This is a genomic window from Nitrobacter sp. TKz-YC02 (assembly GCF_049852135.1).
Taxonomy (GTDB): Bacteria; Pseudomonadota; Alphaproteobacteria; order Rhizobiales; family Xanthobacteraceae; genus Nitrobacter; species Nitrobacter vulgaris.
The window spans coordinates 227199-453996 of record NZ_CP180728.1; the positions used below are offsets into that span (position 1 = coordinate 227199).

Here is a 226798-nt window from a genome sequence, read left to right on the forward strand (position 1 = left end):
CGAACTCGTTTGGTTTCGGCGGGACCAATGCCACGCTGGTGTTCAAACGACTAGATGCGTAATCGGTTTGAGCGGCGGCGCTGAAGATCTTCGGCGTCGCGGCGATATCGATATTGTCAAGACCGGGCTTAGCGCGAAGCATGTCTTGCGCGGATGACCCGGCCATCCAAACCTTTTAACCTGTCCACGTCGCTAAGGCGTGGATGCCCGGCACGGGGCCGGGCATGACGGAGTCTCGCATGACACACCTGATGCAAGGCAAGCGCGGCTTGATCATGGGGGTCGCCAACGACCACTCGATCGCCTGGGGTATCGCCAAGACACTGGCTGCGCACGGCGCGGAACTGGCCTTTACCTACCAGGGCGAGGCGCTGGCCAAGCGGGTCAGGCCGCTCGCCGAATCGGTTGGCAGCAAAATGGTGCTGCCGTGCGATGTCGAGGACATCGCCTCTGTCGACAAGGTGTTCGCCGATATCGGCAAGGCCTGGGGCAAAATGGATTTCCTGGTTCATGCCATCGCGTTCTCCGACAAGAGCGAACTGAATGGCCGTTACGCCGACACCACGCGCGAGAATTTTGCGCGCACCATGCTGATCTCGTGTTTCGCCTTCACCGAAGCCGCGAAACGCGCCGCTGCCCTGATGCCGGACGGCGGCAGCATGCTCACGCTGACATATAACGGCGGCGACCGCGCGATGCCGAATTACAACGTGATGGGCGTCGCCAAGGCAGGGCTGGAAGCATCGGTGCGCTATCTGGCGGTCGATTTCGGCGGGCAGAACATCCGCGTCAATGCCATTTCGGCGGGTCCGATCCGCACGCTGGCCGGGGCCGGGATCGGCGATGCACGCTTCATGTTTGCGTTCCAGCAGAAGCATTCGCCGCGCGGACGTGGCGTCAGTCTCGATGAGCTTGGCGGCGCCGGGCTATATTTGTTGTCGGATCTGTCCGGCGGGGTGACCGGCGAGATTCATTTCGTCGATTCCGGCTACAACATCATTGCGATGCCGCAGCCCGACGCGTTGCGCGGCGATGGCATGAGCAACGGCGCGTCGAACGATGCGGCGAAGTAGGCTCTGAAGCGGTACGGCAGTCGCGTCTTCTCTCACAAGCGGAAAAACTGATCATCCTGCCGCGATTTTCTCCGCACGTTGAAACGCCGGCCGCGCCATGCAGCGGTCGATGTAGCGATCGAAGGCTGGCCGCGGTGGCACCATCTTGAACTGGCGGATCGCGAAGTTCAGTCCGGAGCCGATTACGATGTCGGCGGCGGAGAAATCGTTGCCGAGAATCCACGGCCCCTTTTCCAGCGCCTTGTCGAGCACATCGAACACCTGAGTGGCGTTCCCCCACGCGGCCGTGCTCGACGGCATCTCGAGCTTGGTGAAAATCTGGATTAATGCCGGCTCGATGCAGCTCGGTCCGAAGAACAACCATTGCAGATATTTTGCCCGGCGCGCATCGCCGAGCGGCGGAGCCAGCTTCGCATCCGGAAAACGCTCGGCGACATAGGCGCAGATCGCCGCCACCTCGGCGGTCGCAATGTCGCCGTCAGTCAGTGCGGGCACCTTGCCCATCGGGTTGATGGCGAGAAATTCCGGCGCTTTCTGCGCGCCGGTCGAGATGTCGATCAAGACCCGCTCGTAGGGTTGTCCGGTTTCCTCCATCAGCCAGAGCGTGGTGAACGAACGCGAGCGCGGCGACCAGTAGAGTTTCATCATCGAATAGTTATCCTTTTCTCCAGCGATCGTTTGGCAATTGGTGTGGCGGGCTGGATAGCCCCTTGTAAGTGAACGGGATGGCCATATCGCGACACTGGAGCGGGATGAGGAAAAGTGTACAGCGGTTTTTCCGCCCGCATCCCGCTCTCAATATCGGAATCGATGACGAAGCCCCTGCGATGAGATCACAGGGGCTTCGTGTTGAACTGCATGTCGCGACAAGAATCGCCGCGCCGCGTGATCGCTGCGATCAGGGCTTCAGATCGAAGCGGTCGGCGTTCATCACCTTGGCCCATGCGGCGGCGAAGTCGTTCGCGAACTTCTCCCTGGAGTCGGCGCAGGCATAGACTTCTGCAAACGCGCGGAGCTGGGAGTGCGAGCCGAAGATCAGATCGACGCGGGTGCCGGTCCATTTCAGCGTATTGGTCTTGCGGTCGCGGCCTTCGTACACGCCATCCTGACCGGCAACCGGTTGCCACTCGGTATCCATGGTGAGCAGGTTGACAAAGAAGTCGTTCGTCAGCTTGCCCGGCCGGGTGGTGAAGACGCCGTGCTTGGAGTCGCCGGCATTGGCGCCGAGCACGCGCAGACCGCCGATCAGCACGGTCAGCTCAGGGCCCGTCAGCTTCAGCAATTGCGCGCGGTCCACCATCGCTTCCTCGGGCGCCATGAACTGCTGTTTCTTGCTGTTGGTGTAGTTGCGGAAGGCGTCGGCTCGCGGCTCGAGCGGAGCGAACGAGTCGACGTCGGTCTGGTCCTGCGACGCATCCATGCGTCCCGGCTTGAACGGCACCTTCACGTCGATCCCGGCATCCTTGGCCGCCTTCTCGACCGCAGCCGATCCGCCGAGCACGATCAGGTCGGCGAGCGAGATCTTTTTGCCGCCCGTCTGCGCGCCGTTGAATTTGGTTTGGATCTCTTCGAGCTTCGCCAGCACTGCTTTCAGTTGGGCCGGCTGGTTGACCTCCCAGTCCTTCTGCGGAGCGAGGCGGATGCGCGCTCCATTGGCGCCGCCACGTTTGTCGGAGCCGCGGAAGGTCGAGGCCGAGGCCCAGGCGGTCGAAATCAGTTGCGCCACGGTGCAACCGGATGAGAGGATTTTCGCTTTTAGGTCGGCGATGTCGTTGTCGTTGACGACTTCGTGGTCCACGGCAGGAATCGGATCCTGCCAGATTAGCACCTCCTTCGGCACCAGCGGACCGAGATAACGCTGGCGCGGTCCCATGTCGCGATGGGTGAGCTTGTACCAGGCGCGAGCGAAGGCGTCCGCGAACTGGTCCGGGTTCTCGTGGAAGCGCTTTGAGATCTTCCCGTAGATGGGATCGAAGCGCAGCGAGAGGTCCGTGGTCAGCATGGTCGGCACGTGCTTCTTCGATCCGTCGAAGGCATCAGGCGTGATCGCGGGCGCGTCTTTCGCTTGCCATTGATGAGCGCCAGCCGGGCTCTTGGTCAGCTCCCATTCGCATTTGAACAGCGTATCGAAGAAGTTGTTGTCCCACTTCGTCGGCGTCTGCGTCCAGGTGACTTCCAGGCCGCTGCCGATTGAATCGGCGCCTTTGCCTGAGCCGAATTTGCTTTTCCAGCCGAGGCCCTGATCCTCGATCGCGGCCGATTCCGGCGCCGGACCGACCAGCGATGCATCGCCTGCGCCATGGGTCTTGCCGAAGGTGTGGCCGCCTGCGATGAGCGCGACGGTCTCCTCGTCGTTCATCGCCATGCGGAAGAAGGTTTCGCGGATGTCCTTGGCGGCTGCGATCGGGTCCGGCTTGCCGTTCGGTCCTTCCGGATTGACGTAGATCAGGCCCATCTGCACGGCGCCGAGCGGCTCGGCAAGCTCGCGTTCGCCGCTATAGCGCTCGTCGCCCAGCCAGGTTCCTTCCGGGCCCCAGAACAGTTCTTGTGGCTCCCATTCATCGGCACGGCCACCGGCAAACCCAAAGGTCTTGAAGCCCATCGATTCCAGCGCGGCGTTGCCAGCGAGAACGTAGAGATCGGCCCAGGAAATCTTGCGGCCGTACTTCTGCTTGATCGGCCACAACAGACGTCGCGCGCGGTCGAGCAACACGTTATCCGGCCACGAGTTGAGCGGCGCGAAACGCTGCTGACCGCCGCCGGCGCCGCCGCGGCCATCGGTGATGCGGTATGTTCCCGCGCTATGCCATGCCAGGCGGACCATCAGCCCGCCGTAATGGCCGAAGTCGGCCGGCCACCAATCTTGGGAGTCTGTCATCAGTGCTTTCAAGTCGTTGATGACGGCGCTCAGGTCGAGGCTGGTGAACTCCTTGGCGTAGTCGAAGTCCCTGCCCATCGGGTCGGACAGGTTCGATTTTTGATGGAGGACCTGAACGTCCAGTTGCTCCGGCCACCAGTCACGATTGCTGTATCCGTGACCGCCTGCGAAAGGGCACTTGCCCGCGCCTTTGTCATTGGTCTTTGCGTCCATGATTGTCTCCGATGCTGTGCTGTCGCGTTGCCGATGGCCGCCTTGGCAACCCAGAAGCCGCGGTCACCCCTGATGGAGGTGTCAACGCGGAGCCATGCGTGTCCGTTCGGGTTCGCCGGCGCTGATGCTGAACAAAGGTTAGGCCGGACAATGCCGCAGTCCTCCGGCAACACGAGGATGGTGGGAGTTTGGGAGAAGTTTTTGATAAGGTCCAGTCGATTTGCCTTCACACAGCGATAAGCTTATCTGATCGGAAATGGTCACGCTCAGACAGCTCCGTTACCTCGCCGCGCTCGCGCGCCACTGTCATTTTGGACGCGCCGCGGAGGCTTGCGCCATCACCCAGCCGGCGCTGTCGATGCAGATTCGAGAGTTGGAACAGTTTCTTGGCGTCACGCTGGTGGAACGGCGTCCCGGCGAGGTGCTGCTGACCGAGCTCGGCCGGGAGATTTCCCGCCGCGCCGAAGACGTGCTGGCGTCGGCGCGCGATCTCGTCGATTTCGCCCGCCATCGCGCAAACCCTCTGACGGGACGCCTGACGCTTGGCATCATCCCGTCGCTGGCGCCGTATCTGCTGCCGCGTATCCTGCCCGCGCTGCAATCGAAGTTTCCCGAGTTGCAGCTTGAACTGCGGGAAACGCAGACGCGGCTGCTTGTCGAAGAGATCAAGGGCGGCGTGCTCGATGCCGCCATGCTGGCGCTGCCGCTCGGCGAGCCTGACATCGACGCCGTGGAGCTGTTCGAGGATCTCTTTCTCTTGGCGGTGCCGGCAAGCGATCCGCGCACTTGCGAACGCCGCGTGGCGGCGCACGACATCGATCAGTCACGCCTGATCCTGCTCGAGGATGGCCACTGCTTGCGCGATCAGGCTTTGGCGTTCTGCGCCACGATCCCGCGTGGGCCGACGCCGGGCGCGACCGGCATGACATTCGGCGCATCCAGCCTTGCCACGGTGATGCAGATGGTCGCTGGTGGTTATGGCGTGACGCTGATCCCGCAGATCGCCGCCGATGTCGAGGCACGCGATAGCCGCGTGAAATTTCTACGGCTGGAAGAGCCGCAACCCGGCCGCAGCATCGGACTGGCCTTCCGCAAGACCTCTCCGCGCAAGGCTGATTTCGAGGCGTTGGGCGATGTGGTTAAGGATTGTGTTGCGACGAACGGCTCCTAACCCTTCCCTGCAAGCGGGGGAGGGAGCTGGCTGTACTCCGATGAAGCGTTTCTATCGAAAGAAGCGCTCTAGAGCCTTCTGACGCGTTTTCAACCGGTGCCCACTTCGCTTGAAAACGCTTTAGTGAAACAAAAAAAGGCGGCTCGAAAGCCGCCCTTTCGTAACTCTGACTGCGTCTGACGACGCCTATTCGCCTGCGACCTCACGTGCCGGCGCCGCCTCGGCCTTCTGTTTGGCCTCGATGTCTTCGCCGGTCTCTTGATCGACTACCTTCATCGACAGCCGAGTCTTGCCGCGATCGTCGAAGCCGAGCAGCTTGACCTTGACCTTGTCACCCTCCTTGACGACATCGGAGGTCTTCTGCACGCGGCCAGCCGCGAGTTGGCTGATGTGGACGAGGCCGTCCTTGGCGCCGAAGAAGTTCACGAAGGCGCCGAACTCCATCACCTTGACCACGGTGCCCTCGTAGATCTGGCCGACCTCCGGATCGGAAGCGATCGACTTGATCCACTTGATCGCGGCCTTCATCGCTTCGCCGTCGTTCGAGGCCACCTTCACGGTGCCGTCGTCCTCGATGTTGACCTTGGCGCCGGTCTTCTCGACGATCTCGCGGATCACCTTGCCGCCGGTGCCGATCACTTCGCGGATCTTGTCGGTCGGAATCTTGAAGGTCTCGATGCGCGGCGCGTATTCGCCGAGCTCGGCACGAGCGTTGGTCAGAGCTTTCGCCATCTCGCCGAGGATGTGAATGCGCCCATCCTTGGCCTGACCGAGCGCGACCTTCATGATCTCCTCGGTGATCCCGGCGATCTTGATATCCATCTGCAGCGAGGTGATGCCGCTTTCGGTGCCCGCCACCTTGAAGTCCATGTCGCCGAGATGATCCTCGTCGCCGAGAATGTCAGACAGCACCGCGTAGCGGCTGCCTTCAAGAATGAGGCCCATGGCGATGCCCGCGGTCGGCCGCTTCAAGGGAACGCCGGCATCCATCAGCGCCAGCGAGGCGCCGCAGACCGAGGCCATCGACGATGACCCGTTGGACTCGGTGATCTCGGAGACGACGCGGATGGTGTAGGGGAACTCGTGATGCGGCGGCAGCACTGGATGAATCGCGCGCCACGCCAGTTTGCCGTGACCGATCTCGCGGCGCTTGGTGCCGCCGAGGCGTCCGGTCTCGCCGACCGAGTAGGGCGGGAAGTTGTAGTGCAGCAGGAAGGTTTCCTTGTACGTTCCCGACAACGCATCGATGTACTGCTCGTCCTCGCCAGTGCCGAGCGTCGTCACGACCATCGCCTGGGTCTCGCCGCGGGTGAACAGCGCCGAGCCGTGGGCGCGCGGCAATACGCCGACTTCGGCGACGATGTTGCGCACGGTCTTGACGTCGCGGCCGTCGATACGCTTGCCGGTATCGAGAATGTTCCAGCGCACGATCTTGGCCTCGAGGTGCTTGAACACGCCGGCGATGCGAAGCTTGTCGTATTTCGGCTCCTGGCCCTCCGGGAAGTAATGCGCGATGACCTTGGCCTTGGCGGCGGCAACGGCATTCTGGCGCTGCTGCTTGTCGGCAATGGCGTAAGCTGGGCGCAAGTCGGCTTCGATCAGGCTGAGCATGTCTTTCTCGAGCGCGCTGTCGTCGGCCTGGCTGACTTCACGCGGCTCCTTCGCGGCCTTCTCGGCCAGATCGATGATGGCGTTGATGACCGGTTGGAAGTGACGGTGGCCGAACATCACGGCACCGAGCATGATGTCTTCGCTCAGCTCTTTGGCTTCGGACTCAACCATCAGCACGGCGTCGGCGGTGCCGGCGACAACCAGTTCGAGCCGGGTATCAACCATTTCGTCGAGCGTCGGGTTGAGCACGTATTCGTCATTCATGAAGCCGACGCGCGCCGCGCCGATCGGCCCCTTGAACGGGGCGCCGGAAAGCGTCAACGCGGCGGACGCAGCCACCATTGCCAGGACGTCGGGATCGTTCTCCATGTCGTGCGACAGTACGGTGACGATGACCTGGGTCTCGTTGCGCCAGCCGTCGGCGAACAGCGGACGGATCGGGCGGTCGATCAGGCGGGAAACCAGCGTCTCTTTTTCTGTCGGTCGGCCTTCGCGCTTGAAGTAGCCTCCGGGAATACGGCCCGCGGCGTAGGTCTTTTCCTGATAGTCGACTGTGAGCGGAAGGAAATCGACGCCTTCGCGCGGCGCCTTGGCCGCGACGACGGTGGCCAGCACGACGGTCTCGCCGTAGATGGCGATCACGGCGCCGTCGGCCTGGCGGGCGATCTTGCCGGTTTCGAGTTTGAGCGGACGCCCGCCCCAGTCGATCTCGACTGAATGCTTGTTGAACATCTTGTTGTCTTTCATGGGTTCACGAAAGCACGGACGCCAGACGCAAAGACCATGCGCAAGATTGCGGGACGCTGGCCACAACGATCGTTGCTGTGTCAGCGTCCGGCGATCCTGCCATGGTCTTCAGGTCTTGAATGGCGTCCATCCTTCCGATGGTACGGGCATTTGACCCGTCATCGCCCAGCCGCCGGATTGCTGCTGGACACGCTCTTCTTGGGCGTGATCTGTTTGCAAAAAGCATGTCGTTTTTGCAGATCACACACATGGCGCGGACATTGACGTCCACGCATCAAGCGCGCGAGGATGCGCGCGGACTTTGCTCAACGGCGGATGTTGTGCTTCTCGAGCAGAGCCTTGTAACGCGCCTCGTCCTTCTTCTTGATATAATCGAGAAGGGAACGACGCGTGGAGACGAGCTTCAGGAGACCACGGCGGGAGTGATTGTCCTTGGTGTGGCTCTTGAAATGGTTCGTAAGGTTGGAGATGCGTTCCGACAGGATCGCGACCTGAACCTCCGGCGAACCGGTATCGCCCGACTTGCGGGCGCTGGATTTGATGATTTCCGCTTTACGTTCGGCGGTCACCGACATCGTCAGCCTCTTTCGTTTTCGTTGCGGCCGGAACTGGCTGTCAGCCCGGTCAGGTTGAATACGCGCTTGGGGATGAGTTCGCCGTGCCCCAGTTCGGCGAGGGCCAGCAACCGGCCTGCCACCGTGACATAGACAACGCCGCTACTCTGGGGTGCATCCCGTCCGCGCAACAAAACGGCCTGGCCCCGATGGAGCCTTGCCGCATCAGCCCGAGTGACGGCCAGCGCCGGGATGTCGTCCAGCGCGGTCTCAACGGGCAGAAGAGCGTCCGCGAGGTTTCCCTCGCCGGACGCGGCTCTATTGCACAAAGCTTCCAATTCTTCCAGCGGAATCATGTCCGCCTCGCCGAACGGGCCGACAAGCGTCCGCCGTAGCGAGCTGATGTGGCCGTAACAGCCAAGAATCCTCCCCATGTCGCGGGCCAGCGCCCGCACATAAGTACCCTTGCCACACTCGGCCTCGAACGCGGACCGGCCATCATCGGTGTGTTCCACAACGGTCAGTTGGTGAATTTCGACCTGTCGCGGCTGCAAAGCGACGGTCTCGCCGTCGCGGGCGAGGTCATAGGCCCGTTCGCCCTGGATCTTGATCGCGGAATATTGCGGCGGGGTCTGCTCGATCGTGCCAGTGAAGCGCGGCAGCAGCGCCCGGACCGCGTCCGCATCGGGGCGGTTCGCGCTCGTCGCCGTAACCCGGCCCTCGCTGTCGTCGGTATCGCGCTCCTCGCCCCATTGCACCGTGAAGCGATAGCGCTTGCGACCGTCCATGACGAAAGGAACGGTTTTGGTGGCTTCACCAAGCGCGATCGGCAGACCGCCCGAGGCCAGTGGATCGAGTGTGCCGGCGTGCCCGGCGCGTTTGGCCGAAAACAGCCGCTTCACGACCGCCACCGCATGGGTCGATGTCATGCCGATGGGCTTGTCGAGAATCACCCAGCCATGCACGTCGCGCCTGTCGCGGCGCGGCTGGTTGTTCTGTTTCTTTCTTCCCTCTCCCGCTTGCGGGGTGGGGTGGCGAATCTCACTCGTGCGATGGGTCGCCGAGGAAAACTCGCCCACCCCAATCCTCTCGGAGCGAGTTCCGCTCTCATCGGGCTCCGAGCGGGAGAGGGAGCTGTCCTCGTCATGTGGCGATGTGTCGGAAAAATTATTTCCGCGATCAGAATTATTTTTCTCGGGCCCGTCCGATTCGCCGATTGGCGAATCGAATGCGCCGTTTTGCGTCGTCATGATCGTCAGCTTTCGTCCGAATCCGATGCGAGGTCTCTCTGCACCGCAGGTGTTCTCAATAATTTCTCGATACGTTCCGCTTCGTCGAATCGCTCGTCGGCGCGGAAGCGGATATCAGGTGCGAATTTCAGGTTAACGCGCCGCGCGATCTCGCCGCGCAGGAATTTCCTGTTGCGGTCGAGCGCCTCGATCACATCGGTGGTGTCGCGGCCGCCGAGCGGCATCACGTAGATCGTCGCGAGCTTGAGGTCGGGGGACATGCGGACTTCGGGCACCGTGATGAGATGTCCTTCAAGCACGGGATCATGCACGTGACCCTGCGTGAGAATTTCGGCGATCGCGTGACGCACGGTCTCACCGACGCGCAACTGGCGTTGCGAGGCACCGGGTTGTTTAGCTTGCTGATGATGGCGCGGCATGAAACGGCGTCTTTCAAACAGTCGTCATGCCCGCGCTGTCGCGGGCATCCACGTTTTTCTCGAGATATCTGGCTTTAGACGTGGATGGCCGGAACGCGTCCGGCCATGACGCCGTATCCCAATTAACGCAGCTCTCTTGTGAGATTCGGACTCACAGCGAGCGCTGAATGGTCTCCACGCGATAGCACTCGATAACGTCGCCGGCGCGCATGTCGCCGTAGTTCTCGAACGCCATGCCGCACTCCTGGCCCGACTGGACTTCCTTCACTTCGTCCTTGAAACGCTTCAGCGTTGACAGCTTGCCTTCGTGCACCACGACATTGTCGCGGATCAGACGGACGTTGGCGCCGCGTTCCACGTTTCCGTCGGTCACGCGGCAACCAGCCACCTTGCCGACCTTCGAAATGTTGAACACTTCGAGGATTTCAGCATTGCCCAGCATGGTTTCGCGCAGCGTCGGCGCGAGCAGTCCGCTCATCGCCTTCTTCACGTCGTCCACGAGGTCGTAGATGATGTTGTAGTAGCGGATCTCGATGCCGTTGCGCTTGGCTGCGGCCGCGGCTTCCTTGTTGGCGCGGACGCTGAAGCCGATGATCGCGGCGTTGAAGCCCTCCGCCAGTGTGACGTCGGATTCGCTGATGCCGCCGACGCCCGCATGGAGGATGCGCGCGGCGACTTCGTCGGTGCCGAGCTTTTCCAGCGAGCCGAGGATGGCTTCCAGCGAGCCCTGCACATCGGCCTTGATGATCAGCGGGAAATCCTTGCGACCCGCGGTCTTGAGTTGCGACATCATCTGCTCGAGCGAGCCGCGCATGCCGGAGGCGCTGGCGGCGGCGTTTTCGCGCTTCTGGTGAGCGCGATAACTCGTGACCTGGCGGGCGCGGGCTTCGTTCTCGACTACGGCAAGGCGGTCGCCGGCTTCCGGCGGTCCGTTGAATCCAAGCACTTCGACCGGTACCGACGGGCCGGCCTCGTCGACCGTCTCGCCCTGATCCGAAATCAGTGCGCGGACACGGCCCATTTCGGCGCCGGCTACAATGATGTCGCCGACCCGCAGCGTACCGCGCTGGACCAGCACGGTGGCCACAGGGCCGCGGCCGCGATCTAGCTTGGCCTCGATCACGGTGCCTTCGGCGGGGCGCATGGCATTGGTCTTAAGGTCGAGCAGGTCCGCCTGCAGGGAGATCATTTCAAGCAGCTTGTCGAGGTTGGTCTTGTTCTTCGCTGATACCTCAACGTCGACGACCTGGCCGCCCATCGATTCGACTTGTACCTCGTGCTGCAACAATTCGGTGCGTACGCGTTCTGGTTTCGCGTCGGGCTTATCGATCTTGTTGATCGCGATGATCATCGGGACCTTGGCGGCCTTGGCGTGATTGATGGCCTCGATGGTCTGCGGCATGACGCCGTCGTCCGCAGCGACGACGAGGATGACGATGTCTGTAACCTTGGCGCCGCGGGCGCGCATCGCGGTGAACGCGGCATGACCTGGCGTGTCGATGAAGGTTATCTTCTTGCCGCTCTCCGGCGAGGCGACCTGATAGGCGCCGATGTGCTGGGTGATGCCGCCGGCTTCGCCCGACACCACATTGGCGTGGCGCAGCGCATCGAGCAGCGAGGTTTTGCCGTGATCGACGTGGCCCATCACGGTAACGACCGGCGAGCGCGGCTCGGTATCGGTGGAATCGTCGACCACATCGAACAAGCCTTCCTCGACATCGCTCGCGGCGACGCGCTTGACGGTATGGCCCAGTTCTTCAGCGATGAGTTGCGCGGTGTCGGCATCGATCACGTCGGTGATCTTGTGCATCGCGCCTTGCTTCATCAGCATCCGGATCACGTCGACCGCGCGCTCGGCCATGCGGTTGGCGAGCTCCTGGATGGTGATCGCTTCCGGCACGATGACCTCGCGAATCAGCTTTTCCTTCGGTTCATTCGAGGCATGACCCTTCAGGCGCTGGGTGCGGCGGCGGAACGAGGCGATCGATCGTTCGCGCACGTCGTCGGCGCTCAACGCCGTCGCTAGCGTCAGACGCCCGCGTTGCTTGGCGGGCGCCGGTTTGGCAGCCGGCTTCGGTGCGATCACAGGACGGGCGGGGCCGCCGCCGGGACGACGGACCAGGCGCGGAGCCTCGTCCTCGTCGCTGCCGTCGGCGGCGACAGCGGCCGGCCGCGCCGGAGGCGCCGGAGGCGCCGCGCGCGTGGTGGTGGTCGTGGTCTTGGCCGGTGCAGCCTTGGTCTCAGTTTCGCCGAACCGGCGTTTGGCTTCGAGTTCGGCTTTGCGCTTGGCTTCCTCTTCCTGACGATGGCGCTCTTCCTCAGCCTTGCGGCGAGCCTCGGCGGCCTCGCGCTCGGCCTGTTCGATGCCTTCTTTGCTGTTGCGCCGCGCAGCTTCGGCTTCCGCAACACGGCGCTCTTCTTCGGCACGCACTTTGGCTCCCGCCAGAGCGCTCGCTCGCGCGCTACGCTCGTCCTCGGTCAGTTTCCGCAACACGACGCCTGAACCCGAGCGCGGAGCGGCGGGTGTCGCGGCACGAGCCGGTGGAGCCTTGGCAGCCAGCGTCCTGGGGGCGACCGGCTCCGAGGTTCCCGTCGGTTCCGGGCCGGGAGCGTCGCCGCCGATTCGACGCTTGCCGCGTTTTTCGACCACCACCTGCTTGGTACGGCCGTGGCTGAAGCTCTGGCGCACGGTGCCCTGCTCGACGCGAGGCTTGAGCGTCAAGGTCTTGGACGGGCTGACGCTCAGAGTCTTGTCGCCAGGATTTTTCGTATCAACCATTCAGCGGTCCCAATCTTGTTGCGCTGTACGCGATCGCACAGGTGGTGTCGTTAGAATTCTTGCCGTGTTCAGCTGCCTTGCCGCTGCCCGCCATCCTGGTATCGAACCAGGATCTGGCTGCGCTGCAGGAAAGTCTTGCTCGCCGGGCCTGCGAGCAGGGCTGCATGTATCACATTTGCCCTGCCAAGTGCCAAATCCAATTCTGCCGATGTCAGGGTGGTGACAACCGGGATTTCCTGCGTTCTACCGGACTGGGCGGCTATTTTCGCGACGGTAGCATCCAATTTCCGAATTCCGTCTGCGGCGCCGTCTGCGGCGTGAAGCAGGGCAACCGCTTGATGACGAAGCAGCGCGTCCTCCGCTTTTGCGAAACCGGCGACGACCTGACCGGCCTTGGCGGCGACCGCCAGCGCGTCGATTGCGCTGCGGACCATCAACTGCCGGGTCTTCTCAACCAGAGAGGCCGATACGTGAACGTCCCGCTTGAAGCCCTTGCTAAACTGGTGGCGGCGGACCGCCTCTGCAACAGCAGCATGCGAGGCTGAAATCCAGAGGCCCCGGCCGGGAAGTTTGCGTTTCAGATCCACGATAACCTCGCCCGAGGGCGAGACCACGAACCGGATCAAGTCGCCGATCGGGCGCACCTCGCGCGTAACCACGCACATCCGCGTCGTCGCGGATTTGTTGGTCCGCGGTCCGTCGTCAAGATCTGCCGGGTCGGCGATGGCGAGCATGTCGTGAACATTCCCCTTGTCATCGGCGGCGAGGTCTTCCCGCGAAGCCGAGTCTGCTTTCGCGGAAGGGGTCCTGGCGCACGTTCCGCAGAAGCGGTGACTGCAAGTTACCGGTTGTGAGCATTTTTTTCACGCTAACCAAACCCACTTAGCCGGAAAATGTTCTGGAGTGTGAATCCCTGCATTGAGATCAGACTCCAGCCTAAATCCTACGAAAGAGCATGATCTATCGAAACCGGTTCCCACTTTTCAGGATCATGCTCTATGCCGGCTGATCTTCATCGGCGACGGCCTCTGCCGGTTTCGCCAGGTCAGCTTCGCTGATCCAGCCGGCGATCAGGCGCGCTTGCATGATGATGGCCTCGGCATCCTCGCGCGAAATCTCGATGCCGTCGAAATAACCCGTGTGTTTGACCGCTTCGCCTTCCTTGCGTTCGGTCCAGCCGACCAGATCGTCGGTGGCGCAACCGGCCAGATCCTCGACTGTCCTGACGTCGTTCTCGCCAAGTTTGACCAGCATCTTCAATGTCACGCCAGGTACCGTCTTCAGAGCGTCGTCCACGCCGAGTTCCTTTCGTCTGCTTTCCAGTTCGGCCTCGAGTTGCTCGAGATATTCGCGGGCGCGGTTCTGCAATTCGCCCGCGGTTTCATCGTCGAATCCCTCAATGCCGGCGAGTTCCCGCGTATCGACCAGCGTCAGTTCTTCAACAGAGGTAAAACCTTCCGACGCCAGCAATTGGCCGACGACCTCGTCGACGTTGAGCGCTTCCATGAACATGCGAGTTGCATTCTCGAAGTCCGCCTGGCGTCGCTCCGATTCTTCCTGCTCGGTCAGGATGTCGATATCCCAGCCGGTCAGTTGTGAGGCGAGTCGCACGTTCTGTCCGCGCCGCCCGATTGCGAGCGACAATTGGTTGTTGGTATCGGGAACTACAACCTCGATCCGCTCCCGATCTTCGTCGATCACGACTTTCGCGACCTCCGCCGGCGCCAGCGCGTTGACGACAAACGTCGCGATATCGGGCGACCACGGGATGATGTCGATCTTTTCGCCCTGCAACTCGTTGACGACCGCCTGAACGCGCGAGCCGCGCATTCCAACGCAAGCCCCAACCGGATCGACCGAGGAATCCCTCGACACCACACCGATCTTCGCGCGGGAACCCGGGTCGCGCGCCACCGCCTTGATCTCGACGATGCCGTCGTAAATTTCCGGCACTTCCTGCGCAAACAGCTTCACCATGAACTGCGGATGGGTGCGCGACAGGAAGATTTGCGGCCCGCGAGTTTCGCGGCGCACGTCGAAGATATAGGCCCGGACGCGGTCCCCGTTGCGGAAAACCTCGCGCGGCAACATTTCGTCGCGGCGTATGACGGCCTCGCCGCGGCCGAGGTCAACGATGACGCTGCCGTACTCGACACGTTTGACGATGCCGTTGACGATATCGCCGATGCGATCCTTGAATTCCTGATATTGCCGGTCACGCTCAGCCTCGCGCACCTTCTGCACGATCACCTGTTTAGCGGACTGCGCGGAGATGCGGCCATATTCCAGCGGCGGCAGTGTGTCGGCGATGGTGTCGCCGATCTGCGCGCCCGGATTGGCTCGCTGAGCGTCCTTCAGCGAGATCTGGTTCGCGGCGTTCTCGACCTGATCGACCACCAGCATGTGGCGGGTGAGCTGGAGCTGTCCGGTTTTCGGATGAATTTCCGCATGAACGTCGGTCTCACTGCCGTACCGCGCCCGCGCCGCTTTGGCGATCGCATCTTCCATCGCGGCGATCACGATGCCACGGTCGATGGATTTTTCTCGCGCTACTGCGTCCGCGATCTGCAGCAGTTCGAGTTTATTGGCGCTGACAGCGGCCATCACTTAGTCTCCTTCGATGGGATCAATGTCGCCGCGCCGCAGTCCTTCTGCGGTCAGGCGATGTTCCTTAGTGTTCTTCGGCGGCTTTTTCCCGGGGGTTTTTGAGCCGTTTTTGAGTTTCCGTTTCGGCGCATTGCGTTTTGATAGATCGTTTTTCGCGTGCGGCGGAGACGGAGGCAGAACGCCGAGATTCCGTTTCATCTCACGTTCCGCGATTTTGCCCCGCCGCATCGATTCCGCGATCAACTCGTCGGTCAGAACCAGCCGCGCGTCGGCGATATCCTCCATGATAAGCAGGACATCGGCATCGTCGCCCTGTTGGACATCGTCCCGATGGAGGCGCACCGCGTTATCCTCGACGCCCCGAAGAATGCCGCGGAACCGCTTGCGACCCTGATGGGCGACCGCCATCTCGACCTTCGCGAGGTGACCGGCGTGGCGTTCGAAGTCGGATCGGCGCACTAGCGGCCGGTCGATGCCGGGCGACGAGATTTCCAGCCGATAGGCCTTGTCGATTGGATCGGCGATATCGAGCACCGGCGACAGGGCCTTCGAGATCGCCTCGCAATCCTCGATCTGCATCGATCCGTCTGGCCGCTCGGCCATGATCTGCACCGTGCAGCCGGCTTCACCTGACACCTTGATGCGGACTAGACGGTACCCCATGCCTTGCAGAACCGGGGCGACCACCGACGAGACCCGCGCGGCGACGCCCGGCTCGACCACGAGACGGGGCTCGTCGAGCAGGTCGTGATCCGGGATCTGGGCAACGGGATCGGTCATATCCAGGTTCAAGGATCGCTCTGCAAGATATTATTATTCAAGATATTATTATTAATGGGTCTGCCACCCATAGGCTGTGCCGCCCACTCTTGTCGTCCGGGTCGGCGTTGTTGACTGAAGGAACCTGGATACGCCGCGGCGCATGAGGCCCGTTCAGGTAATAAAAAAGAGCGGGTCCCGACGGGTCCCACTCTCGATACGCGCTCGTATGAGAAAGTTTCCACAAATATAGCCGTGTTCATGCTCCCCGGCAAGACCGGCGAGGGCGTGAGAGGCGAATTTCATCATTTGCGGCTCTTCGGAGCCCGATGCTGGAGATAAGACGGGATACCCCAAGCCAATCTCGCCAAAGAAAACCTACGCTCTGCCCTCAGGCGCCAGCGACGTCCGTAATGATCGGTCTGTACGCCGAAAGCGCAGATACGTCGCGCGGCGGCCTTCGCGCGTGGCTTTGCGACCGTAGCGCGTCATGGTGTAGCCCGGCCATGGGTTGCGCCAGTCGGCGGCGCGTTCGGCGAGCCAGAGGAAATCTGGCGATCGCGCCAGATGCGCCAGCGTCCATGCGCAGTAGTCGGCGATGTCGCTGACGAAGCGGAATTCGCCGCCCGGCCGGAGTATGCGCGCTATCGCCGCGATGGTCGTGTCCTGGACGAAACGGCGTTTCCAGTGGCGGCGCTTCGGCCACGGATCGGGATGGATCAGATCAATCCGCGAAAGCGAGCTCTCAGGCAACCACGCCAGCAGTTCCGATGCATCGCCAGCGAACAGCCGGATATTGCTGATATCATGCGCTTCGATCTGCGCGAGGATCTTGGCCATGCCGTTGACGTAGGGTTCGCAACCGATGAAACCAGTATGCGGAAAGGCCAGCGCTTCGGCGATGAGATGCTCGCCGCCGCCGAAACCGATTTCAATGCGCATTTCATCAACCTGGCCGCCGAACAGCGCGGTCAGGTTGGACGGCCCGATCTTGGCGGGATCGAAACTGAGGCGCGGCAACAGATGCGCGATCAGGTCGCTCTGGTGCGATCGCAGCTTGTGTCCCTTGCGGCGTCCGAAAAACGAGCCGTGACCTGACTCACGGCGAAGCGATGTATCGTCGGCAATACGACACGGATCGTGAAGGTCGGAAGCGACAGCCATCGTTACAACGCTCGGTGAAGGCCTAGCGCTGGTCTAACGGTTCCTTGGCCGCAATTTGTTCAACCATATCAACGATGCTGCGGCGCAGCTTTGCATCGGTGATCCGGGTAAATGCGCGGGTCAGCGCGAGACCTTCGGATGTTGCAAGAAAATCGGAGACGTAAGCAGGGGATGGCGCCTCGCTCAGACCCTCGGCCTTGGAGATACCCGTGGGGCTACCCTCGAACAGAAACGAAACCGGAACCTGAAGTATCTCGGAAATCTGCTGGATGCGGCTGGCACCGACGCGATTAGTGCCTTTTTCGTATTTCTGAACCTGCTGGAATGTCAGTCCCAGAGCTTCGCCGAGTTTCTCCTGACTCATGCCGAGCATGATGCGGCGCATGCGCACACGGCTGCCGACATGCTTGTCAACAGGATTGGGCGCCTTGGTCGACATCTCCTGGGTCTCCTCGAAGGGGGCCGCGATCTTTGAATACGCTCCCGGTGCCATGATCGTCAAACTCAACTCAGTCACATGATAAAAATTCGAAGTTAATCCTCAGTCGGCTGCATTATACCACTCGCGCAAATTGTTACACGAACTATATCGATCGTGCGATTGGAAGCGCTGTAGCGGAACTCGCATGAAATTATTCACGCGCCGCGGCTAGTCGCGACGCCGTCGAATCACCAGAACAAACGCGATGACCACCATGATTGCGGCGGGAATATCGCCAGCGCGGGCGTAGGGTGTGGCCGTAACGGCAGCGGGCAGGCGGGAATCCAGTATGCCTTCCACGCCGAGATCGAGCTGTGCGACAATACGTCCTACGGGGTCCGTGACCACCGAAATACCGGTGTTCGCCGCTCGCACAAGGGGCAGACCTTGCTCGATGGCCCGCAGCCGCGCCTGCTGAAGGTGCTGGTGAGGACCAGTACTGATCCCGAACCAGCCGTCATTGGTGAGGTTGACGATCCAGCCCGGCCGGCCGCCTCTGGATTCGATATCACCCGGAAAGATCGCCTCGTAGCAGATCAGCGGAAGCATGCTCGGAGCGTTTGGAAGTTCGATGGTCCGTCGGCCGGTTCCCGGAATGAAACCGCCTTGGACCTTCGTGAGTTGAACGAAGCCCAACTTTTCCATCAGCCCCTGAAACGGCAAGAATTCGCCGAACGGCACCAGGTGGAGCTTGTCGTAAATCGACAGGATGCCGCCATCATCGCCGATAACATAGATCGAGTTATACGCCCGTGTGATCCTGGCGCCTGGCGGCAGGTCGGGCGCGCGGACCGAACCGGTAATAAGGATCGTTCCTTTCGGCAAGAGATCGGCGATCTCCGCCATCGCGTCGGCTTCGCGGGTAAGAAAAAACGGGAAAGCCGATTCCGGCCAGATCAGAACGGTTGCGCCGCTGACGCCGGTCGACTGCGGTCCGGTGGCGCGGTCCGAGAGTGCCAGATATCTCTGCATCACCGCTTGCTTGGCGGAATAGTTGAACCGCGCGTCCTGCGCCAAATTGGGCTGCATGATGCGCAGCCTGACGTTATCCGTGAATTCCGTCGGATGCTGCGATAGTCGGACTGAACCGTAGATGCTCATGGCGACGAGCAGCAGGCCCGCGATGACCGGGGCGAGCCATGGCCGGCGACCGCGGCTCCAGCCATCGATCAGTACGGCGGGGCTCGCGAAGATGGCGACGCTAAGGAACGTCAAACCCCACAGGCCGATCAGTGAGGCGGTTTGCGCCAGGGCCAGCGGCTCAGTCAGCGCATAGCCGAATGCATTCCAAGGGAACCCTGTCAGAGCGTGTCCGCGCAGCCATTCGCCGACCGTAAGCGCGGCGGCGAGTGCGAGAATGCGCGAAGCGTCCTTGGTCCAAATCAAACGCGCGAGGGCGAAACCAAGCGACGTAAAGAGTGCGAGATAGGCCGGCAGGCCGATGACGGCGAACGGCATCAGCCATGCGAAAGTCTGTGCATCGACCAGAAAGGCGTTACCGATCCAGTAGAGACCCGGAACGAAATAACCGAACCCGAACAGCCAGCCGGCGAGCGCCGCGGCCGGCACGCCGCCGAGACGGCCGGCGGCCGATCCGTCGATCAGCCAGGTTACGACCGGGAAGGTTATGAACAGCAACGGCCAGAGGTTGAAAGGCTCCATGGCAAGCGAGGAGAGGGCGCCGGAGACAAGCGCAACGAGGGCACGCTTCCAACCCCATGACAACGTGATGGCAAGGCCCGCCGTCCTGGCGCTGCCTGCGATGCTCATGCTCACGGGGTTTCGCCTCCATCGCCCGGCGGTGAAAGAGAGGCCGGATCGCCCTGCGATTGAGAGCTTATATCCGACGCATTCTCTCGTCGTCGCCCGTCGCGTGGTCGAATGGGGGGACGCTCCTTGCGCAGTCCGATCCGCAGCCGCTTGACGCGGCGAGGGTCGGCATCGAGCACTTCAATCTCGAACGGGCCCGGCCCTAAAATGACCTCCCCCCGCACCGGTAGGCGACCGACATAAGTGACGAGAAAGCCCCCGAGCGTGTCGACCTCCTCGCCCGCTTCGCCGGTTTCGAACGCCTCGCCGATCATGGCGCAGACGTCCTCGAGGCTGGCGCGGGCGTCGGCAATGAAGGAATTCTCGGTCTGGCGCACGATCGATGGCGGCTCATCGCCGTCGTGCTCGTCATCGATTTCGCCGACGACCTGCTCGACGATGTCCTCGATCGACACCAGGCCGTCGGTGCCGCCATATTCATCGACGACGAGCGCCAGATGGATTCGCGAGGCCTGCATCTGCGCGAGCAAGTCGATCGCAGGCATGGACGGCGGCACGTAGAGCAACTTGCGGATAATGTTGGCTTCGCTCAGCGGCAGCGCCAAATCAACGGCGCGCAAATCGAGACCGGCAGGCGGCGGTTTCTTTTTGCGTTTCGCCGTGGACGGCAGTGTGGCGCGCGCGCGCGCAGCCATGAAAGCCAGCAGGTCGCGAATGTGAACGATGCCTTCGGGATCGTCGAGGTTCTCGTGATAAACCACGAGACGGGAATGTGCCGCGCTTTCGAAGAGGTTGATCAGTTCGCCGAGCGGAATGTCGCGCTTGACCGCGACGATATCGGCGCGGTGGACCATCACATCGGCGATGCGCCGTTCGTGCAGGCTGAGGATATTGCGCAGCATGGTGCGCTCAATGGCGGTGAAGCTGGCCTCGTCCGGCGTCGAGGCGTCAAGCACCACCTGAAGGTCGGCTCGGACTGATCCCGCCTTCCATCCAAACAGCGAGCGGATCGCACGCATCAGCCAGCGCTCGGGGGCCGGGCGCAGCACCTCGCCATTGTGTACGGGTACCGGCAGGTTGCGATTCTCCTGCGCCGGTGGGTTATCGCTGGGGTGGTCCTCCGAAGGCACTCACGTCGTCCGTTCTTGGGGCGCGTAGGGATCTGGGATCCCGAGCCGCGCCAGAATTCTCCGCTCGAGGTTTTCCATTTCTCCTGCTTCTCCATCGGTTTCGTGGTCGTAACCGATCAGATGCAGAAACCCATGGATAGCCAGATGGCTGAGGTGATGGCTGAACGGTTTGTGTTCGTCATCGGCCTCGCGGCGCAGAGTTTCATAGGCGATCGCAATGTCCCCGAGCATACGCGGCGGATCGTCGGGAAGGGACGGACCCGTAGGCTGTAGCGCCGGGAATGACAGGACATTGGTCGGCTTGTCGATGCCACGCCAGTTGGCATTGAGCGTGTGGATACCGGCGTCGTCGGTCAGCATGATCGCGAGCTCGGCATCGCCGGTGTCCTCATCGACCATCCCGGCAGCGGTCTCGATGGCGCGATGAATGATAGCCTCGGCATTCGCCTCCGCTCGCCAGCAATCGGCGACCACAAGGATTTCAGTCACGGGAGAAGCGGAGCAGATCATTGTATGTTTTTCGCCGCCAGCGCCTTGCGCAGGCCGGCCCTTCTCTACACTCATGTCCGGCATCAGGTTTTTCCGGTGGCCGGCCGCTGTGACAACCCTTCATAGGCGGCGACGATCCGTGCGACCAGTTCATGACGGATGACGTCCTCGGCGGTAAATCTCACCTGAGCTATGCCCTCGACACCCTCAAGCAGCCGCGTCGCTTCCGCCAGTCCCGATGTTTGACCGTTCGGCAGATCGACTTGCGAGGGATCGCCTGTAACGATCATGCGGCTGTTTTCGCCCAATCGTGTCAGAAACATCTTCATCTGCATCGCGGTGGTGTTCTGCGCCTCATCGAGAATGATCGCTGCATTGGTCAGGGTGCGCCCACGCATGAAGGCGAGCGGAGCGATCTCGATCTCGCCGCTTTGCAGCGCGCGCTCGACGATGCGGGAGTCCATCAGATCATATAGTGCGTCGTAGATCGGCCGCAGGTACGGGTCGACCTTTTCGCGCAGATCTCCCGGCAGGAAGCCCAGCCGCTCGCCGGCCTCGACTGCGGGGCGCGTCAGAATGATGCGATCGACCTCCTTGCGCTCGAACAGTTGCGCGGCCTGCGCCACCGCGAGCCAGGTCTTGCCGGTGCCCGCGGGACCGATGCCGAATACCAGTTCATGACGTTTCAGGGCGCGGATATAGAGATCTTGCGCGGCTGTGCGGGCCCGCACCGGGCGCTTGCGCAGGTTGATGGCCTCAAACGTCGAGGGCGGCGCCTTGGCATCGTATTCGAACAGCGAGCCTTGTGCGATTACGGCCCGAATCGTACCCTCGACCTCGCCCTGTGAGAGATCATGGCCCTGCGCCGCCTGAGTGTAGAGCATTTCCAGCACGCGCCGTCCCGCGTCGCAGCCGTCGCGCGATCCGGTGATGGTGATGTGGTTTCCGCGCGAATCGACGACCACTCCGAGTCGCCGCTCAAGCTGTGCGAGATTCTGTCCATAAGGGCCGACCAGCGCGGATACCGCACGATTGTCCTCGAAATCGATGACGACCTGCGTTTCGGGCAGGCCGTGTATGTCGGGTTTCCGGCTGGGAGCAAGTGGAAGGGAATCCGATGCGCTCTTGGGCAAGGGTTCAGACTCCGGCGGTCGTCTGGAACTGTGCGCCGGCCGGCGCTGCATCGTTCAACTGCGCGCGGAATGCCGGCATGGACGCCAGCGTTCCGAACAGGCTGTAACGTTCCAGGCTCGCCACGGTTACGGGCAGCACCTGTCCGATGATGGCGTCGGATGCATCTACATGGGCGGGCTGCAGGTAGGGGGTGCGGCCGGCGATCTGTCCCGGCTTGCGTCCGGCACGGTCGAACAGCACATCAACCGTCCTGCCCAGCGCAGTCCGGTTGAAGGCGGATTGCTGACTGTCGATCAGGTTCTGAAGCCGCACCAGTCGCTCGTCCATGTCGGCCGTTGACACCGTCTCCTGCATTTCCGCCGCCGGCGTTCCGGGCCGCGGCGAGTACTTGAACGAATAGGCGGCAGCGTATCCGATTTGGTCGACGAGCGCGAGGGTCGCGGCGAAATCTTCCTCGGTTTCGCCCGGGAAGCCGACGATGAAGTCCGACGAGAACGCGATGTCCGGCCGGACATGACGAAACCGGTCGATCACCCGGCGATAGTCATCAGCGGTATGTCTGCGGTTCATGGCGGCGAGAATGCGGTCGGACCCGGACTGCACCGGCAGATGCACCAACGGCATCAGGGCGTCGAGATCGCGGTGGGCATCGATGAGAGAGTCCTCGACGTCGCGCGGATGGCTGGTCGAGTAGCGCAGCCGGACGATGCCCGGAATCTCGGCGAGACGATGCAGCAGCTTGCCGAAAGGCCAGGGTTGTCCGTCGGGACCGTCGCCATGATAGGCGTTGACGTTCTGTCCGATGAGGGTGATCTCCCGCACGCCGTTGCCTGCCAGGCGCTCCACGTCCTCGATGATCTTCGCCACCGGACGTGACGCTTCGGCGCCGCGCGTATAAGGCACGACGCAGAAGGTGCAAAACTTGTCGCAGCCTTCCTGCACCGTCACGAACGCCGAGATACCGCGAGAACGAATTGCCTGCCGTGACGGCTGCGGCAGAAAGCCGAATTTGTCCGCGATCGGAAATTCGGTCTCCAGCGCGCGGCCGTCGGTCTTTGCGCGCAAGAGCAATTGCGGCAAATGATGATAGCTCTGCGGACCCACCACCACATCGACCACCGGCGCGCGCCGAATGATCTCCTCGCCCTCGGCCTGGGCGACGCAACCGGCGACGACAACGCTCATGCCGCGGCCATCACGCGCCGCCTGATCTTTGGCGGCGCGCAGCCTGCCGAGTTCGGAATAGACCTTCTCGGATGCCTTCTCGCGGATGTGGCAGGTGTTGAGAATGACGAGGTCGGCATCCTCAACGCTGGCTGTCTCGACATATCCTTCCGGCGCCAGCGTGTCCGCCATGCGCTGGGCGTCGTAGACGTTCATCTGGCAACCGTAAGACTTGATGTGCAGCTTGCGCGGCGGCGTCATGGAACCTGGCTCGGTGGACCTGGCGCGCTTATTGGCACCCTGTTCACTTATAGGCGAGGGCGGCGAAAATCCAGCGCCCGTCCCTTGTCCGATACCGGCGAAGTCGCGCCGGATTCCCTTGTCGTTGCGTTAGCATGGCGGCACGAACCCCGCACGAAATGACTTCGCACTTGAGGAGCTTATACGGCGTAGCATCGTTTCGACAGCCACTCAGGACTTATCGTCGTCCATCGGAACGCAATAGAGCTCGAGACGATGATCGACCAGCTTGTAGCCGAGTTTGCGCGCGACTTCAGCTTGCAGCTCCTCGATTTCATCCGACGTGAATTCGATAACCTTGCCGTCGCGCAGATTAATCAGATGATCGTGGTGACTGTCGCGCATCGTCTCATAGCGCGCGCGTCCTTCGCGAAAATCGTGCCGCTCGATGATGCCGGCGTCCTCAAACAGCTTCACCGTGCGATAGACTGTCGAGATCGAGATCTTGTCATCCACCGCGACGCAGCGTCGATAGAGCTCCTCGACGTCCGGATGATCGGAGGCCTCCGCCAGCACGCGCGCGATAACCCGGCGCTGTTCGGTCATACGCATTCCCGTGGCCGCGCAACGCTCCTCAATTTTGGTAGGCTTCTGCACGGACGTTGATTTAAGAGCCGTCATCAAAGTGTCCGGTTCCGATGGCGCATGATCCGCTCACAGAAATGTAGATAATGCGCGCGAACGATAGAAGGGAGTGCAACCGGACAAAAAACCGATGCACCGTTGCCGATGGTTTTCCTAGTTCCTTTTGCCACCGCCTGGATATTACGACAAGTTACGGCGCAACACCAATGCGTTCAGTTCCTGACCACCCGCTTCGCGATAGTAACGTTCGCGGCGTCCGGCAATGGTAAAGCCCGCGCGTTCATAGAGACGTCGCGCCGGCTGATTATTTTCCTCGACTTCGAGAAATACGGTCCGCACGCCGCGTCCGGCGAGGTGTCCAAGGTGCGTGAACAGCAGACCGGACGAAAATCCCTGGCCGCGATAACCGGCGTCGATTGCGATCGACAGGATTTCAGCCTCGTCCGCAGCGATGCGTGACACGGCAAACCCGATCACATTCGATCGCAGCCGCAGACGCTGAATCAGCGTGTTGCGCTCGGCGAGCATGGCCTCGAATTCGCTTTCGCCCCAACCGCGGTGAAACGATGCGCCGTGAATCGCCGCAAGGCGCGCCGTGTCGTTTGGGCTCGCGGGCTCGACAACTGGAGCGGCGCGCTCTTTGCCTGGGAACCAATTCATCATGATGCGGTCAGCGTCTGTGTTTTAAGCAAGAAATTGCCGGCCGGCTTAGCGTCGGGCGCGCGCAGGTAATACGGGCGGGGCGGCGCAGCGTTCGGACTGACTGCTGCGCCGAGCCATGCCACCCAGGCGATATCAGGTGCGGGCTGCGGATCCACCGCGACCGGGGGCGCTAGGTGCGTCGGCCAGCGGTCGGCGAGAAGTTTTGCGGCATTTCCGACCAGATGCGGCGCGCCGAAGCGCGACGCAGAGAGCGCCTCCTCGATCGGCGCGACACGCGGTTGGACCAGCGTGGCACCGTCACCACTTATCGTTTGAAAATAAACCTGATCATGTCGGGCATCGATCGCGGAGATCACCGGCGGCTTGCGGTTTTCGCCGATAACAGGTGCGGCAAAGGCTGCCAGGGTGGTCACGCCCACCACGGGTTTGTCGGCGGCAAGCGCGATGCCGCGCGCGGCCGACAGCCCTACCCGCAGGCCGGTGAAGCTGCCGGGACCGGTGGTCGCGACGATGCGGTCCAGCGCCGTAACGGCGATCCCGGCGGATTCGATGACCCTGGCGATCAGCGGCATCAGAGTTTCCGCGTGGCCGCGCCTCATCGGTAGCGTTTCCTGAGCGATCAGGCGGCCGGCGTCGGTGTCCAGGACGCCAGCGGCGCAGGCATCGAGTGCGGTGTCGATCGCAAGGACGAGCATGGGGCCAGATTAGCACCCCTGCCCAGGATTTACCTGCGGTTTGGACGAAGGAACCCGAGTTTTAGACACCAGATTGCCGCGATCTGGCTGTTTACCGTGGTCTCGGGGTCCGGCTCAGATTTAATCCGCATTTAACTAAAAGTCGCCTTAATGGCGCTCAGCGAGTCTGCGAACAGCTTCGCTGGAACTTGGGGTTACCGAATCAGCCATGCGCAGTCTTGATCCGGACATGCCGGCGGCGTGCAGACTATCGAGCACTGCCTGCGGGGATCGGAAGTAGAGTGTCTCTGGACGTGGGGCGAATGACATACGTTACGGGCAGACGTTACTATGATGTGGCGGCCTATTCCGCCGACTCGCCCCGCAAGGCGGTCCCGCAAAATATTCTGGGCGCCGCCGCGCTCGCCTGCATCGGGCTGGCCTGCGCCTGGACCCTTTATACCCATGTGTCCGGCGGACCCACGGAGTTGGTTACCGCATCGTTACCGCCGCTTGCACCCAGGCTTTCGGTGGAACCGGTTCGTCGCATCGCGGCGGCCTACGAGGCATTGGGGGAAATACCCGCGCCGCGTGTAGTGAGGGCGACCACCGGAACGCCCGTGGCCAAGGCCCGTGTTCAAGATCCTGAAGCGCGGGCCCGCACGGCATGGCTCTATGGTCCGCGCTTCCTCGGGCCGCCGCCCGGCTCATTTGAGCCGGCTCAGGATGCCCCGCAGACCGTAGCCTCAATTCCGGTCGAGACCGTACCTGAGACCCTGCCGCTCCCGCCGGCACCCCAAGTCGCCGCGATTGTTCCGATGCCGGCCCCGCGTCCGTCCGAACTGCGTCAGCTGCAGGCTGCCAGCTCTTCCCGCGAGGTCGCGGAAGTCCCCGCCGCTGCCGAGCCGGAGCCGAAGAAACCGTCGATCTTCGAGAGACTGTTCGGCAAGCCCGCGGCCGGCCTGCAACTGGCGTTCGCTGCACCGGACGGCGGGGTGACCAGCGACGGTGAGAGCCTGACGCTCGGCCGCATCCCGCAATACAACCAATTCACCGCCGTCTATGATATTTCCGCGCGTAAGGTCTACCTCCCGGACGGCAATACACTTGAGGCGCATTCCGGGCTTGGCAACATGATGGACGATCCGCGTTCTGCCGACAGGAGAATGCGCGGCGTGACGCCGCCACACACCTACGATCTGTCGTTGCGTGAACGCCCTTTCCACGGCGTGGAGGCGATCAGGCTGAGACCGGTCGGCGGCGAGGACAAGATCTACGGGCGCACCGGGCTGCTGGCACACACCTACATGCTCGGGCCGAGCGGCGCCTCCAACGGCTGCGTGTCGTTCAAGAACTACCACGCGTTTCTGAACGCCTATAAGAGCGGCAAAATCAAGCGGCTGGTTGTCGTTGCCAAACTCTGAACTTGTGCCGCCTCGCGTGAAGAACGCATCCAATAAAAATCAGAGAGCCCGCTTCTAATTCATCAGAAAGCGGAAAGGCCAAAGCCGTCTGCGAAAAGAGGCTCTCTTCTATACCGGCCGCACTTCGACGACCTCGGGCACGAAATGTTTCAGAAGGTTCTGGATGCCATTCCGCAGGGTCACGGTCGATGACGGGCATCCCGAGCACGAACCCTTCATGTTCACGTAGACGATACCATCCTTGAAGCCGCGGAAGGTGATGTCGCCGCCGTCATCGGCGACTCCCGGCCGCACCCGCGTCTCGATCAGATCCTTGATCAAGGTCACAGTCTCGGCGTCTGCTTCTTCGAAAAATTCAACGTCGTTGTCTGTGTTCGTCTCGCTCCCCTCGCCGTCCGTCAATAGCGGCGCGCCCGACATGTAGTGTTCCATGATGACGCCGAGGATGGCCGGCTTGAGATGCTGCCAGTCGCTGTTGTCCTTCGTCACCGTGATAAAATCCGAGCCATAAAAAACGCCGGTGACGCCGTGTATGGCAAACAGCTTCACGGCGAGCATTGAGCGGCCGGCCGTGCTGGGGTCGGTGAATTCCATGGTCCCTTTGCCGAGCACGGTGCGGCCCGGGAGGAACTTCAAGGTGGCGGGATTGGGGGTGACTTCGGTCTGAATGAACATCGATCTCTCCGTCGCCGCCGGTTCAAGGCCGGCGCGTGGGTTCTCTAGCAGATAGCGATCACGAAGGCACGGTCAAGGGCGCCAGCGGGGCAGCCGTTCCGCGGCCGAATGGACGGAAATAGCCTGGAGCCTGATCCGACTTCGTGGAAATCACCCTTCTTTGATTAAGCATGATTTTGTCCGAAAACCGGTTCCCACTTTTCGGGATCATGCTCTAGGACAGCGCGTCGATCGCGTCGTCAGTCAGGGTGCCGGGCACGATCGTCACTGGAATCGGAAAGTTCCCAGCGGTCTTGGCCAGCGTCGTGATGATCGGGCCGGGACCTTCGGGACCGCCGGCGGCGGCGAGCACCAGCATCGAAATATCCACGTCCTTCTCGATGACATCCAGAATTTGTTCAAGCGGATCGCCTTCGCGAATGATTCGTTCGGGCGTAATCGCGGCGATCCCGTTGGCTCGGCCGGAGGCGCGCTCGAGCGCCGCATCCGCACCTTCGTAGGCCTCGGCCCGCATCACTTCGGCGACACCGAGCCATTCCTGATTGCGGTCTTCCAGCTCCACCACACGCAACATCACGATGCCTCCGCCGACGCGGATGGCGCGGCGGCTGGCGTAATAAACGGCGCGATCCCATTCAGCGCTGTCATCGACCACGACCAGATATTTTGGCTTGTGACCGCTCTCGTAGCTTCGACGTTGTGCGCTCATCCATGTCCCGATGCTGAATCAGCAACCCGTCGCTATGCTGCCACGGCACCGGCTGCCTCGACAAGCAGGTTCCGGACCGCGATATGCTATAGCGGTTTCAAGCGAAGTGGATGTCGGTTCGCAAACGGAAAGGCTCTAGCGCCTGCGGATGAAACCGACGATGTCCTTCACGGCGTCCACGGTCTCCGATGCGATCACGCTGGCGCGCTCGGCGCCCTCGATCAGAATCTGGTCGACATGGGCCGGATCGTCGGTGAGCCGTTTCATCTCGCGAGCGATCGGCGATAGCTTTGCGACCGCGAGATCGACGAGGTTGGATTTGAAGCCCGAGAACTGCGCGCCGCCGAACTCTGCGAGCAGCGCGGATTTGGGCTTCCCTGAGAGCGCCGCATAGATGCCGACCAGGTTGTCGGCCTCGGGGCGGTTTTCCAGCCCCTTTTCCTCCGATGGCAGCGGTTCGGGATCGGTCTTCGCCTTGCGGATCTTTTGCGCGATGGCATCGGCGTCGTCAGTCAGATTGATGCGCGAATAATCGGACGGATCCGACTTCGACATTTTCTTGGTGCCGTCGCGCAGGCTCATCACGCGCGTCGCAGGTCCCGTGATCACGGGCTCCGGCAGCGGAAAAAATGTGTCGCCATGATCGTTGGCGGCGATCGATTCCGAAAAGTCGTTGTTGAATTTCTGCGCGATGTCGCGGCTGAGTTCGAGGTGCTGTTTCTGATCCTCGCCGACCGGAACGTGCGTCGCGCGATAGACCAGGATATCCGACGCCATCAGCACGGGGTAATCGTAAAGCCCGACCGACGCGTTCTCGCGATCCTTGCCGGCCTTTTCCTTGAATTGGGTCATGCGGTTGAGCCAGCCGAGCCGCGCCACGCAGTTGAGCACCCACGTCAACTCGGCGTGCCCGGCCACCTGACTTTGGTTGAAGATGATGTGCTGCTTCGGATCGATTCCGCTCGCGATAAAGGCTGCCGTCACTTCGCGGGTGGCGCGGCGGAGCTCATTGGGCCCGCCCCAGACGGCGACGGGCACGGTGATGGCATGAAGATCGACCACGCAATAGAGACACTCGTGGTCAGCCTGCAATTTTACGAAATTAACGATGGCGCCGAGATAATTGCCGAGATGCAGATTGCCGGTCGGTTGAACGCCTGAAAAAACCCGTGTCGTCATCGTTTGGTTCCTGCTTGCCCGCGCGCGATTCGGAAAACATGCGGCGAAACGCGGGGCTCATGCCTTCGGTCCGGCGCGCCGTCCATTGCCACGCGGAATCTAAGCGCGCAAGTCGCCCGATCGCGATCGCATCAGCGCGGCTTGTATGTCGTTCCGATCGATGACCCTGAACGTCAATAGCAGCAGGCCGTAGATCGCGACGCCTGCGGCGATCAGGACGACGAGCGTGGCGGCCTGGAGCAACCCGTGCACGCTGGACATTGGGTATAGTAGCAGAACGGCGAACCACAAAACGCCGCCCATCACGAGCGCCGCCAGCCCAATGCGCGGCAGACGTCGGCGCGCTTCGGCATCGATGGAAAATCCAAAGGTACCAGCAATGCTGCGGACGAGGCTCATCGCATTGCTCCATGCACCTAGCGCGACGGCGACAGCGATTCCCGCGACCCCGAACAGCCGTCCGAATGCGAACGCGAGCACTATCGCGACCGCCACGCCTTTCAGTGTGGCCATAAGCGGCGTCATTGTATTGCCGCGTGCGAAGAACGCCGGAGACAGCGCCTTGATCAGGACATAGGCGGGAAGGCCGAAGCCAAGACAGCCCAGCGCGAGCGCCGTTGCGCTCGTGTCGGCCGCAGTAAACGCGCCGTGTTCGAACAGCACCCGCACGATCGGCTCGCTGAGGACAATCAAGCCGACCGCCGCGGGCAAGGCGAGAGCTCCCGCCAGCTCGATTCCGCGTGACTCGGCATTGACCATCGCCGCTTTGTCGCCCTTGTTGAGCGCTTGGGTCATTTCGGGCACCAGCACGGTGCCGATGGCGACGCCAATCATTCCCAGCGGCAACTCGATCAGGCGGTTTGCGAAGTAAAGCCACGACACGGCCGACGGCGATGTCGACGCGACGATCGCACCGGCTATGATCAGCAATTGCGGCCCTGAATTCGCGATCATGCCGGGGACGGCCTTACGGGCAAAATCCCGCATCCCGGAGTCGAACGATATTCGTAAGGGACTTGCGAGATCGTCGTGGCGGGTCAGGAGCGCAAGCACCGCGAGTTGCAGCAATCCCGCCGCGCCCACGGTTGTCGCCATCACCACTGCGGCAAAATGTGAGTCCTGATGCAACGACAGCAGTAGCACGGCGACGAGGATCAGGGCGACATTGAACAGCAGCGGCGAGAACGCGGTGATCGCGAAGCGATGCCGGGCGTTCAGCAGGCTCATGATGACGGTCGCGGGACCTGCGAAAGCGAGATAGGGCAGCATCAGCCGTGCGTCGGTGACGACGAGTTGCAAGCTCTCGCTGCCGACAAAACCTGGCGCGAGCACCCACATGAGAAGCGGCATCGCCACGCCAGCGACCACGGCTAGCGCAATCAGCATCGCGCTCACGGTTGCGAGCACGTTGCCGGCGAAGGCCGATGCGGCGGCAAGGCCGCTGCCGTCGCGCAGGCGCATCCACGCCGGCACCAGCGCCGCATTCAGGGCACCTTCTCCGAGCATCCGGCGGATCACGTTGATGAGCTGAAACGCCATCAGAAAAGCGTCGGCGACCGGGCCCGCGCCGAGCAGCGCCGCGGTCAGCGCATCGCGCGCGAAACCAAGCAGCCGCGAGGCCAGGGTGCCTGAGGAGACTGTGAGGACCGAGCGGATCATGGCGAGGTTGGCCGTACCGTGCTTGATGGCATGGAGGTGCCGTGATACGCGGCACCTTCACAGGTCAGGAGTCTGACCGGATTCCTCGCTTTCCCGCAATTGCCGCGACAGGATATTCTTAATGACTGCAGCGAAATACGACGTGCTTGCGATCGGCAATGCGATTTTCGATGTTCTGGTGCGGACCGATGAGGGCTTTCTCGCCGCCCACGGCATGACCAAGGGCGGCATGGCGTTGATCGACGAGGCGCGCGCGGCCTCGATCTATGCCGACATGGGACCCGCGACCGAGATGTCGGGCGGCTCGGCCGCAAATACCATCGTCGGTCTTGCGGGGTTCGGGGCTCGCACCGCCTATGTCGGCAAGGTGAAGGACGATCAGATCGGCCGTCTCTATACCCATGATATTCGCGCCGCCAAGGTGGCCTTCGATACGCCGCCAGCATCCGACGGCTCCGCCACCGGCTGTTCCTACATACTGGTGACGCCGGACGGCGAGCGCACCATGAATACCTATCTTGGCGCGGCTCAGGATCTGTCGCCGGCGGACATCGATCCGGACACCGTCGCCGCCGCGTCGATCCTCTATCTCGAGGGCTATCTGTGGGACCCCAAAGCCGCCAAGGAGGCGTTTCTCAAGGCGTCGCAGATCGCGCATGACGCCAAGCGACGAGTCGCGCTGACCTTATCGGATGCGTTTTGCGTCGATCGCTACCGGGACGAATTTCTGCAACTGATGCGAAGCGGTGCCGTCGATCTGATCTTCGCCAACGAGACCGAACTGCATTCGCTCTACCAGACCTCCGACTTCGATACGGCGCTGGCGCAACTGCGCGCGGACATTGCGCTCGGCGTTGTCACCCGCAGCGAGAAGGGCTGCGTCGTCGTGACGAAGGATGAAACAACGGCGGTCCCGGCGTGCCCGATCGACACGCTGGTCGACACCACGGGAGCGGGCGATCTGTTCGCAGCGGGTTTCCTGTTTGGGCTGGTGCGCGGCGCGAGCCACGAAGATGCGGGGCGGCTCGGCGCGCTCGCCGCGGCAGAGGTCATTCAGCACATCGGCGCACGGCCGCAGGTGTCGCTCAAGGAACTGGCACAAGCGAACGGCTTGCCGGTGTAAGCTATAGCGTTTTCGAGCGAAGTGGTGACCTGTTCGCGTAACGAAAACGCGTCAAAATAAAGGTCAGTCTTTCGGCAGCGGGATGAACTCGTGCTCGTTCGGCACGGGTGCGAAGCGGCCGGTTTTCCAGTCGTCTTTCGCCTGTTCGATGCGCTCCTTGCTCGAGGAGACGAAATTCCACCAGATGTGACGCGGTCCTTCGAGCGCGTCGCCGCCGAGGAACATCATACGCGCCGGCTTTGTCGCGCGTACCGTGATGCGGTCGCCGGGACGGAAAACCAGCAGCTGCGGCGCTTCGTATCGGTCGCCCGCGATCTCGATCTCGCCGTCAACGATATAGATCGCGCGCTCTTCGTGGTCCGCGTCGAGCGGCACGCTCATGCCGGCCTCGAGAGCGACCTCGACGTAGAACCACGGTGACACCATCTCGACCGGCGAGGTTGCGCCAAACGAACGGCCGGCGATCATGCGGGCGCGGACTCCCTTGTCCTGCACCGTTGGCAGGCTGGCAGCGCCGTAGTGCTGGAAGGACGGCGCGATCTCCTCCTTGTTGTGCGGTAGCGCGATCCAGCTTTGCAGGCCGAGCATCATCTGCCCGCTGGCACGCTGCGCGTCGGGCGTGCGTTCGGAATGTGCGATGCCGCGTCCCGCGGTCATCAGGTTCATGGCGCCCGGCTGGATTTCCTGGATGTTACCTTCGCTGTCGCGGTGCATGATGCTGCCGTCGAACAGATAGGTGACTGTGGCCAGTCCGATATGGGGATGCGGCCGCACATCCATGCCCTTGCCGGAGACGAACTGCACCGGACCGAAATGATCGAAGAAGATGAACGGGCCGACCATCTGCCGCCTGCCATGAGGCAGCGCCCGGCGCACGGCGAATCCGTCGCCGAGATCTCGGGTGCGCGGCACGATGACAAGTTCGAGCGCATCGCAGGATTTGGGATCGCCGAGGGTGGGATCGTTGGAAGGAAGCCAGCTCATGATGTCTCCATCAGGCAATAACGATTGAACCCTAAAGGTCGATTCGGCTGCGTTGAAATCAAACTCTTTTGATTCTTTAGACCGGGCATGATCTTGTCCGAAAACCGGTTTCTACTTCTCGGGATCATGCTCTGAATTATCGTGAGCGGTCGGTCGATTGACAACCGCGCGGGAGCGAATGGACTTCAATTCCGGCTTCACGAAGCCGTCGTTCACTGGATCAAACTTTGTTCTTGCCCGTTGGGTGAGCGTGATCTTGTCCGAAGATCGGTCAATTTTGGGATGCGCTGGACGGTCCTGCCATGGAACGAGATGCGCCCGCGACCTATCAGCCGCTCGACACGCTTAAGCGCATCGCCGACGACGTCTGGATCATCGATGGTCCGACGATCCCCTTCGGCCCGCCTCTGCTGAAAATGCCGTTCCCGACCCGGATGACGATCGTCCGCATTGGGGGCGATTTGCTTTTCCATTCGCCGACGCGGCTGACGCCCGAACTCAGGCGGATTGTCGAAGGCCTCGGCCGGCCGCGCTGGGTCATCGGACCCAACCGGATCCACTACTGGTGGATTCCGGACTGGCACATCGCCTTTACTGATGCCGAGGTCTATCTCGCGCCGCGCATCCGCGAGCAGGCAGGCAGCCGTATCGATTTCGATTGCCAAGCGCTTGATCGGGATCGGGGTTACCCCTGGGACAGCAACGTGGCGACGCTTCCGGTCGAGGGCAGCTACATGACGGAAGTCGTTTTCTTTCATCGCCGGAGCCGGACGCTGGTGGTGACCGATCTGATCGAGAATTTCGAGCCTCACAAGCTGAATTCAGTTTTCATGCGCTGGCTGACGCGGCTCGGCTGCGCGCAGGACCCGAACGGATCGATGCCGCGCGACATGCGCGCAACCTATCGCGACAAGGCGCGGTTGAGATTTGCCGTGGAAACCATGATCGGCTGGAATCCGGAGCGGATTATTCTGGCCCATGGCCGATGGTACGATCGCAATGGCACGGACGAATTGCGCCGCGCCTTCCGGTGGCTATTGCGATAACGGCGGGCTCGCGAGGCCGCCCCCGTGGCGTCAGTCGAACAGGCCGAACGGATTCCACGCGGCGTTGCGGGCATAGCGCGGGCGCTCGGCCTCTTGCGCGATCCTTGCCGGGCGGGCATGGGCAACATGCTTACGCGTCGCTGGCTTTGCGGCGATCTTGGACCGTTCCGCGGTCGCTTCCTTCGGCATTTCCGCCCGCGCTTCGTAGACGTGGTCCGCCGGCAGATAACGGAGGTGGCGCTCCCACTGCAGACGATCGGGGGTTGGCGCTAGCGTGGCGACGTTCGGATAGACGACAGGGTGGGGATGTTGCTTCGCCCGCTCGAAACGTTTCTCGGACCGGCGCCAATTCTCTATCGTATTGAGAACCGTCTGTCCTTCGGACGATGCCTGGCTCGCAGATCCGGATTCTGTCGATGACGCTTCCGCGTTAATGACCGCTGCGGGGGTATCAGAAATCTCCACGCGATCACTGGGCCACAGCAAGCCAGCGACAAAAAGCAGGCCTGCAAGGCAGCAACCCATTACCACAAAATAACGGAAGATCGGCATCATACCCACCAACGCACACTCAGAACCAAAAACGCGACCCGTACGATTAGGTTCCTGATGATGGGTTCGGGTTCAAGCGAATATCGGAAATATGGTTCACACGCGCGTGTTCGTCGCCGGGAACAACGACTTACGACCGCGAGCCGCCAGTTGTCGGATGGCCGACGGCAATCCTTGTGATGCAGATGAGCGTCGCCGTTTGCTCATGTTCGCAGGCGGCGGCTATCGCGTATTCGAGCGAAGTGGATTCCAGTTCGCGTGAAGAAAGCGCGTCAAAACAACAATCTGGAGCTTCGTCTCTGATTCAATCAGAAACGAAAATGCTTTGGCTGATTGGCGCCATAGGCGTCGCGGCGGATGCGGACGTATCCGCGTTATCCGCCCGTTCCTCCGACCGTTATTCGCTCCATTCGCAAGGTCGGCTGACCGACGCCAACGGGTACGCCCTGACCGTTCTTGCCGCAGGTGCCGATGCCGTCGTCCAGCGCGACATCGTTGCCGACCATGGTGATGCGGTGCAAATCGGTTGGCCCGTTGCCGATCAGCATGGCACCTTTCAGCGGAGCGCCGATCTTGCCGTTCTCGATCAGGTAGGCCTCGGTGCATTGGAACACGTATTTGCCCGAGGTGATGTCGACTTGGCCGCCGCCGAAATTGACCGCATAGATGCCGTTCTTCACCGACGCGAGGATTTCCGCCGGATCGCGATCACCCGCCGGCATATAGGTGTTGGTCATGCGCGGCATCGGTACGTGGGCATAGTCCTGACGGCGGCCATTGCCGGTCGGCTTCATTCCCATTAGCCGCGCGTTCTGACGATCCTGCATGTAACCGACCAGGATGCCGTCCTCGATCAGCACGGTGCGGCCGGTCGGCGTGCCCTCGTCATCGATGGAAAGGGAGCCGCGTCGGGCCGAAATGGTGCCATCGTCGACCACGGTGACGCCTTTGGCCGCGACCTGCTGACCCATCAGCCCCGCGAAAGCGGACGTCTTCTTGCGGTTGAAGTCGCCTTCGAGGCCGTGTCCTACCGCTTCGTGCAGCATCACGCCGGGCCAGCCCGGCCCGAGCACCACGTCCATCTCGCCGGCGGGCGCAGGGATCGATTCCAGATTGATCAGCGCCTGACGGATCGCGCCCTCCGCAGCTGACCGCCATGCCTTGGTCTCGATGAAGCGGGCATAGCCTTCGCGGCCGCCATAGCCCTGGCTGCCGGTTTCCTGCCGGTCGCCCTGTCCGGCGACGACGGAGATGTTCACTCGTACCAGCGGACGGACATCGCGATAGCTTTCGCCGTCCGGCCGCATGATTTCAACGACCTGCCATGTCGCGCCGAGGCTGACGGACACCTGACGCACCCGCGGATCCTTATCGCGGACATAGGCGTCGATCTCAGTAAGCAGCTTGACCTTGGTCTCGAAGCCGAGGCCATCGAGCGGATTGTCATCGCCGTAAAGCCGTACGTTGGTATGGGAGGGAGCGGCCGCGAAAGTGCCCTGATAGCCGCCGCGCACGGCGCCGACGGCATCGGCAGCGCGGATCAGAGCGGGCAGCGAAACGTCAGACGAATGGGCGTAGCCGACGGCGTCGTCCTTGACCGCGCGAAGGCCGAAGCCTTGCGAGGTATCATAGGTCGCCTGCTTGAGCCGGCCGTTGTCGAACATCAGAGCTTCGCTCTGGTTATATTCGAGAAACAGTTCGCCATCGTCCGCGCCTTTGAGGCCCCGCGCAACTTCGTTGCGTACGGAATCGCGGTCGAGATCCGCGCGCTCGAGCAGAGATGTGCTAGTGGGGCTGGTCATGCGAACTCCGGGTGCAACGTGCCCGTTCCGTATGGTTCAGGCGGACAGAAGTTCAAGATAGGTATGATTACCGCCAGAGGGGAGGCTTTTTCTGCCGAACTTCTCGAGTGGCGTTGCGCTACACGCTGAGGCGAACTTTGGATTCGGGCTCTAGGGCAGCTTGTCGTAACCTTCGCCGAGCCCGTTAAGGCTGAGCGGAAAGCCAATGCCTTCCTCGGGCGTTTCGAAGATAATGAATGTCGCCGTCTTTGCGCTGCGCAATTGCCCAAGCAGCTTGTCGTCCAGAACGACCTCGGCGACGCAGCCGTTTGGGAGGCAGCGCACGAAACCGGCGCGGCCAACGTCGGCGTTGTCGAGCTTCAGCCCGAGGCCGGAGGGCAGCAACACGCCGAGCGGCGCCACCACGCGCATCAGCCGGCTTTTTTGGTCGGCGGTCTTGAGCACAATCACGGTCAGACCGGCATTGGAGCGATCCTCCGCCACCACGCTCTGGATCAAGGCACATTGCTCGGCCTTCGCTCCGGGGGGAGTATCGCAGCGGATCTGCCAATCGCCATGAACAGATTTGACGGCTCCCTGGGCCTCGGCCGCACTGGTAAAGCCGACCACGAGAAGTGCGGCGGCGAAGCCCGTCAAAGCGCGGAGCGACGGCCGCCGAGCCGCCATGCGCGGGAAAGCATATCTCATATGTTGTTTAGAAGGCTCCATCCGGGTCGATCCCCTGCTTTCGACCATGCCTCGCCGCCCGACGGTCAATGACGGTGCCTTGAAGGCGGTCCCGGCCCGGATTAGCCCGAACCACGGCCGAATCTGCGCGATGCGGCCGAGCCTGTGCCTACATCGGACAATCCGCCTGTCAAGCGGCGTCCTGCCGTGAAACCCGTGTTGCGCTCCGCTTCGTCGGCCCGATGCGTTTATAGCCCACGCGCCGCAGGGCCGTTTTAAGCATCGCTCAACTCGCTGTCCTTGGTCCTTGCGAGGCGCGACAAATTATGGTTTGAGAGGGGCGGCTTTGGACGCATTCTAGCTAAACGGCGCGCAGGCTGTTTGCGGAAGTGTCAGAGGAGCAGCAGGCTCGTCCTCGGCGGGAACTGCTTAGGGGCTTGTTTAGGGTTTATTTATGACAAGGAGCGCGAGCGGCATGAAGATGTCGATGGGCCAGTCTGGCCGCCGGTTTGGCCGCCGGTTTCTGGGATTAGCGTTTGGCGGAGCGGCGCTTGCCGCGAGTGGTGCGGTATCGGCGGAGGAGCTGGGTGTGCCGCATCCGTGGGCGTATGGACTTCAGACGGGTGTGACGCCTGTCATGGAGAGCATCGCGAGCATGCATAGCGGGCTTCTGATTGTTATCACGCTGATCACGCTGTTTGTGACGGGTCTGCTGGTTGTGGCGATGTTGCGTTTCAACGCACGGGCCAATCCGGTTCCGTCGAAGACGACCCACAACACGATGATCGAGGTTGCGTGGACGATCATTCCGGTTTTGATCCTGGTTGGCATTGCGGTTCCGTCGTTCCGGCTTTTGTTTCAGCAGCTTGACCTTCCGAAGGCCGATCTGACGGTGAAGGCGGTCGGCAAGCAGTGGTACTGGAGCTACGCGTATCCGGACAACGGCAAGTTCGAGTTTGACTCGCTGATGGCGCATGAGAAGCAGCCGCGGATGCTTGCGGTGGACAACGAGCTGGTTGTTCCCGTGAACAAGGTCGTCCGGGTTCAGGTGACCGGGGCCGATGTCATTCATTCGTTTGGCGTTCCGGCGTTCGGCATCAAGGTGGACGCGATCCCGGGCCGTCTCAACGAGACCTGGTTCAAGGCCACCAAGACGGGCGTGTTCTACGGCCAGTGCTCGGAACTGTGCGGGCGGGATCACGCCTTCATGCCGATTGCGGTTCGTGTGGTGAGCGAGCAGGATTTTGCGGCCTGGATTGAAACCGCGAAGAAGAAGTTTGCCTCGAACCCGGCGAACGCGGTGGCGTCAGCTGCCGACGTGATGCGCTAGGCGTCGCGTTGGGCGATTTCGACGGGGCGACAACCGCTAAAGGGACGTCGCCCCAAGGGACATCGCCAAGGTTCGTTCGAAGGACTTCAAGGGACGAAAGACAGGATTAGACAATGGCAACAACCGCAGCACATGCTCACGACCACGGCCATGACGATCATGGCGACCATGCGCACCACCCGACAGGGTGGCGGCGCTTTGCGTATTCGACCAATCACAAGGACATCGGGACTATGTACCTGGTGTTCGCCATCGTCGCGGGGATCATCGGCGGCCTGATGTCGATGGGCATCCGGGCGGAACTGATGTATCCCGGCGTGCAGGTTTTTGATCCTGCGCATACCTACAACGTCTTTGTGACCTCGCACGGCCTGATCATGATCTTCTTCATGGTGATGCCTGCGATGATCGGCGGCTTCGGCAACTGGTTCGTGCCGTTGATGATCGGGGCGCCCGACATGGCGTTTCCGCGCATGAACAACATCTCGTTCTGGCTGCTGCCAGCGGCGTTTGCGCTGTTGCTGACCTCCACGTTCGTGGAAGGTGAGCCGGGCGCGGCGGGCGCGGGCACGGGCTGGACGCTGTATGCGCCGCTGTCGACGAGCGGTCATCCCGGACCGTCGGTGGATTTCGTGATCCTCGCGGTGCATCTGGCCGGCGCCTCCTCGATTTTGGGCGCGATCAACTTCATCACCACGATCTTCAACATGCGCGCACCTGGCATGACCTTGCACAAGATGCCGCTGTTCGTCTGGTCGATCCTGGTGACGGTGTGGCTGCTCTTGCTGTCGCTGCCGGTTCTGGCGGGCGCGATCACCATGCTTTTGACCGACCGTAACTTCGGCACCACGTTCTTCGCTGCCGACGGCGGCGGTGATCCGGTGCTGTTCCAGCATCTGTTCTGGTTCTTCGGTCATCCCGAGGTGTACATCCTGATTCTGCCGGGCTTCGGCATGATCAGCCATGTGATCTCGACGTTCTCGAAGAAGCCGATCTTCGGCTATCTCGGCATGGCCTATGCGATGGTCGCGATCGGCGGCATCGGCTTCGTCGTGTGGGCGCACCACATGTACACGGTCGGCATGGTGTCGACGGCGCAGGCTTACTTCGTCGCCGCCACGATGGTGATCGCGGTGCCGACCGGCGTGAAGGTGTTCTCGTGGATCGCCACCATGTGGGGCGGCTCGATCGAGTTCAAGGCGCCGATGCTGTTTGCGATCGGCTTCATCTTCCTGTTCACGGTTGGCGGCGTGACCGGCGTGGTGCTGGCCAATGCGGGCGTCGACCGGGTGATGCAGGAGACCTACTACGTCATCGCGCACTTCCACTACGTGATGGGCATTGCCGCGGTGTTCTCGATCTTCGCGGGCTGGTACTACTGGTTCCCGAAGATCTCCGGCTACATGTACAACGAGACCATCGCCAAGCTGCACTTCTGGCTGATGTTCATCGGTGCCAACGTCCTGTTCTTCCCGCAGCACTTCCTCGGGCTGCAGGGCATGATGCGGCGCTCGGTCGACTATCCGGATGCGTTCGCGGGCTGGAACGAGATCTCGTCCTACGGTGCCTTTATCGCTGGGTTTGGCGCTGTGGTCTTCCTTTACGGCTTGGTCGACGCCTTCGCTCGCAAGGAGCAGGCGGCGGACAATCCGTGGGGCGAGGGTGCAACCACGCTGGAATGGACGCTGTCGTCACCGCCGCCGTTCCACCAGTTCTCCACCCTGCCGAAGGTGCAGTAATGTGATTGTGCGCGGCGCGCTCGACGCGCCGCGCACCCAACAAGCGGGTGTATCGTGTCGGTTGTTGATCAAAAAGCTGTTGAACTGCCGCCCCGGATCTCGGAGGCGAGTGTCGCCGATTACTTCGCGCTGCTGAAGCCACGGGTGATGTCGCTCGTGATCTTCACCGCGCTGGTCGGACTGATGATCGCGCCGGGCCATGTTCACCCGATCCTGGGCTTCATCTCGATCCTTTGCATCGCGGTCGGAGCCGGCGCCTCTGGCGCGCTGAACATGGCGCTGGAAGGTGATATCGACGTGCTGATGTCGCGCACGGCCAACCGGCCGATCCCGCGCGGCCGCATCACTCGCGGCGAGGCGATGGGGTTCGGCCTCACGCTGTCGTTCTTCTCGGTGATGACGCTCGGCGCTCTGGTCAACTGGTATGCCGGGGGCCTGCTCGCCTTCACGATCTTCTTTTATGTTGTGATCTACACGATGGGGCTGAAGCGGCGGACCGCGCAGAACATCGTGATTGGCGGCGCCGCCGGTGCGCTGCCGCCGGTGGTGGCGTGGGCGGCTGCGACGGGGTCGCTGTCGGTGGAGCCGCTGCTTCTGTTCCTGATCATCTTCTTCTGGACGCCGCCGCATTTTTGGGCGCTGGCGCTGTTCCGCAACGACGACTACACCCGCGCCGGCGTGCCGATGTTGCCGGTGGTTGCCGGTCCGGATGCGACCCGGCTGCAGATCCTGCTCTATACCATCGTGCTGGTGGCGGTCGCCGCCGCGCCCTGGCCGCTCGGCTACTTCGATTGGATTTATGGCGTCACTTCGCTGATCCTCGGCGCCGGCATGCTGGTGTTCGCGATCAATGTCTATCGCCATCGCACCGGCAGCACGGCGCTACGCGCCACACGGCGGTTGTTCGCCTTTTCGATCCTCTATCTGTTCGCGCTGTTTGCCGTTCTGCTGCTCGATGTGGTTGCGAAGGCCGTCGCGCCGTTGATCTGGTAGAGGGCGCATGGACCGATGGACAACGAAAACAAGCCGGACGGAGACGGGATCGTTCTCACCGAGGCCCAGAAGAAGCGCCGGCGCGAGCGGTCGATCGCGATCGCCTGGGCGCTTGGGCTCATGGTCCTGCTGTTTTTCGCGGTCACCTTCATCAAGGGGCCGGGCGTTCTCGTCCGTCCGATGTGATTTGAGATGACGGACGCGCCGCAGCACTCGCAGCAACCCGCTACCGCAGCCTCGGTCCGGCCGAAGGCGACGCCGCGCGTTGGCCGCGACGTGAAGGTTGGCGCCGCCTGCGGCCTGGTGGTCGCCCTGATGGTCGGCGCCGCCTATGCGTCGGTGCCGTTCTACGACTGGTTCTGCCGCGTCACCGGCTTCAACGGAACGACGCAGGTGGCGGGGGAGGCCCCCCAGTCCAAGCCACTGGCGCGCACGGTGGCCGTACGCTTCGACTCCAACGTCTCCGGCGGGCTGCCCTGGAAGTTCGAGCCGGAACAGACCGAGATAAAGGTCCGGGTCGGCGAGGTCACCACCGTCCATTACACCATCACCAACGAGGTGGCGGCGACCACCATGGGGCAGGCGGCCTATAACGTCACGCCGCTGACAGTCGGATCCTATTTCACCAAGATCAACTGCTTCTGTTTCACCGAGCAAACCCTGGCGCCCGGTGAGAAGCGGGAGATGGCCGTTGTCTTCTATGTCGATCAGGCCTTCGCCGCCGACAGCGAGAACGACGGCGTCAATACCATCACCCTGTCCTATACCTTCTTTCCGGTGAAGAAGGCCGCGCCCAAGCCGGTGGCGGCCAACGAGCCGGACAGGCCAGGGGGAAGCATCTGAGCTTTGAGGGCCGACGCGTTTTGTTACCGACGCGTTTTGTTTTGAGATCAATAGGTGCCCAATACCGCCGGCACCGCTAACGGAGAGAGACCGCAATGGCTACGGCGCAAGTCAAGCACGATTACCACCTGGTCGACCCGAGTCCGTGGCCGATCGTAGGCGCGACCGCGGCTTTCATCATGGCCGTCGGCGCGATCCTGTGGATGCATCATCTGACCGCGGCCGCGCCGATCATTTTCGGCATCGGCCTGATCGGCGTGCTCTACACCATGGCGAGCTGGTGGGCGGATGTGATCCGCGAAGCCGAGCACAAGGGCGATCACACCCGCGTGGTGCAGATCAGCCATCGCTACGGCATGATCCTGTTCATCTGCTCCGAGGTGATGTTCTTCGTCGCCTGGTTCTGGGCCTTCTTCAACTCCGCGCTGTTCCCGGGCGATCCCGTGCATATGACGCGCGACGCGCTGTTCGGCGGTGTCTGGCCGCCCAAGGGCATCCAGACCTTCGATCCCTGGCACCTGCCGTTGCTCAACACCCTGATCCTTCTGACCTCGGGCACCACCGTGACCTGGGCGCACCATGCCCTGCTCAATGGCGACCGCAAGGGGTTGAAGTGGGGGTTGATCCTGACCATCGCGCTCGGCGCCGTCTTCACTTGCGTGCAGGCCTATGAGTATCATCACGCCGCCTTCAGCTTCGCCGGCAACGTCTACGGCGCCACCTTCTTCATGGCGACCGGCTTCCACGGCTTCCATGTGCTGGTCGGCACCATCTTCCTGATCGTCTGCCTGTTCCGCGCCAATGCGGGACACTTCACGCCCTCCCAGCACCTCGGCTTCGAATTCGCCGCCTGGTACTGGCATTTCGTCGACGTGGTGTGGCTGTTCCTGTTCGTCTGCATCTATGTCTGGGGCAACGGCGCCGCGGCCATGGCGCACGCCGCGCACTGACCGGGACCAGCCCGCTCAACACCATCAAGACAAGGGCGGCCGCCGGGCCGCCCTTTTCTCTTTCGGAAGAAACGCTGATGTCCAATCTCGCTCGACCGACATTGTCCCAGACCATCCTGCGCGGGCTCGCCTGCAAATGCCCGCGCTGCGGCAAGGGAAAACTCTTCTCCGGATTCCTGACCCTGCGGCCCTCCTGCGAGGCTTGCGAGCAGGATTATTCCTTCATCGACGCCGGCGACGGACCCGCCGTGTTCATCATCCTCATCGCGGGATTCATCGTCGTCGCCGCCGCACTCGTCGTCGAAGTCAAGTATCAGCCATCCCTCTGGATCCACGCAGCTCTCTGGATCCCAACAGTCCTCGCTGTGACCCCCAGGTGCGAAACGCTTCAACGCAACGTTTAGCTACATTGGGCGGCGCGGCTTTTTCTCCCTTCGATTTCCTCTTCATCCCGAAACGCTTTATGGTACGCGGCGGCCATCGCCGATGGCGACATGGATAACTCGCACTATCAACTATTTGGTAACCCACTCCGCCGTTGGAGGCCGGCTTGACGCATTATCTCTCGACACGGGGGGAAACCCAGAAACTCGGCTTTTCCGATGTGATGCTGGCCGGCCTCGCTCGTGACGGCGGTCTTTATGTGCCCGAAGTCTGGCCGCAGCTAACGCCCGACACGATCGCAGGCTTCTTCGGCCGGCCGTACTGGGAGGTGGCCGTGGAGGTAGTTCGGCCGTTCGTGGCTGGAGACATCGCTGAGGCCGATCTCGGCCGCATGGCCAACGAGGCTTATGCGACGTTCCGGCACCCGGCGGTGGTGCCGCTCGATCAGATCGGTCCTCAACAGTTCATGCTGGAGCTGTTTCACGGTCCGACGCTCGCGTTCAAGGACGTGGCGATGCAGTTGTTGTCGCGGCTGATGGACCATGTTCTGGCACAACGAGGCCAGCGCACCACGATCGTCGTCGCAACCTCGGGCGACACCGGCGGCGCTGCGGTTCACGCATTCGCCAACAGCGCCAATGTCGATCTGATCGTGCTGTTTCCGGACGGCCGCATCTCCGAAGTGCAGCGGCGCATGATGACGACGACGGCCGCGCCAAATGTTCATGCACTCGCCGTCAAAGGCACCTTCGACGATTGCCAGGCGATCGTGAAAGGGTTGTTCAACAACCACCGCTTTCGGGACGAGGTGTCGCTCTCCGGTGTCAACTCGATCAACTGGGCACGAATTGTTGCGCAGGTGGTGTATTACTTCACCTCGGCGGTTGCGCTGGGCGCGCCGGCACGGGCCGTCGATTTTACCGTGCCGACCGGTAACTTCGGTGACATCTTTGCCGGCTACGTCGCAAAGCGCATGGGTCTGCCGATACGCTGGTTGCGTATCGCCGCCAACATCAACGATATCTTGCCGCGCACGCTAAAGACCGGCATCTATGAAGTGCGCGAAGTTCACGCCACGACCTCGCCGTCGATGGACATTCAGGTGTCGTCGAACTTCGAGCGGCTGTTGTTCGAGGCGACGGGCCGCGACGCCGCGCAGGTGCGCGCGATGATGGCGTCGCTGCAGCAATCCGGTCGCTTCGCGCTGCCGGATTCGGTGCTGGCCGCGATGCGCGCCGACTTCGATGCCGGGCGCGCCGACGAAACAGAGACCGCCGCCTCGATCCGCACAGCGTGGCGCGAAGCCGGAGATCTGGTCGACCCGCATACGGCTGTTGCGCTGACAGTGGCCGATCGCGACGCGCCCGACTCGCGTGTTCCTAATATCGTGCTGGCGACCGCCCATGGCGCAAAGTTCCCTGACGCGGTTGAAGCCGCCTGCGGCGTGCGGCCTCCATTACCGGCCTGGCTCGACGGCTTGATGACTCGGCCCGAGCGGATCACGGTCGTGAACAACGACCAGGCAGAAATTGAACGGTTCGCGCTGTCCGTCAGCCGTGCCGCCAAGCACGGAGTTGCCGGATGAGTGTCGATATGACGAAACTGTCTTCCGGCCTCACGGTCATCACTGATGCCATGCCGCATCTGGAAACCGCCGCGCTCGGGGTCTGGACCGGGGTTGGCGGCCGCGACGAGAAGCCCAACGAGCATGGCATCTCGCATTTGCTCGAGCACATGGCATTTAAAGGAACCACCAAGCGTTCGGCGCGAGAGATCGCCGAGGAGATCGAGGCAGTCGGTGGCGATCTCAATGCCGCTACCGGTGTTGAGACGACGGCTTATTACGCGCGAGTGATGAAGGCTGACGTTCCGCTCGCGCTCGACGTGCTGAGCGATATCCTGTCCAATCCTAGCTTCGACGCGAAGGAACTCGAATGCGAGAAAGGTGTCATCGAGCAGGAAATGGGTGCGGCGCAAGACACTCCTGACGACGTCGTTTTCGAGCATCTCAACGAGCTCTGCTATCCGGACCAGCCGATCGGGCGTTCGCTGCTCGGTACGCCGGAGACGCTGAAGCGGTTCAACAGCGACATGCTGCATGGATATCTCAAAACGCATTATCGCGGGCCGGACATGGTGGTAGCGGCGGCGGGTGCGATCGAGCACAAGGCGGTCGTGGCCGAGGTCGAGCGTTGCTTTGCAAGTTTGGATGCCGCGCCGGCTCCGCAGCCGCCGGCGGCGAAATTCGGCAGCGGTGGCTCCAAAGTGGTGCATCGCGACCTCGAGCAGGCGCATCTGACGCTTGCGCTGGAAGGGGTGTCGCAGACCGATGCCTCGCTATTCTCGTTGCAGGTGTTCACCAATGTTCTGGGGGGCGGCATGTCCTCGCGATTGTTTCAGGAAGTCCGTGAGAAACGCGGTCTGTGCTATTCAATCTACACCTTCCATGCACCCTATGCCGACACTGGCTTCTTTGGGCTCTACACCGGCACCGATCCAAGCGACGCGCCGGAAATGATGGAAGTCGTCGTCGACGTTATCAGCGAGGCTGTGGAAACGCTGAAGGAAGCTGAGATCGCGCGCGCGAAAGCGCAGATGAAAGCCGGCCTGCTGATGGCTTTGGAGAGTTGCAGCGCCCGCGCCGAACAATTGGCGCGGCATATGCTCGTCTATGGACGGCCTCAGGGAGTTCCCGAATTGATGGCTAGGATCGATGCTGTCAGCGTCGACTCAACGCGCGACGCGGCGCGCGTCTTGCTGGCGCGCAGCCGTCCTGCGGTCGTCGCGCTTGGCAGCGGCAGGGGGCTGGACTCCGCGGTCGCTTTTGCGGAAGGATTGGCGCAGTCGAAGGCCCGAATTTTGCTCCACTAGCCACATGCTGGTGGGATTCGGGGTCGAGGAACGGCCATGGCTCTATTTCGTTTGCCGTCCAGCGCGCCAGCGCTTGTGCCGCGAGGGCACGGTCTGTTGCTGCGCGCGCCTGAGATGTCTGATTTTTTGCAATGGAGACAGCTTCGTGAGCACAGCCGCGCCTATCTGACCCCATGGGAACCGATGTGGCCATCGGACGACCTGACCCGCGCCGGATTTCGGCGGCGGTTACGCCGCTACGCAGAGGATATCGCCGGCGACAGGTCCTACCCATTCATTGTGTTTCGCGAATCCGACGGCATCATGTTGGGTGGGGTCACGCTCGCCAATGTCCGTCGCGGCATCTCGCAGGCAGGCACTATCGGATACTGGATAGGCGAGCCCTATGCGGGGCGAGGCTATATGACCGCGGCGTTGCGGGTGCTGCTTCCGATCCTGTTCGGCGAACTGAACCTGCATCGCATCGAGGCTGCCTGCATTCCCAGCAATATGCCGTCCATTCGCGTGCTGGAAAAGTGCGGCTTCACGCGAGAGGGGTTGGCGCGCCGCTATCTTTGCATCAACGGAATCTGGCAGGATCACCTGCTGTTCGGCATGTTGCACGACGATTTCCACGGCTAGACATTTTCCTTCCGAAAGAATTCGGAGACGGTCCGAGATCGCCCGTCATTTCTGTCTGACGAACCCCACCTTTGGCTTGCGGCCATTGGCTTGTTATAAAGCCGCGCGTGGAAACAACGATCGGACGACGTGAATGCTTAATGTTGCGGGCACCACCGAAGTGGATGAACCGGCTCCTGTCAGGCACTTGGTTGGCTTTCCGTTGCGTCTGATGACTATGGTCGCAGGCTGCTGGATAGTTGCCGCTTCCCCAGCGCAATCGCAGTCGCTCGGGGATCGTTTCAAGGAAATGTTCGGCGTCAAATCGCAGCCGGAGCGAGCGGCGCCGGTGTCCGGCGCCGCTGCTTCTGTGCCCGACGATCTTACCTGTCCGACCGTCTCCATCCGTGCCGGCGCATCGACCTACACGGTCGGCGCCTCGGACCAGCCGGCGAGTGGTACCGATGTCCGCTATCAGGCGACTATCGGCGATACCGCGCGAGAATGCGACTACAACACCGACACGCATCAGATCGCAATCAAGGTCGGTATCCGCGGGCGGGTCATCGTGGGGCCGGCGGGGGCGCCGCCGTCCGTGGAGGTACCGTTGCGCGTCGCGGTGGTTGAGGATGGCGTTTCCGCGAAAACGATCGCCACCAAGGCTTATACGATTACGGTGAGCCTGTCGGGCAACGAAGGCGGGACCTACAGTTTTGTTTCGGACGACATTTCGTATCCGGCGCCGCAGAGCGCGGCCGCCGACCGCTACGTGTTTTACGTCGGATTCGATCCGCAGGCGCTAAAGCCTGAACCGCGCTCGGATCGAAAACGGCCGAGATCGCAGAGATAACGACACAGCGGTTGCGCTGCGCGCGATCCGTCGGCAGCAATTCGCGCAAGCGGATATTCAATACGCCGCGGTCGTTGCGATTTTCGTCACGCTTCCGCGTTTGATGATACCGTTCGGCAGCGCACCAGCAACAATCCGGGAAACAAAAAAGCCGGCGGAGCATCTCACGCCGGCTTTCGTCGCGTTTGTAAAGAACTCAGTTGAGCTTGGTCCGAACTTCGCTGACGCCTTTGGCGAGCAGATCGTCGGCAAGCTGTCCCTTTACCGAATTTGACAGGATTGAGGAGGCAGCAGCGACAGCGGCGTCGGCGGCGGCGGCGCGGACATCCGCGATAGCCTGGGCTTCTGCCGAGGCGATCTTGCCTTCCGCGCTCTTGGTGCGGCGTGCAACGAAATCTTCCATCTTGACCTTTGCTTCGGCCGCGATGCGCTCGGCTTCGGCTTTGGCCGAGGCGATAATGTCCTGCGCCTCTTGCTCGGCGCTCGCATGGCGGGCTTTGTAGTCGGCGAGCAGCTTCGCGGCTTCATCCTTCAGGCGACGCGCGTCGTCGAGCTCGCCCTTGATGCGCGCGCTGCGACGATCGAGCGCCGCCAGCACCGTGCGGTGTACCCCCACATAGGCGAAGACGCCCATCAGGATCAGGAAGGCTATGGCAACCCAGGTTTCCGGTTGGGCAAACATGGTCTCGTCATCCCTTCATCGAGGCTTCGACGGCGCCGTCAACGAGCTTGGGATCGGGCGTTGCGCCGGTCAGTTGCTGCACGATAGCCGTTGCCGCATCGCTTGCGATGCCGCGGACGTTGCTCATCGCCGCCGCGCGTGTTGAGGCAATGGTCTTCTCGGCGTCGGCGAGCTTGACGGACAACCGTTCCTCGAGAGCCTTGCGTTCGGCGTCTGCCGCTGCATTCAGCTTCTCGCGGGTGTCGTTGCTGATCGCCTGCGCTCGTGTCCGCGCGGCCGCGAGTTCGGTCTCATAGGCCTTCAATGCGCCGTCGGACTCGTCCTTCAGCTTTTGTGCCCGCGCGAGGTCGCCCTCGATCGTGTTCTGCCGATCATCGATGGTCTGGCGGACGCGCGGCAAGGCCACTCGCGCCGAGATCATATAGAGCGCAACGAACGTGATCGTCAGCGATACCAGCTGGGACGCGAAGGTCTCCTTCTGGAACGGCGGGAACGGAGCCTTGTGGCCGCCGTCGGCTTCGGTGTGGGCCGTCGTGCCCTGTGCGTTGCCATGACTTTCAGCCACGGGCTTCTCCTTTGCGGTCGATCGGGACCCGGCTTTCCAGGTCCCGTCAGCCGGTCAGTGATCTTAAAGTGCGAACAGCAGCAACAGGGCGATCAGCAGCGAGAAGATGCCGAGCGCTTCCGTCACCGCGAAGCCGAAGATCAGGTTGCCGAACTGGCCCTGGGCGGCCGAGGGATTGCGCACCGCGGCGGCAAGATAGTTGCCGAAGATGATGCCCACGCCGGCGCCGGCGCCACCCATGCCGATGCAGGCAATACCAGCGCCAATGTACTTCGCGGCAATCGGATCCATGAAACAAACTCCTTGCTGAGGCTTGTGAGAGTGACTTTGGAGGGGTGTTTACCGGTCTTAGTGACCGGGATGAATCGCATCGTTGATGTAGATGCAGGTGAGAATTGTGAAGACGTAGGCCTGAAGGAATGCGACCAATAACTCGAGTGCGGTGAGCGCCACCACCAGCGCCAGCGGCAGCACGGCGCCGAACACGCCGACGATTCCCATGGCGCCGAGCATGGTGACGAAGCTCGCGAACACTTTCAGCGTAATGTGACCCGCCAGCATGTTGGCGAACAGACGCACGCTATGCGAGACTGGCCGCGACAAGAACGAGATGATCTCGATCGCCACCACCAGCGGCAGAATCGCTACCGGAATGCCCGACGGCACGAACAGTTTGAAGAATCTCAGGCCGTTCTTGTAGAAGCCGTAGATCAGCACGGTGAAGAAGACGAGGAATGCCAGCCCGGCCGTGATGATGATGTGGCTCGAGATCGTGAAGGTGTAGGGGATAATGCCGACGAGGTTTGAGACGGTCACCAGCATGAAGATTGAGAACACGAAGGGAAAGAACTTCATGCCGTCCTTGCCGGCGGTGGTGCGTATGGTGTCGGCGACGAACTCGTAGCTGATCTCGGCGATCGATTGCATGCGCCCGGGCACGAGCTTGCGACCGGTGCCCAGCATCAAAAGCGACGTCAGCACGACGGCGAGCAGCATGTAGGCGGAGGAATTGGTGAAGGCGATTTCCTGGCCGCCGATATGGCCGATCGTGAAAATCTTCTCGATGTTGAACTGGTGGATCGGGTCCATCATCCGCGTGCAACTTTCAGTCTGCCGGCAGGCCGGCGTTCAAGCAACTCAATCGTCCAGACGGCCATCCGTCATCGGTCTGTCTGCTCGGGAATCACGCCCGCCGACCGCATCACGTTGATCACGCCGGCTGCGAAGCCAAGCAGGAAAAACACAATCAGCCCCCAGGGCGAGGTCGACAGCAAGCGGTCGAATCCCCAGCCTATCAACGCTCCGACAGCAACGCCCGCGATCAATTCCGAGGATAGGCGGAAACCACGCGCCATTGCCGAGGCCCTGGCAGCTCCGTCCCCGCTTCCATCACCGGATTGGTCAGTCTCGTTCTTGCGGTGCCCACGAAGCTTGGACAGCCGTTGATCGAGATTTCCGAGCCTTTCGGAAAGCGCAGCTTCGTCGGGAGCCGAATGCTCGCGATCTCCGTGCCCGCTGCTGTTTTTGTCCGTGCCGTCAGCCATGCTCTCGACACCCGACACAACGCCGCGATCTTCAGGAAATTACGCCCGTTACCCTCAGAAGCCGCGCGGACCATACTGACGGCCCAAGGTCAAGTCAAGATTGTGTCGCGGTGGACTATAGCGTTGAATTAGCTAGCTTTATTCTAGAAAATCAAAGCGGCTGCGCTTAGTTGCCGCGCTGCAAAAGCGGTCTTCGCGAAAGGCGGCGGGTTAGCTAAGCGTTGCGGGCGCGCTCGCAACGCAAGAAAGCTGGCGACTTTGGGTATCTCAAGGGTCGTCTGCCGCGCCGCAGCGGCAGAATAGTTGAGGGTGGTCGTGGACCGAAACGGACTGCCGGCGCGTTGAAATCGGGTGGTGGGCGCTATAGGTCGATGACAGAGCGCCCGCTCGGGTGAAGCGAATTCGGTCTCGACGGAGCAGAGCATGTACGCGGCGATACCGTTCAGACTGTTGCGGATTTCCGCGATCACCGCGCTGCTCTTTTGCCTGGTTGTTCCGGCGCTTGCGCAGGAGGCGGAGAAAGGACGCTATACGCTCGTGCCGATGAGCGGCGGCTTTGTCAGGCTGGATACGCTTACCGGCGTGGTTTCCCATTGCGAGAACAAGGGCTCGGGTTGGGCGTGCTACGTATTGCCTGAAGAGCATGCCGCGCTGGATAAGGAAATCGGTCGGCTGCAGGCGGAGAACGAAAAATTGAAGGCGCAGCTCGCTGCGCGCGAGCCGACCGGGAAGATTCAGAAAGAATTGCCTCAACAACAGGGGTCGGGCGAGCCGGGGCCAGCTTCGCCAAAGGCTGAGGGACCGAAATCCGCGGACGTCAACCGCAACAGCATTGAGATTCCACTCCCGAGTGATCGCGATATGGGCCGCTTGATGTCATTCGTCGAGCGTGCGTGGCGGCGGCTGATCGAGATGGCGAGCCGCGTCCAGCGCGATACATCAGGAATCTGATGCCCGGGTCAGCTGTAGGCATTTGATGGCGGCGGCGGCGATCACGCCAGTCGTGCCATTGTGTGTCCGGCAAGGCTTGCCCTTGTAGCCTGCTTCTGATGGCCGCCGGTCTCGCCTTTCAAATCAAACAGATCAAACTTTTTGAGCTGTCTCGCGGGACCAACCTGCCGAGATGATTGCGGGCCCAAACGAATCAGATTATACACGTATAAGTTGTGGTAACTCGCCTTTCGCTCGTGAGGAAGCCGCGGATGGGAAAGCTTTTGCCGTTTGTGTCGGATGTCCCGGTTTTCGTCGTCGACGATGATCCGTCGGTACGTGAAACGCTGGTCCTCCTTTTGAAAATCGAGGGGTATGCCGCCGCAAGGCTTTGGTGACGGCGCTTCGTTTCTTGAGGAGATTCGCAGCGTGTCTCCCGCCTGTGTCATTCTCGACCTGCATCTTCCCGGCGAATCGGGATTTCATGTCCTGCGTACGCTCGCCGCCGAAAAAGTTGCCTCGCCTATCCTCGTGATCTCGGGCGCAGCCGACATTGCGATGGCTGTCGAAGCCATGAAGCATGGCGCGCTCGACTTCCTAGAGAAGCCGTTTTCCTCCGATGCCATCGTCGATCGTGTTCGTGCCGCGGTGAAGGTTTGGCGAGAGACGCGCGGGAGCGAGAACGGCGGCCTCGCCAACTTTCCCGGCCGCCATCTATTGACCTGCCGAGAGCGCGAGGTTCTATCCCAGGTGGCCAGGGGTGCTTCGAACAAGGAAGCGGGGAGGAGACTTGGCATCAGTCCGCGCACCGTCGAGGTTCATCGCGCGCGGATCATGGACAAGCTCGGGGCGAAAAACACTGCCGATCTGATTCGGATCGTGTTCTCGGAGACGAGTTCACGGCGGCAGCTTTCCGCGTCCTAGAGCCCTTCCGCTCCTGAGGCGGGTTCTGCTTGAAAAAACTTCGCGGCAATCGCACCTCCCAGCTGGATAGTTTCCAGCTGATCAGTTCCTCCGCTTAGCGAAGGAGGGGCAGCGGTTCACGCGGAAAAATACCTCACCTTGAACGAGAACGCGTTTGTGTTTCCGTTAAACACGAAAACGTTCCGACAGGTCGTTACTCGGCTGCCATGGATTTCGCCTGCAGCGGCAGATCGAGACGCTCCCATACTTGAAGCAGCGCTTCGGCCAACTGATCGATCAGCGCGTCGTCGTGGTACGGCGACGGCGTGATCCGCAACCGCTCCATTCCCTTGGCAACGGTCGGATAGTTGATCGGCTGGATATAGATGTTGTGGTCGTGCAGCAGCATATCGCAGGCCTGCTTGCAGCGCTCGGGATCGCCGACGAAAATCGGAACGATATGCGTCGAACTGACCATCACCGGCAGACCTGCCGCGATCAGGCTCGCCTTGGTTCGCGCGGCCCGCTCTTGATGGCGTTCGCGTTCCCAGGTTGATGATTTGAGATGTCGGATCGCGGCGGTCGCTGCGGAGCAGATCGCGGGCGGCAATGAGGTGGTAAAGATGAAGCCCGGCGCATAGGAACGCACGGCGTCGATAATCTCGGAATTGCCGGCGATGTAGCCGCCGAGGCAACCGAAGGCCTTGGCGAGCGTGCCTTCGAGGACGTCGATGCGGTGCATGACGCCTTCGCGCTCGGCGATGCCACCGCCGCGCGGGCCATACATGCCGACGGCGTGTACCTCGTCAACATAAGTCATGGCGTCGTAGCGTTCGGCGAGGTCGCAGATCTTCGAAAGCGGCGCGACATCACCATCCATCGAATACAGGCTTTCGCAGGCGATCAGCTTGGGACGATCTGGGGCGGCGGCGCGAAGCAGCTCCTCGAGATGAGCAAGGTCGTTGTGGCGGAAAACCACACGTTCACAGCCGGACTGGCGGATGCCTTCGATCATCGAATTGTGGTTGAGCGCGTCAGAGAGGATCAGGCAGTTCGGAATCAGCTTTGCGAGGGTCGAAATACCGGTCTGATTCGAGACATAACCGGACGTGAACACGAGTGCCGCCGGCTTGCCGTGCAGATCGGCAAGCTCCTGTTCGAGCTGGACCAGAGGATGATGGTTTCCAGCGATATTGCGGGTGCCTCCGGCGCCGGTGCCGATACGGGTCGCGGTCTCGACCATGGCGCCGACCACCTTCGGATGCTGACCCATGCCGAGATAGTCGTTCGAACACCAGATGATGACGTTGCGCGGGCCCTTGGGCGTGTGCAAGGTGGCATAGGGAAACCGACCGGCGATGCGCTCAAGATCGGCGAAAACACGGTAGCGCCGCTCGTCATGAAGGCGATCCAGCGCGTTACTGAAGAACTTGCTATAATCCATGACAACATCCGGATAAAAGCCCGGTACGCCGGACCGATCAGAACCTTTTTAGAGCCTTTCCAGCGGGGCTGTCGAGCCGAATCCGCAAAAGCGCCGGCTTGAGGGTTAAAAATCGCCATTAATTTTGCGCTGGAACAAAGCGGCCCTGCAACCGGGTGCCCGCTCGCGTCATGCGAGCAAGCTGATGCCCCCTCGTTACGCTGCAACCGAGGTAGTTCTCCCGGTCAGATCAGCGAGACGGCAGGCGCTTTCGCACTGTCCAGCGGCGACCTCATGCCGAGGCGGTCGAGCAATGCCGCGTCGCGCACGGTCTGCGGATTCTTCGTGGTGAGCAAAAGGTCGCCTATGAAAATGGAGTTGGCGCCGGCCACGAAGCACAGGGCTTGCAGTTCATCGGTCATGTATTGCCGGCCCGCTGACAGCCTTACCACGCTCTTCGGCATCATGATCCGCGCTACCGCGATCATGCGGACCAGCGCGATCGGATCCGGTCGCTCGGCCGTGGCGTTGACCGGCACCCCCTGGACCTCGTTCCACATGTTGATAGGAACGCTTTCCGGATGCGCCGGGAGATTGGCCAGCAGCATCAACATGCCGAGGCGGTCGCCGACCTGCTCTCCCATGCCGATGATGCCGCCGCAGCAGAGCTTCAGCCCAGCCTCGCGTGCATGGGCGAGCGTGTCGATACGGTCCTGCATGGTGCGGGTAGTGATGATCTGGCTGTAGAATTCGGGGGAAGTATCGACATTGTGGTTGTAGAAATCGAGTCCGGCCTTCTGCAGCCGCCGGGCCTGCTCGGGCGTGAGCATCCCCAGCGTCGCGCAGGTCTCCATGCCCAGTTCCTTGACGGCGCTGACCATGTCACAGATCCGATCGAGATCCCTGTCCTTCGGATTGCGCCAGGCCGCCGCCATGCAGAACCGGCCGGCGCCGGCATCCTTTGCCCGCCGGGCGGTTTCAAGGACCGCTTCCCTGTCCATCAGCTTCGTGGCTTTGACCCCGGCGTCGTAATGCGCGCTTTGTGCACAGTATCCGCAGTCTTCCGGGCAGCCGCCGGTCTTGATGCTGAGCAGGCTCGCGGTCTCGACGTGATTGGGATCGAAATTGCGGCGATGGATGGTCTGTGCCTGAAAAAGCAGATCCGGGAACGGGAGATTATAAAGTGTTTCGGCTTCGAGACGCGTCCAATCGTGGCGCGTGCGCGCGACCGAATCATGGGTGCTGTCGAACGAAACCGAGGCTGAGTCCATGGCGCGATTCCCGTGTGCTCTCGTCATGCGGAATCGGGTCTTTGAACCGGTTTGCCGCTTGGCACAGATACCATGTGCGCTGCGAATCGCGAATGAGATCAAGCCCCGAGAGCAAAAAAGGCCGGCATAAGATGCCGGCCTTTCTCGTACTTCAGAACCGTGAGGTTCGGAAGTGATCAGTATCCCGGAGCAAGCGGGGCAACCGGAGCACCCCAGTTGAAGCGGTAATTCAGGCCGACCTTGATGGTGTGCTGGTCGTTGCGGAAGCTGCCGGGGACCAAACCCGGAGCCGGACCGACGAAGTTCACAGTGCCGAAATCATAGTACTGGTACTCGACCTTGCCCGACCAGTTCTGGGTGAACAGGTATTCGAGGCCGCCGCCGACGGTGTAGCCGTCACGGCCGCCGTTGCCAGCGAAGCCGTTGGTGAAGCGCGAATCAGCCCAGCCATAACCGCCCTTGACGTACAGCAGCGCCGGACCCCAGGTGTAGCCGAGCCGGCCGGTGACCGATCCGAGGCCACGGTTGGCGAAATTGCTGCCGGTGTCGAGGAAGCTGTAGTTGGCTTCGATGCCGAACACCCAGTTCGGGGAGAACTGCGTGTCGTAGCCGACCTGCACACCACCCATGAACCGGCCGTCGTTGTTGTTGGAGATAAAGCCCGGTGCAAGGACGTTATTGCTGCCGCCGAAAGCACCGCCGATGTGACCGCCGATGTAGAAGCCGGTCCAGTTATAGATCGGCGCGGGCGTGTAGGCCGGTGCCTTGGTGTAGGGGCGCGCCGCAAGATCGGCGGCTTGTGCTGGCACGATCGCGGCCATACCGAGGAAGGCTACAGAAGCGAGCAGAATCTTTTTCATTGTGTTCTCCAGGAATTCAAGTTCCGAGCAGCCGTTCGTCGGCCCCGTCATTTGGACCCTAGATCGATTTGCCGAAAAAAGCTGTCACTGAGACGCCACACTCTGAAACGTTCGCAATCCGTTGAAGGGGCAGCAAGAGGGCAGCGGACCTTGTAAGCTTAATGCCGCCCTAATAAAAGCTAAATGGAGCCTTAATTCTCGCGCCTTCGCGCCAATTTTTGGGCAAGCAACAAGGCTGCTGAAGCTTTCTCGGGCGGTCTCGGAGCTGCAACTCCGCGAATCGCCTTTCGATTCGCGCTACTTGAGGATCGTTCGCGCTCTTCAAGGAAGAATGGTGCTGCCAGACAGGATTGAACTGTCGACCTCTCCATTACCAATGGAGTGCTCTACCACTGAGCTACGGCAGCAAGCCCCAACGCGGAATCAGCCTATGGCCGACAAGGCGGGCCGATCCTTGCCACAAGGCTGTAGGGCGCGCAAGCCGAGGCGGCTGCGTTGCTGCGAATCGGGCGGGCCAGGGCGATCGCTATCGAGGCGGACGAACCGCGCCCGTGGATGACTTGGTTGCGGCAGCCGCGCCGGCATGTATGTTGAATTCGCCTGCTCCTCCCAGATCGAGGATCGGGCGCATCCGGACTCCCGAGCGGAACACCATGATCGACAACCGCGACACCGACCGCGACGCGGAGAATGGAAAACGTCGGATGCGGTTGAGGGCGGCGCTGCGCGAAAACCTCAAACGGCGTAAATCGCAATCCCGCGGACGAGCCGATCAAGCCGCTTCCGCGGAAGATCCTGAACCGGAGTGTCGGGACGAATGATGCCGAAGCTACTCGCTCTCTTCGGTGCGCGACAGGCGCGAAGAGATGGCGCTTGCCGCGCGACGTTCTAGCTAGTCTTTTTTGCTTCTAACTGAATCAGAAACGAAGCTCTAGATTTGTTGTTTTGACGCGTTTTCTTCACGCGAACCGGTATCTACTTTGCTCGAAAACGCTATAAATCATCCGGCCGACAGGTTGTAAGCTCCTCTCAACGCCCTGATTTGCGAAGCTTTCGAGCGCGGGGCGATTTCTCTTCTACTTCATCCATAGAAACGGAAATGGGTATGGATCGCATTCGCATCGTCGGTGGCAACAAGCTCAACGGCACCATTCCGATTTCCGGCGCAAAGAACGCGGCGCTGCCTTTGATGATCGCCGCGCTGCTGACCGAGGAGACGCTGATCCTCGACAACGTGCCGCGGCTCGCGGACGTTGCGCAGTTGCAGCGTATCCTCGGAAACCACGGCGTCGACATCATGTCGGCGGGCAAACGCTCGGGCGATCACGAATATCAGGGACAGACCCTGCACATTTCGGCGGCCAACGTCATCGACACCACTGCTCCCTACGAGCTGGTCTCGAGGATGCGGGCAAGCTTCTGGGTGATCGCGCCACTCTTGGCGCGGATGCGTGAGGCGAGGGTGTCGCTGCCCGGCGGTTGCGCCATCGGCACCCGTCCGGTCGATCTCCTGATCATGGCGCTGGAAAAGCTGGGCGCCAGGATTGCGATCGACGGCGGTTATGTGATCGCCAGCGCGCCCGGCGGCCTGACGGGCGCCGAAGTGGAATTTCCCAAGGTGACCGTAAGCGGTACCCATGTTGCGTTGATGGCGGCAACGCTGGCGAACGGCACCACCATCATCACCAACGCAGCCTGCGAGCCGGAAATCGCCGACGTCGCGGATTGTCTCAATAAAATGGGCGCGCGCATTTCCGGAGCGGGCACGCCGCGGATCGTCATTGAGGGCGTCGGCAGGTTGGCTGGCGCACGGCACACCGTGCTTCCCGACCGGATCGAGACCGGCACTTATGCGATGGCGGTGGCGATGACCGGCGGCGAGGTGCTGCTGCGCGGGGCGCGGCCGGAGCTGTTGCAGTCGGCGCTCGATGTGCTGACCGATGCGGGCGTTGTCATCACGCCGAACAATGAGGGTATTCGGGTCGCACGCAACGGCGTCGGCATCAATCCGGTCACGGTCTCCACCGCGCCGTTTCCGGGATTCCCGACCGACCTTCAGGCACAACTCATGGCGTTGATGACGCGCGCCAAGGGGGCGTCCCATATCACCGAGACAATCTTCGAAAACCGCTTCATGCACGTGCAGGAGCTGGCACGGTTCGGCGCACGCATTCATCTGGACGGCGAAACCGCCACCATCGATGGCATTGGAACGTTGCGCGGGGCGCCGGTCATGGCGACGGATTTGCGAGCCTCGGTGTCGCTGGTGATTGCGGGACTTGCCGCCGAAGGGGAGACCGTGGTCAACCGCGTCTACCATCTCGACCGCGGTTTCGAGCAGCTTGAGAAAAAACTGTCGGCGTGCGGCGCCTTGATCGAACGGATCAGCGAACGGTGATCCGATTTTTAACGTTCCCGCCAACTTCGCGCCGCCGGAGCGGGTTCGTGCCGACCGGTTTCGGGCACGATCATCCTCGATCAAGGATGAAGACAAGTCAGTTTTTAACGTTGAATCAGGCGTCAGGTGTCTCGAAGGGTTGACGGCGATTTGAGGCCGCGCCATTGAGCGCTGTACCCGAGAGCGGGTTCGCTCCATGAGAGCCTTTCCGCTTCTGATGGAATCGGAAGCGGGGCTCTATGATTTTGATTCGACGCGTTTTCTTTATGCGAACCGGTGCCCACTTCGCTTGAAAACGCTATAGGTCTTGCCGGAAACATTCCCATGCCGATCCGTATCGATAGCCGCAGCGCCGATTTTGCCTCGCGCTTCAGGGCGTTTCTCGCGACCAAGCGCGAGGTCTCGGCCGATATCGAGGCGGCCACTCGTGCGATCGTCGATGACGTGGCGGCACGCGGCGATGCGGCGCTGATCGAGGCGACTCGCAGGTTCGACCGGCTTTCCATTGATGCCGCAGGACTCCGCTTCACGGCCGCCGAGATCGACGCCGCCGTCGAGGCCTGTGACGCGGCGACGCTGGACGCGCTGAAACTGGCGCGCGACCGGATCGAGATTTTTCATCGCCGCCAACTGCCGAAGGACGACCATTTCACCGACGCGCTTGGCGTCGAGCTCGGCTCGCGCTGGACCGCGATCGAGGCGGTCGGACTTTACGTCCCGGGCGGCTCCGCGGCGTATCCGTCGTCGGTGCTGATGAACGCGGTGCCGGCCAGGGTCGCCGGTGTCGCCCGCGTCGTCATGGTCGTGCCCTCGCCGGAGGGCAAGATCAATCCGCTGGTGCTGGCGGCGGCGCGGCTTGGTGGTGTCTCCGAAATCTATCGCGTCGGCGGCGCGCAGGCGGTCGCTGCTCTCGCCTACGGCACCGCGACCATCGCGCCGGTAGCTAAAATCGTGGGACCGGGCAACGCCTATGTCGCCGCCGCCAAGCGCCAGGTATTCGGCAAGGTCGGCATCGACATGATCGCTGGTCCCTCGGAAGTTCTTGTCATCGCCGACGACACCGGTAATGCGAACTGGATCGCCGCTGACTTGCTGGCGCAGGCGGAACACGATGCCAACGCGCAGTCGATCTTGATCACCGACAGCGAGACGCTTGCCGCCGACGTCGAGCGCGCCGTGGAGACGCAACTTACAACACTGCCCAGGGCGGATATCGCGCGCGCCTCTTGGACCGATTACGGCGCCATCATTCTGGTAAAGAGCCTCGATGATGAAGCGGTGACGCTGGCGGATGCCATTGCCGCGGAGCATCTGGAGATCATGACGGCCGACCCTGAAAGCCTCGCCGCGCGGATCCGAAATGCTGGCGCTATCTTTCTCGGCTCCCACACGCCGGAGGCGATTGGCGATTATGTCGGCGGCTCCAACCATGTGCTGCCGACGGCCCGCTCGGCGCGGTTCTCGTCGGGCCTCGGCGTGCTTGACTTCATGAAGCGAACGTCAATCCTGAAATGCGGACCGGTCCAGTTGCGGGCGCTGGGGCCTGCGGCGATGACCCTGGGCAAAGCCGAGGGTCTCGACGCCCACGCCCGCTCGGTCGGAGTGCGTCTCAACTAGTGGATGACATTCGCCTCTCACCGCGCCGAAACGAATGCGAATGTTGGAATTGGACCAGCAGGCGATGAGCCAGGACTCACCCCAGGATGATTCCCGCAATTGTATCGTGGCGGTCACGCTCGATGAGGATTCGATTGGGCGTTCCGGGCCGGATATCGAACACGAGCGGGCGATCGCGATCTACGATCTCGTCGAGAAGAACGTGTTCGCGCCGGAAGGCGCGGAAGGTGGCCCGTTCACGCTGCACATCGCGATCACCGGCAACCGCCTGATGTTCGATATCAGGCGCGAAGACGGCGTGCCGGTGGTGACGCACCTGTTGTCCCTGACCCCGTTTCGTCGGATCGTGAAAGACTACTTTATGATCTGCGACAGCTATTATCAGGCGATCCGCACCGCGACGTCGGACAAGATCGAAGCCATCGACATGGGCCGGCGCGGTGTTCACGACGAAGGTTCACGCACGCTTCAGGAGCGGCTGAGCGGCAAGGTCCGCGTCGATTTCGAGACCGCGCGGCGGCTGTTCACGTTGATCTCCGTCTTGCACTGGAAGGGTGGCGCATGATCCGATTGGTGGAACATCTGTCGCTGTCGCGATACCTGCGTGGTGGTTGCGCGGAGGGCGCGCGCGAAACGAAAGTGGCCTGAGCGTATGGCCGCGCCGGCGCGCGTGGAAAACCCGCAGTCGGTGCTGTTCGCCTGCGCGCACAACAGCGTGCGTTCGCCGATGGCGGCGAGCCTGTTGCAGCACATGTTTCCGCGAACGCTCTATGTACGATCCGCCGGTGTCCGGACCGGTGAACTCGATCCGTTCGCCGTCGCGGTGATGGCCGAACTGGGCCAGGACATCTCGAAGCACCGGTCGATGACGTTCGAAGAAATCGAGGACTGGGAGGGTCTCAATTTCGATCTCATCATCACGCTGTCACCGGAAGCCCATCACAAGGCGCTGGAATTGACGCGGACGATTGCAGCCGATGTCGAATACTGGCCGACGCCGGATCCCACCAACATCGAAGGCAGCCGCGAGCAGCGTATGCAGGCCTATCGCGACGTCTGCGACGGATTGCTGTCACGTATCCGCAAGCGCTTTGCTCGGGGCAGCGCAGGACTCAAGGCATGATTTGCGAAAACGGAACCGGCGGGACCAAAGCTGGAAGTCTGGATACGACCGAAAAGCCGAATCTACGTGCCAGCCCTGTTGAACACAGCCACCCTAACAACCAAGCTGTCGATAACTCCCCGCAATCAGATCATCCATTACAAGGTCGAGGACAGCTTCGATCTCGCTAGGGTGCTCCAGGATAGCATCGACAGACCGAACCGTTTCCCCTGAAACACCATCCACCACAATTAATTCCGTCTGAAGCTCTGTGCGCTCCCATACCGTGAAGCTCACAAGGACGTCATCTTTGACAAGCCCAATTGTGGCTTTCCAAGGCACGTTCGAGGATGGCTGAGGTATTCGTTCGGTAATTTCTATACCTGTTCGCACAAGGCGCTCGCGCCTAGTTTCCAGCCAAAGCCTCAATTGATGGACGATGGACTCGGTCATTAAAACACTATGGCATTAGTTGCCGAAGGCATCTCGGTAACGTCAAGTCGCTGGCCAAATTCTAATTGGGGCTTTGCTCCGCGCAAAGCGGAGGCGGCATCGAAGGCCGGTTGGCAAGCTGCGCAATCAGCGTGAAAAGCCACTTGCAGTCGTGAGCTTGCCGAGCTTCCGGGATGAACGCGAAGTACCACGCCGCCTCTCAAATTTGCGAATCACGGACGAGACTTGGGGTGCCGATACCGGTTTGCTGAGAAAAAAGCCTTGCACTTCATCGCAGCCTTCAGCGGCGGCCTGATCAAACTGGGCGATGTTCTCCACGCCTTCGGCAGTGATTTGCATGCCGAGGCTTTTTCCAAGGCTCACGATGGCGCGAACGATCAGCTTCGACCCTTCCGTCGAGGTCAAGTCATGTACGAACGATTGATCAATCTTGAGTTTATCGAAGGGAAAACTCTGCAGGTAGCTCAAAGAAGAATATCCCGTTCCGAAATCGTCAATTGCGATCCGTAAGCCAAGCGCGCGGAGCTTGTGCAGGGTCGCCATGGTTTCCGTGCTATTCGCAAGAAGCACCGACTCGGTGATCTCGATCTCCAGGCGTCCGGCTGGTAGCTGCGAGTGCATCAGCGCCGATGAGAAAGCCTCGACGAGGCGCGGGCTACGAAACTGGACGGAAGAGACATTCACTGAAACCTTGATGTCGTCTGGCCACGATGCGGCTTGTCGGCAGGCCTGATCAATCACCCATTCGCCAAGCCGAATAATGAGACCAATCTCCTCGGCCACTGGGATGAACTTTTCGGGAGACACCAGGCCGAGTTGCGGGTGACGCCACCGCAGCAGAGCTTCGAACCGGCAAATCTTTTCAAGTTTGAGATTGTAGATTGGCTGATAGACCAACTCAAACTGGCCATTCGTCATCGCGTCCCGAAGATCGAGTTCGAGAGCGCGGCGCTTCTGTAGACTTTCGTCCATCTCAGTTTCAAAGAACCGCCAGACGCCGCTACCTTCAGCTTTAGCACGATACAACGCCAAGTCTGCATTCTTCAGGAGCTTTTCGCCATTCGAGCCATCGTGAGGAGCCAGCGAGATACCGATACTACAGCCGATGACAATCCGCTGTCCGTTGAATTCATAAGACTGTCCGATGCATTCAACGATACGTCGTGCAAGTCGCTCCACATCGTTAGAGTCTCGCGTGCCTGCTTGGATGATGGCAAACTCATCGCCGCCCAAACGAGCGACGGTATCGATCTCGCGGACACAGGCGAGCAGCCTTTCGGCGACTGCACAAAGGAGCTCGTCGCCGATCGGATGTCCGAGTGTGTCGTTGACCTGTTTGAAGTTGTCGAGGTCCAAACATAGAACGCTGAATCCAGGTCCGCGTCCAGCCTGGGCAATCGCTTGTTCGATACGTTCCGCCAGCAGCAGACGATTCGGGAGGTGGGTGAGGGCATCGTGACGGGCCATAAAAGCGATCTGAGTCTCCGCCCGCTGCTGCTCGGTGACATCTTCGCAAGTTTCCAGCCATCCGCCATCGGAGGTCGAACGGCGATCGATACGAATAATGCGACCATCGCTTAAACTCTGAAAATAGCTTCCGATCTCCGAGCGCGATATGGACGACTCCACGAGTTCATCGAGGGTCTGACCCGCGTGGTTTCCTGCCATGATGCTCAGCTTCAGAACAGATTCGAACTGCATGCCAGCGCGGACATGGCCGGGAGGAATGCGGAAAATCTCGCAGAAACGACGGTTGACGACTTGCAGGCAACCATCATTGTCATACAGACACAAACCCTGCGACATGTTGTCGAGCGCGGCATCGAGTCTTCGGTTGGTCTCGTAGAGTTGCTCTTCCTGTTTCTTTAAGGCTGTGATGTCGCTGAAAACTACAATCTCGCCGCCTTCTTGAGTCTTGCTACGGCTGATGCGCAGCCACCGACCGTCCGGTAAACACGCTTCGCCTGTGAGGTCGTCGTTCGCGAGGAGAGCTGGGCCAGTTGAGGGAAACGCAATCTTGAATGTGTCTAGCGAGTCGAACCGGAGAAGCTCCGGTGCACTGGTAAGAAATTCGCTTGAGCGGGAGTTGGCCAGCGCGATCTTTCCGTCAGGATGAAGGAGAACGACGCCTTCGCGGGAATTTTCAAGCGCGTCGGTCAAACGCGCTTGTGCGGACCTCCGCTGAGCGATTTCACGCCCAACCATATCCTTAATATTATTTCGCATCACGTTCATCGCGGCGATTAACGTGCCGAGTTCGTCGGCTCCTCCCCTAGGAATGTTAACATCGAGCTCGCCCGCCGCGATGCTGCGTGCGGCTTTGGAGGCAACGGCAACCTGCCCAATAATACGGCGGCTCAACAACCAAGTGACGAATCCGGAGAGAAGAAGCGCGATGGCGATAGCTCCGAGATTGAAATGCAAGTCACGATCAATAGCGGTCAGAGCTCGTTGCCGGAACAAAAAGCCGTCGCCAGCAGTGTGGTTGATCAAAAGGTCAATCTGCTGGTCAACGGTTTTTGCGTAGCCATCCAGGCGGTCGACAAAGGTGGCGCGGCTATTCACATCAGGTACTTTGCCGCCATTGCTATACAGCGTGGCCCAGTCACTGACGGCTTTGCGTACCTTGGTGACCGCGTTAGTCGCGCCGGGGGACTGAGATCGTTCGGCGGCGATACTCAGATCTTCGTAAAAGGCGTTTTCCAGATTGTTAATTTTCTTCTCAAGCTCGGTGCGCGCCTGAGGGTCGAGAGTCCCAAGCCGCCGGGAGGCGACTGCGCGCATTTTTGAGAAGTCTGCCGCCGCTGCCCGTGCGTAGTTGATCGACATAAGGGATTCGTCGAATGTTTTGGCAACAAGACCGCCAGCGTGCTTGATGCTTTGCATGGCGTAGAATCCGAGAGCAGCCGTGATGGCACTCATTAACAGATAGCAAACCAGGATCTGTGTTCGGATTGTGTTACCCGCCGGTATGCAGGAGCGTAGGCTTTCGTAAGCAGCGTGGAACAGCGCGCGATTTGCCCCGACTCCTGACGACATACTCGCACCCACACGATGGCTCCACTTCCGTCAGCGACCGAAGAATAAGCCCTACTTTCAGGGATAGCCCTGGCGATAAGGGCATTCGGAGGTGACATCACTCATCGGAATAGCGATATAATCTTTACGGCCGGTGTTGAGTAAAGGTACTTCTGGATTATGGTAACCAGTTAGTGCATCGAATCGCTCTAATTTGCAGTTCGCGCATGAAGGTCTGACGGAGCAACGGAATGCATGTGCTCAGATGGATTTCGGTCCTTCTAAGACGGAGTGATACGCATGCTTTGTTAGCAGTGTTAGGTGGTTTGGTCGCCGGCGGTGCATTAGCTGCCAGCCCTCATCAAATTTCACAGAAAAATCGTGAATTTCAGCCAGGCAATATTGCCATTAACCGCGGCGAGGCTTTGCGCTTTATCAACGACGATGGCGATCTTCTTCACCACGCCTATCTCACCTCCCCAACGTTCTCGTTCGATTCGAACGATCAGAAGCCGGGTAGTTCGTTCACCGTCGTCTTTCCGGTCGCGGGCAGCTTTACGGTGCGGTGCGGGATCCATCCAAAAATGAAGCTGATGGTGAAGGTGAACTGAGTTTGTTTGCTGGCCGCCCGGGTTACAAAACCGTCGTATTGAACAGCGTTGCGTGGCCGACGTAGTAAACAAACAGCGTTGCGGAAAGTGCAGCGCAGAACCCGGCCGGAGCGGCGAGTGGAACACGCCGGTCGTTCTCTACTCGGCGGTCATCGGCAAGCACCGCGAACAGCACCGCAATGATGCCCGAATGCCCGATGGTGTCTATCTTTCCAAATTCCAGGCAAGCAGCGATGAACATACCCGCTAGAATTGCCGCTGCGCAGCGCCGGACCAGTGGCGTCCAGAGCAATGCAAATGCGAGTACGAACTCAACGGCGCCAGCAGCACGCATATAGAACTCGGGATCAAACCCGAAAGTAATGCTCGGGTGCGTGATGAAGATCGGGTAACTCCACTGAGGATAAGCCCATTTTTCGACGGACGCCCACATCAGAGTCACCGCCGTCGCATAACGCATGATATCAATCGGCTCGATCCCGAAGAATTTCTTCTGAAGCCCCCTCAAAGCAAGATACGCTGCGATGCCCAGAAAGATTGGGTAGTCCGCCAAATGGAACATTCCGTAGTCGTGTATCGCCATGCCGAACAGGATGACGATGCCGAGCGCGGAGATCGGCAAAGTCCGCCTCCACAATAGGCAAATCGCGATTGTGAATTGCAGGGGCGGGAGAAGGACCGATTTGCTGGTCAACTCTGGCGTTAACAGGATGCCACCCAGCGTCCAAACACCGATGAAGAAAAAGAAGCAGAACGCACGCACCATTTCCTCGGTATGGAGGCGTATTCCAACGGTGACGCGATCCATTGATCGTAACATCGCTTCGCCGAGAGGCGTCTTCTCGAGAAAGCAACCGGCAAGAAGTCCGACCGCGGCAACGAAGATCAGGATTTCGAAGTCCTGGCACAGCACGTTGGAGAGTTCCAGTGGCTGGCCCGCGACATCGTAAGCGCAGAACCATTTCACATGGGCGCTGGCATTGGCAGTGCTCGTCACGGCGAACAGCAAGGCGAGGAGACACCGGGCGAGGACAAGAGACGAGTTTCTCAGGATGGGGATGCTCCGCTGAAGGTAGCTGTTCATCGCGCAATCCAGGCAATTAACCAGAACGTGTTGGGAATTTATTTACTATACTGCAAATTGAATAGTTTGGAAGGCATGCCATTTAGCATGGTTAAAATTGGACAAAACCCGCGTGGAATTAAGCTCAGGGGCCTACTAATTTGTAGGAGTTTCGAGGAGTCTGCGGTTGGGGAACTCTGATGGCCGATCTATTCGTGTGATGAGCCCAAGACAGAAAAGATGTTCCCCGTCTTATCGGCGTACCCAAGACGGCCTGAACTCAAAAACTCCATGCTGTCTGCGGCGCAAACTGAGCGAAGGTCGGATGAGTACCACTAGGGCGCGGGCCACAAGTCTGATCGCCGACCGAAGATAGTCTCTATCGTCAACGACATAGATCGACTCGGCCGTCTCAAAGATTGGCGCATCATCCGGGTTGCCACCCGCTACGACGCGTTCCGCGCGCACCTTCTTCTCAGCAATCTGTACTGCAGCTACAGTCGCTTTTATTTCAATCAATGAGTCCCCACTCAGCGGCGCTTCTCTTTCAAATTTTAGGTATTGGAACCACGAGATATCAATTTTTTTGACCTATCGTTTATGTAAGCGAGAGGCGGAGATCGGGATGTTTGTCCTATTGAGTGTCGCGGCCATTTTGGCCGGGGTTGTATTGGCGTGGGCTGCGGATAGACACACCGTCCATTTGGAAACACTGGAGACCTGCGCGGGCATATCGCTTTTTGCCGGCTTCGGTCTATTAGGCGCTTTGCTATCGCAGTTGGCCGCGTGATCGAACGAGGCAGATTTTTCGCGATGGATTTATTGAGTGGGTCCTGATAGCCGCGCATTAGGCGACGAGTCGGCAGTCAATGTTTGCAGAAATTCAATGAGCGCCTTCTTCTCGGTTTCCGTCAGCGAGAGTGGTTCAATGGAAGGCGAGCGGCTAGGCCGATCGATACCGCCTCTATTGTACAACTCGATCACACCTTCCAAAGTCGGAATCGAGCCATCGTGCATGTAGGGTGCACGCTTCGCGACGTTGCGTAACGTCGGAGTCTTGAAGGCGTAGCGCAGCATCTCTGATTTCGGAAAAATTCGTCCCCTTCCAATATCGGCGCCAGTCGCGGTGCCTATGTCCTGAAAGGATCCATCGGTGAACGATGGGCCGCTGTGGCAGTGCGAGCAGTGGGCCTTGCCGTTGAACAGCGCGAACCCGCGCTTGGCTTCGGCAGAAATGGCCGTCTCGTCGCCCGCAATCCAGCGATCGAACGGTGCTTCACCGGCGACGATGGTGCGTTGGTAGATTCCCAACGCCTTCTCAATTCTGGTTCGTGTGATAGCGCCTTTCCCGAAGGCGGCGTTAAATGCGGCAACATATCTCGGCGCGTGGCGCAGGCGTCGTACCAGTTCACGTTCTGTGATGTTCATGATCTGCGGACTCACCAATGGCTTGAAGGCCACCGACTCGAGATCCGGAAATTTTCCATCCCAGCCAAGAATATCAACGAACGCGATGTCAATTAATGTGGGCGTACGAATCTTAAGTCCCGCCGGGTCTTCGCCGACCGCCTGCTGCAAGCCGTCTGCCCATGATTTCGACGGGTCATGACATGACGCACAGGAGATCTTGCGCGATCCTGAAAGGATGGGATCGAAGAACAGCATCTTGCCAAGATCAGCCTTGGCGGGAGTGTAGGGATTACTGTCCGGAAATGGGATCTTTGCCGGGCGTTGATAGTCGGACTTGACCTTATCGGAGATGAGGCCAGAACTATCCGTTTCTTCGGCCGCTGAAAAATTAAGCGGAACGCAGGCAAGCAACGCTGCGATAAGAAGCCCAGTCCGTCTTGTCATTGTGCACCAGGTTTGACGATAGCCTGATGTACTTTCCTAATGCTTAAAGATTGATGGCAGGTTTTGGGGAACCTGGGGCGCACGCAAGTCACATTTGACGAGTCATCTCATCGGCTACGAGCCGATTGAGCTTTGGCGACACTATCTGGGCGCGACTGTCGTGCGTCGTGCTGCCGAGGGTGTTGATGGTGCATGGAACGGGACTTGGGCTCGCGAGCCAAAAACTGGCTTATCAGCCGAACTCGGCCTACCGGCGTTGCCAACGACTTTGCCAATGTCTACCTGAAGGCATCGCCGAAATCATCCGGCTCTCGGTATCATGGCCGAACGTGAATGTGCCGTCCGAGGTGAGATTGCCGTTGCCGTCATAGATCGGGCTCGCGGCCTCGACGGAGGTATATTGGTTGAGCGCGTTAGCGTTGTTCAGTCATGAACTTCCCGGCCTTTTATGCCAAAGGAGTTCAGATTTCAGTATGAGCGACTATAGAAGAGTAACGCAGGAATCCAAAAATTACTTTGGTGCTAATGCTACAGAATGTCAGAGCCAATCCACTCTTTCTACATTGGTATCATCTCTTAATACGAAACGCTTACCCCGATAAGCGGTATCTAGGATCAGCTGGTAATTAAGGGACAACTTTCGTTGCCATTCAGGACTTAAATGACTAAATGGGAAGAGTTCAGCTAGCTCGCCGCCCCTAAGAGATTCAATCGGCGCCGCTCGCAATTTCCGAATAGCCTCTCTAAATTTTTGAGCACCGTTCACATGGCGGAAGCCAATCACGGCGATATCGCTGTCCTTTTCACAATAGATCTCCCATTCGCCCCTATCTGAAGCACAGCCAAACTTATCCGTGCTGTAAAGCCATCCAGTAGCTGGTCCGTTTCCTCGTGGGTCTCACCGCTCAGTTTATTCTCTGTAGATCACCGGGCTTCCAGCTGTAGTTTACTGCCGCTTCTTCCGGACCGTAGAGACGTAGGATTGCGAAGAACCCTCGTCCCGGTGCCGTTGCCAACCAATTGGTTTCCTTTCCAACGGGAGGCTTCGGACCGATGTAGAGGTCAGTTGTGCCATCAGGGTTCTGCACTGGCTTGTCGCGCGATCCGAGTGACGGGAAACGCCTTGCCTCTGTCACCAAGCCGGAGGCGTTTTCGGCCTCATAGAGTGTCAGAGACCAGAAGAGCGCGACAGGAACATTCGGAGGTAGCGTTACCGTGTACGAGCTATCGCCCGATAATGGCTTGTCGTCGGTGTCATTGAAGGCGATGCCGTAGAATGCCCCCTTGCCCGGTGACAACGACACCATCCCCGGACTGATCGAGTAGTAGTCAGTGAACATCCAGACGCGTGGCTCGATCTCGGTGAAGCCTGCCTTCGTGTTGCGCCAAGCTAAATCCATCGTCTTGTCGGGACCGGGTTGGCTAACGTTGTTGGCGGGGTTAAGCCACCGACGGTCCTTCCAAATTCTGAGGTCGCGACCACCAATGTCGGTCATCCTGCCGATCACACGGCTCATTTTGTAAGCCGTTTTCGCCGCAGCGTTGAGGATTACCTTCGTGTCAGCATCAGGCTCGAACGGGCGGTCCTTAACGAGGCCTATGTTGGCAAGGAGGCCCAACCCGTCTGCATCCGCTAGGTTTTGGCCCTCACGATCAACGACCCATTTAAGTTGCTCAAAAGCCGTCGCATCGGAGCGCGGCAGCATGTCCGCCGAGACGCCTGAGGCATTCGGATATTTCATGGGCTTACGTTCAGCGGCTGGAAGGTTGAGCGGATAGACCTTTACTTGCTCCATTACCTTTACGGCGGGCGAAAGATCTTTCGGATCTTGATAGAATGCGCGGAGGAAGATGAAGAGGTTGTTCGTGCCTGACCGGTAGACGTAGTAACCGTTCGGAACATCGCCGCTGTAGCCAGGTGGCAGAACAAGGAATTTACCGCCCTTGCCAGCGTCCGGGCCTGGAAGTCCGACATCGCCCGCGAATTTGCCGCCGTCAACCGGGATCGGTCGCTGCCAGAAATCGAGTAGAATGCCTTGGAGATTGGGAGGCGCTTCAAATACGATTGGCCCGGTCTCACCCATGTCCACGTAGCTCATGGCGTAGAGCACGTCCGAGTTTGGAGTTGTGACAAGTGTCTTTGTGTCGAGTCGCTCTTTCCACACGGGAAGGACATTGTAGCCCGCTCCAAACACCTTCTCGGAGCCGAACTTCATTCCTAGCGTGTTGATGAGCGGCATGGCCCATAGATAAGCCTGTGTGGCTTGTTGAAAATCAAGCTCCCGCATCAGCGTCTTGGCAGTCTCGGGCGTGGGGCGGTTTTGCTCGAAAGGGAGGTTGGCAAGTTCATCGAAACGGCTGGATTGGCCGTAAGCTGTCCCGGTCGCAACAATCGTTGCGCTGACAAGAACAGAAATGGGCAGGACGCGATTGTGAGGCAGCTTCATCTTGCAACTCCGCTGTGATTGACAGTCAAAGATTGAAGTTCCACGCCGACACTGCGACACGATTGGTCGCATTGAGCCTCATGCTACGCGTTAATCCCCCGGCCGCAACCTCAGATCTTGGGGGACCTGTGCTGCTTGTCGGCAATCCCCCGCTTGGGGACAAGACATGGAGATCTCTTTTGGGTCACACTCAGAAGCCCGGAGCTAGCAAAAGAAAGTCCGCTTTGGATCGATTGTGTTGAAAAACTCCGGGTTGTGAACGGTCAGAAGCGCTGATTCACTCAGGCATCCAAGCCTGGGGCGAAGCCATGATGGGTGAACGGCGAATCGATCAAGCGGCGCTTTTCTATCTATTCTCGCTGGAGCGGCACGTGCCGGCGGACCACATGCTGCGGGCGATCGACCGGTTCGTCGATCTGCAGGGTGTGCGGGCGCACTTGGCAGCGTTCTACAGTTCGACGGGTCGCCCCTCGATTGATCCGGAGCTGCTAATCCGGATGCTGATTGTCGGCTACTGCTTCGGCATCAGATCGGAGCGGCGTTTGTGCGAGGAAGTCCACCTGAACCTCGCCTATCGTTGGTTCTGCCGATTAGGCCTCGATGGCGACGTGCCAGACCACTCAACCTTCTCCAAGAACAGGCACGGCCGCTTCCGTGACAGCGATGTGCTGCGACATGTGTTCGAGACCGTGGTGCGTCGCTGCATGACCGAGGGGTTGGTTGGCGGTGAGAGCTTCGCTGTCGATGCCAGTCTGATCAAGGCCGACGCCAACCGCCAAAGCGGGGTGCAGGGCGCCGAGGAGCTAGATCCAGTTCGATCTCGTCGCGCAGTTCGTGAGTATCTGGCGGTGCTAGATGACGCAGCCTTCGGTGCGGCGACGTCCGTCGCGCCGAAATATCTCGCGCCCGTCGATCCGGCCGCGCGGTGGACCGCGGCAAACGGCGGCCTCGCGTTCTTCGCCTACGCGACGAACTACCTGATCGACCTTGATCATGCCGTCATCGTTGAGGTGGAGGCATCCAGCGCCGTACGCCAGGCCGAGGTTACAGCCGCCAAGACCATGATCACGCGAGCCCACGATCGCTTCGATCTTCAGCCGGCGCGTCTCGCCGCCGATACGGGTTATGGCTCAGCCGAGATGCTCGATTGGCTGGTCAACGAAGAAGGTATCGAGCCGCACGTGCCGGTGTTCGACAAATCCCAACGCACCGACGGGACCTTCTCACGAGACGAATTTATTTACGACCATGAGCGCGACATCTATGTCTGTCCCGGCGGCAAGAACCTAACGACGAAGGGAACGCTGGTGAACGACGGCGCCACCTTGTTCTACCGCGCCAGCAAGGCTGACTGCTCCGCCTGTACTCTTAAATCTCGTTGCAGCCCTAACACCCCGATGCGGCGAGTGCCTCGCAGTATCCATGAGGGCGCAAGAGACTTCGCCCGCCACATCGCCAAGACCGCCGCTTATCTAACCTCGCGGCGACAGCGCAAGAAGGTTGAGATGTGCTTCGCCCACCTCAAACGCATCCTCAAGCTCGACCGACTGCGACTGCGCGGCCCATGTGGCGCACATGACGAGTTCCTGCTCGCCGCCACCGCTCAGAACTTGAGAAAACTGGCCAAGCTGATCCCCGCCACCGCACCGATCTTGGCCGCTTGATCGGTTACGACCGCCTTCAAACGCCACGGCTTGCCTCGACGTAAGATCACTCCAGACCGAAAGGCGACTTCTTCAACACAATCGGTCAAAAGCTCACATTTCTGACTCCGCCTAAACCAATAGACATTGATTGGCACTTCCTGCTGAATGGTGCCATCAACCGCAAACATAGCTCTCTCTAGAGCCGTCAGGTCCAGTTTAAAGATAGCTTCGATGGGAATATTACCGAGCAGCAATGACAGCCGCCCTTGCGGAATGAGGTGACAGACAGATCACGACTCGGCGGATGCTTTACTGCTGCCGCGATCTACTTCGTTTAACACTTCGATTTGGGCAACAGCGACGGCTAGATCGCGGTCGTTAATCCCCTCACCAAGTCGCGCCACCGGAATTCCAATTCCAAACGCGACTCATCAATTCCTGAACCACCTGCCGCCCAAAGAATTCCGCAATCGGGAAGCCAAGCACGTCTGCCAGGCTTTGGACAGTTTTAGTGCTAGGCTAATTCTGGTCTGATTATTCGAGATACGTCCGACATCCCGAGATGCGGAAGGAATATGCTCATATGACGAGCTATTTCTTCTTGCGCCCTTTTCGGAGCGTAGCAGGGGGCTTCTCGCCGGCCTTTGGACGGATAAAAAAATCAGTGATGCTCACTGACAAGGCTTCGGCAATACGGTCGAGCAGATCGACGGTTGGATTCTCCTCCTGCCGCTCAAGGCCACCCACATAGGCCCGATCCACGGAAGCATCAGCAGCAAGCTTCTCCTGAGAAATGCCCTGGAGCACTCTCACGCGCCGCAGATTCCATGCAACGAGGGCCCGCCCATTCATGGGCTGAACCCAACATTGCGACGGCTATTAAACCACTGGATATAGCCGTACTAATAGGCTAGCGATGATGCGTATCTCGGTTGAGCGCCGGTTCGCCAACCGCCTATCAATTCGTGCCGTCTGGGTGCTTCGAATCCTCCATGCACGTCCGAATCCATCGTGGGACCAAAGAAATCGGCGGGACGTGCATCGAGCTGATGGCCGATGGCGCCAGGCTCTTGCTGGATTTGGGGTTGCCGCTGGACGGCGATCCGGACGATGAGAGAGCGCGTCCGGCCATTGAGGGCCTGGCGGGCGGCGGCGACCTTTTAGGCCTGGTGCTCTCGCATGGGCATGTGGATCATTGGGGCCTGGCGCTTTTGGCCGGGCCTGATCTGCCGGTGGCGTTGGGAGCAGCGACCCTTCGTATTCTGCAGGCCGCAGCCCCGTTCGTGCCCCGGCCCTATGTGCCGGCGAGCCCGGTCGAGTTCACCAGCGGCGCGGCGCTGCAGTTTGGCCCGTTTCGCGTGACACCGCACCTTGTCGACCACTCCGCATTTGATGCCCATGCCATCGAGGTTGAGGCCGGTGGCAAGCGGCTGTTCTATTCCGGCGACATTCGCGGTCATGGTCGCAAAGCGGCGCTGTTCGAAAAACTCATCTCCCATCCGCCGCAAAACGTCGATGTCATGCTGATGGAAGGATCGAGCTTCGGCCGCCTTGATCCCGATCTGTCCTTTCCGACCGAGTCGGAGGTCGAGCAACGCTTGGTCGATCTGTTCGGCGAGAGCAAGGGTTTGGCCCTCGTCGCAGCATCCGCGCAGAACATCGACCGTATGGTCAGTCTCTACCGGGCCTGTAAGCGGACCGGGCGAACGCTGATCATCGACCTCTATACCGCCGAAATGCTGCGGGCGACCGATAACGCACATATCCCGCAATCGGACTGGCCCGGGGTCGCTCTTTACATTCCGCAGTATCAGCGCGTTCAGATCAAGCGATCCGGGCGCTTCGATCTTCTTGATCACCACGCAGCCCACCGCATTTTTGGCGAGAGGCTGACCGAGATCGCATCGAATGCGGCGATGCTATTCCGCCCGGCCATGCTCGGTGACCTCGACCGGGCGGGATGCCTGAGTGGCGCGGTTGCGGTCTGGTCCCAATGGAACGGCTACCTCGCACAAGAACGGGGCAAGGCGCTGATGGCAGAGCTGGCGCAGCGCAGCATCCCGCTGGTCCATGCCCACACCTCCGGCCATGCCAGCATCAAGGACCTGAAACGATTGGCCAGCGCGGTGGCGCCCAAGATGCTGGTGCCGGTCCATACCTTCGCACCGCAGTCGTTTCCGGATCACTTCGAGGCCGTCGCACTCAAGCAGGACGGCGAATGGTGGGAGGTCGCCGCGTGACAGAGTCTGATTCCAGCCACGGCGTCAGTGACGCGTTTCTCGATCACCTTGATCAACTGGCCCGACAGGACGGCGGATCCTGGTGGCGGGATGTCCTGCTGCGCGACGACGTTTTCCTGGCTGTACGCCGCAACTCCTTGAACGTTTACTATCGGGGTGGCTCGATCTTCCGGATCGACGACAGGGGCGACGGCACCGCGAGCCCCAAGACCCATGTCAAATATCTGGTCCGCCAACAGCAGGCATTGGCCGAACTCGTCGATGGCGAATTCAGACCAAACGGGATCGGCTGGACGCATTATGCCGGTCCGGAAACGCTTCGTGACATGATCCGCGCGGCCAGCGACCTCGCCGGCGCTGAGAAGACCGGACTGCACCCGTTGATCATGGGGAGCCCAGCCGTGGTCGACGTCGAAATTGCGTTGGGGAGAGCACAAGAGAGCGAGATTAACGGCAGCACGACTGACGGCCCCGCTTCATCGGCCAAGCGCAATCTCGACCGGCTGGATGTCGCAACCCTGGAGCGACAGGGTACAGATATTGCGGTGGTGTTCCACGAGGCCAAGCATTTTACCAATACGGCACTGAGGGCGCGCAGCGGATCACTCGCGGTAGTCGACCAGCTCCGCCGCTACCGATTGACCCTTCTTCACCACGTCCCGGCGCTGATCGCCCGCTACCAGGCCGCATGTCGCGCCATCGTCCGGTTCGATGCGATGCGCCGTCACGTGCGCTTGGACGTGGGAGCCGGTGGACTGCTCCCACCCGACCCAATGGTGCAGGAGGTTGCCGCCGGCAACGCCGTCCTGACGATTGATCCCAATCCGCGTCTGATCGTCTTCGGCTTCGACGCTGATCAGAAGAAAGGCCAGCTGCAAACCATTCTGAATGCTCTCAAGACCGCCGATCCGAATCTCGCGGTCTACGCGGCCGGTGATCCATCCTCAGCCGGCGGCGCCTTTCGGCCGCCCGCGAAGCAGTAGCTGCGGCAATAAAGTCACGATCGAGATTTCTTGGCAAAAGCCCGCAATTTCTCGGGGCCTCATTTGAATCTAGGAGGATCGACGCTCTCGACGCCATCCCCGTGTCGACCGCGTCCATCCTGACGGTTGGAGTTTTTAGAGTGTCGTATCGGCCGGTCAGTGGACGAACACCGCCAACCGCTCTCGACGCGGACCGGATCATAACGGAGAGATATTTTGACCGACGACAGCACGACAGACGGTGAGGGATGGTTCTACACCCAAGGCGGGCAGCGCAAAGGGCCTTTCCCGGCCGACGAACTCCACAAACTCCTGGCCGCTCGGACGATCGACGGCGAGACCCCGATCTGGCGCAAGGGCCAATCTGGCTGGCAGCCATTGCGCACGACAGACCTCGGTACGCAGCTGAACGATACTCCGCCGCCCATTACTCCAAGCAATTTAAACAACGGCTTGGTGTGGGCGCTCGCCGTCTCACCGATTGCGTATGTGTTCGTGGATGTCGCGATCCTGCATTATCAACTCACCCATATCATTCAGTTCCTGGACGGCAATCCCGTCTACGATCCGCCGTATCTGGCTTTCCTGTCGCCGCTCACCTGGCTCGTTCCCCTTCTTACAAACGCGGCGCTGTGTTTGACCGACGCGGCGCAACTCAAGCGCGCCGGCTACAGCTCCGGATGGATGACGTTCTTCGCACTTCTGCTGGCGCCAGCCTATCTGTTCATGCGCGCACAACGCCTGCGCCAGACGCCGACCTATGGGTTTGTCTGGATTGCATCGTTCATCGTCTCGATCATTCTGCGAGTATTGTAACATGCAGCCCGATTCTCATGCCGGCGACCTCATCTTCCTAGGCATCGTATTCCTCATCGCCGGCATCATCTACATCATTCCGAGCTTCGTAGCATTCCGTCGCGATCATCCGAACCGCTGGATCATCCTTGTCATCAACGTCGCCTTCGGCGGCACCATCATCGGTTGGGGGATCGCGTTGGTCTGGGCGATGCGGGCAGCTCACCGCGTGGGGTCGACGAGTAGTGGCGGGGAATCCGGTCTCAACCTCTTCGTCAACGACGTGAAAAGGGTTCAGGTCGTTGAGCCTCCACCGCTGCCCCAATCGTCCATCGCTCAGGAGCTGGAGCGCCTTCATGGTCTTTTGACCAGAGGAGCGATTACTCAAGTTGAGTTCGATGATCTGAAGGCCAAGCTGCTGGGCAACGCTACATCAACATAGTTCAAGCGCTGCGCTTATGGCCGTATCGCAACCGCCTGAGCCATTCCTGTACGGAGGTCTCTTCCTTCCGAAAGCGTAGGAGTCTGCACATGACCGGCTGGACCATCGCCGCTTTCACCCATCGCGGTCGTGTGCGCCCGGCGAACGAGGATGCCATTGCTATCGGCCCTCGCGTACTGACGGGCAACATGAACACGCCCATCGTCATAACGGCACCTAACGAGGGCTGCCTCCTGATGGTCGCGGACGGCATGGGCGGCCACGCCCACGGCGCGCTGGCCAGCCGTGCGGTGCTCGACTATCTGGTTGCAGTCAGCGACCGGATTTCAGATCCGGAAACGTGCGTGGAAGCGATCGAGGAGGCCAATCAGCATCTTTACACGCTGATGGAGCAGCAGGAGGCGGCGCTTGGCATGGGGACCACACTGGTTGGGACGTTCCTCACCCCAAAGGCGTTGCTCACCTTCAACGTCGGAGACAGCCGCAGCTACCTGTTCAGTGCTGGCCGGCTGATCCAGCTCAGTCACGACGATATTTCTGATGAGGAGATCAACCACTCAGGCCACCGCCGGTCACATGCTATCACCCAGGCGCTCGGTGGCTCTTCATTTCCCGTTGCCATTGAGCCGCACGTCAATATCGATGCGCCGCTCGGAACCGACGAAACCCTATTGCTATGCAGCGACGGACTCACCGACATGGTGGACGACGATGGCATCGCGCGCACTTTGGGTGCGGCTAACGATCCGAACCGAGCTGCGCGCGATCTCGCTGGAAAAGCTTTCAGCGCCGGGGCGCAGGACAACGTCTCGTTGATTGTTGTGCGCCGATTGGACTCGGCCAGCATCTCATGATGGCCGACCACTAAAGTTACCTCACCGTTCGTTTTTGAATTTCAAACCTTTCCTTCTTAAGGGGCAGCGTGGATAGAAATGATGCGTTCGGGAGCAACTCCCCATTGGCAGCCAAGGCCACACATTAGATTCCATCGTCCTTTACATCTAGCGATCTTCGGAGTTGGTGCTGGTGCAACTGCCATCACGCTCGACTGCCTGGGGTTGCTGCCACGGGGGACACTTACACGGCCAACAGCATCTCTGACAGTCCGTCGAGTTCACCCTTCGCGGACCGCCAATCCGGCATGTGGCGGTCGAGAAGCGCGTAGAAGCGCGGGCTGTGGTTGTGTTCGGCGAGATGGCAGAGTTCGTGGAGAAGGACGTATTCCACGCAATGAGCCGGCGCTTTGATCAGTGCCGGGTTGAGAGTCACCGCGCCCTGGGGTGAGCAGCTTCCCCAGTAGCGCTTCATGGTTAGCAGCTTGATCGGCGGTGCGGCGTCAACCCATGGCAATTCGACGGCCATGCGAGTGATGCGCGACGTGAAGTAGGCAAGCGCGCGTTCGCGATACCAACGCTGGAGGGCGAGCCGCACGTCGGTGGCGTGGCCCTTGGGCGCGGTTACTTCTAGGCGGCCGGCGATGAGACGTAGAGAGCGCTTGGCGCGCGGATCGATGATAATCTTCAGTTTGTAGCGGCGGCCGAGATAGAAGTGGGTCTCGCCGCTGGAGTAGTCGTGCGCCAAGGCGTGGCGGCGGTAGTCCTCGAAGCGATCGATGTGATCCATGATCCAGCGTGCGCGCTTCTGCACACCGGCCCGTATCTTGTTCTCAGGCGTGCCGACCGGCGCCTCGACGGTCAGGACGCCGCCTGGCTCAACGTGGATGCGGAGCTTGGCGGTAAGGCGCGCGGATTCGTGGACCTCATATTCGGCAGTGCGCACGCCGTAGCGCAGCGTTAGGCGCATCAGGCCGCGTCCCGCGAGAGACCCACACGTGTGACCTCGACTACTTGGTCGGTGATCGCGCGGGCCAGGTCCAGGCCAGTCAGCGAGAAGAGCCGTGGCAGGACGGACTTGCGGATCGCAGCCTCGACATTGGCGGGATTGAGAGAGTTTTCCGCCACGGCCGTCTGCACCATGCCATCGATGTCCAGCGCCGCGGCTGCGAGGCTGTCGACATCCGGGCCAAGCGCGCGACTGTCGCCAACGGCGAGGCGAATGATTCCGAAATAGGCTGCGGCGTGGCGGTTGCCAATCAGGGCGGACGGCGTGCCATCGACCTTCCGCTCGGCGACCTGCTCCTCCACGTCTTTGAAGAGCGCGTATTGCTTCAATGGGTGATCGAACAACGCCGACGCCTCGGCGATGGCGGCCTTCAACAGCTCGGAGAAATGGCGCTGGGCGTAAGGATCGTCGACGAGGTCCTGTTCAATGGTACGGGTCAGACGAGTGCGGATAATGTCCGTTTCGTTGCGCGTCTTCTCCTCGCTCCACTCATCCGGCGTCTGTTTCGCCAAGTCGTTGACCACCAGCAGGTTGCCGTTGGAGACTACATCCTCACCGATGACGTAGCGGTCGACGATCTTGCGGATCTGGTTCTCGTAGGCGTTGAAGTCGACGGTCTCGTAGGCGTCCTGCTTGGCCATCCGGCGCAGGTTGGAGAAGAACTTCAGGTCGCGCTTGTAGGTGGGGATCTGCCCCTCGGTGAAAGCGCCGTCCTCAAAGAACGAGCGGGTCGCCAGGGCCGTGCGCAGGCACATGCCGAAGGCGGTCAGCGTCTCATAGAAGTCCTCGCGGACCTTCTGGTGGACGTCCGTGGAAACGCCGGCCTCGTCGTCAGCGTACTTGGGGACCAGCACTTGCCGGTACTGCTCGATATCGCTGCGGTTGCGCACATCGGCGAAGATGGCCCAGAGCGCGTCATGCAGCGCCGGCAGCTTTTTGTATTCGGTGCTGACGTTGGCGTAGAGGCTGTCGACATCCTTGATATCGAAGCCGCCCTGCGTCTGGTCGGCCAAGTTCTGGTACTCGGTGAGCGCCGAATCCAGCTCCGCAAGGATGCCGCGGTAGTCGATTAGCAGGCCGAACTTCTTCTGCTCATGCAGCCGGTTCACGCGGGCGATGGCCTGGATCAGGTTGTGCTGCTTGAGCGGCTTGTCGATGTAGAGCACCGCGTTGCGCGGTTCGTCGAAGCCGGTGAGCAACTTGTCGACGACGATGAGCAGATCAGGGCGGCCCTCGGTGGAGAAATCCTCGATGACCTGACGTTCATAGGCTTCGGCGTCGCCGGGGACGTTGTCCTTCCACCATTGCAGAATCTCGGGCAGTTCGGACTCGTCCACCTCCTCATGTCCCTCGCGCGTGTCGGGCGAGGAGATGACGATGGCGCTGCTGACCAGGCCCGTGGCGTCCAGCGCCTTCTTGTAACGGATGGCCGAGAGCTTGCTGTCGGTGGCGATCTGGCCTTTCAGGCCAAGATCCAGATCCTTGAAATTGGTCTTGAAGTGGACCGCGATGTCCCAGGCGATCAGGTCGATCCGGTTGCCGGAGCCATAGACCGGCCCCTTCTTGCCGTACTTGGCCTTCAGGTCGCTTTGCTGCTTCTCCGACAGGCCCAGCGTGATCTTCTCAAACCAGTTGTCGATGGCCGCGTCGTTGATGTCGAGCACCGGCTGGCGCTCTTCGTAGAGCAGCGGCGTGACCGTTCCGTCGCTGACCGCGTCGCGCATGGTGTAGGCGTGGATGATGAGGCCGAACTTGCTGGCGGTCTTATCGTCCTTCAGCAGCGGCGTGCCGGTGAAGGCGATGTAGCTGGCCTTGGGCAGCGCCTGCCGCATCCGCTCGTGGTTCTCGCCGCCCTGGCTGCGGTGGCCCTCGTCCACTAGGACAATCATGTCGGCGCTGTCGTTGTGGCACTCGGGCAGCTTTGAGGCGCTGGCGAACTTGTTGATGATAGTGAAGATGATCCGCTCGGCGCCCTTACCGATGCGGCGTGCCAGATCGCGGCCGGACGAGACCTTGGCCTTCGTGCCGTCCTTATCGGAAAGGCCCGAGCCGAAGGCGCCGCCGGTGAGGAAATTGCCGGCTAGCTGCTTTTCAAGGTCGCGGCGGTCAGTGACGACCACGACGCGGCAGTTCTTCAGCACTTCGTCCAACAGCAGCGCCTTGCAGAGCAACACCATGGTGAAGCTCTTGCCCGAGCCGGTGGTGTGCCAGATCACCCCGCCTTGGCGCTCACCGTCGGGGCGTAGGGTGCGCACGCGCTCCAGCAGGGCCTTGATGCCAAAGTACTGCTGGTGGCGGGCCGCGATCTTCCCGGCCTTGCGGTCGAACAACATGAAAGTGCGGACAAAATCGAGCAGCCGTTCGGGCGAGCACAGGCTGATCAGCAGCCGGTCCTGGCCGGTGACCTCCTGCTCCTCGCTCCACAGGCTGGTGAAATGCGCCTTCACGTCGGCAAGGCGGTCGAGCAACAAGGCCTCGCGCGAGTCGGTTTCCAGCGTCTGGTTCTTGATGGCCTTGAAATGCGTCTCGTCCAGCACCTCCTCGTGCCAGCGGGCCCAGAACTTCTTTGGCGTGCGCGTGGTGCCATAGCGGCCATCGGTCATGCCGATGGAGACCAGCAGCTGGGCATAGACGAACAGCTGCGGAATCTCGTCCTGGCCCTGGTTACGGATCATCTGACTGATGCCCTCGTCCACCATGGCTTTGTTCGGATTTCCGCTATCGGGCCGCTTGGCTTCGATCACCAGCAGGGGAATGCCGTTGACGTAGCCGACGACGTCGGGTCGGCGGGTATACACCCCGCCGGTGGCCAAAAGCTCTACCTCCTCGGTGACCGTGAAGCGATTGGCGAGAGGCCGGCTCCAGTCGATGATCGGCACGGTCACGCTGTGGCGCTTGCCGTCCACGAACTCGGTGACCGTCACCCCCAGGGTGAGGGCGTTGTAGATGCGCTCATTGGCGGTCAGCAGGCCCTCGTTCAGAGCGGGCGATGACAGCTCGCGCATGATCTGGTCGATGGCGTTGGTCGAGAGCGGATAGCTCTTGCCCCTGTATTCAAAGGTCCGCCGCCGAAGCTCCTCCACCAGCACCGGCAACAGCAGGATACCCTGGGCGCCGCTGCGCGCCGCCATGCACTCGGCCGGCGGCATGTAGCTCCAACCCAGCGTCACGAGCGTCGCCAGGGCCGGGACGTGGGAAGAGTAAATTTCGGCGGTGTCGGGGGCGTGGTTCATGGAGCGCCCCAAACATTCGCCGACGCGGCGTCGTAGAACGCGACCTCAAGAGGGTAAGCGCCGGTGCGGAGGTCCGCCAGCGCGTTGGCCCGCTGCGCGATCCGCTGGTTGTCGGGTGAATTCTGGTCGCCGTAGATGCCCACGTAGAGCTTGGGGAACCGTCCGCGCCCAATGCGGGCCAGGATGTGATCGTCGTTGGCCGCGAGCGAGTGGCCGTAGATGAAGACGCAGTGGGTGCCGACGCGCACGTTGGCGGTGAATTGCTTGAAGCCCTGATAAAGATAGGCGTTGTGCCGGATCTTGGCCTTCTTCTGGACGCTGGTGCCCTCGGCCACGAATAGCGGATAGGCGTTGCCGGCGATCGCCTGTCGTGCCTGCTCGATCAACGGCACTTGCTTGCGGACCCAAGTGTACTTCTTTAGCTCCGAGCCGGAGTCGAAGAGGTGCAGGGCGCCGTGCAGGAAGTGCACCTTGGCGTCATGCGCGCCGGTCTCGCCCTGCCAGACCACATAGTCGGCGTTCGGGTCGTCCTCGTCATTCCCGAAGCCATCGTTTTTTGTCAGCGCGATCGCGTCCCCGAAGGGCATATCGTCGTGCATCAGTGTCCAGTAGAGGAGCAGGTCGTAGTTGAGCGTGAAGACGCAGCCGGCCTTCGGACCCGCCAGGAAGTGGGCGAGGAAGCGCCGGCATGCCCAAAACTTCTCGTCGGCGATGTCCGGAGGGATGTTCGGGTGGTTGCCAGCGATGGTTTGCACGAGGATTTCTTTCAGCGCCGCCGCATGCTCCTGCATCTTCGCCACCGCCGCCGCACCGTGCGGGACATATGCCGGAAGGATGCGGGCGGCGTTTTCCAGCGCTCGGATCGCAGCTTCGAAGTCCTGTGTGCCCAGCGCCTCGAAGACGGCCTGAACCTCCGGGACCTTGGAGAAGTCCGCCTGGGCGTAGAGGGAGCCGTAGTGGAAGATGTCGGCGCGACAGGCGATGCTGAAGCCGTTGCCCAGCAGGAGGTGGCGCTTCGCGAACCGATCCGAGTCTGCGATCGCCGCTTCAAAAGTTATGTGTGACATCACGCCGCCTCGCATTCGGACAACCTGACCCGGCGCTTGCCGGTCAGAAGCTGTTGCATCAGGGCGGCCTTCTCTTTGCAGAGACCGGTGAGTTGCGCTTCTTCCCTCTCAACGACCCCATCCCAGGTTGATAAGAGCTCGGCAATTCGCGCCTGTTCTTGGCGCGACGGTGTCGAAAATTCTCGAAGGCGCAGTTCGCGCATATGACGACTGTAGCCGAGCGATGGCAGCTCGACGGCGGCTAGCATATGATACCTCTTCGAACAGATGCTCGAAAAGCGGCCCGCGCGACCACCCGGGCGGCGTCACGCCTAGGCGGGGCAGGCCGGGTTGCACCGACTTGGGATAGGCCGAAGCCTTCGAAACTTCGGTCATCCTTTGCGCCCCTTCACCGGCTTCGGGCGCGCGCCCTCAATTGCCTTGGCCTTGCTGATCGCCTCCACGAAATGCCGCTCCACCGCGCTCGGCGCATTAATCGCCCGCGCGTGCCAGGCGTCGTACTCGGCGTTGACCCTCTTCTCGGCTACCTTGGCCTGGACCTTGCCGGCGCCGACAAGCAGCGGGTGGTCGCCGAGCTTCAGGAAGTCGTCGAGCTTGGCGATCCAGTTGGCCATGTGCATGGGGCGGCGGTTCTTGGCCATCGCCTCGGCGAATTCCAGGAAGGCGACGGTGATACGGCTCAGCGTTTCCATCTCCGCCGGCTCCAGGTAGTTCTTGGCGACCTGGGCGTCGGCTCGGGTGGGCATCTGGCCGCGCGACTCGCCCGGCCAGCTGGTCAGACCCATCATCGGCTTGGCCGCATCCGCGCGGGCGACCTTGGTTTCCGCGGCCGTCTGGCCATGGGCGGCGTGGTGCATCTTGTTCTGCACCGTTTGGAAGAATTGCTGGCTGGTCTCGGCCTTGGGGTCGTAATCGACGGCGGTGGCGTAGATGTCCAACACCTTCTTGTAGAACAGCTTCTCCGACGCCCGGATGTCGCGGATGCGCGCCAAGAGCTCTTCGAAATAGTCGGCGTCGGGGTCCTTCAGCCGGGCGTCGTCCATGACGAAGCCCTTGACCAGGTACTCGCTGAGAGAAGCGGCGGCCCAGCGGCGGAACTGGCTGCCCCGGGGCGAGCGGACGCGGAAGCCGACGGCCATAATGACCGGCAGGTTGTAGTGGACGATCCGCCGGGAAACCTCCCGCGTACCCTCGGTTCGAACTTGTAAGTAATCGTTACAAGTTGCTGCCTCCTCCAGTTCTCCTTCCTGGTAGATGGAGCGGATGTGCTGGGTGACGGCCTGAGGGGTCACCTGGAACAGCTCCGCGATCTCGGCTTGGCTGAGCCAGACGTTGCCGTCCAGCGCCCGAAGCCGGATGACGGTGACGCCGTCCTCGGTCTGGTATTGGATGATCTCGCCGGCCATCAGTAGCCCAGCTCCTTGAGGTAGCCGTCCATCTTTCCTTCCAGCTCTTCCAGCTCCGCCTTCAGGCGCAGCCGCTGGGCGCGGACGGCGACGAGGTCGATCTCCGGTTCCTTCTCGAAGGTATCGACGTAGCGCGGGATGTTGAGGTTGAAGTCGTTGCCGGCGATCTCCTCCGGCGCCGCCAGATGGGCGTACTTCGGCGCCGAGGCGCGGGCGTGGTACGTCTCCACAATCTTACGGATGTTACCGTCGGTGAGCTGGTTCTGGTTCTTGCCCGACTTGAACTCCCGCGAGGCGTCGATGAACAGTACGCTCCGGTCGGCTTTCGCCTTGCGCAGGATCAGGATCGCGGCTGGGATGCCCGTGCCGTAGAAGAGCTTTTCAGGAAGGCCGATGACGGTGTCGAGGAGGTTCTCCTCGATCAGCTTGCGCCGAATGGCGCCTTCGCTGCCGCCCCGAAACAGGACACCGTGCGGGACTACGACAGCCATGCGCCCCGTGCGCGGCTTTATTGTCTCAACCATGTGAAGGATGAAGGCATAATCGGCCTTTGTGCGCGGCGGCAGCCCCCTGCGGAAACGGCCGAAACGGTCGTGTTCGGCGGTGTCGTGACCCCACTTGTCCAAGCTGAACGGCGGGTTGGCGACGACGACATCGAAGTGCTTCAGCGAATTCTCGCTGTCGAGCAGCTTCGGGTTGCGGATCGTATCGCCCCATTCGATGCGGTGGTTGTCCTCGCCGTGGAGGAACATGTTCATCTTGGCGAGCGCCCAGGTGCTGCCGATCGATTCCTGGCCGTACAGAGCGTACTTTTTAGAGCCGTGCTTGGCCTGGACCCGCTGCCCGCATTTCATGAGCAGCGAGCCGGAACCACAGGCCGGATCGCAGGCCTCTTCGCCTTCGGCCATGTCCATGATTCCGGCCATAAGGGCCGACACTTCCGGCGGCGTGTAGAACTCCCCCGCCTTGCGCCCGGCGTCGGAGGCGAAGTTCTTGATCAGGAATTCGTAGGCGTTGCCTATGACGTCGAGGTTGCCGATGCGCGATGGGCGCATGTTCAGCTCGGGCTTGGCGAAGTCCTCCAGCAGGTGGCGGAGCAGGTCGTTCTTCTGCTTCTCCTCGCCCAGCTTGTTGGAGTTGAAGCTGATGTCCTGGAAGACGTCGCGCAGCTTGCCAATGTTGGCGTCCTCGATGGCGTGCAGCGCCTTGTCGATGCGCTCGCCGTTGCCGGGTTCGTGGCGCCTGTCGAGCATGGCATAGAAACGGGCGCCCTCCGGCAGGACGAAGCGCTCGCTGCGCATCAGCTCGGCGATCAGCTCGGGCGTATCTCCGTACTGCTTCCGGTAGCCGTCGTAGTGATCCTGCCAGACGTCGCTGATGTACTTCAGGAACAGCAGCGTCAGGACGTAGTCCTTGTAGATGTCCGCCGAGACCGTGCCGCGGAAGGTGTCGCAGGCGGCCCAGACGGCGCGGTTGATGTCGTCCTGTTTGATGGCCTCAGCCATGGCTTCCCTCATCACTGGCGCGCAGCCCGGCGGCGAGCGCGTTCATTTGCTGTTGGCGGTTTTCGATCAGGCGGGCGAGCAGGCGCTTCTCGCGCGCCACCGTTTCGGCGAAGGCCACGATCGCGGCCTGACGGGCGCGCGACGGGATCACAATTTCCAGGCGCTCGATGACCTCGCGCCGGATGTTCAGGATGTGCGATCCGGTCGCCTCGCGCTGCAGGTATTCCTGCGCAGGCGCCTGATTGATTTGCCAGGCGAGGAAGCGGGGATCCAGCTTGGACCCGCAAGGCCGCAGGACGAAAAAGTGCGGCGAACACACCGTCGGGAACGGCGGCGGGTCCAGGGCCACGGCGTAGGTCCGAATGCCGCGCGTTGAGAAGATCACGTCGCCTTCATCCAGGGGGACGACCCGGCGCGCCGGCGGGAGCTCAATGCGTGACACTGCATCCCACGCCACACCAAATTCCGGATCAACGTTGCGCATTTGGATCACCCCTGTGTCGCCCGGAGGGAAATCATCCACCGCCGACCTCAGAGGATGACCGGCGGTAATCACAACCGCGTCCGCCAAAGGTTGAATTTGTGCACGATCCGTATTCATGCGAGAAGCATGCATGGGTGAGCACATTAAGTCAATTGCTCATATTGCATGAATTAAATTATTGCATTTCGGCTCTGCGCCAGCTGGCCCGGTCAGGAGGGTCGGCGGGGCCGAGTTTTTCGATGGCAGATAAAAGGCCGCACATTGCGCGGCGCTCGGATGGTTGTTTTTCAATGGGTTAGGAGCGAAGGCGCTCGACTCAATGACCGGGAGGTCGAGAAGCTGGCCAATATCCAGATCGGCTCATTCATCAAGCTCGATGAACACAGTAGGTCGCCCCCTGACGGAGAATCATATCTGTCAGTTCCAGCGCGATCTGTTGGCACATTCGGCCATGGACGAGCGGCATCACGGCGTTTACAAGACGCTCGCCAACCATCTTGAAGCCTTCGACGAAAACGGCGCAAGCCTAGGCATCGTGTTCGAGACGGCCCCGCCTTTCGACACGCCCCACCGCATGGCTGAACTGGTCGAATGGGTGGCCGGGATGGCGAAGGAGCGGAGCCTTTATCCGCTGTGCTGCTGGTCATTGTGGTCTTCGTGGTGGTGTTTCTGGAGATTCACCCCTTCCAGGGCGGCAACGGCCGGGTGTCGCGCGTCCTGACGACCTTGCTCCTGCTCGCGGCCATGTCGGAACTGTCGGTGATCCTCGAAGTGGCGCGCGAACATGGCCGGGTCACGGTGGCCGAGACCGCGAGGGTGAGCGGGGCCAGCCGCAACACCGTCAAGGTCCACTTTAAGTCGCTGGTCATCTGCAATTGACGGCGCTGTCCGTGGAGCCTGGTATGGCCTTGCCTGACGCACAGAAGGAGCGGATCGCTGGCCTAAAGGCGATCCGGAAGCAGGCCGCCAGCGACGCCTTCCGCACGGAAGCCGCCCTCGACAATGCGGGAAATCAGGCCATTGGCGTTGATCGCGTGAAGACCTTTGCCCGCGTGGCCCGCGAACGAATCCGGCTCGCGGGCGGCGGCTACCGCCGCGAGCACCTGGGCGCGCTGGTTCAACGCATCGAGGTCGCCCACAAGGAAGTCCGCATCATGGGATCGAAGTCTGAACTGCTGCGCACCCTCGTTGCCGACTCAGGCGGAAAATCGGCGGCAATAGACGTTCAGGGGTCTGTACAGAAATGGCGCGCCCGAAGAGATTCGAACTCCTTACCCCCAGATTCGTAGTCAGGAGTCTTCACTCTCCAGCTTCAAACAAAATGTCACGCTTCTTCTAACGACAGCGACAACGCAGGTATCTTATCGAGCTCACGTTTTAGGGCGGGCATTGGGAATTCTCCATACCCGTCCGCAACAGTTCTCTTTCGATGGCCCGTAATGGCATCAATGAGGTCCGGCTGCAGCATATAGTCCCGTGCAAGTGTACGCATCCGATGGCGCCATGAGTGATTGGGGGCTAACCGGGGGTCCTTGAGGCCCAATGACCGAATCCATCGACCCAGAACCTTAGTACCTGTGCCACCCCGGCTGCCGAACTTGTCCGGTTTCAATTGAATGAACAGAGGACCACTTTTGATGCTGGCCACGAACTCCAAGAAACCAGCATCAATGACTGCTGTGTGAATCGGTATCGTGCGCTCGGAGCTCTCTGTCTTGAGGGGACCTGCCTCGGCAGTGAAACTCATGCAGTGGATCCCATCAATCTCCGAAATGTCCTGCACCCGCAGCTGACAGATCTCAGCAACTCGGGCTCCCGAATAGGCACCCAATATCGGAACCCAACGGCGAACCGGATCACTTGCCTTCCCGGCGGCTGCAAGCACGATCCGGGCTTCTGCGTTGGTATAACCGCGGCGTCCTTGCCCCGGCTTCGCCTTCAATTTTATGGGAAGGTTCGCCGCCGGATTGATTGGAAGAAGCTGATTGTCAACCGCGACTTGGAAGATGGCGCGAATGGGAGCCAGCTTTGCATCACGGATGGTTTTGGTCGAACCTCCCGCGTCGACTAGACTGTTTTTCCAGCTGACGATGTCGTCGCGGGTGACGAGGTTCGCGTCATCGTGCTGCACGTGCCGACAAAACTCATTGAACACACGCGTCCATTCATATCGAGTCTTCTCCGCAGGCTTGCGCTCTGCCGCCCACCGGTCCAGCAAAATCTTGAATGAGACGGGCTTCTTCGGCTCAATGGGACGGATGCCGAAACCCCACACACCGGGAACGGTCGCTTCGAATTCCCCGCGCTTTAAGCGAGCAAGTAATAGGCTCGCGCGCTGAATCGCGACGGCTACCGCCTTCTCCAATTTGATTTCGTGTGTCGGATCAAGGACGATGCCCTGTTGTTCGAGGACGTCACCAGCGTACATCAGGCACAAGCTCTGCTGGAGAACAGCCCGCTCATCGTCTTCCCTGCGTTGTCGAGCGGCTTGTGAGTCGGCCTCAAAGCAGTTCTCCAGAGCCTCCCGGCCCGTGGGGACACGCCACATGCGTTCGAAGACGTCGGTGCGCCAGGGATTTCCGCTCGGATCTTCTCGGTGTTTGGCGAGCCACAAATCATAAATCGGAGCTGCTAATTCGTGAGCTTCGCGCTCAGTCAGCTGCCTCGATCCGGCGCGTAAGTTGCCCCATCTGGCCTCAAGTTCGGCCAAGGCTTTGGCATGCAGCCGCTTTGCTTCCGCAGGGTCTTTCGTTCCAAGCGTCTGCTTCTCTTCGCGCTTACCGACCAGCCGCCTTAAATCGGCCGGCACGGCGCGACGTAGCCAATAAACACCGCTCTTGGGATGCTTCCACGGACGTGACATTGCAAGGGGCATTGTACCAACCTTTTGTACCAGGCGGGTAGCGTCAACTCCTTGATTTTGCTTATTTGCTTTCGAAACAAAAGTTTAAAGCAATCATGGTGCCCAGGGGCGGGATCGAACCACCGACACTGCGATTTTCAGTCGCATGCTCTACCAACTGAGCTACCTGGGCGTCGTCCGGCTACAGCCGGGCGCGCCGGTTTATAGTCAGGCCCGATGGCCGTGTCCACCCGTCCGCCGAATTGGCGTCGCTAGGCGTTCAAGGCTTTGACCGGAGATCAACCCAGAAAGCCGCCGGACCCGGCGTTCAATCTCAGAAGCGCACGGGAGCCGGCAAAACCAAGTCGTCTCGCTGAGACCGGACACCTACTCCTCGTCCTGGCCGTCGGACTTGCTGACCGGAATAACGTAAGAACCGGACAGCCAGCGGTTCAGATCCACGTCGCGGCAGCGTTCCGAGCAAAACGGACGCGAAGCCTCGACTGATGGCTTGCCGCAGATTGGGCACGGCTTCTCCGGCCGCGCGGGGGCCGGTTTCCTAACCGGCATTCAACCAGCCGGCACGAATCGGAAATTCCTCGCCGCCGAGTAGCGCAATCGACTCATTGAGTGGCAACCCGACCACATTGGTATAGGAGCCCACCAGCTTGACCACGAACGAACCGGCGATGCCCTGAACCGCGTAGCCGCCTGCCTTGCCTCGCCATTCGCCTGAACCGACGTAGGCTCGAATGTCTTCCTCGGTCAGTCGTTTGAAGCGAACACGCGTTTCGACCAGCCGCTGACGAAAGTTTTCCTTCGGCGTCACGAGGCATACCGCGGTGTAGACGCGATGATTGCGGCCCGAGAGCAGCCGCAGGCACTGGGAGGCCTCATCGACCAGGTCGGCCTTGGGCAGGATGCGGCGGCCGACTGCGACGACGGTATCGGCAGCCAGAATGAACGAGCCGCGGAGTTCATCGTCGAGCTGCAACGCTCTCAAGGCGGCATCAGCCTTGGCGCGAGCAAGGCGATTGGCGCAGGCGCGTGGAAGCTCCCCCTTCGTCGGCGTCTCGTCAATGTCGACAGGCCGCAGCGCGTCGGGTTCGATGCCGGCCTGGTTGAGGAGGCTAAGCCGTCGCGGCGAACCGGAGGCGAGTACGAGTTTGGGGCAGCCTGACATGTGGTTTCGTGTCTATAGCGTTTTCGAGCGAAGTGGAATCCGGTTCGCGTGAAGAAACGCGCCAAATCCGGTTTTCGGACAAGATCATGTTCGGTTGAAGAAAATATAGCAGAGCTTGATTCAACGCAGTTGAATTCGGACTCTTGAGGGCAGGGATCGAGTGCGCGGAAGCTATCGGAACGCGGCCGGTTCCACAACCGTGACTGCAACGATGCCCGTCTCCAAGCCCTTTTGAGGGCGTTCCGGCGGCGGCTGGGGTGATTGGCGGCTGACATCTGTCGAGGGCTTGCTACACAGGAGCGATGCGGGGCCGAGTGATTCGTCGTTGTCACCAAATCGTCGTGGGCGCATTGCTGCTTGCGCCGCTCGCCGACGTTTCCGAGGGCGTGGCGGCTCCCGCGACGCCAGCCGACGCGATGGCGCAGGCCGCGGCCCCGGCCGCAATTGCGGATTACCGCCGCAAGCTGAACGCGTATCAGGAGGCCCGCGCTGCTTTCGAGCAGGAGGCGGGCGCCTACTGGAACGCGATTGCCGACAAGAGACGTATTCGTAGTGCCAAGCGGCGCAGCCACCAGCCTGTCACGCTCGACGACTACGTGCTGGCCCGGCCTCCGCTCTACGAGGGACCGCCACGTCCCATCAATCCGGAGCCGGAAGAGGAGCGTTCGCCGCGGCAGCGCAAACACATTCCCGTTGTCGCCGATTTCCTGAAGGCTGCGGCGGAGCAGTTCCAGTTCGCGCCGCAACGGCCCAGAACCGAAATCGATTTCAAGCGCGCTTATGCGAGGGTGGCGCAAGCCTACGGCCTAACGAAAGAGCAGGCGGTTCGGGTCTATTCGTTCGAGACCGGCGGCAACGGCAATCACGACATGCAATCGGGTCTCAGCACGTCCCGACCGGGATCCCGCGCCATCTCCACCGCGATTGGCTATAACCAGTTGCTCACCACCAACAGCGTCGAACTTCTCGCCGAGCAAGGCGATGACATCCTGCGTGCGCTTGGGGAGAAAGCGGCGCGGTTGTCAGGACCGCAGCGCGCCGCGATGGAGCGCAAGATCGCGGCGATCAAGCGGATGGTAGCCTACGCACACTCGATGCCCGATACCTGGAGCGCGCACGAGAAGCTTGCCGACACGCCGAAAGGCTGGGCGATCCATGCGCTGGTGCTGGATATCGATGTCGGTCCGCTGTTGCAGACCCACAAGCTCCTGACCTCGATCATTTTCGCACGCAACAAGGGCTACGCTCGTCCGCTGACCGCCGCCGAACTGGAGATGATGAATCTCACCGGTGACGGCACCGGCCTCGACATGGTGACGATGCCGCCGGCAATGCGCGAACGCGTCCCGACAGCGAATTTTTTCCAGCGTCAGGGCTACGAACGCAATCCGGTGGCGATCCGTCACGACACGGTGGCGAAGCTGCTCGCGGTCACCGACGCCCGGATGGACAGCAACAGCGCGAAGCCGGGTGCGCGGGATCTGGCTGCGGCGTTCTGATCAGGTCAGAAGCGTTTCTGAGGGAAGCGTGTCTTCGGGCTTGACCCGAGGATGAATACCGGTTCGCCTGAAGACAACGCGTCAGATCAGAATGAACCCGAATTTTACCAGGGGACCGCCGATGACCGAAGCCGTGATTGTTTCCACCGCCCGTACGCCGATCGGCAAGGCCTATAGGGGCGCTCTCAACGTCACTGAAGGAGCGACCCTGCTCGGCCATGCCATCGGAGAAGCCGTTGCCCGCGCCGGGGTTGATTCGAAAGAGATCGAGGACGTGGTGATCGGTGTCGCCATGCAGCAGGGCGCCACCGGCGGCAACATCGCCCGCAAGGCGCTGCTTCGCGCCGGGCTCCCCGTAGCCGTGGCCGGCACCACCATCGACCGCCAATGCGCCTCGGGCCTTCAGGCAATCGCTCTCGCCGCGCGCTCGGTCCTGTTCGACGGCGTCGGAATCGCGGTCGGCGGCGGCGGCGAATCGATCAGTCTGGTGCAGAACGAGCACGCCAATGCCTTCCACGCGCAAGATCCCGCGCTTCTTGAGATCAAAGGCGAAGTCTACATGCCCATGATCGACACCGCGGAAGTGGTGGCGAAGCGCTACGGTATCTCGCGCGAGGCGCAGGATGAATACGCGCTGGAAAGCCAGCGCCGCACGGCGGCCGCGCAGCAGGCCGGCAGATTCAAGGACGAGTTGGCGCCGATCTCCACAAGAATGGCTATCGTCGACAAGCAGACCAAGGAGGTCACGTTCAAGGACGTGACGCTGTCGCAGGACGAAGGTCCGCGTCCTGATACGACCGCTGAAGGTCTCGCCGGGCTCAAGCCGGTCCGCGGCGAAGGCTTCACGATCACAGCCGGCAACGCCAGCCAGTTATCGGATGGCGCCAGCGCTAGCGTGATCATGAGCGACAAGGAGGCGTCGAGGCGCGGGCTGAAACCACTTGGCATCTTCCGCGGTTTCGTCGCCGCGGGCTGCGAGCCCGATGAAATGGGCATCGGCCCGGTGTTCGCGGTGCCGCGCCTGCTCAAGCGTCACGGCCTCACGGTGGGAGACATCGATCTCTGGGAGTTGAATGAGGCATTCGCGGTGCAGGTGATCTATTGCCGCGACAAGCTCGGCATCGATCCGGAGAAACTCAACGTCGACGGTGGCGCCATCGCGGTCGGCCATCCCTATGGCATGTCGGGCGCGCGCCTCGCCGGCCATGCTCTGATCGAAGGGCGCCGGCGCAAGGCCAGGTACGCCGTGGTTACCATGTGCGTTGGCGGTGGCATGGGCGCGGCAGGCCTATTCGAGGTGCTCCCGTAAGCTTTCCTGCAAACCGCGAAACGCGGAATCCACACAAGTGCATGGATTCCGCATCGCATTCTTTCGATTGAGCATGATCTTGTCCGAAAACCGGCTTCCACTTTTCGGGATCATGCTCCAAGGGCAATCAGCTCCCCGCTAATCCACCTCGATTTTGGTGATGGTCTTTTCGGTACTTTTGGGATCGCCGCCGTCCCTGACGGAAAACTTCACCTTGTCGCCGGCGTGAACCGACTCCGACAGCTTATGGTCGATCTTGAACTGCGTGGCCGCGTCCTCGACGTCAGCCTTATCCTTCTCTTTTTCCTTAGCCTTATTCTCTTTATCTTTCTCTTTCTCCTTACCCTTGTCGTCCTGCTCCTCCCGGATCGCAATCGTGCCGTTGAGCCGGTTGACGACCGTCACCAGACCCTTCCGGGTCTCCGCCGATGGAGTCTGCTGGGTCGGAGGCGTTGCTTGAGCGGAGGCCGTTGCACCGACGATCGCGAACAAGGAGCCGGCCAAAATCATCTTTGCCAGTATCATCTAGGGTCTTTCGGTTGCTGAAGAGTCATGGACAAACGAGTGTAATTTGCTTTCGGTCGGGCACTTCTGCCCGGTGGGACGGACGGTCGGATGGAAGCCGTGCGGGTATCTTATCCTTTCGTCGGGGGGAAGCGTGAATCAAAACGAAGGCACAAACTTGACCTTGGTCAGGCAATCCGCTTGCCTCGACCCTCCGCTTGCTGAGCGCAGCCGGGGAGCAAGCCCGCAAGTTTGAGAAGAAATTCATGGAAACTCACATTCTCGCCATCGATCAAGGCACCACATCGTCGCGCGCCATCGTGTTTCGCGCTGACATCTCCATCGCCGCGATCGCGCAGCAGGAATTCCAGCAGCACTTTCCAGCGTCGGGCTGGGTCGAGCACGAGCCGGAAGACATCTGGACCTCGACCGTTGCGACCTGCCGGCAGGCGATGCAGAAAGCGGGCGTCACGCCGAAGGACATCTCCGCCATCGGCATCACCAACCAGCGGGAAACCACCGTGGTCTGGGATCGTGCCACTGGAAAGGCGGTGCATCGCGCGATCGTGTGGCAGGACCGGCGCACGGCGGATATTTGCGCGCGGCTGAAGGCCGAGGGCCATGAGCCCGCGATATCGGCGAAAACCGGCCTGATCATCGATCCCTATTTTTCCGGCACCAAGGTCGCCTGGATCCTCGACTCGGTGCCTGGCGCGCGTGCGCGAGCGATGCGCGGAGAGCTGATGTTCGGTACCGTGGATTGTTATCTCTTGTGGCGGCTGACCGGCGGTAAGGTGCACGCGACCGATGCCACCAACGCGTCGCGCACGCTGCTGTTCAACATTCACACCGGGCAGTGGGACGACGAACTCCTGGATATGCTTCAGGTACCGCGCGCGATGCTGCCGGAGGTGAAAGATTCGTCCGTGCATTTCGGTGATAGCGTCTCCGAGCTGTTCGGCGCGCCGATCTCGATCCGGGGCATCGCCGGCGACCAGCAGGCCGCGGTGGTGGGTCAGGCGTGTTTTGCTCCCGGAATGATCAAGTCGACCTATGGCACCGGCTGTTTTGCGCTGCTCAACACCGGCACGACGCCGGTCGCATCGAACAACAAGCTGCTCACGACGATCGCCTATCAGCTGAACGGCCAACGCACCTACGCGCTGGAAGGCTCGATCTTCGTCGCGGGCTCCGCCGTGCAGTGGCTGCGGGACGGCCTTGGCCTCATCAAGCAGGCTTCGGAGGCGGGGCCGCTGGCCGACCAGTCCGACCCCACCCAATCCGTGTATCTTGTGCCGGCTTTCGTCGGCATGGGAGCGCCGTACTGGAATCCGAATGTGCGCGGTGCGCTGTTCGGACTGACCCGCAACACCGGGCCGGCGGAGCTCGCTCATGCGGTGCTGGAAAGCGTCTGCTACCAGACGTTTGATCTTTGGGACGCAATGCGCGCCGATTGGCCGGGCGCCGATGCCGCGCACACCGTGCTCCGTGTCGACGGCGGCATGACGGCCTCGGATTGGACTATGCAGCGCCTTGCGGACCTGCTCGAGGCACCGGTCGATCGGCCGGTGATTCAGGAGACCACGGCGCTGGGCGCGGCCTACCTCGCGGGGCTCTCCGCAGGCGTTTATCCGGAGCCGTCGAGATTTGCCGACAACTGGCGGCTCGAGCACCGCTTCAGGCCGGCGATGAGCGCCGCGACGCGGACGCGAAAGCTCAAGGGTTGGGCGGCGGCAGTGCGTGGCGTGCTGGCGAGCGACGAGCAATAGGCTATTCGTATGTGGGGAATGCAGGCATGCCGGCCGCGCACGCGCGGCAGAAGCCGGTCGTTCAGACTTTCACCGCCGCCTTGTGGCGCAGTTGGCGGATTTCCTCGAAACGGGCGGTGACATCGCGCAGCACCGACACCAGCCCGGTGATGCGGCCGGCGGCGTCCGTCAGCGGCACGATGGTGAATTCGAGCGAGATGCGCCGGCCGTCTCTGTGAAGCGCGGGAACGGCAAGCACATCACCACCGCTGTAGCGGCTCTGCCCGGTCAGCATCACCTCGCGGTATCCGGCCCAGTGCCGGGCGCGCTGGTTTTCCGGAATGATGAGGTCGAGCGACTGGCCGATTGCCTCGCTGGTGCTATGGCCGAAAATCCTGACCGCGCCTGGGCTCCAGAACGTGATCGTGCCGTTGCGATCGGTAGCAATGATCGCGTCCGCGGATGAATCCAGCAGTGCGGCAGCGATCGCGGATGTGTCCACGGTCAGCCCGCCCGCGCAGCGGTCTTGCGCAATTTGAGATGCACCGCGCATTGGCAGCCCGGCGGATGACCGGCGACGTCGGCGGAGGCGTCGTTGGCGGGCGCGGGCACCGGCGTCGCGATGGGCTTTCCGGACTGGCCGGAAACATCCTGGCCGGGAATGTAGTTGAGGATCGAGGCCAGCCAGCGCTCGATCTCGGCGACCTCCATCCCCTTGCGCGCGGCATAGTCCTCGACCTGATCGCGCTCGATCTTGCCGACGCCGAAATATTGGCTTTCGGGATGGCTGTAATAGAGACCGGAGACCGAGGAGCCGGGCCACATCGCAAAGCTCTCAGTCAGCTCGACGCCGGTCGCGCGAGTCGCATCCAGCAGGCGGAACAGCGTGGCCTTCTCGGTATGGTCGGGCTGCGCCGGATAGCCGGGCGCGGGGCGGATCCCGACATATTCCTCCCGGATGAGCTGATCGTTGGTCAGCGCTTCATCCGGCGCGTAGCCCCAGAATTCCGTTCGCACGCGCTGATGCATCCGTTCGGCGAAGGCTTCCGCGAGGCGGTCGGCCAGCGCCTTCACCAGAATGGACGAGTAGTCGTCATTGGCGTTCTTGAAGCGCGCCGCGATTTCATCCTCGCCTAGGCCTGCGGTGACGGCGAAGCCGCCGATATAGTCGGCGATGCCGGTTTCTTTCGGAGCGATGAAGTCCGCCAGCGCGGCGTTGTGACGGCCCTCGCGTTTTTCGAGTTGCTGGCGCAGGGTGTGATAGGTCGCGATCTGTGTGGTGCGGCTCTCGTCGCTGTAGACCGCGATATCGTCGCCGACGCGGTTGGCGGGCCAAAAGCCGATCACGCTGGAGGCCTTAAACCACTTTTCTTTGACGATGCGGTCCAGCATCTTGCGTGCGTCGTCATAAAGGGCGCGCGCGGTCTCGCCGACCACCTTGTCGTCGAGGATCGCTGGAAAGCGCCCGGCCAGTTCCCACACCTGGAAGAACGGCGTCCAGTCGATCACCTCCACCAGTTCTTCCAGCGGATAGTCGGTGAAGGCTTTGGTTCCGAGGAAGGTCGGCTTGACCGGGCGGTAGCTGCTCCAGTCAATCGGCACTGCGTTGGCGCGGGCGGCTGCGAGCGGCAGCCGTTTCTTATCCTGCTGGGCGCGGAAATGCGCCGCGGAAATCTTGGCGTATTCGGCGCGCACTCCTGCCGCGTAGGCCTCCCGCCGCTCCGGCGACATCAGCGAGGCAACGACGCCGACAGCGCGGCTGGCGTCGTTGACATGGATGACCGGGCCGTTGCGATAGTTGGGGTCGATCTTCACGGCGGTATGGACGCGGCTGGTGGTCGCGCCGCCAATCAGGAGCGGCAGGTTGAGACCCTGACGCTCAAGCTCCGCCGCGAAATAGCCCATCTCGTCCAGCGACGGTGTGATCAGGCCGGAGAGGCCGACGATATCGGCCTTCTCGGCCTTCGCTGTCTCGATGATTTTGGCGGCCGGCACCATCACGCCGAGGTCGATCACCTCGTAGTTGTTACACTGGAGCACGATGCCGACGATGTTCTTCCCGATATCGTGGACGTCGCCCTTGACGGTGGCGAGCAAAATCTTGCCGGCGGAGGTGCTGCTCGCGCCGTCGATGCCGGCAGCCTGATTGCGCGCCTTCTCCTCCTCCATGAACGGCATCAGATAGGCGACCGCCTGCTTCATCACCCGCGCCGACTTCACCACCTGCGGCAGGAACATCTTGCCGTCGCCGAACAGGTCGCCGACCACGTTCATACCGGCCATCAGCGGCCCTTCGATTACGTTGAGCGGGCGCTCGACCGTCAAGCGCGCGGCTTCGGTGTCTTCCTCGATATATTCGGTAATACCGTTGACCAGCGCGTGGCTCAGCCGCTTCTCCACCGGCCATTCGCGCCAGGAAAGATCCTTCTCCTTCACTTCCTTGCCAGCGCCCCGGAATTTCTCCGCCAGTTGCAGCAGCCGTTCCGATGCTCCGGGATCGCGGTTGAGGATGACGTCTTCGCAGGTCTGTCGCAGCTCGGGGTCGATGTCGTCATAGATGATCATCTGCCCGGCATTGACGATGCCCATATCCATGCCGGCCTTGATGGCGTGATACAGGAATACCGAGTGCATGGCCTCGCGCACCGGCTCATTGCCGCGGAACGAGAACGACAGGTTGGAGACGCCGCCTGAGATATGCGCGTGCGGTAGGTTTTGGCGGATCCAGCGCGTTGCCTCGATGAAATCGACGCCGTAGTTGTTATGCTCCTCCAGACCCGTCGCGACGGCGAAGATGTTCGGATCGAAAATGATGTCTTCGGGCGGGAAGCCGACCTTCTCGGTCAGGATGTCGTAGGCGCGCTTGCAGATTTCCATTTTGCGCTGGCAGGTGTCGGCCTGCCCGGTCTCGTCGAACGCCATCACCACCACGGCCGCGCCGTGGCGTCGCGCAATCCGCGCCTCGTGCAGAAACTTCTCCTCGCCTTCTTTCAGCGAGATCGAGTTCACCACCGGCTTGCCCTGGATGCACTTCAGGCCGGCCTCGATCACCGAAAACTTGGAGGAATCGACCATCACCGGCACGCGGGCGATGTCGGGTTCGGACGCGATCAGGTTGAGGAAGGTGACCATCGCCGCTTCCGAATCCAGGAGGCCTTCGTCCATGTTGACGTCGATGATCTGGGCGCCGTTCTCGACCTGGTTGCGCGCCACATCGAGGGCAGCGGTGTAATCGCCGGCCTTGATCAGGTTGCGGAATTTGGCCGAGCCGGTGACGTTGGTGCGCTCGCCGACATTGACGAACGGAATATCCGCCGTCAGCGAGAACGGCTCCAGCCCCGACAGCCGCAGCCGCGGCGCAATGACCGGCACTACGCGCGGCTTGTGCGGGGCGATCGCGGCCGCGATGGCCGCGATATGATCCGGCGTGGTGCCGCAGCAGCCGCCGACGATGTTGACGAGGCCGGCCTGCGCGAACTCGCCGATCAGCCGTGCCATGTAGTCCGGGCTCTCGTCGTATTCGCCGAACTCGTTGGGCAGGCCCGCGTTCGGATAGGCGCAAACCAGTGTGTCGGCGACGCGTCCGATCTCGGCGACATGCGCGCGCAGGTCTTCCGCGCCGAGCGCGCAATTGAAACCGATGGTGAGCGGATTGGCGTGCCGTACCGAGTGCCAGAACGCTTCGGGCAATTGGCCCGAAAGCAAGCGGCCGGACTTGTCGGTGATGGTGCCGGAGACCATCACCGGAATCTCGATGCCGCGCTCCTCGCCGATTTCGGCGACGGCGTAAAGCGCCGCCTTGGCGTTCAGCGTGTCGAAGATGGTTTCAACCAGCAGCAGATCGGCGCCGCCGTCGAGCAGGCCGTTGATCTGTTCGCCATAGGCCTTGCGCAGGTCGTCGAAGGTGACCGCCCTGTAGCCTGGGTTGGCGACGTCTGGTGAGATCGACGCGGTGCGGTTGGTTGGGCCGATAGCGCCGACGACAAAACGCGGCTTGCCATCCTCGCCGCTGACACGGGCGGCGGCGGCGCGCGCGAGCTTCGCGCCCTCGCGGTTGAGTTCGTAGACGAGGTCCGACATGTCATAGTCGGCCTGCGCGATCGAGGTCGATGAAAACGTGTTGGTGGCGACGAGGTCAGCACCGGCGCGCAGATATTGCGCGTGAATGTCTTCGATCGCTTGCGGTTGGGTGAGGATGAGGAGATCGTTGTTGCCGCGCACGTCGCGGTGAAAATTTTTGAATCGCTCGCCACGAAACGCGGCTTCGTCGAACCCTCGCGCCTGGATCATGGTGCCCATGGCGCCGTCGAGCACCAGAATGCGCTCGCGCGCGAGGTTCCGGAGTTTTTCGGCAGTGGGATTCGAGCTTTTTGTCACGCTTGTTATCCTGTGATCGTTATGCCCGCGCTTATCGCGGACATCCACGTCTTGGGCGGAAGATGGGATCACGCTGCCTTCTGGGCAGCATCGGGCCGGATGCCGAGCAGATGGCAAATCGCGAACACCAGGTCGGCGCGGTTCATGGTGTAGAAGTGGAACGTATCGACGCCGCGCTTGGCGAGCTTCTGGACCTGACCGGCCGCGACCGTCGCCGCGATCAGCTTGCGCGTTTCCGGATCCTCATCGAGCCCTTCGAATTTTTCGGCGAGCCAGGTTGGAACCGTGGTGCCCGCCTTGGTCACAAAGGCTCTGGCCTGCTTGAAGTTGTGCATCGGCATGATGCCCGGCACAATCGGAATATCAATGCCGCGCGCGCGGACGCGATCGAGATAGCGAAGGTAAAGGTCGTTGTCGAAAAAGACCTGGGTGATGGCGCGGGTCGCGCCGGCATCGACCTTTGCCTTGAGGACATCGATATCGGTATCGATGTCGCGACTCTCGGGGTGCTTTTCGGGATAGGCCGACACAGAAATTTCGATGTCGCCATGCCGCCGCTTGATGCCGGCGACGAGGTCGGTCGAACTGCGATAGCCTTCTGGATGGGTGCTGTAGGCCGTCCCGATGCCGCCCGGGGGGTCTCCGCGAAGAGCGACGATATGGCGGACGCCGATGTCGCGATAGCGGCTGACAATCTCATCGACTTCTCCGCGCGGCGCGCCGACACAGGTGAGATGCGCCGCGGGACGAAGCTGAGTCTCCGACAGGATGCGCGCGATGGTCGAATGGGTGCGCTCGCGAGTCGAGCCGCCGGCGCCGTATGTCACGGAGACAAAGCTCGGATCAAGGGGCGCGAGGCGTGTAATGGTGCCCCAAAGATTGTGCTCCATCTCCTCGGTTTTGGGCGGAAAGAACTCGAACGAGATCGTGGGTCGTTTTTGCGCGCCAAGGTCACTACGAGCCGGGGCGGAAGTGTCTGTCATGACTCGTGAACTCCACTGCATCTCCTCAACGTGCCCCCATCGTCGGTAGTTTCCGGAAAACGCCCAGGCCTCATGGCCGTGCCATCACAGATTGGCGTTCCCACTAGGATAGCCCATAATTAGACGTCCCCGTGATGGGAAGTAGCCCACCTCGCCCATATATGTAAGGCAAATAGGTCGGTTATGTGAAATAATGGGCAGACACAAAAGCTGTATTATATTGAATTCGTTGATGATATTAAATATTCCCTGTTTGGGAACATGCACATATATCGACCTAAACTGAAAATTGCCCAACTCGGGGGCGGAAAATGCACGAAACTCGGTCAATCCGCTCGTTCGCGGAAAGTCGCGCGGAACGGATGAGCCGGATAGACGCCCACGATGCGAAGCTCCTTTGAAAAGAACCTCAACTCCTCCAGCGCGAATGCGAGGCCGCGATCGTCCGGGTGGCCTTCGACATCCGCATAGAATTGTGTAGCGAAGAAGTTGCCGTCGACCATGTAGCTTTCGAGCTTGGTCATGTTGACGCTGTTGGTGGCAAATCCCCCCATCGCTTTATAGAGCGCGGCCGGCAGGTTTCGCACGCGAAAGACGAAACTGGTGACCAGCGGTCCAGATCCTTGCTTGGCCCAGTTGGCCTCTCGTGCCAGCACCACGAAACGCGTGGTGTTATGGTCCTCGTCCTCGACATCCTCGGCGAGAATATCGAGATGATGGAGTTGCGCAGCGAGACGCGAAGCGATCGCCGCACAGCTGGTATCGCGGCGTTCGGCGACAAGGCGGGCGGCGCCGGCGGTATCGCCCGAGACGATCGGCCGGATGCCAAGTTTGCGGATGATGCGGCGGCATTGCCCGAGCGCGTGAACGTGACTTTCGACGGTCTTGATATCCGCGAGCGTTGCTCCGCGCGGCGCCACCAGTTGATGCCGGACCGGCAGGAAGTATTCGCCGACGATGAATAACCCCGACTGCGGAAGCAGGTGGTGAATGTCGGCGACGCGGCCGGCCACCGAATTCTCGATCGGGATCATGCCGAGGTCGGCTTCGCCAGACGCGATGGCGGCGAGCGCGTCCTCGAAGGTCGCGCAAGGCAATGGTTCGGCATCGGGATAGGCGTCCGCGATGGCAATATGGGAATTCGCGCCGGGCTCGCCCTGGAATACGATTTTCATCATCTTGGTCATCAGCTGTTCTATCAGCGGGCCGGGTGTTCGCCAGAGGCTGAATTGGCGAGGAGCCGGCGGGCGGTTTCGAGGTCGGCCGGGGTATCGACGCCCCGCGGCACGTCGTCCACAATCATGATGTCTATCCGCATTCCGCCTTCCAGCGCCCGCAACTGCTCGAGCCGTTCCTGTCGCTCAAGAGGCGAGGGCGGCAGCTCGACAAAGCGCTGCAAGGCCTCGCGGCGATATGCGTAAAGCCCGACATGATGGTAGCGCGGACCCTCGCCATACGGGGCGGTGGCGCGGGTAAAATAAAGCGCGCGCAGTCGCCGAGAGCCGACCGGAGATCCGATGGCCTTGACCACATTCGGGTTGGTGGCCTCCTCATCGGAGTGAATTTCGGCGGCCAGCGTTGCGATATCGACCGAGGGGTCGGCCAGCGGCTTGAGCACGTCGCGAATCGTGCCCGGACGGATGGTCGGGAAGTCGCCCTGGAGGTTGACGATTGTATCGATGTTGCCTTCGGGGTCCAGTCTGCCCAGCGCCTCGAAAACGCGGTCGGAGCCGGACGGATGATCGGCGCGCGTCATGATTGCCTCGCCGCCATGGGCCGTCACCGCGGCCGCGATGTCGGAAGTGTCGGTGGCGACGGCGACGCGCCCGATGCCGGCGGCCTCAGCCCGCCGCAAGACATGAACGACCATCGGCAGACCGCCGATATCCAGCAATGGTTTGCCTGGAAGTCGGGTCGCGGCCATGCGGGCGGGTATCAGCACGAGGGTGCGGGACTGGGTCATCGGTTGGGAGAGAGCGGAAAATTGGCGCAGCTTCTTAAGATCTGCGGCATTTATACGGGTTGTCAGAACGCCGGCAAACCGTTATCTCGTTCTGCCGCCTCCGCGAGGCCGGTCCGCGGCATCTCCGTCGTCGTTCAGCCGGCCGTGCGGCCGACTTTCGAGCGTGGAGCCTTGCCGCAGATGGACTCCCTCAATGATCAATAAATTTCTTGGCGCGGTTCTGGGCACCTGCCTCGTTCTGCTGGTCATGAATTTCGTTGCCAAGGCGATTTTCGCGCCGCATGTGCCTGCGAAGCTTGGTTATAAAATTGAGGTCAAGGAAGCGCCGGAGGCAGCGCACAAGGAAGCAGTTCACAAGGACGACAAGCCGGCGGCTTCGAGCAAGGACGCCGAGGTCGCGTCGGCGGTGTCGCTGGGGAAGAGGCTGCAAGCCGCTTCGGTCGAGAGCGGCGCCATCGTGGCCAAGAAATGCGCCGCCTGCCATACCCTTGAGAAGGGCGGACCGAACCGCGTTGGTCCTAACCTTTATGGCATCGTCGGCGAGCCGCGCGGCAAGGGCCATGACTTCAATTTCTCGGCTGCCATGAAGGCCAAGGGCGGCACCTGGACGCTTGATGAACTGGACAAGTTCCTGGCCGGTCCGAAGGAATACATCCCCGGCACGGCGATGTCGTTCGCCGGCGTTCCGAAGGACACCGACCGTGCCGACCTCATTGCCTATCTGCGCAAGAATTCCGACAAGCCCTAGCCGCTGACGGATGCCGCGAGGTTACGCTGCGTAGCCTCGCCAACCGGCGGCGGGAGTTTTCAAAGCCGCTCACCTTGCCGGTCGCCCACACTTAACCGGCTGGTTTCACCGCACAAGTTCGAGAGGTGGGTGGCATCATCCCCGAAAACCGACATAATCGGCCGAGACAGTGCGCTTCGAGTTGCACCGCCAGGCATGATGCCGAAAAGTGGAAACCGGTTTTCGGACAAGATCATGCTCAATCGAAAAAATAGAACAGAGGTCGGTTCAACACAGTTGAATCGGACTCTGGAGCGCGATCAGCAATCCTGGATCAATTGCGCTCCAAGAGTGAGAACGCGCATGATCATCGCCAGCCGATCACACTTTGGCGCATCATGCGCTAGCTCGCCCCGATAACTCGCAGGGATATTCGTATTGGCCTTCACACGACGACGTCTTCTTCACGGCGGTGCCCTGATCGCAGCCGCTCCCGCGATCAAAGTCTTCACCGGCGCTTCGACAATCGAAGCGGCGCATGCACAGGCCGGACCGGCCGGCCTCAAATGGCGGCACGCGCTCTCGCTGTTCGGCGACGTGAAGTATCCGGAAGGCTTCAAGCATTTCGACTATGTCAATCCGAACGCGCCCAAAGGCGGCATGGCGCGGCAGATCGTGATCGGCACTTTCGATAATTTCAATCCTGCCGTGGCGGGCGTGAAGGGTTTGATCGCGTCAGGAGTCGCGCTGATCTATGAATCGCTGACGTCTCAATCGCTGGACGAGGTCGCGACGGAGTATGGCGCGCTGGCCGAGTTCATTAGTTATCCTGATGATTTCTCGTTCGTGACCCACCGCCTGCGGGCTGAGGCAAAGTGGCACGACGGCAAGCCGGTCACGCCCGATGACGTGATTTTTTCGTTCAACGCGCTAAAGAAGCATCGTCCGTTTTATGCAGCTTATTACCGCCATGTTGTGAAAGCCGAAAAGACCGGGGAGCGCGAGGTGACCTTCACCTTCGATGCGCCGGGCAACCGCGAACTGCCGCAGATCGTCGGACAGTTGATGGTGCTTCCGAAGCACTGGTGGGAAGGCACCAACGAGGCGGGCGTCAAACGGGATATTTCCTCGACCACGCTGGAGCCGCCGCTCGGCAGCGGCCCTTACAGGATCAAGAGTTTTGATGCAGCGCGTTCGGTGACGCTGGAACGGGTCAAGGATTACTGGGGCCGCGATCTCAATATCAACGTCGGCCAGAATAATTTCGACGAACTGCGTTATGAATACTTCCGCGACAGCACGGTTGCGCTCGAAGCCTTTAAGGCCGATCAGGTCGACTGGCGCACCGAGAACAGCGCCAAGAACTGGGCCACGGCTTACGATTTTCCGGCGGTGAAGGACGGCCGCGTTGTTCTGGAAGAATTTCCCATTCGCAATGCGGGCGTGATGCAGGCGTTCGCCCTCAATATCCGCCGCGACAAGTTCAGGGATCCTCGCGTGCGGAGAGCGCTGAATTTCGCGTTCGACTTCGAGGAAATGAACAAGCAATTGTTCTACGGCCAGTACAAGCGCATCAATAGCTATTTCTATGGCACAGAACTGGCATCAAGCGGCTTGCCCGAGGGCAGGGAGCTTGAAATCCTCGAGACCGTTCGCGCCGAAGTTCCGGCCGAGGTGTTTACGACGCCTTACAGCAATCCGGTCGGCGGCAATCCCGAAGCGGTTCGCAGCAACCTGCGCGAAGGCATGAAGCTCTTCAAAGAGGCGGGATATGAGGTGCGTGACCACAAGCTGGTGGACAGCAAGACCGGCGCGCCGTTCGAACTGGAATTAATGTCGGAAGATCCGAGCGCTGAGCGGATCATGCTGTTCTTCAAGCCGTCGCTGGAGCGCATGGGCATCACCGCAACCGTCCGGACCGTCGATACGACGCAATACGAGAACCGGATGCGCAACTGGGACTTCGATGTGGTCGTCAATAACTGGATTGAATCGCTGTCGCCCGGCAATGAGCAGAGGGAGTTCTGGGGCTCGCACGCCGCGGATATGCCGGGTTCGCGCAATATCGTCGGCATCAAGAATCCCGCCGTCGACAAGCTGATCGATCGCGTGATCTTCGCTAAAGACCGCGCCGAGCTCGTCGCAGCCACCAAGGCGCTCGACCGCGTGCTGTTGTGGAATCACTACGTGGTGCCGCAATTTAGCTATCCGTTCCATCGCACCGCCCGTTGGGACCGCTTTGGGCGGCCTGCCGAGATGCCGAAGTACGGTGTCGACGCCTTTCCGGCGCTGTGGTGGTACGACGCCGACAAGGCGGCCAAGGTCGGCAAGCGATCTTGAGGAGGGTCGCGCGGATGAGGCAGCCCAGCCGCCGGCAGGTGATCGCTCTCGGGATCGGCGCGGTAGGATCGGCTTGGCTACGGCCGGCTGTCGCCGCTGCCGCGAACGACGCGAAGACCGAATCTCATGGTGAATCCCACGGCATGTCGGCATTCGGCGACTTGAAATACCCTGCTGATTTTCACCACTTCGATTACGTCAATCCCGACGCGCCGAAAGGCGGCCTGTTCTCGACCATTCCGTCGAGCCGCGCCTTCAACCAGTCGTTCCAGACCTTCAACTCGCTCAACGCCTTCATCCTGAAGGGCGATGGCGCGAAAGGCATGGAGATGACGTTCACGTCGCTGATGGCGCGCGCCGGCGACGAGCCCGATGCGATGTACGGCCTGGCTGCAAAGTCGGTGCGCATCTCGGCCGACGGTTTGACCTACCGTTTCACCATGCGGCCCGAAGCGCGGTTTCATGACGGGAAGAAACTGACGGCACGCGATGCCGCGTTTTCGCTGACGATCCTCAAGGCCAAGGGGCACCCGCTTATCACGCAACAGATGCGCGACATGGTGAGCGCGGAAGCGGCCGACGACGCGACGCTGGTCGTGACCTTCGCGCCCAAGCGCGGGCGCGACGTGCCGCCGTTCGTCGCCAGCCTGCCGATCTTTTCGCAAGCCTACTACACCGCGCATCCGTTCGAGGAATCGACGCTCGACGTTCCGCTCGGCAGCGGGCCCTACAAGGTCGGCCGGTTCGAGCCGAATCGCTTCATCGAATTCGACCGCGTCAAGGACTGGTGGGGTGCGGATCTTCCTGTCTGCCGTGGTGCTTACAATTTCGACACGGTGCGGTTCGATTTCTACCGCGACCGCGACGTGGCGTTCGAGGGTTTCTCCGGCCGCAGCTATCTGTACCGCGAGGAGTTCACCTCACGCATCTGGAATACGCGCTACGATTTCCCGGCGTTGACCGAGGGCCGCGTCAAGCGCGAGCAGTTGCCCGACGAGACGCCGTCCGGCGCTCAGGGCTGGTTCATCAACACCCGCCGCGACAAGTTCAAGGACCCGCGCGTTCGCGAGGCGCTGGGCTGCGCCTTCGATTTCGAGTGGACCAACAAGTCCATCATGTACGGTGCCTACGTTCGCACGGTGTCGCCGTTCCAGAACTCCGACCTGATGGCGAGTGGCCCGCCGTCGCCGGAAGAAGCGACGCTGCTGGAGCTGTTCCGCGGCAAGGTGCCGGACGAGGTGTTCGGAATGCCGTTCGTTCCGCCGGTGTCGGACGGCTCGGGGCAGGACCGCAAGCTGTTGCGCAGGGCGGCGCAACTGCTCAACGACGCGGGCTTTCCCATCAAGGACGGCAAGCGGATGACTCCGCAGGGCGAGGTCTTCCGCGTCGAGTTCCTGCTCGATGAGCCCGCGTTCCAGGCCCATCACATGCCGTATATCAAGAACCTCGGAACGCTCGGCGTCGATGCGACGTTGCGGTTGGTCGATTCGGTGCAGGCGAGAGCGCGGCGCGACGACTTCGATTTCGACATGGTGATCGAACGTTTCGGCTTCTCGACCGTTCCGGGCGATTCGCTACGGCCGTTCTTTTCGTCGAAGGCGGCAGGGACCAAGGGATCGAACAACCTCGCCGGCATCGCTGACCCCGCGGTCGATTCTCTGATGGAGCAGGTGATCGCCGCCGATACCCGCGCGAAACTGGTGTTCGCCGCGCGCGCGCTGGACCGCGTCATTCGCGCCGGCCGCTACTGGGTGCCGCAATGGTATTCGAACGCGCACCGGCTGGCCTATTGGGATGTGTTCGGACATCCGCCGAGCCTGCCGAAGTATCTCGGCGTGATGGCTCCTGACATCTGGTGGTCGACGCAGACGGGTGCGGCGTCATCTGGGCAGGCAAAATAAGCATGGCTGCCTATATCGTCCGCCGCATTCTGCTGATGATCCCGACCTTGCTGGGCATCCTGTTCGTGTCCTTCGTCGTGGTGCAGTTCGCGCCCGGCGGTCCGGTCGAGCGGGTGATCGCGCAACTGAGCGGCTCCGACACCGGGGGGATGTCGCGCATATCGGGATCGTCCGGCGGCGACTTCGGCGCGCGCGCCCAGGTGGGAGCATCCTCCGACGCCGTCAGTTCGAAGTATCGCGGTGCTCAGGGGCTTGATCCGGCCTTCATCAAAAGCCTTGAACAGCAGTTCGGATTCGACAAGCCGGCGCCCGAACGTTTTCTGCTGATGCTGTGGAACTTCTCTCGCTTCGATTTCGGAAAGAGCTATTTCCGCGACACCACCGTGATCCAGCTCATCAAGGAGAAGCTGCCAGTTTCGATGTCGCTCGGCATCTGGATGACGCTTTTGACCTATCTGATTTCGATCCCACTCGGAATCCGCAAGGCGGTGAGGGACGGATCGCGCTTCGATACCTGGACTTCTGCGGTCATCATTGTCGGGTTTGCGATTCCGGGATTCCTGTTCGCGATTCTTCTCATCATTCTGTTCTCCGGCGGATCGTTCTTCAGCATCTTCCCCTTGCGCGGATTGACGTCGGACGGCTGGAGCCAGTTTCCCTGGTACTGGAAGATTCTTGATTATTTCTGGCATCTCACGCTGCCCATCATCTCGATGGCGCTGGGCGCCTTCGCCACGATGACATTGCTGACCAAGAATTCGTTCCTCGACGAAATCCGCAAGCAGTATGTGATGACGGCGCGCGCCAAGGGCTGCAGCGAGCGGCAGGTGCTTTACAATCACGTATTCCGCAATGCCATGCTGATCGTCATCGCCGGATTTCCCGGCGCGTTCGTTCACGCTTTCTTTTCAGGTTCGCTTTTGATCGAAACCATCTTTTCGCTCGACGGCCTCGGCCTTCTCGGTTTTGAGAGCGTGCTCAATCGCGATTATCCGGTGGTGTTTGGCACGCTGTTCATCTTTTCGCTGGTTGGGCTCGTGATCAACCTGATCTCCGATCTGACCTACATGTGGATCGACCCACGAATCGACTTCGAGGCGCGGGAGGTCTGATGGCGGTGACGTTGCCGAAGCCCGTCGAAGTGGAGGCCGTCTCGCCGCTCGGCGAAGCGGTACCGCCGGCCCGCCATCCGCTGCGCCTGTCGCCGCTCAATCGCCGCCGCTGGCAGAACTTCAAATCGAACCGGCGCGGCTACTGGTCGCTCTGGATATTCCTGATCCTGTTCTTCATCTCGTTGTTCGCGGAATTAATCGCCAACGACCGGCCATTCCTGATCCGGTTTGATGGGCACCTTTATTTCCCGGCATTCGTGACCTATCCGGAAACCGCATTTGGAGGCGACTTCGAGACCGCCGCCGATTATCGCGATCCCTATTTGCAGAAGCTGATCGCGGCCAAGGGTGGCACCATCGTCTGGCCGCCGATCCGCTATTCCTACGATACCCACAACCTCGATTTGCCGACGCCAGCGCCTTCAAAACCGACCTGGCTTTTGACCGAGGCCCAATGCAAGGAGGTGGTGCAGCGAAAGAACCTCACAAGCTGCCGCGACCTCGAATATAACTGGCTGGGCACCGACGATCAGGGCCGCGACGTCGTGGCGCGGCTGATCTACGGATTCCGGATTTCGGTCCTGTTCGGGCTTTGCCTGACCATTGTCTCGTCGGTCATCGGTATCGCGGCTGGCGGGGTGCAGGGTTATTTCGGCGGCTGGGTTGATCTCGGCTTTCAGCGCTTCATCGAAGTCTGGACCGCGATCCCCTCGCTCTATCTGCTCTTGATCCTGTCGTCGATCTTGGTGCCGGGATTCTTCGTCCTACTCGGAATCCTGCTGCTGTTCTCGTGGGTCTCGCTGGTCGGTCTTGTGCGCGCCGAATTCCTGCGTGGCCGAAACTTCGAATACATCACAGCGGCGCGGGCGCTCGGCGTATCGAATGCGACCATCATGTTCCGCCATCTTCTGCCGAACGCCATGGTCGCGACCATGACGTTCCTGCCGTTCATCGTATCGTCGTCGGTCATGACTCTCACTGCATTGGATTTTCTCGGCTTCGGATTGCCACCGGGCTCGCCTTCGCTCGGCGAAATGCTGGCGCAGGGCAAGGCTAACGTGCAGGCGCCGTGGCTCGGCTTCACAGGGTTCTTCGCGCTCGCGATCATGCTGTCGCTGCTGATCTTCATCGGCGAAGCCGTGCGTGACGCCTTCGATCCGCGCAAGACGTTCAGGTAAGGCCCCGGATGGACACCATCGATCAGCCGCTGCTCGACGTTCGCGACCTGTCCGTTGCATTTCACCATGCCGGCGGACCGTCGATTGCCGTTGATCGCATTTCATTCGAGATCAAGCGCGGCGAGTGCGTGGCATTGGTCGGCGAGTCCGGTTCTGGAAAGTCTGTCAGCGCGCTCTCGGTCCTGAAGCTGTTGCCCTATCCGGCCGCATCGCATCCCTCCGGGAACATCCGCTTTAACGGACGCGAGCTGCTCAGCTTGTCCGAGCGCGAAATCAGGAGCGTTCGCGGCAACGACATCTCGATTATCTTTCAGGAGCCGATGACCTCGCTCAATCCGCTGCACACCATCGAGGCGCAGATCGGCGAGATATTGTTGCTGCACGGTGGAATTCGCGGCGCGGCGGCGCGGAAGCGGACGCTGGAACTGCTGAGCCAGGTCGGCATTCTTGACCCGGAAACCCGCCTTGCCAGCTATCCGCATCAACTGTCCGGCGGCCAACGTCAGCGCGTGATGATCGCGATGGCGCTCGCCAACGAACCCGACCTTCTGATCGCGGACGAGCCGACCACTGCGCTTGATGTTACGGTGCAGGCGCAGATCCTCGCCTTGTTGGCGGATATCCGCGCCCGGCTCGGTATGAGCCTTCTGTTCATCACACACGATCTCGGCATCGTCCGCCGCATCGCCGATCGCGTCTGCGTCATGAACGGTGGCAAGATCGTCGAGAAGGGATCGGTCGAGGAGGTTTTTGAGTCGCCGCGGCATCCCTACACGCGCGAACTGCTCGCCGCGGAGCCGAAGCCCGACCCGGCGCCTCCGCGGCCGGAATCGCCCGTTGTGATCGCGGCCGACGACCTCAAGGTCTGGTTTCCAGTCCGGCGCGGTCTGTTACGCAGAACAGTCGGCCACATCAAGGCAGTGGACGGTGTGACGCTGAAGGTGCGCAAGGGCGAAACGCTCGGCGTCGTTGGCGAATCTGGGTCCGGTAAGACTACGCTCGGGATGGCGCTGTTGCGGTTGATCTCGTCGGACGGCCCGATCGTGTTCCTCGGAAAAAATATCCAGGGTTTGCGCTTCAAGGCGATGCGGCCGTTCCGTCGCGATATGCAGATCGTTTTTCAGGATCCGTTCGGAGCGTTAAGTCCGCGGATGTCGGTCGGCGATATCGTGGCCGAGGGCTTGAGCGTGCATCAGCGTTCACTGACGGACGCCGAGCGCGAGACACGGGTGGTCAAGGCTCTGAAAGATGTCGGGCTCGATCCGGCGACGCGCTTCCGCTATCCGCACGAATTTTCCGGCGGCCAGCGCCAGCGTATCAGTATCGCGCGCGCCGTGGTGCTGGAGCCGAATTTCGTCGTGCTGGACGAACCGACCAGCGCACTCGACATGCTGTTTCAAGCACAGATGGTCGATCTCTTGCGAGAGCTTCAGCGCAAGCGCGACCTGACCTACATGTTCATCTCCCACGATCTGCGCGTGGTCGCCTCTCTTGCCAGCCATCTCATCGTGATGCGGCACGGCAAGGTTGTCGAGGAAGGGCCTGCGTCGGAGCTGTTCAAGAGTCCGAAATCAGATTACACGCGCGCGCTGTTCGCCGCCGCCTTCCGGTTGGAGACTGCGTCGGGGGGATCGAGCGCTGACTAGAGCTGTTCCACTTCTGATGGGATCAGAAGCGAGGCTTTGGCTCGAAGAACGCTATCATCAATCAAGCCGCTTGACGCAGGTGACGGTGCTGCCTCCCGCCTGGATGCGGGCCAGCGCTACGTCGATTGTCTCGATCGCCGTTGCCATGTGATAGGCGTTGGCGTGGACGAGCGTGGTTGCGTCGCGGATGATGGCGACGTGTCCTTTCCAGAACATCAGATCACCGCGCCGCAGCTCTTGCGATTCCGCCGAAGACAACGTGCGACCCATGGCTTGCTCCTGCATATCGCTGTCGCGCGGACATGCGATGCCGGATGCGTTGAGCGCGACCTGCACGAGGCCAGAGCAGTCGATGCCGAGGCTGGTCTTGCCACCCCACAGATACGGCGTTCCGACGAACATTTCGGCGACCGCGACGAAATCCGCCACAGTATGATCGAGCGGCGCGATATGGATGGCGGGTATGTAGAGATGACCATTGGCAACGGCAAAATCGCCGTCATGACGCTCGACGGTTAGTCTGGCGCCGATCGATAGCGTCTCAACCGGCGGCAGTTTGATCGACGGTCCGGGAAACGCAAACGTCCGCAGGGCTATGACCTTGTGCGTCGGTGCTGCGCCGGGCCTTGCAAGCGTGCGGTCCGGGAGCCAGCCGACATAGCCGTCGCCTTCCAACTGGCCCCAGGCCCAGCCTTCGGCACTGTGGTCGTAGATCGTGACGCGTTCACCGCGCAGCGCTTGGGTCTCGAGCATTGCATCCGGCGCAGGCTCGCGCTGTAGGGGTGCTACCGCTTCGACGACTTCGTGTTCCTCGCCGTCGGTGAAGCGCGCCGCATTGATCTTGCCCTCGAGATAGCGGGCGGCGACCTCCGGCCGGGCCGGTGTGAGACGCGGATCATCCATAGCGTTTGCTCAGCAGTCTGTAGATCGCGCGCGCGGCCTGGCATTCGCCGCCTTCCGGACGCGCCGGTTTGGCCGACGGCGTCCAGCCGTAGATGTCGACGTGAAGCCAGCTCGCCGCCGCCTCGACAAAGCGTTGCAGAAATAGCGCGCATACGATCGATCCGGCAAAGCCGCCCGACGGCGCATTATTGATATCGGCAACCTTGGAATCGAGCCAAGCACCGTAGGCCGGCCACAGCGGCATCCGCCACAGCGGATCGTTCTCGGTCTGCGCGCATCGCGCGATGTCGAGCGCCAGTGCGTCGTCGTTTGTATAGAACGGCGGCACGTCCGGCCCCAAGGCCACGCGGGCCGCGCCGGTGAGCGTTCCGAGATCGATCAGCAGCTCAGGTGCCTCTTCGTCGGCCAGCGCAAGCGCGTCGGCAAGGACCAGTCGGCCTTCGGCATCGGTGTTGCCGATCTCCACCGTTGGTCCCTTGCGCGACGGAAAGATGTCGAGCGGCCGGAATGCGTTCCCGGCCACGGCGTTCTCAACGGCCGGGATCAGCACGCGCAACCTGACTTTTAGCTTCGCATCCATCACCATCAGCGCTAAAGCGAGCACATTGGCGGCGCCACCCATGTCCTTCTTCATGATCTGCATGCCGCTGGCGGGTTTGAGATCGACGCCACCGGTATCGAAGCAGACGCCCTTGCCGACCAGCGTGACCTTCGGGTGCGTGGGATCGCCCCAGGTGATATCGATCAGGCGCGGCGCGCGCGGTGAGGCCATGCCGACCGCATGGATCAGCGGAAAATTACGCTGCCTCAGATCGTCGCCGATGATGCAACTGAATTCCCCGCCGAAACGCTGGGCGAGATGATGAGCCGCTGCCGCAAGTTCTTCGGGTCCCATGTCGTTGGCCGGCGTATTGATCAGGTCGCGGGCAAGTGATGCCGCTTCCCCCATCCGCGAGATGGCCGCGATGTCGACGCCCTCGGGCGGCACCAGACGCGCTTTGGGTGCGTCGGCCTTGCGATAGCGATCGAAGCGATAGCTGCCGAGCGCGAAGGCCAGTGTCGCGAGATGGATATCGCGCGGCGCATTGGCAAAGCGGAAGGTGCCGGGCGGCAACAGACCCGGCAGCTTGCCCGCCAGAAAGGGATCGCGCGTTCGGTCTGATTCCTCGCCAAGACCGAAGAGAATGTGTGAGATGTCGCCGTTCGCCGCAGGTAGCGCGAGGTACTGTCCCGACTTGGCCAGAAAGCCGCTCGCCTCGGCAAAACGGCGAGCAGGACCGTCGGGCGTTGCGTCAGCCGCTTGCCAAGCTGCCTTCGACACAAAAATGATCGGAATAGCCGCCTCGGCTGACGAAGTCGCAAACGCGGGATGCATGGTGGGTGATCTCATTCCGTTGGAAGAGGGAGAGTTAAACCGGAAGCGACGCTGGCGCCAGTCGGAGTAGTTAACCAGACGTTAGGGTTAACAGTCTATTGCTGAAGTGGCCCAACTTTCGATCAGCCGCAATTGCGAGTGAAAGTGCCATGCGTCAGCAGTCGTGCCTTGCTAGGCTTCTCGCATCCGCTACCGTAACGGCAATGCTGGCGTCCGGTCTTGCCGGCTGTCAGACCGCGGGCATGCGTGATGTCACCGGCTCGATAGGCACGAAATCCGCGACAAATTCCGAAACCGATCCGCATCAAGTGGCCGAACTTTATGGCGAGAAGTTTCGCGCCAACCCCAAGGATGTCGACGCGGCCCTGAAATATGGAGCGGCATTGCGCGCCATCGGGCAGCGCGCTCAGGCGGCCGCGGTGTTGGAACGAGCCGCGATTCTCAATCCTGGAAACAAGTTGGTGCTTGCCAGCTGGGGTCGGGCATTGGCTGACAACGGGCAGTCGCAGCAAGCCTTCGATGTTCTCGGCCGGGCGCACACGCCGGCGAATCCGGACTGGCGGATTCTTTCCGTCCAGGGGACGACGCTCGACAAGCTCGGCCGTCACGAGGATGCGCGCCGCTATTACGCGAGCGCGCTCAGAATCGTGCCCGACGAGCCCTCGGTGCTGTCTAATCTCGGAATGTCGTATGTCCTGACCAAGGAGTTGCCGAAAGCAGAGGAGACCTTGCGTCGTGCTTACGCCGGCGCTCCGGTCGATGGCCGGATCCGGCAGAACCTGGCTCTGGTCGTCGGATTGCAGGGCCGGTTCGACGAAGCCGAGGGTATCGTGAAGGCCGATCTGCCCGTCGATGAAGCAGCGGCGAACGTGGCCTATCTGAAGCAGATGCTCGGGCGCGGCGTCAACGCTCGGGTCGGTGCGGCTGATGCGGTCAGGCAAGACTCTCGCAGATCACGGGCGGAAAGCTATCCACGGTCGGACGGGCCGGTCTCTTAGACTGCCGTTCTGCAAAGCCTCAGTGCATTTGCGCTGCGATCTTGATGCCGCTCGGTCCGAGAATGACCACGAACAGAACGGGCAGGAAGAACACGATCATCGGGACCGTCAGCTTGGGCGGCAGAGCGGCGGCCTTCTTCTCGGCCTCGTTCATGCGCATATCGCGATTTTCTTGCGCCATTACGCGAAGGCTTTGCGCGAGCGGGGTGCCGTATCGTTCTGACTGCTGGAGTGCGAGACACACCGATTTAACTCCTTCGACACCGGTGCGGTTCGCCAGATTTTCGTAGGCGATCTTGCGATCCTGAAGGTACGACAGTTCTGCTGTGGTCAGAGTAAATTCTTCCGCCAGCGCGACCGACTGGTTGCCGATCTCCGTGCTGACCTTGCGGAACGCGACTTCGATGGACATGCCGGATTCAATGCAGATCAGCAGCAGATCGAGCGAGTCGGGGAAAGCTCGCTTGATCGAGAGCTGGCGCTTGGTAATGGCGTTTTTCAGAAACAGCATTGGCGCCTGCAAGCCCAAAAACGCCGCACCGATGCAGATGCCGATCTTGATAGGGGTGGAGTGCTGCGTGTGCGATAGCAGAAAAACGTAGGTGATCGCTCCGATCAGCATCACGATCGGGGTGACCATGCGGAAGAATAGAAAGGTGACGTAAGGAGCCTGACCGCGATAACCAGCCATGACGAGTTTTTCGCGTGCGGCCTCCTGAGCCACCCACTTCCCAAGATTGAGATCGTCCACGATCTTCGAGATGAACTGCTTCGGTGCTTGACGAAGAGAGACCTTTTCGGATTTCGCGAGCCGCTCGCGCTCCCGCTGCCGAATGCGCTCGCGCTCGCTGGCGACGGCCTTCATCCGCTTGGTAAAGCCATCCGTCGCAAGAAAAGGCGTGACCAGCGTGTAGATGGTGGCGCTGGCGGCGATGGCGGCGAGGACCATCGTCATGAACCGCGGGTCGTGGAATTTCTCGATCAGGAACTCGAGCATGTTGCACCGTCAGAAATCGAAATTGATCATTTTCTTCATCACGTAGATGCCGGCCGACATCCACAGCACGGAGCCGGCCAGCATCAGCCGCCCGGTGGGATGGGTCCACAGCATCGCGATGTAGTCAGGCGTGGATAGATAGACCAGCAGCATGACGAGCGGAGGCAGCGAGCCGATGATCGCGGCGGACGCCTTGGCCTCCATCGACATGGCCTGGATTTTCTCGGCCATCTTCTTGCGGTCGCGCAGCACCTTGGACAGGTTGCCGAGTGCTTCCGACAGATTGCCGCCCGATTTCTGCTGGATCGAGATCACGATCCCGAAAAAGTTCGCTTCCGGCACCGGCATGCGTTCGAACAATCGCGAACAGGCCTCGCCGAGTGGCATGCCGATCGCCTGTGTTTCGATGATGGCTCGGAATTCGCTTTTTAACGGCTCCGGCGAGTCGGCGGCGACGACCTTGAGCGATTCAAACAGCGGCAAGCCGGCCTTGATGCCGCGGACGATCACGTCCACCGCATCGGGAAGAGCCCGCAGGAACTCAGTCTCCCGACGTTTCTTGAGAAATCCGAGGAGCCAGCGCGGCACGCCGAAGCCTGCCGCGAATGCCAGGCCGACCGCCGCAATCGGTCCGGCTCCCCAAATCATTGGAACGGCGAAACAGATCAGGGCGAAAATGCCGGAAACGATCAGAAACTTCTCCTTCGACCATGACAGGCCCGCCTGTGTGATGCGATGGTTGAGGGTGACTTTTCTGTCGCGTTTTTGGCGTTGCTCGATTTCCCGTAGCGATCCCTCGATCTGCTCGCGGCGCGAGCGCTGGGTTCTATCGACTTGTCGGATATCCGGATTGGTTCGCGCGAACGCGGCCCGGCGCTTCTCCGCCTTCACCTCGCCCGACAGCGTCGGATACAGGAAAACCCATGCGACGCCGCCCACTGCGGTTGCAGCCATGAATGCCAAGGCCAATGTCTGCAAGCTCATGAGCGCGCGTCCTCAGATCTCGACCTTGACTTCCGACGCATCGAGCGCGGCTGCGAGCCGCTTCTCCTCGTTATAGTACCGCGCGCGTTCCCAAAATCGCGGCCGGCCGATTCCCGTCGAACGGTGCCGGCCGATCACGTTGCCGTTGGCATCCTCGCCAAGCAAGTCGTAGACGAAGATATCCTGGGTGATGATGGTTTCGCCCTCCATCCCCATCAACTCGGTAATGTGAGTGATGCGCCGCGAGCCGTCGCGCAGCCGTGCGGCCTGGATGATGATATCGATCGAGGCGCAGATCATCTCGCGGATTGTACGCGAAGGCAGCGAAAAGCCGCCCATTGTGATCATCGACTCGCAGCGCGATAGCGCTTCGCGCGGATTGTTCGCGTGCAACGTGCCCATCGAGCCGTCATGGCCTGTGTTCATTGCCTGCAGCAGGTCAAACGCTTCCGGTCCGCGAACCTCGCCGACGATGATGCGTTCGGGTCGCATGCGCAGACAGTTGCGGACCAGGTCGCGCATCATGACCTGACCCTCGCCCTCGATGTTCGGCGGACGGGTTTCGAGCCGAACGACGTGCGGTTGCTGCAACTGAAGCTCGGCCGCGTCCTCGCAGGTGATGATGCGCTCGTCGTGGTCGATATAGTTGGTGAGGCAGTTTAGCAGCGTGGTCTTGCCGGAGCCGGTGCCGCCCGAGATCAGCACATTGGCACGGCACCGACCGATAATTTGAAGGATCGTGCTGCCTTCCTGGGTGATGGCGCCGAACTTCACCAAATGGTCGAGGGTCAGCTTGTCCTTCTTGAACTTGCGGATCGTCAGCGCGGGCCCGTCAATCGCGAGTGGCGGGACGATGGCGTTGACGCGGGATCCGTCGGCAAGACGCGCATCGCATATCGGCGAGGATTCGTCGACCCGCCGGCCAACCTGGCTGACGATGCGCTGACAGATGTTCAATAGTTGCTGGTTGTCGCGAAACCGGATTCCGGTTCGCTGGATTTTTCCTGCGACTTCGATGAAGACCGTGCCGGCGCCATTGACCATGATGTCTGCGATATCGTCGCGGGACAGGAGCGGCTCGAGCGGGCCATAACCGAGAACGTCGTTGCAGATGTCGTCAAGCAGTTCTTCCTGCTCGGCGATAGACATCACGATATTCTTGATCGCGATGATCTCGTTGACGATGTCGCGAATTTCCTCGCGCGCGGATTCGCCGTCGAGCTTGGCGAGCTGAGCGAGATCGATGGCCTCGATCAGCGCGCCGAAAATGGTGGCCTTGACCTGGTAATAGGTGTCTGACCGGCGGGTATCGATGGTCGGCGTTTGGGTCGCCGGGCGTGTTGGCGCGAGCTGCGGTGAGGAGACTTTGGGCGGAGCGATTTCCGTAGACGTTTGCGCAAGCGGGGCGGGCGGTGTGATCTCCGTCAGGCCCGCCAGCTTCCGGGCGTTATCCTCTGGTCCGCTACGCTTGCCAAACACGACGGTACTCCACGCAAAGACTTATTTTGCCCGCAACTTCTCGATGAATGGCGGCAGGAACGATTTTCTCGGTTTTTTCGCTTCGCCGCGGCCGGTCAGGCGTTGGGCGATCTGCAGGAACATTTCGGTAGTGCGATGGCTCGGCGCGATCTCCGCGATCATCTGGCCGTTGTTCGCGGCCGACCCGAACATCTGCGGGTCGAACGGGATGCTGACGATCGGCTGGCTTTCAATGGCCTTGGCGAATTCACTGGCGCTGATTTCCGGTCGCTTTGGAACCCCGACCTGGTTGAGGCAATACAGTGGAGGTCGATCGTTCGGCCGCGCGGCCTTGAGCAGGTCGAACAGGTTTTTTGTGTTGCGAAGGCTGGCGAGATCGGGTGTCGCGACGATGAGGATATCGTCCGCTCCGATCAGGGCTCGCCTGGTCCAGCCCGACCATTGATGCGGTATATCGAGCACAATGCAGGGCATCGTCGCCCGCAGCGTATCAAGGGTCGAATCGAATGCCTCCGTCCCGAAGTCATAGATGCGGTCCAGCGTCGCCGGCGCGGCGAGTAGACTGAGGTGATCGGTGCATTTCGACAACAGGCGATCGACGAAAGCGGTGTCGATACGGTCCGGCGAAAAGACGGCGTCGGCGATTCCTTGAGATGGGTCCTGATTGAAGTCCAGCCCAGCGGTACCGAAAGCGAGGTCGAGGTCGGCGACAACGGAATCGAGCGCCAGATCGCGTGCAATAGCCCAGGCGACATTATGGGCAATCGCCGAGGCGCCGACGCCGCCTTTGGCGCCGGCAATTGCGATGACCCGGCCGACCGCTTTCGCTTCCGGGGCTGAAAACAAGCCGCAAACGGAGCGTACGATGTCGATGGGAGCGATGGGCGCGATGACATAATCGCTGACGCCGCGCTTGACCAACTCGCGATACAGCGTCACGTCGTTGACGCGGCCGATCACGATAACGCGCGTGCCTGCGTCGCACACGGTCGCAAGGTGGTCGAGTGCCGTCAGAATGTCGCCGCGCTCTTCGGTCTCGAGAATGATGACGTTCGGTGTCGGCGCCGACCGATAGGCTTCCACCGCAGCGGCCATGCCGCCCATCTGGATCTTGAGGTGAGCCTTGGCCAGCCGGCGATCCTCGCCGGCGGCTTGAACTGCCGACGCTGTTTCCATCGTCTCGCAAAAGACCTGCACCGATACACGCGGCGCCGGTGCAATATGATCTTCCGCCCCCGGCGGAGGGGATGTGGTCGAGTCTGCGTCCTGGCGAGCGTAACTGATCATTTGGCTGTGTCGCTGAGTTTGGCTTTTTCGGCTTCGGGATAGTCCGTCGCGGTGGTCATGCCCTTGCGATACTTTTCGAAACCTTCGGTGCGGCGAGCCGTGTAGGGCGGAGTTTCGGGCCGCGGCTGGACGAGGTCCGATGGATTGTCGATCATCGATGCAAGGTTGCGCTGAGCGGCGCACCCAAAATTCCAGTAAGGCTTGTTATCGAGATAGCCCCTGTTCTTGATCGAAGGGCCGAGATCGTCAGGCCAGACACCGCACGGGCCTGCCACGGCGCCGATTCGCGGGTAGGTCAGGCGAATGGTTGCGAACAGGCGCGGATCGGCGGGGTGGTATTGCCGGACGATGATCCCGCGTGGCGGCACCCCGGCTGCGTTCAACAGCGAACGCACCTCTTTGAATGAATCTGCCGCCGCCCGGGCATTGCTGGTGCCCGTGGGTACCTCAGCGATAATGGCGCCGGTTCCCTCGCGGAGCCAGACGCTCGCAAGCCCGATGACATCTGCGCGCTGCGGAGCCGTCAGGCCGCCTCGTGTGTTGCCGACGAAGATATTGACGGTTTGGTCGGTTTCCTGGATCGCGATAGGATGCCGTAAGCGATAATCGTTCGGAATGCTCGCGGTGGTTTCCACCGGACCCGTATGAGTGCAGGCGCCCAGCGCGGCGGTAAGGCCGGCGACGAGGACGGCCATGCGAAGGTTGCGGCGTTCGGCGGAATCTGCGGATGTCATCGTTTCGTTCCTTGCCAGCCTCAGTCGGTGATGAAGCCGTAAGTGCCGCGATAGTTACGCGCGGGTTCGGCACGACCCGGAGCGCCGTAGATGCGGTTGATGCTTCCCAGGAGGTCGGACTGCGGGTCGGATGCGTCGGCGAAGCCGTCATCAGGCCGCGACAAATCCTTTTGTGCGACGGCGCGCACCACATAGGGAGTTACGAGGACCACCAGTTCGGTCTGTCCGTTGACATAGTCGCGGCTGCGGAACAGCGATCCGAGGACCGGCAACTGGGTGAGTCCAGGCAAGCCGTTGATGGCCTGCTTGGTCTGCTCCTGGATCAGGCCGGCCATCGCCATCGAGCCGCCGGACGGAATCTCCAGTGTCGTTTCCGCGCGCCGGGTTCTTATCGATGGGACGGTGAGTGAGTTGCCGATTGTCTGGGTTATTGTCATCGAGTTCTCGCTCGACAGTTCCGAAACCTCGGTCATCACCCGCAGGCTGATCCGGCCTTCGGTCAGCACCACCGGCGTGAAATTCAGCGAGATGCCGAACTTCTTGAATCTGATCTGCGTCAGGCAGACCCGGGTTGCGGGATCGCATGAATAGCCCGCTGGAATGGGAAACTCGCCTCCCGAGACGAACGTTGCCGACTCACCGGATATCGCGGTGAGGTTCGGCTCGGCGAGCGTCCGGATCACACCTGCGCTTTCCATGGCGCGAAGCGTAGCCTGTACGCTCGGGACCACCCCGGGATAGCCGGCCTGCCCGGGCAGGAGATTTGTCAGGCCGGAGGATCCGGTAAGACCATTTCCAGTTACAAGCGGCCTACCGAGAGCGGTGAACGGATTCGAATTGCTGAAGTTCACGACCGCGGTGCCGTAGTTCATGTTGGCGGTGAGGTCGATGCCCATCTGCTTGATGATGGTGCGAGCGACTTCGGCGACCGTGACCTTGAGCATGACCTGGTCGCGACCGCGGACGGCGATATTGTTGACGACTTTCTGTGCGCCGTCGGCGAGGCGTGCGGCGAGATCGCCGGCCTGTTGCGCTTCGATCGGGCTCGACACCCATCCTGAGAGCATGACTCCGTCGCCCAAGCCATCGACCTTGATAGCGGCGTTCGGCAAAAGCTGCTTGAGCGCGGCGCGCAAGCCGTTCAGGTCGCGCGTGACCGCGATATCGTAAGCCGAGATCTGCTGGCCGCTGCTATCAAAGAATATGATGTTGGTTTGGCCGACTGCCGCGCCGATGATGTAGGCGCGTTGCGCTGACCTCACCACGGCATTTGCGATCTTCGGGTCGGCGACCAGAACGTCCTTCACGTCGCGGGGCAAATCCACCACCACCGACTTGCCGATACCGAGCGAGAGAGATTGCGCGGACATCTTTGCGCCGGCCGTTGCGGCGGACACGGGGTAATCGCTCGCGAACACCGGCGTCAGCGCCGGGTTCAGCGTGAAAGCGCCAATTGCCGCGAAGGCGAATGACCGTGACACAAAGGCCCGTACTGATGTGGGTTTTGTCGTCCATTCCATGACGGGCGTCCTCATTACCTCTGTACGGTGGTCTGAGACGGAACGCCGTAACGGACGACATTGACGCTGTCGCGCCTCCGATCATCGGTGTCACTTTCCGGGGCATTGGCGTCGGCGAGGCTGCGCAGCGCGAGCGACAGCGTTCCCATCTGGCGCGACCGCGCCAGCGTCTCCGCCTGCTCCGGTTTCAATTCGAGCGTTGCGGTCCTGCCGACCACGACCTTTTGCCCGTTCTTCTCCTCGATGGTCTGATCGACCGCGAGAACGCGCACGTTGCTGAGAATGGTCTCCGAGTTGACGGAATCCCCGCTCGGATGATCAGAGTCTTTCTCCCGCCTCGAGAGGATCACGTCGACGCGGTCATTGGGAAGAATGAAGCCGCCAGCTCCTGTCTCCGGCGAAATTTCGGTCGAAATCGCGCGCATCCCCGTTGGCAGGATTGCCGCCATAAACCCGGATCCCTTTGCGCTGACGAGCTTGGGTTCGCGAATGGGCTCTCCGGCGATGAAAGGCGAGCGGGCGATCGACCCCTCGAGTTGCGTGGTGGCGTCCGGACGTCGGTCGCGGCGAATGAAGCTGCTACTGGCGCTATCTGCTGGCCAGGTCTGCCACGTCACGTCGCTTGCGGTGACCGCCTGACCGAGCGGGATGTCGGACTTCGCAACCAGGACGTCGACGGTCGGGAGTTGTACCGTCTGAGCGGGTTCGGGTTTCTTGTCGGATCCGCTCGCGAGGTAGGCGGCGAGGCCGCCAGCGCCGACTGCGATAGTCAGAACGACAATGCGTGCGGTATTCATGCGCTTGATTTTCCACGTTACGGCGCCGCGCTTGCGTCGCCGTCACGGGAGTTGAACATTTATTCGTCAAAGCATGGTTAATGAGGCGTATCTAAATCGCGTTAATGAGATGTTGCTTGTGCGCGATCACTGGAAACCAAAGCGCGTCAGATCGACCGCACGTATCCAGTCGGTTTCCGGATAAATCAGCAGAGCGGCAAAGGCGAGCGCGATGCCATAGGGAATTCCCGTATCCCTGCCGTGCAGTCGGAGAAGCCAGTCTTGACTGCAAAGCAATGCCGGCAAGGGCCATTGCCGGAACTGGAGCAGCGATAGCGTTAGAACTCCGCCGAGTAGGGAAGCATAGACGAGGTACTCCAGCGTATGTCCGAAGCCGAACCAGAGGGCGGCCGCTGCGGCCACCTTGGCGTCGCCGCCGCCGATCCAACCCATCGCAAAACAGGAGAAGGCCACAACGAGAACCGCCAGCCCCGCTCCCGCATGGGATAGCATCTCGTGAAGTCCCATGCCGCTCAGGAGAGCCATCACGAGAAAGCCGGCTACCAAAAGCAACGAGACTCGATTCGAGATCGTCATGGTAAGCAGATCGCTCGCGGCCGCGAACGCCATCAAAGCGGGGAATAACAGCAATCGTGCGACATCGAGTGCCATGGAGATACCAGTCCCGATTTCCTCTACGGCGTAATCCGTTATGGAGTCCGATCGTAGCCGTCCGATGTGAACATTCTGGAAATGAGAAAGGTCATGGCCATACAGCGATAATTCTGGCTGCAATGGCAATGACGGCGATGGTGAGTGCCATGCAAATGGTTTGGATCGCCCGTTTCGTTGGCTCATCATAGGGCGAAGAATGCGTCTTGGGTACGGAAGGTCTGGACATGATCGTGGCTGCGCGAAAAAGAAGGGAAGTAGGAACAGAAAAGGTCCCGGCATGCCGGGACCTTTTCGATCGCAAAACCGGAAGGTTTCGCTTACTTCATATTGCTGGTGACGTTCGTGAACGTGGTGTTCAGCTTGGTTCCGAGCGCGTTGACGGCGGCGATGATCACGACGGCAATGCCGGCGGCGATCAGGCCATATTCGATGGCGGTCGCGCCGGACTCATCCTTCAGAAAACGGGAAAAAAGGCTCTTCATAACTGGCTCCATGTGTTCACGTGGCTGTCGAACTACCTGGTCCTAACGGCGTTCTCAGCACCGTGACCATGTCGTCACCGTAAGCGGGGAGAATTGCAGCGCAGTTAATTTGATTGAATAAAACAGAGTCATAACCGGCTGTGTGTGTCTCAGAGTGAATTTATATTTAAAGGAGATTTATAAAAATGCGTTCTACTTAGAAGTCGCGCTGGAGCATGTTCGCGGCGGCTGCTTTTGCAGATCGCCTTCCGTCCGAAAGCGAGGCCGGCACGTTCCCCTGGTACGCGTTTGCAGTTCATTCATCAATTAACGGCAAATTTCATGTCATGGCCGGCAGTGTTGGCATCGTCCTTTTCGGCCCCTGTGCGTTCCGGAGTAGAGTATGTGGTTTAAGTCCCTGCGCGGCCCTTCGCCTGCTTCGGTCATCGGCATGTCACTCGCAGCGGCAATTTTGCTTGGTCCGGTGGCGGCTCCCGCCGAAGTGACCAGTGATCCGATTTCCGTCAATGTCGACCAGGCGAAGCTGGTCAGGCTGCCCGGGCATATCGCGACGATTGTGGTCGGTAACCCGCTAATTGCCGACGTTACTCTACAGCCTGGCGGCCTCGTTGTCGTGACCGGTAAGGGTTATGGCGCAACCAACGTGATTGCGATGGACCGCGCTGGAAGCATTCTGGTCGATCGCGTCATTCAGGTCGAAGGGCCGAGCGATCAGGTGGTGACGGTCTATCGCGGCCTGGAGCGTGAATCGTATAGCTGCATGCCGATTTGCCAGAAGCGGGTCACCCTCGGGGACAGCACCGCTTACTTCAAGGCGACAATGGACCAGGCCAGCAATCTGAGTTCGCAGGCAGGCGGCACCTCCACAAAATAAGAACGCCGATTGATGACTGGCTTCCAGCTCTGCTGGCAGCAGCACTGCTTCACCGATCCTGAATCGGTTAATATCTGGTATACGGCGAGGGGCATTCTGCTTCTATCTGACGAAACACTTCAACAATCAGTTTCGGCTAGTCCTTGACGGTAGATAAATCCCGCCGTGTGCAAGGATTTCACGATGTCGCCGTTTCTCCGCCTCAGGTCCACAGCCGTAAGCGCGGCTCGTTTTCGCGGCAATCAGCGCGGGTCCGCGGCGGTGGAGTTTGCTCTCGTCGCACCGCTGTTCTTCGCGCTCCTGTTCGCGATCATCGAGACAGGATTGGTGTTTTTTGCGAGCCAGAGCCTTGAGACCGCCTTGCAGGACTCCGCGCGCGCGATCATGACCGGTCAGGCGCAGATCAGCAATCTCACAAAACAAAGCTTCAAGGCCAACATCGTCTGCAAGTACGCCGGTAGTCTGTTCGACTGTGAGAACGGAATCTTTGTCGATGTCCAGAGCTATCCCTCCGGTTTCGGGAGCGTGACGATCTCCGATCCGATCTCGGGAGGAAACTTCGTCGATAACACCCAATACAATCCGGGTGGCCCGGGGGACATTGTCGTTGTGAGGCTGTTCTATCAGTGGCCGCTGTATGTCACCGGACTGGGCTACAATCTCGCCAACCTGAGCGGCAGCAAACGGCTGCTGTCGGCGACGGCCGCCTTCAAGAACGAGCCCTATCCGGCCCCGACACCATCATCCTGATGATCGGTATGCGGGAAACGGCAGTGTATGCGAATTGAGAATGTGAAGCTGATGTTGAGAGTGTTTTCGAGCGAAGTGGATACCGGTTCGCGTGAAGACAACGCGTCAAAACAAGAATCTGGGGCCTCGTTCCGATTCTATCGGAATGGAAATGGCTCGAGTATCCGGTCTTGCCTCAAACGTACGGCCGCAGCGCTGCGGCGGGATTCGCGCGGCATGGCAGCGACCGAGTTTGCGATTATCGTGCCGATGATGCTGGTGATGCTGTTCGGGACCATCGAGGTGTCATCAGGCGTGGCGATCAATCGCAAGGTCACGCTGGTCGCGCGGACATTGTCCGATCTCACCTCGCAGTCCAGGGCGGTTAACGATGCCGACGTGACGAATTTTTTTGCTGCCAGCTATGGCATCATGTGGCCCTATCCCTCGGAACCGGTTCAGGCCACGATTTCGGAGTTGTATATCGATCCTGCGTCTTCGGTGGCGCGGGTGCAATGGAGCCAGGGTAAAGCACCGCGAGGTACAGGGTCAACAGTCGGCATTCCCTCGGGGCTCATCGGGCGTGATTCGTCGGGCAACGTGCTCCCAAATCAGTACCTGATCTTCAGCGAGGTCAGCTACCTCTATCAGCCAATCGTCGGCTACGTCATCTCGCAGGCCGGCATCAAGCTGAGCGACACCACTTATACCCGCCCGCGTAAGTTCAGCTGCGTCATCTATCCCCCGCCGCCCTCGGGCAATTTTCCTTCTTGCCCGACCAATTGAAGTTACGCGAAAACTCCAAGGTATCGCCACAAACCAAAAAAGGCCGCGCTGAGGGCGCGGCCTTTTTTCTGATGTGATCTTTTGGTTATCAACAGGAGCAGGTCGCTGCCTAACCAGCCGCGCGGAGATTGTCGGCTGAAGATTTTCCAGAACGGCGATCAGCGACGATTTCGTAGCTGATCTTCTGTCCTTCACGCAGCGTTCCGAGTCCGGCACGCTCAACCGCGCTGATGTGAACGAACACGTCGTTGCCGCCATCGTCAGGTTGAATGAAGCCGTAGCCCTTGGTTGCGTTAAACCACTTCACGGTTCCCATGCTCACGGGTAGTCCCTTTATCAAGTACGTATGTCGAAGCCCGCTTTTGGCGGGCTGGTGAGATTGGATTTTTGGAAGGGTCGTCAGCGTCTAAACCGGCTATACCGGTGGTAGCTAATGTCGTCCGGCCGAAAATCGCTAACCCTATATTATTCGAAGGTAAGCTCCGAAACAATCCTGACGTGCAGGATTTTTTAAAGGTGCGTCGCCGGGCCTTTGGCCCCTATCGGCGAGCGGTCTTTCCCACGCCGAGAAAGGGTTATCTGCGGCGAAACTGGCCACCGCGCGGTGGGCCGCTGCGCGGCGGGCCACCGGGACGCTCGTCCTTGTGCCGGAAGATCAGACGCCCCTTCTCCAGATCGTAGGGTGACATCTCGATGGTGACGCGGTCGCCGGCCAGCGTCTTGATCCGATTTTTTTTCATCTTGCCGGCGGTATAGGCAACGATTTCGTGTCCGGCATCGAGCTGCACCCGATAGCGGGCGTCAGGCAGAATTTCGGTAACCAGTCCTTCGAACTGGATCAGTTCTTCTTTCGCCATGAGTTTCTCCGGATCGAGTGGCGGTTCACTAGATCACGAGGATGGCGGATCGAAGCGATCCAAAACCATGACCGTGATCGATTCCTATATTCTGATAAGCGGGAAGGGCCGGAAAACCGCTACTTGCTCGCCCGCTCTGGTCTTGCGATTCTAGCATTTGCATCCGTCGGGCAGGAGTCCTGGACAGGAGTCCTGCAAATGATCTCTGGATCGGCATTCTCTTATCGACTTGCCGCGAGTGGATAGCAAACGTCACATTCACCCGCTAGCGCTGAGGCGGCTGGTTGGATTTAAGGCGCGCCGGCCGACTTTTGCGATGCAGGAACGCAACCCCCTGCATCCCGTCGGCCTTGCTCCCCTGTGATGAACGGGAGGGCTCTTGCCGGGCGGTTTCCGATCGGCGGTTCGTTTGCGGCGTCCCCTTGCCATTACGGCGGCGACGGCGCGGGCTTTTTGCGCCGGGAGCGGCGGCGTCCGCTCTGGTCGCATGACCGTGGGGTGCGGGGCGTCCGCTGCGAGGCTGTTGCTGAACCGGCGCGGTCTCGCGCTGCCCCGGTGTCCGGCGGTCTTCTCTTGGCAGCACCACGCGGATCAGTTTCTCGATATCGCGGAGATAGGCCATTTCTTCTGCTCCGGCGACCAGTGAGATCGCCGCGCCTTCGGTGCCTGCGCGCGCGGTGCGGCCAATGCGATGGACGTAAGTCTCCGGGACATTCGGGAGGTCGAAATTGACGACGTGGCTGATCCCGTCAACGTCGATGCCCCGCGCCGCGATGTCGGTCGCAACCAGCGTCCGGATCTCGCCGGTTCGGAACGCCGCCAGCACGCGCTCGCGATGGTTCTGCGATTTGTTGCCGTGGATCGCATCAGACCTGATGCCGGACTTGGCAAGGCTTTTCACGACCTTGTCGGCGCCGTGCTTGGTTCGCGTAAAGATCAACGCCCGGTCGACCGGCTCCTGCTTCAGGAGCTGGGCCAGGAACGCGGACTTGTTGGCATGATCGACTTGGATGATGCGTTGGGCGATGCGGTCCACGGTCGAGGCGACCGGTGTTACCGCGACGCGAGCCGGATCGCGTAACATCTGGTTGGCGAGCTCTGCGATGTCTTTTGGCATGGTGGCCGAGAAAAGCAGCGTTTGCCGCTTCATCGGCAGCTTGGCGATGACTTTGCGAATGTCGTGGATGAAGCCCATGTCGAGCATGCGATCGGCTTCGTCCAGCACGAGAAATTCGACCTGGCCGAGTTTCAACCCGTTGCTTTGAACGAGATCGAGCAAGCGTCCTGGCGTAGCGACCATGACGTCGACGCCGTGCATGACAGAGCGGACCTGCCGTCCCATCGGGACGCCGCCGATCGCGAGAGCTGAAGTCAGGCGCATGTGACGGCCGTAGGCGTTGAAGTTTTCGAGGATCTGGCCCGAAAGCTCGCGCGTTGGGCTGAGCACCAGAACCCGGCAGTTCTTGGATTGCGGCTTGATGCGATTCTGCAGCAGCCGATGCAAGATCGGCAGCGCGAAGGCCGCCGTCTTGCCGGTGCCAGTCTGGGCAATCCCGACAATGTCGCGTCCCGCAAGGGCAAGAGGAATGGTTTGAGCTTGGATGGGCGTGGGCGTCAGATAGTTTTCTTCCGCGAGCGCACGCAAAATCGGATCGGCAAGGCCGAAATCCTGAAAGGTAGACAAAAGGCTGTTTCTTTCCATTAAGCGACCAGGCGCCCGGGCCACATCGGCCGGAGCGTACCAGGGCGTCTGTGACACCCGCGTGTTTGGGGCGTCGATGAGGTTAGCTAGAGAAAGGGCAAGCCAGAAACCGTCGGACGGGCTCAGAACACGCGGCTCGCAGTGACCTGATATCTTTCAAGGTCGTGCTATCATATGAAGCAGGAACGCGACGGATTCAAGGTGAATTGTCGTGGTTTCGTCCCGCGACGAGTTCCCGTGGAGCTATAGCCAGCCTGCCGTCATCGGCGCTGGAGGTCTCACCCGGCCAGGAATGCACAGAACTTGGCCGTTGACCGGGCAGCCCACTGCCAGTCGGCCTTTACTTTTACTGCCCGTTCCAACCGCAGACCTTGAGCAACGCGTGCAAATGCGATGGCACCGGCGCAGTGACCACGACAGGCGGCTTGTTCTTCGAAAGGGGAATCGCGATCTCGCGCGCATGCAGGTGAAGGCTAGGCTCGCCGAAACGCGGGATGTATTGTTCGTTTCGCAGGCGGCGTAAACTAGCCTCGGTTCCGTAAATGGTGTCGCCGACGATCGGCCAGTCCATCGCCGCACAATGGACGCGCAGTTGATGGGTGCGGCCGGTCACCGGCTCCAGCGACAGCCAGGTGAACTGAACTCCATTTCCCTTTGTGGGGGTGGATTCGGGAAAGGGGTGAACTGCAGCCTCACAGCCGCTTGAGTTTACTTCGCTCCTGCACGCTTCGCGTTCGACCTCTCCCTCAGAAGGGACGATATTAAGTGGAGATCGCCCCAGCACTTTCCATTTCGTGACCGACGGCAGCCCGCTCGGATCCGGTTTCTGCCACCAGCCGCGTTCTTCGTTCAGCCGCCCGAGCGGAATGTCGACGGTGCCTTCGTCCTCGGCAGGGCCGCCCTCGACCACGGCCCAGTAGGTTTTTGAGATCTTGCCGTGCTTGAATAGCAAGCCGAGCGAAGCCGTCGCCTTGCGATGGCGTCCGAGTACCAGACAGCCCGATGTGTCGCGGTCAAGCCGATGGGCAAGCACCGGCGGTCGCGGCAGGCCGAACCGCAGCGCATCGAACGACGCTTCGAGATTGGCGCCGCCCTTGGGGCCGCGATGTACGGGGATGCCGGCCGGCTTGTCGATCACCAGCATCAACCCGTCGCGGTGGAGCACGCGGGCCTGGATTTCCTCCGGCGTCGGCTGTGCTGTATCCATGGCTCACTTTAATTCCGATGTCGGCATGGCCTCATCCGAAAACCGGCCACCATTTTTTGGGATCATGCTGTTTAAATCCGATCGCGGTATCATCGGATTGTCCGAAAATCGCAGCTTTTTGGCATCGGGCCGCTCAACCCTTTCGCTCGCAGGTCGAAACGGCTAACACACCTCCATAATGAGCGACAGCACCGAGGACAAACCGAAACAAAGCTGGTGGCGTAGGCTGTCCGGCGGCCTCAAGCGGACTTCGACTTCGCTTGGGACCGCAGTGGCTGATCTTGTCACCAAGCGCAAGCTCGACCGCGCCATGCTCGACGACATCGAGGACGTGCTGCTGCGCGCCGATCTTGGAACCGCGGTCGCCGAACGGATCGCGGAGGCGGTCGGCGAGGGGCGCTACGACAAGGCGATTTCCGCCGATGAGGTGAAGGCGGTCGTCGCGACCGAAGTAGAAAAGGTCCTTGCTCCGGTGGCGCGGCCGCTGGTCATCGACGACACGTTAGAGCCCTTCGTAATTCTGGTGGTGGGCGTCAACGGCTCCGGCAAGACGACGACTATCGGCAAGCTTGCGGCGAAATTGTCCGCTGAGGGCCGCAGGGTGATGATGGCGGCCGGCGACACGTTTCGGGCTGCGGCGATCGAGCAATTGAAGGTCTGGGGTGAGCGGACCGGATCGCCGGTCATCGCAGGCGCGCAAGGGTCGGATTCGGCCAGTCTGGCGTTCAACGCGCTGACCGCGGCGCGGAACGAGAAGCGCGATGTGCTGCTGATCGACACGGCGGGCCGCCTGCAGAACAAGTCGGAACTGATGGACGAACTGGAAAAGATGGTTCGTGTCATCCGGAGGGTCGACGCGTCGGCCCCGCATGTCGTGCTGCTTGTGCTGGACGCTACTGTCGGACAGAACGCGCTGTCGCAAGTCGAGGCGTTTCATCGCATCGCCGGCGTCACCGGGCTCGTGATGACCAAGCTGGACGGCACCGCGCGCGGCGGCATTCTGGTGGCGCTCGCGGAGAAGCATAAACTGCCCGTGCATTTCATCGGGGTGGGCGAAGGGGTGGAGGATCTCGCGCCGTTTACCGCACGCGATTTCGCGCGTGCGGTCGCAGGGATCGAGGCTTAGTTTTTATCGTGCCCGCAATACCGGGGAATACCGAAAACGTTCGGAATACAGGACCATCCGTTTTTGGCGGATGAAGACGGTCACAACAGGCAGGACGATGAACAAGTCGCAACCACACCCGCTGTTTAAGCTTGCTACCGAACTCGGTCCGCTGCTGGTGTTCTTTGCTGCCAATGCGAAGTTTAACCTGTTCGTCGCAACGGCTGCGTTCATGGTGGCGATCATGGCCGCGATGATCGCGTCCTATGCGGTGACGCGGCATATCCCGCTGATGGCGCTGGTCACCGGCATCATCGTCATCGTGTTCGGTACGCTGACGCTGGTGCTGCACGACGAAACCTTCATCAAGGTGAAGCCGACCATCATATACGGGCTGTTCGCAAGCGTGCTCGGCGGCGGGTTGCTGTTCGGCCGCTCCTTCATCGCGATCATGTTCGATCAGGTGTTCAATCTGACGCCGCGCGGTTGGCGGCTGTTAACGTTGCGCTGGGCGCTGTTCTTTTTCGCGATGGCAATCCTGAACGAATTCATCTGGCGTACCCAAAGCACGGATGTCTGGGTCAACTTCAAGGTTTTCGGCGCGGTCCCACTCACCATGATCTTCGCGATGATGCAGATGCCGTTGACCAAACGCTATCAGCTGGAGCCCGCCACGCTCGAGGCCAGCGACGCGAGGGAAGGGGATATCGGGAAAGGCTAAACGCTTTCATCCTTCGCGGCTTGCGAGAGCCTTCTGCAACAAAGGCGTGATTTACTTCGGTTGCGAGGCGATGATCTGGCCGGAGATCTTCTTGTAGGTCGCTTCGGGAAGAATCTTCTTGGAGACGAGCTGGTCCTTCTTGGCGTAGGGACGGCCGGCGATGATCTTGTCGGAATACTTGTCGCCGATGCCCTTGAAGGCCATCAGTTCTTCCTTGGTCGCGGTGTTGATGTCGAGCTTCTCCGCGTCGGATTTCGCGGGCGCCATCTTGCTGGCAGGCGCTGTCTTCCCCGCCGGCGCCATCCTGTCGGAGTGGGGAGCGGGCTGAAACGACTGGGCCATCGATGGTGAGGAAGCAAGCAGGCCGAGCGCAAGAACGGCGGTGGTGATCGAGGCGAGCGTGTAACGGCGCATGAAAACCTCCCTGAGCGGGTGTTTGCTGGCGACGCCAAGTTAGCTGGGAATTTGCGGCGGCGGCATGGCCGTCAAATGAATGGTGGATAAATGCCCTTAATATTCTCGCGGAGTCTTCGCCGCGACGACAAAGCGATGTTACGAGCCCGCCCTGAGGGCCTTTTCGATTTCCGGCTTCAGTACCGCTTCGATATTTTGGGGCGTGATTTCCCCGACCAGCTTGTAGGCTATGGTGCCGTCGCGCGCGACCACGAAGGTTTCGGGCACGCCGTAGACGCCCCACTCGATGGAGGCCCTGCCATGGCTGTCGACGCCGACGACGTCGAACGGGTTGCCGTAGCGGCCGAGGAAGCGGCGGGCGTTCTCGGGGGCGTCCTTGTAGTTGATACCGACGAATTGCACGCGCCGGTCCTTGGCGAACTCGGTCAGCAGCGGCGCCTCGCTATGGCAGGGGACGCACCAGGACGCCCAGACATTCACAAGACTGACCTTGCCCACGAAGGTTGCGGGGTCGATCCCCGGCACCGGCTTGCCCTCCGCCATGAGGTCGGACAGCGGCGGTAACGTGGTTGTAGGCGCGGCACGGCCGATCAGCGCGGAGGGGATTCGCGAAATGTCGCTGTCGCCGAGTCGGAACCAGAACAAGAGTGCCAGCGCGGCAAAGACGACGAGCGGCAGCGCCATCAGCCAGCGTCGCTTCGGTGTGGCCGACGGAATTGCGGGGTCGGTCATTGAACCTCCGCAGTGCTGCGCCCCGATCGCCTGATAGCGCCCGCGGCTTCAAGGCCGCGCAGGCGCGCCTTCTGACGACGGTAGTCCACGATCACCCAGACAATGAGCGCCACAACCACGGTTGCGACCGATACATAGGAGGTCACGATGAAAGAGGCATAAGGACCGAGCGTCATGATCGTCACGCCGCCGACTTGCTGGCTTGCAGCATCTGCAAGGTGCGCACGCGTCGGCGCAGGATCTCATTCCGCATCGCCGCGATATGCAGCGTCAGGAACAGCAGCGTAAATCCAATCGCCATCACCAGCAGGGGGATCAGAAACGAGCGGTCGAGTGTCGAGCCACCCATGCGGATAACCGAGGCCGGCTGATGCAGCGTATTCCACCAGTCGACCGAGAACTTGATGATAGGGATGTTGACCGAGCCGACCAGCGTCAGCACCGCGGCGGCGCGCGCGGCGCGCGAGGGATCCTCAACCGCGCGCCATAGCGCCATCAGGCCGAGATACATCAGGAACAGGATCAGCACCGAGGTCAGCCGCGCATCCCATTCCCAATAGGTGCCCCACATCGGCCGGCCCCACAGTGATCCAGTCAAAAGGGCAAGGAATGTGAAGGCTGCGCCGATCGGAGCGGCGGTCTTGGCCGCGACGTCCGCAAGCGGATGCCGCCACACCAGCGTGCCCAGCGCGGCGATGCTCATCACGCCCCACACGAACATCGACAGCCACGCATTCGGAACGTGGATGAACATGATTTTCACGGTCGCGCCCTGCTGGTAGTCGTCGGGCGCGATGGCGGACTGGTACAGGCCGATCGCGAGCACGAGCGCGGTAACGGCCACGAGCCACGGCAGAATCCGGCCGGCAAGCGTGAGAAACCGGGAAGGGTTGGCGAGATCAATCAGGGTCATGGCACCACTGATAGTCGCCGTAGCTACGTCAGGCAATGCGGATTTGCGTCCGGTTTCTTTCCTGAGCAAAAATTGATTAGCCGCATGCTTCGCCTCAATCCAGCCCGTGCCGCAGGCTGGCGGCCGCCGCAAAAGGGCCAATCACAAGGCTCGCCAGCGACAGCGCGCACAGAATCGAGAACGGTGTGCCGAACGGCGATGGTCCGGACACCGCAGCGTTAGAAGCGGCGACGCCGAAGATCAGTACCGGGATCGACAACGGAAGGACCAGCACTGAGAGCAGCAGCCCGCCGCGACGCAAGACGACGGCGAGGGCGGCGCCGATCATTCCGGTGAAAGTGAGCGCAGGCGTTCCTGCAAGGAGCGTCAGCGCCACGGCGCCGGTCGCGACGGCATCGAGGTTGAGCAGGAGTCCCAGGATCGGCGTTGCGGCGACCAGCGGCAACCCTACTGCCAGCCAGTGCGCCAGTGCCTTGGCCGCGCAAGCCAGCTCTAGCGGCGTGCGGCTCATGACGATCAGGTCGAGCGAACCATCGTCGTGATCGGCGGTGAACAGGCGATCAAGCGTCAGCAGGCTTGCGAGCAGCGCGCCGAGCCAGAGAATCGCGGGGCCGAGCTTTTTCAGGAGCGCGAGATCGGGGCCGACCGCGAACGGCATCAGCACCACGACGATAAGAAAAAACAGCACGCCGATCAGCGCGCCGCCGCCGACGCGCAACGCGACGCGGATATCCCGGCGGACCAGGGCGGAGAGGGCGGTCATGCCGTCCCCCCGATCCGCAGTTCCTGCACGGCAATGCCGAGCGGCGTATGGGTTGCGGCCAGAATGATGCCGCCGCCCGCGAGATGGCCGGTCATGATGGCGGCGAAAGCGGCTTGGCCGGTGACGTCGAGGGCCGAGGTGGGCTCGTCCAGCAGCCAGACCGGGCGCTTGACCGCCAGCAGCCGGGCGATCGAGAGCCTTCGCCGCTGTCCCGCCGAGAGATAGGCCGCCGGCAGATGCGCGACATGATCGAGCCCGACCGCCGCGAGCGCATCCGATTCGCCAGATTTTCCGCCGCCGAGGAAGTCCCGCCAGAACGACAGGTTTTCGTTGACCGTGAGCGCAGGTTTCAAAGCATCGCGATGGCCGAGATAGTGCGCCTGTTCGGGTAGCGTCAGCTCGGGATCGCCACCCTCCAGGCCGATCGATCCATCCGCCATGGCCAACAGCCCGGCCAGCAGCCGTAGCAGAGACGTTTTCCCCGCGCCGTTGGGGCCGGTAATCGCCACCGCGCGGCCCGACTCCGCCGTTACATCAAGGCCGACAAAAACCTCCCGCCCTCCCCTTACGCACCGCAAGCCGCTCCCTGAAAGTCTCATGATGGTCCTGTTCGCGGAACTGATTGTTTTCCGTGGAGAGCTGAAAGGCGGGGGCACAAGCATTGTGGACGTGGCGGATGGTCTGGAAAGACTCTATAAAAACTGGAACTTGATGCAGCACAAAACGCGCCGCAACGAAACCCCGGGGAATCGGCGGATCAGCGGTGTTTTAATACCTTAAAAGTTTGCCGGACCGGTGCCCCAGACTTTTTGGATCGGGATTTCACATGGCTTCGCTCGATAGCTTCAAATGTCTGAAAATCCTCAAGGTCGGTGGCAAGACCTACGCTTATTACAGTCTGCCGGCTGCGGAGAAAAACGGTCTCAAGGGCATCTCTCGGCTGCCCTATTCCATGAAGGTTCTTCTGGAAAATCTGCTGCGCAACGAGGATGGCCGCTCGGTGACGAAGGAGGACATCACCGCATTCGCCAAATGGCTGAAGAAGCGTAGGCTCGAGCACGAAATCGCTTTCCGGCCTGCTCGCGTGTTGATGCAGGATTTCACCGGTGTGCCCGCGGTGGTCGATCTCGCGGCGATGCGCAACGCGATGCAAAGTCTCGGCGGCAAGCCTGAGAAGATCAATCCGCTGGTGCCGGTTGATCTCGTCATCGACCACAGCGTGATCGTGAACTTCTTCGGTGACAACAAGGCGTTCGCCAAGAACGTGGTGGAGGAATACAGGCAGAACCAGGAGCGCTACGAGTTCCTGAAATGGGGCCAGAAGGCATTTTCAAATTTCTCCGTGGTTCCGCCCGGCACCGGCATCTGCCATCAGGTCAATCTGGAATATCTGGCGCAGACGGTGTGGACGAGGAAGGAAAAGCTGACGATCGGCCGAAAGACCGCCAGCACCGAGGTTGCCTATCCGGATACGCTGCTCGGCACCGATTCCCACACCACCATGGTCAACGGTCTTGCCGTGTTGGGCTGGGGCGTCGGCGGCATCGAGGCGGAAGCCGCCATGCTTGGCCAGCCGCTATCGATGCTGCTGCCCGACGTGGTCGGCTTCAAGCTCAAGGGCGTGCTCAAGGAAGGTGTTACCGCCACCGATCTCGTGCTCACCGTCACCCAGATGCTGCGCAAGCAGGGCGTCGTCGGCAAGTTCGTCGAGTTCTACGGACCTGGTCTCGATCATCTGTCGGTCGCGGACAAGGCGACCATCGCCAACATGGCGCCGGAATACGGCGCGACCTGTGGCTTCTTTCCGATCGATGCGGCGACCATCGATTATCTCAAGACTTCCGGCCGCACGGCGGCCCGTGTTGCGCTGGTGACGAAATACGCCAAGGCGCAAGGTTTGTTTCGCAGCGTCGCTTCGACCGATCCGGTATTCACCGAAAAGCTGACGCTCGATCTCGGAACTGTGGTGCCATCACTCGCGGGACCGAAGCGGCCGGAGGGCCGCCAGCCGCTATCGGCAGTCGCGGACGGCTTCGCCAGTGCGCTCGCAGACGAATACAGGAAGACCGATGCCACGGCGCGTTTCCCGGTCGAAGGCCGCAACTTTGATCTCGGACATGGCGACGTGGTGATCGCTGCGATCACCTCATGCACCAACACATCCAATCCGAGCGTGCTGATGGCTGCCGGGCTGCTGGCGCGCAAGGCAGCGGCGAGGGGACTGACCGCGAAGCCCTGGGTGAAAACTTCGCTGGCTCCGGGCAGCCAGGTGGTTGCCGAATATCTCGCGGCCTCAGGGCTTCAACTCGACCTCGACAAGGTTGGTTTTAATCTGATCGGATTCGGCTGCACAACCTGCATCGGCAACTCCGGGCCGCTGCCGGAAGAGATATCGAAATCGATCAACGACAACGGCATTGTCGCCGCCGCCGTGCTGTCGGGTAACCGCAACTTCGAGGGCCGCGTGTCGCCGGATGTGCAGGCGAATTATCTCGCATCGCCGCCGCTGGTCGTCGCCTATGCGCTGGCGGGGTCGGTGACCAAAGATTTAAGCCGCGAGCCGCTGGGGACAGGCAAGGACGGCAAGCCGGTGTACCTGAAGGATATCTGGCCGACTTCGAAGGAGATCAACGCCTTCATCAAGAAGTATGTGACCTCAAAAATCTTCAAGAAGAAGTACGCCGACGTGTTCAAGGGCGACGATAACTGGCGCAAGATCCAGACGGTTGCGAGCGAGACCTATCGCTGGAATATGAATTCGACCTATGTGCAGAACCCGCCTTACTTCGAAGGTATGAAAAAGGAGCCGGAGCCGATTGCGGATATTGTCGATGCGCACATTCTGGCGATGCTCGGTGACAAGATCACCACCGATCACATCTCACCAGCGGGCGCGATCAAGCTGACGTCGCCGGCCGGGAAATATCTCAGCGAACATCAGGTGCGTCCGGCTGATTTCAATCAGTACGGCACGCGGCGCGGCAATCATGAGGTGATGATGCGGGGCACCTTTGCCAATATCCGCATCAAGAACTTCATGCTCAGGGGCGCTGATGGCACCGTCCCGGAGGGTGGGTTGACCAGGCACTGGCCGCACGGCGAGCAGATGTCGATTTACGACGCCGCGATGAAGTACCAGCAGGAGAATGTCCCGCTTGTCGTGTTCGCCGGAGCCGAATACGGCAACGGCTCGTCGCGCGACTGGGCAGCCAAGGGAACGCTGCTGCTCGGCGTGCGCGCGGTGATCTGCGAGAGCTTCGAGCGCATTCACCGCTCCAACCTCGTTGGCATGGGCGTCCTGCCGCTGACTTTCGAGGATGGCGCGTCCTGGCAATCCCTCGGGCTCAAGGGCGACGAGACGGTGACGATTCACGGCTTGCAGGGCAATCTGAAACCGCGCCAGAAGCTTACGGCGGACATCGTTTCTCGCGATGGTTCGCTTCGCCGCGTCTTGCTGCTCTGCCGCATCGATACGCTCGACGAGCTCGACTACTACCGCAACGGGGGTATCCTGCACTATGTGTTGCGCAAACTCGCAGCTTGACCTGCCGATCCGATTCCGACATTTGCATCGCGTTCAAGCGATGCGTTGGAATCAAGAGGATCTGCAGCGATGTGAACTGGAATGACCTTCGCATCCAGAAATCGTGATCGCCGGGGCGACGATGTCAAATCGGCGCACTTATGCATGACGCCTTCACCGCGAATTGAGTGGCGGGCAAGCCAGGGGCAGCCTATCAAAATGCCGGATTCTCGCATTTGGAGGCGTGCTTTTCCTTCATGCCGCCGGCACATTTCGTGCCGCTGTCTCGGTGGTTGATGATGTCTCGTGTTGGTTTGTCAGGACTGTCCGGAGCGCTCGGGGTTTGTGCGCTTGTCGCGATCAGTCATCCCGCTTTGTCGGAGCCGCGCGCCGTGGTCGAACTGTTCACGTCGCAGGGCTGCTCCTCATGCCCGGCCGCCGACGAGATTCTCGGCGATCTTTCCAAGGATTCTTCGATCGTCGCACTGAGCATGCCGATCGATTACTGGGATTATCTCGGCTGGAAGGATACGCTGGCAGACAATCGCTTCACGGCGCGCCAGAAGGCCTATTCGCAGATGCGCGGCGACCGCGATGTCTACACGCCGCAGGTGATCGTCAATGGATCGGCCCATGTGATCGGCAGCGATCGCGAAGCCATCGAAAGGTCGGTCCGCGATACGCGGAAAAACCAGGATGTAATGTCGGTGCCGGTTTCAATGTCGGTGTCGGGTAGTCACCTCAATGTGTCGGTCGCATCCGCCAACGGCAACCGTCCCTCCGATCACGGCGAAATCTGGATATGCGCGATTTCGAAGGCGGTTCCGATTGCGATCGGGCGCGGAGAAAATAGTGGTCGCGAAGTGATCTACCACAACGTCGTTCGGAGCTGGCTCAAGGTCGGTGACTGGACGGGCGCGGCCGGTACCTGGGCGGTGCCGATGGAGAATATCGCCCATAATGGCGTCGATGCTGCGGTCGTCTATGTTCAAGACGGCAATCGTGAAAGGCCCGGCGCGATGCTAGGTGCGGCTTACACCTTGCTGCATTGATTTTCCGAGTCCCGGCTCCGCGTGATAAACGCGTCACGCCTCCTAGTCGGGGATGCTCTGAAAAGAAAAAGGACCGGCTTTGGCCAGTCCGCAATCGTCGGAACTCAAGTTCTGCGATTAGGCCCGATCCTGATGATCCCGGGGGGCTGGGGGCTGAGGATCCGGTCCCAAAAGAATCGGGCCATCGCAGAGTATGCTTTTTCACAGCTCAGCGGGGCGGTTGCTTGACGGAATTTGGGCTGTATTATGATTTTGGCTAACGTTCTTGTTTGGCGGCCGTCATAGCGGGTGATCTGATTCGCTTGCACCAGGAACCAGCTATCCTGCGCCACTTGCGAGACAAGAGGTGAGACCTCTTGCGGCAAGTCGCATCCGGGACGAGGATGTCATCAACCTTGACAGGAGGTGCCGATGAGTTCGCTGCCGGACGATTTCGATCCAAGGGAAAGCCGCCCGACGGAACGCGCCCCCGCCGTTGTTCCCGTTCCAAGCAGAGTGACGTTCAACCGTCTCGAACTCAATCGGATCCTCAATCTATATGGACGGATGGTCGCCGACGGCGATTGGCGCGATTATGCCATCGACTTCTTTAAGGACCGCGCGGTGTTCTCGGTCTTCCGCCGCGCTTCTGAGGTTCCGATTTATCGTATCGAGAAAGATCCGCGGCTGGCGCGCAAACAAGGCGCCTATAGCGTGATCTCAGCAAGTGGTCTCATTCTGCGGCGAGGTCACGAACTTGACCGGGTTCTGCTTGTCATCGACCGCAAACTGGCGCTGGTCTGATTCGGCGCCGGTCTGACACCCGCTGACTCTTGGAAGAGGAGTTCGAACTGTCGCTTTCCCACAGCCGACGAAAATCAAAAGCGGGATAAACCTCAATCCGGGCTGACAAGGCAGCGATTTTTCCCGAGAATCGTTCGATCGGGGAAAGCGATGGACGGGTTGTTGGCGGTGGCTGGCGCGAGAAGACTTCTGGCCGGTTTTGCAATTGTCTCCGGCATGGCGCTGGTCTCCGTCGATGCCCATGCGGGATGGTGGTCGCGCGCGCCGGTTGACTTCGAGGATTGCGCGGCAGGCGCCGAAAAGAATGCGACCTCGTCCGAGGAGAAGGGCAGACGGCTCACTGCATGCGAGGCCCGATTCGCCGGCCGGCGGAAGCCCGGCGGGGGCTACACTTATTACGACTTCATGCAGAACCGGCATTTCGACATTGCGGGGCCGAACCCGACGACGGAAGAGCAAAGGCACATCGATGAGCAATATGCTGCTTTTCTCAAGGATCAGCGGCGCAGCATCATCGCGGCCGCGTTTTTCCAGAAGCGGCAACAGGCCGAGCGGGCCAATGCCACGCCCTTGGCTAGCGACAAAGCAGACCCCGTCAATATCAGGTTGGCGCCGGCGCCGAAAACGCCTGTAAAGCGCCTCACCGTGCTTCCGCGCCCGCGCCCGAAGACGGCCCCTCATTGCGGGGACGATATTTTGTCGGCTTGTAACTGGTCAAGAATTTCAACCGGCGTGCAGGACCTCAAAAACGCTCTCTTCGGTTCTCTCGCGAAGACGAGCACGAACGATGCTCAGACCGTTCGTGCTCATCTGCCTGCTAAACCGGCTCAGACCGCCAAATGAATCCTGGGCGATGGCGCGGTGATCGCTGACCGCCTTGCCATCAGTAACGTCGCAAGGGTCTTAGTTGGCGTTGCTAACCAGCTTGATCCTTGGCGCCGTAGTCTCGATCAGGCTGCGATAGGCGTCCAGATAATCCAGCGCCATACGCCGCGCCGTAAAGCGCGCCTCGAACTCCGCCCGGATGGCGGCGCGATCAAGCGTTGCCAGGCCGTGGACGGCGGCAACCGCGCTGATCTCGTCCTCGACAATAAAGCCCGTTCGCCCGTCCGAAATGATTTCGGCGACGGAGCCGCGATTGTAGGCAATGACGGGCGTACCGCACGCCATCGCCTCGATCATAACCAGACCGAAAGGTTCAGGCCAGGCAATCGGCACCAGCAGCCCGATGGCGCCGCTGAGGAAGTCCGGCTTCTCATGGTCGCTGATCTCGCCGATAAATTCCACCAGCGGATGATCCATCATCGGTCGGATGCATTCGTCGTAATAATCCTGGTCCGCGCGATCGACCTTTGCGGCGATCTTGAGCGGGATGCCGCATCGAATCGCGATCCTGATTGCACGGTCTACGCCTTTCTCCGGAGCGATGCGGCCGAGCACGGCAAGATAGCTCGGTTGGCCGGGGCGGGGTGTCAGCAGTTTCTCCGGAAGACCGTGGTAAACAGTACGGAGCCAGCGGGCCTGAGGCGCCGGGCGGCGTTGTGCGTTGGAGATTGAAATCAAGGGAATTGATGAAAATTCGTTGAATACAGGCTGGAGCTCTGGAAGATCGAGGCGGCCATGCAGCGTCGTGAGAAAGGGCGTCGGTTGCCTCGAAAACAGGGAGAACGGATAGTAGTCGAGGTGAAAGTGGAGAAAGTCGAACGCTCCATCGTCGCATTTCCGGCGGACCCGTTCGAGCATCACCATATGCAGGGCGTTCGGATCGCGCACCGCACCATCTAGCCGCAAGGCTCTCGGCCAGGTCGCATCCAGACGAGCCGAGGTGAGAGAATCGCCGCTGGCGAAAAGAGTCACGTCGTGGCCCAACGCGACAAGTTCCTCTGTCAACCAGTGCACCACACGTTCGGTGCCGCCATATAATTTTGGGGGAACAGCTTCCGTTAGCGGGGCAACCTGCGCGATGCGCATCTAGCAGTCTCCTGTGATTTGTTCACTTCCGGTCAGCGGGTAGAGGCATCGGGGGTTTATCGGGATTCAGGAACGTTCTCGGATTTGAGAGGTTCCTATCTTCTGTGCAACTTCTTCCACATTGTCGTCTTGGTGATGCCATCACTGCCTTGCAAATAGCCTATGCAGGCTTTGCAACGAAGTTTCTGCGCATTGACGGCTTTTCTGAGGGTCTTGTGCGGCATTGTCGAACAGGATCCCGAGCAGACGTCCTCTGGTGAACTTTCAACGCAGCTCGGTAGGAATGCATGGACGATTTCTCGGGATACGCCAGTCGGCCCTTTGCATTCGTGATGGGTTATTGCCGCCGGCGGTCAGCGTCGCACATTGGGATCCTTTTGTGCGTCGTGGCTGCGGTGGTGTGTTCAGTGGGGACGCAATACGGCGTCAAATCGCTGGTCGATGCGCTGGCGCACGGGCCAGCGCATAGCGGGGCGGTATGGCTGGCATTTATCTTTCTTGTGTCGCTGATCGCCGCCGATAATTTTCTCTGGCGCGTGGCGAGCTGGGTCGCGAGCTTCACTTTCGTTGGCGTCACCGGCGACTTGCGCCGCGATATCTTCAAGCATCTGACAGGTCATGCGCCGAGTTACTTCGCCAATCGGATGCCGGGGATGCTAACAAGCCGAATCACGGCGACCTCGAACGCCGTGTTTACCGTCGAAAATATGCTCGCTTGGAATGTGTTGCCGCCCTGCATCGCGACCATCGTCGCGATTGCGCTGATTGGAACCGTCAGTCTGCCGATGGCGGGCGGGCTGATAATCATGGCGGGCATCATGGTCGTCGCGATGTTCAAAATGGCGGCGGCGGGCAAACCCTTGCATGACGATTTCGCCAACAAGGCCGCGGCGGTTGACGGCGAGATGGTCGATGTCGTCAACAACATGCCGCTGGTCAGGGCTTTCTGCGGGATTGATCACGAGCATGATCGTTTCGATGCGACCGTCGGCCGCGAGCTGAGCGCGCGGGGACGAAGTCTTCGCTATCTCGAGAAACTCAGGCTCGCCCACGCCGCCATCACCGTCGCGCTGACCGTTTCGCTGCTGGCCTGGGCCATCACGCTGTGGCAGCGCGGCGGTGCCACCACCGGCGATGTCGTGCTGGTCTGCACACTCGGCCTGTCGATTCTGCATGCGACCCGCGATCTGGCGGTCGCCCTCGTGGATATCACCCAGCATATCGCGCGCCTGTCTGAAGCGGTCGGGACGCTGCTGATCCCACACGAATTGACCGATCACCCTGAAGCGGAGCCGTTGCAGAAAAGCGGCGCGGCTATCGCGTTCAACAACGTTTCGTTTCGTTACCCCGGGAGTCCATCCGTTTTCAAGCGGTTCAACCTTAGGATTCAGCCAGGGCAGCGCGTCGGACTGGTTGGAGAATCCGGCGGCGGCAAGTCGACGCTGTTTGTCTTGTTGCAGCGGTTCTACGATCCGGAGCGCGGAAGCGTAACGATCGACGATCAGGATATCTCGCGAGTTACGCAGCAAAGCCTGCGCGCAGCCATATCTGTGGTGCCGCAGGATATTTCACTGTTTCACAGATCCATTCTGGAGAACATCCGCTACGGCCGTCCGACTGCAACTGACGACGAGGTGCTACGCGCGGCCATCGCGGCGCGTTGCGATTTCGTCGAAACCCTACCCGAAGGGCTGGCGACTATGGTCGGCGATCGCGGCGTAAAACTGTCTGGCGGCCAGCGTCAGCGCATCGCCATCGCGCGCGCGTTCCTCAAGGATGCGCCGATCTTGCTGCTTGACGAGGCGACCTCGGCGTTGGACAGTGAATCCGAAGAGGCGATCCGCGAGGCGCTCGGCCATTTGATGCGAGGCCGCACAGTGATCGCGATCGCGCACCGGCTTTCGACCTTGCGCAATTTCGATCGTGTGGTCGTACTCAAGAACGGCAAGATCATCGAAGACGGTCAACCTGCTTGTCTGATGCGCAAAGACGGACACTACCGGAATCTCGTCGCCAAGGAGATGAGCCGCCTCTCTGTTCACGCGGCTTAAAGTCCTGATCGCTGTCAAGCGTCGGGCGCTGATAGGCGCCGCACGATCAGGAATTCGGCAAAGGGCAGGTGATGGCAACAAAACGCGCGGCTCAGATCACGATCACGCCGTTGTCCGATGTTCTTGCGGTGGAATCGCCGTTCTATATTCCGATGACCGGGCCCTCCGCTCGCCCGCGCCGCACGTTGAAGCACAATGATACGTTCGTTGTGCTGGATAGCCACGGCGATATCGGAGCTTCCGCGGGGGGGCCCGACGGGCTTTTCAATACCGACACGCGCTATCTTGCCCGGCTGGAGCTGGTTCTCAACGACATGCAGCCGCTGCTGCTTGGCTCCAATCTGCGCAACGATAATTCCGGCCTGACGGTCGATCTGACCAATCCGGATATCTACGACGGCGACCGGCTCGTATTCCGCAAGGATACGATACATATCGTGCGCACGATCTTTCTCTGGCGCGGGATCGCGTATCAGAGGATCGGCATCCAGAACCACGGCGAGCAGACCGCGAGTTTCGATCTCTCCCTGCTGTTCGACAACGATTTCGCTGATCTGTTCGAGGTGCGTGGCGAACGACGTGCGCGGCGCGGCATCGGCAGCGGCGAACTGTCGGGTCCCGCCACCGTCGTTCTGTCCTACGTCGGTCTCGATGATATCGTTCGGACCTCGCGCCTGCATTTCGACCCGCGGCCGACGCGCCTTGCCGTCAATAGTGCGATCTATCACCTCGATCTGCCGCCGCAGCAGTCCACTGCCATATTCCTTACCGTGTCCTGCAACACGCCGGCGACGGAGGTGCCCGGTCCGTTCTTTCGGGGATTGCTGGCGCATCGCCGTGAAATGCGACGCGCCTGGTCCGGTGCGACAAATATCGAAACCTCGAACAACATCTTCAACGAGGTACTGTGCCAGTCGATGGCCGATCTGAATATCTTGATGACGGAGACGCCGCACGGCCGCTATCCCTATGCCGGGATTCCCTGGTACTCGACGACGTTTGGGCGTGACGGACTGATAACTGCGTTGCAGATGTTGTGGATCGACCCCGGCATCGCACGTGGCGTTCTCAGAAGGCTCGCGGCGTTTCAAGCACAGGCCGTCGATCCCCTCGCGGACGCGGAGCCGGGAAAGATTCTTCACGAAATGCGCGGCGGAGAAATGGCTGCGTTGCGTGAGGTGCCTTTCGAGCGATACTACGGCAGTGTCGATTCGACGCCGCTTTTCGTGCTGTTGGCGGGGCTTTACGTCGAACGCACGGGCGACGAATCGATCCTGAATGAGCTGTGGCCGGCGATCGAGGCTGCGCTGGGCTGGATTGATGGCCCCGGCGATCCGGATGGCGACGGCTTCGTTGAGTATCGGTGCGCATCCGAACAGGGGCTCGCCAATCAGGGCTGGAAGGATTCGTTCGACGCGATCTTTCATGCCGACGGCACGCTTGCTGAGGGCAATATCGCACTGGCGGAGGTGCAGGGTTATGTCTTCGCCGCCAAGCGATTGGCGGCACGATGCGCGCGTGCTCTCGGTCTCACCGATCGCGCCCGTGAACTGGAGCGTGCCGCCGATGGTTTGGCGTCCCGGTTCGAGGAGGCCTTCTGGTTGCCGGATTTGCGCACCTACGCGCTGGCGCTAGATGGGAAGAAACGCCCCTGCAAAGTGCGGACGTCGAACGCCGGACAATTGCTGTTTACCGGTATCGTCCAAGAAGAACGTGCGCGGATGGTCGCCGCCGATCTGATGCGGCCGGCGTTTTTCACCGGATGGGGAATTCGTACCGTTTCTATCGGGGAAGCGCGTTACAATCCGATGTCCTATCACAATGGTTCGATCTGGCCGCACGACAACGCGCTGATCGCGCTCGGGCTCGCGCGATATGGTCTCAAGCACTCGGTTGAGCACGTTTTCAAGGGGCTGTTTGATGCGGCTTCCTATATGGATTTGCGGCGGCTGCCGGAACTGTTCTGCGGCTTCCGGCGTGAGCCGCGGCGTGGGCCTACGCTCTATCCCGTCGCCTGTTTGCCGCAGGCATGGGCGAGCGCCACGCCTTTCACGCTGCTGGAAGCGGCGCTAGGTCTGGAGTTCGATGCTGCAAGGAACGAGATAAGGCTGCGCAACCCGCGGCTTCCCGCATTCCTAAACGAGGTGATCCTGCGTGGGCTGCATCTCGGAGAATCCAGTGTTGATCTGCGTCTGCGCCGACATGATGAGGACGTGTCACTCGAGGTGTTGCGGACGCGAGGCCACATTCAGGTGTCGATCGTGATGACGCGCTAGGGCGGACGGTCGCAAGGAATTGACCGCGTACGCAGGCATCGCGGGTTTTGACAGCGAGGATTCATGTCTCGAAATGGCTCGACGAGCGTCGTTGTTTTGATGGCCGCCGCCCTGATCTGCGCTGCCCCAAATGCGATGGCTGACGAAACCGGTTCGCCGCCGGCGAATCCTGCCCCCGCTAATCCGCCGGCGGCTGCAAAGCCCTCGGGCGAGACAACGCCGCCGCCGCCATCGATCACCGTGATCAGTCCCGCCGATGCGCATGGCGTGCTGGGACGCGACGTGCGGAGCACGAGCGATCAGAACATGGGGCGGATCGTCGAGGTGATCGTGGATCGGGCGGGCGTGGTTCGCGCCGCCGTAATCGATTTCGGCGGCTTCCTCGGGGTCGGTAGCCGGAAGATCGTGGTCGACTGGAACGCGCTCCACTTTGGAGGAGTTAAGGGCAAGAGCGACAGCATCAGCCTCGAACTGACGCAGGACCAGGTGAGGGCGGCGCCGGAATACAAGGAAGGCGCGTCGGTTGTGGTGCTGGGCGCGTCGGGAACGCTGCAGCCCCTCAATATCGGTCCTTGATCAGGAGGATATCCGATCTGTTTTGCGCGACGGGCCCGTCGATCGGCCGATCCGGATAGTGCGCGCCCGCGGTGGGCGGGCGCAGAGGACGTGAGTCCGTCGCCGGTGGCAAGCGCGCGGGGGCATCACCCCTCGGCGCAAAGCCAGCGCGGCCTCGATTGGTTCATCTTCTTCCTTGCAGATGTGCAGACCGGATTCGGTCCCTTCGTCGCGGTCTATCTCACCACGCAGAAGTGGACGCAATCCGAGATCGGACTGATCCTGTCGATCGGCGGGATCATCGGGCTGATCGGTCAGATGCCGGGTGGTGCCGTCATCGATGCTGCCCGCTCGGAGCGTCTGGTCGCGGGGCTTGCTGTCGCCACGATCGGTCTCAGCGCGCTCGCCTACGCGGCGTGGCCGATCTTTCCGGTGATCGCGCTAGCGGCGATCCTGCATGCCGCGGCGAGTTGCGTGCTTGGACCTGCGATAGCCGCCATCAGCCTCGGACTTGTGGGACCGGAAGCGATCGGCGAGAGACTCGGACGCAACGCGCGCTACGCCTCGCTTGGCAATGGCGTGGCTGCGGGGGTGATGGGTGTCGTCGGATACCTGCTATCGAGCCGCGCCGTGTTCGTGGTGAGTTTCGTGTTTGTGATCGCGACGCTGCTTTCGCTGGCGCGAATCCGCGACCGGGAGATCGATCCGGAACAGGCCCATGGTGCCATTGCGCGCGCGAAGCCTGATCCCGATGCGACCAGCATCGTGCATCTTCTGCATCAGCGGCCGCTGGTCGTTTTTGCCTGCGTGGTTTTCCTGCTCCAGTTTGCCAATGCGGCCATGCTGCCCCTGACGGCGGGTATCGTGACCGCGCGCTCGAGTCAGGGTGCGCCGATGCTGATTGCGCTCTGCATCATCGTTCCGCAAGCGATCGTTGCTCTGATATCGCCTTCCGTCGGCCGCAAGGCGCAGGTATGGGGACGCCGCCCGCTGCTCATGATTGCCTTCGCCGCGCTGGCCGCTCGCGGAACGTTGTTTGCGACGATCCACGATCCGTCGCTGCTGGTCGCAGTGCAGGTGCTGGATGGCATCACGGCTGCGGTCTTCGGCGTCATGATTCCCCTCATTGTCGCCGATGTTGCCTTCGGTTCAGGTCACTTCAGCCTTGCGCAGGGTGTCATCGGCACGGCCACCGGGATAGGCGCGTCGCTCAGCAACGTGGTTGGCGGCTACGTGAGCGATCATTTCGGACATGGCATCGCGTTTCTGCAATTGGCCGCCGTCGCGTTATTGGGCCTGCTTGTGGTCTGGACCCTCATGCCGGAAACTCGCCTCGCGGAAGGAACGAAGCAAGGGTCGTAGGGTGAAAAACCCGATAGCTCCCGAAAGAAGTTATTTTCAAAACTCGCCGTGCAGCCGCCCGGAGAATACATGCACGGGGCCGCGGTCGGCGTTGTAGGCGGGGTTCGTAACAAACTGATAGTCGGCGGTCAGCGTGAACCACTTGTTCAGCGCATAGGCATAGTACGTTTCCAATATGCGCTCGCGGCTGTAATTGAGCTGGCCGTCGCCGATAAGAACGCCAAGGCCGCCAGCTGCGAGGAAGTCGCGATGATCCCGTGACAGACCGTTGATCGCGCCGCCGATGCCGATCACGTCGTCCGGCCGGCCCCATCGTGTGCCCTTGATCGAGGTTCCCAGCGAGAGGCTGGCGTCGATGTCGGTGAACGCCATGATCTCGGTCTTGCCGTCATTCCAGCTCCAGCGTCCGAATAGCCCGACGTCGTCAGTGACGACCTGTTCGACGCTGAAGACGTACCCATACTTGATGCGCCCGGTACGAGTCAGCGCGATATTGAGATTGAACGCCGGGTTGTTCAGCGTGTCACGATAGCTGCCCATATAAGCGCTGTTGAGCCAGCCGATGGCGCGGAGCTTGCCCGGCTGGCCCAGCAGCGAATAGCGGGTCTCCAGTTCCAGCAGATACTCGCCGCGCTGAAACAAGCGGGTATCGAAGCTATTCGAGTTCGATTCCGCATCCATCAGAAAATAGCCGCCGCGCAGCGCCCATTGTTTCTGATTGAGTTCAGCCGTGAAGCCGTAGCTGAGGCCAACCTTGTCTGCGGAATAGTCGAAGGCGCCCGGCGCCCACAGCGCCCAGTTCATGAAGTCCTTGCGGGTGTCCTTGGCGAAGTCGTTGCCGTCGAACACGTCGAGAACGGCGAACTTGCCGGCTTGCAGCGTCAGCCGCGAGATATCGGCCTTGTCCGACAATTGGGTTGGTCCGTTGTCCAACTCTTCCTGCTCGCCACCGAGGCCGAAGGTCTGGCGTACGAACAGCCGAGTGGTGTTGTAGTGCGGATAAGGAAAGTTGGACCTCTGTGCCTCACCGTTTGTAAAACCCCCTAGGCCGACGGTGTCGTTGAAGCCAAAACCCTGAAGCAACTCGGGGTTATAATAGACCTCGCCGCCGTCCCATAGCCGCGCGTTCAGAAACAGGCTGTTGCTCCAGGTCGCCTTATATTGGGAGGCAGGCGTCAGGCTGTTGCTGCCGCTGTAGGGCGCGGGGAAAGATGGATAACCTTGGCCAAGGTAGGTGGTCTGGCCGTGAATTTCCCAGCGATCCGATTCGGGATCGGTGAGTGAGGTCGCCGAAAGGGTGGCGCTGGCCGGGTTTAGATCGAGCTTGCGGTTTAGGCCGACGCGGATCGACTGAAAATCCATGGTCGCGGTGTATTGCGCAGCCGATGGAAACTGAACGCTTGTTCCGTCGAATCGGTAGTAAAGATATTCAAGCCGTGCGCTCCAGTGCGGCGCGAAAGCGTATTCAAGTCCCGCGCCAGCGGTCCAGCCATAACGGGTGCCCAGTGTTTTCTCCCGATCGCCCGACGGCAGATCGTTCAGGTAACGCTCACCGGCAAAGGCAAAGCCGCCGGTGGTATAGGCAAGCCACGGACCCGTGGCGTAGCCGATGCGGCCGCGCGCCGATCCGATGAAGTCCCACTGGTGCGTGACGTCGGAGCGCGCTGTCGCGAGCTTTGAGACAATCGAATTTGATTCGATGTAGCTCGGAAATGAGATGTCGGCTTCGGTGCCGAGCAGTAGTCCCGAGGGGAGCCAGAGGTTGTAGCCGCCCTGAACGCCGCCGATCAGCCCGCCGAAATCGTTGCGGCTGGTAACCAGTGCGGGGTCCGAGATTGTCGCGGCCGATCGGCCGCCGCCGAACCCGGCATGGGCGCCAAAATAAAGTCCGGTCCAGTCGACCAGCGGCTGGGCCATGGCTTTGGCCGGTTGGCGGGATACACCGACATCGGCGGCACCGGCCGTGCCGGTCAGCGTGCCCAGCACCACGCCAGCCAGCATAAGCCGTAGCAGGACCGGCCGGACTGCATTCATTGGACCGTTTGCTCAGACTGGTAAGGCACCGTGGTGGTCATTGTCGCCCCATTCGACCGCGCCCCATTTCGACCGCAATGCGCCACAGGTCCAGTTAAAATTATTCCCAGTCATTATTGCAACTAATTTGCAATCTCAACTAATACCAACAAGGCATGGTGATGCATCCCATCTCCTGATGACACCGGTGCGACCCAGCCTCTAGGAGGCACTGCGATGACGTGAAGGCCGAGGTTGTTATGTGAGCCACTCATGTCGGATCGCGCGGGCCAGCTTTGAGCTGTGCCGGATCGAACCTCGCCATGTCGGCCAGCAATTCGCAGAAAGCGTGTGCGCCATGTTCGAGCAGCCGCTCGCCTTTCTTCGCGGAGGCCTGCGTCGCATCACCCACCGCGCCACTCGGGTGAAGGTCCTGCGTCTGCCAGGCAAACGGCGCGGGTCGCTGCGTGCCGAGCCAGCGATAGGTCTTCTCGATCGCGATGCTCGTAGGGCGGAAGTCGGCGATGCTATCGCGACGGACCTTGGCGGGATAGCGCGCCAGCATGATCGAGGTTTCGACCGCGCCGCCGTGAATGCCATGGCGCAATTCCTCCGCATCAAACAGGCCATCCGGTACTCCGAAGCGCGACCATGCGGTGGTGACCGCGAGCATACGATGCCGCGCGCGCAAATCCTGCGCCACCATCGTCATCGCGGCGCTGTTGCCGCCATGACTGGACACCATCACGATCTTTCTGATTCCGCGCCGCGCCACCTCGTCGCCGAGCGTGGTCCAGGCCCTGAGCGCGGCCTCGCCGGTCAGCGTCTGGGTGCCCGGAAAATCCATGTGCTCAGTGGAAATGCCGACGGACTCCACGGGCATAAAGGTCGCGAGTGTATCCTGCGGCAGCAATTCGCGGACCTTTGCAATATAGGCGTCTGCGATCAGCACGTCGGTTGTGAGTGGCAGATGTGGCCCGTGCTGCTCGGTTGCGGCCAGGGGCAGCACCGCGATCCAGTTTGCGGCGTTCTCGGGTGCAACGCCGGGCCAATGGATGGTCAACCAGTCGAAGGGGGGCGTCCGGATCATCTCGCGCAGCGTTTCATTGAACGGGAACGCAGATTATAGCGTTTCGAGCAACGTGGACACCGTTTCGCGTGAAAACACGTCTTCAAATCCAAACCATAAAGCCTGCTTCTGTTTCTTCAGAAACCGAAAGGCTCTAAGTTGATGTGTCCGATCAAGGTTGCGGGCTGAAACCAGCGGGCGCGCCGGTGTCGGTCGATTCCTGTCATGGACCAGAAAGATCGAGGAGCCGAAGGATGAGCCTTGCCGTTTCGCTGCGAACGTTAACCGCCGCAATCGTGCTTGCGCTTGGCATCACGCCATCGGCCGCGGCTGAACCGGCGCTGGACAAAGTTTCTTTTGGCACGAACTGGGTCGCTGAGGGCGAGCACGGCGGTTTCTTTCAAGCCCTGGCGGATGGCACCTACAAAAAATTCGGTCTGGACGTGACCATCGTTCCGGGTGGTCCTAATGTGAACAACCGGGTTCTCCTGATTGCCGGCAAGCTCGACTTCTTCATGACCGCGAACACCATGCAGTCGTTCGATGCGGTTGCCAATAACGTGCCCGTCGTGGCGGTCGCTGCGATGTTCCAGAAAGATCCGCAGGTTTTTCTGGCGCACCCGGAATCGAAGGTGACGACAATCGAGGACCTGAAGCCGCTCACTTTGTTTGTGTCAAAGGAAGGCATCGCCAGCTATTTTCAGTGGCTCAAATCAGAACATGGATTCAGTGCGGAGAAGGTCAAACCTTATACCTTCAACGCTCAGCCCTTTCTCGCCGATAAACGAAGCGCGATGCAAGGCTACGTCACCTCTGAGCCGTTTGCGGTGGAGAAGCGGGCTGGCTTCAAGCCGACCGTGATTCTGCTCGCCGACGCCGGATTCAACCCATATTCGACGTTGATCGAAACCCGCCGCGATCTGGTCGAGAACAAACAGGATCTGGTGCAGCGCTTCGTCGACGCCTCGATCGTCGGCTGGTATACCTACCTCTACGGCGACAACACCGCCGGCAATGCCACGATCAAGAAGCTCAATCCAGAAATGACCGACGACCTCTTGGCGTATTCCGTGGCGAGAATGAAGGAGTACGGAATCGTTGATTCGGGCGACTCCCAGCGCGATGGCATCGGCGCCATGAACGACGCGCGCTATGCGAGCTTCTTCGACATGATGGTGCGGGCCGGCGTGGTGCGCCGGGACATCGATTTCCGCAAGGCCTACACGCTGCAGTTCGTCAACAAGGGCGTCGGCCTCGATTTGCGGCCTAAAAACTTGCAGCCCGAGAAATAGCACCCGCCGCCGATGATCGAGCACGCAACAGCGTTGTCCGCAGCCGGCACAGGCCCGCGCGCGGGAGACGCGGTGAACCTGAAGGGCGTCACGAAACGCTATGACCGCGGCGTCGCGGCGCTGGGGCCTGTCGATTTCAATGTGCGCAGAGGCGATTTCGTATCGCTGCTCGGGCCGTCCGGCTGTGGGAAATCGACCGCGCTGCGGATCATCGCCGGGTTGAGCGATCCGACCTCCGGCACGGTTTGCGTTGCCGGCGGTAGGCGCTCCATCGGCTTCGTATTTCAGGAGCCGACGCTCATGCCATGGGCCAGCGTTCGCGACAACGTGGCGCTGCCGCTGAAACTGACGCACCAGCCGCGCGCCGACATCGGCGGCTGCGTGGAGGCTGCTCTGGCGCGGGTGGGTCTTGCAGAGTTCGCCGCCGCCTATCCGCGCGAACTGTCCGGCGGCATGAGGATGCGGGCATCGCTCGCCCGCGCCCTTGTCACTGACCCGGACGTTCTGTTGATGGACGAACCGTTTGCGGCGCTCGACGAGATCACGCGCTTCAGCCTCAACAACGATCTGCTCGCGCTGTGGCGCGATTTGCGCAAGACCGTCATCTTCGTCACGCATTCGGTGTTTGAGTCGGTCTATCTCGCGCGCCGCGTCGTGGTGATGACGCCGCGTCCCGGCCGCATCAGCGCCGAGTACTGCATCGACACGGCCGAGCCGCGGGACGAGAACTTCAGAACCTCGGCGGAATACGGAGCGTATTGCCGTGAGGTGTCGGCCGCGCTGTCACTGGCCATGGGCAAGGGAGTGCATCCCCGATGACGGCATCCAGCCCATCGGAGCCGGCCGACAAGGAGCCATCACAGAGCGCTCGGGGGACGCCGGTGGCACGCGTGCTGTTGCCGGTGATCGTGTTGGGGGCCGGCGTCCTGGTATGGCATTGGATCGTGGACACCTACGAGATTCCGCCCTATGTGCTGCCTGGCCCAGTGCTGGTGGCGGCGACGCTGGTGGAAGACTGGCCGGTCCTGTGGCACTCGCTGCTGACAACCTTACTGACCACGGTGGAGGGCTTTGCCGCCGCCGCCGCAGGCGGGATCGTGCTGGCGCTGCTGTTCAACCAATCGAAATGGCTGGAACAGGCCTTCCTGCCCTATGCGATCGTCCTGCAGGTCACGCCGGTGATCGCGATTGCGCCGCTCCTTTTGATCTACCTGCCGCAGCACACCGCGGTCGTCGTTTGTGCCTGGATCGTTGCGTTCTTTCCGGTGCTGTCAAACACCACGCTCGGCCTGAACTCGGTCGACCGCAGTCTCGTCGGCCTGTTTCAACTCTACGGGGCATCGCGGCTGCAGACGCTGCGTTATCTCAAACTGCCGGCGGCCCTGCCGTATATTCTCGGCGGTTTACGCATTGCCGGCGGTTTGTCGTTGATCGGCGCGGTGGTTGCGGAAATCGCGGCGGGTTCGGCCGGTGCCGGGTCGGGTCTGGCCTACAGAATTGCGGAGTCCGGCTACCGGCTCAACATTCCGCGCATGTTTGCGGCGTTATTGTTGCTCTCTGTGGCCGGCATTGCCATTTATATGTGCCTTGCGGCAGTGTCGCATCTGATGTTGCGGCGCTGGCACGAAAGCGCGCTCGGGAGGGAAAACTGATGGTCGCGTCTGTCGCCCTGGACAAGATCGATGGCGGCACGCCAGTGTGGCGGAAGCAGAGACCTGTTCTTGTCGTTGTGGCGATGTTGATGGCCTACGGACCGGCCGCATCGGCGCAGGATGCATCCGCCTTGAAAAAAAACATGATCGGGCAGTGGGAGTTGTCCACGACCGAACGCAGCAAAACCTGCGTGGTGACGCTCAGGGGCGAGACGTTGCCGCAGGGTTTCAAGGTCGATCTTGAACCGGGCTGTGCGGCGTCGCTACCGTTTACGAAGGACATTGCAGCCTGGACTGTCGCGGGCCTCGATATCGTGCGCTTGCAGACCGCGACCGGAGAGCCTGTGGTCGATTTCACCGAAGTCGAGAGCGGAATTCTCGAAGGCCGGCGGGAGAATGAGGGCATTTACATCCTGCAAAATCTCGCCGAGGCCCGTTCGCTCGCCAGATCGATGGACCAGATGATTGGCGACTGGACGTTCGTCCGCGGCAACGGTAAGCCGATCTGCGGCATCACGCTGACGAACACCGAAGTCCCACCGGATAATTTCCAGGCATTCCTTAAACCCAAATGCGATGAGGCGATCGCGAATCTCAAGCCAGAGGTCTGGCGTCTCGAGCGCGGTGAAATCCTTTTGATGTCGGCGAGCGGCGAGACCTGGCACTTCCAGGCCGACGACAACGCACAGTGGCGGCTGGTTCCCGACAGCGCCAATCCGCTGATTCTCATGCGGCAGTAGCCCAGCTACCGTTCGGATGGGTGGTCCGTCCGGCGGCTGTGATGCACCCCACAGTGCACGCACGGCTTGGCGTGGCGTTCTTCGCTAGATCAGCCGCAACCCTTTCAGACTGGCGTGGCCGTTCTTGCCGACAATGATGTGGTCATGCACGGAGATCCCGAGCGGTGACGAAATGTCGATAATCGATTTGGTCATTTGGATGTCGGCCTGCGATGGCGTCGGATCCCCGGATGGATGGTTATGCACCATGATGATCGAGGTTGCGGATAGCTCGAGCGCACGCTTGACGACTTCGCGAGGATAAACCGGAGTATGATCGACGGTGCCGACCTGTTGCAACTCGTCTGCGATAAGCTGGTTGCGCTTGTCGAGGAACAGGATGCGGAGTTCCGACACGGCTTTGAAAAGCCTTCGGAACGTCCCTAATCGGTCGCAAGAGAATCAACGGTCCCAATCTGGCCTGGTGAAATTTTTCGACGGCGATCGTGGGTTCGGCTTCATCTGCCTGGATGACGGCAGCGAGATCTTTGTTCACAGAGTTGATCTCGGGGAATCCTGTCGCGCGGATGGCGAGCTCCAGTTGAGTCCCGGCGATCTAGTCGAGTTCGACATCGTCGACGCCGGCAGGGGTCCGAAAGCTGTCGCCGTTTCTATCAGGGAGGGGCGCAATGCACTGGCCACCTCCTAAACGACGCGACCCCACGCCTGGTAAGCGCGGGGCCGAATATCTTGTCGATAGAGCTTGCGACGGCTCAGCAAAACAACCCTGCATCATCGCATCGATTAAATCAACGGACATCGCCTTCAACGATGTCCCGTCGTTGCTGAATCGATCTGCGATCAGCACCCAGCAAATCAGCTCGGCGCTCACGCGCTGATCGAACCACCGCGTTCGGTCGGCCGTGGCGTCCGCGATTGCGGGTCTGCTCGGTGGCTCCCGCCGCAATCAAATGAACCACGTCCGGCCGTCGCGAGAATAGCGACAGGTCGAGATCGGCCATGTTCCTGTTGCCGGCGAGCGCAAGCTGCCGATGATGAATGACCGCAGCGTGCCCGATCGCTCTATCTCGGACCAGAAAGTCGGTTCTGACCTACAGGACACCGGCAACATCGCGGGTTCTCACCCTGGCGGAACGGACAACGAAGCCGCATGTCAGGTTCTCCGACCCAGAGCGCAGGATGGCTATTGGCGCTCGATAAACCGAGGCAACTCATATCCCCCACCTTTGACGGGTCCGACCCCCGTCAGGAGGACAGACTGGCACCCTCAAGGTGCGCCCGGATAAAGCGATTGGAAGTAGCTGTCTGAGACCGTGTCCCTTGCCCTTTCGGGGAGGGGAGGACGACGGAGGAGGAGCTGTGCCACCAGAGGCTCTGGGGGCAGCACAATCAGCGAGGCCTGCCTCGAACAGATACGCTGTTCGCGGTCGGACAGTTGGCTCCGGCCACACCTCATCCTATCCTTCATGGCTTCCAAATTGTCGCTGGGGCGGGAGGACAGCATGATCGACGACGAGTGGCTTCGCGCGTTGGGGCGCGCGGTCTTGTATTTCTCGTTCGTCGAATCGGCTGTTGTTGCTCTTCTAAGTTCTTTGGCGCCCACCGTTCCCAGCTATATGGAGAAATCCCTAGGAGGCAAAAAGACAGCGGGACAAGTCGGAAACGATTTCATGACGCATGTCGATGGCTTAGCCGAAGGACCTTGCCGATCCGAGCTGAAACAACTGGCTATCAGGTTCGTGGCAGCTGTGAGCCGACGGAATGATATGCTTCACGCCGCCCCGGTATCGCTAGGGGATTACACCCAACTAGCCAGGTTAACTCGCGACAGATTCGTCGTGTGGTCGACAGCTGAGCTCCTACGGGCCGCGACCGAATTCGAAAAGCTCGCGGATGACTTCTACGTGGCGCATCACCACAGTGAACCGCAGTGAGCTCCGGCAGACTGACGTAAATTGGTGCCCAACACGTTCGGGCAACACTTTCGGGCAAGCCAAACCTCCCCTATGGCCTAGACATCTGGCATGACCGCAAAAAGGTTCTCAACGTCGAGTGGAATGACAGAGGGACACGAAACATCGTCACCTACCGCCCAGGCTCTTGGGAAGCGTCCTTGCGCAGTATTGACCAAAGCCAATCAGGGTAAAGCCGCTCTTCCTCGCACGACGGTCCAGAGCGGGTCCTAACGCGGACGCCTCCCGGAATAAAAACCTGAGCCGCTGGGGCCCCGCCGAAGGGACCGGCGGCTGAGGCTCGCCGGCGCGCGCCAGTGCCCCGCTCTCCCAGCGTGCGCACTTTGATGGCCCGAGCAGCCCCGCGCACTTGCCACTGATTTTTCTTGCGTTTCTCTGTGGCATTGCCAATTATGTGGCATTGCTACAGCAACGCCACAGCGAGGCGCCCATGAAGGTCTATGGATATTGCCGAGTCTCCACCGCCGAGCAGGCGAATGGTGGACTTTCGCTCGACACTCAGCGCCAGCAAATCACTGGCTATGCGATGATGAAGGGCTGGCAGGTCGATGGGTTCTTTGTTGAGGCCGGCGTGTCGGGCTCTGTGCCGCTTGCTGATCGGCCGGAAGGTCAGCGCATGTTGGCAGCGTTGCAGCCCGGTGACGTCGTCATCACCGCTAAGCTGGACCGCGCCTTCCGCTCTGCGGCCGACGCGCTCGGGACCCTTGAGCAACTGAAGGACGACAAGGTCGGTCTGCACATGATCGATCTCGGCGGCGACGTCACCGGCAACGGTATCAGCAAGCTGGTCTTCACGATCTTGAGCGCAGTCGCCGAGAACGAGCGCGATCGCATCCGGGAGCGCGTGCGAGACGCCAAGCGTCATCGCGCGTCTCAGCGCCTTTACAACGGTGGCAAGCGGCCTTTCGGTTTCGATGTGGTGGACGGCCGGCTCATCCCGAACGCTAACGAGCAAGCAGCGTTAGCCCGCGGCAAGACGCTCAGGGCGGAAGGGAAGAGTTATCGCGATATTGCTAGGGCGTGGCACAACGAACTGGTGTTCGGCTTGATGGACGCCAAGACTGTGCAGCGAATTCTGGATCGCGCCGAGGCGTCTGAGGCAGCCTGAAGGATACCGCGGGGCCATCTTGCCCAACTCGCCCGCCCGTCTCGATATTCATTCTGCCGCAGATCGCTCACCGTGATGTTTACGACGCGCTCTTGCCGATCCGCCTGCGCGGGACTATGCCGTCGGTGGGTTGATCGAACGGCCTCTCGCGCCACCAACTCCGCAGCGACCAGCGCCGACTGTGCCTGTGCCCGGCCGGGCCAGGCTGACCGTGCCAGTGTTTCTACGGCAAGCGAAAGCGAGCGTCAGCCTCCGCGCCCCCATGCCCGCAAGCGCTTGCGCGGTGCGGTGGGCGCGGCCAAGCCAGCTTTTCATCGAGCAAGGCGGCGCTTGGCGCCGGCTTCTCGGCTTCGATCGCGGCTTCGAACTTTTCTTGCGGGACGTTGGCGACGCGGACTGCCTGCACTCGCTGATGATCCGAGATGCGCGCAGCTTCGGCGATCTGCTTCTGTGTTGAAGAAGTATGGGTGCCCACACTTCTTCGATGTTCGCCGCGACCATCGAACTGCTTCAGCAATTCTCCCATGCGACGCACCGCGCGCGCTTGAATGCGGTCAGCCATCTGTCGGAGGCTGTCGTCGTCAGCCAGCTTGGCGTAGCTGACGACCGCGTGCGACTGATTATTGAAATGTTAGCCCGATGTATGTACTGATTCTCACCAGATGTGCGCCCGATGTAGTGCGCACCCCGTCCCCGACACGCGCCGCTCGGGGAAGGCAGTGCCAGGCTCCAGTCCATTGTCAGGACGAAGATGCCTACCGCTGCCCGCCGATCCACTCGCAAAACTGCTTCCGGAATTAGCCTGCCGCGATTTGACGCGCGCACGCGCTCGTCCCGGCGATATCTCGAGCTTGTTCAAGCCTTCGAATCCGAGCTTGGTTACGAGTTGACCGAGGCCGACCGCGTGATGGTCAAACAGGCCGCGAGTTTGAGCCTGCAGGCGGAGCAGATCGAAACCTCAGTCGTCCAAGGCTTGCCCGTCGATCCCGACTTATCGATCCGATTGACGTCGGAAGTCCGGAGAATCCTGGCAGGCCTCAAAACCAAGGCTGCGAAGCACACGCCCTCAAACGTGCTGACGCCCCTCCAGTATGCGGCACGCAAGGCGGCTGAGAAGGCCGCCGAGGCCGCAGATGGTGGCGCCGCATGAGCGCACCGACGGTCACGCTTATTGATGCCATGACTGATCCGGGGCTCTTCGAGCCTTGGTTTCGCGGCGAGACTTGGGCCGGCTGGCGTGCGGTCGTGAAGGCGATGGACGCATCGCCAATGAGCGATGAGGAAATCACGTTCTTCGAATCGATCGCCGGCGGGCGCACTCCCCCAAAACACCCTGTGCGAGAACTCTGGGCAGCCTGTGCACGTCGCACGGGCAAGGATTCGGTCGCCAGTGGCATCGGGGCGTACTCATCCGCCTTCTTCGATCAACAAGACCTTCTTCGTCCCGGCGAGAGAGCCGTCATTCTATGTCTGGCGTGCGATCAATCTCAGGCCAAAATCGTTCTGAACTACATTCGCGCCTATTTTACAGACATCCCAATGTTGCGGTCGATGGTGACGCGGACCACCAAGACCGGATTTGAATTGAACAACCGTGTCGACATCACAGTCGCCAGCAATGACTACCGTTCAGTGAGGGGCAGGCCCGTACGGCTGGCAATTTTCGATGAGGTCGCATTCTTTCGCGACGAAAATTCCGCTTCGCCCGATACCGAGCTTTATAACGCCATCCGGCCGGCGCTCGCGAGCTTGCCGGGCAGTCGCATCATCGGAATCAGTTCGCCCTATCGAAAATCGGGTCTGCTATGGAACAAAGTTAAACGGCATTTCGGTCGGGATGATGATGACGTTCTGGTCATCCAGGCTGCGACACGCACGCTCAACCCGACGATAGATCAAGCTTTCATCGACCAGGCCCTGGCGGACGACCCTGTCGGTGCGCGCGCCGAATGGTTAGGCGAATTTAGGTCGGACATTGCGGGCTATGCCGACTTCGAATTGATCGATGGTGCGGTCGATCGCGGAATCACGGTCAGGCCGCCTCGCCAAGGCCTGACATACATCGGGGCTTGTGATCCTGGTGGCGGCGTCCGCGATAGTTTCGTCGGAGCGGTCTGCCACGACGAAAGCGGGGTGGCCGTATTGGACGCGGTGCTCGAGATCCGGGCGCCCTATTCACCGACCGCCGCCTGCGAGCAGGTAGCAGCCCTTCTTCGGTCCTACAACGTCCGCACGGTGACTGGGGACCGATATTCTGCACAATTCGTCGTCGACGCTTTCTCGAAACACGGTGTGACCTACGAACACTCCAGCCGCGATCGTTCGGCGATCTATCAGGATGCACTTCCGCTTTTCACCAGCGGTCGCGTCCGCCTGCTGGATAACCCGCGGATGGTGAACCAATTCGCAGCGCTCGAGCGAAGAACTTCGTCGCTCGGAAAGGATCGGATTGATCACGCGCCTGGCGGCAGCGACGACACCTGCAATGCCGCGGCGCTCGCGATGGTCCTGGCGTCAGCTGTCCAGGACTGGTCTGGCAGCCGAGCCCTGCTCGAGATCGCCCGCCAGGAGACAGTTGCGATGAAAGCCAATGGAACGTGGCCGTTTCCCCCCGACAACGAGAAGCCGCAGCCGATCACCAAGGAATGGGCGATCGGATCAGTCGAGCACGGTTTGCAGATGAAGGGCCTGATCGGGCCGCCACAATGAGGGAATCGGTTTCATGCCTTTGAATTTTCGAATGCTGCCGCCACCCGTGGTGGGCCAGCAAACTCAAACGGTCAACGGTCGCCGTTACAGCGCCGCGCCCGGGGTTGCCGTCGACGTGCCGGACATGGATGCAGCAATCCTCGGTGCCAACGGCTGGACCATCTGTGCCCCGAGCGGCACCACCGCGCAGCGGCCAACGACCAACCCGAACACTAACTCGCCATATGTCGCTGCGCCGAGCTTCGAATATTTCGACACCACGCTTTCGAAGCTGATTTTTTGGGACGGTGCGACCTGGCGGGATCCGAACAATGGCAACGCCGTCTAACGAAGGTAGAAAACGAAATGGCCACAGTCCACAAACTTGAACCGAAAGCTGCTGCGTTATCTCCAGCGCGCGAACGTCTACAGGACCTGCTCGACAAAAAGACGTCGTGCGAAGAGCGCGCCAAGCAGTTGCGGATAGCGCAGCAACGTCTGGTCGGCCGGGATCAGGAGGCTGCTAGCGCGGCCGCTGCCCTCTCTGAGTTCGATAGGCAGAACGCGGATGCAATGGCTGCCTGGGCCCGCGGTGAGTCCAAAGACGGCGATATGCCGGAAATTGACATCGCCAAGCGCCAAGATCTGGTTGTCGCAAATGCCTTGGCAGCGGAAAACGCGGCAGCGGCCCAATCGGCGAGCGCACAGATTGGCACAGAAATCCACGCCGAAGATTTGGTCGCGACAAACCTGACGATGCCCATCGAGGCGGCGATTGCCGAGGTCATCAGCGAGAGCGTCGAGCCCTTGATCGAAGACTTGCGAGAGTCAGTGCGCGTGGCGGTGGCCAAGCAGAACCGGTTAAAGCAGGCCTTGCAGGTGGTGATCGGAATCGCACACAGCGCAGGTCCACTCGAAGCGATGAAGCCTACGTTCGATTTAATGGCGGATCTGGCCGAGCGATTGCGTACCGCAGCGGCGCCGGTCGTGGAAACTACCGTGGCCGATCGCACGGCTTGGGATTCGCTGGTAGCCCGGCTTCGCAACGACGCCGCCGCCGAGCTGGAGGCTTAACATGCGCCTATACGGCAATATTCAAAAGGTCGATGCCGAGCAACGCATGGTGTTTGGGTACGCCTCAACTGAGGCCACCGATGGTCATGGCGAGGTGGTGCTCAAGAGCGCAATCGAAGACGCGCTCGACGACTACCTCGAGTTCGCAAACATACGGGAGATGCACCAGCTCTCCGCGGTAGGCACCGCCGAAGAAGCCAGTGTCGACGACAAGGGTCTGTGGATCGGTGCCAAGATTGTTGACGACACCGCATGGGGCAAGGTGACCAGCGGCATCTACAAGGGGTTTTCGATCGGCGGCAAAGTGCTCGCCCGCGACAAAGACAACAAGAAGATCATCACGAAAATCGCGCTCAACGAGATTTCGCTCGTTGATCGTCCTTCCAACCCCGAAGCGCGGTTTGACGTTTGGAAAGCCGCCGGTCTTCACGGCGGGCCTGACGTCCCCATCGATGACCTAGCGATGGTAACGCGGCAGCGCAATGTTCTCACCGAGCAGCTCGCTAAGCGCGACGAAGCCTTGGCGGTGCTTGCCGATCGAGCTGAAGCTATACTGCAGAGCGTGAACGGCATCGCCAAAGAAAACCAACGGCTCCGGCAAGAAAACGCCGCGTTGGCAAAACGGTTCGCCGCTGTTCAGCCGCGCATCGTCAACCCCGAGGTCCTCAAGAAGACGCTCCTGGATCTCGAGACGACTATCCTGCCGAAGCTTGAAGCCGATACGGCCTTGCTCAGAGCGCGTTTCGAACATCTGGAGCGCGGAGCGCGGTTAGATGCCTGACCACGACGACGGCCTTGCGCCGGAATTCGTCGACCGATCCGCCGCATCGGCAGCGAACCTGGCATTGATTTTTGTCGGTGCTTCGCACGAGCAGATGCTCGCGCACCTCGTCACCGTCCGCGAACGAATGAAGATGCGACTGGCGGGCTCGCTCGGTGCCGAGGTCGCCGCGTTTGTCGCGGAGTCATTCGTCGCGACCGTCGCGCGTTGTAAAGCCGAAATCGAAAAGGCTGCTGTTGAAAGCTCGGAGGCCATACAGTGATCACAAGTTTCGAAGTCGGCGCAGTTTTCAAAATCATCAACCAAGCCTCGCCGGCGCTCACCCAGATCCTTCGCCAGATTCGCGAGATCAACCTCGCGGTCGACAATGCCCGCAAGAACCTCGCCCTAATCAATAAACCGATAGGCATAGGAGCTGCGATCGGCGAGACCAACCGCCTGGCTGCGGCTTGGGGTGATGTTGCGGCAAACGCGACCGCGGCTCGGACTGCGATCCGCAATGCTTCGGCGGCCACCGCCAGGGCGGCATTAGCTCTGCCCGCCGGCTTCGCGGGCGGTGGTGGTCGCGGTGGATCAGGTCAACCGGGATGGCTGCGGGGTGGCGGACATATCAGCGGGCCTAGCGCATCAATCCCTGGCGGCAGCCATGTCCGTTTCGGCAGTGGCGCGGCGATGGCTGGGGCCGGCGTGCTCGGGTATGGCATCTACCAAGCCGCCGAAATGGAGAAATACGTTTGGCAGCTGATCTATCACTCCGGCCAGGATCAGAAAGACGGCCCCACCAACAAGCGAATGCGCGGCGCTTTGCAGGAGGCAATGATCGCAGCGGGGTACAACATCCACGATGTTGGCGAGGCCGCACTGACATCCACGCGCATGTTCCAGGGCACACCCGGTAAGGGGCTCGATGTATTGCCGGACATGCTCGAAACCGCCTCAAAAGAAGCGTTGGCGAAGGGGTCAAGCTTAGCAGAGTCGATGAAATCCTTCATCGGCCTGGCCCACATGGCGGGCGCGTTGACGCCAAACGAAATCAGGAAGCTGGCGCCGGGATTTGCCTATTTGTCGACGTCAAACCCGTCGTCGTTGTCCTCGATCGAACGCGCCGCCGGGTACGCCGTCCCGCTGCTGAGGTCCGGACTCGATATCGATCCGATGGATACCTTGTTGTTGGGAACGGCTCTCACTCGATCAGGTGCGACGTCGACAAAGTCAGGCACCTGGCTGCGCGAAATGGCACTGCGGGCGATGCCCGGCACCAGCATGATGTCGAAACTCGCATTCAGGAAACACGAGGAAGCGCTCACGGCGTTCGGCCTAATCGACGGCAATCACAAGCCGACCTGGTTCACCGATGGCAAGCCGGACATCTTCAAGATGTTGGACATCGCTGGTGATCGTGCGAAAGGCATCCCGATCGAAAAGCGTGCCGCTTATGAAAGAGCGCTATTCGGTGCGCAAGGTGGCGGCGGCTTCGCTTTGCTCGCCAATCCAGCCGTGCATGAGCAGATCCTCGCGATGCGCAAGGAAATGAACTCATCCGAATTCAAAAATCGGTACAGCTCGTTTTTGCCCGACTACGCCAAAGGCTCGACAGCCCAACGGGCCCGCACGACGTTGCAGGAATTCAACGTCACGATGGGAGAGCTGGGCATGACGGTCTTGCCGGCCGTCAATGGTGGACTGAAAGACTTCAAGGCGCTGCTGGAGGGCCTACGCGGAATTTTGCCAGGTGCAACCAAGCCCGGCGCCGGCGAGAAGATGGGTACCAGGGCGCTCGAAGGTGCGGTTGTCGGCGCTGGTACCGGTTTTGCCATCGGCAAATTCGGTGGCCCGGCGGGGGCACTCAGCGGCACTCTCGCTGGTGGGGTCTTGGGCGCGGCCTACAGTTTTCTCGAGCAGTCGGGCTCGCTCGCGAAAGGCGAGCGCCCGGCCGATCGGTATGAGCGAAAGCACGCAGGCGATCCCAGCTTGCTCGGCGCTGTTTTGGGCATTCTCAAAAGCCAGGCGGCCGAGAAGCACGAGACCGCCGGCGAACGCTATGAGCGGCGGATCGCGAAGCAGGCCAACGCAGCTCCGGAAGCCAAGCTGGCACCGCTCGCACTGACCATCAATCTCGACGGCCGCACGCTGGCTCAGGCGATGAGCAACTCCTGGTATTCGTTCCCGACGCAGGGCACCGGCCGCCGACGGATCGACGCGATTCTTCTCAGGCGATCACAACACCACGGACAAGTAAGCATGGCGATCACGTCGGGCGCCGGACCACATCAAGCCTGGTTGAATGTCAACGACATCCAGCTGCCGATCGAGCACGGCAGTGTCAGCCAGCGGGCCAACAGACAATCGTCAGGCTTCAACGCCGTCGTGCCGATGTCTTATCCCGGCGCGCGCCAGCTGCTGGCAACGATGGGCAAAAACGAGGCCACCATCACCGTCCTCACCCGCGGCATGACTGCGACATTGATCACCGGGGAGGTCGATACCGCCGACTTCGACTACATCGCGCGTGTCATCAACGTCACCGGCCGCGACAAGTCGGCCAAGCTGCATGACAAGAAGTCCAGCGAAAAGCACGTCAACAAGATGCCGAGCGATGTCGTGTCCGATCTGATCGGCCGTGTCGGGCTGGCAGGCAATGTGACGTCGTCGTCGCTGATGGCCGGCAAGAAGCTGCAGCAGGATTTTGTGCACCTCACCGACAACGTCTCGTACGCCTACGTGATCCACAAACTCGCGCAGTTCGACAACGCGCGATGGTGGGTGGATGCTAACGGCAAGTTCAACTATGTGCCGTTCGGCAGCCCGCAGGGTATCTATTCGATCAGCATCAACCAGGATCAACAGCCAATCTCGTCGGACTGCCTCATGCTCCGGATCTGCCGCAATATCCAGGCCGGCAAGTCGATCAAGGTCAAGGTCTCTGCCTGGCACCCGAAAAAGAAACAGGTGTTCTCCTACACGTCGAACGTCGAACGTCGAAGGGCACAGCGGCTCCATCGAGTACAACTATCACGTCCCAGGACTCGAGCAGGACCACGTCACCAAGCACGCGAAGTCACGGGCCGCCGAGCGGGCGCGACACGAGTTTTCGGTGCAAGCGACGGTAGTCGGCGATACCGCGGTGAGCGCCGGTATGGGCCTGCAGCTCAACGGATCCGACTTCGATCAGACCTTCGAGATTGACGAGGTGCATCACGAAATCGGGATGTCAGGTCACACCACCAGCATCACCGCGCGATCAGCGAAGCAGGGCCGGTCGGCGACATAAATTCTACAGCCTTTCCGGTCGCCGCATTCGCGATGTGGCAACCGCTTGGGGTAACCCGAGGGCGACAGGGGTTGGGCAGCGAGCCGGTCCCTGTCGCTGATTGAAGTTTAGGGGGCCGACGTTGCGGCCCGGCTGCTGGCGGATGTAACCACGGCTGGGCCGCGATGGGCGGTGATTTCATGGGGGGCACATGAGCGCTGCGATGAAGCTGTTCGAGGCTCTCGACGTCAGGTGCATTCCTCTTAAACAAGCGCGCCGACGCGGGCCCATGGAAACTCACGCGGTCAACATCGTCGACCGCATGATCCGGCAACATGGCCTTCCGCACGCAACCTTGACCCTACGAACGATTACCGAATCTGAGGGCAACCAAGGCGCGCTTATCGCAGACGTCATCGAAGCGGTTTCCGACGTGATCCGCCACCATCCCCGCTGGGCGAATCTGGGGCTTGAGTGGCTGGCCGCCTTCGACAGCATCCGGCTGATCGACCTTCGGCGCAAAGTGAAAGCTGCGAAGGTGCGGCCGCTTAAGGCCGGCATCGCGACCTTGATTTGCGTCGAGTTGGAAAAGATTCTCGGACCGTCGGTGTTGCCGAAACCGCCGAAGCCGGTAAGGGCCAAGACCGAACAGAAACCGCCGGCTTCCCTGACCCGCGTTCCTTGCGTCGAGAAAAACATCGCCCTCGGCCTGCAGCTCCTGGCGCTGCGCTCCGCCAACAAATCGAACGGTGCCTTCGGCCGCGCTGTCCGCAGGCAATTCGATATCGATGGCCAGCAGGCTTGCGAGGTCATGAAGGTCGCAAGGGTGTATGGCGGCCGGCCTGAAATCTATTCGCGGATTTCTTGGAACGCGCTGCTGCACTTGGCTTCGCCAGCCCTCAGCGCGTCCGCTCGTGAGGCGCTGGAGCGCCGCATCATTGCCGGCGAGCGCATCGGTGCGCCCGAAATCCGGGCAGCCCGCGGGGCGCTTAAGTCCGGCAGACCACTGCACCCGCCTGATCAGCCTGCGCAGTGGATGGCGGCGCGTAGCATCGCGCAGATCAGAGAAACGACATGTCATAGCACTTTCCCTATTGTGCACTTCCGTTTTTTAAATCAAAGTTAGGCATCAAAAACGGAAGTAAGGGCAGAAAATGACGATCTATGAGCACCCCTCTGATGCTCGGCGGCGGTTGGCGGAACTTGGAATTTCAGTCGAGGCCGTGATTCGTGCGCTTCAGGCCGGACAGTTAGCTAGATTGTCTTGCACTCCCAATGATCCGCCTTTCATCCCTGGGACTGAAGCTTGGAGATTTGTTGTCAGAACCTTGCGTGAGGAGCTGCTTTCAAAAGGATACCGGAAATCCGATCCGAACAACTTTTCGCTGATCATCAACGATGCTCGCAAGCTGAATATCTGTGTTGCAAGCGCAGACACTTTGACGCGAAGCACAAGCGGCGATCCCAAGACGAAGCATCTCAAGGGCTTATTCCTCGAAGCCGCCACGATTCGCAATCGCCACACTGGGGGACTATTTCCGGAAGACATTCCGGAAGAAGTTCGCGTCGCGATCTCAGTATTGGAATACCCGACGTGGATGCTGTTGATCTACATCACAGACGATGAGATTCGAGCGGAACTCTCGTATCCCGACAAGATTGAGGACGGGCAAATCGTCAGTTGGAAAGAGCGAATCTTCATTCCCGACAGTGCAGACGACAGCGGTGGGATGCGCAATCCGCTCGTTGACAGCGAACCGGATATTGATGTTCCAGTCCGGCGCAAGGCCTCCTGATGGAAGCATTGTTCAATAAGACGCGGCTTACCGTAGCCAGGCAGCGAGCTTCTCTTACAAAGACAGAGCTGGCTCGGCGGATCGGTATCGAGCCGCGAGCAATTTCGGGGTTCGAGGCAGGACAGTATCTTCCTGCCGATGACACCGTGGAAAAAATCGCGCTTGCACTCCGCTATCCGAAAGAATTTTTCTTTGCGGACGATATTGATATGTTGCAAGCAGAGGGCGTCAGTTTTCGGTCTATGAGCCGAATGACGTCACGGCAGCGTGATGCGGCAATTGCGGCTGGCGCTTTGGCGTATGTATTAAGTGACTGGCTTGAAGCTGAGTTCGACCTGCCGGACGTGGATTTGCCGGACCTGAGAGAGGACACGCCAGAAACTGCGGCAATGTCACTACGGCACTACTGGGGTCTAGGTGAGCGTCCAATAAAAAACATCATCCACCTCCTGGAGCTAAAGGGCGTTCGCGTTTTTTCGCTCGCTGAGAACTCTGTCACGGTAGATGCGTATTCAGTTTGGCGCGGCCATCGCCCCTGTGTTTTTCTAAACACAGGCAAGTCAGCAGAGCGTCGGCGCTTTGATGCTGCGCACGAGCTCGGACACCTCGTGCTTCATAAGCACGCCGCTCCTAGCGGCCTTGATGCCGAGAAGGAGGCGAACGCATTTGCATCGGCGTTCTTAATGCCTATCGCGAGCATGAAGTCTCTAGGTCGGCTAACGACCATCGATCAACTTGTCGCAGCGAAGAAGAAATGGATCGTGTCAGTTGCTGCGTTAGCTTATCGAATGCATGATTTGCGACTGATTTCTGATTGGAATTATCACACGCTGTGTGTCCAGATTTCACAGCGTGGCTACCGAAAAGATGAGCCGGACTCTGCACAAAACGAAACTTCGCAGGTTTGGCAAAAGGTTTTAGCGGACATGCGCCGCGACGGCCAAGGTCTTCAGTCGTTAGCCGACAAATTACTGATCCCCAATGAGGAACTTGTGAAGCTTGTGTTTGGCCTTGTTACCGTCGGCCTTCCCGCCAACAGCGTCTCGAAAAAGCCTCCAGCGACAAGGAGCCATCTTCGTCTTGTCACCTAGGCTCGTGCCCCGGTTGTTACTAGCTTGCAGGGCAGCTAATCGTGCCGGCGCTCGTCGCCAGATGACGGAACGTTTGTTTTCGGCGGATCGCGGTCAGCTAAAACGTTATAAATCTCTGCCATCCCAAACAAAGATAGCCCTGTAGCCACAGCGCAAAGCAGCGCATACATCAGCATAAACGCCGCGAGCCAACCTAGCACGCGGTAGTCCGAATAAAATTTCAGGAACACACCAACGATCAATGCACCAGTTTGAACGATAATAAAATGGATAAACATCGAAGCGAGATTAAGGTAAGCAGAGCGCGGGCTGCCGCGCTCTGTCAAAACCGAAAAAAACCTCGATGTTGAAAAGGCCAGAAGGATTGCCATCGCTCCGACGGTAAATCCAAGAAGATTTGGAATTGCGGAAACAATTGTCCCGCCCAACTCTGCGCGGTTTTGCTGATCCCACCACGCGGGATAAAGCGCCAATGAAAGCACAATGGCGCCCCAGAAATACTTTGACGCAACAAGTTTAGGAAAGCCGCCGTAAACGCGCCAATAGACTGCGAGAGAGCTAGGGCTCTCATCGCCGGAGCCGTCTGACATATGCCTTCATCCTCTCGATGACGCTTTCACGCTCATCAGCTTGAAGCACGATCTTCCTCGGAGTTTCGCGGGTAGAGACCCTCACGCGATGACCGTCTTCCTCAATCACGCCTTCAACGAAGCCATTTTCGGCAGCGACTTCTGCTAGCACTTGGATAGGCTGCGTTGGAGTAAGCCTAGTTTCGCCAGGCGCCTTAATCAGATGCGTGTCTTGGCGACTTGCGTGATTGGCTTGCAGTTCACGAAGAATCCTTCTTTTCGACTCTTCGAAATCGTCTGGGTTTGGTCTCGTGAGCCTGATGTGTAGTCGCTGAAGTCTTGCTGATCTTAAGATGCGCCCGACCGTCTTCTCATCCGGAACAATCGTAATGTCCACGTCGACAGCTAACCCTCTAGGGCCGTCACGGGATGTTAAGTTTGCCAGTATGCGCCTCGCCGTCGTCGGACCGAGGTGCTGAGAAAATTCGTTTCTGGCTTCGTAGTAGAACGTATGTTTGTGTTCATCGAAGCAGTACCAGAAGGTCCTATAGTTTGGCTTTGCATTTTCGGGAATGTTAATTTTTCTTCGTATATCCGGTGGAAGATCTTTCTCGCTTAGAACATCCAGCCACTTTCCTTCCATGTCAATTTCGGTCCAAACGAGTATGCGGCCCGTAAAGATGCCGTTTCCTTCGTCGGCTGGCTTTGTAAGCTTGGCATAGTCGGAACCTCTCGCTCTCGCGCCCCGTCGAGAAGCTTCACGCAGGATATGTTCGTAAATTCCTCGCGGATGTGGGTTCGCAACGATATTGATCGCGTAAATCTCTAGACTGGCCATTCCCCAACCCCAGACAGCTTCCCGAAGCAAAGTGGCACAACCTATCGTAGTGGGGAAGTAACTTGCATCGCCTTTTTCGATGGGCTGGCGGCCGCGGGTTTTTAGGGGAGTTCGCCGCAAATCGGGCGGCCGGAAAGACGACCGGAGATGAGTTGCAGAAAATCAGGCCAACTCATTTCGCTTTCTTGAGCCCGATCTCGACGAGCCGGCGGATGGCTTCTGCGACCGGCGCAGGTTTGCAAAGCTGTTGATGCACAGAAAGTCTGTTGAACACAATCAACAGCATTGCTGGACGCTAGCCTTCATCGCTTCACAAATGCTGGCCGAGACTGTTGTCGCCGCTGGCATATTTCCTGGACGAATAGAAATCCTGTTGATGCATCTGTTTACAGCATGGCTGTTGATAGAAGCTGCGGACCGTCAACAGAATATATGTTGATAAATCAATAACTTGACTATAGAGCGAGGGGCGTCATGCTGCCCGGATCGCGGCCATGGGGCGAGCCGCGATTACGCCATGCCCCAGAGCGGGCCGCCGAGGTGCATCAACACCTCGACGACCCTACCATCAGCAGGAGCTAGATCCATGCCAAAGGCTACCGACAAAGATATCACGAACCGCCGTTCGTTTCTGGCGACGGGCGGCACAGTAACGTCAGCTGGCTCCTTGACTGATCCCGTCTATTTGGCAATCGATGACCACCGTACGGCGGCCGCTACGTACCAGGCCTTGGAGCGCTTGTTCGACGACGCGCACGCGAAGCTCGGCGAAAATCACAATCACGTTGTTAATCAGCTCGGGTTGGAGTGTGACGAAGCCATCAATTGGGCTCAGCAGGCCACCCGTGATCTTGTTGGCACCACGCCAACCACGTTGCCGGGCATTCTTGCGATGCTTGAATATTTGCCGAACGTGGAATTCTTAGATGGCGACTTAAGAACCGCGAGTGCCTCGATCAGCGACGCGCTTCGTAGTCTCGCGCCTGCATGATGATACGAGCCCGCCGGTCAGCCGGCGGGCTTTCCCTTTTTGTCCCGGGTTTCCTCAGGCGTATCCCGCGCTGCTGCTGCTATTTGATCAAGCTGCTTGGCGAGACCCTGCATCTTTTGCCCCATATCAATGAGGGTCTGCTGTATCTCTCCGGTGCCAAGCCGAGTCGCGAATGCTGCTTGCACGAGGTCTGGGTGCACACCGCGATGATCATGGCGCATGGCATGGTTCACAAGGGCGACGAGGATCTCAGCATTCATTGATCGAGCGTTCACCGCTGCGAGCTGGCTAATCACCGTGCGCATCCCGTCCGGAAGGCGCAGCACAAATTTATCCGACGCAAGCGTGGTCTTCATCGAACGGGACGCCTTCGTCTTTTTAGCCATGATGGCTCCCAGCTACTACATCATTGACAGCGATGATAGCTGCAAGCTATCACTGTAGTTAGACAAGGGAAAGAGGCAGGTATGTCGACGAAGACGGGACGGGCATCTGACCAGTTTATGCTTCGAATGCCGGATGGTTTGAAAGAACAGTTGAAAGAAGTGGCAAAGCGAAACCGCCGCTCAACCAACGCCCAAATCGTGACAATGCTGGAAGCCCAGCTTCGGGAATCAGTTGCCACGGGCACCGTTGCCTAATGTCCCGCGCCGTCCAGACATCGCGCGCATCGGCCTCGCTCTATAAGAGCGAGACCGAGATCGGCGCTCTTGTGCTGGGTGCGGATGCTAAGCGCTGGCCCGATATAGCTGCGATATGGGAACGTGAGGGACTTCCGCGGATAGATCCGTTGACGGGCAAGCGCTTCTGGCCGGCCGTGGAGACGTTCTTGCTACGACGTCACGGTCTGACTCGAACCTTCGTTCCCGCCCAGGTCGATGGCGTTGAGAACTGGCCGGTGCAGTCATGATGGCGAAGGCGTCTGACGCACCTGGGTTGAAGCGAAAGCCCAATGCTGATGGTTCGTTTCGTTGGTACTGGGAAGCCCGCACCGATTTGGCGAAGCGCGGGTATCGACCCAGCAATGTTCGTCTGCACTATCCCGATACTCCAGGTGGAGAATTGCAGCGCGCCGCGCGATGTCGATTGCTTCAGGCGGAGATGCTAGCGTGGGAAGCGGGCAGTGGTTCATTTCCGCAGCGTGGCTATGACGGTACAATTCGCAGCCTCTGCAACCTATTTCAGACGGACGAATTCTCGCCGTACAGGAAGGCGAAGTGGAATTCGCAGCGCCTCTACGATCAAAGCGTCAAGATCATCATCGCGACCATTGGAGAGCGCACTGTTCGAGGCAGGATCGGTCCGGACTTCCAGCGCTGGCATCAGAAGTGGGGTGAGCCCAAAGCAAAGGGCAAGCCGCCTCGTCTGACCCGAGCCAAGCACGCGATGGACACCCTGAGGCGAGTGATGTCGTTCGGGGTGACTCAGGGCTTCGAAGACTGCGTTAAGGCAGATATGATCCTGGGCAAGTTGCGCTTCGACGCGCCAGCACCACGTAACGAGCAGCTAACTCGAGATCAGGTTGAGATTGTGAGGCGCAAAGCCCATGAAATGGGCTTACCCTCGATCGCACTGGCAACTGTACTTCAATTCGAACTGGCCTTCCGCCAAAAGGACGTGATCGGCGAGTGGGAACCGTGCGAGGAAACGGCCGGCGGGATCGTCCACAATGGTACGCGCTGGGTGAACGGTCTCACATGGTCTCACATCGATTCCAACATGATCTTGCGCAAGGCTCCGGTGAAGACCAAGCGGCATGGCATCGAAGTGGAGCACGACCTTAAGCTCTATCCGGCGTTGCTCGAAGAGTTGGCACGTGTGCCTATCAATCGCCGAGTTGGACCGATGATCCTCTCTGAGGCGACGGGCGAACCGTACAAGCATCGGACCTTCACTCAGACGTGGCGCAGAGTGGCGAACGCCGCCGGCATCCCTTCGCAGGTCAAGAACATGGATGCGCGCGCGGGCGCTATCTCGGAAGCCTACGATAACGGCGCCGACGAGACCTCTGTAATGAAGCACGCGGGTCACCGTAACCGCCAGACCAGCGCCAACTACAACAGGGGCTCGCTCGAGCAGACGTCCCGAGTCGCCATGATCCGGCAGGCAAAACAGAAGCCGAACAAACCTTAAGGGACGTCTCAGGGACGTTTCAGGGATGTTCTATTTAGAGGATTGAAAATGCACACCAATTCCGACGAGGATCGCAGTATGCGGAATTGTTCCTTGTCGGCGAATGCCATCGACGTTCGGCAATAGTCGATCACCGCGGCCCACGACGACAGCACTGTCCGTTGCTTCAGCTGTCCTTTGGCCACACGGCTGGCAGTTGCCGCGATCAGCTTGAGCTCGATGATCGCCGACTCACCAAGACCGCTGATCTCACGAAGCCGAGCGTCGGGCGCATGAACCACCTCGGCGAATGATCCGAATCTGCCAATCAGGGACTTGGCCAGTGGTTTGACGTCGCGGCGGGGCAACGCGCGAAACAGCACCATTTCCAGCAGTTCGTAATCGCTGAGTGCGTCCGGCCCGGCGTCGCGGAAGCGCTCGCGCAATCGTTCGCGATGGCCGTGATAGTGCGGCGCTTCAGCAAATCCTGCGGGGTTGTCGGCCTTTGCGGGCATGGATGGAGCGAACCAGTCCTAGTGGTCCGATTCTAACATTCGCGTACCGTTTCAGCGAGCCTTCTTGCAAATGTTAGAATCGAAAGACCACTAGCAATATAAGTTGCTAGTGAAGTTTTGAATTTGCCATTCGCGTTCGGGGTACGCCGCCAGGGGGCGCGAATGGCAAATTCACTCCACGGGTTTCCGCAACCTTGCCGTGGCTCGCGATATTTGCAACCCCAATTCGGGAATGCGAGTTACGAAAGCGTGCGCGATCCAACACGATCTGATTTCGGACCCGAGGTTCAGCCCCCGCAGGCCGGCTTGTCGAGTTTACCTGGCGACACGAGTTTACCTGGCGACAGCGTGAAGATCTCAACTCCTGTCTGGGTCACGCCGACCGAATGCTCGAACTGCGCCGACAGCGAGCGATCGCGGGTTACGGCGGTCCAGCCGTCCGACAGGATTTTCACGTGCGGTTTGCCCAGGTTAATCATCGGCTCGATGGTAAAGAACATCCCGGGCCTGAGCCGTACGCCCTCGCCGGGCCGGCCGACATGGATGATGTTCGGTTCGTCGTGGAATATGCGGCCGAGTCCGTGGCCGCAGAAATCGCGGACAACGCTCATACCTTGGGGTTCGACGAAGCTCTGGATGGCGTGACCGATGTCGCCGGTCGTCGCGCCGGGCTTGACCGCCGCGATGCCGCGCATCATCGCTTCATAGGTTATCTCGATCAGCCGTTCGGCCTTGCGTGCAATCGGGCCAACCGAGTACATGCGACTGGAATCGCCGTACCAGCTATCAACGATAAGAGTTACGTCCACGTTGACGATATCGCCCTCTCTCAGGATGCGATCGCCGGGCATCCCGTGACAGACCACGTGATTGACCGACGTGCAAGTCGAGTAGCGATAGCCACGATACATCAGCGTTGCCGGGTAGGCGCCGTGGCTGAAGGCGAATTCACGGACAAAATCGTCAATCTGCGAGGTGGGGATGCCAGGCTTCACGAGATCGGCGAGTTCGTCGAGACAGCGTGCCGTCAGAGCACCGGCCTTGCGCATCCCGGCGAATCCGCTCGGGCCGTGCAGTTTAATCTGTCCGGTCTTTCGCAGGGGGGTTTCGGAGGCTTCGACGTAGCTCATCAGGTGATCTGAGTCCGGATGAAAGGAGTTGTTGCCTCCTAATCTAATGGATGGCGCTGCCAGCGCAAGCTGAAGCCTCAAACGACGCAGACCGGCAGAAATCGATTGGCGCGCCGCGGCGGCGGCGATAAGGATGAAAATGCTAGTGTTTACCGCTTCGGACGTCTGATGGCATCTCTGGATTCGGTCAGTCTGGCCATCCTGCTCGGCGCGATTCTGGTCATGGCCGGAATTCTGTCGAGCCTGTTGGCGTTGCGGTTTGGCGCCCCCTTGCTGCTCGTCTTTCTGTTCATCGGCATGTTGGCAGGTGATTCCGGACCTGGGGGTCTGACGTTCAGCGATGTCCAAAACACCTACCTTGTCGGGTCGGCCGCACTGGCGCTGATTCTGTTCGACGGCGGTCTGAGGACGCGGTTCCAGAGCATCCGCACGGTCCTAGCGCCCTCGATGGTGCTCGCTACCCTCGGCGTGCTGCTGACCGCGCTGGTCACGGCGCCAGTCGCCAAATATGCGCTCGATCTCAACTGGACCGAGGCGCTGCTGATCGGTGCGGTCGTCGCCTCCACCGACGCGGCCGCAGTATTTTTGCTGGTCCACGCGCAAGGGCTGCGGCTGCGTCCGCGCGTCGGTGCGACGCTGGAAGCGGAGTCTGGCACCAACGATCCCTTCGCGGTGTTTCTTACGTTGATGTTGGTCGAGCTGATCTCGGTCGGCGACAGCTCGGTCTGGCATGTGGTGCTTGAGTTCCTCCGGGAGTCCATGCTTGGCGGCATCGTTGGCGTGATTGGCGGGCGGCTCGTGGTGGTGGCGCTTAACCGGGTGGCGCTGCCCCAGGGGCTGCATGCGCCGTTCGTCACGACCGCAGCGCTCGTGATCTTCGGGGTGGCGCAGATATCCCATGCGTCCGGGTTTCTCGCGGTTTATCTCGCGGGAATTATCATCGGCAACCGTCCGACCCGCGCCCACAACTCCGTGGTGACGTTCCTCGACGCCGCGACCTGGCTGGCGCAGATCGTGATGTTCGTGCTGCTCGGCTTGCTGGTTTCGCCGTACCGCTTGCTGGACAGCGTCGTGCCGGCGGTGATGGTCGCGCTCGTGCTGATGCTGGTGGCGCGGCCGCTCGCGGTGTTCCTTTGCCTCGCGCCATTTCCTTTCAATTGGCGGGAAAAGCTGTTTATCGCTTGGACCGGGCTGCGGGGCGCGGTTGCAATCTTTCTTGCCTCGATTCCGATGCTGGTCGGGCTGTCGAAGGCGTATCTGTACTTCGACGTCGCATTCGTCGTGGTGATCATCTCGCTTTTGCTGCAGGGCTGGACGCTTGCTCCGGCTGCCCGGCTGCTGCATGTGGCGCTGCCGCGTGCCGACCGCGGGCCACGTCGGGTCGAACTTGATTTGCCAGGACAGCTCGAACAGCAGTTGGTCGGCTATGCAGTGCGACCAATGAGCCTGTTCCTTCGGCGCGGGCTGATTCCGTCATGGTCGAAGCCGACGCTCGTGATCCGCAATGAAAAAATTCTAACACCCGCCGAGGCCGATCCGATCACAGCGGGAGACTACCTCTATCTGCTGGCGCCGCCGGAAAAGGCCGAGGCACTCGACCGCTTTTTTGTGGACATGCAGCCGATGGCGTCACCAGACCCGCATCTGCTTGGCGATTTCCTGGTCTCGGGCGAAATCACCCTTGGCGATATCGCGCAGATCTATGGCGTTTCCGTCGATCCGGCCGCCGGGCGGTTGACGCTGGCGGATTACTTCGATGTCCATCTCGACCACGCACCGAAAGAGGGTGCGGTCCTGCCGCTTGACACCATCGTTCTCGTCGCACGCAATATCAGCGAAGGCCGCGTCAACGCAGTCGGACTTCGTTTACCCGAAGACGAGGAGAAGCTGCCGCCGCTGACCAGAATGGGCGCGCTCAGGCAGAAGGCGGCAAAGGCCTGGTCGTCGGTTGCAGGGACTTGACCGAATGCTCTCAATCAATAACGAGCGTGCATTCACATCGTAGAACCGGTACCGCAATTCTGCGGACATGCGCTAGGCGGGCAGAACCTCTGGGCCGCCGAAGGCGGCGACGCGTCCGCGCTTCAGAATCACGACTTGCGAAGCGAGCTGGCGCAATTCATCCGGATCGTGGGTGACGTAGACCATCGGCACGCCGGTTTCGTCGCGCAGCCGGATCAGGTAGGGCAGGATTTCCGCCTTGCGATCCTCATCCAGTGCTCCCATCGGCTCGTCCATCAACAGGAGACGGGGCCTCGTCAGCAGCGCACGGCCGAGCGCCACTCGCTGGCGCTCGCCGCCGGAGAGCTGGCCGGGCCGTCGATCCAGCAAATGACCGATATTGAGCATTTCGTTCAGCCGGGCTTCTTGCGCGGTGTCGCGGGTGAGGTGGTTCATCCGGCGCCCGTAGTCGAGGTTCCTGCGCACATCGAGATGCGGAAAAAGCCGCGCATCCTGGAAGACATAGCCGATACGCCGACGATGCACGGCGAGATGAAGCTGTTGGTTGGTATCGTCAAGCACATCGCAATCGACGGAGATCATGCCGCGATCCGGTGTCTGCAACCCCGCGATCATGTTGATTAGCGATGTCTTGCCCGAGCCTGATGCCCCGAAAAGGCCGGTGACGCGGCCTTCGCACGCAAATGCGACATCGACCGAGAAACTGCCAAGCCGTTTCGACACCTCGACACGCAGCATGATCAGTTTCCGTGCAGCCGACGTGTCGCGCGCCGTGCGAACAGCTCAGAGGCGACCAGCGCCGCCATCGACAGAGCAATCGACACGACCACCAGCCGCAGCGCTGCCGTATCGCCATCTGGCGTCTGGATCAGCGAATAGATCGCCGCGGAAATGGTCTGGGTTTCACCGGGAATATTGGAGACGAATGTGATGGTCGCGCCGAATTCGCCGATCGCTTTCGCAAAGCCGAGCACCATGCCAGCCAGAATGCCTGGCAACGCCAGCGGCAGCGTCACGGTGGCGAAAACCTGCCATGCCGAAGCCCCCAGCGTGCTCGCGGCCTGTTCCAGCCGTCGGTCGACGGCTTCGATCGACAGCCGGATTGGCCGCACCAGCAGCGGGAACGACATCACGCCGCAGGCAAGCGCTGCGCCGGTCCAGCGAAATGCGAAAACGATCCCGAGATGATCGGCAAGCCATTCGCCGACCAGCCCGCGTCTGCCGAAGGTCAGAAGCAGCAGATAGCCGGTCACGACAGGAGGCAGCACCAGCGGCAGATGGACGGCGGCGTCGATAATCGATTTGCCCCAGAACTCGTACCGCGCCAGCGCCCATGCCAATCCGATGCCGATCGGTGTCGCGAACAGCGTCGCGATCACAGAGACCTTGAGCGAAAGCAGGATCGCTATCCATTCGGTTGGTGAGATGTCAAACATGCGGTCTCGGTATTGTTGTTGTCGTGAGGAGGTCGAGATAAATTTGGCGAAGCCAAATCTGCTTGGCGCAAGGGCGACGCCAAGGGCGCGATCGGCAAAGCGGATTCCGGTTCTGCGTCCGGTCGCGCTGTAAGAATATCAGAATGCGCATGATTTTTTGGCCAAACCGCACTTTGGCGGATCATGCGCTTGCGTCGTCTGGATTGCGACGAAGCATATCCCTCCCCCGCAAGCGGGGGAGGGAAGGCGATGGCGACATTTTTCAGTTTAGGTGGTCGGGCTGACTAGGAACGAGAAGCCATATTTCTCGAAGATCGCCTTGGCTTCCGAACTGCGCAGGAAAGCAAGATAATCCGCTGCGTCCTTATGAGCGTTGGAGGTGGCTGCTACCGGATAGACGATCGCCGGATGCGAGGACGCCGGGAACATGCCGACGATCTTTACGCCGGGCTCGACCTTGGCGTCGGTTGAATAGACGATGCCGAGCACGGCTTCGTTTCGCGCCACCAGCGCCAGCGCTGCGCGAACGTTCTCCGCCATCGCCATTTTCGGTTCTACCGCGGCCCATGCGCCGAGTTTTTCCAGCGCCGCCTTGGCATATTTGCCGACGGGTACGGACTTGACATCGCCGGTCGTGACCTTGCCGTCGCCTGCGAGCTTGGCAAGATCAAAGCCTTGGTCGATGGTGACTTTGTCGATCTTCGAATCCTTCGGCGCGACCAGCACGATGCTGTTGCCGAGCAGGTCGACGCGCGTCGGCTCGTTGATGGACTTCTTGTCCTTCACGTAGTCCATCCACGTTGTATCGGCTGACATGAAAACATCGGCCGGCGCACCCTGTTCGATCTGCTTGGCAAGCGCCGAACTCGCCGCATAGCTCGCAACAATCTTTACGCCGGACTTTGCGGTGTAGGCGCTGTCGACCTCGTCAAGCGCGTTCTTCATCGAGGCGGCTGCGAACACGGTCAGCGTCTTGTCCTGTGCGGCGGCGGGCGCCATGGCCGAAGGTTTGGCATCCTTGGCAGTGGCCGGCACGGCGAGGAGGGCACCGACCAGCAATGCCGAGAATAATGAACGGGTAAATATCTGCATAAGGCGCTCCAAATCAGTCCGGCGCGAGTGATCGCGCAGACGATACAAGGGATTGATATAACGATCGGTGGAAGCGCCGTTCCACGGTTTCCAGGAGGCTTACGGCCAGCCGGAAGATCGCTCTGACGACAGTATCAGCCGCACGATGCGTACGTAAAGGGCGGTGGCCACTGGTTTTTTAAAGGCGATATAAATGCAGACTCTGTTTGAGCCGCTAACCTTTAGCGCCCCGGACACATCCTTCGTGGCGACTGCTAGTGGCTGGCATCCGGTGCAGCCAGAACCTGACGGCAGTTCGCGGGTAATTGTGACAACGTGATCGGGGGTTTGGGTTTCGACGGCACCTTCGGCGGTTTCGGATGCAGCACGGCGTCGCTGAACCAATAGGCTAGATCGTGCTCGCCGCATCCGTCTTTCGGCTCTGGCGGAGTTTGGGATTCACACTGAGGATTGCCAGACGGACACTTGATGCGAATATGGAAGTGGTAGTCGTGGCCATACATGGGGCGAACCTTCGAGAGCCAACTGCGGTCGCCTTTGGCCTCGCGGCACAGTGCCTTCTTGATCGCGGCATTGACGAAAATGCGCTCGACCGACGGCTCCCTGGCAGCGGCACGGATGACGCTGAGGTGACTCGGCGTCCAGGCGTGGGGATCGATATCGAGGCGGTCGTGGCGCACCATCATGACAGCGGACATCTCTTCGCGCTCGTTGCGCGACAAAAGCCGGTCCGGCATTGGCGTGAGCCAGACGTCGGCATCGAGTCCGATCTGGTGGCTGGCATGACCGGAGAGCATCGGACCGCCGCGTGGTTGGGCCATGTCGCCGACCAGAAGCCCTGGCCAGCCGGCGTCTTTGCGCGCCCTCGCCGACAGTCGTTCAAGCAACGCCACCATAGCCGGATGCGCCCAGTTGCGGTTGCGCGACAGTCGCATCACCTGCCAGGTCGGCCCGGTGATCGGCAGCGCCTCGGCCCCGGCCATGCAGCCCCGCGCATAATAGCCGATGACGTATGGCGCGCCGGCAGCCGGAAGCGTCTTGCGGCCGAACAGTTGCTTGGCGGCCAGTGCGGGGTCTTCGGGATTGGCCAGTGGCGGCAGCGGTTTCGGGTGCAGCGTGCCTTTGTCTTGCGCGATCGCGGGAGGGGCCGTCGCAATGACGGCCACGACGGCAGCGGCAAACAGGCCGGGCGTGAGAATCAGGCGATGTTTAATCATCAGGCAGAATGATAGTGGAAGAGGTGGACTGAGAGAATGGCGGATCAAGCGCAAGTCCCGCTTTGATTCGTGAAGTGAGTAGATACGTAAAATATCCCCGCTTTTAGGTTCCTTTGCGTGCCGGTATCATGGGAACCATTGTCTTATCGAAATCCAGCCAGTGATTATTCAAAATGAGTCATAAAATATTGGTTTCTGCGACCGCACCTTTGTACGCGCGTTTCTCGCGCCGTTTACGAGGAATGTTTATTGATTGGGTTATCAGCGTCATTGTCGCTTTCGGCGCATTATTCCTCGCCATCGCTATCGGTAACGACAATTTTTCACGAGCGCTCGGATTTTTGATTGTGGGAGCGTTTCTTTTGTATGAGCCAGTTTTGGTTTCATACGCCGGCGGGACGGTCGGGCACTATTTCGCTAACCTTAAGATCGCCGACGATCATAGTCGGGGTAATGTTAGCTTTCTTAAAGCCGCTGCTCGTGCAGTCATTAAGTTTCTACTTGGCTGGTACTCATTCATTGTCATCTTGGCGACACGACGAAATCAAGCAGTGCACGATCTGCTGACGCGATCGACCGTGCAAATTCGTGATCCAGAAAAGGCTTCGCCCCATCAGTACATCACCGAACGAACGAATTTTCAGGGTGCGAACATGCCGTCTCATTGGCGCCGAATGGCTGTCATTTGCGCTTATCTGCTATTAGTATGTCTTGTTCTTTTGAGCGGCTTGGTTGCTATGCTCATGATGGGTTTTGTATCGCCGCGTTGCCTAAATGGCAGTTTCTGCTCAAAAGGTGAGCAGATTCTGAACACGATGATTTCCATCACATGGCTCGTCGTGATGGCTGTCCGTCATCAAAACATTTGGCGCAAAGAGCGGCGAGATTTAGCGGAGAGCGGGCCTCATTTGTTGGTTGATGTTAAGCGGCGATTTTGCGGTGGAGCAAGCGCCGATATTTGATTGTCTGTCGTTTGATCCTTTCACGCTGTTTGATGATGGATTGTGCACGTCCGAAGTAGACGTCGGCGGGTGTGACGTTGCCGATGCCCTCGTGATAACGGCGATGATTGTAATGCTCGATGAATGCCTCGATCTGACACTCGAGATCGCCGGGCAGGAAGTAGTTCTCGAGCAGGATGCGGTTCTTGAGGGTTTGATGCCATCGCTCGATCTTGCCTTGGGTTTGCGGATGCAGCGGTGCGCCGCGGATATGGCTCATGCCGTTGGCATCGATCCATTCGGCAAGCTCGGCGGCGATGTAACTGGGACCATTGTCGCTGAGCAGTCTGGGCTTGTGCAACACCTTGGTGTTGTCGCAGCCTGAAGCTGCAAGGGCCAGTTCGAGCGTATCGGTGACGTCCTCGGCGCGCATGGTCGAGCACAGCTTCCAGGCAATGACATATCGAGAGAAGTCATCGAGTACGGTGGACAGATACACCCACCCCCAGCCGATGATCTTGAAGTAGGTGAAGTCGGTCTGCCACATCTGGTTGGGTGCTGTCGTCTTGTCTTTGAACTCATCAGCCGCCTTGACCACAATGAAGGCTGGGCTGGTGATGAGATCGTGGGCCTTGAGCAGGCGATAGACACTGGCTTCGGAGACGAAGTAGCGCTTCTCATCGGTAAAGCGCACTGCCAGTTCGCGCGATGAAAGTTCGGATTGCTCCAGCGCCATCTCGATGATCTGACCCTGGATATCGGCATCGATGCGGTTCCACACGCGACCTGGCCGGGAAGGACGATCTTCCAACGCTTCCGGCCCGCCCTCAAGGTAACGGTCATACCAGCGATAGAAGCTTCGACGTGCAATGCCCAGTTTGTCGAGTGTCTTCTTCGCCGGCAGATGCGATTGCTCGACGAGCCTGATGATCTCAAGCTTTTCGGATGCGGGATATCTCATTCGCCTTCGCCCCCATCCGCGATCATGCTTTTTTTGAGCAGACGGTTCTCCAGCGTCAGATCGGCAACCACCTCCTTCAGGGCATGCGCCTCACGGCGAAGGTCTTGCACTTCACCACTTGTCGCAGCTCGCGCCGTATCACCGGCCAGCCGCCGCTTGCCTGCCTCCATGAACTCCTTCGACCAGACGTAGTAAAGGCTCTGAGCGATCCCTTCCTTGCGGCACAGTTCAGCGATGCTGTCTTCACCGCGCAAGCCATCAAGCACAATCCGGATTTTATCTTCCGCCGAGAAATGGCGCCGGGTGGCGCGGCGAATGTCTTTGACAACCCGTTCGGCAGAACTTTTCCTGCTGCGAGACTTCGTAGTCATGTTCGTTCCTTCGTCATCGACGAGAACCGAACTCTCCTTAAATCATACCTTCAATTCTGTGCCATAGGCGCTGATCCCGGACAGTGATGGCTATGATTATAGGGATGGGATGGAGAGGCAGACTTTTCGGCGCACGTAAAAATCCAACCCCAGCGACTGATTGCCTCAGCTATCGACCTTCAGTGCGGCGATGAAGGCTTCCTGCGGAATATCGACCTTGCCGAACTGCCGCATCTTCTTCTTGCCTTCCTTCTGCTTCTCCAGAAGTTTTCTCTTGCGGCTGACATCGCCGCCGTAGCACTTTGCGGTGACATCCTTGCGCAGCGCGCGCACCGTCTCGCGCGCGATCACCTTGCCGCCGATCGCCGCCTGGATCGGTATCTGGAACATGTGCGGCGGGATCAGCTCTTTCATCTTCTCGACCATGGCGCGGCCGCGCCCTTCGGCGCGGGTACGATGCACCAGCATGGATAGCGCATCGACCGGCTCGGCGTTGACGAGGATCTGCATCTTCACGAGGTCGGCTGGTTTGTAGTCGGTGAGGTGATAGTCGAACGAGGCGTAGCCCTTGGAGACGGACTTGAGCCGGTCGTAAAAGTCGAACACGACTTCGTTGAGCGGCAGATCGTATTTCACCATCGCGCGCGCGCCGACGTAGGTGAGCTCTTTCTGCACGCCGCGGCGATCCTGGCAAAGCTTCAGCACGCTGCCGAGATAATCGTCGGGCGTGAGGATGGTGGCTTCGATCCACGGCTCCTCGATCTCGGCGATCTTCACCACGTCCGGCATGTCGATCGGATTGTGGATCTCGATCTCGCCGCCGTCGGTCAGTTTCATCTTGTAGATGACGCTCGGCGCGGTGGCGATCAGGTTGAGATCGAACTCCCGAGAGAGCCGTTCCTGGATGATCTCAAGATGCAACAGGCCGAGGAAGCCGCAGCGAAAGCCGAAGCCGAGCGCGGCGGAGGTTTCCATTTCAAATGAGAAGCTGGCGTCGTTGAGACGCAGCTTGCCCATCGCGGCACGCAGCGTCTCGAAATCGTCGGCGTCCACCGGGAACAGGCCGCAGAACACTACGGGGATCGCCGGCTTGAAGCCGGGCAGCATCTCCGCCACCGGCCTGCGGTCGTCGGTGATGGTGTCGCCGACGCGGGTGTCTGCGACTTCCTTGATGGCGGCTGTGATGAAGCCGATCTCGCCGGGGCCGAGTTCGTCGACCTGTTGCATTTTCGGCGTGAAGAAGCCCACGCGCTCGACATCGTAAGCCGCGTTGGTGCCCATCATGCGGATGCGGCTGCCCTTCTTGAGCACGCCGTCGATGATGCGGATCAGCACAACCACGCCGAGATAGACGTCGTACCAGCTATCGACCAGGAGCGCCTTTAGCGTGGCGTCGCGGTCGCCTTTCGGCGGCGGCAGCCGGGTGACGATGGCCTCCAGGACATCGGGCACGCCAAGGCCGGTTTTGGCCGAGATCATTACCGCGTCCGAGGCGTCGATTCCAATCACGTCCTCGATCTGTTGCTTTACCTTATCAGGCTCGGCCGCAGGCAGATCAACCTTGTTGAGGACGGGCACGATCTCGTGGTTGTTGTCGAGCGCCTGATAGACGTTGGCGAGCGTTTGCGCCTCCACGCCCTGGCTCGCATCCACCACCAGTAGCGAACCTTCACAGGCAGCGAGTGAACGCGAAACCTCGTAAGCGAAATCGACGTGTCCGGGCGTATCCATCAGGTTGAAGACATAATCCTTGCCGTCTTTGGCGCGGTATTTCAGGCGCACCGTCTGCGCTTTGATGGTGATGCCGCGCTCGCGCTCGATGTCCATCGAATCGAGCACCTGCTCCTTGCCCGCCATCTCTCGATCGGTCAGGCCGCCGGTTATCTGGATCAGGCGGTCAGCCAGCGTCGACTTGCCATGATCGATATGGGCGACGATGGAAAAGTTGCGGATGTTTGCAGTGGGGGGCGTGCCCTGCTTTTGAAGCTCGTCAGACATTACGGCAACCTCTAGAGCCTTTCCGCTTCTGATGGAAACAGAAGCGGGGCTCCTTGATTGTGATTTGATGCGTTTTCGAACCGGCGCAAACTTCGCTCGAAAAACGCTGCAATTGCTGCAGGAACTGCAAACCGGCGGCACTGGTCGTCATGGGGCGCGGGATAGCACCCGCCCGAACGGCGGGCAAGCAAGCGTCAACCTCGGGAAACGCTTCTGACGGCTGTCTTAAGGGCAAGAGTGAGAAGACGATCACTCGTCCTCGTTGAATTTGTTGCCGACGAGCTCCGTGATCGCGTCGACCGCCGCTTTCGCCTCCGGACCAGTTGCCGAAACGACGATCGTCGTTCCGATTCCCGCGGACAGCATCATCAATCCCATGATCGAATTGCCTCCGACCGTCTCGCCATTGCGCGTTACGCGAACGTCGGCGTCGAAGCGTTCGACCAGATGTACGAATTTCGCGGATGCCCTCGCATGAAGGCCGCGCTTGTTGATGATCGAAATTTCGCAGGAGACCGTTCCGGTAGGAGATGCCTCGCTCACCGTCGGTGGGGGACCCGAGGAGGCTGCGTCGTCAGGCTGCTCGGTCATTTCCCGGCGAGTACCCGGCTGGCGATCGTCACGTATTTGCGTCCGGCTTCCTGCGCCGCCGCGATGGCTTCCGGCAGCGGGAGATCGTTACGCACCTTGGCAAGCTTCACGAGCATGGGAAGGTTGATGCCTGCGAGCACCTCGACCTTGGGCCGGCTCATGCAAGAGATCGCGAGGTTTGAAGGCGTACCGCCGAACATGTCGGTGAGAATGGCAACCCCGTTGCCGCTGTCGACGCGATTGACGGCTTCGATGATATCGCCCCGGCACAGATCGGCATCGTCCTCGGCGCCGATGGTGATGGCTTCGATTTGCTTTTGCGGGCCCATCACATGTTCGAGTGCCGCCTTGAACTCATCGGCAAGGCGCCCGTGGGTCACAAGTACCAGACCAATCATTGAAAACTCCTCGCGGGTGCTTTTGGTGCACCGCACGAACAGGTCACTTTGACCATCCAGAGCTCTCATGCAAGGGGGAGTGCTAGGTTTTTCCCTGAAAAGCGGGTCCACTCTGAAAGCCGGGATGGTTTACTCCATGGCTGTAGTAGGACTTATATGGTTACCGGATTCCTCGGGACAATCGGTGGTGGAACGAGTGTCGCTGCAACCCGGAATAGTCGTCAGCGCGGCGATGGCTATCGGAAGTGGCGAAAAAGTAGCTGCAACCGGAATTCGGGCCAGATCGACCCCTAATATGGTGGTTTGTAGTGCTTTTGGCGGCGGCAAGCGCTCCGCGTCGGGCGCCTCGAGATCGATCACCAGGCCGACCTGTGCCTCCGCGACGAAAGCGCACCGGCGAATCCCGAACCCACGGATTTCTATCATTCCCTCAAGCTCAGGCGCGGGCCTGACGAGTAGCCCATCATGAAGCGGTGTCACGAAGAGGCGGTCATCGCCGACCAGCGTCGTTACGGGGAGCTGGCGGCTGCGGCCGGCGAGGATGAGGTCGAAGGCGAGACGAGACTTGCCGGCGCCGGAGGGGCCGCGGATCAGAACGGCGCGATCTCCCACCAGAACCGCGGAGCCATGGATCGTCGGTCCGGACGACGCGATCATGACGCGGGAAGCCGGACGATGAAACGCGCGCCGGCGATCCGGATGTCGCCATGGGCATCGGTCGGTCCGGGGCGGTTTTCAGCCCAGATCCGTCCGCGATGCGCTTCGATGATCTGTTTCGAAATCGAAAGGCCAAGCCCGGAGTTCTGACCGAAACCCTGGTCGGGTCGGTCGGTGTAGAAGCGTTCGAACACGCGCTCCAACGCGTCGGGGCGAATGCCGGGACCGTCGTCGTCCACGACGATCTCGATTTCGGATTTCAAGCGGCGACACACGATGCGCACACGGCCGCCGGGTTTCGAAAACGATTGAGCATTGGTCAGGAGGTTGGATATCACCTGTCCTAGTCGCAAGTCATGCCCCGGCACCGAGAAGGTGCGACTGCCTTCGAAGCGCACGTCGACACTGATGTCGCGGCCGAGCTTGGTTTCGTTCGCGACCGATATAAGCATGGTCAAAAGACGCTGGATATCGACGGGCGCCTCATCCTGCCGTTGTAGCTCGGCGTCGAGTCGGCTTGCGTCGGATATGTCAGAGATCAGTCGATCAAGCCGGCGGACATCATGCTCGATGACTTCCAGTAGTCGGCTGCGACTGGTGTCGGTCTTCGCGAGCGGCAGGGTCTCCACCGCGGAGCGAAGCGAGGTGAGGGGATTTTTCAGTTCATGGGAGACGTCGGCCGCGAAGGTCTCGATCGCCTCGATACGGTTGTAGAGCGCGTCGGTCATGTCGCGCAGCGCGCCGGATAGATGACCGATTTCGTCGCGGCGGCGAGTGAAGTCGGGAATCTCGATGCGCGTCTTGATACGGCGCCGCACACGCTCCGCACTGTCTGCGAGCCGCCGTACCGGTCCGGCGATGGTGCTTGCGAGCAGCAGCGACAGCACGATCATGACGATCATGGCAACGCCGAATACTTTCAGGATTGCCAGCCGTTCCGCCATGACCATCTGGTCGATATCGTCGCCTTGAGTGGATAGCATCAGCGAGCCGAAAATGGTGGAGCGGGGGCGTTCGACCGGAACGGCGACCGAGACGATGATTTCGCCGCGGTCGTTGATGCGCACCATGCTGGACTTCTCACCCTTGAGCGACTGCGCAACCTCCTGGTAGCCGTTTCCATTCTCGGGGCCGAGCTCGCGATAAAGCGGAAGATCGCCGCGATTGAGCCAGGTGCGGATCGCGATCGTGGTGCGTTCCACGAAGCCGGGTTTGACGTCGGTCGGAGGCGGCAGTTCGAAACGTATGACATCGCCGCGACGAAAAAGGCTGCGGCTGTCGAGGATCAGCACACCGTCGCGGTCGTAGATGCGCGCGCGCGTTTTGGTCGGAGAGATCAGCCTCCGCAGCACGGGAGCGACGCGCTCGGGATTGATTGGAAAATCCAGCCCTGAAATTTCATCCGGCGCGCCATAGCTCTCGCCGGGCTTGAGATCGAGCAAGCGGTCCGGGTCGATGGTGATGGTATTGGTTTCCACCGTCGCCGAAGCGGCAATGGCGCTGGCGATGATTTCGCCCTGCACCAGCAGGCTTTGCGCGCGCGCGTCGATCAGGCCGGCGCGGAATTGCGAGAGATAGAGAATACTGGCGACCAGCGCGATGAGGCCCGCCAGGTTCAGCGACACGATGCGGCGGGTCAGGCTTGAAAAACTGAGCGTGAAGAGAAACTGCCCGGCTCGAGTCAGCCAGCCCAGCGGCCGCTGCCAGCGTGGCGTTGGCTCGACATAATCGGCAGGGGTTTCCAGCGCGAGGGCCTGCGAGGTGTCCTCGGTCTCGGGATTCAAATCAGGCTGCGTTCGATCAAGCAAGGACTGAAACTGCCCGGTTGCACCAAATTCACTATTGCTGTCATTCCCGCGTAAACGCTTTGCGTTTGTCGCTGAAGATGCGGCTAGGACGACGAACGTTTGCACTCACACTGAAAGCAAACCGGACATGTCATGGAACATCCGGTTCACGGGCCGCGCGCCCATAACGATGTTATCAGGTTTCCCTGAAGCGGTAACCCACGCCGTACAGGGTTTCGATCATTTCGAAGTCGTCGTCGACGACCTTGAACTTCTTGCGCAGCCGCTTGATGTGGCTGTCGATGGTGCGGTCATCGACGTAGACCTGATCATCGTAGGCGGCGTCCATCAGCGCGTTGCGACTTTTGACGACGCCGGGGCGTGTCGCCAGCGCTTGCAAGATAAGGAACTCTGTGACGGTCAGGGTGACGGGCTCGTTCTTCCAGGTGCAGGTGTGACGCTCTGGGTCCATGCGCAGCAGGCCACGGTCGAGCGCCTTTGCGTCGCTCTCCTTGGGTACGGCGGCAGGATCTTTCGGGCAGGCTCGGCGCAAAACCGCTTTGACGCGCTCGACCAGCAACCGTTGCGAGAACGGCTTGCGGATGAAATCGTCGGCACCCATCTTGAGGCCGAACAGTTCATCAATCTCTTCGTCTTTGGAGGTGAGGAAAATAACGGGCAGGTCGGATTTCTGACGCAGTCGTCGCAGTGTCTCCATTCCGTCCATGCGCGGCATCTTGATGTCGAGGATCGCAAGGTCCGGCTGGCTGGTGCGGAAGCCGTCGAGTGCCGACGCTCCATCGGTATAAGTCATGATGCGATAGCCTTCGGCTTCGAGCGCAATCGACACCGATGTGAGAATGTTGCGGTCGTCATCGACCAAAGCAATTGTGGGCATATGCTTGCTTTCCGAAGCGGGTGGCGAGAGGCGAACAATTCGACCGTCTGCCATTGGTGTGACCTTAAGAACGCAGTCAACGAGCAATGCAAGCGAGGCTGAAGTGTGACCGAGGCTCTTTAAACGTGCGAAAGGCCCTACCGTTCCCACTCTGTTCGGTTATCAGTTTAGCCCTGAAAAGGTGGTTTTTCAAATTTGAGGATTTAAGCCATGCAGCCGACCGCCAATTTCACAGCCGCAAACCTGACCCGATCCCTGCTACGCCGCAGCCGGCAAGGCGCGCTTGCAACCTTAATGACCGCTAGCGGCGACCCCTATTGCTCCCTTGTGAATGTCGCAAGCCATTACGATGGTTCACCAATTCTTTTGATTTCACGCCTTGCAGTGCATACGAAAAATCTGCTCGCCGACCCCAGAGTGTCGCTGATGCTGGACGAGCGCGCAGCCGGCGACCCTCTGGAAGGCTCCCGGATCATGGTCGCGGGAACCGCCGAGGAGGCGGATGGGGAACTCAAGGCAATCCTGCGAAGACGCTATCTGAACGTTCACCCCTCGGCGGAATCTTTCGCGGATTTCAATGATTTTTCGTTCTTCCGGATTCGGCTAACCGGAGTTCATTTGGTGGCTGGTTTCGGACGGATTGTTGATCTCAGGCCGGAAAAGATTCTGACCAGCCTTGAGGGCGCGGACGCGTTGGTCGCGGCCGAACAAACTGCGATCGAACATATGAATAGCGATCATCGCGACGCCTTGAATCTTTATGCAACGCGGTTGCTCGGCGCGGAGACGGCCGACTGGCGCTGCACCGGTTGCGATCCCGACGGCTTGGACATGAGTGCCGACAAGCGTGATGCGTTGCGCCTTGATTTTCCGCGGCGGATCGTCGCCCCCGATGAACTTCGCGTTATCTTGAAGGAACTGGCGGAGAAGGCCCGCGCGTCAGCATAGCCTTGATCCGAATCCCCTGGAGTAAGCCGGGATTGGCCAGATGAGTTTGGCCTTGATCGATGCCGGCTCTGGACGGCTATAATTTAGACATCGCTGCGGAAGCGCGATTGGTTATGATCGCGCCCTGCGATGCGGATTCGACGAGGAGGAATTTTCCGTGCCTGAGACAGGCGTGCGTAACGGCACTTTCGGCGCCGAAAAGTTCGGCCTAAAAAATCTCAAGGCCGTGTACTGGAATTTTGGCGCGCCGCAGCTTTACGAGCATGCCCTACGTACAGGCGAAGCGATGCTGAATGCGGATGGCGCGTTATGCGCGGAGACCGGTATCTTCACCGGCCGAAGCCCCAAGGATAAATTCGTGGTCCGTGATGCGACCACCGATAAAAATATATGGTGGGCAGGCAACCAGTCGATGACGTCGGGGCAATTCGGCGCGTTGTATTCCGACTTTCTTGAGCACGCCAGGAACAAGACGCTGTTTGCACAGGACCTCTATGGCGGTGCCGATACAAATTTCCGCATCAAGACCCGCGTTTTCACCGAGCTGGCCTGGCATTCGCTTTTTATTCGCACCCTATTGCGCCGGCCGGCGATATCGGAACTTACCAATTTCGTACCTGAACTGACCGTCATCGACCTGCCGAGCTTCCGCGCCGATCCCAAACGGCATGGCGTTCGCTCGGAGAACGTTGTGGCCATCGATTTCATCCGCAAGATCATTCTCATCGGCGGATCTCATTATGCCGGGGAGATGAAGAAAAGCATCTTCACCACGCTGAACTACCATCTGCCCGACAAGGGCGTGTTGCCGATGCACTGCTCGGCCAATGTTGGCCCCGGCGGTGACAGCGCGATCTTCTTCGGCCTCTCGGGAACGGGAAAGACCACGCTGTCCGCCGATCCCAAACGCACGCTGATCGGCGACGATGAGCACGGCTGGAGCAAGGACGGCATCTTCAATTTCGAGGGCGGCTGCTACGCCAAATGCATCAGGCTGTCGCAGGAGGCCGAACCCGAGATTTACGCCGCTTCGAAACGCTTCGGTGCAGTGCTTGAGAATGTCGTACACGGCGAAGCCACGCGGATACCCGATTTCAATGACGACTCGAGGACCGAGAACACCCGTTCGGCCTATCCGCTCGAATTCATTCCGAACGCGTCTTTAACAGGTTGTGCCGGCCAGCCAAAAAATCTGATCATGCTGGCCGCTGACGCCTTTGGCGTACTACCGCCCATCGCCAAGCTGACGCCGGCGCAGGCAATGTATCATTTTCTTTCGGGTTACACCGCGAAGGTAGCGGGAACTGAGCGTGACCTCGGCAACGAGCCGCAGCCAGAATTCTCCACCTGCTTCGGCTCGCCGTTCTTGCCGCGCGATCCCAGCGTCTACGGCAACATGCTGCGCGCCTTGATCGCGAAGCACAAGGTCGATTGCTGGCTGGTGAACACCGGTTGGACCGGGGGCAAATACGGGACCGGCCGTCGCATGCCAATCAGGGTCACGCGCGCTCTGCTCGGCGCAGCGCTCGACGGCTCCTTGCGCGACGTCCAGTTTCACAATGACAAATATTTCGGGTTCGCAGTCCCAACCTCGGTACCAGGCGTCGAGCCGCATATCCTCGATCCGATCAAGACCTGGGCCGATAAGGTCGAGTTCGACAGGACCGCGCGCGCCCTGGTCGACATGTTTCGGAAGAATTTCGGTAGATTCGAGAACGACGTCGATGCCGAGGTCAAGGCCGCGGCTCCGGCGGCTAAGGAGGCGGCAGAGTAAGCCTGCACTCTTGAAGAGTGATTCTTCGATAGTTACGCCGCGCTCTTTACCTAACTACCTCGGCACAGCCAAATATGAGGACGATTAAAAAATGATCGGCAGACGACGATTGCTGCGTGCGACGGGTGCGGGCCTGGCGGGGCTGGTCGTCATGGGCTGGGCTGGCCGAGCCCGGGCGGCCTCGGCATTGCATGAGAAGTTTGTCGACGAATTGAAAAGGCTGGAGAATGAAAGCGGCGGCGGACGGCTGGGTGTCACGCTGCTCGATACCGGCACCGGCCAGCGCGTCGGCCAGCGGATGGACGAGCGGTTTCCAATGTGCAGCACCTTCAAGGTGCTAGCATCGGGCGCCGTTCTTCAAGGGGTCGATGCCGGCAAGGAAAATCTCTCGCGGCGGATTTATTTCAGTGAGACCGATCTCGTGGCCCATTCGCCGGAGACGCAGAAGCACGTCGGCCCGCACGGCATGACCGTCGCAGAACTATGCAAGGCTGCAATTACGCTCAGCGACAACACCGCGGGAAATCTGCTGCTCGCGAGCATTGGCGGCCCGCAGGGCCTGACCGCTTTTGTGCGGGGTCTGGGCGACGACATGACGCGTCTCGACCGCACCGAGACCGCACTCAATGAAGCGTTGCCAGGCGATCCGCGCGATACTACGACGCCGAACGCGATGGCCTCCGATTTGCGGGCGTTGGTATTGGACGGCATGCTGTCGGCGGAGTCGCGCGCTCGACTCGCGGGTTGGCTCGCGGCCAATACAGCTGGCGGCAAGCGCCTGCGCGCCGGATTGCCGGCCGCGTGGCGCGTCGGCGACAAAACCGGGTCCGGCGAGCGGGGAACAGCGAATGATGTTGCTGTGATCTGGCCGCCGGATCGGGCGCCGTTTATTGTGACGGCCTATCTCACGGGTGCTACCGCCTCGGCGGATCGGCAAAACGCTGTCATCGCGGCCGTCGGACGCGCGGTCACGACCGCATTTGCATGATGTCCGCAAGGCTCCGGCGCGTGTTCAGATTCTATCCGGCTCCAGCGCATTGCTCGGAGTCTGGCGGTCGGTGATCTGCTGCCCGAACAGGCTCGCGATCAATTCCACCGCGACCCGCGCGGTTCGCCCGCGTTCGTCGAGAAACGGATTGAGTTCGACGATGTCGACCGAACGGACCAGTCCGGAATCGTATAGCAGTTCCATGACGAGATGCGCCTCGCGATAGGTCGCTCCTCCCGGAACGGTCGTGCCGACGCCGGGCGCGATGCCGGGGTCCAGGACGTCGAGATCGAAGCTGACATGCAGGACGCCATTGCGCGCCCTCACTCGCTCGATGACGCGATGAATCAATACGGACACGCCGAACTCATCGATCGCGCGCATGTCAGCGACCGCGATGCGACGGTCTTGCACCAGCTTCTTCTCGAGCGGGTCAATCGAATGGATGCCGAACAGGTCCAGATGCGCTGGCGAGATAGAGGCGCGCGGTTCGGCGCCGAGCAGGCCTTCAAGCCCGGGCTCGCCGCACGCAAAGGCGGCCGACATGCCGTGCATGTTCGCGGTCATGGTCGTCAGCGGCGTATTGTAATCGGCGTGAGCGTCGAGCCAAAGAACGAACAGTTCGCGTCCTCGTTCATGCCAATAGCGCGCGACGCCGTTGATCGAACCCATCGAGAGGCTGTGGTCGCCGCCAAGAAAGATCGGGATCGCGCCGGACTTCGTCAGATCATAAGCGCGCGGGCTGAGTGCGCGGACCCATGCCTGGATATCGCGGTAGTTGTTGGCCTTCGCGGGAATTGGGTCGGTTGCCGGCACGATCTGAGCAATGGAGATGTCGCCATGATCCAGGACATCGATGCCCAGGTTTTCCAGCACCGGCTTGATTCCCGCGGTCCGCAGTGCTGCTGGCCCCATCAAGGTGCCGCGTTGCGATGCGCCCATGTCGATGGGAATGCCGAGCAGCGCGACCCTTCGGCTACTACCTGTTATGTTCGTCATCGTACGAGCCTGCTGATTGCGGTGGTTAGTGGACGTGCGGCCTTGTCATAGCCCGCCCATGCCTTACTCTTTTTCAAGAGATCTGGCGCGGTGCGGAGTGTGAAACGTTTAGGATCGAGACCGGCTTTCACCTGAGACCAGTTCAGCGGCATGGATACAGTGGCGCCGAGCCGCGCGCGCGGCGACAGCGGCGCGACAGCCGTCGATTTGGTATCGTTGCGAAGATAATCGAGAAAGATTTTTCCCTCGCGCTGCTTCTTCGACATGTTGATGAGATATTTATCGGGTGCGTCAGCGGCCATTTGTTCGCAGACGGCTTGGGCGAACATCTTGGCTTGCTTCCAGTTCAATCCGTCTTTTTGCTTGATTGCAAGCGGCGTGACGACGTGCAGCCCCTTGCCGCCGGTGGTCTTGCAGAACGTTTCGAGCCCGAGCGCCTCAAGCCGCTGCTTCATGTCCTTGGCCGCAGCGATCACGTCGGGGAATGCGATGCCCGGCGCGGGATCGAGGTCGAATACCAGCCGTCCCGGCACCGTGTATTCGTTGGGTGCGCAATTCCACGGATGCAATTCGATACCGCCGATCTGCGCCACCGCCGCCAGTGCCTCGACGCGGTCGATCTGCAGATAAGGCTTTCGGTCGCCTGACACCTTCGCTTGCGTGACCAGATCCGATAGGCCCGGCATGGCGTGGCGCTGGAAGAACGTCTCGCCGTCGATGCCATCTGGCGCGCGCACGATCGAACACGGCCGCCCGCGTATGTGGCCGATCATCCAGTCGCCCACGGCTTCCATGTAGGTGGCAAGATCGAGCTTGGTGACCGGCTGCTTGTCCCCCGCATCCGGCCATAGCGCTTTATCTGGATGCGAGATCACAACGCCCATCACCGTCGAGCGATCGCGCGCCGCGGACGTGCGAGGTTGCCGCGGTCTGGTCGTGTCGGTGTTCGCTGTTGGTGTGGCTCGCGCGTTGGGCTGTGTTGCGTTGAGCTTTGTCTTGTCGAGCCTTGTCTTATCGAGTCGTGCCTTGTTGAACCTTGGGGCGGCCGCACGGGCCGGCATTTCCGCCCTGACCTCACGCGCCGGCTTGTCCGCGCGCAGCCCTTTGAAGGCTGCTTGCCGGACCATGCCGTCATCAGTCCAACCGGCGAATTCGATTTCGGCGACCAGTTTAGGTTTTAGCCAATGAACGTTGCGACTGCCGGCCGGCGCATTCTTGCCGGTGAAAGGACTTTTCGATGCGGCCGCGGCTTTCAATGCTGGCATGATGCGTTTCACGGTATCGCGGCCGTAGCCGGTGCCGACGATGCCGGTATAGACGAGGTGGTCGCCGTTATAGACGCCGGCCATCAGCGAGCGGAACTTGTCGCCTGTTGTCTTCCACCCGCCGATCACGACCTCATGGCCGGGACGGCTCTTGGTTTTGACCCAGTTACCGCCGCGGCCGGCGCGATAGGGCGCGTCGATGCGTTTGGAGATGATACCTTCGAGGCCGGCGTCGCGGGCGGATGCGAGCATCTGTTCGCCGTTCACGTCAAAATGCTCCACGTAGCGGATCGGTGCGCGGTCGGATCTTGCAGAGCGCCTGAGCAGCTTGCGAAGCCGGTCCTTGCGCGTCAGCAGCAGCTGCGGGCGCAAATCTTCGCCTTCCGCAAACAACAGATCGAATGCGAAGAACACCAGTTCGTCGGTCTTGTCTTCGGACAGCGCGGCCTGCATCGCCGAGAAATCAGGATCGCCCTTTGCGTTGAGCGCGACGATCTCGCCGTCGAGGATGGCGTCGGGCAGTTTCGCGGCCGCCTTTGCGATGGCTGAAAGCTTGTCGGTCCAGTCGAGGCCTTTGCGGGTTTTCAGCGTCACGTCACCGTTCTCGATCCGGATCTGGATGCGATAGCCGTCGAACTTGATTTCATGCACCCAACCCTCCGCCGATGGCGGGCGCGTTGCCGTTTCGCAAAGCTGAAGTCCGGCAAAGTCCGGCATCCCGCCCCTGATCGCGCGTGCCTTGGCAATTTGTACTCGGGTTTTCTTCGGCGCCTTCTTGTCGGTCGATGCGGGCTCTGGGCTCGGCTTTGCCGACCGTTTCGATTCCCTGGTGCGCGCCTCCGCGGCAGCGCCCTTGTTCGAATCCCAAACCGCGTCAGAGTCGGCGATTCGCCTGGTCATCATGAAAGGCTCCGGCGCCTTGCCCTTGCCTGTGGCGATCTGTTCGAGGGTCCGACCCGATGCGACGGACCGGTCCTGCTTCAGCACATCCTCGCCGCCGCCCAGCTTTGCGTAGTCGTCGCGGTGCTTGATCAGCAGCCAGTTGGTGCGCTTGCCGCCGCTGCGGTCGTGCTTCATGCGCACCAGCACCCACTCGCCCTTGAGCTTTTCCCCTATCAGCGCGAATTTGAGGTCGCCCTTGGCGAGACCTTTCGCCGGGTCCTCGGCATACCAGTAGCCGCGGTCCCAGATCTCCACGGTACCGCCGCCATATTGACCCTTCGGGATGGTGCCTTCGAAGTCGCCATAGTCGAGCGGGTGATCCTCGACCTCGACCGCCAGACGTTTCTCGGTTGGGTCGAGCGAGGGACCGCGCGTCACGGCCCAGGATTTGAACACTCCGTCATATTCGAGACGGAAGTCGTAATGCAGCCGTGTGGCGTCATGCATCTGGATGACGAAGCGCCGCTGCTTTGAGGTCGCGACGCGCGCCTTACCGCTCGGCTCGGCGGTTTTTGAGAAGTCACGCTTGTCGCGATAGGTACGCAGTTTTCGCGAGGTCACGGCGACGGCTCCGATCAAGGATCAAACGTCGGCAACGCCCGGTAAGCGCAAGAGTGCTGCCGGCGTCACGCCTTTTTCTTTCCGACGCCCGCACTCTTCCGCAGGGCATCCTTGAGATCAATCGGCACGCCATGCTTTTTCAAGAGGTCGGCAAAAGCCTCGTCGGCCAGATCCTGAAGGGTCGCCATGCGATCGCGGCCGAGCTGCGTCAGCGCCGCCATGGTCTCGTCGTCGAAGGCGATTAGTTTGCGCATCGGTGCAGCCGGTTAACCGGCCTTGCGTTTCGCGGTGGAGCCCTTCGCCGTCGATGTCTTCGCAGTTTTGGCCGGACGCTTCGCAGGCTCCCGCTTGGCCTCCTTCGCGGCGGCCTTTTTGCCCTCGATCGGAAACAGCATCTCGCGCTGGCCTTCGATACGCTTCTTCGACTTCTTGCCTTTTGCCGGAGTTGCCTTGGCCACGGCCGGCGCAGATTTGCCGCCCTTCAGGCTCTGCCGCAAGGCATCCATCAGGTTGATGACATTGCCTTCGGTCTTGACCTTGGCTTTTGCGATCGGGTGGCCTGCCTTCTTCTGCTCGATCAAGTCCAGCAGCGCTGCTTCATAATGATCCTCAAAGGCAGTCGGCTCGAAGCGGCCGGACTTTTGCTCGACGATATGCTTGGCGAGATCGAGCATGTCCTTGGTGATCTTCATCTCCTTGATGTCGTCGAAATAGTCCGATGCCTCGCGTACTTCGTAAGCGTAGCGCAGCAGCAGGCCGACCAACCCGTTGTCGCGCGCTTCAAGGGCAATGACGTGCTCGCGATTGGTCAGCACCACCCGAGCCAGCGCGACCTTGCCCGTCGCCTTGATGGTGTCGCGGATCACGACATAGGCATCGTGTCCGACCTTGCCGTCCGGCACCAGATAATACGGCCTGACAATATAGAGATCGTCGATCTCTGCGCGCGGCACAAACCGGTCGATATCGATGGTGTGGGTGGACTCCAGCGCGATGTTGTCGAGTTCGTCCTTCGTCACTTCGAGATACGTATCGGTATCGATCTTGTACCCCTTGACGATATCGTCGTTGTCGACCTCGTCGCCGGTTTCGGCATCGACCTTCTGATACTTGATGCGGTGCCCGGTCTTGCGATTGATCTGGTTGAAGCTGACCTTCTCGGACTCCGAGGTCGCCGGAAACAGGGCTACCGGGCAGGTCACGAGCGAAAGGCGTAGAAAGCCCTTCCAGTTAGCACGCGGGGCCATCGAAAACTCCATACGCAACGGGCTGAAAACTGCAGAAAGGGATTCAATATCACGAGCGGCGAAACGTTCCGAGTCGAAGGCGGCGCGTGCAGTTGTCAGTGGTGTCGTGCAGTTCTTGTTGTGTTCTTGTCAGGTCGGCCGTTGGGATGGTCCTAATGTGCTTCGTCCCAGTTATCAGCGGCGCGGGCGTCGACCTGCAACGGCACCGACAGCAACACCGCCGGGAATGGCGCATCCTGCATCACATGTTGTACGACCGGCAGCGTTGCCGAGACCTCCTCGTTCGGCACTTCAAAAATCAGCTCGTCATGGACCTGCAGCAGCATCCGTGCGGACAGCCTCTTCGCCGCGAGCGCATCGTCCATCCGCGCCATGGCGCGGCGGATGATGTCGGCAGCCGACCCCTGCAGACGCGCATTGATCGCGGCGCGCTCGTTGAAGGCGCGATGCGAGGGGTTCGGCGACTTGATGTCGGGGTAATGGCATTTGCGGCCGAACAGGGTCGTGACATAGCCGTGCTCGCGGCAAAAATCGCGGGTCGCATCCATGTAGGCGCGAATGCCGGGAAAGCGCTCGAAATACTTCTTGATATAGGCGGCTGCTTCTTCGCGGGGGATGCCGAGCTGATTGGCGAGGCCGAAAGCCGAGATACCGTAGATGATGCCGAAGTTGATAGCCTTGGCCCGGCGGCGGATTTCGCCGGGCATTCCCTTTACGGGCACGCCGAACATTTCCGACGCCGTCATGGCGTGAATATCAAGGCCGTCGCGGAACGCCTGCTTCAGCACCGGGATATCGGCGATTTCCGCAAGCAGCCGCAGTTCGATTTGAGAGTAATCGGCTGACACCAGCTTGTGTCCGGGGACCGCGATGAAGGCACGACGAATCTTTCGTCCCTCCTCGTTGCGCACCGGGATGTTCTGCAGGTTCGGCTCGTTCGACGACAATCGGCCGGTGGTGGTGGCAGCGAGCGCATAGGTCGTGTGTACGCGCTTGGTCTGGGGATGAACGTATTCGGGCAGCGCGTCGGTATAGGTCGATTTCAGTTTGGACACCTGTCGCCAGTCAAGGATCTTGCGCGGGAAGGCGTGGCCCTGCTCGGCGAGTTCATCGAGGATTTGCGCCGAGGTCGACCATGCGCCGGTCTTGGTCTTGCTGCCGCCCGGCAATCCCATCTTGCCGAACATGATCTCGCCGATCTGCTTCGGGCTGCCGACATTGATCGGCTCGCCCGCAAGCTGCTGGATTTCGGCTTCCAGTCGTGCCGCGGTCTGCGCGAATTCGCCTGAGAGTCGCGACAGCACCTGCCGGTCGATGGTGATGCCGCGCCGCTCCATCCGCGCCAGCGTCGCGACCATCGGCCGCTCGAGCGTCTCGTAGACCGCATTCATGCGCTCGGCGACCAGCCATGGCTTTAAGACCTGCCACAGCCGCAAGGTGAGGTCGGCATGTTCCGCCGCGTAAGCCGTGGCGCGCTCGATCGCCACCTGATCGAACGCAAGCTTGTTCTTGCCGCTGCCGGTCAGTTCGCCGTAGCTCTGCGCGGTGTGCCCGAGCCAGCGTTGTGCCAGCGATTCGAGATCGTGGGAGCCCCGCCCGGCATCGAGTGCATAGGATATCAGCTCGACGTCGTCGTGATTCTGCATGACGATGCCATGCTGCGCGAGTAGCACGGCACTGAACTTGACGTTGAGCCCGATCTTCAGGTGGCCGCCGGATTCAAGGATTGGCTTCAGGATATCCAGCGCGTCGCGGACCGCGATCTGACCGGGCGCAAGACCGGCGGCAAACAGGCCGGCTCCGTCGCCGGCCTGTTTGTGGCTGAGCGGGATGTAGCATGCATCGTTCGGCGCGAGAGCCAGAGTGAGGCCCGACAATTCGGCCTGCATGGGATCAATCGTCGGTGCCAGGGCTTCGAAGGCAAAGCTGCCATTGTTATCGATGCGGGCAACCCAGTCTTTCAGCCGCTCTAGCGTGCGGATTGTTTCGTAGGTGTCGTGCTGGACTGGCAGCTTGCGCACCGCTTCAAGGCGGGCGGCGGCAAGGGCCGCAGGCGTTTTGATCTCCGCGTCGCCCGTCGCCTTTGCCTTGATGATCGGCGTGCTTTTCACGACGCTATCGCTGCTACCGAACAGATCGCCGGTGACGGCGGCTATGGACGCCTTGGGCGCTGTCGAAGAAGCCCCGCTGGCGTTTTTTTTGTCCGGCTCGATCTCGGCCGCGTTAAGCTCGGAATAGTCTGCGACGCGTTTTGTCAGCGTGGTGAATTCCATCGCCTTCAGGAAGGCGATCAGCTTACGGGCGTCGGGCTCTTGCACCGCGAGGTCGTCCAGCGGCACATCGAGCGCGACCTTGTCGTCGAGCAAAACGAGTTGCCGCGAGATGCGGGCCTTCTCGGCATTCTCTATCAGAGTCTCGCGCCGCTTCGGCTGCTTGATCTCAGTGGCGCGCGCCAGCAAGGTTTCGAGGTCGCCGTATTCCGTGATGAGTTGCGCGGCGGTCTTGACGCCGATGCCCGGCACGCCCGGCACGTTGTCGACGCTGTCGCCGGCTAAAGCCTGCACCTCGACCACCTTCTCCGGCGGCACGCCGAATTTCTCGATCACTTCAGGTATGCCGAGGCGGCGGTCCTTCATAGTGTCGTACATGGTGACGCAGTCGGTGACGAGCTGCATCAAGTCCTTGTCAGAAGATACGATGGTCGCGGTCGCGCCACGCTCGCACGCCTGCCTCACATAGGTCGCGATCAGGTCGTCGGCTTCGAAGCCGATCTGTTCGAGGCAGGGCAGGTCGAACGCTTTCACCGCCTCGCGGATCAGCGCGAATTGCGGGATCAGGTCGTCTGGTGCGGGCGGCCGATGCGCCTTGTAGTCGGGATAGAGCTTGTTGCGGAACGTTACCTCGGACTTGTCGAAGATGATCGCGAGGTGCGTCGGCTTGTCGTCCTTCGGCATGTCGCGCAACAGCTTCCACAGCATATTGCAGAAGCCGAGGACCGCGTTGACCTGCAGTCCATCGGATTTGCGGTTCAACGGCGGCAGAGCGTGATAAGCGCGGAAGATGTAGGATGAGCCGTCGACCAGAAAGACGTGCTGTCCCTGCATATTGGTCCCAGCTTCAGCTTTCGCCGCAGGAACCGTCGCGGGGATGGTGGCTGGGATCTCGGCTGCGTCGATCGCGGCAGCGGGTTTGGCGGCGGGCTTTTTCGGCATGGCCGCAACTTAAGGAGTTTTCCCGCTAATGGCACCCCCGCGGCGTTCTCGTGACCGACAAAAATCGCAGGGCTTCGGGTTGACCGGGCGACCGAGCCGGATTATTTGGCCGCCGCCTGAATCGCGGAGGCTCGTTTCTTCGGCGCGATCCAGAAGGCGTCAGGACGCTCGAACGGGAAGTTCGCCCGAGTGTTGCGGCAGGCCCACCAGATCAGCACCGCGCCGATCACGCCGGCGATGGTGACGATCAGAGAGATCAAGCCGACATCCTGGATCAAACCTGCTTTCAGCAGGATCGTGCGTGAGGCGGCCATCGGCAGGAAGAACGCGAGATAGATGACGATCGAGTGCTCGCCGCAATAGCGCACGGCGTTCAGCCAGCGCATTTTCGCAAGCAAAGTGCCAACAGCGATGATGGCGCTGGCGCCGGCGAGACCGAGCGCGAGCGAAACGATCGGCCATTCGCTGATGCCAGTATGGACCAGGCCGCCGTTGACAACAGCCCACAGCGCAAGCGCCGCCAGCGTCAATCCCGGATAAGCGCGGGCGCGGGCCGACCATGCGAATACGTAGTTCGCGAACAGGTATCCGGAATAGATGTAGACGAAGCGAGCGGCGAATTCGTCGATAAGCGTCCAGCCGGTCGAGATGTGCGTCATCTCGAGCGCCGCCGCAGCACCCCAGATCGCCCAAGGCGCGATCCGGCGCGTGGCCTTGATGACCACGAAGAACACCGGCAGCAGATAGATGAACCACAGCGTGCCGAACGGATCGATGAACGACATCAGATAGAGATGGACGACGCCCGGCCAGCCCACCTCGGCGGCAAAGTGGGGGGCCTTGAAGCCGAACTGGATCGCGGTCCACAGAACGTAGAAGTAGAAGAAGTGCACGACCTTGCGGTCGAGGTAGGTGCGCCAGTCGCGGTTAATGACGAGCGGCAGGAATAGGCCGGAAATCAGGAAGAAGTCCGGCATCCGGAACGGCTTTGCGAATTCGACCACGAGGTGCATGAAGCCGGTTTGTCCGGCTGCGGCCTCAACGCCTAGCACCGAGTGCATCATCACCACCATGATGATGCAGATGCCCTTGGCATAGTCGACCCAGTCGACCCGTTCGCTTTTCTGCGCAGCTGTGCCGTTTCCGGTCATGGTTGTCTCTTTTCGGCGCGATGGGGCCTGTTTACAGGCGGATCGGTTGCGTTCTCCTTTCATCAATCAAATAATGTGCCGGTTTCCCGGGAAAGTGATCGGACAGAGGTATCGCCTGGCCGTTTGGCAAGTGGTGCGCTAGAGCCTTTCCGCTTCTGATGGAATCAGAAGCAGGGCTCTATCATTCTGATCTGACGCGTTTTCTCCACGCGAACCGGTTATCCACTTCGCTCGAAAACGCTATAGGACGGCCTTCCCGTTACCATGCCGTACGCGCGGACCTAATCCTTGATGGAAACATTCGCCAACCCGCTTCCGATCGACGCCGTGCTCGGCGAACTTGGACGCACGCTTGCTGCGCACAACGCCGCGGTGCTGGTGGCGCCGCCGGGAGCCGGCAAGACGACGCGGGTGCCGCTGGCACTGCTCGACACGCCCTGGGTCGCCGGCAGGAAGATCGTCGTGCTGGAGCCACGCCGGATCGCGGCGCGCGCCAGCGCGGAACGAATGGCGCAGACGCTGGGCGAGCGCGCTGGCGAGACCGTGGGCTATCGCGTGCGCTTCGGCTCCAAGATCTCGCGCAGAACGCGTATCGAGGTCGTCACCGAAGGGATCTTCTCGCGGCAGATCCTCGACGATCCCGAACTGAACGGTGTTGCCGCGATCCTGTTCGACGAGTTTCATGAGCGTTCGCTCGATGCAGACCTCGGGCTCGCACTGGCGCGTGACGTCCAGACCGGACTGCGGGAGGATTTGCGGATTCTTGTGATGTCCGCGACCATCGACGGTGCGCGGATCGCAAAACGTCTTGGCTGCGCGCCGGTGATCGAAAGCGAGGGCCGCGCCTTCCCGATTGAAACGCGATATCTTGGCCGCAAGCCCGATTCACCACTAGAGCGGCAGATGGCTGACGCGATCGCGACAGCGCTGCGCGCTGACGCAGGCTCCGTGCTGGCGTTCCTGCCGGGCGCGGCCGAAATCCGGCGCACGCAAAATATGCTCGCTGAACGGGTTCACGATGCATCCATTGAGATCGTGCCGTTGTTCGGCGCGCTCGACGCGGCGGTGCAGGATCGCGCCATCGCGCCCGCGCCGAGGGGGCGTCGCAAGGTGGTGCTGGCCACATCGATCGCCGAGACCTCGCTGACCATCGAGGGCGTCCGCATCGTGGTGGATTCCGGCATGGCGAGGGTGCCGCGCTTCGAACCTGACATCGGCCTGACGCGGCTGGAAACCATGCGTGCCTCGCGCGCCGCGGTGGACCAGCGCCGCGGCCGCGCAGGCCGCACCGAGCCTGGTGTATGTTATCGGCTATGGGACGAGCCGCAGACCGCCTCGCTGTCCGCCTATACCCAGCCCGAGATCCTCTCAGCCGATCTGTCGTCGTTGGTGCTCGATCTCGCGCAATGGGGTGTGCGCGATCCCGCCACACTGACGTTTCTCGATCCACCGCCTGCTCCCGCGTTGAACGAGGCGCGAAGCCTGCTGGGCGAGCTGGGCGCGCTGGATGCCGATGGCCGCATCACCGACGAAGGAAAAAGTTTGCGCGCGTTGGCGCTGCCCCCACGGCTCGCGCGCATGATCGTGGGCGCGCATCGTCTCGGCGCAGGCCGGGAGGCTGCGGACATTGCGGCGGTACTGACCGAGCGGGGTCTGGGCGGCGACAGCGTCGATCTCGATGCGAGGCTCGATAGCTTTCGCCGCGACCGCTCGCCACGCGCCGCCGGCGCGAGACAGCTTGCGGAACGTTGGGCGTCGCAGGTAGCGGTGCCTGTTACCCCTCCCGCCTCTGGTGGGGAGGGAGAAACCTTTCCTTCCAGCGGCGTGATGCTCGCTCTCGCGTTTCCCGATCGCGTGGCGCGCAATCGCGGCAACGGGTCTTTCGTGCTCGCCAACGGCCGTGGCGCGTCGGCCGATCAGGCCTCGGTGCTGGCGCGGTCGCCTTTTATCGCGGTTGCTGAACTAACCGGTACCGCAGCCAACGGCCGCATTCTTCTGGCCGTGCCGATCGCGCAGGCCGAGATCGAATCGCGCTTCGCTGGCCAGATCGAGACCGACGAGGAGATCTCATTCGATCGCGCGGCGATGAGTTTGCGGGCACGGCGGCGCAAGCGGCTGCATGCGATCACGCTTGCCGAAGCGCCGGTGGCGGTCGCGCCGTCGGTTACGACAGCGCGCATCCTCGCCGAAGGATTGTTAGGAGCGGGTCTGGATCGCTTGCCGTGGTCGAAGCCGCTCAAGCAATGGCGCGGCCGGGTCATGTTCCTGCGCGCGGCGGAAGGCGAGGAGTGGCCGGACCTGTCCGATGCCGGGCTTGTGGCCACAACCGACATGTGGCTGGCGCCCGCGCTGTTCGACAAGACCGCTTTGAAGGAATTTTCGGCCGGCGATCTGTCGGAAGCGCTGATGGCGTTGTTGCCTTGGAGTTTGCGCGCGCGGCTGGCGCGCGAGGCGCCGACCCATTTTGAGGCGCCGACGGGTACGATGCTCGCGATCGACTACGAAGCCGAGCAGGGGCCGACCATTGCCGTCAGATTGCAGGAATTGTTCGGCCTGACGACGCATCCGTCGATCGCGCAAGGCAAGGTGCCGCTGGTCCTGGAATTGCTGTCTCCGGCGCATCGCCCGGTGCAGGTGACGCGCGACCTGCCGGGCTTCTGGCGCGGCAGCTATGCCGCCGTTCGTTCCGATCTGCGCGGGCGCTATCCCCGGCATCCCTGGCCGGACGATCCGGCGAATGCGCCGCCGACACGGCGGGTTAAGCCGCGTGGGACCTGAAAGGGCCGATTGAGCGGGGAACTCGCGCCATTGATGAGGCGTTGACGTGACGTCTCGCGCCGCGACCCACCTTGAGGCCCTTCATGGACATGCCCCTGCAGCCGACCTGGTCGGATATCGCGATCCGTCTCGCTCTGACAATGGTTGCGGGGGGCATCGTGGGGTTTGACCGGGGCGTGCAAGGGCATGCGGCCGGATTTCGTACCACCATTCTGGTCGGTCTTGCTGCTTCGATCGCCATGATCCAGGCGAACATCCTGCTATCGACCAGCGGCAAAACGGTTGAGTCCTTTGTCCAGATTGACGTCATGCGTTTGCCGCTCGGCATTTTGACCGGCGTGGGGTTTATCGGCGCCGGTACCATCTTCAAGAAGGGTGACCTTATCGCCGGCGTCACCACCGCGGCGACGTTGTGGCTGATGACCGTGATCGGGCTTTCGCTGGGTGGAGGCCAACTCGTGCTCGGCATGACTGCCACCCTACTGGCCGTCATGACTCTGGGGGCGCTCAAGTGGGTCGACTATTTCATTCCCCGTGAACGTAGGGCCCGGTTGATCGTCGCGGACGATACGCAGATGCGGGCGGTCATCGAACTGCCTGTGATGACCCAAGAAGTGGGCTACCAGGCTAGTTTTACGGAAGCCAAGCGCCGCGATGACGGATGGATCGATTGCTCATTCGACATCTCGTGGCGGCGCGCTGGGCGGTCCTCGTCACCGACCGAACTCTTGATGCTGATCCACAGGCGCTATGCGGTCGTGGCATTCGCCCTGACGACGGAAGATGGTCGCTAGCTTCCCCAATTGGCCGCACAGCTCCGCGCGCATGTTAACGGTTCGCTCATCCTTTTGGCACAAATAGCAGCTTCGCCATTGCTCGTAGCCGGCTGATGGCCGTCGCGAGATCGCCGCGTCGCCATTTGTCAGTGAGTATGCGCCATGCGTAATCTGATAATTCTTGCCGCGCTTCTGATCGGTGCCGGCTCTTATATGGCGCAACTGGCCGACGAGATGACCACGACCGCAGCCGCGCGGCCCACCACGTCGACGCAGCCGACAGCGTTCGCCGCGCTTCAGGATAATGCCCAGGCCGGCATCCGCAGCATTAGCATTGCACGCGACGGCCGGGGCCACTTCCAGACAGAAGGCCGAATCGACGGCCAGCGCATCGGCTTCATGGTCGACACCGGTGCCTCCGTCGTCGCGCTCAACGAAAGCTCGGCCGCGCGGCTTGGCGTGCGGCCCTCGCAGAACGACTACACGACGACGGTGACTACGGCCAACGGCAAGCTCAAGGCGGCGCGTACCCGGCTCGCCATGGTCGACATCGGCGGTCTCATCGTGCGCGATGTCGATGCCATGGTGCTGCCCGACGAAGCGCTGTCTGAAAATCTGCTTGGTTTATCTTTTTTATCCAAACTCAAGCGCTTCGAATTCGCGAACGGGCGGATGATGCTAGAACAATAATTCGTCGTCGCCGTTGGGGCTGACGCGCGGATGCTTCGCCGTCGCGAATTATGCCGCAATTGCCGTTCACACACCGGTAGCGTTTTCGAGCGAAGTGGACATCGGTTCGCGTCAAGAAAACGCGTTAAATAAAAAGCTTGAGCCCGGCTTTGATGTCGTCAAAGCCGGAATAGTTCTAGCTCCCGCATTCCAGCAGCAGTGGTATCGCCAGCGCTGCATTTCCTTATGTCATGTCCTTTCCTTGAGAGGCCCATCCGCATGTTTCCGAAGCCGAAACCAGTTCTGGCACCGAACACCTATGCCTATGAATCCGAGCCGATGGTGAAGGCGACCGGCTTTCGCGAATATGACGCGCGCTGGCTGTTCGGCAAGGAAATCAACCTGATGGGCATCCAGGCGCTGGGCATGGGCCTAGGCACGCTGATCGGCGAACTCGGCCAGAAGAAGGAGATCGTCACCGGTCACGATTTCCGCAGCTATTCGTCCTCTATCAAGTACGCGCTGATCTCCGGCCTGTTGGCGTCGGGCTGCAAGGTTCACGATATCGGACTTTGCATGACGCCGATGGCATACTTCGCCCAGTTCGAGCTCGACGTCCCCTGCGTTGCCATGGTGACGGCCTCGCATAACGACAACGGCTGGACCGGTGTCAAGATGGGCGCCAACCGGCCACTGACGTTTGGGCCAGACGAAATGACGCGGCTCAAGGAAATCGTGCTCGGCGCTGCCTTCGCCACCAGGGCGGGCGGCTCCTATGAGTTTCACGACAACTTCCCGGCGCGCTACATCGCCGATCTGACGAAACGGCCGAAACTGAAGCGCAAGTTGAAGGTCGTGGTGGCCTGCGGCAACGGCACCGCCGGCGCCTTCGCGCCGCAGGTGATGGAGGCGATCGGCTGCGAGGTGATCCCGCTGGATACCGAGCTTGATCACACTTTTCCGAAGTACAATCCCAATCCCGAAGACATGAAGATGCTGCACGCGATCCGCGACGCGGTACTCGAGCACAAGGCCGACGCCGGTCTCGGCTTCGACGGTGACGGAGATCGCTGCGGCGTGGTCGACAACACCGGCGAGGAAATCTTCGCCGACAAGGTCGGCGTGATGCTGGCGCGCGACATGTCAGCGATCCACAAGGATGCGCATTTCGTGGTCGATGTGAAGTCGACAGGATTGTTTGTCACCGATCCGGTATTGCAGCAGCAGGGTGCGCGGACGACTTACTGGAAAACCGGCCACTCCTACATGAAGCGGCGCACCAATGAGCTCGGCGCGCTCGCTGGTTTCGAAAAATCCGGGCACTTCTTTTTCAACGCGCCGATGGGCCGCGGTTACGACGACGGACTGATCTCGGCGATCGCTGTGTGCGAGATGCTTGATCGCGCAGCTGGCAAATCGCTGGCCGACCTGAAGAACGCCTTGCCCAAAACCTGGTCGTCGCCGACGATGTCGCCGCATTGCGCCGACGAGGCCAAGTACGGCATCGTTGACAGCGTGGTGAAGCATTTCGAGGCGGCCAAGGCCAACGGCGACAAGATCGCCGGTCAGCCGATCCGCGATCTTGTCACCGTCAACGGCATCAGAGTGACGGCGCAGGATGGAAGCTGGGGGTTGGTGCGGGCGTCATCGAACAAGCCCGAGCTTGTTGTGGTGGTCGAAAGCCCGGTCTCCGAACAGCGGATGCGCGATATGTTCGAGGTGATGGACAGCGTGCTGCGTACGCATCCCGAGGTCGGCGAATACAATCAGAAGATTTGATTGTCAGGAATACACGGGTGAAACCGCGTATCAAGATTTGAAATCGCTACACCGCGCTTGCCGCCGGCACCGGCAGCGCTGTTACCGATTTGATCTTCTCCATCGCGAATCGGGAGGTGACGTTCTTCAGCGCGACTGAACTAATCAGCTTCTTGTAAAAGAGGTCGTAGCTCGCCATGTCGGCGACCACGACGCGCAGCATGTAATCGACGTCGCCCGCCATGCGGTAGAGCTCCATCACCTCGGGCATCGCGCGGACCGCATTGGCGAAGTTGGTCAGCCACGCATCCGAGTGGTCGCCGCTTTCAATCGATACGAACACTGTTATGCCGAGCCCGATCTTGTTCTGATCGACCAGCGCCACCCGGCGCAGAATGATGTCGTCCGCTTCGAGCCGCTGGATACGCTTCCAGCAGGGCGTCGAGGACAAACCGACCCGGTCGCCGATCTCTGCCACCGATAGGGATGCGTCCTCCTGGAGCACGGTGAGAATCTTGCGGTCGATGGCGTCGAGGCGGCGACCGGATTCAATGGTCTGAAGGGCAAGATCGCTCATGGCTAGAACGTTATTCCAATATTGAGGGTATTCAAGCTCATATATAGAAAAATATTCCAATGCAAGTGTCGTCAGCGGGGCTCGGCTCAGTTCGAACCGCCGTGCTCCAAAAAGGCTTCCACTTCAGCACGTTGCGGGCAGGCGAAGGCGCCGCCGAAGCGGGTGCATTTGATGGCGGCTGCGGCGGAGGCAAACCTGAGTGCGTTTTCAAGATCCTGATTCTCGGTCATGGCGAGAGCGAAAGCGCCATGGAAGACGTCTCCGGCGCCCAATGTGTCCACGGTGTGGACGGGGAAGGCGGCGGTCTGGCGGAGGCCGCCGCCATTCGGATCGAGCCACACTGTTCCTTGGGAGCCGCGCGTTCCGGCTAGGAAGGCTGAAGTGACCTTGGCGAGCTTCTGCAATGCCGCCGCGTCGTCGGCGATGTCGGCAGTGGCCTGAAGGGCTTCACTTGAGAAAATCAGATGTGAGGACGCAGTGAGCAGACCCTCGCGCATTGACATGGCGGAATCGACATCGATCACGACCGGGATGCCGCGGCGCCGCGCTTCAGCGCAAAGACCGGTGCAGAACGACGCGCATCGACTTTCAGCAAGGATGGCGTCGCAATCGCTGAGCACCCTGTCAGCCTCGGGTAAACGCACTTTCCATAGTTCGGGATCGCGGAAGGTGATGATGGTTCGCTCGCCGCCCGGATCGATCATGACGGTGGAGATCGGCGTCACCAGACCTGGCATGTGAACGATGTCCTGCATCGCGATGCCGAGTTCTGCCGCCTTGTCGAAGATGTAGCGGCTGGATGTTTCGCCGGCGTCCCCCATGGGGCCGCAAAACGCCACTCCGCCATCGAGCCGGGAAATGGCGACCGCCGCGTTGAATGCGTTGCCGCCGGCGATTTCCTCGAAGCGCTCGGCGCCGATCTTCAAGCCGCGTTTCGGGAGGCCCTGCACGTGAAAGGTCAGGTCGCGCACTGGCATGCCGATACACAGGATGCGTGGCTTTTTCATCATGCGGAAATCCTTGCCAATGAGGAAGATCGGGACAAGCGGTTAAACCGGCAGGTTTTGCTCAGGTTCCGTCGGACCGAGTTCTGACAATGGTCTCGCCGAGCCCTGTCCTGCGCCTGATAGCCCCTAAGAATGCCTCGAGTTCTGCCGCATTGTATGCGAGCGCGGGCGCCACGCCCCAGACCGGGCGGGGCCATGCAAAGTCTCCTTTGCGACGCGCGATGATATGGACGTGAAGCTGGGGCACCTGATTGCCGAGCGCGGCCACGTTGAGCTTGTCGCAACCTGTGATGTCCTTGAGCACTTCTGACGCCTGACCGATCTCCGTCATCAGGTATGCGCGGTCGTCGCGATCGAGGTCGATGATCTCGATCGCACCAGCCCGTCTTGGCACCAAAATAAGCCAGGGATAGCTGGCATCCTTGCTGAGTAGCAGACGGCTGAGCGGCAGGTCGCTGATGGAGACCGTGTCCTCCTCGAGCTGCGGGTGAAGCGACCAGGCTTCGGACATCGTTCGCGGACACTTTTTGAGGACGGCCAATGCAAACTGGCGCGGCGATCCGCCGAGGTCAATGGTTCAGACGGCTCGTTCCGGGGTCGTCCTCGCTGCTTGCTTTCCTGGGCTTTTGGCCCCAAATAGGAATTGGGAGATTGGCGGTGGACGAGCCACTCGCCAACCGGGTCAGATCCGGAAGGAAGCAGCCCTAACGAGGTCCGGATCGGGTCGCTCGTCAGTCTCCTACCTCTTTTGGGCGAACCATGTTTTTCGGAAATCTTGCCAGCGCCGGATCGGCGCGGTCCGAAGGTTCGCTTCGTTGTTCCGCAAGCCGGCTTCGAGAGAGAAAATTGCGGATCGCTCAATGACCGATGCTGGCCATCCCTCAACGCTCCCCGATGACGCCGCCGGTCAAACCGGCCTCGACCTCGGCGTGATGCCGTCGGAAACGAGCGCGCAGTACCGGGTGCTGGCGCGCAAATACCGCCCCTCCAGCTTTGACGACCTCATCGGACAGGAGGCGCTGGTGCGCACGGTGTCCAATGCGTTCGAAACGGGGCGGATTCCGCAGGCCTGGATCCTGACCGGCGTGCGCGGCGTGGGAAAAACCACCACCGCGCGTATTCTTGCCCGCGCACTGAACTACGAGCTTGCGGACGGCTCGGTGCAAGGACCGACGATTCGGATGCCGCAACTCGGCGTTCATTGTCGGGCCATTATGGAAAGCCGGCATATCGATGTGCTGGAGATGGACGCGGCCTCTCATACCGGCGTCGATGACGTCAGGCAGATCAACGACAGCGTGCGCTATGCGCCGTCGAGCGCTCGCTACAAGGTCTATATCATCGACGAAGTTCACATGCTTTCGACGGCGGCCTTCAATGCGTTCCTGAAGACGCTGGAGGAGCCGCCGGAGCACGCGAAATTCGTGTTCGCGACCACCGAGATCCGGAAGGTTCCGGTGACGGTGCTGTCGCGCTGCCAGCGGTTTGATCTCCGACGTGTCGAAGCCGAGGTGCTGATGACGCACCTCGCCAACATCGCGGCGAAAGAGAACGTCGAGGTGGAGCCGGAGGCGCTCGGCATCATGGCGAGGGCGGCCGAAGGCTCGGTGCGCGATTCCCTGTCGCTGTTCGATCAGGCCATCGCCCATGCGGCTGGCGTGGTTCGGGCCGATGCTGTACGGCAAATGCTGGGGCTTGCTGACCGTACGCGGGTCATCGATCTGTTCGAGGCACTGGCGCGAGGCGACATCGCGAGCGCATTCGGCGAGTTTCGCGACCAGTACGATACCGGCGCCGATCCGGTCGTGGTGCTCAGCGATCTGGCCGAGTTCGTCAACTTTGTAACCCGCGTCAAGATCGTTCCGGCGATCGCCGACAATGTCTCATTCGGGGAAACGGAGCGTCTGCGCGCTCGCGATTTTGCCGTGAAACTGTCGATGCGCGTGTTGTCGCGGATGTGGCAGATGCTGCTGAAAGGGATCGCAGAAGTTCAGGGCGCGACGCGGCCGGCGGCCGCGGCCGAGATGGTGCTGGTGCGCATCGCCTATGTCGCGGACCTTCCGCCGCCCGATGAGGCGATCCGGCTGCTGGATCGCAATGGCGGCGAATCGCCAGTTGTCCCGAACAATGCCGCGCCGCCCAGATCGAGCTCAGGATCGGTGTCATCCGCCCGATCGTCGGCTGCGCGTTCATTGTCGCCGCGTGCCGCAGCAGAACCGGCTCGCCCGCAAGCCATCGCGCCGGTGGCCGATAGAGCGGATGCGAGTCCCGCGACGGCCATCGAAAGCTTTACCGAACTCGTGGCGCTCGCCGGCGAAAAACGCGACTTGATTATCAAGGCGGCGCTCGAGGCCGACATGCGGTTAGTCCGGATGGAGGACGGCCGGCTTGAGATCGCGCTGGAGCGCAGTGCGGCGCGCACGCTGGTGAACGATCTTTCGCGCAAGCTGGAACAGTGGACAGGCCGGCGCTGGACGGTGATCGTTTCCAACGAGCCGGGCCAGCCGACATTGCGCTCCCAGGCGTTGCTGCAAAAAAACGAGCGGGAGCGTGCCGCTGAGGCCGACCCGCGCGTGCAGGATGTGCTGGCGCGTTTTCCCGGCGCCAAAGTGGTCGAGGTGCGCAAGTTCGCTTTGTCGTCGCCGGATTCCGATGCCGTTCCTGACGAGCCGGCCGACGATCTCGACAGCAACGATTAGGGCTTATCCGCTTCTGGTTCCAGGAAGCGGAAAGGCTCCAGCAAGAAAGGAATTTTTTGATGGCTGATTTTCTCGGCATGATGAAGCAGGCGGCTCAATTCCAATCCAAGATGAAGGCGATGCAGGACGAGCTCGACCACATTGAGGTCGAGGGCTCGTCCGGCGGTGGTCTTGTCACTGTGCGGATGACCGCCAAGATGGATGTCAAGGGGATCTCGATCGATCCGTCTCTGATCAAGCCGGACGAACGTGAAATTCTCGAAGATCTTGTCGTGACCGCGCTTGGCGATGCGCGCCGCAAGGCGGAGGTCGCAATGCAGGAGAAGATGCAGGCATTGACCGGCGGGCTTGGTCTGCCGCCCGGCCTGGGGTTCTCGTGATCGGTCGCACGATGCGAATGTTGGAATCGGGCCACTCAGGTGCGCGTGAAGAAGACGCGTCAGATCAATCACAGAGCCATGTTTCTGATTCGGTCAGAAGCGAAAAAGGCGCTAGTGTCCTTCGAATCGAAATTCGCGAATGGGCGCAATGCACTTTGGCGAATTTCGGATTCGGAAACCCTAAGAGATGCCGACCGCCGTCACCGGACCTGAGATCGATCGTTTGATCCAGTTGCTTGCGCGGCTGCCGGGGCTTGGGCCGCGCTCGGCGCGGCGGGCGGCGTTGCATCTGATCAAGAAACGCGAGGCGTTGATGGCGCCTCTGGCAGGTGCGCTGCAGGTTGCAATCGACAGGATCCGGGTCTGCGAAACCTGCGGTAACATCGACACCCGCAGCCCCTGCACGGTATGCACGGATGCCCGGCGCGATCCGTCTATCATCGTCGTGGTTGCCGATGTGGCGGACCTCTGGGCGCTGGAGCGCGCCGGCGCCACCAACGGATTCTATCACGTGCTGGGAGCGACGCTGTCACCGCTCGATGGCGTCGGTCCACAGGATCTGACGATCGATGCGCTGGTGTCGCGGGCGCATGATCCGCGTGTAGCGGAAATCGTCCTGGCGCTGAACGCGACCGTCGACGGCCAGACCACAGCGCATTACATCACCGATCTGCTTGGCGACGCCAACGTGAAGGTCACGCGGCTCGCCCACGGCGTTCCCGTGGGGGGTGAACTCGATTATCTCGATGAAGGGACGCTGTCGGCCGCGATGCGACAGCGCACGTTATTTTAGCTGGTGGTGTCGGCCCGGCGCGGGCATGAACATCATGCGCTCACGACTTGTTCTTGCGTTCGCGCAACTCGGTAAACACGTCGGCCCCGCTGGCCCCCTTCATGTGCACGCCTGCCGCCACCGCAGGATCGTCGGCGCGCAGGAACACATTGGCCTTCTTCTCCTCGCCCATCAGGGTCGGCACCGTCGGCTTGCCCTCGGCGCGCAGCCGCGTGACCTCCTCGGCGCGGGCCTTGAGAACCGGATTATTCGGCTCGATGGTCAGTGCGAATTTCACGTTTGATGCGGTGTATTCGTGGCCGCAATAGAGCCGGAAATCGTCGGGCAGCGCGCGCAACTTCAAAAGCGAGTCCCACATCATTGGATAGGTGCCCTCGAAAACCCGGCCACAGCCGATCGAGAACAGGGTATCGGCGGCGAAGACCACCTTCTCGTCGTCGAACACGTAACTGATATGGTCCAGCGTGTGACCGGGCGTTTCCAGCACGCGTCCCAGCAGCGTTCCGACCTTGACGATGTCGCCCTGGCCGACTCGCAGATCGACGTTGGCGATTCCGGCGCCCCTGTCATGCGGTGCCACGACCCGGCAGTTGTATTTCTGTTTCAGTTTCGTGATGCCGCCGACATGATCGCTGTGATGATGGGTGACCAGAATATCGGTCAGCATCCAGCCCTCGCGATCCAGCGCCTGGATGATCGGTTCGGCGTCCGGCGCGTCGATCGCGGCGGTCGCATCAGTTGCGGGGTCGTGAATCAGCGCGCCGAAATTATCGGTGAGGCAGGTGAACAGGCGGATGTCGGCGGTCATGTCGTCTCCGTGAGTCCGAGAGGTCGGCGCGAGTGTCCCGGCCGCGGAGTTCGCTCGTTGGACTTGCGGGGAAAATGACGCGAACTCCGGGGAAGCCAGACTAGAATTATTCCGACTTTGAGGGGATCGAGCCGCTCGAGCTTTTGTTTTGACACGTTATCTTGATCTTGCGGGATCCGTAGACATCCTCAGGTCGATCCCGAAGACATGCTCGCTCGGAAACGCTATAGCATAGGCAATTGCGTGGGGAAACAAGCCGTTAACGGCAGTTTACGATTGCACAAATCGGCAGGGCGGGGGTGCCCGGCCTGCCGGCAACATGGTAGATGTGTACATGGCGATCGACGTCATCGACCTTCGTGATTTCTACGCGCAACGTCTCGGCATGGTGGCCCGGCGGTTGATCAATCGCGCCATTCATGCGCACTGGCCGAGTTTGGAGGGGCAGTGCGTGGTCGGCCTTGGCTATCCCACTCCTTACCTCGGTCTGTTCCGCGAGGAGTGCGAGCGCTGTATCGCCTTGATGCCGGCGGCCCAGGGCGTCTTGAAATGGCCGACGGCGCGGCCGGCGCTGGCGACCCTGGTCGATGAATTTTCGTTACCGCTGCAGGATGCGGTCGCAGACCGGATCTTGCTGGTTCATGCGCTGGAAGTGTCGGACGATCCGGAAAGTCTCCTGCGCGAGGTGTGGCGAATTCTTTCGCCGTCCGGCCGAATGATGGTGATCGTTCCCAATCGCCGGGGTATCTGGACCCGTACCGATACAACGCCGTTCGGCCACGGTCAGCCTTATTCGCGCTCGCAGATCACTCACCTGCTGCGGCAGACATGGTTCACGCCGTCCGCCTGGGGCGAGGCGCTATTCGTCCCGCCGATCAATGGCAACTGGTTCCTGCGCTCGGCCGCGGCGTGGGAGCGCATCGGCGCGGCACTGTCGCTGCCGTTTGCCGGCGTTCACATCGTTGAGGCGACCAAGCAAGTTTACCGGCCCATTGCCGCGAAACGGGAGCACAGCCGTCTGATCCCGGTGTTGCAGCCAACGCTCGCGCCGTCCTCGTGTAACGCCGAGGAGTGATATATCCGATCGTGATCCGAGTGGTTCACCCGCCCAGAAGAGGTGAGGTGAATCGCTATTCGTTTCCGGGATTGAAGTCCTCGCTCGGAGCCGGCGGCTGCACCATGCCGTCCGAACGCGGGCCATGCGGACGTCGGCGACGGCGTGGCGGGAAGCGGTCGCTGCGCTCGCCGCCCTGATGGCCGTTGCCTTCGAACCGGCCGCCATTCACCTGCGGCTGAGATCCCGTAATGAACGACGGGAGGCGATCGACGCCGCCATTGTCGGCAGGCTCCATCGCCGGCCGCGGCTGACGGTATTCTCGGGGCTGCTGCTGATCGCGCTGGTAGGGCTGCGCCTCGCGCTGATGATTGTCACGCGGTTGCTGAACCGGAACGAAGCCGGGCTCCGCTCCAAAATTCGAGAAGTTTTCGCTGTCGTCGTCACCTGCTTCATCCGTGACATCAACGTCGGTTCGCGGCTGTTGCTGCGGCTGGCTTTGGCGAAACTGTTCCTGCGCTGCGGCGATCAGGCGGAAATAATGCTCCGCATGTTGATAGTAGTTTTCGGCGGCCACGGGATCGCCGGATGAGCGAGCGTCGCGGGCGAGTTGGACGTATTTTTCGGCGACGTGAGAGGCGGTGCCGCGGATCTTGATGTCGGGGCCGTTGGATTCGAAAACCCGTGTCATCGGGTTCTGGCCGCGCCGGTTGTTATTGTTATTATTATTATTGTTCCGGTTACGCATCCGCTTGTTGTTATTCTGACCGTTTCTCATGTCCCGCCTTCAGTTATCAGCCTTGAAGTTCCAGCTTTGAAGTTTTCGCTTGGGTATTTGGGTATTGCCCTGTCGTTTTGGTGCGATTTCCCGCCCCTCGACGTGGCCTACGCAAAGCGCGTATCGGCCGCCACTCATCTCCATAGCAAAGACGCGTTCCCGGGTCGCCGGCAGGCGCATGGCGCCAGCACGGCCAGATCATTCAGCCAGAGACTTCAAACTCAGGTTTTCTCGCGTGAGTGTTCAAGCGCAGTATTCAGGCTTTCGTTCGCTTCGCGGTCGCAAGCGGCGCAGCTCTCGGCCATCGCGCTCGATATGACCTGCCTTTAGGAACCGTTCACTCGGGCCGGTTTTCGTCCGAGAACTCTAAGGCTCACCAGCAGCAAAGCTGCGGGGCCAACCCGGGACCGATGATTGTGCATGAAACGTAATCGTTCCCGGGGGATATTCCAAGTGGTTTTTTATGGCTCAATCGGGCTTTCTAAGGGCAATCTTGCGGGCCACGATGGCGCGGCCGATACCCGCGAGATCAACCCTTGCTGATTCCATGACCGCCAACCCCGCCGCGGTCGCGAGCCGGCTGACGGCGCTGTCCTGACCTTGCCCGATCTCCAACACCAGGAGGCCGTCGGTCGCCAGCAGCGACGCCGCCTGCGGCGCGATCCGGCGATAGGCATCAAGCCCGTCGCGGCCGCCGTCCAGTGCGAGATGCGGATCGTGGTCGCGTACCTCCGGCGACAGCATCGCGATGTCGGCCGATGGGATGTAGGGCGGGTTCGAGACAATCAGGTCGAATGGGCCTGACAGACCGTCCCCATAATCGCTGACCAGGAATTGCGCGCGCGTCGTGAGGCCGACGCCTTGCGTATTGGCTCTGGCCGTGTCGAGTGCCGCGGCGCTCAGGTCGGTCCCGACGCCGGTGGCAGCCGGCAGTTCGGTCAGTAATGCGAGCAGGATCGCACCGCTGCCGGTGCCAAGGTCCGCGATGCGGAGCATAGCTTGGATCCGGCCTTCAGCGCGGAGAACGTCGAGCGCGGCCTCGACCACGGTTTCAGTGTCGGCCCGAGGTACCAGCGTGTCCGCCGACAACTTCAGCGGCAGTCCCCAGAACTCCTTCGTTCCCAGAATGCGCGCCAAGGGCTCGCCCGCAAGCCGACGTTGCGCAAAAGCATCGAGGCGCGCCGCGTCATCCTCGTTGAGTCTCCGCAAGCCTTGCGCGATCAGTCCAGTAAGATCGAGGCCCAGCACTTCGCCGGTGAGTGTGCGGGCTTCGAGCGCGGCACTGTCGATCCCCGCGGCCGCCAAGCGTGCCGTCAGCATCCGCCGCGCGGACTCTATCGTCTCAGTGGCAAACGAAGCGGTCATGTGATCGCTTTTTCCCTCTCCCGCCAGGGAAGACGGAAATAAAGACGCCGCGTCGCGATAGGGGAATGTTCACCGGCCACCTTCGGCTGCCAGCTGCGCGGCCTGATGCTCTGTGGTCAACGCATCGATCAATTCGTGCAGCGCGTCGCCGGCGATCACCTGCGGTAGCTTGTAAAGCGTCAGGTTGATGCGGTGGTCCGTGACGCGGCCTTGCGGAAAATTGTAGGTGCGGATGCGCTCGGAACGATCGCCCGATCCAACTTGATCCTTGCGGTCGGCCGAGCGCGCGGCATTGATGCGCTGCCGCTCGGCGTCGTAGATGCGGGAACGCAGGATGTTCATCGCCGACGCGCGATTTTTGTGCTGTGAACGGCTGTCCTGCATGTTGACGACGATACCAGTCGGGATGTGGGTGATGCGGATCGCCGATTCCGTCTTGTTAACGTGCTGGCCGCCCGCGCCCTGCGCGCGCATGGTCTCGATTCGCAGATCATCGGGCTTGATCTCCACATCGACCTCTTCGGCTTCGGGCAGCACCGCCACCGTGGCCGCTGAGGTATGGACACGTCCCTGCGCTTCGGTATCCGGCACGCGCTGCACGCGATGCACGCCGGATTCGAATTTCATCTTGGCGTAGGCGCCGCGTCCCTGCACCTGAGCGACGATTTCCTTGTAGCCGCCCATGGTGCCCTCGCTTGCGGAGATCACCTCCACCTTCCATCCCAGCAGGGCTGCGAAGCGCTCGTACATTCGAAACAAATCGCCAGCGAACAATGAGGCCTCGTCGCCGCCAGTGCCAGCGCGGACTTCGAGCATGACGTTGCGTTCGTCCATCGCGTCCTTTGGCAGCAGTGCTACTCGGATACTCTGCATAAGTTCGTTGTTGCGCGCCTCCAGCGCGGGGCGCTCGGCCTCCGCCATCGCACGCATCTCAGCGTCCGTGGCGGGATCGGCGATCATCGCGTCGATTCCTGCAATCTCGGTCGTGACAGCGCGCCAGTTCCTGACGGCATCCACGATGGGATTGAGTTCCGCCAATTCGCGCGTCATCTGGACGTATCTGTCAGCACTGACCTGGCTCAGCAGCTCGTTTTCGAGCGCGGCGTGGCGAACCAGCAGGAGGTCGAGTTTGGCTTCGGGCAGCATTGTCAGAAGTGGCCTCTTTCCCCCTTCCCTTGCGGGAGAGGATGACGCGGACCACGTCCGTGCCGGGTGAGAAAGCTTTCGTACGTGACAGGCAAATTCGCTTTTCCCGCCCTCGCTTCACCATGGCCGATCCAAAGCATCGGTGTGTTCTGTGACGGCGGCCATTGGCCGCCCATGCACGCTCTTCCGCGAGGGGGGAGGGAAAACGACGTCCCGGTTCGGGAGACGATCACCGAAAAAAAGGTCACAGCGACAGCCCCTCGGCGTCGGCAAAGTTCTTGAGCTTGTCGCGGATCGAAATGCTGCCGGAGGGCGCTTCGAGCAGCGGCATGATGGCGGCCTCCGCCTTTTTTGTATCGAGATCGAGTATCATGGCCTTGACGGGACCGTGTGCAGTGGCCGAGAGCGAGAGCGAGCGGTAGCCGAGCGCGATCAGAGCCAGCGCGCCCAGCGGTTGCGATGCCATTTCCCCGCATAGCGAAGCGCTTTTCCCCGCGGCCCGGGCCTTGACCACGATGTCGTGCAGCGCACGCAGGATCGGGGAGGAGAGCGTGTCGAAGCGGTTCGACACCTTGCTGTTTCCGCGATCGACTGCAAACATGAATTGAAACAGGTCGTTCGATCCAACGGAGACGAAATCGGCTTTCGCAAGCAATTCGTCGAGCTGGTACAACAGCGCGGGGACTTCGACCATGGTGCCGACGTCCACCCGTTCCGGTAGCGTGTGGCCATGCTGGCGAAGATAGGTAAGTTCGCGCTCGACGATGGCTTTGGCCTGATCGAATTCGGCGACTTCCGAGATCATCGGGAACATGATGCGCAACGCGCGACCGCCTCCGGCGCGCAGCAGCGCGCGAATTTGGCCGCGCAGCAGGCCGGGACGATCGAGCCCGAGCCTGATCGCGCGCCAGCCGAGCGCAGGATTTTCCTCAACTGCGGCTTCCATATAGGGAAGCGCCTTGTCGCCGCCGATGTCGAGGGTGCGGAACGTCACCGGCTTGTCGCCGGCGGCGTCCAGCACCGTGCGGTACAGTGCAAGCTGCTCGCTTGCGCGCGGCAGGCTCTGTCCGATCATGAATTGGAGTTCGGTCCGGAACAGTCCGATGCCAGAACAATTGGTGTCCTCGATATGAGGAAGGTCGATCACAAGGCCCGCATTGATCATGAGATCGATCGGCTCGCCGTCCTTGGTGACGCAGGGTTTGTCGCGCAAGGCGATGTACTGCGCCTGCCGCCGGGCGCGAAAGCGCACGCGCTCCGCGTAGGCCGATTCGATTTCCGCCGACGGCCGCAGGTAAATCGAACCAGAGGTGCCGTCGACGATGATGGCGTCGCCGGGATCGGCGATTCCGACCGCGTTTGGCACCTCGCCGACGGCGGGGATGCCCAGCGCGCGCGCGACGATGGCAACGTGTGAGGTCGCCGTGCCTTCCTCCAGCACCAGTCCGCGCAGCCGCTTGCGGTCATAATCCAGCAGGGCTGCCGGTCCCATGGCGCGCGCGATCAGGATCGCGTTATCGGGGAGCTGCTCGCGGGAAGGCGCGTGATCTTGCCCGACCAGCTGTCGCATCAAGCGGTGGCCGAGATCCTCGAGGTCATGAAGGCGATCACGCAGATAAGGGTCGGTCGAGCGCAACATTCGCGCGCGGGTGTCCGATTGCACACGCTCAACAGCGGCCTCGGCCGTCAAGCCGGTTGCGACCGCTTCCTGCAGCCTGTGCGACCAGCCATGGTCGTTGGCGAACATCCGGTAAGCCTCAAGCACCTCGCGATGCTCGCCGCCGTCAGCAACGTCGCCGCGCTCCAGCAGGTGGTCGAGATCGGCGCGCAGCTTGGAGAGCGCCGTATCCAGCCGCCGGATTTCCCTTGGCACATCGTCGGCGATGTAGTTGGTGATGACGACGCGCGGTTCGTGCAACACAACATGGCCCAGCGCGATGCCATCGGACAGGATCGCGCCAACCTGGTGGATCGTGTGGCGGGTGGCGGGCTCAAGGCCGGGCTGCGCGAGGGCAGCCAGTTCGCCGGAAGCGATCATCTCGGCGAGCACCATCGCCGTAGTCTGAAGCGCTTCGACCTCTTCTTCGACATAAGTGCGCTTGGCGCGATTCTGCACCACAAGCACGCCAAGCGTGTTGCCCGAGCGCAGGATCGGCACGCCGAGGAACGAATTGTAGATTTCTTCGCCGGTTTCAGGGTGGAACGAGAATGCCGGATGACTGCGTGCGTCCGACAGGTTCAGTGGCGTTGCTTCGCTTGCGACCAGGCCGACGAGGCCTTCGTGCGCGGTCAGAACGGTGCGATGCACGGCATCGCGATTGAGGCCTTCAGTCGCGTAGAGTTCCAACGTGTTATCGACGCGCAGCACATAGGTCGAGCATACTTCCGCCACCATATTGGCGGCGATCAGCACCACGACCTTGTCGAGACGCTCTTGCGCGCTGACCCGCTCCGCCATGACCTCGCGGAGCCGTCTCAACAAGACGCGGGGGCCGCTCGACGCGCTCCGCATATCCCGGTCCTTCCCCTGCGAGCCAGTTTTGGATTAGCCTAAAAAACGACATTCCGCGTCAGAAGCGCAGCGCGATTGTCTGAAGTCGTTACCCCGGCCGCAACGGCCATGTCATTCGCCGTATAGCCAATCGACGTCCATTTTGCCAAGCAAAACGCCTGCCGTTGAGGAGCACAAGGTCCGAAAAACGGCAACGGCGTTCGCGCTACAATGGGCTTCGCCGGGACCGCGCCGCGCCGGCCCAGCCGAGGACGATGGAGTGGCTGCAAGCGCTCGTTTTAGGTCCGATCGAGCCCGTAGAGCGTATGCAGGGTCCGTACCGCGAGTTCGGTATAGGCGGTATCGATCAGCAACGAGAACTTGATCTCCGAAGTCGTGATGGCGCGGATATTGATGCCCTTGTCCGACAGCGCCTTAAACGCCTGCGCCGCGACGCCAGCATGGCTACGCATGCCGGACCCGATTACCGAGATCTTCGCGACGTCGGTGGCGCTGTCGAGGCGCGCATAACCGATCTTGTCCCTGGCGCCGGTGATGGTCTCCTTGGCGCGGGCATAGTCGGAGGCAGGCACCGTGAACGTCAGGTCGGTGGTCTTGCCATCCTCTGAGACGTTCTGGACGATCATGTCGACGTTGATATTGGCATCGGCAAGCGGGACAAAGATCGAGGCGGCGACGCCCGGCTTGTCCTCGATCTGACGCACTGAAATCTGGGCTTCGTCCTTGGAGAAGGCGATGCCGGTGACGACGTGGCTTTCCATGATTTCCTCCTCGCCGCAGATCAGCGTACCCGGCGGCGTGCCATGGGGGTCGATGTCCTCCGGCTTGTCGAAACTGGAGCGGACGAAAATCGGCATGTTCTGGGTCATGCCGAGTTCCACGGAACGAACCTGCAGCACCTTGGCGCCCTGCGATGCCAGTTCCAGCATGTCCTCGAACGCGATCCTGTCGAGCCTGCGCGCTTTCGGGACCACCCGTGGATCGGTGGTATAGACGCCGTCGACATCGGTGTAGATGTCGCAGCGGTCGGCGCGGATGGCGGCGGCGATCGCCACCGCCGAGGTATCGGAGCCACCGCGGCCAAGCGTGGTGATCCGGCCGGTCTGCGGGCTGATTCCCTGAAAACCGGCGATCACGGCAACCTCTTTGCGCTCCGTGAAGCGGTTGACCAGTTCACTGCCGTCGATTTCAAGAATGCGGGCCGAGGCGTGGGCGTCGCTGGTCTGAATCGGGATCTGCCATCCCTGCCATGAGCGTGCCTGAATGCCGAGCGCCTGTAGCGCGATCGCCAAAAGCCCCGAGGTGATCTGCTCGCCGGATGCCACCACGGCGTCGTATTCGCGCGCGTCGTGCATCGACGAAGCGTCCCTGCACCATGCCACCAGCTCGTTGGTTTTGCCCGACATCGCCGACACCACCACCGCGACGTCGTGGCCGGCATCGACCTCGCGTTTGACATGCCGCGCGACGTTGCGGATACGGTCGAGATTGGCGACGGAGGTGCCGCCAAATTTCATCACAAGCCGGCTCATGACGGGTGTGCGTTCCTAAGGCTCTCTACAAGAAGGCTCTGGATACAAGCCAACTCGATGAAATGCGAAAAGCGGGGGCGCACGGGCGAGAAGGCGCGTATACATAACGGGGCGGATGCGGGCAGGCAACCCGGCTTTCGGTCGTCCTGCGGGGCCGGGTGTTCCAGGAAACGGTGAGGCAGGCCGGCAGGATGCCATATCAACGATTCTGCAACCGGACGAGACGATGTTGTATTCGAACAATGTGCACCGCACAGCCCGCCGGACCATTAGGACCGAGGTGACCCATTTGCAGGTTTTGCACAAAACCCTATGTGGGGTCGACGACTGGGCTGAGAGGGTCAGAACCATCGCCGCCGCGGCCGGCGTTCCGCAATCCCATCACGTCGCCCAAGGAGCCGCCCGGCAATGACGATGCAAGCCGACCCTTCCGCCAATTCTTCAGCCGCATCCGAAACGACCGTCGATCGCGCCGAGATCGAGAAGTTCTCAAAACTGTCGCAGGAGTGGTGGGATCCCACCGGCAAGATGGCGCCGCTGCACAGGATCAACCCGCTGCGGCTCCAGTTCATCCGCGACGCCGCCTGCCGCAAGTTCGAGCGCAGCGTCCGCAGCCTGAACTGTCTGGCGGACCTGCGGCTGCTTGATATCGGTTGCGGCGCGGGCCTTCTATGCGAGCCGTTCACGCGGCTCGGCGCGCAGGTGATCGGGGTCGATCCCTCCGCGTCCAATATCGCGGCGGCGAAGCTCCACGCCGAGAAAGCTCATCTGTCGATCGATTATCGCTGCACGACCGTGGAAGACATGGACGTACGAGAGCGCTTTGACATCATCCTCGCGATGGAGGTGGTGGAGCACGTCGCCAACGTCGGGCTGTTCCTGGATCGCTGTGCCGCGATGCTGAAACCGGGCGGCATCATGGTGGCCTCCACCCTCAACCGCAACTGGAAGAGCTTTGCGCTGGGCATTGTCGCGGCCGAATACGTGCTGCGCTGGCTGCCGCGCGGCACCCATCAGTGGGACAAGTTCGTTACTCCGGACGAACTTGCGCGCCACCTGGAGCGCAACGGGCTCGGCATCACCGAGCAGTCCGGCGTGGTGTACAGCCCGTTCGCGGACAAGTGGAGCCTGTCATCCGACATGGACGTCAACTACATGGTGGTGGCGGAAGCGGTGGGGTAAGGCTTCCTCGGCCTTCACCACTTTCGGGAACGTGAAAGACACCTTCCATGTTCACCGTCGCCTCGCTCTGGATACCCTTCACCGTCACGGCAGCGTTCGGACAGGTCGCGCGTAACGCGATGCAGCGGTCGCTGACCAGTCCGCTCGGCACGTGGGGCGCGACCAACATCCGCTTCCTGTTCGGCTTTCCGTTCTCGCTGATCTTTTTCGCTATGGTGATCGGGTTCACCGGGGACCCGGTCCCATGGCCCGTCGTCGCCTTCTGGCTGTGGCTGTTGCTCGGCGCACTCACCCAGATCGTCGGCACCGGCTTGATGCTGCTCGCGATGAACGGCAACTCGTTCGTGGTGACGATCGCGTACCTCAAGACCGAAGCGATCCAGACCGCGATCTTTGGGTTTGTGTTTCTCGGCGATCATCTCACCTTCCTAAAGGTGGTTGCGATTCTGATCGCCACCGTGGGCGTCGTTATCACCGCGCTCCGTCCCGGCGGCGTCAAGGGCTTCGCCGATCTCAAGCCGACGGCGTTGGGGCTGGTCGCAGCCGCCTGCTTCGCCCTGTCCGCGGTCGGCTTTCGCGGCGCCATCATCGCCGTGCCGGGCGTGTCGTTCGTCACCGCGGCGTCCTACACGCTGGTGTTCGGGCTATTCGTGCAGACGGCGGTGCTGACGGCGTATCTGTTGTTGCGCGCGCCCGACGTACCGAAAAGAATTCTCGGCCTGTGGCGGCCATCGCTGTTCGCGGGTTTTTTGGGCGCGTTCGCCTCGCAATTCTGGTTCCTGGCGTTCGCGCTCACCGCCGCCGCCAACGTTCGCACGCTGGCGCTGGTCGAGGTGCTGTTCGCGCAGGCGGTGTCATATTATTCGTTCAAACAGCCGCTTTCGTTACATGAGTTCGGCGGCATCGTGCTGATTGTGATCGGCGTTGGGCTGTTGGTCGCGGTATAATCAGCGTTTGACGGCGATAATGACGGCGCCGGCTGCGATCAGGGCGATTCCAATCCAGCCATTAGGCGAGGGACGCTCGCCAAGAAAGACGACGCCGAACAAGGCAACCAGTACGACGCTCAGCTTGTCAATTGGCGCGACCAGTGTGGCCGGACCGAGCTTGAGCGCGCGAAAATAGCAGAGCCACGACGCACCGGTGGCCAGTCCCGATAGTACGAGAAAAATCCAGCTCCGGGTCGGCATTGGGCCGGGGTGGCTGAACTGCCCCGTCGCTGACAGGATCAGGCCAAGACTGACAAGGACAACAACGGTGCGGAGGAAAGTGGCGAGATCGGAATTGATGTCTTCGACGCCGACCTTGGCAAAGATGGCGGTCAGTGCCGCGAATGCCGCCGACAGCAGTGCCCAGAACAGCCAGGACGGAAGCGTGAGCGTCATCGCCCGTTAGTTCCGGTTGTCCCGCAGCACCGGCAGCGACCCGACCTCGACGCCTTCCTCGATCAGCGATCTCGCTTCCTCGGGCGAGGCCTCGCCGTAGATCGGGCGATGCTCGATATCGCCGTAATGCATTTTGCGAGCTTCGTTCGGAAACCGTGCGCCGACATTGTCGGCGTTCTTGACGAGATGATCATGCAATTGTTTGAGCTCAGCACGCAGCTCGCGCCCCTCGGCCATTGTTGCCGATGTGGATGAGTCCGCAGGTGCCGCCGATCCGCGCTTTTTGGTGCCGGCGATCCTCGGCGCCATGATCGCCTTCTCGACCTTCGTAGAGCCGCAGATTGCGCAGGTGACAAGCTTGCGCTTGACCTGTGAATCATAGGCCGACGAACTCTGAAACCAGCTTTCGAAGGTATGGCCACCGTCGCAACGCAGGTTGTAGCGGATCATGCCGAACCTCCTCGCTCGGGAGGCTCGTCTATCGTAAATGCGGGAGCGACTGCGAGTCTCGGCGAGCGGCGTTTGGAGCCGGCAATCTGCGGTGCCATGATCGCCTTCTCGACATTCGCCGAGCCGCAGAGCGCGCAGGTGACGAGTTTGCGCTTGACCTGCGCGTCGTAGGACGAGGAGCTCTGAAACCAGCTCTCGAAAGTGTGGCCCCGCTCGCAGCGCAGGGTGTAGCGGATCATGCAGAGCCTCGCACAAGATGCAGATGGTCGCTTGCCGACTTATGGTCGACGAGGGAAAAGCGCCGCCCATGCTGTAATGAGGGTACGGCCTTGCGCGCGGTCGCAACGTTGGCCGGATCGATCGTAGCCAACACGATGCCGGGTTCGGTGCCGCTCGCTTCGGCCAACACTGTGCCCCACGGATCGACGATCAGCGAATGGCCGAACGTTTCGCGGTTGTTGTCGTGCATTCCGCCTTGGGCGGCAGCAAACACGAAGGAACCGTTCTCGATCGCACGAGCGCGCAGCAGGGTGTGCCAATGCGCCTCGCCGGTCTTCCTGGTGAAGGCCGCTGGCACCGTGAGGAACGACGCGCCGGCTTCGGCCAGCGCGCGATACAGCGCAGGAAAACGGACGTCGTAGCAGATCGTCATGCCCAGCCTGCCCCAGGGCAGGTCCGTTATCACGGCAGTCTCGCCCGGTTGATAGTTGGCCGACTCCCGATAGCTTTCGCCGCCTCCGAGATCGATGTCGAACATGTGAATCTTGTCATAGCGCGCGAGGATGTCGCCGGACG

Annotated in this window: 211 protein-coding genes, 2 tRNA genes, 1 other RNA gene and 3 pseudogenes (2 of these 217 only partly in view); 95 read left to right on the forward strand and 122 right to left on the reverse strand. The window is 60.9% G+C overall.

Annotated features, from left to right (window positions below):
- Both fabB and fabI read left to right on the forward strand, forming a co-directional pair.
- Window positions 1-62: the 3' end of a beta-ketoacyl-ACP synthase I gene (gene fabB, locus ACM561_RS01070; RefSeq protein ID WP_425907393.1), read on the forward strand. The gene continues 1162 nt to the left of window position 1, outside the view; 62 of the gene's 1224 nt are visible here — the last part of the coding sequence; its start codon lies beyond the left edge, outside the window; it ends in the stop codon at window positions 60-62.
- Between the two features lie 177 nt (window positions 63-239).
- On the forward strand, window positions 240-1073 hold the full coding sequence (gene fabI, locus ACM561_RS01075) for an enoyl-ACP reductase FabI (RefSeq protein ID WP_425907395.1): 834 nt from the start codon (window positions 240-242) through the stop codon (window positions 1071-1073).
- A gap of 51 nt (window positions 1074-1124) precedes the next feature.
- On the opposite strand, the gene ACM561_RS01080 is transcribed toward fabI, so the two are convergent.
- The gene (locus ACM561_RS01080) at window positions 1125-1721 is read right to left on the reverse strand and encodes a glutathione S-transferase family protein (protein ID WP_425907397.1); all 597 of its coding nucleotides are present in this window, start codon (window positions 1719-1721) and stop codon (window positions 1125-1127) included.
- Window positions 1722-1971: 250 nt separating this feature from the next.
- Entirely contained in the window at window positions 1972-4164 is a 2193-nt protein-coding gene (gene katG, locus ACM561_RS01085; protein WP_425907398.1) for a catalase/peroxidase HPI, read from the reverse strand.
- 256 nt (window positions 4165-4420) lie between these two features.
- Between katG and ACM561_RS01090 the strand changes: the two genes are divergently transcribed.
- A complete protein-coding gene (locus ACM561_RS01090) occupies window positions 4421-5335 on the forward strand; it encodes a LysR substrate-binding domain-containing protein (RefSeq protein WP_425907400.1) in 915 nt (304 codons plus the stop codon).
- Window positions 5336-5521: 186 nt separating this feature from the next.
- Here the strand turns inward: ACM561_RS01090 and pnp are convergent, their stop codons facing one another.
- The 18 genes from pnp to tsaB all read right to left on the reverse strand — a co-directional run bounded on the left by pnp (window position 5522) and on the right by tsaB (window position 25636).
- Window positions 5522-7678, reverse strand: coding sequence for a polyribonucleotide nucleotidyltransferase (gene pnp, locus ACM561_RS01095; protein ID WP_425909858.1), 2157 nt, complete (start codon window positions 7676-7678; stop codon window positions 5522-5524).
- Window positions 7679-7998: 320 nt separating this feature from the next.
- Window positions 7999-8268, reverse strand: a complete 270-nt coding sequence (rpsO, locus tag ACM561_RS01100; RefSeq protein WP_079445085.1) for a 30S ribosomal protein S15 — start codon at window positions 8266-8268, stop codon at window positions 7999-8001.
- Window positions 8269-8270: 2 nt separating this feature from the next.
- The gene (truB, locus tag ACM561_RS01105) at window positions 8271-9497 is read right to left on the reverse strand and encodes a tRNA pseudouridine(55) synthase TruB (protein WP_425907401.1); all 1227 of its coding nucleotides are present in this window, start codon (window positions 9495-9497) and stop codon (window positions 8271-8273) included.
- A 5-nt stretch (window positions 9498-9502) separates the two neighbouring features.
- Entirely contained in the window at window positions 9503-9916 is a 414-nt protein-coding gene (gene rbfA, locus ACM561_RS01110; RefSeq protein ID WP_425907402.1) for a 30S ribosome-binding factor RbfA, read from the reverse strand.
- 151 nt (window positions 9917-10067) lie between these two features.
- Window positions 10068-12695 (reverse strand): translation initiation factor IF-2, encoded by a 2628-nt coding sequence (infB, locus tag ACM561_RS01115; RefSeq protein ID WP_425907403.1) that lies wholly within the window; start codon window positions 12693-12695, stop codon window positions 10068-10070.
- Window positions 12696-12763: 68 nt separating this feature from the next.
- Window positions 12764-13429, reverse strand: coding sequence for an RNA-binding protein (locus tag ACM561_RS01120; RefSeq protein WP_425907405.1), 666 nt, complete (start codon window positions 13427-13429; stop codon window positions 12764-12766).
- Window positions 13430-13691: 262 nt separating this feature from the next.
- Complete coding sequence (nusA, locus tag ACM561_RS01125) at window positions 13692-15299, reverse strand: transcription termination factor NusA (protein WP_425907407.1); 1608 nt, start codon at window positions 15297-15299, stop codon at window positions 13692-13694.
- A gap of 3 nt (window positions 15300-15302) precedes the next feature.
- On the reverse strand, window positions 15303-16082 hold the full coding sequence (rimP, locus tag ACM561_RS01130; RefSeq protein WP_425907408.1) for a ribosome maturation factor RimP: 780 nt from the start codon (window positions 16080-16082) through the stop codon (window positions 15303-15305).
- A gap of 357 nt (window positions 16083-16439) precedes the next feature.
- Window positions 16440-17225 (reverse strand): tRNA (guanosine(46)-N7)-methyltransferase TrmB, encoded by a 786-nt coding sequence (gene trmB / locus ACM561_RS01135; RefSeq protein ID WP_425907410.1) that lies wholly within the window; start codon window positions 17223-17225, stop codon window positions 16440-16442.
- Between the two features lie 22 nt (window positions 17226-17247).
- Window positions 17248-17664, reverse strand: a complete 417-nt coding sequence (locus tag ACM561_RS01140; RefSeq protein ID WP_309773349.1) for a helix-turn-helix domain-containing protein — start codon at window positions 17662-17664, stop codon at window positions 17248-17250.
- Window positions 17665-17874: 210 nt separating this feature from the next.
- On the reverse strand, window positions 17875-19476 hold the full coding sequence (lnt, locus tag ACM561_RS01145; RefSeq protein ID WP_425909860.1) for an apolipoprotein N-acyltransferase: 1602 nt from the start codon (window positions 19474-19476) through the stop codon (window positions 17875-17877).
- Between the two features lie 2 nt (window positions 19477-19478).
- On the reverse strand, window positions 19479-20606 hold the full coding sequence (locus ACM561_RS01150) for a hemolysin family protein (protein WP_425907412.1): 1128 nt from the start codon (window positions 20604-20606) through the stop codon (window positions 19479-19481).
- Window positions 20607-21116, reverse strand: coding sequence for an rRNA maturation RNase YbeY (ybeY, locus tag ACM561_RS01155; RefSeq protein WP_425909862.1), 510 nt, complete (start codon window positions 21114-21116; stop codon window positions 20607-20609).
- 62 nt (window positions 21117-21178) lie between these two features.
- Window positions 21179-22228 carry a PhoH family protein gene (locus ACM561_RS01160; RefSeq protein WP_425907414.1) on the reverse strand — a complete coding sequence of 350 codons (1050 nt, stop codon included), beginning with the start codon at window positions 22226-22228 and terminating at the stop codon, window positions 21179-21181.
- Between the two features lie 4 nt (window positions 22229-22232).
- Window positions 22233-23654, reverse strand: a complete 1422-nt coding sequence (gene miaB / locus ACM561_RS01165; protein ID WP_425907416.1) for a tRNA (N6-isopentenyl adenosine(37)-C2)-methylthiotransferase MiaB — start codon at window positions 23652-23654, stop codon at window positions 22233-22235.
- Between the two features lie 210 nt (window positions 23655-23864).
- Entirely contained in the window at window positions 23865-24314 is a 450-nt protein-coding gene (locus ACM561_RS01170; protein WP_425907418.1) for a Fur family transcriptional regulator, read from the reverse strand.
- A 144-nt stretch (window positions 24315-24458) separates the two neighbouring features.
- The gene (gene rimI, locus ACM561_RS01175; protein WP_425907420.1) at window positions 24459-24941 is read right to left on the reverse strand and encodes a ribosomal protein S18-alanine N-acetyltransferase; all 483 of its coding nucleotides are present in this window, start codon (window positions 24939-24941) and stop codon (window positions 24459-24461) included.
- Entirely contained in the window at window positions 24938-25636 is a 699-nt protein-coding gene (gene tsaB, locus ACM561_RS01180; protein WP_425907422.1) for a tRNA (adenosine(37)-N6)-threonylcarbamoyltransferase complex dimerization subunit type 1 TsaB, read from the reverse strand. Before tsaB ends, rimI begins: the two co-directional genes overlap by 4 nt.
- A 302-nt stretch (window positions 25637-25938) precedes the next feature.
- Here tsaB and ACM561_RS01185 point away from each other — a divergent pair, with 302 nt between their 5' ends.
- Complete coding sequence (locus ACM561_RS01185; protein WP_425907423.1) at window positions 25939-27039, forward strand: tlde1 domain-containing protein; 1101 nt, start codon at window positions 25939-25941, stop codon at window positions 27037-27039.
- A 108-nt stretch (window positions 27040-27147) separates the two neighbouring features.
- On the opposite strand, the gene ACM561_RS01190 is transcribed toward ACM561_RS01185, so the two are convergent.
- From ACM561_RS01190 to murJ, 4 genes are all read right to left on the reverse strand, one after another.
- Entirely contained in the window at window positions 27148-27714 is a 567-nt protein-coding gene (locus ACM561_RS01190; protein ID WP_425907424.1) for a NifU family protein, read from the reverse strand.
- 214 nt (window positions 27715-27928) lie between these two features.
- Window positions 27929-28423: a universal stress protein gene (locus ACM561_RS01195; RefSeq protein WP_425907426.1), complete on the reverse strand. Its 495-nt coding sequence runs from the start codon at window positions 28421-28423 to the stop codon at window positions 27929-27931.
- 135 nt (window positions 28424-28558) lie between these two features.
- Window positions 28559-29602, reverse strand: coding sequence for a tryptophan--tRNA ligase (gene trpS, locus ACM561_RS01200; protein WP_425907428.1), 1044 nt, complete (start codon window positions 29600-29602; stop codon window positions 28559-28561).
- A gap of 99 nt (window positions 29603-29701) precedes the next feature.
- Window positions 29702-31261: a murein biosynthesis integral membrane protein MurJ gene (gene murJ / locus ACM561_RS01205; RefSeq protein ID WP_425907430.1), complete on the reverse strand. Its 1560-nt coding sequence runs from the start codon at window positions 31259-31261 to the stop codon at window positions 29702-29704.
- Window positions 31262-31382: 121 nt separating this feature from the next.
- On the opposite strand from murJ, the gene ACM561_RS01210 reads away from it, so the two are divergent.
- On the forward strand, window positions 31383-32384 hold the full coding sequence (locus ACM561_RS01210) for an adenosine kinase (protein WP_425907431.1): 1002 nt from the start codon (window positions 31383-31385) through the stop codon (window positions 32382-32384).
- 63 nt (window positions 32385-32447) lie between these two features.
- Here the strand turns inward: ACM561_RS01210 and ACM561_RS01215 are convergent, their stop codons facing one another.
- Complete coding sequence (locus tag ACM561_RS01215; RefSeq protein WP_425907433.1) at window positions 32448-33368, reverse strand: pirin family protein; 921 nt, start codon at window positions 33366-33368, stop codon at window positions 32448-32450.
- Window positions 33369-33670: 302 nt separating this feature from the next.
- Here ACM561_RS01215 and ACM561_RS01220 point away from each other — a divergent pair, with 302 nt between their 5' ends.
- Entirely contained in the window at window positions 33671-34414 is a 744-nt protein-coding gene (locus tag ACM561_RS01220) for a DUF4336 domain-containing protein (RefSeq protein WP_425907435.1), read from the forward strand.
- Between the two features lie 30 nt (window positions 34415-34444).
- Here ACM561_RS01220 and ACM561_RS01225 read toward each other — a convergent pair whose 3' ends face one another.
- The 3 genes from ACM561_RS01225 to ACM561_RS01235 all read right to left on the reverse strand — a co-directional run bounded on the left by ACM561_RS01225 (window position 34445) and on the right by ACM561_RS01235 (window position 37455).
- Window positions 34445-34969: a hypothetical protein gene (locus ACM561_RS01225; RefSeq protein WP_425909863.1), complete on the reverse strand. Its 525-nt coding sequence runs from the start codon at window positions 34967-34969 to the stop codon at window positions 34445-34447.
- A 371-nt stretch (window positions 34970-35340) separates the two neighbouring features.
- The gene (tldD, locus tag ACM561_RS01230) at window positions 35341-36768 is read right to left on the reverse strand and encodes a metalloprotease TldD (RefSeq protein ID WP_425907436.1); all 1428 of its coding nucleotides are present in this window, start codon (window positions 36766-36768) and stop codon (window positions 35341-35343) included.
- A gap of 150 nt (window positions 36769-36918) precedes the next feature.
- Complete coding sequence (locus tag ACM561_RS01235) at window positions 36919-37455, reverse strand: invasion associated locus B family protein (protein ID WP_425907438.1); 537 nt, start codon at window positions 37453-37455, stop codon at window positions 36919-36921.
- A gap of 454 nt (window positions 37456-37909) precedes the next feature.
- Between ACM561_RS01235 and coxB the strand changes: the two genes are divergently transcribed.
- The 11 genes from coxB (at window position 37910) to ACM561_RS01290 (ending at window position 47994) form a co-directional block, all read left to right on the forward strand.
- Window positions 37910-38764, forward strand: a complete 855-nt coding sequence (gene coxB, locus ACM561_RS01240) for a cytochrome c oxidase subunit II (RefSeq protein ID WP_425907440.1) — start codon at window positions 37910-37912, stop codon at window positions 38762-38764.
- 113 nt (window positions 38765-38877) lie between these two features.
- A complete protein-coding gene (gene ctaD, locus ACM561_RS01245) occupies window positions 38878-40503 on the forward strand; it encodes a cytochrome c oxidase subunit I (RefSeq protein ID WP_079448471.1) in 1626 nt (541 codons plus the stop codon).
- 54 nt (window positions 40504-40557) lie between these two features.
- The gene (locus ACM561_RS01250; RefSeq protein ID WP_425907442.1) at window positions 40558-41496 is read left to right on the forward strand and encodes a heme o synthase; all 939 of its coding nucleotides are present in this window, start codon (window positions 40558-40560) and stop codon (window positions 41494-41496) included.
- 15 nt (window positions 41497-41511) lie between these two features.
- A complete protein-coding gene (locus ACM561_RS01255) occupies window positions 41512-41682 on the forward strand; it encodes a CoxF protein (protein WP_425907444.1) in 171 nt (56 codons plus the stop codon).
- 6 nt (window positions 41683-41688) lie between these two features.
- Window positions 41689-42339 (forward strand): cytochrome c oxidase assembly protein, encoded by a 651-nt coding sequence (locus ACM561_RS01260; protein WP_425907445.1) that lies wholly within the window; start codon window positions 41689-41691, stop codon window positions 42337-42339.
- Between the two features lie 95 nt (window positions 42340-42434).
- Entirely contained in the window at window positions 42435-43289 is an 855-nt protein-coding gene (locus tag ACM561_RS01265) for a cytochrome c oxidase subunit 3 (protein ID WP_079448467.1), read from the forward strand.
- 77 nt (window positions 43290-43366) lie between these two features.
- Window positions 43367-43693 carry a DUF983 domain-containing protein gene (locus ACM561_RS01270; protein WP_425907447.1) on the forward strand — a complete coding sequence of 109 codons (327 nt, stop codon included), beginning with the start codon at window positions 43367-43369 and terminating at the stop codon, window positions 43691-43693.
- 146 nt (window positions 43694-43839) lie between these two features.
- A complete protein-coding gene (thrC, locus tag ACM561_RS01275; protein ID WP_425907449.1) occupies window positions 43840-45258 on the forward strand; it encodes a threonine synthase in 1419 nt (472 codons plus the stop codon).
- Entirely contained in the window at window positions 45255-46544 is a 1290-nt protein-coding gene (locus ACM561_RS01280) for a M16 family metallopeptidase (protein WP_425907451.1), read from the forward strand. The genes thrC and ACM561_RS01280 overlap by 4 nt, the downstream gene beginning before the upstream one ends.
- Before the next feature lie 36 nt (window positions 46545-46580).
- Complete coding sequence (locus ACM561_RS01285; protein WP_425907453.1) at window positions 46581-47165, forward strand: GNAT family N-acetyltransferase; 585 nt, start codon at window positions 46581-46583, stop codon at window positions 47163-47165.
- A 133-nt stretch (window positions 47166-47298) separates the two neighbouring features.
- Window positions 47299-47994, forward strand: coding sequence for a hypothetical protein (locus ACM561_RS01290; RefSeq protein ID WP_425907454.1), 696 nt, complete (start codon window positions 47299-47301; stop codon window positions 47992-47994).
- 196 nt (window positions 47995-48190) lie between these two features.
- On the opposite strand, the gene ACM561_RS01295 is transcribed toward ACM561_RS01290, so the two are convergent.
- The 5 genes from ACM561_RS01295 to ACM561_RS01315 form a co-directional block, all read right to left on the reverse strand.
- A complete protein-coding gene (locus ACM561_RS01295) occupies window positions 48191-48676 on the reverse strand; it encodes an ATP F0F1 synthase subunit B (RefSeq protein WP_425907456.1) in 486 nt (161 codons plus the stop codon).
- 7 nt (window positions 48677-48683) lie between these two features.
- On the reverse strand, window positions 48684-49241 hold the full coding sequence (locus ACM561_RS01300; protein WP_425907457.1) for a F0F1 ATP synthase subunit B': 558 nt from the start codon (window positions 49239-49241) through the stop codon (window positions 48684-48686).
- 63 nt (window positions 49242-49304) lie between these two features.
- A complete protein-coding gene (locus ACM561_RS01305) occupies window positions 49305-49532 on the reverse strand; it encodes a F0F1 ATP synthase subunit C (RefSeq protein ID WP_009796340.1) in 228 nt (75 codons plus the stop codon).
- A gap of 57 nt (window positions 49533-49589) precedes the next feature.
- Complete coding sequence (locus ACM561_RS01310; protein WP_079445313.1) at window positions 49590-50333, reverse strand: F0F1 ATP synthase subunit A; 744 nt, start codon at window positions 50331-50333, stop codon at window positions 49590-49592.
- A gap of 68 nt (window positions 50334-50401) precedes the next feature.
- Window positions 50402-50785, reverse strand: coding sequence for an AtpZ/AtpI family protein (locus ACM561_RS01315; RefSeq protein ID WP_079445314.1), 384 nt, complete (start codon window positions 50783-50785; stop codon window positions 50402-50404).
- Between the two features lie 423 nt (window positions 50786-51208).
- Here ACM561_RS01315 and ACM561_RS01320 point away from each other — a divergent pair, with 423 nt between their 5' ends.
- Together ACM561_RS01320 and ACM561_RS01325 are read left to right on the forward strand one after the other, a co-directional pair.
- Window positions 51209-51736 carry a hypothetical protein gene (locus tag ACM561_RS01320; RefSeq protein WP_425907461.1) on the forward strand — a complete coding sequence of 176 codons (528 nt, stop codon included), beginning with the start codon at window positions 51209-51211 and terminating at the stop codon, window positions 51734-51736.
- A 251-nt stretch (window positions 51737-51987) separates the two neighbouring features.
- Window positions 51988-52639 (forward strand): annotated as a pseudogene (locus ACM561_RS01325) (response regulator transcription factor).
- Window positions 52640-52832: 193 nt separating this feature from the next.
- On the opposite strand, the gene hemA reads toward ACM561_RS01325, so the two are convergent.
- From hemA to ACM561_RS01345, 4 genes are all read right to left on the reverse strand, one after another.
- Window positions 52833-54062 (reverse strand): 5-aminolevulinate synthase, encoded by a 1230-nt coding sequence (gene hemA / locus ACM561_RS01330; protein ID WP_425907463.1) that lies wholly within the window; start codon window positions 54060-54062, stop codon window positions 52833-52835.
- Window positions 54063-54286: 224 nt separating this feature from the next.
- Window positions 54287-55312: a biotin synthase BioB gene (bioB, locus tag ACM561_RS01335; protein WP_425907465.1), complete on the reverse strand. Its 1026-nt coding sequence runs from the start codon at window positions 55310-55312 to the stop codon at window positions 54287-54289.
- A gap of 176 nt (window positions 55313-55488) precedes the next feature.
- Window positions 55489-56172: an outer membrane protein gene (locus ACM561_RS01340; RefSeq protein ID WP_425907467.1), complete on the reverse strand. Its 684-nt coding sequence runs from the start codon at window positions 56170-56172 to the stop codon at window positions 55489-55491.
- A gap of 332 nt (window positions 56173-56504) precedes the next feature.
- Window positions 56505-56579: transfer RNA gene (locus ACM561_RS01345), tRNA-Thr, on the reverse strand.
- 246 nt (window positions 56580-56825) lie between these two features.
- On the opposite strand from ACM561_RS01345, the gene ACM561_RS01350 reads away from it, so the two are divergent.
- From ACM561_RS01350 to ACM561_RS01370, 5 genes are all read left to right on the forward strand, one after another.
- Window positions 56826-56993 carry a hypothetical protein gene (locus ACM561_RS01350; RefSeq protein ID WP_210189114.1) on the forward strand — a complete coding sequence of 56 codons (168 nt, stop codon included), beginning with the start codon at window positions 56826-56828 and terminating at the stop codon, window positions 56991-56993.
- A 284-nt stretch (window positions 56994-57277) separates the two neighbouring features.
- On the forward strand, window positions 57278-58570 hold the full coding sequence (gene murA, locus ACM561_RS01355) for a UDP-N-acetylglucosamine 1-carboxyvinyltransferase (protein WP_425907469.1): 1293 nt from the start codon (window positions 57278-57280) through the stop codon (window positions 58568-58570).
- 324 nt (window positions 58571-58894) lie between these two features.
- Window positions 58895-60187: a histidinol dehydrogenase gene (gene hisD / locus ACM561_RS01360; RefSeq protein ID WP_425907470.1), complete on the forward strand. Its 1293-nt coding sequence runs from the start codon at window positions 58895-58897 to the stop codon at window positions 60185-60187.
- 64 nt (window positions 60188-60251) lie between these two features.
- The gene (locus ACM561_RS01365) at window positions 60252-60752 is read left to right on the forward strand and encodes a UPF0262 family protein (protein WP_425907471.1); all 501 of its coding nucleotides are present in this window, start codon (window positions 60252-60254) and stop codon (window positions 60750-60752) included.
- An 87-nt stretch (window positions 60753-60839) separates the two neighbouring features.
- Window positions 60840-61310, forward strand: coding sequence for a low molecular weight phosphatase family protein (locus ACM561_RS01370; protein ID WP_425907473.1), 471 nt, complete (start codon window positions 60840-60842; stop codon window positions 61308-61310).
- A 93-nt stretch (window positions 61311-61403) separates the two neighbouring features.
- On the opposite strand, the gene ACM561_RS01375 is transcribed toward ACM561_RS01370, so the two are convergent.
- Window positions 61404-61742 carry a hypothetical protein gene (locus ACM561_RS01375; RefSeq protein WP_425907474.1) on the reverse strand — a complete coding sequence of 113 codons (339 nt, stop codon included), beginning with the start codon at window positions 61740-61742 and terminating at the stop codon, window positions 61404-61406.
- Window positions 61743-61868: 126 nt separating this feature from the next.
- Complete coding sequence (locus ACM561_RS01380; RefSeq protein ID WP_425907476.1) at window positions 61869-64628, reverse strand: EAL domain-containing protein; 2760 nt, start codon at window positions 64626-64628, stop codon at window positions 61869-61871.
- A 383-nt stretch (window positions 64629-65011) separates the two neighbouring features.
- On the opposite strand from ACM561_RS01380, the gene ACM561_RS01385 reads away from it, so the two are divergent.
- Window positions 65012-65371 (forward strand): methylamine utilization protein, encoded by a 360-nt coding sequence (locus tag ACM561_RS01385; RefSeq protein WP_425907478.1) that lies wholly within the window; start codon window positions 65012-65014, stop codon window positions 65369-65371.
- A 22-nt stretch (window positions 65372-65393) separates the two neighbouring features.
- Here the strand turns inward: ACM561_RS01385 and ACM561_RS01390 are convergent, their stop codons facing one another.
- From ACM561_RS01390 to ACM561_RS01400, 3 genes are all read right to left on the reverse strand, one after another.
- Window positions 65394-66455 carry a hypothetical protein gene (locus tag ACM561_RS01390; protein WP_425907479.1) on the reverse strand — a complete coding sequence of 354 codons (1062 nt, stop codon included), beginning with the start codon at window positions 66453-66455 and terminating at the stop codon, window positions 65394-65396.
- A 798-nt stretch (window positions 66456-67253) separates the two neighbouring features.
- Window positions 67254-68288 carry a cytochrome-c peroxidase gene (locus ACM561_RS01395; RefSeq protein WP_425907481.1) on the reverse strand — a complete coding sequence of 345 codons (1035 nt, stop codon included), beginning with the start codon at window positions 68286-68288 and terminating at the stop codon, window positions 67254-67256.
- 905 nt (window positions 68289-69193) lie between these two features.
- On the reverse strand, window positions 69194-70735 hold the full coding sequence (locus ACM561_RS01400) for a DUF1254 domain-containing protein (RefSeq protein ID WP_425907483.1): 1542 nt from the start codon (window positions 70733-70735) through the stop codon (window positions 69194-69196).
- 308 nt (window positions 70736-71043) lie between these two features.
- On the opposite strand from ACM561_RS01400, the gene ACM561_RS01405 reads away from it, so the two are divergent.
- Window positions 71044-72399, forward strand: coding sequence for a transposase (locus ACM561_RS01405; protein WP_425905026.1), 1356 nt, complete (start codon window positions 71044-71046; stop codon window positions 72397-72399).
- Between the two features lie 573 nt (window positions 72400-72972).
- Here the strand turns inward: ACM561_RS01405 and ACM561_RS01410 are convergent.
- Window positions 72973-73233: a helix-turn-helix domain-containing protein gene (locus ACM561_RS01410; protein ID WP_425907485.1), complete on the reverse strand. Its 261-nt coding sequence runs from the start codon at window positions 73231-73233 to the stop codon at window positions 72973-72975.
- A 140-nt stretch (window positions 73234-73373) separates the two neighbouring features.
- Here ACM561_RS01410 and ACM561_RS01415 point away from each other — a divergent pair, with 140 nt between their 5' ends.
- The 5 genes from ACM561_RS01415 to ACM561_RS01435 all read left to right on the forward strand — a co-directional run bounded on the left by ACM561_RS01415 (window position 73374) and on the right by ACM561_RS01435 (window position 77695).
- The gene (locus ACM561_RS01415) at window positions 73374-74621 is read left to right on the forward strand and encodes an MBL fold metallo-hydrolase (protein WP_425907487.1); all 1248 of its coding nucleotides are present in this window, start codon (window positions 73374-73376) and stop codon (window positions 74619-74621) included.
- Entirely contained in the window at window positions 74618-75604 is a 987-nt protein-coding gene (locus ACM561_RS01420) for a hypothetical protein (protein WP_425907488.1), read from the forward strand. The genes ACM561_RS01415 and ACM561_RS01420 overlap by 4 nt, the downstream gene beginning before the upstream one ends.
- Before the next feature lie 216 nt (window positions 75605-75820).
- Window positions 75821-76420 carry a DUF4339 domain-containing protein gene (locus ACM561_RS01425; protein ID WP_425907490.1) on the forward strand — a complete coding sequence of 200 codons (600 nt, stop codon included), beginning with the start codon at window positions 75821-75823 and terminating at the stop codon, window positions 76418-76420.
- Window position 76421: 1 nt separating this feature from the next.
- Window positions 76422-76841: a superinfection immunity protein gene (locus tag ACM561_RS01430; protein WP_425907492.1), complete on the forward strand. Its 420-nt coding sequence runs from the start codon at window positions 76422-76424 to the stop codon at window positions 76839-76841.
- 89 nt (window positions 76842-76930) lie between these two features.
- Complete coding sequence (locus tag ACM561_RS01435) at window positions 76931-77695, forward strand: PP2C family protein-serine/threonine phosphatase (protein WP_425907493.1); 765 nt, start codon at window positions 76931-76933, stop codon at window positions 77693-77695.
- A gap of 223 nt (window positions 77696-77918) precedes the next feature.
- Here the strand turns inward: ACM561_RS01435 and ACM561_RS01440 are convergent, their stop codons facing one another.
- From ACM561_RS01440 to ACM561_RS01470, 7 genes are all read right to left on the reverse strand, one after another.
- The gene (locus ACM561_RS01440; RefSeq protein WP_425907494.1) at window positions 77919-78644 is read right to left on the reverse strand and encodes a M48 family metallopeptidase; all 726 of its coding nucleotides are present in this window, start codon (window positions 78642-78644) and stop codon (window positions 77919-77921) included.
- Window positions 78644-81916, reverse strand: coding sequence for a type I restriction endonuclease subunit R (locus tag ACM561_RS01445; protein ID WP_425907496.1), 3273 nt, complete (start codon window positions 81914-81916; stop codon window positions 78644-78646). The genes ACM561_RS01440 and ACM561_RS01445 overlap by 1 nt, the downstream gene beginning before the upstream one ends.
- A complete protein-coding gene (locus tag ACM561_RS01450; RefSeq protein ID WP_425907498.1) occupies window positions 81913-82998 on the reverse strand; it encodes a DUF4917 family protein in 1086 nt (361 codons plus the stop codon). Before ACM561_RS01450 ends, ACM561_RS01445 begins: the two co-directional genes overlap by 4 nt.
- Entirely contained in the window at window positions 82983-83231 is a 249-nt protein-coding gene (locus tag ACM561_RS01455; RefSeq protein ID WP_425907500.1) for a hypothetical protein, read from the reverse strand. Before ACM561_RS01455 ends, ACM561_RS01450 begins: the two co-directional genes overlap by 16 nt.
- A gap of 123 nt (window positions 83232-83354) precedes the next feature.
- Window positions 83355-84389, reverse strand: coding sequence for a virulence RhuM family protein (locus ACM561_RS01460; RefSeq protein WP_425907501.1), 1035 nt, complete (start codon window positions 84387-84389; stop codon window positions 83355-83357).
- Window positions 84389-85894, reverse strand: coding sequence for a type I restriction-modification system subunit M (locus ACM561_RS01465; RefSeq protein ID WP_425907503.1), 1506 nt, complete (start codon window positions 85892-85894; stop codon window positions 84389-84391). The genes ACM561_RS01460 and ACM561_RS01465 overlap by 1 nt, the downstream gene beginning before the upstream one ends.
- Window positions 85887-86378 (reverse strand): restriction endonuclease subunit S, encoded by a 492-nt coding sequence (locus ACM561_RS01470; protein WP_425907505.1) that lies wholly within the window; start codon window positions 86376-86378, stop codon window positions 85887-85889. Before ACM561_RS01470 ends, ACM561_RS01465 begins: the two co-directional genes overlap by 8 nt.
- A gap of 591 nt (window positions 86379-86969) precedes the next feature.
- On the opposite strand from ACM561_RS01470, the gene ACM561_RS01475 reads away from it, so the two are divergent.
- Both ACM561_RS01475 and ACM561_RS01480 read left to right on the forward strand, forming a co-directional pair.
- The gene (locus tag ACM561_RS01475; RefSeq protein WP_425907506.1) at window positions 86970-87257 is read left to right on the forward strand and encodes a Fic family protein; all 288 of its coding nucleotides are present in this window, start codon (window positions 86970-86972) and stop codon (window positions 87255-87257) included.
- Window positions 87258-87280: 23 nt separating this feature from the next.
- Window positions 87281-87667, forward strand: a complete 387-nt coding sequence (locus tag ACM561_RS01480) for a hypothetical protein (protein WP_425907508.1) — start codon at window positions 87281-87283, stop codon at window positions 87665-87667.
- Between the two features lie 35 nt (window positions 87668-87702).
- Here ACM561_RS01480 and ACM561_RS01485 read toward each other — a convergent pair whose 3' ends face one another.
- The 4 genes from ACM561_RS01485 to ACM561_RS01500 all read right to left on the reverse strand — a co-directional run bounded on the left by ACM561_RS01485 (window position 87703) and on the right by ACM561_RS01500 (window position 90403).
- Complete coding sequence (locus ACM561_RS01485) at window positions 87703-89253, reverse strand: DUF6538 domain-containing protein (RefSeq protein WP_425907509.1); 1551 nt, start codon at window positions 89251-89253, stop codon at window positions 87703-87705.
- Between the two features lie 84 nt (window positions 89254-89337).
- A tRNA-Phe gene (locus ACM561_RS01490) sits at window positions 89338-89413 on the reverse strand.
- Window positions 89414-89607: 194 nt separating this feature from the next.
- Entirely contained in the window at window positions 89608-89790 is a 183-nt protein-coding gene (gene yacG, locus ACM561_RS01495; protein ID WP_425907511.1) for a DNA gyrase inhibitor YacG, read from the reverse strand.
- Window positions 89780-90403: a Maf-like protein gene (locus ACM561_RS01500; protein ID WP_425907513.1), complete on the reverse strand. Its 624-nt coding sequence runs from the start codon at window positions 90401-90403 to the stop codon at window positions 89780-89782. Before ACM561_RS01500 ends, yacG begins: the two co-directional genes overlap by 11 nt.
- A 302-nt stretch (window positions 90404-90705) precedes the next feature.
- Here ACM561_RS01500 and ACM561_RS01505 point away from each other — a divergent pair, with 302 nt between their 5' ends.
- Entirely contained in the window at window positions 90706-91902 is a 1197-nt protein-coding gene (locus tag ACM561_RS01505; protein ID WP_425907514.1) for a hypothetical protein, read from the forward strand.
- 121 nt (window positions 91903-92023) lie between these two features.
- Window positions 92024-93211, forward strand: a complete 1188-nt coding sequence (locus ACM561_RS01510) for an acetyl-CoA C-acyltransferase (protein WP_425907516.1) — start codon at window positions 92024-92026, stop codon at window positions 93209-93211.
- Window positions 93212-93349: 138 nt separating this feature from the next.
- Here the strand turns inward: ACM561_RS01510 and ACM561_RS01515 are convergent, their stop codons facing one another.
- On the reverse strand, window positions 93350-93736 hold the full coding sequence (locus tag ACM561_RS01515) for a hypothetical protein (RefSeq protein ID WP_425907517.1): 387 nt from the start codon (window positions 93734-93736) through the stop codon (window positions 93350-93352).
- Between the two features lie 245 nt (window positions 93737-93981).
- On the opposite strand from ACM561_RS01515, the gene glpK reads away from it, so the two are divergent.
- Window positions 93982-95484, forward strand: coding sequence for a glycerol kinase GlpK (glpK, locus tag ACM561_RS01520; protein WP_425907519.1), 1503 nt, complete (start codon window positions 93982-93984; stop codon window positions 95482-95484).
- Between the two features lie 61 nt (window positions 95485-95545).
- Here the strand turns inward: glpK and ACM561_RS01525 are convergent, their stop codons facing one another.
- From ACM561_RS01525 to ACM561_RS01545, 5 genes are all read right to left on the reverse strand, one after another.
- Window positions 95546-95965, reverse strand: a complete 420-nt coding sequence (locus tag ACM561_RS01525) for a PAS domain-containing protein (protein WP_425907521.1) — start codon at window positions 95963-95965, stop codon at window positions 95546-95548.
- A gap of 2 nt (window positions 95966-95967) precedes the next feature.
- Window positions 95968-99840: a methionine synthase gene (gene metH / locus ACM561_RS01530; RefSeq protein WP_425907522.1), complete on the reverse strand. Its 3873-nt coding sequence runs from the start codon at window positions 99838-99840 to the stop codon at window positions 95968-95970.
- 68 nt (window positions 99841-99908) lie between these two features.
- Window positions 99909-100823 carry a methylenetetrahydrofolate reductase [NAD(P)H] gene (gene metF / locus ACM561_RS01535; RefSeq protein WP_425907524.1) on the reverse strand — a complete coding sequence of 305 codons (915 nt, stop codon included), beginning with the start codon at window positions 100821-100823 and terminating at the stop codon, window positions 99909-99911.
- A gap of 326 nt (window positions 100824-101149) precedes the next feature.
- Window positions 101150-102010: a prephenate dehydratase gene (locus ACM561_RS01540; RefSeq protein WP_079445345.1), complete on the reverse strand. Its 861-nt coding sequence runs from the start codon at window positions 102008-102010 to the stop codon at window positions 101150-101152.
- An 11-nt stretch (window positions 102011-102021) separates the two neighbouring features.
- Window positions 102022-102786: a 3-deoxy-manno-octulosonate cytidylyltransferase gene (locus ACM561_RS01545; RefSeq protein ID WP_425907526.1), complete on the reverse strand. Its 765-nt coding sequence runs from the start codon at window positions 102784-102786 to the stop codon at window positions 102022-102024.
- Between the two features lie 193 nt (window positions 102787-102979).
- On the opposite strand from ACM561_RS01545, the gene ACM561_RS01550 reads away from it, so the two are divergent.
- The 6 genes from ACM561_RS01550 to ACM561_RS01575 all read left to right on the forward strand — a co-directional run bounded on the left by ACM561_RS01550 (window position 102980) and on the right by ACM561_RS01575 (window position 111690).
- Window positions 102980-103534: a c-type cytochrome gene (locus ACM561_RS01550; RefSeq protein ID WP_425907528.1), complete on the forward strand. Its 555-nt coding sequence runs from the start codon at window positions 102980-102982 to the stop codon at window positions 103532-103534.
- A gap of 417 nt (window positions 103535-103951) precedes the next feature.
- Window positions 103952-105853 (forward strand): extracellular solute-binding protein, encoded by a 1902-nt coding sequence (locus tag ACM561_RS01555; RefSeq protein ID WP_425907529.1) that lies wholly within the window; start codon window positions 103952-103954, stop codon window positions 105851-105853.
- Between the two features lie 14 nt (window positions 105854-105867).
- The gene (locus ACM561_RS01560; protein WP_425907531.1) at window positions 105868-107754 is read left to right on the forward strand and encodes an extracellular solute-binding protein; all 1887 of its coding nucleotides are present in this window, start codon (window positions 105868-105870) and stop codon (window positions 107752-107754) included.
- 2 nt (window positions 107755-107756) lie between these two features.
- Window positions 107757-108866, forward strand: coding sequence for a microcin C ABC transporter permease YejB (locus tag ACM561_RS01565; protein WP_425907533.1), 1110 nt, complete (start codon window positions 107757-107759; stop codon window positions 108864-108866).
- Window positions 108866-110044, forward strand: coding sequence for an ABC transporter permease (locus ACM561_RS01570; RefSeq protein ID WP_425907534.1), 1179 nt, complete (start codon window positions 108866-108868; stop codon window positions 110042-110044). Before ACM561_RS01565 ends, ACM561_RS01570 begins: the two co-directional genes overlap by 1 nt.
- Window positions 110045-110052: 8 nt before the next feature.
- Complete coding sequence (locus ACM561_RS01575) at window positions 110053-111690, forward strand: ABC transporter ATP-binding protein (protein ID WP_425907536.1); 1638 nt, start codon at window positions 110053-110055, stop codon at window positions 111688-111690.
- A gap of 57 nt (window positions 111691-111747) precedes the next feature.
- Here the strand turns inward: ACM561_RS01575 and ACM561_RS01580 are convergent, their stop codons facing one another.
- Together ACM561_RS01580 and ACM561_RS01585 are read right to left on the reverse strand one after the other, a co-directional pair.
- Complete coding sequence (locus ACM561_RS01580; RefSeq protein ID WP_425907538.1) at window positions 111748-112593, reverse strand: NlpC/P60 family protein; 846 nt, start codon at window positions 112591-112593, stop codon at window positions 111748-111750.
- The gene (locus ACM561_RS01585) at window positions 112586-113968 is read right to left on the reverse strand and encodes a leucyl aminopeptidase family protein (RefSeq protein ID WP_425907540.1); all 1383 of its coding nucleotides are present in this window, start codon (window positions 113966-113968) and stop codon (window positions 112586-112588) included. The genes ACM561_RS01580 and ACM561_RS01585 overlap by 8 nt, the downstream gene beginning before the upstream one ends.
- A gap of 149 nt (window positions 113969-114117) precedes the next feature.
- Here ACM561_RS01585 and ACM561_RS01590 point away from each other — a divergent pair, with 149 nt between their 5' ends.
- Window positions 114118-114966 carry a tetratricopeptide repeat protein gene (locus ACM561_RS01590; protein ID WP_425907541.1) on the forward strand — a complete coding sequence of 283 codons (849 nt, stop codon included), beginning with the start codon at window positions 114118-114120 and terminating at the stop codon, window positions 114964-114966.
- 19 nt (window positions 114967-114985) lie between these two features.
- On the opposite strand, the gene ACM561_RS01595 is transcribed toward ACM561_RS01590, so the two are convergent.
- The 9 genes from ACM561_RS01595 to ACM561_RS01635 all read right to left on the reverse strand — a co-directional run bounded on the left by ACM561_RS01595 (window position 114986) and on the right by ACM561_RS01635 (window position 123900).
- Window positions 114986-115963, reverse strand: a complete 978-nt coding sequence (locus ACM561_RS01595; RefSeq protein WP_425907542.1) for a type II secretion system F family protein — start codon at window positions 115961-115963, stop codon at window positions 114986-114988.
- A gap of 9 nt (window positions 115964-115972) precedes the next feature.
- Window positions 115973-116947 carry a type II secretion system F family protein gene (locus tag ACM561_RS01600; protein ID WP_425907544.1) on the reverse strand — a complete coding sequence of 325 codons (975 nt, stop codon included), beginning with the start codon at window positions 116945-116947 and terminating at the stop codon, window positions 115973-115975.
- A 12-nt stretch (window positions 116948-116959) separates the two neighbouring features.
- Window positions 116960-118366, reverse strand: a complete 1407-nt coding sequence (locus ACM561_RS01605; RefSeq protein WP_425909865.1) for a CpaF family protein — start codon at window positions 118364-118366, stop codon at window positions 116960-116962.
- Between the two features lie 81 nt (window positions 118367-118447).
- Window positions 118448-119713: an AAA family ATPase gene (locus ACM561_RS01610; protein ID WP_425907546.1), complete on the reverse strand. Its 1266-nt coding sequence runs from the start codon at window positions 119711-119713 to the stop codon at window positions 118448-118450.
- Window positions 119710-120447 carry a CpaD family pilus assembly protein gene (locus ACM561_RS01615; protein ID WP_425907547.1) on the reverse strand — a complete coding sequence of 246 codons (738 nt, stop codon included), beginning with the start codon at window positions 120445-120447 and terminating at the stop codon, window positions 119710-119712. Before ACM561_RS01615 ends, ACM561_RS01610 begins: the two co-directional genes overlap by 4 nt.
- A 20-nt stretch (window positions 120448-120467) precedes the next feature.
- Window positions 120468-121967: a type II and III secretion system protein family protein gene (locus ACM561_RS01620; RefSeq protein ID WP_425907549.1), complete on the reverse strand. Its 1500-nt coding sequence runs from the start codon at window positions 121965-121967 to the stop codon at window positions 120468-120470.
- 14 nt (window positions 121968-121981) lie between these two features.
- Window positions 121982-122764, reverse strand: a complete 783-nt coding sequence (gene cpaB, locus ACM561_RS01625; RefSeq protein ID WP_425907551.1) for a Flp pilus assembly protein CpaB — start codon at window positions 122762-122764, stop codon at window positions 121982-121984.
- 126 nt (window positions 122765-122890) lie between these two features.
- On the reverse strand, window positions 122891-123415 hold the full coding sequence (locus ACM561_RS01630; RefSeq protein WP_425907552.1) for an A24 family peptidase: 525 nt from the start codon (window positions 123413-123415) through the stop codon (window positions 122891-122893).
- A gap of 320 nt (window positions 123416-123735) precedes the next feature.
- Complete coding sequence (locus tag ACM561_RS01635; protein ID WP_425907554.1) at window positions 123736-123900, reverse strand: Flp family type IVb pilin; 165 nt, start codon at window positions 123898-123900, stop codon at window positions 123736-123738.
- Window positions 123901-124282: 382 nt separating this feature from the next.
- On the opposite strand from ACM561_RS01635, the gene ACM561_RS01640 reads away from it, so the two are divergent.
- The 3 genes from ACM561_RS01640 (at window position 124283) to ACM561_RS01650 (ending at window position 126289) form a co-directional block, all read left to right on the forward strand.
- On the forward strand, window positions 124283-124774 hold the full coding sequence (locus ACM561_RS01640) for a pilus assembly protein N-terminal domain-containing protein (RefSeq protein WP_425907556.1): 492 nt from the start codon (window positions 124283-124285) through the stop codon (window positions 124772-124774).
- Between the two features lie 183 nt (window positions 124775-124957).
- Complete coding sequence (locus ACM561_RS01645; RefSeq protein WP_425907558.1) at window positions 124958-125524, forward strand: TadE/TadG family type IV pilus assembly protein; 567 nt, start codon at window positions 124958-124960, stop codon at window positions 125522-125524.
- Between the two features lie 216 nt (window positions 125525-125740).
- A complete protein-coding gene (locus ACM561_RS01650) occupies window positions 125741-126289 on the forward strand; it encodes a TadE/TadG family type IV pilus assembly protein (protein ID WP_425909867.1) in 549 nt (182 codons plus the stop codon).
- Window positions 126290-126398: 109 nt separating this feature from the next.
- Here the strand turns inward: ACM561_RS01650 and ACM561_RS01655 are convergent, their stop codons facing one another.
- From ACM561_RS01655 to ACM561_RS01670, 4 genes are all read right to left on the reverse strand, one after another.
- Window positions 126399-126611, reverse strand: a complete 213-nt coding sequence (locus tag ACM561_RS01655; protein WP_002714433.1) for a cold-shock protein — start codon at window positions 126609-126611, stop codon at window positions 126399-126401.
- A gap of 253 nt (window positions 126612-126864) precedes the next feature.
- A complete protein-coding gene (gene infA, locus ACM561_RS01660) occupies window positions 126865-127146 on the reverse strand; it encodes a translation initiation factor IF-1 (RefSeq protein ID WP_011313644.1) in 282 nt (93 codons plus the stop codon).
- Window positions 127147-127411: 265 nt separating this feature from the next.
- Window positions 127412-128848: a DEAD/DEAH box helicase gene (locus ACM561_RS01665; protein WP_425907560.1), complete on the reverse strand. Its 1437-nt coding sequence runs from the start codon at window positions 128846-128848 to the stop codon at window positions 127412-127414.
- Window positions 128849-129194: 346 nt separating this feature from the next.
- Entirely contained in the window at window positions 129195-130055 is an 861-nt protein-coding gene (locus ACM561_RS01670; RefSeq protein ID WP_425907561.1) for an RluA family pseudouridine synthase, read from the reverse strand.
- A gap of 178 nt (window positions 130056-130233) precedes the next feature.
- Here ACM561_RS01670 and ftsY point away from each other — a divergent pair, with 178 nt between their 5' ends.
- The gene (gene ftsY, locus ACM561_RS01675; protein ID WP_425907562.1) at window positions 130234-131181 is read left to right on the forward strand and encodes a signal recognition particle-docking protein FtsY; all 948 of its coding nucleotides are present in this window, start codon (window positions 130234-130236) and stop codon (window positions 131179-131181) included.
- A 97-nt stretch (window positions 131182-131278) separates the two neighbouring features.
- Window positions 131279-131881: a septation protein A gene (locus ACM561_RS01680; RefSeq protein WP_425907564.1), complete on the forward strand. Its 603-nt coding sequence runs from the start codon at window positions 131279-131281 to the stop codon at window positions 131879-131881.
- A gap of 51 nt (window positions 131882-131932) precedes the next feature.
- Here ACM561_RS01680 and ACM561_RS01685 read toward each other — a convergent pair whose 3' ends face one another.
- The 6 genes from ACM561_RS01685 to ccmA form a co-directional block, all read right to left on the reverse strand.
- Complete coding sequence (locus tag ACM561_RS01685) at window positions 131933-132295, reverse strand: ComEA family DNA-binding protein (protein ID WP_425907565.1); 363 nt, start codon at window positions 132293-132295, stop codon at window positions 131933-131935.
- 138 nt (window positions 132296-132433) lie between these two features.
- Window positions 132434-133027 carry a DsbE family thiol:disulfide interchange protein gene (locus ACM561_RS01690; protein WP_425907567.1) on the reverse strand — a complete coding sequence of 198 codons (594 nt, stop codon included), beginning with the start codon at window positions 133025-133027 and terminating at the stop codon, window positions 132434-132436.
- Entirely contained in the window at window positions 133024-133203 is a 180-nt protein-coding gene (ccmD, locus tag ACM561_RS01695) for a heme exporter protein CcmD (protein ID WP_425907569.1), read from the reverse strand. The genes ACM561_RS01690 and ccmD overlap by 4 nt, the downstream gene beginning before the upstream one ends.
- 5 nt (window positions 133204-133208) lie before the next feature.
- Entirely contained in the window at window positions 133209-133940 is a 732-nt protein-coding gene (locus ACM561_RS01700; RefSeq protein ID WP_079445372.1) for a heme ABC transporter permease, read from the reverse strand.
- A gap of 94 nt (window positions 133941-134034) precedes the next feature.
- Entirely contained in the window at window positions 134035-134703 is a 669-nt protein-coding gene (gene ccmB, locus ACM561_RS01705) for a heme exporter protein CcmB (protein ID WP_079445373.1), read from the reverse strand.
- Window positions 134700-135302 carry a heme ABC exporter ATP-binding protein CcmA gene (gene ccmA / locus ACM561_RS01710; protein ID WP_425907570.1) on the reverse strand — a complete coding sequence of 201 codons (603 nt, stop codon included), beginning with the start codon at window positions 135300-135302 and terminating at the stop codon, window positions 134700-134702. The genes ccmB and ccmA overlap by 4 nt, the downstream gene beginning before the upstream one ends.
- Here ccmA and ACM561_RS01715 point away from each other — a divergent pair.
- From ACM561_RS01715 to ACM561_RS01735, 5 genes are all read left to right on the forward strand, one after another.
- Entirely contained in the window at window positions 135301-135483 is a 183-nt protein-coding gene (locus ACM561_RS01715) for a hypothetical protein (protein ID WP_425907571.1), read from the forward strand. The genes ccmA and ACM561_RS01715 overlap by 2 nt on opposite strands.
- A 46-nt stretch (window positions 135484-135529) precedes the next feature.
- A complete protein-coding gene (gene acnA, locus ACM561_RS01720) occupies window positions 135530-138247 on the forward strand; it encodes an aconitate hydratase AcnA (RefSeq protein ID WP_425907573.1) in 2718 nt (905 codons plus the stop codon).
- 278 nt (window positions 138248-138525) lie between these two features.
- On the forward strand, window positions 138526-139278 hold the full coding sequence (locus ACM561_RS01725; RefSeq protein WP_425907575.1) for a DUF1223 domain-containing protein: 753 nt from the start codon (window positions 138526-138528) through the stop codon (window positions 139276-139278).
- 411 nt (window positions 139279-139689) lie between these two features.
- Window positions 139690-140061 (forward strand): DUF2794 domain-containing protein, encoded by a 372-nt coding sequence (locus ACM561_RS01730; RefSeq protein ID WP_425907577.1) that lies wholly within the window; start codon window positions 139690-139692, stop codon window positions 140059-140061.
- Between the two features lie 150 nt (window positions 140062-140211).
- Window positions 140212-140904 carry a hypothetical protein gene (locus ACM561_RS01735; protein ID WP_425907578.1) on the forward strand — a complete coding sequence of 231 codons (693 nt, stop codon included), beginning with the start codon at window positions 140212-140214 and terminating at the stop codon, window positions 140902-140904.
- A 60-nt stretch (window positions 140905-140964) separates the two neighbouring features.
- Here the strand turns inward: ACM561_RS01735 and ACM561_RS01740 are convergent, their stop codons facing one another.
- Window positions 140965-142032 (reverse strand): glycosyltransferase family 4 protein, encoded by a 1068-nt coding sequence (locus ACM561_RS01740; RefSeq protein WP_425907580.1) that lies wholly within the window; start codon window positions 142030-142032, stop codon window positions 140965-140967.
- Between the two features lie 287 nt (window positions 142033-142319).
- Between ACM561_RS01740 and ACM561_RS01745 the strand changes: the two genes are divergently transcribed.
- The 4 genes from ACM561_RS01745 to ACM561_RS01760 all read left to right on the forward strand — a co-directional run bounded on the left by ACM561_RS01745 (window position 142320) and on the right by ACM561_RS01760 (window position 148276).
- Window positions 142320-144083: an ABC transporter ATP-binding protein gene (locus ACM561_RS01745; RefSeq protein ID WP_425907582.1), complete on the forward strand. Its 1764-nt coding sequence runs from the start codon at window positions 142320-142322 to the stop codon at window positions 144081-144083.
- Between the two features lie 71 nt (window positions 144084-144154).
- On the forward strand, window positions 144155-146359 hold the full coding sequence (locus ACM561_RS01750; protein WP_425907584.1) for a glycogen debranching N-terminal domain-containing protein: 2205 nt from the start codon (window positions 144155-144157) through the stop codon (window positions 146357-146359).
- Between the two features lie 63 nt (window positions 146360-146422).
- On the forward strand, window positions 146423-146935 hold the full coding sequence (locus ACM561_RS01755; protein ID WP_425907585.1) for a PRC-barrel domain-containing protein: 513 nt from the start codon (window positions 146423-146425) through the stop codon (window positions 146933-146935).
- A 90-nt stretch (window positions 146936-147025) separates the two neighbouring features.
- Entirely contained in the window at window positions 147026-148276 is a 1251-nt protein-coding gene (locus tag ACM561_RS01760; protein WP_425907587.1) for an MFS transporter, read from the forward strand.
- Between the two features lie 36 nt (window positions 148277-148312).
- On the opposite strand, the gene ACM561_RS01765 is transcribed toward ACM561_RS01760, so the two are convergent.
- Complete coding sequence (locus tag ACM561_RS01765) at window positions 148313-150310, reverse strand: carbohydrate porin (RefSeq protein ID WP_425907588.1); 1998 nt, start codon at window positions 150308-150310, stop codon at window positions 148313-148315.
- 250 nt (window positions 150311-150560) lie between these two features.
- Entirely contained in the window at window positions 150561-151379 is an 819-nt protein-coding gene (locus ACM561_RS01770; protein ID WP_425907589.1) for a creatininase family protein, read from the reverse strand.
- A gap of 233 nt (window positions 151380-151612) precedes the next feature.
- On the opposite strand from ACM561_RS01770, the gene ACM561_RS01775 reads away from it, so the two are divergent.
- Genes ACM561_RS01775 through ACM561_RS01790 form a run of 4 tightly spaced genes read left to right on the forward strand, consistent with a single transcriptional unit; the run spans window position 151613 to window position 155042 of the window.
- Window positions 151613-152650, forward strand: a complete 1038-nt coding sequence (locus tag ACM561_RS01775; RefSeq protein ID WP_425907590.1) for an ABC transporter substrate-binding protein — start codon at window positions 151613-151615, stop codon at window positions 152648-152650.
- Between the two features lie 12 nt (window positions 152651-152662).
- Window positions 152663-153469, forward strand: coding sequence for an ABC transporter ATP-binding protein (locus tag ACM561_RS01780; protein WP_425907592.1), 807 nt, complete (start codon window positions 152663-152665; stop codon window positions 153467-153469).
- Window positions 153466-154302: an ABC transporter permease gene (locus tag ACM561_RS01785; protein WP_425907594.1), complete on the forward strand. Its 837-nt coding sequence runs from the start codon at window positions 153466-153468 to the stop codon at window positions 154300-154302. Before ACM561_RS01780 ends, ACM561_RS01785 begins: the two co-directional genes overlap by 4 nt.
- Complete coding sequence (locus tag ACM561_RS01790; protein WP_425907596.1) at window positions 154302-155042, forward strand: AprI/Inh family metalloprotease inhibitor; 741 nt, start codon at window positions 154302-154304, stop codon at window positions 155040-155042. Before ACM561_RS01785 ends, ACM561_RS01790 begins: the two co-directional genes overlap by 1 nt.
- Window positions 155043-155126: 84 nt before the next feature.
- Here the strand turns inward: ACM561_RS01790 and ACM561_RS01795 are convergent.
- A pseudogene (locus ACM561_RS01795) lies at window positions 155127-155429 on the reverse strand (JAB domain-containing protein); the annotation flags it as partial.
- Window positions 155430-155505: 76 nt separating this feature from the next.
- Here ACM561_RS01795 and ACM561_RS01800 point away from each other — a divergent pair.
- Complete coding sequence (locus ACM561_RS01800) at window positions 155506-155730, forward strand: cold-shock protein (protein ID WP_425907597.1); 225 nt, start codon at window positions 155506-155508, stop codon at window positions 155728-155730.
- 100 nt (window positions 155731-155830) lie between these two features.
- Here ACM561_RS01800 and ACM561_RS01805 read toward each other — a convergent pair whose 3' ends face one another.
- Entirely contained in the window at window positions 155831-156043 is a 213-nt protein-coding gene (locus ACM561_RS01805) for a hypothetical protein (RefSeq protein ID WP_425907599.1), read from the reverse strand.
- A 501-nt stretch (window positions 156044-156544) separates the two neighbouring features.
- On the opposite strand from ACM561_RS01805, the gene ACM561_RS01810 reads away from it, so the two are divergent.
- Window positions 156545-156976 (forward strand): hypothetical protein, encoded by a 432-nt coding sequence (locus tag ACM561_RS01810; RefSeq protein WP_425907601.1) that lies wholly within the window; start codon window positions 156545-156547, stop codon window positions 156974-156976.
- A 469-nt stretch (window positions 156977-157445) separates the two neighbouring features.
- Window positions 157446-158123 carry a recombinase family protein gene (locus ACM561_RS01815; protein WP_425907602.1) on the forward strand — a complete coding sequence of 226 codons (678 nt, stop codon included), beginning with the start codon at window positions 157446-157448 and terminating at the stop codon, window positions 158121-158123.
- Window positions 158124-158346: 223 nt separating this feature from the next.
- Here ACM561_RS01815 and ACM561_RS01820 read toward each other — a convergent pair whose 3' ends face one another.
- Complete coding sequence (locus ACM561_RS01820) at window positions 158347-158685, reverse strand: hypothetical protein (protein WP_425907604.1); 339 nt, start codon at window positions 158683-158685, stop codon at window positions 158347-158349.
- 189 nt (window positions 158686-158874) lie between these two features.
- On the opposite strand from ACM561_RS01820, the gene ACM561_RS01825 reads away from it, so the two are divergent.
- The 10 genes from ACM561_RS01825 to ACM561_RS01870 all read left to right on the forward strand — a co-directional run bounded on the left by ACM561_RS01825 (window position 158875) and on the right by ACM561_RS01870 (window position 168803).
- On the forward strand, window positions 158875-159273 hold the full coding sequence (locus tag ACM561_RS01825) for a hypothetical protein (RefSeq protein ID WP_425907605.1): 399 nt from the start codon (window positions 158875-158877) through the stop codon (window positions 159271-159273).
- Window positions 159270-160832: a hypothetical protein gene (locus ACM561_RS01830; RefSeq protein ID WP_425907606.1), complete on the forward strand. Its 1563-nt coding sequence runs from the start codon at window positions 159270-159272 to the stop codon at window positions 160830-160832. The genes ACM561_RS01825 and ACM561_RS01830 overlap by 4 nt, the downstream gene beginning before the upstream one ends.
- Window positions 160833-160845: 13 nt before the next feature.
- Window positions 160846-161160: a hypothetical protein gene (locus ACM561_RS01835; RefSeq protein ID WP_425907607.1), complete on the forward strand. Its 315-nt coding sequence runs from the start codon at window positions 160846-160848 to the stop codon at window positions 161158-161160.
- A 17-nt stretch (window positions 161161-161177) separates the two neighbouring features.
- A complete protein-coding gene (locus tag ACM561_RS01840; RefSeq protein WP_425907608.1) occupies window positions 161178-161885 on the forward strand; it encodes a hypothetical protein in 708 nt (235 codons plus the stop codon).
- Window position 161886: 1 nt separating this feature from the next.
- A complete protein-coding gene (locus ACM561_RS01845) occupies window positions 161887-162666 on the forward strand; it encodes an HK97 family phage prohead protease (protein ID WP_425907609.1) in 780 nt (259 codons plus the stop codon).
- Window positions 162659-162928 (forward strand): hypothetical protein, encoded by a 270-nt coding sequence (locus tag ACM561_RS01850; protein ID WP_425907611.1) that lies wholly within the window; start codon window positions 162659-162661, stop codon window positions 162926-162928. The genes ACM561_RS01845 and ACM561_RS01850 overlap by 8 nt, the downstream gene beginning before the upstream one ends.
- Window positions 162925-165852 (forward strand): hypothetical protein, encoded by a 2928-nt coding sequence (locus ACM561_RS01855; RefSeq protein ID WP_425907613.1) that lies wholly within the window; start codon window positions 162925-162927, stop codon window positions 165850-165852. Before ACM561_RS01850 ends, ACM561_RS01855 begins: the two co-directional genes overlap by 4 nt.
- Window positions 165853-166127: 275 nt before the next feature.
- Window positions 166128-167042, forward strand: a complete 915-nt coding sequence (locus ACM561_RS01860; protein WP_425907614.1) for a hypothetical protein — start codon at window positions 166128-166130, stop codon at window positions 167040-167042.
- Window positions 167043-167070: 28 nt separating this feature from the next.
- Complete coding sequence (locus ACM561_RS01865; protein WP_425907615.1) at window positions 167071-167712, forward strand: hypothetical protein; 642 nt, start codon at window positions 167071-167073, stop codon at window positions 167710-167712.
- Window positions 167712-168803, forward strand: a complete 1092-nt coding sequence (locus ACM561_RS01870; protein WP_425907617.1) for an ImmA/IrrE family metallo-endopeptidase — start codon at window positions 167712-167714, stop codon at window positions 168801-168803. The genes ACM561_RS01865 and ACM561_RS01870 overlap by 1 nt, the downstream gene beginning before the upstream one ends.
- A gap of 35 nt (window positions 168804-168838) precedes the next feature.
- Here ACM561_RS01870 and ACM561_RS01875 read toward each other — a convergent pair whose 3' ends face one another.
- Complete coding sequence (locus ACM561_RS01875; RefSeq protein ID WP_425907619.1) at window positions 168839-169393, reverse strand: hypothetical protein; 555 nt, start codon at window positions 169391-169393, stop codon at window positions 168839-168841.
- Complete coding sequence (locus ACM561_RS01880) at window positions 169371-170210, reverse strand: DUF4747 family protein (RefSeq protein ID WP_425907621.1); 840 nt, start codon at window positions 170208-170210, stop codon at window positions 169371-169373. Before ACM561_RS01880 ends, ACM561_RS01875 begins: the two co-directional genes overlap by 23 nt.
- A gap of 586 nt (window positions 170211-170796) precedes the next feature.
- Between ACM561_RS01880 and ACM561_RS01885 the strand changes: the two genes are divergently transcribed.
- Window positions 170797-171201 (forward strand): hypothetical protein, encoded by a 405-nt coding sequence (locus ACM561_RS01885; protein WP_425907622.1) that lies wholly within the window; start codon window positions 170797-170799, stop codon window positions 171199-171201.
- Between the two features lie 17 nt (window positions 171202-171218).
- Here the strand turns inward: ACM561_RS01885 and ACM561_RS01890 are convergent, their stop codons facing one another.
- Complete coding sequence (locus ACM561_RS01890; protein ID WP_425907624.1) at window positions 171219-171557, reverse strand: Arc family DNA-binding protein; 339 nt, start codon at window positions 171555-171557, stop codon at window positions 171219-171221.
- Between the two features lie 111 nt (window positions 171558-171668).
- On the opposite strand from ACM561_RS01890, the gene ACM561_RS01895 reads away from it, so the two are divergent.
- Genes ACM561_RS01895 through ACM561_RS01905 form a run of 3 tightly spaced genes read left to right on the forward strand, consistent with a single transcriptional unit; the run spans window position 171669 to window position 173334 of the window.
- The gene (locus ACM561_RS01895) at window positions 171669-171842 is read left to right on the forward strand and encodes an Arc family DNA-binding protein (RefSeq protein WP_425907626.1); all 174 of its coding nucleotides are present in this window, start codon (window positions 171669-171671) and stop codon (window positions 171840-171842) included.
- A complete protein-coding gene (locus ACM561_RS01900) occupies window positions 171842-172111 on the forward strand; it encodes a hypothetical protein (protein WP_425907627.1) in 270 nt (89 codons plus the stop codon). The genes ACM561_RS01895 and ACM561_RS01900 overlap by 1 nt, the downstream gene beginning before the upstream one ends.
- The gene (locus tag ACM561_RS01905; protein ID WP_425907628.1) at window positions 172111-173334 is read left to right on the forward strand and encodes a tyrosine-type recombinase/integrase; all 1224 of its coding nucleotides are present in this window, start codon (window positions 172111-172113) and stop codon (window positions 173332-173334) included. The genes ACM561_RS01900 and ACM561_RS01905 overlap by 1 nt, the downstream gene beginning before the upstream one ends.
- A 74-nt stretch (window positions 173335-173408) precedes the next feature.
- On the opposite strand, the pseudogene ACM561_RS01910 reads toward ACM561_RS01905, so the two are convergent.
- Both ACM561_RS01910 and map read right to left on the reverse strand, forming a co-directional pair.
- A pseudogene (locus tag ACM561_RS01910) lies at window positions 173409-173828 on the reverse strand (JAB domain-containing protein); the annotation flags it as partial.
- Between the two features lie 287 nt (window positions 173829-174115).
- A complete protein-coding gene (map, locus tag ACM561_RS01915; RefSeq protein ID WP_425907630.1) occupies window positions 174116-174958 on the reverse strand; it encodes a type I methionyl aminopeptidase in 843 nt (280 codons plus the stop codon).
- A gap of 168 nt (window positions 174959-175126) precedes the next feature.
- Here map and ACM561_RS01920 point away from each other — a divergent pair, with 168 nt between their 5' ends.
- Window positions 175127-176920: a potassium/proton antiporter gene (locus tag ACM561_RS01920; protein WP_425907631.1), complete on the forward strand. Its 1794-nt coding sequence runs from the start codon at window positions 175127-175129 to the stop codon at window positions 176918-176920.
- Between the two features lie 72 nt (window positions 176921-176992).
- Here the strand turns inward: ACM561_RS01920 and modC are convergent, their stop codons facing one another.
- The 4 genes from modC to mepA all read right to left on the reverse strand — a co-directional run bounded on the left by modC (window position 176993) and on the right by mepA (window position 180665).
- The gene (gene modC, locus ACM561_RS01925; protein ID WP_425907633.1) at window positions 176993-177658 is read right to left on the reverse strand and encodes a molybdenum ABC transporter ATP-binding protein; all 666 of its coding nucleotides are present in this window, start codon (window positions 177656-177658) and stop codon (window positions 176993-176995) included.
- 2 nt (window positions 177659-177660) lie between these two features.
- Window positions 177661-178356 carry a molybdate ABC transporter permease subunit gene (gene modB, locus ACM561_RS01930; RefSeq protein ID WP_425907634.1) on the reverse strand — a complete coding sequence of 232 codons (696 nt, stop codon included), beginning with the start codon at window positions 178354-178356 and terminating at the stop codon, window positions 177661-177663.
- Window positions 178357-178623: 267 nt separating this feature from the next.
- On the reverse strand, window positions 178624-179448 hold the full coding sequence (modA, locus tag ACM561_RS01935; protein WP_425907636.1) for a molybdate ABC transporter substrate-binding protein: 825 nt from the start codon (window positions 179446-179448) through the stop codon (window positions 178624-178626).
- 254 nt (window positions 179449-179702) lie between these two features.
- Window positions 179703-180665: a penicillin-insensitive murein endopeptidase gene (mepA, locus tag ACM561_RS01940; RefSeq protein ID WP_425907638.1), complete on the reverse strand. Its 963-nt coding sequence runs from the start codon at window positions 180663-180665 to the stop codon at window positions 179703-179705.
- 173 nt (window positions 180666-180838) lie between these two features.
- Here mepA and ACM561_RS01945 point away from each other — a divergent pair, with 173 nt between their 5' ends.
- Window positions 180839-181627 carry an RDD family protein gene (locus tag ACM561_RS01945; RefSeq protein WP_425907640.1) on the forward strand — a complete coding sequence of 263 codons (789 nt, stop codon included), beginning with the start codon at window positions 180839-180841 and terminating at the stop codon, window positions 181625-181627.
- Here the strand turns inward: ACM561_RS01945 and ACM561_RS01950 are convergent.
- Together ACM561_RS01950 and lepA are read right to left on the reverse strand one after the other, a co-directional pair.
- Window positions 181587-182938, reverse strand: a protein-coding gene (locus tag ACM561_RS01950) for an IS3 family transposase (RefSeq protein ID WP_425905397.1) whose coding sequence is annotated in 2 segments (ribosomal slippage) — window positions 181587-182602 and window positions 182602-182938 — 1353 coding nt in all. Because the reading frame shifts where the segments join, the coding sequence is not laid out codon by codon here. The two genes, ACM561_RS01945 and ACM561_RS01950, sit on opposite strands and share 41 nt — an antisense overlap.
- A gap of 165 nt (window positions 182939-183103) precedes the next feature.
- Entirely contained in the window at window positions 183104-184936 is a 1833-nt protein-coding gene (lepA, locus tag ACM561_RS01955; protein WP_425907642.1) for a translation elongation factor 4, read from the reverse strand.
- 31 nt (window positions 184937-184967) lie between these two features.
- Between lepA and ACM561_RS01960 the strand changes: the two genes are divergently transcribed.
- Entirely contained in the window at window positions 184968-185153 is a 186-nt protein-coding gene (locus ACM561_RS01960; protein ID WP_425907644.1) for a hypothetical protein, read from the forward strand.
- Window positions 185154-185185: 32 nt separating this feature from the next.
- Here ACM561_RS01960 and ACM561_RS01965 read toward each other — a convergent pair whose 3' ends face one another.
- From ACM561_RS01965 to ACM561_RS01985, 5 genes are all read right to left on the reverse strand, one after another.
- On the reverse strand, window positions 185186-185527 hold the full coding sequence (locus ACM561_RS01965; protein ID WP_425907645.1) for an HPr family phosphocarrier protein: 342 nt from the start codon (window positions 185525-185527) through the stop codon (window positions 185186-185188).
- On the reverse strand, window positions 185524-185925 hold the full coding sequence (locus ACM561_RS01970) for a PTS sugar transporter subunit IIA (protein WP_079445421.1): 402 nt from the start codon (window positions 185923-185925) through the stop codon (window positions 185524-185526). Before ACM561_RS01970 ends, ACM561_RS01965 begins: the two co-directional genes overlap by 4 nt.
- Before the next feature lie 129 nt (window positions 185926-186054).
- On the reverse strand, window positions 186055-186582 hold the full coding sequence (locus ACM561_RS01975; RefSeq protein ID WP_425907647.1) for an HPr kinase/phosphorylase: 528 nt from the start codon (window positions 186580-186582) through the stop codon (window positions 186055-186057).
- Window positions 186579-188390 carry a stimulus-sensing domain-containing protein gene (locus ACM561_RS01980; protein WP_425907649.1) on the reverse strand — a complete coding sequence of 604 codons (1812 nt, stop codon included), beginning with the start codon at window positions 188388-188390 and terminating at the stop codon, window positions 186579-186581. Before ACM561_RS01980 ends, ACM561_RS01975 begins: the two co-directional genes overlap by 4 nt.
- A gap of 175 nt (window positions 188391-188565) precedes the next feature.
- Window positions 188566-189267, reverse strand: coding sequence for a response regulator transcription factor (locus tag ACM561_RS01985; RefSeq protein WP_079445423.1), 702 nt, complete (start codon window positions 189265-189267; stop codon window positions 188566-188568).
- A gap of 210 nt (window positions 189268-189477) precedes the next feature.
- Here ACM561_RS01985 and ACM561_RS01990 point away from each other — a divergent pair, with 210 nt between their 5' ends.
- From ACM561_RS01990 to bla, 3 genes are all read left to right on the forward strand, one after another.
- Entirely contained in the window at window positions 189478-190215 is a 738-nt protein-coding gene (locus ACM561_RS01990; protein WP_425907651.1) for a HugZ family protein, read from the forward strand.
- Window positions 190216-190372: 157 nt separating this feature from the next.
- On the forward strand, window positions 190373-191989 hold the full coding sequence (locus ACM561_RS01995) for a phosphoenolpyruvate carboxykinase (protein WP_425907652.1): 1617 nt from the start codon (window positions 190373-190375) through the stop codon (window positions 191987-191989).
- 91 nt (window positions 191990-192080) lie between these two features.
- Entirely contained in the window at window positions 192081-192977 is an 897-nt protein-coding gene (bla, locus tag ACM561_RS02000; RefSeq protein ID WP_425907654.1) for a class A beta-lactamase, read from the forward strand.
- Between the two features lie 24 nt (window positions 192978-193001).
- Here bla and rocF read toward each other — a convergent pair whose 3' ends face one another.
- The 6 genes from rocF to ACM561_RS02030 form a co-directional block, all read right to left on the reverse strand.
- Window positions 193002-193976, reverse strand: a complete 975-nt coding sequence (gene rocF / locus ACM561_RS02005) for an arginase (protein ID WP_425907655.1) — start codon at window positions 193974-193976, stop codon at window positions 193002-193004.
- Window positions 193973-196744 (reverse strand): DNA ligase D, encoded by a 2772-nt coding sequence (ligD, locus tag ACM561_RS02010; protein WP_425907657.1) that lies wholly within the window; start codon window positions 196742-196744, stop codon window positions 193973-193975. Before ligD ends, rocF begins: the two co-directional genes overlap by 4 nt.
- Window positions 196745-196809: 65 nt before the next feature.
- Entirely contained in the window at window positions 196810-196998 is a 189-nt protein-coding gene (locus ACM561_RS02015) for a hypothetical protein (protein ID WP_425907659.1), read from the reverse strand.
- A gap of 12 nt (window positions 196999-197010) precedes the next feature.
- Window positions 197011-197991: a Ku protein gene (locus ACM561_RS02020; RefSeq protein WP_425907660.1), complete on the reverse strand. Its 981-nt coding sequence runs from the start codon at window positions 197989-197991 to the stop codon at window positions 197011-197013.
- A 152-nt stretch (window positions 197992-198143) separates the two neighbouring features.
- On the reverse strand, window positions 198144-201203 hold the full coding sequence (polA, locus tag ACM561_RS02025; RefSeq protein WP_425907662.1) for a DNA polymerase I: 3060 nt from the start codon (window positions 201201-201203) through the stop codon (window positions 198144-198146).
- Between the two features lie 101 nt (window positions 201204-201304).
- The gene (locus ACM561_RS02030) at window positions 201305-202354 is read right to left on the reverse strand and encodes an acyltransferase family protein (protein ID WP_425907663.1); all 1050 of its coding nucleotides are present in this window, start codon (window positions 202352-202354) and stop codon (window positions 201305-201307) included.
- Between the two features lie 291 nt (window positions 202355-202645).
- Between ACM561_RS02030 and hrpB the strand changes: the two genes are divergently transcribed.
- The 4 genes from hrpB to ACM561_RS02050 all read left to right on the forward strand — a co-directional run bounded on the left by hrpB (window position 202646) and on the right by ACM561_RS02050 (window position 208356).
- On the forward strand, window positions 202646-205132 hold the full coding sequence (gene hrpB, locus ACM561_RS02035; RefSeq protein ID WP_425907665.1) for an ATP-dependent helicase HrpB: 2487 nt from the start codon (window positions 202646-202648) through the stop codon (window positions 205130-205132).
- Window positions 205133-205215: 83 nt separating this feature from the next.
- Window positions 205216-205926 (forward strand): MgtC/SapB family protein, encoded by a 711-nt coding sequence (locus tag ACM561_RS02040; protein WP_425907666.1) that lies wholly within the window; start codon window positions 205216-205218, stop codon window positions 205924-205926.
- A 144-nt stretch (window positions 205927-206070) separates the two neighbouring features.
- Complete coding sequence (locus ACM561_RS02045; protein ID WP_425907668.1) at window positions 206071-206598, forward strand: TIGR02281 family clan AA aspartic protease; 528 nt, start codon at window positions 206071-206073, stop codon at window positions 206596-206598.
- A 258-nt stretch (window positions 206599-206856) separates the two neighbouring features.
- Window positions 206857-208356 carry a phosphomannomutase/phosphoglucomutase gene (locus ACM561_RS02050; protein WP_425907669.1) on the forward strand — a complete coding sequence of 500 codons (1500 nt, stop codon included), beginning with the start codon at window positions 206857-206859 and terminating at the stop codon, window positions 208354-208356.
- A gap of 46 nt (window positions 208357-208402) precedes the next feature.
- Here the strand turns inward: ACM561_RS02050 and ACM561_RS02055 are convergent, their stop codons facing one another.
- The 3 genes from ACM561_RS02055 to ACM561_RS02065 all read right to left on the reverse strand — a co-directional run bounded on the left by ACM561_RS02055 (window position 208403) and on the right by ACM561_RS02065 (window position 210430).
- A complete protein-coding gene (locus ACM561_RS02055) occupies window positions 208403-208912 on the reverse strand; it encodes an Lrp/AsnC family transcriptional regulator (RefSeq protein ID WP_425907671.1) in 510 nt (169 codons plus the stop codon).
- Between the two features lie 86 nt (window positions 208913-208998).
- Complete coding sequence (locus tag ACM561_RS02060) at window positions 208999-209922, reverse strand: sugar kinase (RefSeq protein ID WP_425907673.1); 924 nt, start codon at window positions 209920-209922, stop codon at window positions 208999-209001.
- 58 nt (window positions 209923-209980) lie between these two features.
- Window positions 209981-210430 (reverse strand): HIT domain-containing protein, encoded by a 450-nt coding sequence (locus ACM561_RS02065; protein ID WP_425907674.1) that lies wholly within the window; start codon window positions 210428-210430, stop codon window positions 209981-209983.
- A 135-nt stretch (window positions 210431-210565) separates the two neighbouring features.
- Between ACM561_RS02065 and ffs the strand changes: the two genes are divergently transcribed.
- The 4 genes from ffs (at window position 210566) to recR (ending at window position 213791) form a co-directional block, all read left to right on the forward strand.
- An RNA gene (gene ffs / locus ACM561_RS02070) (signal recognition particle sRNA small type) lies at window positions 210566-210662 on the forward strand.
- Between the two features lie 117 nt (window positions 210663-210779).
- Window positions 210780-212618, forward strand: coding sequence for a DNA polymerase III subunit gamma/tau (locus ACM561_RS02075; RefSeq protein ID WP_425907676.1), 1839 nt, complete (start codon window positions 210780-210782; stop codon window positions 212616-212618).
- A 59-nt stretch (window positions 212619-212677) separates the two neighbouring features.
- A complete protein-coding gene (locus ACM561_RS02080; protein ID WP_425907677.1) occupies window positions 212678-212998 on the forward strand; it encodes a YbaB/EbfC family nucleoid-associated protein in 321 nt (106 codons plus the stop codon).
- Window positions 212999-213185: 187 nt separating this feature from the next.
- Window positions 213186-213791, forward strand: coding sequence for a recombination mediator RecR (gene recR / locus ACM561_RS02085; RefSeq protein WP_425907679.1), 606 nt, complete (start codon window positions 213186-213188; stop codon window positions 213789-213791).
- A 40-nt stretch (window positions 213792-213831) separates the two neighbouring features.
- On the opposite strand, the gene gloB is transcribed toward recR, so the two are convergent.
- Window positions 213832-214599: a hydroxyacylglutathione hydrolase gene (gene gloB, locus ACM561_RS02090; protein ID WP_425907681.1), complete on the reverse strand. Its 768-nt coding sequence runs from the start codon at window positions 214597-214599 to the stop codon at window positions 213832-213834.
- Between the two features lie 334 nt (window positions 214600-214933).
- Between gloB and ACM561_RS02095 the strand changes: the two genes are divergently transcribed.
- On the forward strand, window positions 214934-215674 hold the full coding sequence (locus ACM561_RS02095) for a methyltransferase domain-containing protein (RefSeq protein WP_425907682.1): 741 nt from the start codon (window positions 214934-214936) through the stop codon (window positions 215672-215674).
- Window positions 215675-215729: 55 nt separating this feature from the next.
- On the opposite strand, the gene ACM561_RS02100 is transcribed toward ACM561_RS02095, so the two are convergent.
- The 5 genes from ACM561_RS02100 to ACM561_RS02120 form a co-directional block, all read right to left on the reverse strand.
- On the reverse strand, window positions 215730-216431 hold the full coding sequence (locus ACM561_RS02100; protein WP_425907684.1) for a DUF4167 domain-containing protein: 702 nt from the start codon (window positions 216429-216431) through the stop codon (window positions 215730-215732).
- 468 nt (window positions 216432-216899) lie between these two features.
- The gene (gene prmC, locus ACM561_RS02105) at window positions 216900-217796 is read right to left on the reverse strand and encodes a peptide chain release factor N(5)-glutamine methyltransferase (protein WP_425907685.1); all 897 of its coding nucleotides are present in this window, start codon (window positions 217794-217796) and stop codon (window positions 216900-216902) included.
- 69 nt (window positions 217797-217865) lie between these two features.
- Window positions 217866-218942: a peptide chain release factor 1 gene (prfA, locus tag ACM561_RS02110; RefSeq protein ID WP_173815890.1), complete on the reverse strand. Its 1077-nt coding sequence runs from the start codon at window positions 218940-218942 to the stop codon at window positions 217866-217868.
- Between the two features lie 244 nt (window positions 218943-219186).
- Window positions 219187-221454: a phosphoenolpyruvate--protein phosphotransferase gene (gene ptsP, locus ACM561_RS02115; protein WP_425907687.1), complete on the reverse strand. Its 2268-nt coding sequence runs from the start codon at window positions 221452-221454 to the stop codon at window positions 219187-219189.
- Between the two features lie 278 nt (window positions 221455-221732).
- The gene (locus ACM561_RS02120; protein WP_425907689.1) at window positions 221733-222986 is read right to left on the reverse strand and encodes an aspartate kinase; all 1254 of its coding nucleotides are present in this window, start codon (window positions 222984-222986) and stop codon (window positions 221733-221735) included.
- A 408-nt stretch (window positions 222987-223394) separates the two neighbouring features.
- Here ACM561_RS02120 and ubiG point away from each other — a divergent pair, with 408 nt between their 5' ends.
- Both ubiG and ACM561_RS02130 read left to right on the forward strand, forming a co-directional pair.
- Window positions 223395-224168 (forward strand): bifunctional 2-polyprenyl-6-hydroxyphenol methylase/3-demethylubiquinol 3-O-methyltransferase UbiG, encoded by a 774-nt coding sequence (gene ubiG, locus ACM561_RS02125; RefSeq protein ID WP_079445449.1) that lies wholly within the window; start codon window positions 223395-223397, stop codon window positions 224166-224168.
- A 47-nt stretch (window positions 224169-224215) separates the two neighbouring features.
- Window positions 224216-225115, forward strand: a complete 900-nt coding sequence (locus tag ACM561_RS02130) for an EamA family transporter (RefSeq protein WP_425907691.1) — start codon at window positions 224216-224218, stop codon at window positions 225113-225115.
- Here the strand turns inward: ACM561_RS02130 and ACM561_RS02135 are convergent, their stop codons facing one another.
- The 4 genes in view from ACM561_RS02135 to ACM561_RS02150 are tightly spaced (at most 6 nt apart) and all read right to left on the reverse strand, a layout consistent with a single transcriptional unit that may run on beyond the window.
- Window positions 225116-225553, reverse strand: a complete 438-nt coding sequence (locus tag ACM561_RS02135; RefSeq protein ID WP_425907692.1) for an EamA family transporter — start codon at window positions 225551-225553, stop codon at window positions 225116-225118. It lies immediately after the preceding gene.
- Window positions 225554-225559: 6 nt separating this feature from the next.
- A complete protein-coding gene (locus ACM561_RS02140; RefSeq protein WP_425907694.1) occupies window positions 225560-226003 on the reverse strand; it encodes a DUF1178 family protein in 444 nt (147 codons plus the stop codon).
- On the reverse strand, window positions 226000-226242 hold the full coding sequence (locus ACM561_RS02145) for a DUF1178 family protein (protein WP_425907695.1): 243 nt from the start codon (window positions 226240-226242) through the stop codon (window positions 226000-226002). Before ACM561_RS02145 ends, ACM561_RS02140 begins: the two co-directional genes overlap by 4 nt.
- Window positions 226239-226798: the 3' portion of a carbon-nitrogen hydrolase family protein gene (locus tag ACM561_RS02150; protein ID WP_425907697.1), read on the reverse strand. Its footprint extends 322 nt past the window's final position; the window shows 560 of its 882 coding nt (coding positions 323-882); its start codon lies off the right edge, out of view; its stop codon occupies window positions 226239-226241. The genes ACM561_RS02145 and ACM561_RS02150 overlap by 4 nt, the downstream gene beginning before the upstream one ends.

Excerpts from the sequence above, each read along its gene's own strand:
- fabI (WP_425907395.1), top strand. The coding sequence starts at position 240 with ATGACACACCTGATGCAAGGCAAGCGCGGCTTGATCATGGGGGTCGCC.
- ACM561_RS01080 (WP_425907397.1), bottom strand. The coding sequence starts at position 1,721 with ATGATGAAACTCTACTGGTCGCCGCGCTCGCGTTCGTTCACCACGCTC.
- katG (WP_425907398.1), bottom strand. The coding sequence starts at position 4,164 with ATGGACGCAAAGACCAATGACAAAGGCGCGGGCAAGTGCCCTTTCGCA.
- ACM561_RS01090 (WP_425907400.1), top strand. The coding sequence starts at position 4,421 with ATGGTCACGCTCAGACAGCTCCGTTACCTCGCCGCGCTCGCGCGCCAC.
- pnp (WP_425909858.1), bottom strand. The coding sequence starts at position 7,678 with ATGTTCAACAAGCATTCAGTCGAGATCGACTGGGGCGGGCGTCCGCTC.
- rpsO (WP_079445085.1), bottom strand. The coding sequence starts at position 8,268 with ATGTCGGTGACCGCCGAACGTAAAGCGGAAATCATCAAATCCAGCGCC.
- truB (WP_425907401.1), bottom strand. The coding sequence starts at position 9,497 with ATGACGACGCAAAACGGCGCATTCGATTCGCCAATCGGCGAATCGGAC.
- rbfA (WP_425907402.1), bottom strand. The coding sequence starts at position 9,916 with ATGCCGCGCCATCATCAGCAAGCTAAACAACCCGGTGCCTCGCAACGC.
- infB (WP_425907403.1), bottom strand. The coding sequence starts at position 12,695 with ATGGTTGATACGAAAAATCCTGGCGACAAGACTCTGAGCGTCAGCCCG.
- ACM561_RS01120 (WP_425907405.1), bottom strand. The coding sequence starts at position 13,429 with ATGCTCGCCATCGCCGACCCGGCAGATCTTGACGACGGACCGCGGACC.
- nusA (WP_425907407.1), bottom strand. The coding sequence starts at position 15,299 with ATGGCCGCTGTCAGCGCCAATAAACTCGAACTGCTGCAGATCGCGGAC.
- rimP (WP_425907408.1), bottom strand. The coding sequence starts at position 16,082 with ATGACCGATCCCGTTGCCCAGATCCCGGATCACGACCTGCTCGACGAG.
- trmB (WP_425907410.1), bottom strand. The coding sequence starts at position 17,225 with ATGGCTGTCGCTTCCGACCTTCACGATCCGTGTCGTATTGCCGACGAT.
- ACM561_RS01140 (WP_309773349.1), bottom strand. The coding sequence starts at position 17,664 with ATGTCGACCAAGGCGCCCAATCCTGTTGACAAGCATGTCGGCAGCCGT.
- lnt (WP_425909860.1), bottom strand. The coding sequence starts at position 19,476 with ATGAGCATCGCAGGCAGCGCCAGGACGGCGGGCCTTGCCATCACGTTG.
- ybeY (WP_425909862.1), bottom strand. The coding sequence starts at position 21,116 with ATGATCTGCTCCGCTTCTCCCGTGACTGAAATCCTTGTGGTCGCCGAT.
- miaB (WP_425907416.1), bottom strand. The coding sequence starts at position 23,654 with ATGACGCCGCCGCGCAAGCTGCACATCAAGTCTTACGGTTGCCAGATG.
- ACM561_RS01170 (WP_425907418.1), bottom strand. The coding sequence starts at position 24,314 with ATGACGGCTCTTAAATCAACGTCCGTGCAGAAGCCTACCAAAATTGAG.
- rimI (WP_425907420.1), bottom strand. The coding sequence starts at position 24,941 with ATGATGAATTGGTTCCCAGGCAAAGAGCGCGCCGCTCCAGTTGTCGAG.
- tsaB (WP_425907422.1), bottom strand. The coding sequence starts at position 25,636 with ATGCTCGTCCTTGCGATCGACACCGCACTCGATGCCTGCGCCGCTGGC.
- ACM561_RS01185 (WP_425907423.1), top strand. The coding sequence starts at position 25,939 with ATGACATACGTTACGGGCAGACGTTACTATGATGTGGCGGCCTATTCC.
- ACM561_RS01190 (WP_425907424.1), bottom strand. The coding sequence starts at position 27,714 with ATGTTCATTCAGACCGAAGTCACCCCCAATCCCGCCACCTTGAAGTTC.
- ACM561_RS01195 (WP_425907426.1), bottom strand. The coding sequence starts at position 28,423 with ATGAGCGCACAACGTCGAAGCTACGAGAGCGGTCACAAGCCAAAATAT.
- trpS (WP_425907428.1), bottom strand. The coding sequence starts at position 29,602 with ATGACGACACGGGTTTTTTCAGGCGTTCAACCGACCGGCAATCTGCAT.
- murJ (WP_425907430.1), bottom strand. The coding sequence starts at position 31,261 with ATGATCCGCTCGGTCCTCACAGTCTCCTCAGGCACCCTGGCCTCGCGG.
- ACM561_RS01210 (WP_425907431.1), top strand. The coding sequence starts at position 31,383 with ATGACTGCAGCGAAATACGACGTGCTTGCGATCGGCAATGCGATTTTC.
- ACM561_RS01215 (WP_425907433.1), bottom strand. The coding sequence starts at position 33,368 with ATGAGCTGGCTTCCTTCCAACGATCCCACCCTCGGCGATCCCAAATCC.
- ACM561_RS01220 (WP_425907435.1), top strand. The coding sequence starts at position 33,671 with ATGGAACGAGATGCGCCCGCGACCTATCAGCCGCTCGACACGCTTAAG.
- ACM561_RS01225 (WP_425909863.1), bottom strand. The coding sequence starts at position 34,969 with ATGATGCCGATCTTCCGTTATTTTGTGGTAATGGGTTGCTGCCTTGCA.
- tldD (WP_425907436.1), bottom strand. The coding sequence starts at position 36,768 with ATGACCAGCCCCACTAGCACATCTCTGCTCGAGCGCGCGGATCTCGAC.
- ACM561_RS01235 (WP_425907438.1), bottom strand. The coding sequence starts at position 37,455 with ATGAGATATGCTTTCCCGCGCATGGCGGCTCGGCGGCCGTCGCTCCGC.
- coxB (WP_425907440.1), top strand. The coding sequence starts at position 37,910 with ATGAAGATGTCGATGGGCCAGTCTGGCCGCCGGTTTGGCCGCCGGTTT.
- ctaD (WP_079448471.1), top strand. The coding sequence starts at position 38,878 with ATGGCAACAACCGCAGCACATGCTCACGACCACGGCCATGACGATCAT.
- ACM561_RS01255 (WP_425907444.1), top strand. The coding sequence starts at position 41,512 with ATGGACAACGAAAACAAGCCGGACGGAGACGGGATCGTTCTCACCGAG.
- ACM561_RS01260 (WP_425907445.1), top strand. The coding sequence starts at position 41,689 with ATGACGGACGCGCCGCAGCACTCGCAGCAACCCGCTACCGCAGCCTCG.
- ACM561_RS01265 (WP_079448467.1), top strand. The coding sequence starts at position 42,435 with ATGGCTACGGCGCAAGTCAAGCACGATTACCACCTGGTCGACCCGAGT.
- ACM561_RS01270 (WP_425907447.1), top strand. The coding sequence starts at position 43,367 with ATGTCCAATCTCGCTCGACCGACATTGTCCCAGACCATCCTGCGCGGG.
- ACM561_RS01280 (WP_425907451.1), top strand. The coding sequence starts at position 45,255 with ATGAGTGTCGATATGACGAAACTGTCTTCCGGCCTCACGGTCATCACT.
- ACM561_RS01285 (WP_425907453.1), top strand. The coding sequence starts at position 46,581 with ATGGCTCTATTTCGTTTGCCGTCCAGCGCGCCAGCGCTTGTGCCGCGA.
- ACM561_RS01290 (WP_425907454.1), top strand. The coding sequence starts at position 47,299 with ATGCTTAATGTTGCGGGCACCACCGAAGTGGATGAACCGGCTCCTGTC.
- ACM561_RS01295 (WP_425907456.1), bottom strand. The coding sequence starts at position 48,676 with ATGTTTGCCCAACCGGAAACCTGGGTTGCCATAGCCTTCCTGATCCTG.
- ACM561_RS01305 (WP_009796340.1), bottom strand. The coding sequence starts at position 49,532 with ATGGATCCGATTGCCGCGAAGTACATTGGCGCTGGTATTGCCTGCATC.
- ACM561_RS01310 (WP_079445313.1), bottom strand. The coding sequence starts at position 50,333 with ATGATGGACCCGATCCACCAGTTCAACATCGAGAAGATTTTCACGATC.
- ACM561_RS01315 (WP_079445314.1), bottom strand. The coding sequence starts at position 50,785 with ATGGCTGACGGCACGGACAAAAACAGCAGCGGGCACGGAGATCGCGAG.
- ACM561_RS01320 (WP_425907461.1), top strand. The coding sequence starts at position 51,209 with ATGTACGCGGCGATACCGTTCAGACTGTTGCGGATTTCCGCGATCACC.
- hemA (WP_425907463.1), bottom strand. The coding sequence starts at position 54,062 with ATGGATTATAGCAAGTTCTTCAGTAACGCGCTGGATCGCCTTCATGAC.
- bioB (WP_425907465.1), bottom strand. The coding sequence starts at position 55,312 with ATGGACTCAGCCTCGGTTTCGTTCGACAGCACCCATGATTCGGTCGCG.
- ACM561_RS01340 (WP_425907467.1), bottom strand. The coding sequence starts at position 56,172 with ATGAAAAAGATTCTGCTCGCTTCTGTAGCCTTCCTCGGTATGGCCGCG.
- ACM561_RS01350 (WP_210189114.1), top strand. The coding sequence starts at position 56,826 with ATGATCGACAACCGCGACACCGACCGCGACGCGGAGAATGGAAAACGT.
- murA (WP_425907469.1), top strand. The coding sequence starts at position 57,278 with ATGGATCGCATTCGCATCGTCGGTGGCAACAAGCTCAACGGCACCATT.
- hisD (WP_425907470.1), top strand. The coding sequence starts at position 58,895 with ATGCCGATCCGTATCGATAGCCGCAGCGCCGATTTTGCCTCGCGCTTC.
- ACM561_RS01365 (WP_425907471.1), top strand. The coding sequence starts at position 60,252 with ATGAGCCAGGACTCACCCCAGGATGATTCCCGCAATTGTATCGTGGCG.
- ACM561_RS01370 (WP_425907473.1), top strand. The coding sequence starts at position 60,840 with ATGGCCGCGCCGGCGCGCGTGGAAAACCCGCAGTCGGTGCTGTTCGCC.
- ACM561_RS01375 (WP_425907474.1), bottom strand. The coding sequence starts at position 61,742 with ATGACCGAGTCCATCGTCCATCAATTGAGGCTTTGGCTGGAAACTAGG.
- ACM561_RS01380 (WP_425907476.1), bottom strand. The coding sequence starts at position 64,628 with ATGCAAAGCATCAAGCACGCTGGCGGTCTTGTTGCCAAAACATTCGAC.
- ACM561_RS01385 (WP_425907478.1), top strand. The coding sequence starts at position 65,012 with ATGCATGTGCTCAGATGGATTTCGGTCCTTCTAAGACGGAGTGATACG.
- ACM561_RS01390 (WP_425907479.1), bottom strand. The coding sequence starts at position 66,455 with ATGAACAGCTACCTTCAGCGGAGCATCCCCATCCTGAGAAACTCGTCT.
- ACM561_RS01395 (WP_425907481.1), bottom strand. The coding sequence starts at position 68,288 with ATGACAAGACGGACTGGGCTTCTTATCGCAGCGTTGCTTGCCTGCGTT.
- ACM561_RS01400 (WP_425907483.1), bottom strand. The coding sequence starts at position 70,735 with ATGAAGCTGCCTCACAATCGCGTCCTGCCCATTTCTGTTCTTGTCAGC.
- ACM561_RS01405 (WP_425905026.1), top strand. The coding sequence starts at position 71,044 with ATGATGGGTGAACGGCGAATCGATCAAGCGGCGCTTTTCTATCTATTC.
- ACM561_RS01410 (WP_425907485.1), bottom strand. The coding sequence starts at position 73,233 with ATGAATGGGCGGGCCCTCGTTGCATGGAATCTGCGGCGCGTGAGAGTG.
- ACM561_RS01415 (WP_425907487.1), top strand. The coding sequence starts at position 73,374 with ATGCACGTCCGAATCCATCGTGGGACCAAAGAAATCGGCGGGACGTGC.
- ACM561_RS01430 (WP_425907492.1), top strand. The coding sequence starts at position 76,422 with ATGCAGCCCGATTCTCATGCCGGCGACCTCATCTTCCTAGGCATCGTA.
- ACM561_RS01435 (WP_425907493.1), top strand. The coding sequence starts at position 76,931 with ATGACCGGCTGGACCATCGCCGCTTTCACCCATCGCGGTCGTGTGCGC.
- ACM561_RS01440 (WP_425907494.1), bottom strand. The coding sequence starts at position 78,644 with ATGCGCCTAACGCTGCGCTACGGCGTGCGCACTGCCGAATATGAGGTC.
- ACM561_RS01445 (WP_425907496.1), bottom strand. The coding sequence starts at position 81,916 with ATGAACCACGCCCCCGACACCGCCGAAATTTACTCTTCCCACGTCCCG.
- ACM561_RS01450 (WP_425907498.1), bottom strand. The coding sequence starts at position 82,998 with ATGCGAGGCGGCGTGATGTCACACATAACTTTTGAAGCGGCGATCGCA.
- ACM561_RS01455 (WP_425907500.1), bottom strand. The coding sequence starts at position 83,231 with ATGCTAGCCGCCGTCGAGCTGCCATCGCTCGGCTACAGTCGTCATATG.
- ACM561_RS01460 (WP_425907501.1), bottom strand. The coding sequence starts at position 84,389 with ATGGCCGGCGAGATCATCCAATACCAGACCGAGGACGGCGTCACCGTC.
- ACM561_RS01465 (WP_425907503.1), bottom strand. The coding sequence starts at position 85,894 with ATGGCTGAGGCCATCAAACAGGACGACATCAACCGCGCCGTCTGGGCC.
- ACM561_RS01470 (WP_425907505.1), bottom strand. The coding sequence starts at position 86,378 with ATGCGCAACGTTGATCCGGAATTTGGTGTGGCGTGGGATGCAGTGTCA.
- ACM561_RS01475 (WP_425907506.1), top strand. The coding sequence starts at position 86,970 with ATGGGTGGCCGGGATGGCGAAGGAGCGGAGCCTTTATCCGCTGTGCTG.
- ACM561_RS01480 (WP_425907508.1), top strand. The coding sequence starts at position 87,281 with ATGGCCTTGCCTGACGCACAGAAGGAGCGGATCGCTGGCCTAAAGGCG.
- ACM561_RS01485 (WP_425907509.1), bottom strand. The coding sequence starts at position 89,253 with ATGCCCCTTGCAATGTCACGTCCGTGGAAGCATCCCAAGAGCGGTGTT.
- yacG (WP_425907511.1), bottom strand. The coding sequence starts at position 89,790 with ATGCCGGTTAGGAAACCGGCCCCCGCGCGGCCGGAGAAGCCGTGCCCA.
- ACM561_RS01500 (WP_425907513.1), bottom strand. The coding sequence starts at position 90,403 with ATGTCAGGCTGCCCCAAACTCGTACTCGCCTCCGGTTCGCCGCGACGG.
- ACM561_RS01505 (WP_425907514.1), top strand. The coding sequence starts at position 90,706 with ATGCGGGGCCGAGTGATTCGTCGTTGTCACCAAATCGTCGTGGGCGCA.
- ACM561_RS01510 (WP_425907516.1), top strand. The coding sequence starts at position 92,024 with ATGACCGAAGCCGTGATTGTTTCCACCGCCCGTACGCCGATCGGCAAG.
- ACM561_RS01515 (WP_425907517.1), bottom strand. The coding sequence starts at position 93,736 with ATGATACTGGCAAAGATGATTTTGGCCGGCTCCTTGTTCGCGATCGTC.
- glpK (WP_425907519.1), top strand. The coding sequence starts at position 93,982 with ATGGAAACTCACATTCTCGCCATCGATCAAGGCACCACATCGTCGCGC.
- metF (WP_425907524.1), bottom strand. The coding sequence starts at position 100,823 with ATGACAGACACTTCCGCCCCGGCTCGTAGTGACCTTGGCGCGCAAAAA.
- ACM561_RS01540 (WP_079445345.1), bottom strand. The coding sequence starts at position 102,010 with ATGACCAAGATGATGAAAATCGTATTCCAGGGCGAGCCCGGCGCGAAT.
- ACM561_RS01545 (WP_425907526.1), bottom strand. The coding sequence starts at position 102,786 with ATGACCCAGTCCCGCACCCTCGTGCTGATACCCGCCCGCATGGCCGCG.
- ACM561_RS01550 (WP_425907528.1), top strand. The coding sequence starts at position 102,980 with ATGATCAATAAATTTCTTGGCGCGGTTCTGGGCACCTGCCTCGTTCTG.
- ACM561_RS01560 (WP_425907531.1), top strand. The coding sequence starts at position 105,868 with ATGAGGCAGCCCAGCCGCCGGCAGGTGATCGCTCTCGGGATCGGCGCG.
- ACM561_RS01565 (WP_425907533.1), top strand. The coding sequence starts at position 107,757 with ATGGCTGCCTATATCGTCCGCCGCATTCTGCTGATGATCCCGACCTTG.
- ACM561_RS01570 (WP_425907534.1), top strand. The coding sequence starts at position 108,866 with ATGGCGGTGACGTTGCCGAAGCCCGTCGAAGTGGAGGCCGTCTCGCCG.
- ACM561_RS01575 (WP_425907536.1), top strand. The coding sequence starts at position 110,053 with ATGGACACCATCGATCAGCCGCTGCTCGACGTTCGCGACCTGTCCGTT.
- ACM561_RS01580 (WP_425907538.1), bottom strand. The coding sequence starts at position 112,593 with ATGGATGATCCGCGTCTCACACCGGCCCGGCCGGAGGTCGCCGCCCGC.
- ACM561_RS01585 (WP_425907540.1), bottom strand. The coding sequence starts at position 113,968 with ATGCATCCCGCGTTTGCGACTTCGTCAGCCGAGGCGGCTATTCCGATC.
- ACM561_RS01590 (WP_425907541.1), top strand. The coding sequence starts at position 114,118 with ATGCGTCAGCAGTCGTGCCTTGCTAGGCTTCTCGCATCCGCTACCGTA.
- ACM561_RS01595 (WP_425907542.1), bottom strand. The coding sequence starts at position 115,963 with ATGCTCGAGTTCCTGATCGAGAAATTCCACGACCCGCGGTTCATGACG.
- ACM561_RS01600 (WP_425907544.1), bottom strand. The coding sequence starts at position 116,947 with ATGAGCTTGCAGACATTGGCCTTGGCATTCATGGCTGCAACCGCAGTG.
- ACM561_RS01610 (WP_425907546.1), bottom strand. The coding sequence starts at position 119,713 with ATGATCAGTTACGCTCGCCAGGACGCAGACTCGACCACATCCCCTCCG.
- ACM561_RS01615 (WP_425907547.1), bottom strand. The coding sequence starts at position 120,447 with ATGACATCCGCAGATTCCGCCGAACGCCGCAACCTTCGCATGGCCGTC.
- ACM561_RS01620 (WP_425907549.1), bottom strand. The coding sequence starts at position 121,967 with ATGGAATGGACGACAAAACCCACATCAGTACGGGCCTTTGTGTCACGG.
- cpaB (WP_425907551.1), bottom strand. The coding sequence starts at position 122,764 with ATGAATACCGCACGCATTGTCGTTCTGACTATCGCAGTCGGCGCTGGC.
- ACM561_RS01630 (WP_425907552.1), bottom strand. The coding sequence starts at position 123,415 with ATGGCACTCGATGTCGCACGATTGCTGTTATTCCCCGCTTTGATGGCG.
- ACM561_RS01635 (WP_425907554.1), bottom strand. The coding sequence starts at position 123,900 with ATGAAGAGCCTTTTTTCCCGTTTTCTGAAGGATGAGTCCGGCGCGACC.
- ACM561_RS01640 (WP_425907556.1), top strand. The coding sequence starts at position 124,283 with ATGTGGTTTAAGTCCCTGCGCGGCCCTTCGCCTGCTTCGGTCATCGGC.
- ACM561_RS01645 (WP_425907558.1), top strand. The coding sequence starts at position 124,958 with ATGTCGCCGTTTCTCCGCCTCAGGTCCACAGCCGTAAGCGCGGCTCGT.
- ACM561_RS01650 (WP_425909867.1), top strand. The coding sequence starts at position 125,741 with ATGGCAGCGACCGAGTTTGCGATTATCGTGCCGATGATGCTGGTGATG.
- infA (WP_011313644.1), bottom strand. The coding sequence starts at position 127,146 with ATGGCGAAAGAAGAACTGATCCAGTTCGAAGGACTGGTTACCGAAATT.
- ACM561_RS01665 (WP_425907560.1), bottom strand. The coding sequence starts at position 128,848 with ATGGAAAGAAACAGCCTTTTGTCTACCTTTCAGGATTTCGGCCTTGCC.
- ACM561_RS01670 (WP_425907561.1), bottom strand. The coding sequence starts at position 130,055 with ATGGATACAGCACAGCCGACGCCGGAGGAAATCCAGGCCCGCGTGCTC.
- ftsY (WP_425907562.1), top strand. The coding sequence starts at position 130,234 with ATGAGCGACAGCACCGAGGACAAACCGAAACAAAGCTGGTGGCGTAGG.
- ACM561_RS01680 (WP_425907564.1), top strand. The coding sequence starts at position 131,279 with ATGAACAAGTCGCAACCACACCCGCTGTTTAAGCTTGCTACCGAACTC.
- ACM561_RS01685 (WP_425907565.1), bottom strand. The coding sequence starts at position 132,295 with ATGCGCCGTTACACGCTCGCCTCGATCACCACCGCCGTTCTTGCGCTC.
- ACM561_RS01690 (WP_425907567.1), bottom strand. The coding sequence starts at position 133,027 with ATGACCGACCCCGCAATTCCGTCGGCCACACCGAAGCGACGCTGGCTG.
- ccmD (WP_425907569.1), bottom strand. The coding sequence starts at position 133,203 with ATGACGCTCGGTCCTTATGCCTCTTTCATCGTGACCTCCTATGTATCG.
- ACM561_RS01700 (WP_079445372.1), bottom strand. The coding sequence starts at position 133,940 with ATGACCCTGATTGATCTCGCCAACCCTTCCCGGTTTCTCACGCTTGCC.
- ccmB (WP_079445373.1), bottom strand. The coding sequence starts at position 134,703 with ATGACCGCCCTCTCCGCCCTGGTCCGCCGGGATATCCGCGTCGCGTTG.
- ACM561_RS01715 (WP_425907571.1), top strand. The coding sequence starts at position 135,301 with ATGATGGTCCTGTTCGCGGAACTGATTGTTTTCCGTGGAGAGCTGAAA.
- ccmA (WP_425907570.1), bottom strand. The coding sequence starts at position 135,302 with ATGAGACTTTCAGGGAGCGGCTTGCGGTGCGTAAGGGGAGGGCGGGAG.
- acnA (WP_425907573.1), top strand. The coding sequence starts at position 135,530 with ATGGCTTCGCTCGATAGCTTCAAATGTCTGAAAATCCTCAAGGTCGGT.
- ACM561_RS01725 (WP_425907575.1), top strand. The coding sequence starts at position 138,526 with ATGTCTCGTGTTGGTTTGTCAGGACTGTCCGGAGCGCTCGGGGTTTGT.
- ACM561_RS01730 (WP_425907577.1), top strand. The coding sequence starts at position 139,690 with ATGAGTTCGCTGCCGGACGATTTCGATCCAAGGGAAAGCCGCCCGACG.
- ACM561_RS01735 (WP_425907578.1), top strand. The coding sequence starts at position 140,212 with ATGGACGGGTTGTTGGCGGTGGCTGGCGCGAGAAGACTTCTGGCCGGT.
- ACM561_RS01740 (WP_425907580.1), bottom strand. The coding sequence starts at position 142,032 with ATGCGCATCGCGCAGGTTGCCCCGCTAACGGAAGCTGTTCCCCCAAAA.
- ACM561_RS01745 (WP_425907582.1), top strand. The coding sequence starts at position 142,320 with ATGGACGATTTCTCGGGATACGCCAGTCGGCCCTTTGCATTCGTGATG.
- ACM561_RS01750 (WP_425907584.1), top strand. The coding sequence starts at position 144,155 with ATGGCAACAAAACGCGCGGCTCAGATCACGATCACGCCGTTGTCCGAT.
- ACM561_RS01755 (WP_425907585.1), top strand. The coding sequence starts at position 146,423 with ATGTCTCGAAATGGCTCGACGAGCGTCGTTGTTTTGATGGCCGCCGCC.
- ACM561_RS01765 (WP_425907588.1), bottom strand. The coding sequence starts at position 150,310 with ATGAATGCAGTCCGGCCGGTCCTGCTACGGCTTATGCTGGCTGGCGTG.
- ACM561_RS01770 (WP_425907589.1), bottom strand. The coding sequence starts at position 151,379 with ATGATCCGGACGCCCCCCTTCGACTGGTTGACCATCCATTGGCCCGGC.
- ACM561_RS01775 (WP_425907590.1), top strand. The coding sequence starts at position 151,613 with ATGAGCCTTGCCGTTTCGCTGCGAACGTTAACCGCCGCAATCGTGCTT.
- ACM561_RS01780 (WP_425907592.1), top strand. The coding sequence starts at position 152,663 with ATGATCGAGCACGCAACAGCGTTGTCCGCAGCCGGCACAGGCCCGCGC.
- ACM561_RS01785 (WP_425907594.1), top strand. The coding sequence starts at position 153,466 with ATGACGGCATCCAGCCCATCGGAGCCGGCCGACAAGGAGCCATCACAG.
- ACM561_RS01790 (WP_425907596.1), top strand. The coding sequence starts at position 154,302 with ATGGTCGCGTCTGTCGCCCTGGACAAGATCGATGGCGGCACGCCAGTG.
- ACM561_RS01805 (WP_425907599.1), bottom strand. The coding sequence starts at position 156,043 with ATGGCCGATCTCGACCTGTCGCTATTCTCGCGACGGCCGGACGTGGTT.
- ACM561_RS01810 (WP_425907601.1), top strand. The coding sequence starts at position 156,545 with ATGATCGACGACGAGTGGCTTCGCGCGTTGGGGCGCGCGGTCTTGTAT.
- ACM561_RS01815 (WP_425907602.1), top strand. The coding sequence starts at position 157,446 with ATGAAGGTCTATGGATATTGCCGAGTCTCCACCGCCGAGCAGGCGAAT.
- ACM561_RS01820 (WP_425907604.1), bottom strand. The coding sequence starts at position 158,685 with ATGGCTGACCGCATTCAAGCGCGCGCGGTGCGTCGCATGGGAGAATTG.
- ACM561_RS01825 (WP_425907605.1), top strand. The coding sequence starts at position 158,875 with ATGCCTACCGCTGCCCGCCGATCCACTCGCAAAACTGCTTCCGGAATT.
- ACM561_RS01830 (WP_425907606.1), top strand. The coding sequence starts at position 159,270 with ATGAGCGCACCGACGGTCACGCTTATTGATGCCATGACTGATCCGGGG.
- ACM561_RS01835 (WP_425907607.1), top strand. The coding sequence starts at position 160,846 with ATGCCTTTGAATTTTCGAATGCTGCCGCCACCCGTGGTGGGCCAGCAA.
- ACM561_RS01840 (WP_425907608.1), top strand. The coding sequence starts at position 161,178 with ATGGCCACAGTCCACAAACTTGAACCGAAAGCTGCTGCGTTATCTCCA.
- ACM561_RS01845 (WP_425907609.1), top strand. The coding sequence starts at position 161,887 with ATGCGCCTATACGGCAATATTCAAAAGGTCGATGCCGAGCAACGCATG.
- ACM561_RS01850 (WP_425907611.1), top strand. The coding sequence starts at position 162,659 with ATGCCTGACCACGACGACGGCCTTGCGCCGGAATTCGTCGACCGATCC.
- ACM561_RS01860 (WP_425907614.1), top strand. The coding sequence starts at position 166,128 with ATGAGCGCTGCGATGAAGCTGTTCGAGGCTCTCGACGTCAGGTGCATT.
- ACM561_RS01865 (WP_425907615.1), top strand. The coding sequence starts at position 167,071 with ATGACGATCTATGAGCACCCCTCTGATGCTCGGCGGCGGTTGGCGGAA.
- ACM561_RS01870 (WP_425907617.1), top strand. The coding sequence starts at position 167,712 with ATGGAAGCATTGTTCAATAAGACGCGGCTTACCGTAGCCAGGCAGCGA.
- ACM561_RS01875 (WP_425907619.1), bottom strand. The coding sequence starts at position 169,393 with ATGTCAGACGGCTCCGGCGATGAGAGCCCTAGCTCTCTCGCAGTCTAT.
- ACM561_RS01880 (WP_425907621.1), bottom strand. The coding sequence starts at position 170,210 with ATGGCCAGTCTAGAGATTTACGCGATCAATATCGTTGCGAACCCACAT.
- ACM561_RS01885 (WP_425907622.1), top strand. The coding sequence starts at position 170,797 with ATGCCAAAGGCTACCGACAAAGATATCACGAACCGCCGTTCGTTTCTG.
- ACM561_RS01890 (WP_425907624.1), bottom strand. The coding sequence starts at position 171,557 with ATGAAGACCACGCTTGCGTCGGATAAATTTGTGCTGCGCCTTCCGGAC.
- ACM561_RS01895 (WP_425907626.1), top strand. The coding sequence starts at position 171,669 with ATGTCGACGAAGACGGGACGGGCATCTGACCAGTTTATGCTTCGAATG.
- ACM561_RS01900 (WP_425907627.1), top strand. The coding sequence starts at position 171,842 with ATGTCCCGCGCCGTCCAGACATCGCGCGCATCGGCCTCGCTCTATAAG.
- ACM561_RS01905 (WP_425907628.1), top strand. The coding sequence starts at position 172,111 with ATGGCGAAGGCGTCTGACGCACCTGGGTTGAAGCGAAAGCCCAATGCT.
- map (WP_425907630.1), bottom strand. The coding sequence starts at position 174,958 with ATGAGCTACGTCGAAGCCTCCGAAACCCCCCTGCGAAAGACCGGACAG.
- ACM561_RS01920 (WP_425907631.1), top strand. The coding sequence starts at position 175,127 with ATGGCATCTCTGGATTCGGTCAGTCTGGCCATCCTGCTCGGCGCGATT.
- modC (WP_425907633.1), bottom strand. The coding sequence starts at position 177,658 with ATGCTGCGTGTCGAGGTGTCGAAACGGCTTGGCAGTTTCTCGGTCGAT.
- modB (WP_425907634.1), bottom strand. The coding sequence starts at position 178,356 with ATGTTTGACATCTCACCAACCGAATGGATAGCGATCCTGCTTTCGCTC.
- modA (WP_425907636.1), bottom strand. The coding sequence starts at position 179,448 with ATGCAGATATTTACCCGTTCATTATTCTCGGCATTGCTGGTCGGTGCC.
- mepA (WP_425907638.1), bottom strand. The coding sequence starts at position 180,665 with ATGATTAAACATCGCCTGATTCTCACGCCCGGCCTGTTTGCCGCTGCC.
- ACM561_RS01945 (WP_425907640.1), top strand. The coding sequence starts at position 180,839 with ATGAGTCATAAAATATTGGTTTCTGCGACCGCACCTTTGTACGCGCGT.
- lepA (WP_425907642.1), bottom strand. The coding sequence starts at position 184,936 with ATGTCTGACGAGCTTCAAAAGCAGGGCACGCCCCCCACTGCAAACATC.
- ACM561_RS01960 (WP_425907644.1), top strand. The coding sequence starts at position 184,968 with ATGGAAACAGAAGCGGGGCTCCTTGATTGTGATTTGATGCGTTTTCGA.
- ACM561_RS01965 (WP_425907645.1), bottom strand. The coding sequence starts at position 185,527 with ATGACCGAGCAGCCTGACGACGCAGCCTCCTCGGGTCCCCCACCGACG.
- ACM561_RS01970 (WP_079445421.1), bottom strand. The coding sequence starts at position 185,925 with ATGATTGGTCTGGTACTTGTGACCCACGGGCGCCTTGCCGATGAGTTC.
- ACM561_RS01975 (WP_425907647.1), bottom strand. The coding sequence starts at position 186,582 with ATGATCGCGTCGTCCGGACCGACGATCCATGGCTCCGCGGTTCTGGTG.
- ACM561_RS01985 (WP_079445423.1), bottom strand. The coding sequence starts at position 189,267 with ATGCCCACAATTGCTTTGGTCGATGACGACCGCAACATTCTCACATCG.
- ACM561_RS01990 (WP_425907651.1), top strand. The coding sequence starts at position 189,478 with ATGCAGCCGACCGCCAATTTCACAGCCGCAAACCTGACCCGATCCCTG.
- bla (WP_425907654.1), top strand. The coding sequence starts at position 192,081 with ATGATCGGCAGACGACGATTGCTGCGTGCGACGGGTGCGGGCCTGGCG.
- rocF (WP_425907655.1), bottom strand. The coding sequence starts at position 193,976 with ATGACGAACATAACAGGTAGTAGCCGAAGGGTCGCGCTGCTCGGCATT.
- ACM561_RS02015 (WP_425907659.1), bottom strand. The coding sequence starts at position 196,998 with ATGCGCAAACTAATCGCCTTCGACGACGAGACCATGGCGGCGCTGACG.
- ACM561_RS02020 (WP_425907660.1), bottom strand. The coding sequence starts at position 197,991 with ATGGCCCCGCGTGCTAACTGGAAGGGCTTTCTACGCCTTTCGCTCGTG.
- polA (WP_425907662.1), bottom strand. The coding sequence starts at position 201,203 with ATGCCGAAAAAGCCCGCCGCCAAACCCGCTGCCGCGATCGACGCAGCC.
- ACM561_RS02030 (WP_425907663.1), bottom strand. The coding sequence starts at position 202,354 with ATGACCGGAAACGGCACAGCTGCGCAGAAAAGCGAACGGGTCGACTGG.
- hrpB (WP_425907665.1), top strand. The coding sequence starts at position 202,646 with ATGGAAACATTCGCCAACCCGCTTCCGATCGACGCCGTGCTCGGCGAA.
- ACM561_RS02040 (WP_425907666.1), top strand. The coding sequence starts at position 205,216 with ATGGACATGCCCCTGCAGCCGACCTGGTCGGATATCGCGATCCGTCTC.
- ACM561_RS02045 (WP_425907668.1), top strand. The coding sequence starts at position 206,071 with ATGCGTAATCTGATAATTCTTGCCGCGCTTCTGATCGGTGCCGGCTCT.
- ACM561_RS02050 (WP_425907669.1), top strand. The coding sequence starts at position 206,857 with ATGTTTCCGAAGCCGAAACCAGTTCTGGCACCGAACACCTATGCCTAT.
- ACM561_RS02055 (WP_425907671.1), bottom strand. The coding sequence starts at position 208,912 with ATGAGCGATCTTGCCCTTCAGACCATTGAATCCGGTCGCCGCCTCGAC.
- ACM561_RS02060 (WP_425907673.1), bottom strand. The coding sequence starts at position 209,922 with ATGATGAAAAAGCCACGCATCCTGTGTATCGGCATGCCAGTGCGCGAC.
- ACM561_RS02065 (WP_425907674.1), bottom strand. The coding sequence starts at position 210,430 with ATGTCCGAAGCCTGGTCGCTTCACCCGCAGCTCGAGGAGGACACGGTC.
- ACM561_RS02075 (WP_425907676.1), top strand. The coding sequence starts at position 210,780 with ATGACCGATGCTGGCCATCCCTCAACGCTCCCCGATGACGCCGCCGGT.
- ACM561_RS02080 (WP_425907677.1), top strand. The coding sequence starts at position 212,678 with ATGGCTGATTTTCTCGGCATGATGAAGCAGGCGGCTCAATTCCAATCC.
- recR (WP_425907679.1), top strand. The coding sequence starts at position 213,186 with ATGCCGACCGCCGTCACCGGACCTGAGATCGATCGTTTGATCCAGTTG.
- gloB (WP_425907681.1), bottom strand. The coding sequence starts at position 214,599 with ATGACCGCCGACATCCGCCTGTTCACCTGCCTCACCGATAATTTCGGC.
- ACM561_RS02095 (WP_425907682.1), top strand. The coding sequence starts at position 214,934 with ATGGCGATCGACGTCATCGACCTTCGTGATTTCTACGCGCAACGTCTC.
- ACM561_RS02100 (WP_425907684.1), bottom strand. The coding sequence starts at position 216,431 with ATGAGAAACGGTCAGAATAACAACAAGCGGATGCGTAACCGGAACAAT.
- prmC (WP_425907685.1), bottom strand. The coding sequence starts at position 217,796 with ATGACCGCTTCGTTTGCCACTGAGACGATAGAGTCCGCGCGGCGGATG.
- prfA (WP_173815890.1), bottom strand. The coding sequence starts at position 218,942 with ATGCTGCCCGAAGCCAAACTCGACCTCCTGCTGGTTCGCCACGCCGCG.
- ptsP (WP_425907687.1), bottom strand. The coding sequence starts at position 221,454 with ATGCGGAGCGCGTCGAGCGGCCCCCGCGTCTTGTTGAGACGGCTCCGC.
- ACM561_RS02120 (WP_425907689.1), bottom strand. The coding sequence starts at position 222,986 with ATGAGCCGGCTTGTGATGAAATTTGGCGGCACCTCCGTCGCCAATCTC.
- ubiG (WP_079445449.1), top strand. The coding sequence starts at position 223,395 with ATGACGATGCAAGCCGACCCTTCCGCCAATTCTTCAGCCGCATCCGAA.
- ACM561_RS02130 (WP_425907691.1), top strand. The coding sequence starts at position 224,216 with ATGTTCACCGTCGCCTCGCTCTGGATACCCTTCACCGTCACGGCAGCG.
- ACM561_RS02135 (WP_425907692.1), bottom strand. The coding sequence starts at position 225,553 with ATGACGCTCACGCTTCCGTCCTGGCTGTTCTGGGCACTGCTGTCGGCG.
- ACM561_RS02140 (WP_425907694.1), bottom strand. The coding sequence starts at position 226,003 with ATGATCCGCTACAACCTGCGTTGCGACGGTGGCCATACCTTCGAAAGC.
- ACM561_RS02145 (WP_425907695.1), bottom strand. The coding sequence starts at position 226,242 with ATGATCCGCTACACCCTGCGCTGCGAGCGGGGCCACACTTTCGAGAGC.